Raw genomic sequence first — 226,389 nt, forward strand, 5'->3', positions numbered from 1 at the left:
AACGGCGGATACGCTTCTCGTTCACCAGATGGCCGTTCTCGGGACTTTCGCGGCCCCACTGGGGCCACGGTCCCCTCGAACTTGCGCAGGTGCCAGGTCATCTGACGGACACCAAAGAACGGTGTTTCTAAGAACTGCTCGTCGATCTGACGCATCAGCATCAAGTTCATCGCCGTCTCGCCCTTGGGCCTGTAGTAGAATGATGACCGCGAGATCGACAGCAGCCTGCGCTGTTTGCCAATCGACAGATCGGTATTGGCTGGTTCAACCATCTCCCGCCTCACTTGCCGGTCCACGGCTTGAGCTTTCGTGACAAAAAATCATTGGCCACAGCCAGCTCCCCGATCTTGGCATGCCGTTCCCTGACCTGTGCTTCGTCAATCTCAGGAGCTTTCTTACCGCCACGCTCGAAAACGCCAGACGCACCTTCAAGCAGCGCACGCTTCCAGCTGTGGATCATCGTCGGGTGAACGCCAAACTGGCTTGCCAACTCAGCAACCGTCCGATCGCCCTTCAATGCCTCAAGCGCAACTTTGGCGTTGAACTCAGGCGAATGGTTCTTCCGTTTCGACATCTCTGATCGCCTCTTCGTTGAAAATCAGCAGACAACAAATCGTAACTTACGTCAGTGTCCAAATTTCGGGGGGGTAGCTCAATATGCGGGTCGCAAAACAACAGCACCGCCGCATATGGATGCGACGGTGCCAATGTTCTGACAGTCAGTGATTTGACTGTTCGATCCCAGTTAGTGGGTGTGTTTGTGGTCGAGCGCGTGCAGCAGGGTGCCGAGGTTGTGCTCAAACATTGCCAGGTAGCTTGTTGCTGGCCCGCCACGCTCAGACAGCGCATCTGAGAACAGGCGTCCACCGACTTCGATGCCGGTTTCATCAGAAATCTGCTTCACCAATGCAGGGCTGGTGATGTTTTCTACAAAAAGTGCTGCTGCGCCGTCAGACTTCAACTGATCGATCAGAACTGCCAGATCGCGGGCGGAAGGTTCTGCTTCGGTGTCGATCCCAACCGGAGCCAGGAATGTCATGCCATAGGCATCCGCCAGATAGCCAAAGGCATCATGGGCGGTGACAACAGTGCGTCGGTCAGACGGCAGTTTTGCCAGTTTGGTTTTTGTCGTTGCATCCAGCGTTTCAAGCTTGGCGATATAGCTTGCAGCATTTGCAGAGATTTCGTCTGCGTGATCCGGCAGCGCCGCTTTCATCGCGTCGGCAATGTTGTTCACATAGACCACACCATTGGTGAGCGAGTTCCAGGCGTGTGGGTCGATTTCGCCCTCTACCTTCACTGGGGTGATGCCTTTGGTTGCTACAAAAACATCTGCTTCGGTGCCGGATTCTGAGATCAGCGTGTCGGACCAGGTTTCAAAGCCCAGACCATTTACAAAGATGACATCCGCTTCGGCAACGGCGCGCGCATCCGCGACAGAGGGCTGATAGACATGCGCGTCTGCATCAGGTCCTACGATGGTGGTCACATCCGCCAGATCGCCGACCACTTCTTCAACCATGTCGCCAAGGATCGAAAAGCTTGCAACGATCTGCATGTCTTCATGCGCTGCGACGGGCAGGGCAGCGAGGGTGAGCGCTGTGGTTGCAACACCTGTGTAGAGGGATTTCATAAAGGTCATTGTGTTCTTTCCGACGTTTGAAGTTTTGCCGATGTGGTGTTGTTTGGAGTTGAGCGTTTGCGCAGGCGGCTGCCAAAGCCGAGCGGTCCAAAGACAGCTGAGACAATGAAAAAGCCTCCTGCAACCAAGACGATGGCTGGTCCGGACGGGGTGTCCGGGAAGAAATAGGATAGGGTGAGACCGATCCAACAGCTTGAAAGCGCAAAGACAAAGCCAAGCCCGAGCTGCGTGGTAATCGTGCTGGCCCAATAGCGCGCGGCGGTTGCGGGAAGGATCATCAAGCCAACGGCCATCAATGTGCCGAGCGTTTTGAACGCTGCCAGAAGGTTCAGAACCAAAAGCAGCATGAACCCTTGATCCACCAGCCAGGGGCGCCGGGTTTGCGTTTCAAAAAACACTGGGTCGCAGGTGCTGACGATCAGAGGGCGCAACAGCACCGCAAAAGACAACAATGTGACAGTTGCAACACCGCCCACAAGCAACATGGAGGCATCATCGATCCCAAGGATTGAGCCAAAGAGGAAACTTTTAAGCGGGACAGCTGAGCCTGCGGCCGACAGGATAAAGATGCCCATCGCCAGCGCAATCAGATAGAGCGAAGCTAGGCTCGCGTCGCTGCGTAGGATGGTACGACGTGCCAACAGGGCCGTTAGAATGGCAACGCCAACACCAGCAATCAAACCACCAACCAAAAGCGACATGACCGAAAGACCCGCAGTCACAAAGCCGATGACAATGCCCGGCGTGATCGCATGTGCCATTGCCTCACCTGCAAGGGACAGGCGACGCAGCACCAGAAATGCACCAACAGGCGCAACAGAGGCCGACAGTACCGTGGTCGCGACAAAGGCGCGCCGCATAAAGGTAAAACCCCACATTTCTTGCAAGAGTTCAAACATGGGCTTGCTCCAATTTTGCGGCGGGCTCCCGGAACATCCAGGAGGCCTGACTTTCGGACATATAGCCCTGTGCAACCAAACGGTCGGGGGTCAGGACGTCATTCACAGCGCCATGGGTCGCTTCGTGGCCACCAAGAAGCAGGGCATGGCTGCAATGATCGAGCACCGATGAAAGATCATGCACCACCAGCACCACCGCGCGGCCTTCGCTGCGCCAGCGTTTGATTATGTTGAGCAGATGTGCCTCGGTGCTTTGATCAACAGCTGCAAAAGGCTCATCAAGCAAGATCAGCGGCGCATCCTGCATAATCACCCGGGCAAACAATGTGCGCTGCAATTGCCCACCCGAAAGCATGTGCAGGGGCCGGTCGGCAATATCCAGCACCCCAACTTCATCCAGCGCAGCCTCGACCCGTTCTCGTGCCGCACGATTGAGACCAAAGCGGAGACCAAACCCGCCCCAGGCTCCCATTGCGGCAAGATCGCGAACCCGGATGGGAAAACGACGGTCGAATTCGGTCATCTGGGCGAGATAGCCGATTTCACGTGGACGTCCCTGTGCCCATGTCACGCTGCCAGACAGCGGGTTCATCAGGCCAAGGAGCATTTTGACAAAGGTGCTTTTGCCAGAACCGTTCGCCCCAAGCACCGCAAGCGTGTTCCCACCCTCAATGTTCATGGTGAGATCGCGAAATAAGGTGAGATCTTTGTAGCCAAGGCTGAGATCGCTAATCTGTACGACTGCTGACATCATATCACCGCGTAGATGATCAGCCACAAAACGGCCGAGGTGGCGATGGCCGTCGCGATCAGGCTGAGGGTACTCAGCTCGCTCAGGCAACGTTTGGTAGATGGGGAATGGGGAGGCTTCATGCCATAGCCCCCACCGGGGTAGGGAGCGGTGCGCTCGAACCCATGTTTGTTTGACAGCTTAGGTCGTTCAGCTCCGTCAATTTCAATCCTTCACCACCTTGCAGGGATCAGGGAGTGAGGGAGTTGTACAAAATTCCAGAAGCGATCTGCCACTAGTTGCATTGACATCTTCCTCTGGGACACCCCGCCCAGGTTAATCTGTTTTCAGATGGCAGGTCTCCTGACTCGCGGTTCGTTGTGTTCCCGATCCTTCCCAAGCCAAAGCTCAGTGGATTTTCCCGGGGCACTCACCGCTTACAGTTGCGGGGGCAGTTACGGAATTGACCTTGTTTTGCGGTCGCACCGTATTCCCTTTTCACCCAGCTCATATTATGTGACTGGGAACCATCGCGGCGAAGAGACACGAAATGAATCGATTCGCCAAGACACTTCCTGGAGAGGCCTAGGTCGATTCGTGGTGACCGCGTTTTTTGGCGATCATTGCAATAACAAGATTTTGATTCATTGTTGCCCTAAATGTTGACAATGACCTAACGCGAACCCCAATATGATGTTGCTTCGGTTCTTTCGATTCATGTCGAAAGCTAAGAGGGAAGCTGGTGAAAAACCGGCACTGCCCCCGCAACTGTAAGTGGAGAGCCAGGCTGAATTGCGCCACTGAAACCCCGTTTTGGGAAGGCCAGTCCAAGCTTTGATCCACGAGTCAGGAGACCTGCCGATGGCTAAAAAATGACCACGAACGGAGGGTTCGGGGGCGTGTCATGAGGCTTCTGCGGCTCATTCGCGTCTTCGGCTAATTGAGAAAGACAGAGGGACAATGAGCATTATCGTCTATTCCAAACCCGCTTGCGTACAGTGTACTGCCACCACCCGCGCTCTGGATGCCAAAGGCATCGAATATGACGTCGTGGATCTGACGCAGGACGATTCTGCGCTCTCTCATGTGACTGAGCTTGGCTACCGTCAGGCACCCGTTGTGGTTGCAGGAAACGACCATTGGTCCGGCTTCCGTCCGGACATGATCAACCGACTGGCTTCCTAAACGTGGACAGCGCGTCGCCAGCGCTGATCTATTTTTCGTCCGCGTCTGGAAACACCCAGAGATTTGTTGAACGTCTCGGAATTGATGCAACACGTATCCCCCGCGAGGAGGATGCGTGTTTTCCTATCGCAGAGCGACCCTTTGTGTTGATCTGCCCAACTTTTGCGGACGGCCAAGGGCGCGGCGCGGTGCCCAAGCAGGTCATTCGCTTTCTCAACGCCCCAGAACGGCGCGCCAATCTGGTTGGGGTTATAGGAAGCGGAAACAGAAATTTTGGCTCGACCTACGCATTGGCTGGTCGGGTCATATCGGAAAAATGCAAAGTGCCGCTGCTATACAGCTTTGAGCTGGCGGGCACTGAAACTGATATCGCCCGCGTTCGGGCGGGGCTAGAAACCCTGGGGAGAGAGCTATGCTCGACAGTTCGGTAAACGAACAAGATTATCACGCGTTGAATGCGATGCTGAACCTCTATGATGGTGAAGGCAATATTCGCTTTGATGCGGACCGCAAGGCTGCGCGCCAGTATTTCTTGCAGCATGTGAACCAGAACACCGTGTTCTTCCACTCACTGGATGAAAAGCTCGGTTATCTGGTAGAGCAGGGCTACTACGAAGCAGCGGTTCTCGACCAGTATTCCAAAAACTTCATGCGCAAGATCTGGGACGCGGCCTATGCCAAGAAGTTCCGCTTCCCCACCTTCCTGGGCGCATTTAAATACTACACATCTTACACGCTGAAGACCCGCGATGGTCAGCGTTACCTTGAACGTTACGAAGACCGTGTGGTGATGACCGCTCTGGCTTTGGCGCGCGGTGATGAGGCGCTGGCGCTTTCATTTATGGAAGAGGTCCTTGATGGCCGCTTTCAGCCCGCAACACCGACATTCCTGAACGCAGGCAAGGCGTCGCGCGGCGAGCTGATCTCTTGCTTCCTGCTTCGTCTCGAAGACAATATGGAAAGCATCGGCCGCGGCATCAACTCTGCGCTGCAGCTGTCCAAGCGTGGCGGTGGTGTTGCGTTGCTGCTGACCAATATCCGCGAGCATGGCGCGCCGATTAAAGGCATCGAAAACCAGTCGTCCGGGGTGATCCCGGTGATGAAACTGCTCGAAGACAGTTTTTCTTATGCCAACCAGCTTGGCGCACGTCAGGGCGCGGGAGCGGTTTACCTCAATGCGCACCACCCGGACATTATGCGTTTCCTCGATACCAAGCGCGAAAACGCGGATGAGAAGATCCGTATCAAAACGCTGTCGCTTGGCGTGGTGATCCCCGATATCACCTTTGAGCTGGCAAAGAAAAACGCGGATATGTATCTGTTCTCGCCGCATGACGTGGAAAAAATCTACGGCGTTCCATTCTCGGAGATTTCCGTTACCGAGAAATACGTCGAGATGGTCGATGACAAGCGCATCCGCAAAACCAAAGTGAACGCACGCGAGTTCTTCCAGACCATCGCAGAGATCCAGTTTGAATCTGGCTATCCCTATGTGATGTTTGAAGACACCGTAAACCGGATGAACCCGGTGGCGGGGCGCATCAATATGTCAAACCTGTGCTCGGAAATCCTACAGGTCAATGAAGCCTCCAAGTTCAAGGATGATCTGAGCTATGATCACTTGGGCACGGACATTTCTTGCAATCTTGGCTCGCTCAACATTGCCAAAACCATGGATGGCAAGGATCTGGGGCGCTCAGTTGGTGCTGCCATCCGCGCATTGACCGCAGTGTCGGAAATGTCAGCGATTGACTCGGTTCCATCCGTGCGTCGCGGCAATGATGAAAGCCATGCGATTGGCCTGGGGCAGATGAACCTGCATGGTTTCTTGGCGCGCGAGCATATCCACTATGGCAGCGCGGAAGGCATTGAATTCACGTCGGTCTACTTTGCTGCCGTGGCCTATCATGCAATCCGTACCTCCTGTGATCTGGCCCGTGAGCGCAAAGAGACATTTTCTGGCTTTGAAAATTCCGATTACGCGTCGGGTAAGTTCTTCAACAAATACACCGATCGCGACTGGTTGCCGCAAAGCGAGCGCGTGACCGAATTGTTTGCTGATATCTCACTGCCAAACCGCGAAGACTGGGCGGCGTTGAAGGCAGATGTGATGAAACACGGGCTGTTCAACCGCAACCTGCAGGCAGTGCCGCCGACGGGCTCGATCTCTTACATCAACAACTCAACCTCTTCGATCCACCCGATTGTTTCAAAGATTGAGATCCGTAAGGAAGGCAAGATCGGTCGCGTGTATTATCCTGCGGCGTTCATGAACAATGAAAACCTGGAATACTACCGCGATGCCTATGAAATCGGCCCAGAGGCGCTGATTGATACCTATGCTGCGGCGACCGAACACGTGGATCAGGGCCTGTCGCTGACACTGTTCTTCCCAGCCGAAGCCACCACCCGCGACATCAACCGCGCGCAGATCTATGCCTGGAAGAAAGGCATCAAAACGATCTACTACGTGCGCCTGCGCCAAGAGGCCCTGGAAGGCACCGAGGTTCAGGGCTGCGTAAGCTGCACATTGTGAGCGGAGAGAGACCATGAAAGATATGACTGAAACCAAAATCCCGCGCGCGATCAACTGGAACCGGCTGGATGATGAAAAAGACCTGGAAGTGTGGAACCGTCTGACAGTGAACTTCTGGCTGCCGGAAAAAGTGCCGCTTTCCAATGACATCCAGAGCTGGGCGACGCTGACCGATCACGAAAAACAGCTGACCATCCGGGTTTTCACCGGGCTGACCCTTTTGGATACCATTCAGAACTCGGTTGGTGCGCCGGCGCTGATGCCCGATGCCATCACGCCACATGAAGAGGCGGTATTGACCAATATCGCCTTTATGGAGGCGGTGCATGCGCGCAGCTATTCGTCAATCTTCTCGACGCTGTGCTCGACCAAGGAAATTGATGAGGCCTTCCGCTGGTCTGACGAAAACCCACATCTGCAGGCCAAGGCCAAGGCAATCCTTGACACATATGCACCAGGCAATGACCCGCTGAAGCGCAAGATTGCCAGCGTGTTTTTGGAAAGCTTCCTGTTTTATTCGGGCTTTTATCTGCCGATGTATTGGTCGAGCCGCGCAAAGCTCACCAATACCGCCGACCTGATCCGCCTGATCATCCGCGATGAGGCGGTGCATGGCTACTACATTGGCTATAAGTTCCAGCGTGGCTATGAAAAGCTTGATGAAGCCGCGCAGCAGGAGCTTAAAGACTACGCCTTTGGCCTGATGTTTGAGCTCTATGGTATCGAAAACCAATACACAGAAGAGCTCTATGACGAGATCGGCCTGACCGAGGATGTCAAAGTCTTCCTGCACTACAATGCCAACAAGGCGCTGCAGAACCTTGGCTTTGAAGCACTGTTCCCGCCAGAAGTGTCAGAGGTAAATCCAGCGATCCTCGCCGCGTTGAGCCCGGATAGTGAAAACCATGACTTCTTCTCAGGCTCGGGCTCTTCTTATGTGATTGGCAAGGCCGTCGCGACAGAGGACGAAGACTGGGATTTCTGATCTTAGCACAGTTGCATTATTGAGGTGGTCGTTGCAAAGCGGCCACCTTTTTTTGTGCAAATGTCTCATTGCCCAAGGCATTGGGGGCAGGGAATTTCGCTGCATGCTTTTGGCTGATCACGGTAGGAGGTTCGGTTGAGAAAAGACTCGTAACCCGCTGATTTCAGGCCTGAATTTCTATTTTCTCTTGGGGGGGGAAGTGGCAGCCCGTAGGGGAATCGAACCCCTCTTTCCAGGTTGAAAACCTGGCGTCCTAACCGATAGACGAACGGGCCACTCTTGGTGTGAGGGCGGTTTTAGTGTTAAGCGCCGAGACCCGCAAGCGGAAAAAGCTACTTTTTTGTTTTTTCTTATCCACAGGTCTCTTTGCGCGGGTTGCCTGGCCCGTTTGCACTTTATGCGGGCGCTGCATCCTCAAGGCGCAGCTGTGGCGCCTGGCGGCCGCCCCAGGTGTTGATTTCAAGCCGCCCTGCACAGTGGAAACGTGCGCCGCCATGTTCCAGCAAGCGAGGGCCAAGCGCGGTATCAAACGCACCAAAGCAAATCGCATCAAGCTTTGCACCCATCCCGTCCGACAGGCTCAATTTCAGGTGGCTTTCGCCGACACGTTTCGCGAATTTGATTTCCACCTCAGGGAAGGCATAGCGCGGGGCAGGGGCACCGGCGCCAAAGGGGCCCGCTTGTTCGATCTGTTCGATCAGATCAACCCGCGCAGCACCGGGCATCAGCATTCCATCAAGCTTCAGATCCTGCGGACCCAGCGCGCCTGCGCCCTGTTTGTCCAACAGCGCCGCTAGCCGTTCCATTGCGGGCTCAAGCTGATCACGTGCAACCGTGAGGCCCGCCGCCATCTTATGTCCGCCGCCTTTGGTCAGCAGCCCCTCAGCAACCACTTTCTGAATCGAGGCACCCAGATCAATGCCTGAAACAGACCGGCCTGATCCTTTGCCCTCGTCGCCATCAAGACCAATGACCACCGCGGGGCGGCCTGTGGCTTCTTTCAGACGGGACGCCACAATGCCCACAACACCTGGATGCCAGCCTTCACCTGCCGCCCAGACCAAAGGCGCATCCAGACCGCGTTCTTCGGCCTGTTCTATTGCTGCCGCGCGCACCGCGTTTTCAATATCACGACGTTCGGTATTCAACTGATCCAGCCGCTCTGCCATGGCGGCTGCTTCATGCGGATTGTCCGTTGCCAATAGGCGCGCGCCAAGATCGGCCTTACCAATACGCCCGCCTGCGTTCACTCGTGGCCCCAGCAAAAAGCCAAGGTGATAGGTCGACGGTGCCGCATCCATCCGGCTCACATCCGCAAGGGCCACGAGGCCCGGACGTTGACGCGCGCCCATCACTTTTAGCCCCTGGCGTACCAGGGCCCGGTTTGCGCCAATCAGCGGTGCCACATCCGCAACGGTTGCCAGTGCGACCAGATCCAACAGCTGCATCAGATTGGGCCCCTGCGTGCCTTTTTCGCGCATCTGACGACCGGTCTCCACCAGCATCAAAAACACCACACCAGCGGCGCAGAAATAGCCGAGATCACCGCTTTCATCCTGGCGATTAGGATTTACCACAGCGACGCATTCGGGCAGGGTTTCACCGCCAAGGTGGTGGTCGAGCACGATCACATCCGCACCTTTTGCAGCGGCAATAGGTTCATGGCTCAAGGTGCCACAATCCACACAGATGATCAGATCATGATCGCGCGCAAGCGCGGCCATAGCGGGCACATTGGGGCCGTAGCCCTCGTCAATGCGGTCTGGAATATAGAGCGTTGCATCAAGCCCCATCTGGCGCAGCCAAACCAGCAACAGGGCGCCAGAAGAGCCACCATCCACATCATAATCGGCAAAGACCGCAATGCGCTCACGCCGCTCTACCGCTTGTAAAAATCGCGCGGCGGCGGCTTCCATGTCTTTCATCTGACGGGGGTCAGGCAGCAGCTCTTTGAGCTTTGGCTCAAGAAACCCAGTGGCCTCCATCGCGGGCACGCCACGACGTGCCAGTACCTGACATACCGCAGCAGGCAGGCCCGTTTGTTGCACCATCATCTCAGCTGCGCGTTGTATATCCACACCGGGTCCAACCCAGCTGCGCCCAGTTAAGGATGTGTCTACCCCCAGAAAGCTCATGCCTGTCTCCTTACGTCAAAAAGGCCGGATCCAAACGGAACCCGGCCCTTCATCTTTTTATAAATACTCAAATCCCACCATTGGCCACAAGGGCCAGCAGGAGTGATTATTCATGCGATGCCAGCGGCGTGCGGTAGCTCATGCGGCGCACAGAACCGGTTTTGGAACGCATCAGCAGGGTCGATGTCTCAACCCAGCCCGGCTCACGCTTCAGGCGCGGCAGCAGCGAGCCACCGGTAACGCCAGTTGCGGCAAAGATCACGTCCTGAGTGACCATCTCATCCCGGTTGTAGATACGGTCCAGGTCGGTGATGCCAGCTTTTGCAGCACGTGCTTTTTCGTCATCGTTGCGGAACAACAGGCGGCCAAAGATCTGACCACCCATGCATTTCAGCGCAGCCGCGGCCAGAACACCCTCAGGTGCGCCACCCTGGCCCATATACATGTCGATGCCAGTTACTTCTGCTTCGGCGCAGTGCATAACGCCTGCAACGTCACCATCGGTGATCAGGCGGATGGAGGCACCGGTTTCGCGTACTTCAGCGATCATCGCCTCGTGGCGCGGACGCTCAAGGATGCAAACGGTGATGTCAGAGGGCGCGCAGCCTTTTGCTTTGGCGAGGGCTTCAACACGCTCACGCGGGGACATGTCGAGCGAAACAACACCCTCGGCGTAACCTGGGCCAATCGCCAGCTTGTCCATATAGGTGTCAGGCGCGTGTAGCATGGATCCGCGCGGGCCCATTGCAATCACGGTCAGCGCGTTTGGCATGTCTTTTGCGGTCAGTGTGGTGCCTTCCAGCGGGTCGAGCGCGATATCGACGCCGGGGCCGTTACCGGTGCCGACTTCTTCGCCGATATACAGCATCGGCGCTTCGTCACGTTCACCTTCGCCGATGACCACAACACCCGCAATGTCCAAAAGGTTCAGCTGTTCACGCATAGCGTTTACAGCAGCTTGGTCTGCTGCTTTTTCGTCACCACGACCGATCAGCGAGGCCGAGGCCAACGCCGCCTGTTCCGCAACGCGGGCCAGGCCCAGAGACAACATGCGATCGTGAAATTCAGGAGTAGACGACATGGCGATATCCTTGGTTTAAAACTCTTATGTCCCTCTAACGCAGCTGACCAGCAACCGACAAGTCGCTTGTCTCAGCATTCGGGGGGAAACACGATGAAATCAGAAGTTTTCTGCCCATTGGGCGCGCGCTGGATGCATCTGAGCATAAAACAGCAGCGGTCGGTGGCAGAGCGCCCATTCAGGCGCTCTGTGAAACAATCAGAGGTTTTCGATCCGAATGGCAACGGGCGCCATCGACACCGCGTCACTGGCCTGCAGCTGTTCCAGCGCCTGATCAATAGAGGCACGGCTGGTTTTATGGGTCACGATCAGCACCGGTGCTGAAGGCTCATCATGGCTGTATTGGCGCATGCGATCGATGGAAATGCCACATTCGCCAAGAACTGCGGTCACCTTTGCCAGTGTTCCGGGCTTATCTTGCAGCGCCATGCGCAGATAGAAGGGGGCAGGCAGCTCTGCTTGTGCAGCAGGTGCGGCCTGCAAATTGGTTGCGGGCTGGCCAAAGGTTGCCATCTTGAACCCGCGTGTAATGTCACAGACATCACCCATGACGGCGCTGGCTGTTGGGCCTTCGCCAGCACCGGGGCCACGCAGCACGATCTGCTCGACGGCATCGCCTTCGACCACAATCATATTGGTGCCGCCCTCAAGCTGCCCAAGTGGCGAATTGGCAGGCACCAGACAGGGCGACATGCGCTGTTCAAGCCCGCGGCCAGTGCGCTGTGCAACACCCAGCAGTTTGATGCGGAACCCCATGTCAGCGGCCGCGCGAATGTCCTCAATCGCAATGCGCTGAATGCCTTCAAGCTGCACATCATCAAACGCAGGCTTAGTGCCAAACGCAATCGCAGCCAAAATTGCAAGCTTGTGGCCCGCGTCAATGCCGCCCACATCCAGATTTGGATCAGCTTCGAGGTATCCAAGACGGCCGCATTCTTCAAACAGCGCATTATAGCCCTGTCCGGTAGCTTCCATCTGGGTCAAGATGTAGTTGCAGGTGCCGTTCATCACCCCCATCACGCGGGTGATTTCATTGCCCGCAAGCCCTTCTGATAGGGCTTTGATCACGGGAATGCCGCCTGCGACTGCGGCTTCATAGCGAAGAGATGCGCCTTTTTCTTCGGCAAGTTCAGCCAGTGCTTGGCCGTGAATGGCCAGCAGCGCCTTATTGGCGGTGACCACGTCTTTGCCCGCGCTCAGCGCTGCTTCGATACAGTCTTTGGCCGCGCCCTCGTGGCCGCCCATCAGTTCGACCAGCAGATCCACGTCATCGCGTTTGGCTAGGGCAACGGGATCCGTTTCCCACGCGTAGTCAGACAGTGAAACACCACGATCTTTGCTGGCGTCGCGGGCCGAGACAGCAGAGATCGTAATCGGGCGTCCCGTGCGGGCTTCCAGCATGGCAGCGTGGCGGCGAATGATTTTCACCACACCAATGCCAACAGTTCCCAAACCTGCAATGCCAAGTCGAAGCGGTTCTGTCATCGGTGGAAGTCCCTTATGGTCATCAGTCCGCTTCCGCATATCGGGTTCGGCTCATAGGTGCAACGGAGCACGTCACTGATGACGGCGCAAATCCACTCTGATGTGCAAAGCTTGAGGGGCGTCGGGCGAAAAAAGGTCAGATTTCGGCCGCTTTGAGCGCAGCTGCCCGCGCTTTCAGCCGCGCGGCTCGACGCGCAAGCTCCGCTTCCAGCTCCTGCGCTTCTTCAGAAGGGGCGGCGCGATCTTCAACAACCCCATCAAGTGGGATCAGCTCGGGGTAGGGGGCATTGCGCAGATCATCTGTCAGCTGATCTTCGATTTCAGGCACGCGGGTGCAGGCAGCGGCCAGGGCAAGGCTCAAGAGCAAAACAGGCAATACTGGGCGCGCCATTTACAAATCCTTCGTCGCTTTCGCCCTTGTGAACCACATTTCACTATCGTGAGACAAGAGCGGATCATGCGAAGCGTCAGATTGGCCAGCGATGATGAAAACCTATAGCCGTATAAAGAAAGGTCGCGAAGGGGGCGCATTGTGGCGTAGAACTTATTGAAATGAACATATGTTCATATAAACTGCACCTATGGCACGTACCCAAGGTTCTCATTCCGATATCACCGGCCCTCGCATTCGCGCGGCGGCGCTCAAACTTTTTGCTCAGCACGGCTATGCCGCGGTTTCCATGCGTCAGATCGCCAAAGAGGTCGGGGTGCAGGCTGGGGCTTTGTACAACTATATCCCCGACAAACAAAGCCTGCTGCTCACGTTGATGGAAAACCACATGGAAGAGGTGCTTTCTGCCTGGCAAGAGACCGAGGCAGGGATCCAGCCTGATGATGTGATTGCCCGGCTTAAGACGTTTACCCGCTTTCACATCCGGTTCCACATGCAGCGGCCAGACGCGGTTTTTATCGCCTATATGGAGCTGCGCAATCTGAGCGAGGAAAACTTTGCCCGCATCGAAGCGCTGCGCAGTCAATATGAAGGCAAGCTGCGTCAAATCCTGCAAGATGGTGTTGCTTCAGGACGGTTCGAAATCAGCGACTCCAAAATCACCACATTGGCGGTGATTGGCATGTTGAACGGGGTCATCACCTGGTACCGCGAAGGCGGAAGATTGTCCCTGGATGAGGTCGAAGGCATCTATTGGAACATGGTGCAAAAGGCGGTGCTTCCGACGGCGATATAGGGATTTGAAAAACGGGGGCCAAATGGCTCCCGAATTTTATCTTTTCAGGCACGAAGCCGATATTATTTTGACCGCGTATCCGGGTGCAGTGCCGTGCCCAGAATGTGTTCGGAGCGATGGATCACATGGTGGGCTTGCCCCACGATCAGCGGATCAGGCTTGCCGACGATGTCATGATCCTTGTCCGGGTAATCAATGGTCGACAGGAAGTGGCGCATGCAGTTCAGACGCGCGCGTTTTTTGTCGTTTGATTTAATGATCGTCCAAGGTGCATCTGCGGTGTCGGTGTAAAAGAACATCGCTTCTTTGGCCTCGGTGTAGTCATCCCATTTCGAAAGGCTCGCCTTGTCGATCGGGCTCAGCTTCCACTGTTTGAGCGGATCAGTCTCGCGCGATTGAAAACGGCGGCGTTGCTCATCCTGGGTGACAGAGAACCAGTATTTGTAAAAGCGAATGCCAGAGCGCACCAGCATGCGTTCCATATCCGGAGTCTGGCGCATAAATTCGAGGTATTCATTGGGCGAACAAAAGCCCATGACCCGTTCCACACCGGCGCGATTGTACCAGGAGCGATCATAGAACACCATTTCACCCACGGTGGGCAGTTCTTTGATGTAGCGCTGATAATACCACTGGCCTTTTTCTTCCCAGGTGGGTTTGTTCAGTGCAACAACACGGGCCTGACGCGGGTTCAAATGTTCCATGAAACGTTTGATTGTGCCGCCCTTACCAGCCGCATCACGGCCTTCAAACAGCAATACAAACCGTTCACCGGTCTCTTGCGCCCAGAGCTGAACTTTCAAAAGTTCAGCCTGAAGTTGCGCTTTTTCGGCCTCATATGAACGGCGCGCCAGCTTACGCCGATAGGGGTATTTACCGCTTTCAAAGGCTTTGCGCACAGCCTCGGCACTTGGGCCTGCTGGTTTTGGTTTGGGCTCAGCAGCTTTTGCCGCAGGAGCAGGTGTTTCTTTTGGCTGTGTCGCGGGTTGCACGCTTTTTGCAATGGTTGCAGGTTTTGGCGCGTCTGGCTTTGCCGCGGGCTGGGGCCTGTTGGCCGCTGCGGGGGCTTTAGGCTCGATCTTGGTGACTGTTTCCATACGCACGTTCTCCTATCTCTCTTTGGGTTCGCGCGTATTTTGATAGGGCCGGATCTACCCCGCGTTGATCCGTGTCAATAAATTGTTACAAGATTGCATCCTGAATGAAAAATCCCCGCCGATCCGGGGCGCGGCGGGAGATCAGGTTTAATGCGCGGGGCGAATAAAGCTGCCGTTGCGCAATTCGCGAAAGGCCTGGCTAAGCTCATCCTGGGTGTTCATGACGATGGGTCCGTGCCAGGCAACAGGCTCTTCAATCGGAGCGCCGGAGATCAGCAAAAACTGCAAACCATCCTGCCCCGCCTGTACCGTGACCTCATCACCGCTGCCAAAGCGTACCAAAGTGCGGTTGCCAGACAGGTCGCGAATGTTCACCTCTTGCCCCATGACTTCCTTTTCCAGCAATACGCCTGTCGGAGCAGAGGCATCCACAAACATGCCCGCACCTTCAAACACATAGGCGAACGCACGGCGGTAGGTGTCGATTTTGAAGGTCTTTTTGACACCCGCAGGTACAAAAACATCAAGATATTGCGGATCTGCGGCGACCCCATCTACCGGGCCGGTTTTACCCCAGAAACTTCCTGCGATCACCCGCACACGGGTGCCATCATCGTCAATCACCTCGGGGATGTCAGTGCTCTGGATGTCCTGATAGCGGGGTGCACACATTTTCTGTGCGCTGGGCAGATTGCCCCAAAGTTGAAACCCATGCATTTGCCCGGCTGCATTGCCGCTTGGCATTTCCTGATGCAGGATGCCTGATCCTGCGGTCATCCACTGAATGTCACCGGCCCCCAGCGCCCCGGTATTGCCCAGTGAATCGCTATGTTCCACCGTCCCCGAGAGCACATAGGTGATGGTTTCAATGCCGCGGTGTGGATGCCAGGGGAAGCCTTTCTCAAAATCGCTCGGATGTTCGCCGCGAAAATCGTCAAACAGCAGAAACGGATCCAGCTCAGCGGGATTTTGAAAGCCAAACGCGCGGTGTAGTTTGACACCAGCACCTTCCAGGGTTGGGGTTGCTGTGCGGTGTTCCAGAACGGGGCGCAGGGACATTATGCCTTTCCTCTCTTGCAGGATCGATGCCTTATGATCCTCTATAGCTAGACTTTGCAGCCCCCAGTGAGTAGACGCAGCCAGACACGCCCCCTGTGTGTCACTGCACATGGGGCCCAATGGGAGACCGGCATGAGCAGTGAAGTCCTGACCAGCATTTCCGCATCCACCCCGCGCCGCATTCTGGGCGTCGGCATCTTGGCAAGCTTTGGCGCGCTGATCCTGTATATGGCCGCGCAGGGGACGCCCAGTCTTGGCTGGGGCGCCTTTATGGTTGCGCTGGGCCTGGGGGCGATTTGGCTGTCAATGCGCATGTGGCAGGCGACCAAGGCGCGTATCGATCTGACGGATGCCGGGCTGATAAGCTCGGACGGCACCATGATCGTTGCGCTGGATGAAATTGTGGGCGTAGAGCGGGGTGTGCTGGCGACCAAACCGTCCAACGGTTTTGTTCTGCGCACGAAAACTGCAGGGCCACGTCAGTGGCAGCCGGGGCTCTGGTGGCGGCTGGGGCGACGGGTTGGCATTGGTGGCGTAACGCCAGGCGGCCAATCCAAAACCATGTCTGAACTGATCGCGGTGATGCTGGCAGATCGCGACATCAAGTCTTCGAAAGATATGTAAAAAGAAACAGTCCCGGACCAAAAGATCCGGGGCTGTTTCTTTTTATTCTAGCGAGAGGCGTTAGCTGGATTCAGGGTCGGGTCCATCATTGTGGGCCGGGCCTGGTGTGATGATCCCTTCAAAGCGCACCAGCGGAGCAAAACGCGGCCGGGTGAACACGAAGTTTGAGATGTGGAACATCGACGCTGCCTGCATATCTTCGCGGCTTTGATCAAACCGTTCGTCACGCAGCTCAAGGAACACGGTTGGGAAGGGCGGCTGCACAACGTTATACGTTTCAACCAGAATGACCCGTTCCTGATCCGGCAAGGTTGGCAGTCTCGCCGCAACACCTGCAAGGCTGCCATCATTGCGTTCCAGATAGCGATCACCGCGCACCTTGGACCAATCCACAAAGTAGCGCTCTTCTTCTGCGTCCCAGCGAACAATCGTAACCCGCAGGGACAAGTCAGAGCCAGGGCGCACCAGCAAGCCAGCCATCTTGTGCATGCTGTCCATATACTCTTCGTTCAGCTCGCGGGTTTCGCGCGAAATCAGATCCGAAATCGTATAGGTGGCCTTCAGGTTGACGCTCTCTTGGCGGAAAGCTTCAAAGAAGGTGAAGATGACAGCGAAGATCAGCAGAACCAGCGGGGCGTAAATGGCGAATTCAACCGAGACCAGACCATCTTCGTCACGTTTAAAACGCTTGAAACTCATTGGAACAAACTTGCTAAGCATTTTATCTCGGCTCCTGAACATAAGCTGAAGCAGCAAACAGTTTCACGCGACCTTGATCGTCTTTCTCCATGAAAGCGCCAATTCCGACACCGCCGAGCATGGGCGTAAAGCGCAGGCAGGCACGTATGTACATCAGCTCATTGGATTGGCCGGTTTTAAATTCGCGCACTGGATTTACTTCTGTCACCCCTCCCGACTGCGTAACGCTATTGATGCAGTCCGGGGTGGGATCGATTTCCTGGCTCCAGCCAAAAGGATCCACCTGAACCAGCTCGATCCGCACCTGTTCGAGACAGTTGTCAATTGATCCAGCGCGGGCACAGACGAGATCTCGAAATTCATCATGCTGCATATTTACCCCGGTGTTCAGGCGCAGTTCACGAACCGCCATATCAAGAGAGCGTTCCAATAGCGCCCCACGCATCAACACAAGGCCCAGCTCAATCGTCAGAATTAGGATAAAGGCCAGCAGCGGGAACAGAATAACAAATTCCAGTGAGGCAGAGCCATCTTCGTTGCGCCGAAGTTTGCGCAGCTTTTCGATACAGGATGCAAAGATCATTGGGTCAACCTCAGCTGGCGGATGGAGGTGGCGATGGAGGCAAAGGCGTCAGAAATCTCTAGACCTTCAACATCAAAGAAATGGGCGTCAGAGCTCGCGCAATCGCGCAGCACGGCCTGGCCAGATTCAGGGGCTTCAAATCCTATGGTGTAGACCACAATGCCCTCGTCTTTGGCGGCGTCACAGATATTGGCTGTGCGGGTGTTCTTGCTTGAGTGCCCCACAGATGTGTATGCGCCGTAGTAGTAGGCATTGCGCGCATTACTGCGCCCCATCCAATCGGCATAAAGATGGTCGCTGACAAATCGCATATGGCTGCGTGCCCAAAGATCGATGTAGCTTAGCTGTTCTGCTGTGCCTGGCTCATCTTTGGTGCTGCAACCGTAGTAGTTGCAGCTGCGATAGGTACCATTGCCATAAGGGTGATCTTCCCAGCGACCTAACCCATCCCAATAGTACTCACCGGTGTTTGGATCACGGGTTGAATAGCGGTTTTCCTGTGAATTGTACCACACACCTGACTGTGCTTCGCGGAACTGATCGCGGATGAAATACTGGGATGTGTTCTGCCCATCCGTCATCAACACGATGATTTTCAGGGTTTCGGTGTCCGAATAGGCCGCAGGGCGGGTTGCAAATTCGGGATCGATAAACGGGCTTTCGCCAGTGGTGAGCGACTGCACAGTCGGTTGAAGACTGTCATCGAGCAAAAGCGTGCCCCACTTCATACCCAGGTCGATCGACGTATTGCCTCCGGCCCGTAGGTTTTCGATGAAGCTTTTGAGCGTTTGCGGGTCTTGTTGCAGCGGCAAAATCTCACGCAACGCACGATCATCACAGACCGGCAGCTGAACCAGTCCGGAAGATGCGCGATAGTCGCTGGAGTACCAAGGGCTGAAATGGAGCGTTTGCTCATATTCCTTGCCGATTGTCAGGTCGGTCCGGTCGAAATCCGAGGCGTCAAAGTTAATGCAGTTTGAGTATGAGTGCACCTCGTTGACATTAAACTCAGCAAACAGCTCATCCGGCACCGAAACCTGCGTCGCATAGGGCACGATCGACATCGACATCTTGCCCTCAATGGTATTGAGTCCGATGGCGTCTACGAATTCTTTCGCCGCGACCTTCAAATTGGGGAGACGGTTGTTCGAGTTCATGGATCCAGAGACATCCAGAACCAGTGAAATCTCGATGTCATCGATGCTTTCTTCGGCGCGGGCGTTCGCTTTCAAGGTCAAGCCAGGATCGCCAGCAAGACGCAGATACTGCGCGGCAAATGGCGTGGTTACTGTTGCTTCGACCTTTCTGTAGCCCTGGCCCATATCCACATATGGGTCTTGGTAATGCTCCCCGAGCCCAGATTTTTCGAGGTAATCTCTTACCACATCATTTGGATGAAACTGTTGGTCTAGATCTGCTGCAGCCAGTACCGCGCGGTCCAGCGTATATTGTAGCTCAGTTCGGTCGCGTTCGTAGCGCATCAGATCGATACCGATCCCGCCAACCATCAACATAAGCAAAATGATAAGAATGACTGGCACTGCCAGCACGCCATCTTCTTGGCGGCGGAACGATTGCCAGCTTTGCAGAGCACGCGCCGAGGTGGCTTGGCGCAATGGTCTGACGCAGAAAACTTTGGGGTCGAACGCAGACATAGTTAATGACCTGTAATGCCGACCGAATGCGAGTATTGCGCGTCTTCTGTCGGATTGGTTTCGAAAGATATTCTTTTTAACATATGATTTAAGATCATGACCAAAATGGGGCGCAATTGCGCCGTTATTGCCCTGCTTGATATGCGGGCGGTGGACAATCGCGCGCTTGGGTCCGGGGTTGTTTCTGGATCGGAAATTCACGCAAAGGTCGAAGGTATAACGATTCGTAATGAGGGTGATCAAGCGAATGAATTTCGCAGAAATTGCCCAATAAATTGGCAAAGTGTAAACTCTTCTATGCTCACACTGTATTTTTAAGCAGTGAGTCGTCCTCAACTTTTGGAGTAGGTGGAATGCACCTTCAAAAAGAACCCAGTTTCCGCGAAAGCGTGGATTTGATGTTCAACCGTGCGGTTGCGCTGATGGATCTCGCCCCGGGTCTGGAACAGAAAATCCGCGTTTGCAATGCGACTTATACCGTGCGCTTCGGTGTTCGATTGCGCGGTGAAATCCGCACGTTTACCGGATATCGTTCGGTACACTCCGAGCATATGGAACCGGTGAAGGGCGGTATCCGCTATGCGCTGGGCGTCAACCAGGATGAGGTTGAAGCGCTTGCGGCACTGATGACATATAAATGTGCCCTGGTGGAAGCGCCCTTTGGTGGCTCCAAAGGGGGGCTGTGCATTGATCCGCGTGAATATGAGGAGCATGAGCTTGAGCTGATCACCCGCCGCTTCGCCTATGAGCTGGCCAAGCGCGATATGATCAACCCGGCTCAGAACGTTCCCGCGCCAGATATGGGCACCGGCGAGCGTGAGATGGCCTGGATCGCCGACCAGTATCAGCGCATGAATACCACTGATATCAACGGTCGCGCCTGTGTTACCGGTAAACCGCTGAACGCGGGTGGTATCTCTGGCCGTGTCGAAGCCACAGGTCGTGGTGTTCAATACGCGCTGCGCGAGTTTTTCCGCCATCCAAAAGATGTAGCTGCGGCGAATCTTTCCGGCAAGCTTGATGGCAAACGGGTCATTGTTCAGGGTCTTGGGAACGTGGGCTATCACGCCGCCAAATTCCTCTCTGATGAAGATGGCAGCATCATCACCGGAATTATTGAACGTGACGGTGGTCTGTTCAGCGCAGATGGTCTTGATGTGGAAGCCGTGCACAACTGGATCGTCAACCATGGTGGCGTCAAAGGGTATCCCGAAGGCCAATATGTCGAAGATGGTGCCGTGCTTCTGGAAGAAGAATGCGACATTCTGATCCCGGCGGCGCTGGAAGGGGTGATCAACCTCTCTAACGCTGAGCGCGTCAAAGCTCCGCTGATCATTGAGGCCGCGAATGGCCCGGTGACTGCGGGTGCCGATGAGGTGCTGCGCAAAAAAGGCTGCGTTATTATCCCGGATATGTATGCCAACGCTGGTGGTGTGACTGTGTCCTACTTTGAGTGGGTGAAAAACCTCAGCCACATTCGTTTCGGCCGTATGCAGCGCCGTCAGGAAGAAGCGCGCCACCAGCTGGTGGTGGATGAGCTTGAAAATCTCTCGGCAGCCATGGGCACCACCTGGTCGCTTGATGGAACCTTCAAGGAGAAATACCTGCGTGGCGCGGATGAGCTTGAGCTGGTGCGCTCCGGTCTCGATGATACCATGCGCATTGCCTACCAAGCCATGAGCAACACCTGGCACGCACGCGATGACGTAGATGATCTGCGCACCGCCGCCTATATCGTTTCGATCGATAAAGTTGCCAAAAGCTACCGCGCCAAAGGCCTGTAAAATGACTCGGCGGTGAAATCCGTCGTGCACCAGAACGCGCCCCAGCTGTCTGTGGGCGCGTTTTTCAGTACTGGCATGAGTGTCGTCAATTCCGCCGTGGCACCTGCGGCTGTGCGCAGGTAATCTCAGTGGACCCAAACTGATTCCCGGAGCTTCTTCATGCCGCGTATTTTTTCGGCAGCCCTGCACCTGAGCGCAGCGGCCGTTTTGACCTTTTCAATGCAAAGTGCTTCGGCGCAAGACAGCAAAGAAGACAGCTGCCGCTATCAGGGGGCAGTCATGGCTGCGGTGCAGGATGCGCGGATGACGCGGGTGAAACAGGAGAAGGCTGAGGCCAACATCCTTGAAAGCGAACCCGACTGGCCCGCGCAATATTCCAAAGCGATCCCCCAGCTTGTAGAACATGTCTATGCGATGAAACGCAGAGACCTGCGCAACATTGACCTTGGCGCCGTTTTCGAAGAACAATGCCTGTCCAATTGGGATCAGATCCAGCAGTTGCAAAAAAAACTGCAGGCCCCCGCTGACTAAACACCTGAACTAGGACAATTTACGCACCATGGCTCTGCCGCCCGGCTTCCTTGATGAATTGCGCAACCGCATCAGCCTGTCTGATGTGGTCGGTCGCAAGGTGACCTGGGACCAGCGCAAAAGTCAGCCAGGCAAGGGTGATTACTGGTCACCTTGCCCGTTTCACCACGAAAAAACAGCATCCTTTCATGTCGAGGACCGCAAAGGGTTTTACTATTGCTTTGGCTGTCATGCCAAAGGTGATGCGCTGAAGTTTGTGCAGGAAAGCGAAAACGTGAGCTTCATGGAAGCGGTGGATATCCTCGCTGGTGAGGCGGGGCTTGAAATGCCCAAACGCGATCCACGCGCGCAGGAAAAACAGGACCGTCGCAGCCTGCTGGCCGAGGTAATGGAGCAGGCGGTGCAGTTTTTCCGCCTGCAACTCAATACCGGTGCGGGCACGGCTGCACGCGCCTATCTTGATCGCCGTGGGTTAAAGGCTCCGGCGCTGGAGCGCTGGGAAATTGGCTTTGCGCCCGATGGCTGGCAAAATCTCTGGGATGCGCTGCGCTCCAAAGGGGTTCCCGAAGATCTCATTATGGGCGCGGGGCTGGCCAAGCCCTCCAATAAGGGCGGCAAACCCTATGACACCTTCCGCAATCGCATCATGTTTCCGATCCGCGATGCCCGTGGCCGTGCCATTGCCTTTGGTGGGCGCGCGATGGATCCCAATGACAATGCCAAATATCTGAATTCGCCCGAAACCGAGCTCTTTGATAAGGGGCGCAGTCTTTATAATCATGGGCCAGCCCGGGCTGCTGCGGGGCGCGAAGCGCCATTGGTTGTCGCCGAAGGCTATATGGATGTGATCGCGCTGGCTGAGGGGGGCTTCACCGCTTCGGTTGCGCCGCTTGGGACAGCGGTGACGGACACGCAATTGCAGATGTTATGGAAAATGTCGGATGAGCCTATTATCGCCCTGGATGGCGATAAGGCTGGCATCCGCGCCGCCATGCGTCTGATCGATATGGCGCTGCCTTTGCTTGAAGCGGGGAAATCCCTGCGCTTTGCGGTGATGCCTGATGGCAAAGACCCCGACGATATGATCCGCGCCGAAGGGCCAGAAGCAGTGCAGGCGGTGCTTGATAAAGCAATCCCGATGGTGCGCCTGTTGTGGCAACGCGAAACAGAGGGCAAGGTTTTTGACAGCCCGGAACGCAAGGCCGCGCTCGACAAGGCGCTGCGTGAAAAGATCAAACTGATCCGCGATCCCTCTATTCGCCGCCACTATGGCGAAGACATCAAAGAACTGCGCTGGCAGCTCTTTAAAGGAAACCGCAGCGAGGGCTTTAAGCCGGGCGGCCAAAAAAACGGCGGCTATCAGAAACGGGCAGGGGGCTTTCGCGATGGTGGTCGCGCGCCCTGGCGCGGCGCGCCTGCGGGGCCAGTATCCACGACGCGGGCGTCCTTGCTGATGAACGCCGATGAACGCGCCTTTGTTCAGATGCGCGAGGCGGTGGTGCTTGCAACGCTGATTTCCACCCCTGACGTGATCGCAGAATATGAAAGCAACCTGGATCGACTGGAATGCCACGACAGTGATCACGCCATGCTGCGTGACATGATCCTGCGCTATGGCATCGATGCGCCCGAACGGCTGCGCGAAGAGATTGATTATAATTTGGGGCCCTATGCCCTTGAAAACCTCATGGCGCTGCGCCATGTGGCTATTAGTGCAGGCGTGCGTAACCCTGGCGATGTGGACACAGCGCAACTGGTGCTGGCCGAAGAGATCGCAAAACTCGAATCCGCGCGCGGCCTGAACGAAGAATTGGCAGAAGCAACCGATGACATTCGCGCGCTCGAGGATGAGGCTTTGACCTGGCGCGTAAGCCAGGCGGCTGAGGCCCGAAACAAAGCCGTGCGCAGCGAAAGTGAAGACCGTGCAAACTATGACATCGCTGACAATGGGGTCCGCCTTGACCGTGAGGAACGCGACAGTTTTGGCGCTTTGTTGGATCGAATCGGTTTCTCCAAAAAGTAGAAGCCAGGGCAAAACTGTCGTTTTGCTAAGGAAGTGCAAAAGAAAATTGGGTAAACGGGGTGACGAATCATTTGTTCACGCTCATGATTCGGAAAACCGAATCATAACTGCCCCGAATCCAGCCCCTCGTAAGGAGCATTGAATGGCCGCCAAAGATACTGACGACCGTAAACCTGACGACCAGGACGCCGAAATCTCACTTGATATGAGCCAGGCCCAGGTCAAGAAGATGATCGCGGAGGCCCGTGAAAAGGGCTACATCACCTACGATCAGCTCAACCAGGTGCTGCCTCCAGATCAGGTCAGTTCGGAACAAATCGAAGACGTGATGTCGATGCTGTCAGAAATGGGCATCAACATTATTGAGGATGAAGAGGCCGAGGAGGAGGAGAACAAAGGCTCCACCGAACTCGTGGCCACTGAATCCAACCGCGAAGTTGCGGTTGCCGGCGCTGGTGCTGAAAAGCTCGATCGTACCGATGACCCTGTGCGCATGTACCTGCGCGAAATGGGCTCGGTCGAACTGCTGAGCCGTGAAGGTGAAATTGCGATCGCCAAACGTATCGAGGCGGGCCGCAACACCATGATTCAGGGGCTTTGTGAAAGCCCGCTGACCTTCAAAGCGATCTCTATGTGGCATGACGAACTCCTCTCTGAGGATATTCTGCTGCGTGACGTAATCGATCTGGAAGCCACGTTTGGCAATCAGATGGACGAAGATGGCGACGTTGAAGAGCCGGTGATCGACACCTCTGCAGTGCAAGCCAAGCCCAAGGAAGGCAACAGCCAGCCTGAGCTGGACGCGGACGGCAACCCGATCCTAAACAACGACGATGACGACGACGATGATGATGATCAGGCCAATATGTCTTTGGCCGCGATGGAAGCTGCGCTGAAAGACCGTGTGCTTGAATCCTTGGAGCGCATTTCATCCGATTACTCGCAATTGTCGGATATGCAGGACAGCCGGATCTCGGCAACGCTGAATGAGGATGGTTCTTTCTCCGAAGCGGATGAGGCACGCTATCAGGCGCTGCGCTCAGAAATTGTTTTGCTGGTGAATGAACTCCACCTGCACAACAACCGTATCGAAGCGCTGATCGACCAGCTTTATGGCATCAACCGTCGTGTGATGTCGATTGACAGCTCGATGGTGAAACTTGCCGACCAGGCCCGCATCAACCGCCGTGAGTTTGTCGAAGCTTACCGTGGTCGTGAACTCGACCCCAACTGGCTTAGCGACATGGCGCAAAAGCCGGGTCGCGGCTGGCAGATGTTTATTGAGCGTTCGACCGAAAAAGTCGAAGGTCTGCGTGCAGATATGGCGCAGGTCGGTCAATACGTCGGTCTCGATATTTCGGAATTCCGCCGCATCGTGCAGCAGGTACAAAAGGGTGAAAAAGAAGCCCGTCAGGCCAAGAAAGAAATGGTCGAAGCCAACCTGCGTCTGGTGATCTCGATTGCGAAGAAATACACCAACCGCGGTCTGCAGTTCCTCGACCTCATTCAGGAAGGCAACATCGGCCTGATGAAGGCGGTGGATAAGTTCGAATACCGCCGCGGCTATAAGTTCTCGACCTATGCAACCTGGTGGATCCGTCAGGCGATCACGCGTTCGATCGCGGATCAGGCCCGCACCATCCGTATCCCGGTCCATATGATCGAAACGATCAACAAGCTGGTGCGGACCGGCCGTCAGATGCTGCATGAAATCGGTCGCGAACCAACGCCGGAAGAATTGGCCGAAAAGCTGCAGATGCCGCTCGAAAAGGTTCGCAAGGTGATGAAGATCGCCAAAGAGCCGATTTCGCTCGAAACCCCGATCGGCGACGAGGAAGACAGCCAACTGGGCGATTTCATCGAGGACAAGAACGCCGTGCTGCCGCTCGACAGTGCCATTCAGGAAAACCTCAAGGAAACCACCACACGGGTTCTGGCCTCGCTCACGCCGCGTGAAGAACGTGTTCTGCGGATGCGATTTGGCATCGGCATGAACACCGACCACACGCTTGAAGAAGTGGGTCAGCAGTTCAGCGTAACCCGCGAACGGATCCGCCAGATCGAAGCCAAAGCGCTGCGGAAGCTGAAACATCCCAGCCGAAGCCGCAAGTTGCGCAGCTTCTTGGATCAGTGATCCGGTAAATGATCAGAGCGTCCCACAAGGGGCGCTCTTTTCTATTGGAGAGCATTATGCATCGTTTCCCAGCACTTATTTTGTGCCTGATCTCAACCGCTGGCCACGCCTGTCCAAATGGCAGTGAAAACCTGGTCTCTTGCACCTTTGAAAGCGGTCAAAAACAGCTGCAGACCTGCATGGCGGGCAATCAGATCACCTATAGTTTTGGCCGCACAGGGCAAAAGCCCGATCTTGCGCTCAGCCGTCATATTCATCACGTTGATCACTACCCTTGGCCCGGTGTGAGCCGCACGATCTGGGAGCAATTCAGTTTCGAAAACGCAGGCGTGTCTTACCGCGTTTATTATGCGCAGGAACGTGACCCGCGATTTCCGGAAATTTCAGGCGGCCTGTATGTGGAACAAAACGAAGAGACCTTGGCTGAACTTACCTGTGATGCGGGCAGTGTAATTGCAGCAGGCTATCCGCTGCCGATCTTTGATGCCAAAATCGCAGCTGGCCAGCATTTCGATCATGAAACTTACAGTTGGAGCATCCCGGAGTGAGCGAAGACCTCATCGTTTTTGATGGTGAATGTGTGCTTTGCTGCGGGTTTTTCCGCTTTATGCTAAAGCATGACCATAAGGAGCGCTTCGCCTTTGCCACCGCGCAATCTCCCATGGGGCAGGCGATGTATCGCGAACTAGCCCTGCCAACGGATGATTTCGAAACCAATCTGGTGCGGGTAAACGGTGTGACCTATCAACGACTGGATGCTTTTGCGGCGGCGATGGGCACATTGGGCTGGCCGTGGCGGGCGCTTTCCGGTTTGCGTTACCTGCCTGCTGCGCTGAAAGATCCAGCCTATCACCTGATTGCGCGCAACCGCTGCAGCCTGTTTGGCCGTCACCAAAGCTGCATGATCCCCACGCCCGAGCTGCGCCGCCGCTTTGTGCATGGGGGGATGTGATGGATGCGTTTGGCCAGCTGATTGTGGCAAAGCGCCTGCCAGTTCCGGATGTTTTGCGCGCCATTCATGCGGGGGATGCGGTAACCTATAGCGGTGAAGTCACGGTCGAAAGTGGCGGCTTGGCCGCACGTCTGATCTGCGCAGTTTTTGGATTTCCACCAGCGCAATCTAGGCAAGACTTCACGCTGGAAATCCAGCCCCATAAACAGGGCCACCTCTGGATCCGGCGCTTTGCGGGCAAAACAACCCAATCCTATCTCAGCTTGGCTGAAACACGCGCGCATGTGGATGAGGCTTTTGGTCCAGCGCGCCTTGAGCTGGATCTGACATGGGATGGCAACAGTCTTTTGGTTGCAGTTGTTGGCCTGCGTATCTGGAATATCCCCCTTCCACCGCTGTTTTGGCCACGCAGTGCGGCGCGTGAATTTGTGACAGATGAGGGCCAGTTCGGCTTTGATATCTCAGGTAGCTTGCCGGGTGTTGGCGTGCTGCTGCGCTATCACGGGTCGCTGCAAACACCCCATTGCTAACTTCTGCTACCACAGTGTCCATCCTGTCCGGCGAGGACACCCAGCAAAGCCGAACAGCTAAAGGTGAGGCTTGACCGAGGGATTTTATTCAAATTTATTGCCTAAGTGTTAATTTGTTACCCATGGGTTCTTTTCCTATCCCTTTGGATACCTATCTTGCGCCCAATGACACCGGGGGGATGGATTGCGTGAATACCGCTGCATGCTAATCTGGGATCACATTAACACAATAGTAAGGAATTCTGGGGGTAAGAGAAATGGCATATACAAATGTAAACGAAGCTCTTGGCGCTTTGGATCACAAGATTGAGCTGCTGAACAATCTGGTTGTTGCCAATGATTTCCTGGTGCGCTGTATGCGTGAGGAAGCAGAGCGTCTGCAACTGATGGGCGGCGAAGAGACCCGCAACATGCTGCGCCGACGTGCACGTGATCAGTTTCGCGCCGGAGACGGGTTTGAGCCAAATGCAGCAGTGCTGGAGATTCTTGAACAAGCTTTGGGCAATGGTCACACGGCTGAGATCATCCAATTTCCGAAGATCCATCGGCACGCAAACTGATCTAGCTGTGCTTTCTTTGGGCGGCGTTGTGCCAGAACGGCTTGCAAATCAGAGAAGACCAGCAGGGTTGGGTTAACCAGCGACGCAAACACATTCAAATCACCGAAGTGTACCGGGGCAGCGCCCCTTTTTTTGTGCCTAATAGGCAGGGCTCGCATTTCGGCACGGTTTCGTGACAGAGGGTTATTCGTTTTCAGCGCGTGGACACCTAAATCTGTAGAGAGCCGCCCAAAAACATTTGGGTGCTCTAGTCACACAGAGAGAGGTCCACCACATGAAAACTGCTGTTGTTTCCGCTGTTCTTCTGGCTGCGCTGCTGCCATCTCAGCTTGTCGCGGATGAGTTTCGCGCCCGCAATCACATGCGTGTGGCGCCGTTGAGCGACACTTTGATCGAGGTGGGCGGTTTTACGGGTAACTCTGGCTTGGTCGACTATTGGTGCGCGGTGGGCGACTATCTGCGTCGCGTCCGCCGTGAACCCTGGCAAAACAAAGTCTATGTTGCCCGCGGGCTTGGGGCTGCCCAAAAGGTCTACAGCCGCGAAACCGTATTGTTTTCGCTCGATCCTGCTGCGGATGGGGTTGAGGCGCTGCCAGCAGGCACCAAGATTGTGTCTACCCTGACCGTTGGCCGCTATCAGCGGGTCAATTCCGCGTTTTATTCCTGCCGCACCTTCCGGCCACGCGATTAGGCTGTGCGGTCGCGCCTCATGATTGAACCCAAAGCCGCGGCCCGTTAAGCTCCGGCAAAAAGGTTGATCTGATGCAGACGCGTTTCACGCTCCAGACCCGGGGGCAGGGGCTCTATGAATTTAGTCGGCAGGTGCAGGCCTGGGTGATGGATTGCGCACCTCAGAGTGCGCTCCTCACCCTATTTGTTCGCCACACCTCCTGTTCGCTTCTTATTCAGGAAAACGCGGATCCCGAAGTGCAGGATGATCTCTTGGCGTATTTCAGTCGCCTTGTGCCCCCCAGCAGCGACCCATCGATGTCATATCTGCGCCATACATATGAAGGTCCAGATGATATGCCTGCACATATTAAGGCCGCAATGATGCCCACCCACTTGTCGGTGCCTATCACAGATCGGCGGCTGGCGCTTGGGACTTGGCAGGGGATCTTTCTGTTTGAACATCGTGATGCGCCCCACAACCGTGAGATCGTGGCGCATATTAGCGGATAAAACGCAGCGAAAATCTAGGTATAGAGAGTTTATTTAGCCCCTACCCAAATCCTAGCGGCTCCCCTATAGTTGTGGATAACTAAGCCAGATGTAGCACAAGTTTCCGTTGTGGAAAGTGGGGGGACAGGCCAATGCGTTGCCCGTTTTGTGGAAATATAGATACCCAGGTTAAGGATTCGCGCCCAGCCGAGGATCACGTATCCATTCGCCGTCGTCGGTTCTGCCCGGCCTGCAGCGGGCGCTTCACCACATATGAGCGGGTGCAGTTGCGCGATCTGGTGGTGGTGAAAACCAACGGTCGGCGGGAGAATTTTGATCGCGACAAGCTGGAGCGATCCATTCGTATCTCGATGCAAAAACGCCCGGTCGAACCCGATCGCATTGATCAAATGATTTCGGGCATTGTGCGCCGCCTCGAAAGCATGGGCGACACAGATATTCCCTCCAAACGCATCGGTGAGATTGTGATGGAGGCACTGGCGCGCATTGACACCGTGGCTTATGTACGCTTTGCAAGCGTTTATAAGAACTTCCAGGCCGCAGACGACTTTGAAGATTTTGTGCATGAGCTGCGGCCGGAGTTGCCACCGGAAGACAACTGATCTTCCCCCGTTCAGGTGATCTCGGCATGAGCGATTTAGACAAACGATTTATGGCGCTGGCCCTGTCTTTGGGGCGGCGCGGCATGGGCCGGTGCTGGCCAAACCCTGCTGTCGGCTGTGTGATTGTAAAAGAGGGCCGCATTTTGGGCCGCGGCTGGACGCAACCGGGCGGGCGGCCCCATGCCGAACCGGTGGCACTGGCGCAGGCCGGTGAAGGCGCGCGTGGGGCCACGGCCTATGTGACGCTTGAACCCTGTTCGCACTATGGCAAAACTCCACCCTGTTCTGAGGCGTTGATCAAGGCCGGAGTGGCGCGCGTTGTCGCCGCGATCGAAGACAGCGATCCGCGTGTTTCGGGGCAGGGCTTTCAGATGCTGCGCGACGCGGGCATTCAGGTCGACACCGGCGTGTTGGCGGATCAGGCCGCGCGCGATCTTGCGGGTTTCTTTCGCCGGATTGAGCAGGGTCGCCCTTGGGTCACGCTGAAGCTTGCAAGCTCCTTTGACGGGCGCATTGCCACAGGTTCTGGTCAAAGCAAATGGATCACAGGTCCTGAATCGCGCCGCCTGGTGCATGCCATGCGCATGCGCCATGATGCGGTGATGGTGGGGGGAGGCACGGCGCGCGCGGATGATCCCTCGCTCACCGTGCGTGACCTTGGTGTGGATCACCAGCCTGTGCGCGTTGTAATCTCACGCCATCTCGACCTCCCGCTGATGAGCCAACTCGCCCGCACCGCCAAAGAGGTTCCGGTCTGGCTCTGCCATGGGGCAGGCGTTGCCCATGAACGTGTTGAGGCCTGGGATGGGCTTGGGGCCAAGCTACTGCCCTGTGCGCTCCATGGTGTGCAGCTGGATCCCAATGATATTTTGCGCCAGCTTGGTCAGGCGGGGCTCAACAGTGTGTTCTGCGAAGGCGGCTCTGCGCTTGCGGCATCGCTGCTGGCCTTTGATCTTGTTGATGAACTCATCGGCTTTAGCGCGGGTCTTGCGATTGGCGCCGAAGGCTTGCCCTCTGTTGGGGCGATGGGGCTTGGCCAGCTTGATGAAGCGCCGCGCTATGTCCTGGATGAGCTACGCCCGGTTGGGGGGGATGTGCTGCACCGTTGGGTACGTCGTCAGGAAAAGATTTAGCGCCGCCACAGATGCGCATAGGACGCAAAAATCCCCTGTAGTTTTGACAGGCTGCGGTTTTTCAGGCCGGGCGCGGGGATGTCCGCGCGCTCAAGCCGATCTACTACCACTTCCACCGGGCAGGGCAGGCGGGTCTTGGGGTCAAAATAGCGTGGATAATCAATCAAGACGGCATGGGCCAATCCCAGCAGCTTGGGGCGCGCTTTGCGCGTTGATGGCACCACGCCCAGATCCCGCGTCAGCCCCCAGCCTGCATAAAACGGCGCACCAAGGGTGGTGACTTTCACGCCGCGCAGCAGCGCTTCAAACCCCAAAAGCGAGGTCATGGTCCAAACCTCCTGAACCTGATCCAAAAGCGCCATAGCATCTGCGTGATGCGCCACCACATCAGCAAGCTCTTCAGGGATGGTGACAGCCCCCTTGCGCAACCCGGCCTCAACATCGGGGTGGGGTTTGTAGATGATCACCGCATCCGGGTTGTCGGCGCGCACCCGGCGCAACAGATCAAGGTTTGTGCGTGTTTTGCTGCTGCCGGTCAGGATCGAGGCATCATCTTCCACCTGACCCGGCACTAGAATGCGGTGGCCCTCGGGCAGTTCGGGCAATTCACCCGCAAGATTGTACTTTGACAGGCTGGCGCGAATGATCCGCATCACCAGTGCCTCTGCGCGAAGCTCTTCCTCGGCGCTCAGGCTTTCGCGTGTGGCGATCAGATCCTGCAGGTCAGACGGCTGACTGGGATCATAGTAAATACCCTGCTGATCCAGCACCAAAGACAGCGGCGGCACCAGTTCCGCGCCAAGCCCACGCGAGCGCAAAAAGCCGTCTTCAACCCGCCACGCGCCCTGATGATCTGAGCGGGCCTTGCTGGCCCAGACCATCCAGTTTTTGCCGCTTTTACGGGCTTCATCCGTATCATCGCTGAAACTCATCGCCAAATGGCGACCAAACACCTGTTGCAGCGGCTGCCGTTTCCACAGGCGCATCTCAGAGGCCACCCAGCCCGCACGATCCTGCCGCCAGGCGCGCACCTCTGCTTCTAAGATGTCGATGGCACGGTCCAGCTCACAGAGCTCATCTTTAAACGGGTCATACCAGGCCGGATATATCATCATCGTAGCGGCAAAAAGCTGCGCCCGTGTAAGTTTGCGCGCCCGTCGATCCAATGGAAATTCATCCTGGGTGAGCCCCCAGCCCGCATAAAACGGCTGGCCAAAGACGCGCGGCTTGTGCCCGGCCAGAATGGCTTCAAAACCCAGCTGCGACGACACGGTATAAACCGCCACCGCACCTTCAAGAAGCGCCCAAGGTGACACCGGGTGATCAAACAGCTCAACCCGCCCTTGCGCATCGCGTTTGCTAAAATACCCGCTGCGAAACCCAGCCGTGCTCTCAGGATGGGTCTTGATCAGGATACGCGCGCCGGGGTGTTCTTCTTGTGCAAAAACAAGCATTTCGCGAAACCGTGCAAGATCGGCATTCTCAGCATCTGGAACGGATGCGCGCACCGAGGCATCCCCACGGGTCTGATCTACCACCAGCACATAACCGGGCTCAGGCACTTCAGCGTCTGGGGTGAATGCGTTGTATTTTGACAGATGCAGATCGCGCAGACGATCAATCAAGCCCCGCGCGCGCCGCATCATCTGGCTGTCATCAAGCGGCTCCTGTGTCAGGATCTCTTCCAGCTCGCTGGGCTGGGACGGGTCAAAATGCACGCCTTTCTGATCGATCAGCAGCCCCAGCGGTGGGCTGCCTGCACGCCCCGGCAACACGGATCGTAAAAACGCATCCTCCACCCGCACGAGCCCGGTGCCATATTTTTCCGCTATAGCCCGGCCGCGATGTGCAGTTGGCGAATTGCCCCAGATGCCAACAAGATCACCGTCTTTTGGCAGGCCCAGACAGGTTTCATAGCCGCTCAATGACAGAATGCGTCTTAGGCGTTTTTGGCGTAAGAACCCGCCGTTATAGACAAAAAGCCGGGAGCGTTTGCCCCCGGCTTCCGCCTGGCTGACCGTCAGCCGCATCAGATTTACCCGCCCAGCGACGAGGTCACGCTGGTGATCGAACCCACAGGGGTTACCAGCAGCGAAATGGTTTTGGTCCACTGCGCATATGGCGCTTCGGTGACGTAAAGCGTGTCTTGGTCGCGAATGACAAAATCGCGCGCCATGAACAGCCCGTTGGGCTCTTCGAGGTTCAGCACGTAGACCAGACGCTGCGCCCCAACTAGATCGTCACGCCCAAGCACCTGATTGGCAATCTCTGCAGGCTCATTGCGCAAAACAAACACACCGGTTGGGTCCGAGGCTGCAGAGACCAGACCGCCAACCTGTGCAATTGCCTCAAGTGCGGACATGTCGCGGCTTTCAAAGGGGACACGCGCCTGGGTGTTGGTTGCGCCAAGCGCGGTAAAGCTGCGGGTGTCGGCCTCAACCAGGATCTTGTCACCGCCACGCAGGGCAATATCAAGCTGCGGGTGTTCATAGAGATCCTGCAGCCAGATCTTGCCGCTTTCATGGCCGCGGATCAGGGTGATCTGGGCGATGTCAGGTTCAATCGCAACGCCGCCCGCCTGTGACAGCATATTGGCAAGGGTCCGGGTCGGGCGCTCAATCGGATATACGCCTTGGCCATTCACGGCGCCGGTCAGGCTGACAGAGGCGCCATCACCTGCAAGACGGCGCACCTGAACCTGTGGATCCGGGGTCTGCCCTTCAAGTTCTTTGGTGATGGATTTGCGCAGCTGCTCCGGCGTGTTGCCAGATGCACGCACGCGGCCTGCATAAGGCACAAAGATAAAGCCAGCGCTGTCGACCTGAACTTCTTCAAGTGTGGTGAATTTGGTTGCTTCACCCGCCAAAAGCCCATCATCCACGTTTTCCCAGATGGTCAGCCCCAAAACATCGCCGGGACGGATCACATCAGAGGTCAGGCGCGATGCATTGGTGAATGTCTCGGAAAAGCCAAGCGCAGGCACCACAGCGGTGGCACGGGTCACGCGGTCATTTACAGAAACGATAAAGGCGTCGCCTTCGCGCTGTACGGAGCCAGCAAAGATCTGGCGTTTATTGGGGCCAACCTGGGGCAGGCCACAGGATGCAACAACACCAACGGCGGCAAAAAGGGCGATGGAACGCGCCCATCCAAAGGGTACGGATTTCACTGCTCGGTCTCCTGACCTAAATTGTAACTGCCTCAGGTTTTTTGTGCAGCCTAGCGAAGACATTAGGAAAAATCCAGTCTTGCGCGTGTTCAGCTTTCGTTGACCAAACGCAACTGTTGCCGTGGTGCCGCTGTGCCAAGCTTTAACGCATCATACGGGTCATCTGCAGCGAGAATCAGATCCACCACCTGACGCAGCAGTTGGCGTCGCCCGGATTTGGAATAAAACCCTCCGGGAATCTGTGAGGTTTCCAACAAAAAGCGGCGATAATCACGATAAGCGCGCGCATCCGGGCGTTCGGGCTGGGCAAAAAACGCATCCAACGCCTGCTGGGAGACAAACTCTTCCTTGTCATAAACAGCACGGCCAAAAACCTTGAGCGGGATGCCGCGCCACAGCACCTGCTGGCCCGCGGTCGAATTGACGGTGATTGCGGCGCGCGCCTCATTCAAAAGACCCGCCAATTTGCCACCGCGCACATAATGAACCCGATCAGATATGCCATAGGCGCGCGCCAGCTGGCGCAGCCGTTTGCGCAAAGGCACACGACCGTTTTCCAGCGGATGTGCCTTGACGACAAGATGGTGATGACCCGGCGCGCCTTTGGCAAATTCACACACCACCAGGTCAAGAAATTCATCCATGGTTGCAAAGGGCGAATGCATCTGAAACGAGCTGTCATGTTCCAGCTGCAATAGCGCCAGATGATAGGGAAACCCGCCCTGTGTCACCCGCCAGGTGGCAATGCGCCGATCCAGCGCATGCAAAGGCATCAGTAGAAGTCTTTGCAAATAAAGCTGAAATTCTCTGGTCACGCTCAATGCGCGATGGGGACGGAAATTGCGATAGCTCCGATTGCAGAACATCACAAACCAATGATAAAGCGCGCCATAAAACACATGCTGGCGCATATCCCCCCAATGGGACGGCGGCAGCGGCGCTTCCATGTCTGAGCGTTCTAAGGCTTTTTGCATGTCTCGCACGCTCAACCTCATCAGCTTGGAATGCCCGTTGGAGCCGCCCCGCTCATAGGTGACCCAATAGGGGCGCATATAGCCTTCTTCAAACACGTGAATAGTCAGGCCGCGCGTCTGGGCGATTTTAACGGCCTCTGCGTGAATGGGCCTTGTGTCACCATAAAGAACAATATCGGTGGCGCCCTGGTCTGCGATCAGCTGCTCAAAATATGCGGGCCAGTTTTCTGGCGTGCCGCGATAAGGGTGATAGCTGGGGCGATCGCGCCAAAACGCCCGGTCTCCCGCGTTGAACCCCACCCGGCACACGCTGGCGCCAGCACGCTGCAGCATCTTTGCCAGCTGCATAAAAAACGGGCCATGTGGTCCTTGGAGGAACAAAAAATGGCGTTTATGGGGGGCGGTTACGGTCATATCGCGGGTGATGATACCGGTTTGGTCTGGTGTTATGGTTAATGGCTTTAGATAAAATTTCACTGCGGCGAAACTGTGGCGGCGTTGATGGCGTGATTTTGTTGGAGCACGTGGCTTGAAAACATATGTGTGCACGACTGCGGTCTTGCCGCATCCATGATCTCGCATTACCTCTCGGTAGGAACAGCGGCTTTATCGGCCCGAACAGGAGATTTCGACATGTTTACAGGCATCATCACCGATATCGGAGTTATCACTGAGCTTGAGCAGCAAGGTGACCTGCGCGCCCGCATTCAGACCAGCTATGATACCGCTGGTATTGATATGGGCGCATCGATTGCCTCAAATGGGTGCTGCCTGACCGTGGTTGCGCTGGGTGATGATTGGTATGATGTGCAGATCTCGGCCGAGAGCCTGGACAAAACCAATATCGGCGACTGGAAAGTGGGCAGCCGACTCAACCTGGAGCGCGCGCTGAAAGTGGGCGACGAACTGGGCGGCCATATTGTTTCCGGCCATGTTGATGGCGTGGCTGAGATCATTGCCATGCAGGACGAAGGCGACAGCACCCGTGTCACCCTGCGCGCACCAGAAGAATTTGCAAAATTCATTGCGCCCAAGGGTTCGGTTGCGCTGAACGGCACATCGCTTACGGTTAATGAGGTCGATGGTTGTGATTTTGGTATCAATTTCATTCCCCACACCAAAGAGGTGACCATTTGGGGCGACGCCAAAGTGGGGGATCGGATCAATCTGGAAATCGACACGGTTGCCCGCTATGTGGCGCGGCTTGGGGATTATAACGCGTTGTGATCGCGGGCATTGGTCATAATCAGGGCCCTTCGATGGAGGCCGGCCACCGCTGGCGCACCCATCAATGGCGCAAAGCCCAGCAGCAGTTGATGCGCAAAACCATTCCGTTGACGATTGTACGGATGCGAATGAAACGCGCGACTGAGCTGGGGATGGATTACAAGACCTATGCTACCATTCGTCAGGCGTCGGGGCAGGATATTCTTGCCCTGATGTTTTCGTCCAATGCGCTGCGTATTATCGGGCAGGGGGCCAAACTGCCCGATGCTGAGGACCGCGCGTTGCAGACCGTGCGGGCAGCTCAGAAACTGTCTTTGGTACATCCTCCCAACACGCCCGAGCAGGTGCTGGCGGCAAACCCTGTACTTGATGCGGCGGATATTGCGCCCAAGTTCAATGAAAGCTGGAGCCAGATGCGTGATCGTGTCTCTGGGCTTATTCAGACACAAAAACTGCCGAGAAATACAGTTCTGATCATTGGTGATGCTCCGTTGGAGCACAACTGGAGCACCGCCGCCCACGCCGCAGGCTACTTGCCTGCATCGCGTTATTTTCAAAGCGCAACGGTTTAACAGGCGAAGGCTCCCGCGCCTTGTTCAGGCATCACAGATGCCCGTCCAGAAGCCTTGGGCCGGGCAGGTTGCTGCGCAACCTGCAGCATCGCCCGCCAACCTCTATCGAAAAGAGATGACCGGTCGGCCGTATTGGGGCCGAAAATATTCAAACCCGGTGCGCGCCTGCAAATAGGCTGCGTAGCAAGGGGAACGACAGGTTTCATGACTGTGATGGCCTGCGCAGTTGCCGTGAAACGTGAAGTGAATGCTCTCAAAACGATATCTAATACCGCAAATTTTACGCAGCGCAGATGTGCAAAGCGGGCGGCGGCGGCCCTGATGGGGGCGTGATACATGCGGTAAACTGTCGAATAGAACCCGCAAGGCGCAGATGCGCCGCGGATGGTCGCAGGAGTAAGGCTGGTATTTGTAAAATGCGTGGTCTATCCCTGTTATCAAAGGTGCCCCTTTTTGCTGGGGCCTGTCCACACAACTAGACTGCCCGCTGAGGATTGCCCCATGAGCTATGCCACCCCAGGCCCCGTTGAGGCCCAGTTGAAAGATGCAATCAGCCCGATCGAAGAGATCATCGCCGCCGCCAAAAACGGCGAGATGTATATCCTTGTGGATCACGAAGACCGTGAAAACGAGGGCGATCTGGTGATTGCTGCGGAATTTGCCGATGCAGAGGCGGTGAATTTCATGGCAACCCATGGTCGTGGGCTGATCTGTCTGCCGATGACCTCGGATCGGGTGGATGATCTTGAGCTGCCGATGATGGCAACCAACAACTCCTCCCGTCATGAAACCGCATTCACCGTTTCGATCGAAGCACGTGAAGGGGTTTCAACCGGGATCTCTGCTGCGGATCGTGCATTGACCATTGCCACCGCGATCAACCCAGACAACACCATGGCCGAGATTGCCACGCCGGGCCATGTGTTCCCGCTGCGCGCCAAACGTGGTGGTGTTCTGGTGCGCGCAGGCCATACCGAGGCCGCTGTTGATATCTCTCGTCTGGCGGGTTTGAACCCGGCGGGGGTGATCTGTGAGATCATGAAAGAAGACGGCACCATGGCGCGTCTGCCGGATCTGGTGGAATTTGCCAAAGAGCACAATATGAAGATCGGCACCATTTCCGATCTGATTGCCTACCGGTCGCGCAATGACAATCTGGTGGTGGAAACCAGCTCCTCAACCGTCACATCTGAATTTGGCGGTGAGTGGGAGATGCGCCTGTTCACGGATCAGACTCACGGGATTGAACATGTAGTGCTGATCAAGGGCGACATCACCACGGCTGAGCCGGTTCTGGTGCGCACCCACGCGCTGCATGAAGCCTCTGATCTGTTGGGGCTGGGGCCAAAACCTGCGGGTGAGCTGCAAACCGCGATGCAGAAGATCGCTGACGAAGGTCGCGGCGTTGTCTGCCTGTTCCGCGCGCCCAATAATGCGCTTTATGCCGCTGACGAAGATGGGCCACGCATCATCAAAGAAACCGGGCTTGGCGCGCAGATCCTGTCAAAGCTGGGGGTGTCGGAACTGTTGCTCTTGTCGGATTCGCCGCAAACCACCTATCTTGGCCTTGATGCCTTTGATCTGACCATCGTGGGCACCCGCCCGATCCTGAAAGACGCGTGAGGAGAGACACATCATGGCTGGACATGAACAACATTACATTATGCCGCGCGCGGAATTTGATAAGCCGGTGAAGCTCGCCATTGTGATGTCACCTTATTATAAAGACATCGCTGACAATATGCTCGCCGGTGCTGCGGCTGAGATCGAAGCCGCGAGCGGCACCTATGAGGTGATCGAAGTGCCCGGTGCGCTGGAAATCCCCACCGCGATTGCGATCACTGATGCCCGGTCGAACTTTGATGGCTTTGTGGCGCTGGGCTGTGTCATTCGCGGCGAAACCACCCATTATGACACCGTGTGCAATGACAGCTCTCGCGCGATCCAGCTTCTGGGGCTGCAGGGGCTTTGCATTGGCAATGGCATCCTGACGGTGGAAAATCGCAAGCAAGCCGAAGTGCGCGCAGACCCTAAGGATCAGAATAAAGGTGGTGGTGCGGCCGCTGCGGCCTTGCATCTGATTGCACTCACGCGTAAGTGGGGCGCCCAGACCAAGGGCGTTGGTTTCAAAGCGCCCTCCGAGGCCATTAAACTGGCCAGCGCAGAAAATGGATCCACAACCGCATGACCGATCAGAACTCTACGGGTAACACCGAACAGGCCGCGTCCAAACCGACGGCTGCCGACAAACGTCAGATGCGCTCTGCTGCACGGCTTTATGCGGTGCAGGCGCTGTTTCAAATGGAACAGGGCGATCAGAGCTTTGATAAGGTGATCGTGGAGTTCGAAGACCACCGCTTTGGCGCCATTCTGGATGGCGATGAGCTGGCCGAAGGCGATGGCAAACTGTTTCGTGCGCTGGTGAAAGATGCGGTGAACCATCAGGCCAAGGTCGACCAGATGACCGATCGCGCCTTGGTGGCCAAATGGCCAATTGACCGGATCGATCCAACGTTGCGGGCGCTGTTTCGTGCCGCTGGCGCAGAACTGGTTGAGGCCAAGACCCCGCCCAAAGTTGTGATTGTTGAATTTGTCGACATTGCGCGCGCCTTCTTTCCCGAAGGCAAAGAGCCCAAATTCGTCAATGCTGTGCTGGATCACATGGCGCGTGAAGCGCGTCCTGAATCTTTCTGATCCAGTTCACATAACCCGAATTTTAGGCGCAGCTTGTTGGCTGCGCCTTTTTTGTGATTCCAAGGTCACTTGCAAAGGCGCTTGATCTCATTGTGCATGGTGCGGAATTGGCGTTTGATCTTGCGTTGCTCGGGCAGGGCGTTAATTGCATCGGAATTATTGGTGCCATTGTACCAGGAATCAAACAGCAAGGTTGAAACCGCTGGATCCAGAACTTCAGCGGCCATTTCATAGCGGCATTCGCACTGGCTTTGATCCAGCCCTGACGTGCGCCCATCCCCAATCATCTTGGCGCACACAGCAGCTCCATCTGGGCTTGTTACCGCCTCTGCCTGCGTCTCTGTCTGTGCAAATGTTGGTGCCGCAAGCAGTGCCAGTGCTGCGCTCATCAGCAGAGAGGGGAAAGAACGTGTCATGATAACTCCGGCCGTTTTGGGAATAATTGGGGTATTTCGGCTGCATGAATAGCTACTCAGCCACCGCCCGACTGACAAGCCCGGAACGTCGGCTGCATCAATTGCGCGCAGGGGTGCCGTTTGTGGGGCTGTGATCACAAAACGGACATTCCGGCGCGCCGCTTTGGATCCATTGGCGCAGAAGGGGCCGTTTTTCACGCGAAAACAGCTGTTTTATAAAGCTACTTCGCGAGATTGTGCTGACAGGCAGCGGTTGATTGTGCTAAGCGGATGCTATCCCCACTTGTAATGGTCAGTTGGCCATCTGGATGGTGCGCGTTGGTATTGCGCTAACAGCATCAACCTATGAGTGGCCTGCACCTACCGCATGACACCGATTGTAGCATTACTGACGCGACGCTGGGATCCCGGAAGGCAACACATCAACTTTGTTATAGGAGCTGAGCAGATGCTGAGCTTTGTTGTCGGTGTCCGTAACCGAATTCTGCGCCTGGCTTATGTGGGCGTCATCAAACATGTGATCTTCCTCTGGGAACCAGAAGACGCGCACTCCAAATTAAAAGCCGTGGGTAAATTCCTCGGCTCCAGCGGGCTGACCCGTGCGCTGACGTCCGTGCTGTTCAACTATCAGCACAGCAGCCTGAACACGACAGTGGACGGCGTTGATTATCCAAACCCGCTTGGCCTGTCCGCGGGTTTTGACAAAGACGGGGAGCTGACGTCGATCTATCCTGAACTTGGCTTTGGTCTGGCGGAACTGGGCTCATTTACCGGTGACATCACCGCCGGCAATCCGGGTCGTCGTCTGTTTCGGATGAAAAAATCCAAATCCATCCTGGTTTGGTATGGTCTCAACAACATGGGTGCTGAGAAAATCGCTGCCCGTCTGAAATACACCAAATTCCGTATCCCGATCGGCATTTCCGCGGCGAAATCTAACATCACCGAGGATTTCAGCCTGCAGGATTCGATTGATGACTACATGAAGACCTACACCACGTTTGCGGATATTGGTCACTACACCACCATCAATATCTCTTGCCCGAACACACGTGATGGTGAGCCGTTTACTGATCAAAAGAACCTGCAGGCGCTGTTTGATGCGGTGCGCGAAAACTATGTGCCCAATAAACCGGTCTACGTGAAACTGGCAGCAGATCTGTCGCGCGAAGAGGTCGAAGCAACCCTGGATGTGGTTATGGCCAACCGTGATGTGATCAACGGTGTTGTTCTAACCAACCTGGCGAAACCATCCGGCGAAGGCAAACATGAGATCAAGGGTGATTTGGCCTACCACAAAGGTGCGATGTCCGGTCTGCCGGTGCAGCGTATTGCCACCACCATGATCCGCGACGTCTATCGCTATACCAACGGTGAAATCACCATAATCGGTGTGGGTGGTATCTTCACTGCCAAGGACGCCTATGAAAAGATCTGCTCTGGTGCAAACATCCTGCATATGATCACCGGCATGATCTTTGATGGTCCGCAAACCATGGGGGAGATCAACCGTGGTCTGGTCAAGCTGATGAAAAAAGATGGCTTCAACTCCATCGAAGAAGCGGTTGGGTCGCGCAACCCGCTGCCCATTGAGCCAATGTATAAGGCGAAGCAGAAAGAGAACGGCAAAACCGTATCCCTTCCTGCAAAAACGGCGGCTGAATAATCACAAATGCCCGGATCCTGCGAGTGCGCAGGGTCCGGTGCTCCTTGGTTTGGGTAAACCTTCAAAGGGCGATAGATTCTCGATGCAAAAGGCTCAGGATTCCGCCGATTGCCTGTTAAGAAAAAATGAAATTGTTTCCGTATTTTAAGTTTAAAAATCCTGTCTCACGCGGAATTTTTGAAAAAACCTCATCCTGGCTCTGGACGCCAGATTTACGCATGCTAGGCTTCCATTATGTCAAGGAGGACACAATGTTCGAGCAGCTGAAACGTGAAATCGAAATTGCAGTTTTTGACCTGTTTGCCGCCCTAGGGTTGGTCAAACGTCAGCCTGTGCGTGCCCGTCGTGAAGCCGTGGCCAAGACCCGTCCGATCGATCGTCAGCTGCGTCGCTGATCTCTTTTGCATAAGATGCGCAAGGCCCCGGTAGGGGCCTTTGTTATTAGTGGCCCCGGTTTGGGGTCTTTTCTGTTTGCGCCCCCGGTAGTTTAAGCCTTGCCCTATGGTGCAACACTGACCTGAGCGGACTACCCGCAGATCTTCAGCCAGATCGCAGTTGCATCATCACTGACCTTAAAGCGGGGGAAATTTCTGCATTCTGCATCTTTGCGCTCTATTTCGCGCAGCTCTTGCGCCAGCCCCGTCAGCCCCCGCGTCTTGATCTCAGCCCAAAGCGAGCTGGCATCATAGCGGTTATAGTCGCTCACAAGGGCGCAAAACCCGTCGCTCATAATCAGAAGCTCATCCCCGATCTGAACGTCAAACGTGGCATAGCGGGTGGTTTTTGCTGCAGCTTCGGGGTCTGGGCTTAGGGCCTCATGATCTATTTGCATACGCTGCGCACGCCGATCCTGCAAAATATTTCCCGTTAGGGCAACAGCAGCGCCATCACCAATGCCAAGCGCGGCGGCATCTTCTTTTTCCCGTGATGTATCCGGGGTGCCGGTGCACCAGCGCATATCGCCCGTGCGACACAGCAAAACAGGGCAATCCGCAGCCCAGGCAACTTCGAGCTGCTGCGCGCCAAGTTCCGCCACCGCAAAAGCGGCCTTTGGCAGCTCCCAGCGGGCGCTGACGTCACGTGTGCGTTCCGCCTCAAAACGCTGCGAAACATAGGCAAACATGTCACTGCAGGCCCGGCGTACATCTGTTGCCTGAGACATCGCAAACCCAAGACTGGCTGTAGAAGATAGCCAAGATGCGCCGCCTTGATTGCCCAAAAGTCCGGGTTCTCCCAGATCAGTGGCCCCATCCACCACCCAGGCGCGGCGCGGCGTTGCGCCCAAGCGGTCATCATTGGGGCGACTGACCTGGCCATTCAGGCTGATGGACTGCAGGATTTCGAAATACATGGATGCTTCCTTGATCAAACGCCCCCATGAAGCGGATCTATGTAACAGGGGAAAGACATCATGCGCCGTATGGCCGGGGCAGGGCCATATTTGGCAAAAGCGGCGGGACCACCAGACAACCGTGCTGCTTTGATTCCCGAGGACCTGTATATACAGGTGGGCGCCAGGTAAACGGGCCAGGACCCGAACAGAGCCAGCTCCCTCGGATTTGCTTAAGGCCACCGGAATGCTGCGTTTCACGAGAAGGGCAGAACCCGCCTGTGCGCTATCTAAGGCGTCACACCCTAAGAGACAAGGGCTGTCGCGCCATATCACATTGGCGAGACAGCCCCCTATTTCCGTCAGCCGGTTTTCTTTTTGGTCTCTGCCTCATTTGGTGCAGGCAGGGCCCAGTCATTTGGTGCGTCTTTCATACCGTCCAGCATGGGATCGGTGTCTTGCGGGTTGTCAGCCAGAACCACCCGGTTTCGACCCAGAGATTTGGCCTGATACAGCGCCTCATCTGCTGCACGCAGCAAGAATTGCGGCAAGGTGCCATTGGCGGGGTAAGTCGCAACACCGATAGAGATCGTGATCTTGGGCAAAGTCTTTTCGCCGTAGCGCACCTTGATGTTTTCCACCTTGCGGCGCAGGGCTTCGGCGCGGTCCATCCCGGTTTGCACGTCGCAATCGGGCAGGATCACCGTGAATTCCTCGCCGCCTGGACGGCAGGCCACATCATCACCATCACAATCCTGCTCCATCGCGGAGCCTACGGCGCGCAGCACCATATCACCGGCGTCATGGCCATGGGTGTCGTTGAACTTTTTGAAGTGATCCACGTCAATTGCCACCACCGCAAACGAAGCACCGCTGCGTTCGCTGTCGTTGATCAATTTGCGCAGGCTTTCGGTCATATGGCGGCGGTTGAACAGGCCGGTCAGCGGGTCACGCACCGACTGGTCATGCAATTCATCGCGCATACGCACATTGGCAATGGCCATGGAAATCTGTTCTGCGCACATCTGCGCAAGACCACGATCGGCAAAAAACGTTTCCGCGCAGGTGGTTTTGGAGTGCAGGTGCAGCAGGCCAACGGTCTCCCCATGGGCCAAAAGCGGGAAGCAGAAATAGGGGTTGTTGTTGTCGGGGTCGACATGACCACATTTGAAATTGATCTCATTGGCACCGTATTCATAGGTGCGCCCGCGCCGCAGCCCCCAGCATTCTTCGGGGTGAATGTGATCTTTGTGGGTGCCGCCATTCCAGCTGGCCCAGCCATCCAGCACATCCCGTGAATTGGAATAGACATACACGCTGCCCTCGGCGCGGGGCAGGATATGGGTCAAGAAGCGGCCAACCATATCAAAGAGCTCTTCCAGAGAGCGGCTGGATTGCAGCCATTCATTCAGCTCGCCAAGCAGCTTTACATCACGGGCCAGCCGCAACTGTTCGCTCAGCAGGGTTTTTTCGGTGTCCGCCTTTTGCATCATCGCAAGATACTGATGACGGTTCGTGCGATAGAGAATGGTTGCAACCACCCCAACGGTGAGCAGGGCAATCGCTGTCAACGCGGCGAGCAGTATGCGTACCCGCATTAGAAAGCTCGTGCGTAAATCGGTGATATCGGTGAAAAATTCGATCGCACCAATCACCCGGCCATCGGAAATAACCGGTTCAAATACTTCGGCGATTTCATGGGTTGAGACATCCTGACGTAGGGCATGCAGCGCCAGCCCATCAACTTCAGAGGCTGGTTTTTGCTCGCGATTGTAGGCTACTTCGCCTGCAGCAATTTCTTCGGCGGGGTAATGGCTAGGGGCAGGATTGCCAATTTCTTCCGGACGAGTTGACCAGATAATCGTGCCATCCGCGTCATAGAGGTTGAAACGATAGATATTGGAGGCCTCGGGCAGCAGGCTGAGGTATTTGATATCTTCTTCGTTCAGAGTTTGATCGAGGAACGTGCCGTCGGGATCGTGCAGATGCAGCATGACCCGACGATGCCACAGCTCAGATTGCTTGCGTGTGTCCGTCTCCATCAACCGCTCAACAATGGGCACTGAGACCCGAAACACAGTGAGAGATGCCGTGGCTGAAACAGCCAAAAATAGTACTGCAAACAGGAAGATCTTGAGGAGCTTGTGCATGGCGAGGCCATCCTTCGGAAAAGTATTCGCCGTCACAGTCGCAGAAAAGGTTAAGAAGTCGGTAAAGATATGGATGCCAAGGCCCTGTTATCTTTGTACAATCCTATAGGATACAATTGTTTGTACCGGGCGACGCTACATGCGAAGCGCTCAGATTGGAGGCGCAACTACAGTTGTGACACAGGGAGTGAAGGGTAAACATCTTGCCTTTTGTTCTCTTATTGTTCACGCTGGCTGCATGGAAGATTTTGGAGATCACTCTGTTGACGCACTGCAGTCGGGTCAGAGATTGGCGCGCGGTGTTGCGCGCCACATGCGATCACATGGGTTTGCGCCGTTGCTGGAATTCGTGCCCACCCGTGGTTTGCGCGTGGATGTCATGGCGCTGGGCCCCAAGGGCGAAATCTGGGTGATCGAATGCAAATCCAGCCGTGCGGATTTCACATCAGATCAGAAATGGCAGGGCTATCTGGATTGGTGTGACCGATATTTCTGGGCCGTGGATGAGCAGTTTCCAACCGATCTTTTGCCAGCTGAGAGCGGGCTGATCATTGCAGATGATTACGATGGGGAAATCATTCGCATGGCACCAGAACAGAAACTGCCACCCGCGCGCCGCAAAAAGCTTGTGCAGAAATTTGCTATGGATGCCGCCAGTCGGCTGCACCGATTACACGATCCACGACCGGGGCAGGGGGGCACATTGCTGTGATCCTGTGGTGCGGCATTTCCGAGCCTGTCACATCGTTTTGTACAGACCCGTTTGGGAGATTGCTCTCGCCTGAGGCCGTAGCCTGGGCGAAAGCTCTGCGTGTCGATGGCGATGCAGTTCCGGCCGATCTTGGCCGAGAGAGGAATAGCACCCGCTGCGACGTCTCTTAAGAAGAGGTCGCGCGTGCAGCCTGCGCTGCGGCGAGGATCTCTTCCGCAATCTCTTCCGCCTCTTCGGGATCAAAATCCATTGGTATCTCGATCCCGGGGGCTTCGATAAACAGGCGGATCATGCCTTGGTCTGTGGGGCCGATCTGCAGATTGGCTTCGATATCGCGTTCGGTATTGATGCTCATAACGGCCTCCAAGACGGTGTGAGATGGTCTGATCAGCTAGCCTGTAAATACATGATTTGCAAGGCCAGCCCCGTGCGGCAGCGGGGCAGAGCTGTGCAGCGTATCAAAATTTGCAGTTCAGGACAGGAAATTGATTTTTTTCACATTTCTGCAAAAAACTTTCTTTCCCCCCTCTTGCGCTCCTCTGAAACGTGCTATAAATCGCCCCGCAGTGCCGCCTTAGCTCAGTTGGTTAGAGCGCCTGATTGTGGATCAGGAGGTCCCCCGTTCGAGCCGGGGAGGTGGTACCACCCTACATTACATTTCCGGCTTAGACATTTGCGCAAAGCAAGTTAATCGTTTTGATTATCAGATACTTGTGAGGTGATCACTGCCCCCAAAAAAACGGCTGCCATTGCTGGCAACCGCTGCGGATAAGCTCGCCACATGAAAGCGATTATTCGGGTGCGATCGCAACCTCTTGTCGCACAGATCCAGACAATGAGTTGAGTATCAGGATGCGCTCATCGTCTGTAACCACCGCAATCCAGCCCTCACCAAAGGTAACCGCGCGGGCGCTTACACCGGCGGGCAGGGCGATGTTTTCCGGCAGTTGCGGGCCGGTATTGGACAAACGGATGACAAGCAGCGCGACTATGGCTACAACCCCGCAAACCATCACCGCCGTGAGCCCTGTCACCAAATGGCGCAGGAATTTCAGCTGACGCGGTTCTATTTCTGTTTCACTATCCAAAGGGTCCGTCATGGGCAGCCGCCAGATCTCATTTGTTATTGCGGAAAACCCGCCTAAACGGCTTGATAAAGCGCTTTCGCGTGATGTGCCAGAGGCGGAAGCCCTGTCGCGCACCAGACTGGCACGTCTGCTTGAGGCGGGGGCCATTGCTGTCAACGGCCAGGAGATGCGCGACGCCAAAGCGCGCGTCAACGAGGGGGACACGGTAGAGATTATCGTGGAAGAGGCCGATGAAAGCCATATCAACGCTGAAGACATCCCGCTGGACGTGGTGTTTGAAGACGATGATCTGATTGTGATCAACAAGCCTGCGGGCATGGTGGTGCACCCGGCGCCGGGATCTCCTTCGGGCACGTTGGTCAATGCGCTGTTGCACCATTGCGGGGAAAACTTATCGGGTGTGGGCGGGGTGAAACGTCCGGGGATTGTGCATCGGATCGACAAGGAAACCTCGGGCCTGTTGGTGGTGGCAAAATCGGATGCGGCCCACCATGGGCTTGCGGCGCAGTTCGAAAAACACACAGTTGAGCGGTATTACCGCGCGATTTGCTATGGGGTGCCTGCAAGCAATGATCCCCGCTTGCGTGGTGTGCGCGGTGCAAGCTTTGAGCCGGGGAACATTCTGAAGCTGACCACCCAGCTTGCGCGCCATAAAACGGATCGTCAGCGCCAGGCGGTGCTGTTTCAAGGTGGCAAACATGCGGTGACGCGGGTGCGCGTTGTCGAAAGCTTTGGCGCCCCGGAAACAGCTGCTCTGGTGGAATGCTGGCTGGAAACCGGACGCACGCATCAGATCAGGGTGCATCTCGCGCATGCAGGCCACGGGCTTTTGGGGGATCCGACTTATGGCGGGAAACGTAAGATTTCACCCAAAGCGCTGCCACCCGCTGCGATCGCTGCGATTTCCAATTTCCCCCGACAGGCACTGCATGCGGCGGTATTGGGGTTTGAGCACCCGGTAAGCGGCGAGAATTTACGGTTTGAGGCGCCTTTGCCCGCAGATATGCAGGCATTGCTTGACGCGCTGAAGTGAGAGGTGTTTCGCCTCGGGCTACGCCCGAGGCGACCCGCGCCGCGCCAAAGGCGCGGCGCCTGGCCCAACGAGATGAAGGGCCCGCAAGGGCACAAAGCTGGGCGGGAGCATTTCCCTTGCAGTTAAGAGCTTACTGGCGAGGGCGGGCAAGGCATTTAAACCGGGTTTTTATGCCACTCTAGGTTTGGATGATTTGCGCTTCAGTGTGTGGAATTTGCAAAAATTTAGGCTGCTGGGCCATGTTTGTGGCACCTATGGTGCAGGAAATACCTTTGATTTTGTAACAGTGCAGTGAAATTTTCCCACGGTATCTGGGGCTGTCGCCAATATGCGTTGTTTTGGTTTGCGCCTGGTAACTGGTTGATATTTAGCATTTAAAAATCTGCGCGTGCGTTAAGTGACGAACAGTTTCACTGTTCTTGATGTTTCGCCATCACACATCACTGTGACCGCAATCACAGACCCTTTGGCAAAACCAAACTACACAGTTTATTAATCTCATGTCTTGAAGACAGGTTAGCGCTACACCATATGCCTTCATGTTAAGCCCTTAAACATTATGGGAGGGACATCAAAATGGCGAATTATGCAAATCTACCGGCCCCAACGCCGGAAGGTGGATTGAACCGGTATCTGCAGGAAATCCGCAAGTTTCCACTGCTGGAGCCCGAAGAAGAATATATGCTGGCCAAACGCTGGGTTGAGGAACAAGATGCAACCTCGGCGCATAAAATGGTCACCTCGCACCTGCGTCTCGCGGCGAAAATCGCTATGGGATACCGCGGCTACGGTCTGCCGCAGGCTGAGGTCATTTCAGAAGCCAACGTTGGTTTGATGCAGGCGGTAAAACGGTTTGATCCTGAAAAAGGTTTCCGACTGGCGACCTATGCTATGTGGTGGATCCGGGCCTCAATTCAGGAATATATCCTGCGTTCTTGGTCGTTGGTGAAGCTTGGCACCACCTCGGCGCAGAAGAAGCTGTTCTTTAACCTGCGCAAAGCCAAGGCCCGCATTGGGGCGCTGGATGAAGGTGATATGCACCCGGACAACGTGGCGCGCATCGCCAAGGATCTGGGTGTGACCGAGGATGAAGTGATCTCGATGAACCGGCGTATGTCGGGTGGAGACGCTTCGTTGAATGCCATGGTTGGTGGTGATGGCGAAAGCACCATGCAGTGGCAGGACTGGCTTGAAGATGAGGACGCGGACCAGGCGGGTGATTATGAAGCCCGTGATGAGCTGGAGGCGCGCCGTGAGCTTTTGGCCGAGGCGATGGATGTTCTGAACGACCGTGAAAAAGACATTCTGACCCAGCGTCGTTTGGCAGATCAGGTAAAGACCCTTGAAGAGCTGAGCGGGCAATACGACGTGAGCCGCGAACGCATCCGCCAGATTGAGGTGCGGGCGTTTGAAAAACTGCAAAAGAAGATGCGCGAACTTGCACAGGGCAAGGGCATGTTGACCCCTGCCTAAATCCCCACAAATCCCCACAGTTAAACCCGGCTGCTTTAGCCGGGTTTTTTTGGGCTTGGCCACAGTACACAACAGGTTCACATGTTATGTTTCGCATGCGAAACATTTGACCGTTTGGAAAAACGGGCGTGTGCGCAACGGGTCTCCTGGCGCAGCGCCGTAATTTTCCGCGCTAACACAGCGGCTTAGAAAAACGTCTCAGATCTGCTGAGCGTGTACACCGGTTTGCGCAAAAATAATCTGCAACACTGGTCGAAATGCCCGCCGCCACAGAACTTGGCGAGGGGCAAGGTTCAAAACAGGTTTATTCAGCCAACAGGCGGCCGCCGTGGGGGTTATCAATCACCATGCGCCAGCTGCCGTCCTGCTGACGGCGCAGCACCGCAACAGAGAGGCCGGATTGTTCTACCAGCTCGCCATCAGGCGTTTTTGCCTGCATCACCCAAGGGGCAATATGCAGGGACAAATCACCAACTGTGATGACCTCATGGCCATTGGGGTAGCTGAAGCTTGGTTTGCTGGCGGACCATGCGGTGAACAGGGCAATCTGTTCTTCTGTCGTTGTGGTTGGCGCACCGGGTTCAAAGGCAACTGCAGCCTTGTTTTCGTAACTGTTCATCACGGTGTCGATGTCACCGGTCTGAAAGGCGGCAGTCATGCCTGAAATAAGGTCAAGCGCGGCTTGTTGATCTGGGGTCATGGTGTGTCCTTGGGCAAATGAGAGCTGGGGCAGGGAAAGCATCAATAGGGACGCAAGAACCTGTTTCATCTGTTGTCCTTTTGTTTGCGATGTGTCGTTCCTAAATCAGAGCAGTGACAGGTTCTGTCAGTGGCGGAGTGAGGGGAGAGACCATGAGACTATTTCGCTTGTTTAAGCTGCTCGATGGGCTGCGCGGGCGCACGCAGCCAGTCACGGCGCAACAGCTGGCTGACGACTGTGAGGTTTCGACCCGATCGATTTATCGCGACATCGCCGACCTTCAGGCACTGGGTGCGCCGATCCGGGGCGAAGGCGGCGTGGGCTATGTATTGGAGCGCGGGTATTTCCTGCCCTCGCTGCAGTTTGACGAGGATGAACTGGATGCGCTGATGCTGGGTTTGCGCTTGATTGAAGAGCGTGCGAGCAGCGAGTTGGCCCAGGCCTCCAATCGTGCGCTCGCCAAGCTCAGCAGCGCAATTGGCGAGGACATGCGCGAAAGCTGGCTGCATACGCCGTTGAACGCAGGGCCAAGCCGGGTGGGGGCGCAGACCCGCAAAAGCTCGTTTTATGCAGAGATCCGCGCTGCGGTGAAAGAAAAGCGGGTGCTCAAGTTTACCTATGAAAATGTGCGCGGCGAACGCTCTGTGCGGTTTGCCTGGCCTTTGGGAATGACTGTGTTTGAAAGCGGTTGGCTGCTGACGATCTGGTGCGAGCGGGCAGAAGATTTTCGCCATCTGCGGCTGGATCGGATTGTGACGCTGGAGCCGACCACCCGTCATTTCCACTCTGAGCGCGGCAAGCGATTTTCCGATTCTGTTGCGCGGGAAAAGGCACGGGTGGCCGGATCATAACGTGTGCACTTATTACGTGTTTACCCTATTGATCTGGCACAGTAGAGGGGGAGGGCTGAATAAGGATTGTGATTATGAAATTTACCTTATCCCTTTTGATTATAGTGGCTGCTGTTTCTGCCTGTGGTGGGCCAAAGCTGACTGCAGAACAAAAAGCACTGCGTGATAGAAACGTTGCCCAGAACCAAGCTGCGTTGGCTGTGGCGAAGCATGTTGCGTTGGACGGGCAGATGTTTCGTGTGGCCCACGTGACCGAGCGCAATCAGGCCCTGGTGGAGCGTGTTAAAGGCAGCGGGCCATATTATGTGCGCGATCTGCAGGTTGCGGCTTATCGTGCAACGGGCTGTGGTGCCAAGTTTGATGCGGGCATTCTGGCCTTTATCGGTGGTGATATCTATTCCGCGGATCTGGCGGATCTGCGCACAAAGGTATCCGGAAAATTTGACGGCTGGGGCGTGTCTTTGGAATGCTGAGAGCCTGTGTCCTGAGCGTGGTGCTGGCCTTGGCCGGGTGTGTGACAGAACCGGTTGCATCGGATCGCGCGCAATCTCGCCCAGCCCTGAGTGCCGCGGCGGCCACAGCTGAGGTGCAGGCGCGCCAGAACCGGTTCGCCAGCTACCCGCAGCCCGACATGACCTATCTGTCGTTTTCTCACGCGCATGGCTATCAGGTGAACTATCTGGGCGCAGATGGGCGTGCATGGCTTTGGTATCCGGGCAATCGGCGTGGCGTGGCAGAGGAATACCAGCTGTCATATGCCTGGGGAGAGAAGGTGATCTGCTGGCGCCATCCATCCAACAGCTACAATCCTGTGACCAAGAAAAAAGGCGGAGACTATGCGTGCGAAAGTCTCAACCTTGCACAGCGCGCAACAGTTGCAGCGCTCAAGGGCGATGTGTTTCAGTTGAAGAGTGGTGCGGTGCCTTATCGGCTGGATCGCTGTCAGGCCCCCGAGGCGTTTGAGTTTGATCGCAGCAAATTTGGCTGCTGAAGTCTAAAGCGGAAGGCGCATCACATGTTGGGGGCTGATCCCATGGGGCCAGATTTCACCGGTGGTTTCAAAGCCTGCTGATTTATAGACAGCAAAGGCCGCGTGATTTTCGAAATTCACCGTGAGATAGACGTGCGGCGCATGCTGATAAAGCGGTGCAAGATGGGCCGCGAGCTGTGACATTGCCGCTTTGGCCACGCCTTTTCCCTGCGCGCAGGCATCCACGATCAGGGCACGCAGGCCGATGTCTGTTGATGCGGCAAATGGGAAGCTTTGGCTGTAGGCGCGGTCGATTTTGAACACGCCTACAGGGATATTGTTGTCTAAGATCTGGTGCAGATCAAACCGCGCAGGCGGTTCACGCAGGATATCGTCTACTGTGCCTGCAAATTTGATCTGATCCGGAAAAGGCGCGAGATGCGCCACTGTATGACCCTCAGGCCAAGGCAGCGGCGCAAGGGTTATCACGCTTCCATCGCCTCAAGCTCATCGATCATGGATGAGATCATGGAGAGGCCCTTGTCCCAGAATTTGGGGTCAGACGCATCCAGGCCAAAGGGTGCCAAAAGTTCCTTATGGTGTTTGGAGCCGCCCGCTTTGAGCATGTCGAAATACTTTTCTTCAAAGCCTTCGCCGCCCTCGGCGTAAACCGAGTAGAGCGCGTTTACGAGACCATCGCCAAAGGCATAGGCGTAAACGTAGAAAGGCGAATGCACGAAGTGTGGGATATAGGCCCAGAAGGTTTCATACCCTTCTACGAAATCAAAGGCCTCGCCTAGGCTTTCGGCCTGAACCGACATCCACAGCGCGTTGATGTCTTCTGGTGTCAGTTCCCCTTCGGCGCGGGCCGCGTGAAGTTTACATTCAAAGTCATAAAACGCGATCTGGCGCACAACCGTGTTGATCATGTCCTCGACTTTGCCAGCCAAGAGCACCTTGCGCTGCTCTTGCGTTTCGGCGGCGTCGAGCATCTTGCGGAAGGTGAGCATCTCGCCAAAGACCGATGCGGTTTCTGCCAGCGTCAGCGGTGTGGACGACAGCATTTCGCCCTGTTCTGCGGCCAGTACCTGATGGACGCCGTGGCCCAGCTCATGCGCCAGCGTCATCACATCGCGTGGTTTGCCAAGATAGTTCAGCATCACATAGGGGTGCACATTGGTCACTGTTGGATGTGCAAAGGCACCGGGCGCTTTGCCCGGTTTCACGCCCGCATCAATCCAGCCTTTGGTAAAGAAGGGCTCAGCAATTTCACCCATGCGCGGATCAAAGGCGCTATAGGCCTCCATCACGGTTTTTTCCGCGTCTTCCCAGGCAACAGTGCGGGTGTCTTCCATCGGCAGCGGCGCGTTGCGATCCCAGACCTGCATGCGATCCAGGCCAAGCCATTTGCGTTTCAGCTCATAATAACGGTGGCTCAGTTTGGGGTAGGCGGCAACCACGGCTTCGCGCAGGGCTTCGACCACTTCGGGTTCCACGTGGTTTGACAGGTGACGCCCGGTTTGTGGTGTGGGCATGCCGCGCCAGCGATCGACGATCTCTTTTTCCTTGGCTTGGGTGTTGTGAACACGGGCAAAGGTTTTGATATTGTCGTTAAAGACGCGCGCCAGCTCACGGGTGGCGGCTTCGCGTTTGCTGCGGTCTTGCTCTGTCAGCAGGTTCAGCGTGCCTTCGATGTTGAGCTCTTCACCATCGATGGTGAAGGTGAGGCCAGCAATGGTTTCGTCAAACAGACGCTCCCAGGCATCACCAACCACACCAAGATCATGCAGGAATTTTTCCAGCTCATCAGATAGCTGATAGGGCTTCATCGCACGGATGCGATCAAACACCGGCTTGTAGCGGGCAAGATCTGCGTTGGCGTCAAAATGCGCTGCCAGCACATCATCATCAATCCGGTTGAGTTCCAGAGTGAAAAACACCAAAGGCGTAGTGAAGATGGTGATGCGCTCTTGCATGTCGGACATGAATTTGGCGCGTTCAGCATCAGTTGTGAGCTGGTAATAGCGCAGCCCTGCATAAGACATGATGCGCCCAGCGATCTGGTTGATCTTCTCGTTGCGCAGCACACAGTTGAGCAGGCCATCAGCATCTAGCGCAGCGAGCTTGCCTTCATAGTCGGTGGCAAAGGCTGTGCATTCCCCTTCGAGCCAGTCGAGGTCACGCGCAAGCTCAGGCGCATCCTCGCCCTTGTAGAGATCGGAGAGATCCCATTCGGGCAATGCGCCAAGATTGTCGGAGCCGGAGCTGGCATTTGCGTCAAAAACGGGGAAGGGGAGTTGGAACATGGTGGCTCCTGATTGTGAAATTTTCTGGTTCTACATCTAGGCGTCCGGCCGTGCAGGCACAAGCGGGCAGCCTAGCGGTGTTTTTGGAAAAACGTACAGATGTCGGTGAGCACGCTGTGGCGCAGATCGGGGTTTTCCATCAGCACCTCGTGGCGCACCTTGTCGATCACATGCAATTCGCCTTCGCTCCAGCTGTCCATGCGTTGATGGATGGCTGTGGTTGAGACAATTTCTTCTTGGCGGCCAAGGGTGCAAAAACCGGGAACACCGGGGGCAGGGCGTTTGGCAAGTTCGCGACATTCTCGCAGGCCTTCATAGACCCAGTTGATGGTGGGGCCAGAGAGCGCAAGTTCGGGCACCGCGCTGAGATGGTCGCGCAGCATCTGATACATATCGCGATCATTGGTCAGCAGGTTTCCCGTGAATCCCTGCAAATTGACATAGGGTTTGATACTGGTTGAGGGGGCAAGATGCTGGCCAAAACCAAATAGATTGGAAAACGCGCCAATCCCGAAGGCAAGCGAGCGCAGCGGCTGGGCAAGGCCAATGTCCCACATCGGTGCCGAGAAGGCCGCGGCTTTAACGGGCAAATCCTCATAAAGGGCGCGCAGTCCGATGGCACCGCCCATCGAATGGGCCAGAAGATACCAGGGCTTTGGCAGTTCAAGCCGTTTGGCCGTTTCAATCATCGCATCAACGTCATGCTGATATTTCTGAAAGTGGTCGACATGTCCCAAAAGCGCATTGCTGAGCAGGCGATCCGCCAGGCCTTGGCCGCGCCAGTCTATCGCAAAGGTCGCAAAGCCTTGCGTTGCAAAAAACGCAGCCGTGTCGCCGTATTTTTCGATGTATTCTGTACGGCCCGGAAACAGCAGCACGGTTCCTTGTGCTGTGTCGGGCGCAGGCCAAAGCCCCGCACGCAGCTGCAGCCCGTCACGTGTCGGTAGCCAATAGGCCGTGCCGCCGTCGGGGCCACGGGCAATATCAGCGTGAAGCGGGGCGGGTTGCAGCATCGGGGCGTTCATCAGGCCAGTGCAGAGGCCAATTGCATAGCGGCGCTCATATCGCCATCAACCGAGAGCTTGCCAGTCATGAATGCGGAGGTGGGGTTTAGATTGCCTGCCAGCAGATCCTGAAACACCTCAATATCCGCAGAAAGGGTGACATCGGCCTCTTCATCGCTGATCCGCGCGCCATCAGAATCAAGAACAATGGATCCAAGCCCTTCGATGGCGAATTTTGCGGAAACGGTCAGATCTGCGGCGCTGAGTTTTTCGTTCAGACCTTCAACGGCTTTGGAGAGGATGTCGCTCATATTTCGGTGCGCTTTCGTGTTGGTGTTTTGTCCCAGAGTGCACATCTTTGTGACGAGTGAAAGACTTGTTGTGGAAAAACCCTCAGAGGCGGTTAGATTGAGCCTATGTTTAGTGTAAAATCATATGTGATCTGTGTTTTTTCTGCTCTATTGATGTTGGGGCAGATGGCGCATGCCGAGGCGCGCAGCGTTGATATGTTGCTGGGCGATCTGGCCAGTTCTGATGCACAAACGGCGATTGATATTGATCGTGAATTGCAGGCGATCTGGCGCAAGAGCGGTTCTGCCTCGATGGATCTAATGTTGCGTCGGGGTGTGGATGCGCTGGAACGCGGTGATGCGGCGCTGGCGCATGAGCATCTGAGCGCGCTGGTGGATCACGCACCCGATTTTGCAGCCGGGTGGTTCAAACGTGCTGAGGCATTGTTCCGGCTTGATCAGATCGGGCCTGCAATTGCGGATCTGGAACGCGCTCTGGCGCTGAACCCAAATGACTATAATGCGCTTTTTGCGCTGGGCACGGTGTTTGAACATCTGCAATCCCCCAAACGGGCCTTTGATGCCTACACGCGCGCAAAGGCTATACATCCGCATCATGAGGAAGTAATCAGCGCTCTGGAAAGATTGACGCCACAGGTGCAGGGTCAAGAGCTTTAGACCTTTCATCGCGGGCCTTTGGGAGTGATGCAATGATGCGCGCATCGCGGATTGTGGGTGTTTTGGGGCCGACCAATACGGGCAAAACCCATTATGCCATAGAGCGGATGCTGAGCTATCGCTCCGGGGTGATGGGCTTTCCGCTGCGTCTTCTGGCGCGCGAGGTCTATGACAAGGTTGTCGCGATCAAAGGCCCGTCCGTTGTGGCGCTGGTGACCGGCGAAGAGCGGATTGTACCGCCGCGAGCGGCCTATTGGATCTGTACCGTAGAAGCTATGCCCGAAGGGCTCGGCTGTGATTTTCTGGCTATCGATGAGATCCAGCTCTGCGCCGATCCTGAACGTGGTCATGTGTTTACGGATCGGCTGCTGCGCGCGCGCGGCACCCATGAAACATTGTTTCTGGGGGCAGACACCATGCGCGGGGCCATTGCAGACTTGGTGCCGGGCGTTGAGTTCATGCGCCGTGAACGCATGTCGGATCTGGTCTATGGGGGATCCAAGAAAATCAGCCGCATGCCAGCGCGCAGCGCGATTGTGGGGTTTTCCGTTGATAATGTTTACGCCATCGCCGAGCTGATCCGCCGCCAAAAAGGCGGCGCTGCTGTGGTGATGGGCGCGCTGAGCCCCCGCACGCGCAATGCGCAGGTGGAGCTGTATCAAAACGGGGATGTGGATTATCTGGTGGCGACCGACGCCATTGGCATGGGGCTCAACCTCGATATTGACCATGTGGCGTTTTCCTCGACCTCAAAATTTGATGGCCGCCGCATGCGCCCGCTTGCGCCAAATGAGCTGGCGCAGATTGCGGGCCGGGCCGGTCGGGGGATGAGCCACGGTAGTTTTGGCGTCACCGGTGATGCGCGTCCGCTGGATCAAGACACCGCCGAAGCGATTATGGAGCATCGTTTTACCCCGCTGAAAAAGCTGAACTGGCGTTCCGCGGATCTGCAATTTGGCACCATTGAGGCGTTGGAACATTCGCTGGAACAAAGCCCAAATGACGAACGGCTTGTGAAAGCGCGCGAAGCAGATGATCTGCGCACGCTCAAAATAATGGGGCGTGATGCCGCAGTTGCGGCCCGTGCCACCACTGCTTCAGGGGTAAAACTTTTATGGAACGTATGCCGAATCCCTGATTTTCGTGGTATCAGCCACGCAGAGCACGCAGCATTATTAACCGTAATTTTTGAACATCTTCACGAACGTAGCCGTATTCCAGATGATTTTCTGGCGCGACAGGTCCGGCGAATTGATAAAACCGATGGAAATATCGATGCTTTGTCCAAGAGACTGGCATTTATCCGCACATGGACCTATGTGGCACAACGAAACGGTTGGGTAAGTGATGAAAGTCATTGGCGCGGTGAAACGCGCGCTGTAGAAGACAGATTGTCAGACGCGCTGCACGAGCGGCTGACTCAGCGATTTGTGGACCGGCGCACATCCGTGCTTTTGCGCCGGCTCAAACAGAAGGAGGCCCTCTTGGCCGAAGTAAATGACCAGGGTGAAGTGACCGTCGAAGGCGAATTTGTCGGACGGCTCGAGGGGTTCCGGTTTTCACCGGACAAAAGCGCACAGGGTGCAGAAGCCAAGGCGCTGAAGGCAGCCTCATTGCAGGCGCTTGCACCGCATTTCCATCTGCGCGCAGATCGGTTCTACAACGCACCAGACACCGAGATCGATTTCACCGATCAGGGTGGCCTGATGTGGGGCGAACATGCGGTTGGTAAATTGGTTGCCAGCGACGATGTTTTGTCGCCGAAAATCGAAGTTTTTGTGGATGACACCGCTGGCTCCGACGTGGCCCAAAAGGTTGAGCGCCGTTTGCAGCATTTCATCAGCCGCCGGGTTTCGACCCTGTTTGAGCCGTTGATGAACCTGAAAAACGACGAGGCGCTCAACGGGCTTGCGCGTGGTTTTGCGTTCCGCATGGTTGAAGCGCTTGGGGTGCTGCCCCGTGCAGGTGTTGCCCAAGAGGTCAAAGATCTCGACCAGGATGCCCGCGCAGCATTGCGCAAACATGGCATTCGCTTTGGTCAGTTCACCATCTTTATGCCGCTTTTGCTGAAGCCTGCGCCGACGCGTCTGCGTCTGGTGCTGTGGTCCTTGGCCAATGGCTTGCAGGAATTCCCCGATGCGCCGCCTCCGGGCCTGGTCACCGTTCCAACCGTGGAAGGTGCGCCTGAAGGCTATGACACCATGTGTGGCTACCGCGCCGCTGGTGAACGCATGATCCGTATCGATATGCTGGAACGTCTGGCCGATATGCTGCGCAACGAAGACAGCCGCGGTGGTTTTGAAGCCAAGGCGGATATGCTGTCTATCACCGGCATGACGCTGGAGCAGTTTGCAGTTCTGATGCAAGGTCTCGGCTATCGCAGCGAAAAAGGTGAGCGCACGAAAGTGAAAGCTGCGGCTGAAACGCCCGCAGTTGCTGAAGCTGTAGCTGATGAAGCCAAGGCTGAAACCACTGAGCCAGAAGCCGCTGAGGCGACTGAAGCTGCAGTGGCAGAGGACGCCGCGGCAGCCCCAGTTGCTGAGGAGGCCACCACAGAGGAGGCCGCAGCGCCAGCAGAGGCTCAAGCAGCAGACGCTGCTGCGGCATCTGATGAGCCTGAGGTTGAAGTGTTTTACACCTTCACCTGGGGAGGGAATCGCAACCGTCAGAACAATCGTGGCGGCGCACGCCGCAACGAGGGCCAGCAGGCTCGCGGTGGCGAACGCAGCAATGAGCGCGGCGGCGATCGTGGTCCTCGCAAAGGCAAAGGCGGCAAGCCCGGTAAAAAAGGTGGCCCACGTCAGGGCAACCCCGGTGCCAAAACCTTTAGCGCGCGTCCGCCTAAGAAAGAAAAGGCCATCGACCCAGACAACCCATTTGCAGCAGCGCTGATGGGGCTGACCAAGGGCGATTGATCCCGATGACGGCCCCGGCTGCAAAGCTCCGCATTGACAAATGGCTGTGGTATGCGCGGTTTTTCAAAACCCGCAGCCTTGCAGCCAAACAGGTCTCTGCGGGGCATGTGCGGTTGAATGGACAAAAAACACTGAAACCTGCGCAAGCCATTGTCATCGGAGACGTTTTGACATTTGCGCAGGGGTCACAAATCCGTGTTGTTGAGGTTTCAGCCCTCGGAGAGCGACGCGGACCAGCGGTCGAGGCACAAGAATTGTACCTAGATAAGACCGAATGGCGGGACACTGTGCCGCAAAACCCCCGATATGAGGGAAAGGGACGTCCTGATAAAAGGGAACGTAGGGTGCTTGATCTTACTCGTAGGCGTGACACCTTTTGACGCCTTGAAGAACCGGGTCAGCTGGATTAGCTAATCACTTGGATTAGCCACTTGCCAAACAAATAATGGAACCAGACGCCGATGACTTACGTCGTTACAGATAACTGCATCGCATGCAAATACACCGACTGTGTTGAGGTATGCCCGGTGGATTGTTTCTATGAGGGTGAAAACACCCTGGTGATCCATCCCGATGAATGTATCGACTGCGGTGTTTGTGAACCGGAATGCCCGGCGGATGCGATTCGCCCGGACACCGATCCAGAGATGGATAAATGGGTAGAGTTTAACCGCAAATACGCCGAAATCTGGCCGGTTATCGTGACCAAGAAAGAACCGATGCCCGGTTACGAAGAGCGCGATGGCGAAACCGATAAGGTCACCAAGTACTTCTCAGAAGCGCCGGGCGAGGGCGGGTAAGCCTTAGTCTGCACTAAGTATTATGCGTCTGCGGCATTCTGCGCCGCAGCGCGACGGGTCTCGGGCTAACGAGCCTTTGAGAATGCACCTTAGAAGTGTCTTTCTACCGCATTTTCCCCCAGCCTCGGACGGGTGCTTTTAGGGGGGCTGATTTTGTGGTATACTCAGGGAATGTAAAAAAGTTTCGAAGACACAATGACCTGCGCGGTACGTGCTTGTGCAGAATTAAGTGTTTTCGCGACACTAAGTTTGGGGTGAGGATTTTATGACTTCTTCCCGGGCTTTTTGTCGGCGTAAGGCCGGGGCAACCGGCAACATGTGAGGAAAGACCTATATGACGAAATCGAAGAAGCTCGAGTTCCGCCCCAATGAATATGTCGTCTATCCGGCGCATGGTGTGGGACAGATCATTTCGATTGAAGAACAAGAAGTGGCTGGTTTCAAGCTCGAATTGTTTGTGATTACCTTCGAAAAAGACAAGATGACCCTGCGGGTGCCCACCAACAAAGCGGTGGAAGTTGGCATGCGTTCGCTCAGCTCGCCGGATGTGATCGAGCAGGCGATGAAAACCCTGCGGGGTAAGGCCAAGGTGAAACGCGCCATGTGGTCACGTCGCGCGCAGGAATATGAGCAAAAGATCAACTCTGGGGATCTGATTGCCATTGCCGAAGTGGTCCGCGATCTGCACCGCGCCGATGATCAGCGTGAGCAGAGCTATTCTGAGCGCCAGCTGTATGAAGCCGCGCTGGAGCGTCTGACCCGTGAAGTGGCTGCCGTTTCCGGTAATGACGAAGTGCTTGCGGCGCGCAAAGTGGATGAAGTTCTGACATCCCGCGCGGCATAAGCAAAAGTTGTTTTGATTTTGAGGGCAGCAGCGCGTGACGTTGCTGCCCTTATTCTTACGCGTCAGATCAGCGCGACCAGAGCCAAAAGGCAGCTGAGTTCAGTGAGCTGTTGCGCTGTTCCCAATACATCTCCGGTTTTGCCGCCGATTTTGCGCAGCGCAAGAAATGCCAGCGCCAGAACAATCAGCACAGAAACGATGCTGAGAACCAAAGTTTTGAATGGGCCAAGGATCAGCAGCGCTGTCACCAGCGCAATGAACAGGGCAGCTATGACTGCAGCAAGCCCCGGGCGACCAACGGATTGTGCCAGCCCAGATGGGCGCGCATCTGGCAATTTATACATCATCGCGGGGAGAACGGCGCGCGACAGCGCTGCCACCGGTAGCAACAGCCAGAGCGCTGACGTCCCGTTATCACGAAAAAGAGAGGACAGGGCAGACCAGCGCATTATGCTCACCATGATCAACGCCAAAACCCCGTAGGTGCCAATATGGCTGTCTTTCATAATTTCCAGCCTGCGGGCACGGTCAAAGCCACCCCAAAAACCGTCCGCTACATCCGCGAGCCCGTCTTCGTGCATCGCGCCGGTAAGAACGATCGAGGTGATCAGAACAAGACCGGCAAGGAACGGTGCAGAAAAACCGAGAATTGCAGCAATATATGCTAGCGCAACGCAAAGGGTAGCAACGCTGATTCCGGCGAGAGGAAAGGCCCAAACAGCGTGATTTTGACGCGCAAAGCATTTGTCGGACAGGCGGGGAATCGGTAAACGGGTGAGCAATATGTGACTCACCAATATATCGCGTGGGTCGAAGCGGTTTTTCATGTGACTGGAACCTTCAAAAGTATATGCCTACGCCGCTGACAGTGTTTATAAAGTCCCGATCGGTTTAATCCTGTCCGGCAAGAAGATGCAACGAGGCCCTTAAATGCTGCCAAAGCTTTTGACAGTAGACGAATTCAAAGCTCAGCTCGCAACTGCCCCTGATATCGATCAGGATGCCGAGGTGAATGCGGCCGTTTTAAACGGCCAATTGACCAAGCCGCCCGGCTCTTTGGGGCGGCTAGAGGATCTTGCGATCTGGTACGCCGGCTGGCGTGGAGAGGTGCGGCCGCAGCTGCGCAATCCGCAGGTGATTGTCTGTGCCGGCAATCACGGGGTTGCTGCACGCGGAGTGTCTGCATTTCCACCTGAAGTGACCAAACAGATGGTGGCAAATTTCCAGCAAGGCGGTGCGGCGATCAATCAGTTGGCGCGGTTTGCTGGGGCGCAACTGGACGTTTTGGCACTGGATCTCGATGTTCCCACTGTTGATTTTACCGAAGCTCCCGCAATGGATGAGCAAAAGCTGCTCGAGGCGCTGACCAGCGGCTGGCAAGCTGTGCGTCCAGATAGCGACCTGCTTGTGGTGGGGGAGATGGGGATCGGAAATACCACCTCTGCCGCGGCCCTGTGTCTTGCGCTGTTTGGTGGGACTGCCGATGAATGGACCGGGCGTGGTACCGGGATCGACAATGAGGCACTGGTGCAGAAAGCACAGGTTGTGGAAGCTGGGGTGCTGCGTCACAGAAGCCAGATCCGTGATGGATTGGATGCTTTGGCACGTCTTGGCGGGCGTGAGATTGCGGCTATGGCGGGGGCCATTGCGGCGGCACGTATGCTGCGCATTCCGGTGATTTTGGATGGCTACATCTGCTGCGCGGCTGCAGCCTGTCTGGCGGAAACGGTCGAGGGAGCGTTGGATCATACCGTTGCGGGGCATGTGAGCGCCGAAGGCGCGCATCAGACGCTTTTGTCCAAGATTGGCAAAGTGCCACTGCTCAATCTCGATATGCGTCTGGGCGAAGGTTCTGGCGGCACTCTGGCGATCCAGATCCTGCGCGGCGCATTGGCCTGTCACAGCGAGATGGCCACGTTTGAAGAAGCAGGTGTGAGCGACGGCTGATCGTTCATTCCAGTGCTGGTTAAAACGCGCGTCCCCTAAGCGGTGTCGCGCGCTTTTTTTTCCGCAAGTTCCATCAGTGCGGTTTCCAGATCTTTTTCCAGCTCTCGGGCGCGGTTGATGTAGCTGCCGTTTTCTGCCGGAGGGATATCTGGTCGCCAATGATCCGCCAGCTCGCGTACTGTTTGACGGTCATGCGCATAAAACGTCTGTTCAGCCTGCGCCGCTTCATATTCACTGAGGCCCGCGTTTTCGAGCACGTAGCGACCCGCGCGCAGGGCGCTGTCAAACATTTCGCGCACGATGTCATTGGCACCAGCCTGATACAGCGCGTACACATGATGACGGTCATAGGCGCGGGCAATAATATGCAGATCGGGATAGCTGCGCCGCGCGTAGCTCACAAGCTTGGTCACATTCGCCGGATCATCCAGTGCCACCACCAGAACGCGCGCCTTGGCAATGCCTGCAGCGCGCAGAAGTTCGGGGCGCGTGGGGTCGCCGAGGAAGCTTTTGACGCCAAAGCGGCGCATCAGTTGCACAGCCTCAATGTCGCTGTCGAGCACCACTGTTTTGAAGCCACTGGCCCGCACCAGCCGGTTGACGATCTGGCCAAAACGGCCAATGCCCGCAACGATCACGGTGCCGGTTTCATCGATGTCATCGGGCGCAGGCATCTGGGTGGTCTTTTCACCAGCGAGCCGCGACAGCATATCATAAGCGATGAACAATAGCGGCGTGATCAGCATGGTCAGCGCAATGATCAGCAACAGCTTTTCTGACACCCGTTGGGGTAAAATATGGAGCTGTCCAATAAAAGCGAGCAGCACAAAGCCAAATTCACCAGCCTGTGCAAGCCCCAATGTAAAGAGCCAATGGTTGCGGTGACGCAGTCCAAACATGCGCCCAACCACAAAAAGCACAACACCCTTGGCCAGGATCACCAGTAGGGCAAGGCCAATCAGATCACCGGGATCGGCAAAGAACAGCTTGTAATTGATCCCCGCGCCAACCGTAATGAAAAACAGCCCGAGCAGCAGGCCTTTGAACGGGTTGAGATCGCTTTCCATTTCATGGCGAAATTCTGAGTTGGCAAGAACCACCCCGGCCAGAAAGGCACCAAGCGCGGGGGACAAGCCCACCAGCGTCATCAGGAATGAGATCCCGACCACAATAAGCAAGGCGAGCGCCGTGTACATCTCACGCAGATTGGTGGCGTGGATAAAGCGAAACACCGGTCGGGTCAGATAGATACCTGCAAGAATAATCACTGCAATGGCCGCAAGCGTCACCAATGCCACGCCCCATCCGGGTAACCCGTCCACGAGAGACAGGTCAAAGCCATGGCTCCCGCCATGACCCCCGCCATGATCTGCACCAGCACGGGTGATCGACCCATCTGTGCTGATATGGGGCACATAAGTGGTGGCGAGCAAGGGCAGCAGCGCAAGGATTGGGATCACCGCGATATCTTGAGTGAGGAGCACCGCAAATGTCGCGCGGCCACCGCCGGTTTGCATCAGGCCCTTTTCCGACAGCGTCTGCAGTACGATCGCAGTTGAAGAGAGCGATAGCGACAGACCAATTGCAAGCCCCATTTGCCAGCTCATATTCGCGGCCATCGCGGCGCCCATGAGCAAAATGGTACTAAACACAATCTGTGCGCCACCAAGGCCGAGTAGATTGTGTCGCATCGCCCAGAGTGCACGGGGGTCCAGCTCAAGCCCGATGAGGAAGAGCATCATCACCACGCCAAACTCTGCAAAATGCTGGAGATCCGCGGTTTCTGCGCCCACCAGCCCCAGAACGGGGCCAATGATGATGCCAGCTGCAAGATAGCCGAGCACAGAGCCAAGTCCGAGGCGTGCAGCAATAGGAACGGCAATTACAGCCGCAGCGAGGTAGATCGAGGCTTGGTACAAAAAGGCTTCCATAAATCTATATGGCAAGCCTGAACCGGGTCCTGCAACGGAATTAAACCGGATCCCGAGGGGCGGGCGAAAAACTGTTGCCCGATGTAGCCTGCGCCGCTGTTTTGGGTAGGGGCGCAGGCCGTTTTATCAACTTTCGAGGGCTCGGATCTCAGTGCTGAGGTTTGCGATACGTTCCAGCCGTTGCGAAATCCGTTCCTGAAAACTGCCCAGTTGGTCGATGATGTCTGAAAGCGTTTCACCGGATTCGGGCAGGCGGGCGCTTTCGATCTTACACAAAACACGGGTCGAGCTTAGCCCTAGGAAGTGGCGATGCATTACCTGGCAGGCGCGCAAGATGCGTTCCGCTTCGCTGTCGACCTGTTGCAGACCTGCTTCAGCTTCAGCTGTTTGTTCCGCAACAAGAGAGGCCAGAATGCTGCGTTCTGCTTCCATGTCGACTTTGCCGAGGCTGCGACGTTCCGTTTGCAGCTGGGTGTCGCATTCTGTCATGATACGGCACATGCACTCGACAAAAAGGCTGTTTTGCACGCAATCCAGAATGGCCGCAAAATTGGTATCCGCGCCCATCACATGCGTGGAGAACCAATCGCTCATTTCTCGCGACATCGCGCCGTAGTTTTGCGACAGCACCGTGACCGGCCCGCCCGAAGGCTCGATCCGCGATGCAATCACGCGCAGGTTATGCGGGATCGTATTCATCGCATCAAAATCGGTGATCAGCCCTTCGGTTTCCCCCACGAGGGTGCGGGCGTCATTGAGCATCTCTCGCAGCTGAGCAATTTTTGGATTGGCGGCCTTGCCTAGGCCATGATCGCGCGCCAGCAGCTCCTCGCACAGCGCATCCACGGCAAACTCGTGATAGGTGTCATAGCCTTTTTCTTTGAGCGCTGCGAGCAGCATCTCGGCGCTTTCGGCCGGGCTGATTTCCTCTTCCTTTTCGGCTTTCAGCAAATCTGAATAGAGGCGCTGAATTTCGGAAAATACCTTGCTGGAGGGTTTGATGCGCGCCGACAGATAGCCATCCCCGCAGGGAACCACGACCGCATAGACCCAATAATGTAGCCCATCTTTGGAGCGGTTTTTGACATAGGCCCCCATGGTTTTGCCCTGTTTGATAATATCCCAAAACAGGTGGAAAACCCCGCGGGGCATATCCTGGTGGCGAATGGCCTTGTGAGGGGCCCCCAAAAGCTCGTCCCAGCTATAGTGGGACACCCGTTGAAACACATAGTTACCAGCACGTATGATGCCACGGCCGTCAGTGCGTGAAAAGAATACTTCATTTAATGCAAATGGAGCTTCACCACTTTGAGGGCGTTGTTCGACGCGGCGATCCATATAAGACACGTTCACGATCCAATCTTTGACTCAGATTTTCTGGCTGCTAGATCTAGGTGAAAAACGTTCCCACTGGGTTAACCGCGAGCTGTTTCAATCGCGTTTTGATTGTGGATAAAGTGGTGAATTCTGAAAGGGGGCTCTTGCGAGGTTTTGAGTTTTCTTTTTGTATCAGGGGGTTGCGATCTGTGCCAAAAAAGCTTCGCAATTGCATAAATAATACATCAAAAAATCTATGCCTAAATCCTGTGCAGATGCTTACCCATTGGGCATACGCAGCGTGTGATTGCGTCCTCTTTTTTGATAAAGGAGTCGCTGTTCATCGATTGCGGTGACACGCCCACCATCGATTGAGTCGCCTACTTTTAGTTTTTTCAAACGTCCAGAGGGCAGGCGGACCAATGCTTCGCGGTTGCGCGAGCTGCCAGAGATGCCAATGAGGTTAAGTTCGCGTAGGTTTATCGCGCCTCTAACAGTGGCTTCACGGGCAACGCTTGAGTTTGATGGGATGCGCGGTGTGGTGACCGCAGCAGCAACGCTGCGTGGCTCAGTGCGCTTGGCGAGGGTGTCGGGGCGTTTGCGTGGGATAACCGAACGCTCTGGGGCGGAACCCTCATTGACCAAGGCGGCAATGGTTTCTTCCACTTCGGCCGCGATCGCTTCGGGTGCGGCTGGGGGCGCCAGCGAGATGGGACGCAGACGTGGTCTGAATTTTGCCAGTTCAGCCCGGCTGCGGCCGTCAAAGCGGGCGCGCTCTGCGCGTTCTTGTAGATCAACGGGGCGCAGCCGCGGGCGCGCCAGTGCAAGGTTAGAGGTCTGCACCGGCGCCGCCCGCAATGGGCGCACGGGCGCGGGGGGCGGTACCTTGTTGGGGCGGCCAAGATAGACGGTAATCCCATCCGGGTTCAGCGTGCCTTCGGGGGTCGCAATCACCAAGCCGCGTTCATCGAGATCAAATCGACTGTCTGCGGGGGCAGGAGAAGGCAGAGCCGTTTGGATCAGGTCGCTGTTGAAACCTACACGGTTGGGCAAGGCAATTGCATCATGCGACAGCGCGGCATTGTCGATAGATGCCACATAGATATCATCAAGCCCTTGAAGCGAAGCCGCCGCATCCAGGCTTGGTGGCTGCTGCCAGATACCTGTTGCGGCGTAGCTTGTGCGCAGGGCACGCTCTGCATCTGATTGATCGGCGGGTTGATCAATTTGGGGGGAGGCCTCTTCCGCCAACAGATCAAGTGCTGCGCTGTCAGTTGTGCTGAGGGAAGGTGTTTCGGGACTTGGTTCAATGGTTTCGAGCGAAGCGTCGGGGCCGGGATCAAGGCTGCTGATCTGATCGGGCGGCGCGCTGGTTGAGGTGGATGTTTCCACCGGGGGCGCGGCCTCGATTGGTTCCGCTTGAAGCGCGGGGGCATCCTCACTCGCCGCGCCGAGCGACAAATTCTCGCGCGCTTCTGGGAGTGCAGGCTCAATCAGATCATCCGCCGGATCCGACCAATAGGCCACGGCCGCAACCACGGCCATAAAAATGAGCAAGAGCGACGTCAGCATCAGCCCGAGAAAACGAGGTTTGCCGCCGATTGTTTGCGTCTTTGCCTGGGTCGCGGGTGCTTCTTCACCTTTTTCATATGCAGCTTTGGCAGCGGCGGCGGCGCGCGCCTCAGGAGAGTTCGCGGGGACCGCGATCTGCTTGGGCTTGATCTGGGCAAGAACGGCCGGTTTCGCGGTGGCGGGAACACTCGCTTTGGGCGCGCGGGGTGGCGCAACAGCGATGGGTTTTGCCGCCTGCGGCCGGGCGACGGGTGCTTTGGCAGCAACGGCAGGTTTGTTCGCTGCAAGTGCAGGTGCTTTGGTTGCCACTGGCGCTTTGGCGGAAACCGGAGGTGCAGCTGGGGTGGGGGAAAGCGTTTTGCGCGCGGTCACCTCTGGGGCATCGGGTTTGTGATCAGGCCGATTGGCGCGGCGGCTGACAAAACCAACCTGTGTTTGACCCTCTGGAGCTTCATTCGCGGCTTTTTGCTTTGTGGCATCAGTGGTGTTGACCGCAGCTTCGGAAGCTTTTGGTGCTGAAGCGTCTGCCGTTACAATGTCAGACGTTCTTTCTGCGAGTGTATCGATTGCACTGAAATCAAGCGTTTCAGGCAGGCCGGTTGGCGCGGTGGCTGAGACATGATCAGGCAGGTCGTCACGCGCAAGCGCAGCAGCGGCGCGGCTAGCAATTTCTTCCAGTTTGGTCGCTTGCGCGCTTGGTGCAGGAGCTTCGGGTTCCTGGGGTTTGGTCTCTGCTTTTGTCGGCGCTTCCTGCACGGATGCGGGCGCAAGCTCTTCCTCCAAAGCGGGGCTTGGAGGCGGGGAGGCAGGGCCAAGATCAACAACAGCAATCCCATCGGGGATCACATCGTTATCGGCGTTTGCTGCTCCAAAGAATGGCTCGCCCAAAAAGGCCTGCTCACCCGGGATCGCGACAAAGCTTGTAGGGGTGAAACCGTGGGCGTTTGCAAAGCCCCTTGCCTCTTCCAGGGTTTCATGCGCAACGGCGGCCACATGGGTTATGCCCCCGTCCGCGCTGATGTCAAAGGCGAGCTCGTCCAATGCGTATGGGGTCGCTTCTGCCACCGCTGCACCAGCCTGTGCGCGGCGCGCATCGGGAGCAATTTCACCTGTTTCAACCGAGAGATAGCGAATTTGATCATTCGGCAGGATCAGTTTGCAGGCCAGCGGCAGCCCGTAGGCTTCGCCAGCTGTACGAAGGTCGGCCAGAGCCGCGTCCAGATCTGCCACATCAAAGGCCACTTGGCCAATGGAGCGCCAGCCACCTGCCGCCCGCAGCAGGAGAGTAATCCCCTGAGAAGAAAGAGAAAGAGCAAAATCGGGTTTCATGCCGCCGTCAAACCACCAAAATCTTATACGCGCGCAGCCCTGCGCTGCTGTTCTGTTATGGGCTGCACCTTAAAGCAGGTAATCGCCAAGTTAAAGAACTACGGCAGGTTGCCCCTTGCAAACTGGCGATCTGCCGCCTTGATAGGAACAGAACCATCAATGGTGGCAAAAAGGTAGAGATGAAAATGGTGCATATGGGACTGAAGTCGATTGTTTTGGGCGCAGGGATTGCGGTTGGACAGCTTTATTTGCCGACTGTTGCCGCTGCTCAGCCGGTTGTGGCCGAAGCACAGCGCCAGATCGTGGTGCAAGGCAGCGCCAGCAGGGCAGTTGCGCCGGATCAGGCGGTGCTGACATTGGGTGTGCGCGAAGAGCACGAAGAAGCACGTGCAGCCATGGCAGCCGCATCCAAAGCCATGGTTGCCATTATCGATGAACTGGTCGCCGCCGGAATCGCAGCAGAAGATATGCAAACGAGCCAGCTGTCGCTGTCGCCGGTTTGGGCGCGGGATGATCGCTACGATCAGAATGGCACGCGTAAGGTTGTGGGCTTTGAAGCGTCAAACATGTTGACGGTGAAGTTACGGGATTTGGATGCGCTAGGTGGTGTGCTGGATCAGGTCTTGGCGGTTGGGGCCAATCAATTTCAGGGCCTGCGCTTTGGTTTGGAAGATGCCAATGCGATTGAGCGTGATCTGCGCGCAGCCGCGGTGAAAGATGCTTATGACAAAGCCCAGCAGTTGGCGGATGCAGCCGGTGTTACACTGGGGGCGGCGCGCCAGATTTCTGAGCATGATTTTCGCCCGGATGGGGTGATGATGGAGATGGCCCGCAGCGCGCCGGTTCCAATCGCGGCCGGAAGCCTTGAGTTTTCCCATCAGGTGTCGCTGGTATTTGATCTGGAGCCATAAGCGACCAGAGAATGCGCCCCTCCGCAAAATTGCGAAGGGGCAACAAGTAGCGCCATTAGGCGGTGGCAGCTGTCAGCGCCTGATCCAGATCCGCGATCAGATCATTTGCATCCTCAATCCCGATGGAGAGACGCACCACATTTGGGCTTGCACCTGCAGCTTCCTGCTGTTCCGGCGTCAGCTGCCGGTGGGTGGTGGAAGCCGAGTGAATGATCAGCGAACGTGTATCGCCAAGATTGGCCACGTGGCTGAAAATTTTCAGGCTGTCGACCAGTTTCACGCAAGCATCATAGCCACCTTTGACCGCAAAGGTGAACAGTGCGCTGGCCCCTTTGGGATAGCAGCGTTGCGCGCGCTCATAATAAGGAGAGCTTTCGAGCCCGGCGTAGGTCACATAATCCACGCGCGAATCCTGTTCGAGCCAGCTGGCAACTTTTACCGCGTTTTCAGTGTGGCGCTGCATGCGCAGTGACAGGGTTTCGATACCCATCAATGTGTAATGCGCCGCCTGCGGGTTCATGGTCATGCCTAGATCACGCAAACCAACAGCAATCGAGTGGAAGGTGAAGGCCATCGGACCTAGTGCACCATGGAAGACCAGCCCGTGATATGCGGGTTCTGGTTGCGAAAGCGACGGGAATTTATCGTTGGCGGACCAGTCGAACTTGCCCGAATCCACAACGCAGCCACCGGTCACGGTGCCGTTGCCTGTGAGGTACTTGGTCGTGGAGTGCACAACCAGAGTGGCGCCATGTTCAATGGGGTTGCACAGGTATGGCGTTGCGGTGGTGTTGTCGATAATCAACGGAATACCTGCGGCATCGGTGACATCGGCAATGGTGCGAATGTCGGTGACATAGCCACCGGGATTGGCAATCGATTCCCCAAACACCGCGCGGGTGTTTTCATCAATCGCATCGGCAACCGCCTGCGGATCATCAAAATCAACAAATTTCGCCGACCAGCCAAAGCGTTTGATGGTCTGGCTGAACTGCGTGACAGTGCCGCCATACAGACGGGTTGAGGCAACAACATTGCACCCCGGACCCATCAGCGGGAAAAGCGCCATGATCTGCGCCGCGTGACCCGAAGAGCAGCAAACCGCGCCCGCGCCGCCTTCCAATGTGGCGATGCGTTCTTGCAGGCTTGCGACCGTTGGATTGGTCAGGCGGGAGTAGATATAGCCCACTTCTTCGAGGTTGAAGAGTTTGGCCGCGTGTTCGGCGTCGCGAAACACATAGGCGGTGGTCTGGTAGATCGGGATTTGGCGTGCGCCGGTTGCCGGGTCAGGCTGGGCACCCGCATGAATCTGAAGGGTGTCAAACCCCAGGGATTGGCTGTCGCTCATGCGTCGAACCTCCTCTTAAATATCAACACTGTAGCGAGGCAGAAACTGTGGTTTTGCAGCGCATTGTCGCAAGTTCTGCAAAGCGGCTGGCTGTGGCGTGAAAACCTAAGCGTGCGCGAAACTTCGTGCTGCGGGGATCTGCACCCGTGGACATTGATTGTAGAGGAGCGTTTGTTATCCGCAACACGGGATTGTGAGGTGGAGATGAAAAAGAACATTCTGATTGTGGGCGGCAGTTCAGGCGTGGGCTTAGATCTTGCCAAACACTATGTAGCGGATGGCCATTCGGTCTGCATCACAGGGCGTCGTGATCCGCAGTTGCAGGGTGCAAAGTTTCATCATCTGGATATCGGCGCAGGCGAGATGTCAGCGCAGCTGGATGAGCTGTTGAATGGGTTTTCTGGCATTCATACAGTGATTTATGCGGCGGGGTTCTTGCAGCGCGGCAAGATCGAGACGCTTGATGATGGGGCGCTCGCCAGCATGGTCAACCTTGGTTTGCTGGTGCCGATGATGTTGGTGGCACGGCTGAAACCCATTGCGCCGACCCCGTTGAAAGTGATGCTGATCGGGTCAAGCTCTGGCTATACGCCGCGCCCCAATGAACCTGCATATGCGGCCGCAAAGGCCGGGCTTTCGATGTTTGGCGCATCCATCGCGCGTGATCGTGAGATTGGCAAGGTGCTGGTCGCAGCACCTTCGGGCATCAATACCCGGTTCTGGGCGGGAACGGATGAGGATACTTCAACCATGTTGCAATCGCGCTGGGTGGCTGAGCAGATCGTTGATCTGTCGAGCGGTGCATTCAAATATAAGTACGCCAAGATCTTGCGGGATCCAGCACGTGTTGAGGTGGTGGACTGCTATGACAATGCGTTTCAGCCGATCAACGCAGCCACAACCCCGCATCCTTGATCCGCTTTCGGATCGCCTGTTCGCGCCGGGGTAGGGCGGACTGATCAAACAAAGCCCGCACATCATGACCTTTGCCCTGGTAGATCATCTTTTTCATCGGCTCATAGGATTTCAACACTTTCTTGAGCCAATTGGGGGCGGCGATCTGTTTCAGCGTTTCTATCACCGCATCGCTTTCGCGCGCATATAGTAGGGGCAGAAACCGGTAGTGGCAGCTGATGTCCCCATCAAGGTAGCCCTGTGGCAGTGCATCACGTCCGCCGCCAAGCGCATGTATCACCAATGGCAGCGCAACCTGATCAAGCCAGGGATCCATTTTTTGCCCTACCAGTTCTGGCGGTGGCGTGTCGCGGATGTCGCGCGCATAGTCCAAGAACAGCTGCCCAAACTGGCGCGGGCAACTGTAGTAGAAAAAACCTGCGTTAAAGTAGAGGTAGCGCCGCCAGTATTCATCTGGCTGGCTTAGATCGAGGCTGCTGTCAAAATCGAGCCCGAAACGGTCATAAAGCGATTTCCAGATGTCCGTGTACCCAGGCCCATAGAGCGTTGGTTTGGGCCAGGTGCCTGACACCCGCAATGATGCAGAAGGACGGGTGAAATCAAACGGCACAGCGGTGATATCGCCGGTGATCAACGTGTCGCTGTCGAAAAAGATAAAAGGCTCGCCTTCGGGTAGGTTTAGCAGCGCTTCGATCTTGTTGCCTTGGGGGTAGCTTTCGCCAAAGACCGTGTTTTCAAACGGCAAAACACGCACATTCAACCGCTCAAAGGCCTCTAGGATCGGCGCGGCTCGCAGCTCTGGATCACCAGACCATAATGCTCCAGCGCTGGGCGTGGCTACAAACAAATCGCCGGTGAAATCGGGTGAATTCTGGCGCAACGAGGCCGCAAACAACAATGCCTCATAGCTGAGGCGGCCGTTTTGGGCGATGATTGCAATGTTAAAGCTCATGGCTCCACCGCTGGGCTGATCATGGTCACCCCGCCAATGTTTGCAATGCGATCCAGGTCGCGCTCATAGGCGTCTGTGGCCTCTTCAATCAGCACGTCGTCCCAGTCCGGCATGTCGAGCTCTTCTTCCAACTCATCCTCTAGGGCGTATTTGTCGAGAAATGCCAGGGTTACGCGCTGGCGTTGCGAGTCGTTGAAATCCGGATGTTGGTGCAGATAACTGCGCAGCCGCTGCATGCCCTCTTTCGACATGATGTCCGACAATAGATCCATGCCGCCATTCACCCGCGCCCCAGCCTCAAGTGCACCAAATTGGCGCAAAACATGGGGCCAGACCAGCGGCAGATCTTCATAGCACCAGACGGTAATCGGGATCTCTGGCACGCTGGCACGCAAACGCAGCAACAGCTCCGACCATTGAACGCGCAGCGGGCTGTTGTCTTGCTGCAGCTCTTTGATGCGTTGCGGATTGGCGTTTTTCAAAAGCCCCGGTATAAACCCCACCGGATTGCGCAGCCCCAGATGTAACGCAATATCATCGCCTTGAAACAGCTGCTGCATGAACCTGCAGCGCAGTTCCGCATTGGGGTAAAGCTGGTTGAAGCTGAGCGCCATTCTTTGAGAGCCCCAGAAATGTGGATTAGAAAGGATCACACGCTCTGCATCTGCGCCATCAAGGATCGCCTCCCACAGCACATCACGCGACTCTGGCGCAGGATCGCCTTGCTCAAGCGTTGCAAAACAGTCTTTCAGCAAAGACCGGTATGAGCTGGGGCCGGGGACGGCGGTTTTGGACTTGGTGAAAATCTCTCGATTGCGCAGCAGGCTTTTGAGCAGCCGATCTTCTTCGGTGCTATGGGCTCCACAATGAACAATCACCTGCATCTAATGTCTTCCACCTGTTCAAAATATTGCTTTAGCCATAGCTGTTGGGGCGGTGCGGGTCAAACCGGCGCTCCCTTTTGTGGGGGAAGTGGATTTTTTTGCATTTTTTCGAAATTCCGCTCTTGCACCAAGTTTTGGGAGCCTTTAAGAGACGCGCCACGGCCCCTATAGCTCAGCTGGTAGAGCAACTGATTTGTAATCAGTAGGTCCGCGGTTCGAGTCCGTGTGGGGGCACCATTTTCCAGACATAACGTTGGATCGGTCTATCACGTATGTTTCGTGACATGCCATGCGTTTGCGCTGGGTTCAGCTTCCGTAACGTTTTCCATCTGCGCCACATAGTGGTGCTGTGTCATGAATCCCTCACCTCTATGTTGATATGTCTTTGAGTGGGCAGATGAAAATCTCCTGAAAATTCAAATTGGCGCTGAGCCTGCTCTTACTGCGTGTGCGTTTGTTTCGCTGTGCGCCCAGTGCGGGTCATTCTTAAAGTTGACATGAATCATGATTCATGTTTCATATTTTTGAGGAGAAAAGGGAGGATTACTTATGAAGCGCGTGTTTGCGTTGACGGTTGCTGGTGCTTTGATGTCATCTGTGGCGACTGCAGAAATTCGTATTGCTCATGTTTATGGCAAAACCGGCCCGTTTGAGGCCTATGCGGCGCAGTCGCATAACGGGCTGAAGCTTGGTCTGGAATATGCCACTGGCGGCACCATGGAGATCAATGGCGAGAAAATCGTATTGATCGAAAAAGACACCCAGCTGAAACCGGATCTTGGCCGAGCCCAGCTTGAAGAGGCTTATGGCGATGATGAGGCTCATATTGCGGTAGGGCCCGTCAGTTCGGGTGTTGCACTGGCGATGTTGCCGGTTGCCGAAGAATATGAGCGTGTGTTGATTGTGGAGCCTGCAGTGGCTGATTCAATCACTGGATCGAACTGGAACCCCTATGTGTTTCGCACCGGGCGCAATTCCTCTCAGGATGCAATTGCCAATGCTGTGGCCCTGGGCGGAGAAGGGGTGACCATTGCAACATTGGCGCAAGATTATGCTTTTGGTCGCGATGGTGTGGCAGCGTTCAAAGAGGCGCTTGAGGCCACCGGCGCGAAGCTTGCACATGAAGAATATGTGCCAACAGACACCACTGATTTCACCGCTGCAGCAGAGCGTGTTTTCACCAAGATGGCTGATATCGAAGGTGAAAAGAAGCTTTTCATCATCTGGGCCGGTGGTGGCAATCCGATGGGTAAAATCAACGCGATGGAGCCGGAACGCTTTGGGATCGAAATCGCGACCGGCGGCAATATCCTTGCGGCGTTGAAGGCTTACAAGGAGCTCCCCGGTATGGAAGGGGCGACCTATTATTACTATGAGATCCCGCAGAACCCGGTGAACGAATGGCTGGTCAAAACCCATTTTGAACGTTTCGACAGCCCACCTGATTTCTTTACTGCGGGTGGTATGTCATCTGGTCTTGCTATCGTGGAAGCGATCAAAAAGGCCGGTGGCGCCGAAGACAGCGATGCGCTGATTGAAGCCATGAAGGGCATGAGCTGGGAAACCCCCAAGGGCACTATGACCTTCCGCGCCGAAGATCATCAGGCGATGCAGGCCATGTATCATTTCCGCACCGAGCTGCAGGACGGCAAGGACTATGGCGTGCCGGTGCTCGTGCGCGAAATCCCGATGGATGAAATGTCCATTCCCGTGCGCAACAACTGATCCAAGGATCATCCTGACCAAACGCAGGGGGAGTTTGCCCCCTGCGGACAGGGACCAGAGGCATATGACCCAGACATTATTGCAGACCGAGGCGCTGACCGTGCGGTTTGGTGGCCATGTGGCCGTCGACGCAGTGTCCTGCAGCTTCCACGCGGGTGAGCTGACCGCTATTGTTGGCCCCAATGGGGCGGGTAAGACCACCTATTTCAACCTGATTTCAGGCCAGATCCCAGCCAGTGGTGGCACGGTGAAGCTGATGGGCGAAGACATCACCCGCCTTGGCGTGGCTGAGCGTTGCCGCCGGGGATTAGGGCGTGCGTTTCAGCTAACGAACCTATTTCCCAACCTGTCGGTGCTGGAAAACATCCGCCTGGTTATTCAGTCGCGCCAGCACAAGGGGCTGAGCCTGTTTTCCATGGCTGACAACCATATGGAACTGACGGTCGCTGCGATGGCTATTCTGGAACGGGTGCGGCTTGATACGCAAAAGGATCAGCTGGTTTCTGCACTGTCCCATGGGGATCAGCGCAAGCTTGAGGTGGCGCTTTTGTTGGGGCTGGATCCGATGGTTTATATGTTTGACGAGCCCACTGCCGGAATGAGCGTCGATGAAGCGCCGGTTATTCTTGATCTGATTGCAGAGATCAAAGCGGACCGTGAACGCACCGTTTTATTGGTGGAACATAAGATGGATGTCATCCGCACGCTCGCGGATCGCATCATTGTTTTACACAATGGCGCACTGGCAGCAGATGGCGATCCGGAAACGGTGATGGCCTCGGATGTGGTGCAAGAGGCCTATATGGGTAAGGAGCTGGATCATGTCTGACCCGATCCTGTCATTGAATGCAGTTTATACCGATATTGCCCAGTATCACATCCTGCAGGGTGTTGATCTTGAGGTGCCGCGCGGCCAGGTGACTATGCTGTTGGGTCGAAACGGTGTGGGCAAGACCACCACGCTCAAAACCATCATGGGGCAATGGTCTGCGAAATCTGGCGAAATCCGCTACGATGGGCGCGATATTACCAAAGTGCCAGTTTCAGCACGTGCCCGCGCTGGTATTGGGTTTGTCCCCGAAGATATGGGGATTTTTGCCGATCTCACCGTTGAAGAAAACATGGCGCTTGGCGCGATCTCTGGCCCGCTTGATCCCAAACGCAAAGAATGGCTGCTTGGAGCCTTTCCGGCGCTTGGCACCTTTTGGAATTCCGAGGCGGGAAATCTGTCGGGCGGACAGAAACAGATGTTGTCGATCGCCCGCGCCATGGCCGAAGAACGCAGCCTCTATCTGATTGATGAACCAACCAAAGGGCTGGCGCCGGCGATTGTATCGACCATGGCGCAGGCGCTGCGTGAACTAAAAGAGCAGGGCGCGTCTATCTTGTTGGTAGAGCAGAACTTTTCGGTGGCCAAAGCGCTGGGAGATAGCGCTGCGGTGATGGATGACGGCCGGGTGATTTGGACCGGCGCAATGGCAGAACTCGCCACAAACAAAGACCTGCAGGAACGCCTGATGGGTCTGAGCATGGAGGCACATTGATATGACCGCTGCTCCTGATCACAGACCAACCTTCGCCCGGCTCAGCCTGGGGGAACGGTTGGATGAAATGATGCCTGTGCTACTGGTTCCGATCCTTGTGGTGCTGGGATTTGTCGCCATTGGCGCACCGTCTTCGTGGTTGACGCTTACGGTTTCGGGGCTCGCCATGGGGATGATGATTTTTATCATGGCCTCTGGTCTGACGCTGGTCTTCGGATTGATGGATGTCATCAACTTTGGCCATGGCGCATTTATTTCTGTCGGGGCCTTTGTTGGGGTTTCTGTGCTGATCGCGCTTGAGCACTGGACTGGGGTTGCGTCTTTGATGCTGAATATCTCAGCGGTCTTTCTGGCCGTGGTTGCCGCAATGGCGGTGACCGGCGCGCTGGGCTGGGGGTTTGAACGTGTCATCGTGAAACCCGTTTACGGCGCACATCTGAAGCAGATCCTTGTGACTGTTGGTGGGCTGATCGTGATGGAACAGCTCATCCATGTGATCTGGGGCCCGGATGAGATTTTCATCAACCGCCCCGAGATGCTGAAAGGTGCGATTACATTTGCTGGGGCTGCGCTTGAACGGTACCGGCTGTTGGCTGTGGCCATCGGGATTGTGCTGTTTATCGCCATGCGCATGATCTTGCGGCGCACCAAAATCGGTTTGATTGTACGTGCGGGCGTCGAAAATGGGCCAATGGTTGAAGCGCTCGGTTACCGGCTGCGTGTGGTGTTTATCGGTGTCTTTATCGCCGGTTCCGCGCTTGCGGGCCTCGGTGGGGTGATGTGGGGGCTGTACCAAGAAGTCATCACCGCTGGCATGGGCGAAAAGATGATGGTGCTGGTGTTTATCGTTGCCATCATCGGTGGGCTGGGATCGGTGGAGGGGGCCTTTATTGGCGCGCTGCTGGTTGGGCTCTTGCAAAACTACGTGGCCTTTCTTGAGCCGAAACTGGCGCTGGTGTCCAACATCGCGCTGATGACCGCAATTTTGATGTGGCGGCCGCAAGGCATGCTGCCTGTTGTGAAGGCGAAGTGATATGATTGTTCAACTTCTCTCTGGTGATACGCCGCGGTCTGCAGTGCTGAGCGCGATCCTTCTGCTGATCCTGATTTGCCTTGCGGGTGCGCCGTTTATCTTTGATGGCGTGCGCCCGCTGGATACAGCCGCGCGGATCTGTATCTTTATCCTGCTGGTCGCAAGCTATGATCTTTTGCTCGGCTACACGGGCATTGTCAGTTTCGCCCATACGATGTTTTTTGGCCTTGGTGCCTATGGGGTGGCGCTGGCGTCGCTTCATATGGGGCGTGGTTTTGATGCATTGCTGGTGGGTTCGGTTTCTGGGGCGCTGGCGGCAGTACTGCTGGCGCTTTTGATTGGGCTCTTCAGCCTGCGGGTGCGGGCGATTTTCTTTGCTATGATCACACTTGCCGTTGCCTCGGCCGTGGCGGTGCTGGTGTCGCAGTTTTCAACCATCACAGGTGGTGAAGACGGGCTGACCTATAAAATCCCACGGGTTTTGACTTCTGCCAACCGCATGGGTGAATTCATGGGCACCAAAATCAGCGGCAAGATCTTAAACTACTATCTGGTCTTTACCGCATCGCTCATTTTGTTCCTGCTGTTGTTGCGGATCATGAATTCGCCCTTTGGACGGGTGTTGCAGGCGATCCGTGAAAACGATTTTCGCGCCGAAGCAATCGGTTACCGGGTGGTGTGGTATCGCACCATGGCAACCTGCCTGTCAGCGGCCACCGCCGCCCTTGCAGGAAGCCTTTTCGCAATCTGGCTCAGATATGTGGGGCCCGATACCACGCTCAGCTTTGAGATCATGCTCGATATCTTGTTGATGGTTGTGATCGGCGGCATGGGAACCATGTATGGCGCGGTGATTGGGGCAACGCTGTTTATTCTGGCGCAGACCTATCTGCAGAACCTGATGGGCAGCGCATCTGAGGCCACATCCGCACTCCCGCTGATCCCAGATCTATTGGATCCGGATCGCTGGCTGATGTGGCTGGGCATCCTGTTTATCCTGAGCGTCTATTTCTTTCCGACCGGGATTGTTGGACGACTGCGCGGACCGCATAAATCATGAGCATACCAGTACTTTTCCTGCACGGCTGGGCCATGAACGGAGCGTTCTTTCAAGACGTGATTGACCGGCTCGGCGATGGGTTTGACTGCCACGCGCCTGATTTACCGGGGCATGGTGCAAACCTGTCGGATGACGCAAGCCTAGATCGCTGTGTTCAGTTGATAGAGCAATGGGTGGAACCATTGGACCGTCCCATTCTGGTGGGCTGGTCAATGGGGGCCGGGGCCGCATGGCGCTATGTCGCGCGTTCTGGCACCTCAAAGCTCAGAGGGCTTGCAACCATCGACATGAGCCCGCGTATTCTGCCAGACACGGATTGGCAGCTTGGAATGCTTGGTCAGAGCAGCGAAGACATCCTATCTGTTTCGCCCAAGATTGTGCCACATTGGCATCGCATGGTGAAAAGCATCATCACCAATCTTTATGCAAAAGGCAGTGAAACGCCCCAGCATAGTGAAACGCTGCAGTCCTTTCTGGATGCGCAAGATCCGCATCAGCTGCGGCCGTTGTGGGATGATCTCACTGCGATGGATGAGCGGGCAACAATTTCACAGATCGATATTCCCTACCTCGCACTCTGTGGCGCGCAGAGCAGGCTTTATAGTGTTGAGGTTGCAGGGTGGCTCGTTGAGCAAGCGCAAAATGCGCGAATGGAAGTGTTTGAAAACGCAGGTCACTCACCGCATTTGGAAAGTCCCCAGGCATTTTGTGACGCGCTGCGCCGCTTTGCTATGAATGACTGCGCCAAGGCATGACCGAAGAAAGATCCAATATGACAAAAACAGCAGCAGCCAAACCTAAAACCAAACGTGGGCTGGAGCGCCGGGCCAAGATACTCGCCGCGGCAGAACAGGTGATTGGTGAGAAAGGTTTTGCTGCCGCCTCAATCGCTGACATCACCCGTGCGGCGGAAACCGCGCTTGGTACGTTCTACATCTATTTCTCTGGTAAGGATGAGCTCTTTCGCGAGCTGGTGCAAGACATGGGGCAAGCGACCCGGTCACAGGCTGCTGAGCGTATTGCCTCGACCACCAACCGTCTAGAGGCGGAGCGGGCAGGCCTGGAAGCCTACCTCATGGTCGTGCGCGACCGACCGATGCAGTACCGCATCGTGGAAGAGGCACGTTTTGTCGATCCAGATGCCTATCGCACCTACTATATGGAATTTGGCCAAGCCTATGCCGACCAGTTGGAACAAGCGATCCAATCCGGCGAAATTGCCCCCGGAGACGCCGAGGTGCGCGCCTGGGCCTTGATGGGGATCGCAAAAACACTGGGTGAGCGGTTTGTACTATGGGAAGAAGATGCGGACATCGACCGGATCGTTGCCGAAGCCCATAGCTTTATTTGTAATGGATTGGCGCCATGAGGGATCTTGTTTCCTTTCAGCGTGATGAGTTGCAAAGCGGCGAAGGCTTCGCACGTGTCACAATGCAGGCACCGCGTGCAAATGCGCTTGAGCCTGAATTGCTAACGGCGCTGCATGACGCCTTGGATCAAGCCGAACGCGCAGGCATCCAAAAGGTTTTGATCACCGGCGGGCGCAATTTTTCAACGGGTGGGGATGTCGCGCGATTTTTTGCGGCCTCTCAGGCAGGAGAGGCTGAGGCTTATAGCCACGAGGTTGTGCCAGTGCTGCAGTCGCTAGTCCTGCGCATGCTCACAATGCCGGTGATCTTTGCCACGGCCCTGCGCGGCGCTGCTACTGGGGGATCGGCGGGGATGCTGTTTGCATCAGATCTTGCGGTTGCCGCGCCTGATACCTTTGTGCAGCCCTACTATGGCGTGATGGGTTTTGCACCTGATGGCGGCTGGGCTGCGCTATTGCCTGACCTTATTGGTAGTGCTGCGGCCCGCAGTTGGCTATTGGCCAACCAGCGACAGGGGGCAGATGATCTGCTGCGCCTTGGGCTGGTGCAGGCAGTTGACGATGTGCCTGAGAAATGCGCCTGCGATCTGCTGAATGCGGTCGAGACGGGAACCGCATTGGCCAGCAAATCGATCATTTGGAGCGACAAACGCCGCGCCGTCTTAAAGGCTGGGCTCGACGCTGAAACAGAGGCTTTCCGCACCTTGATCGGACGGCCCGAGACCTTCGATCGCATGCGCGATTTTCTTCAACCCATTGGATGAGTAAGATGTTTGACCAGATCCCAGATATGGCGGCCAAACGGGCCGAGCAAACCCCAGATGCGCTGGCGTTTTTCGACACTGCAACGGATCGCGGCTGGAACTTTCGGCAGATAAATGAAGCGGCCAATGCGGTTGCTGCTGGTCTGCGTGATTTGGGCCTGAACGAGGGCGACCGCATTGCGATCTTGTGCCAGAACCGGGCTGAGTTTTTCGTCACGCTCTTTGCCTGCCAGAAAACCGGGATTGTTCTATGCCCGCTCAACTGGCGCCAACCCGCACCTGAGTTGATTGAAACCATCCGCCAGGTCGGCATCTCGCTATTGATCAGTGATGATACGTTCATGACAACCGCGCGGCAAACTGCGGATGGCGTAGGTGTTCCATTGCTGACGCTTGATGAAGATGTCTCGGCCTGGATTTGGGACGGCGGGCCTGCATTGCAAGCTTCTGTGCCTGCTGACCGCCCGTGGTATCTGCTGTTTACCTCCGGAACCACCGGGCTGCCAAAGTCCGTCATCCAAACGGCGCGCATGGCGTGGGCGAATTACATCAATATCGGCCAGGCGATTGATATCGCGTCTAAAGATAGCTCTATCTGCTTTTTGCCGCTGTTTCATACCGCAGGCATCAACCTGTATACGCTGCCGATCTTTCTGAATGGTGGCAGCTCTACCATCTTGCCGAAATTTGAAGCGGAGGCGGTGAAAACTCTGCTGGCCTCAGGCGCGGTCAATCAGTTTTTTGCTGTCCCGGCGGTCTATCAGGAATTGTCGCTTCTGCCCGATATCGACACGCTTGATTGGAGCGCGATCAGTTGCGGTTGTGGCGGTGCGCCACTGCCAGAACCCTTGATCCAACTTTTTGCGGAAAAGGGTGCAATGGTTCGCAATGGTATGGGGATGACCGAAACCGGACCAACCGTTTTCCTGATGGATGCAGACCATGCGGCACAAAAGATCGGCTCGGTTGGCAAACCTCAAAGCCTGGTCGAAGTGCGCCTGGATGGGGTGCCTCAGGGGACCGAAGGCGCGGGGGAGCTGCAGTTGCGCGGCCCGGGCATAACACCTGGGTATTTTGCGAACCCCGAAGCGACAGAGAAGACTTTTACATCAGATGGCTGGCTTGCGACCGGTGATGTCGCGCGCCGCGATGCGGACGGGTATTATTACATCGTGGACCGCATCAAAGACATGTTCATTTCAGGTGGGGAAAATGTCTATCCGGCCGAGGTCGAACGCGTGCTGAATGCCCATCCATCGGTGCTTGAGGCTGCGGTTGTTGGTGTTGCTGACGACAAATGGGGCGAGGTTGGCGCAGCCTTTGTCTTGCTGCGCCCCGATGCATCACTTGACCCCGAGGCCGTGCGTCCGTGGTGCCGTGAACGTCTGGCGGCCTACAAGGTGCCGAGACATGTGCACATCGTGAATGAGTTTCCTCGCACAGCGGCCGGAAAAATTTGCAAACCAAAGTTAAAAGAGGCTTTTAGCCATGATTGATCTGGAAGAGCGCTGGGTGCCAACACAGGCCGAGTTTGATGCGTTTGCCAAAGTGTCTGGTGATGACAATGCGATCCATGTGGATCCTGAGTTTTGTGCATCAACAAGTTTTGGTCGCACTGTCAGCCATGGCATGCTGATCTATACAAAACTCTGGGGCATGTTGAAACGTCATGACGCTTCTATCACGCAAATCAGCCAGAATATGATGTTTCCCAATCCGTCTTATGCGGGGGAAGAACTGAGGTTGCAGATCAAACAAGATCAGGTCGGTCGGCTCAACATGCTGGTCACGCGTGTTGCCGATGGTGCGGATTGTCTGATCGGAGAGGCAGAAATCAAATGTTGAAAGTAGGACAATCCGTGCACACGGTGCGCAGCTATAATCAGGATGATCTGGCGACATTTTCAACGCTCAGTGGTGCGCCAACCGATGTGGTGCCAGAGCCGCTGATCGCGGCACTGTTTTCCTATCTGCTTGGCGTGGAGCTGCCGGGATCTGGGACCAACTATCTCAAGCAGGAACTGGCATTTAAAACCGCTGCGCCGCTCGACACCCCGCTAGAGGCCAAGGTTGAAATCACCCGGCTGCGCGCGGATAAACATCTCGTTGATCTCTGGGCAAGCTGTGTGACGCCGGATGGTACGGTGGTGTGTGAAGGGCGCAGTCTGGTCAAAGCGAAAGACGTGGCAGGGGCGTTTGAGGCCTAAACTCAGATCGCGGTCGAGAACGCTTGTGCGCTAGGCTCTGGCGCACAAGCCGGTGGATCTGATCGCCCCACCGTTTTGTTCAGGCGGATTTCAGTAAGCGGCTTTTGTCGAGGCCACCGGCTTCCAGTAGGAATGCAACGATTTCCTCAACACCTTTGCCATTGCGGATCTCCGAAAACACAAAGGGGCGGGAGCCGCGTACGGTGTTGCTGTCGCGTTCCATGACTTCAAGCGAGGCACCCACATATGGGGCAAGATCGGTTTTGTTGATCACCAATAGATCTGAACGGGTGATGGCAGGCCCCCCTTTGCGGGGGATTTCTTCGCCTGCTGCGACGTCAATTACATAGATGGTGAGATCCGCGAGCTCAGGGCTGAAAGTTGCGGATAGATTATCACCGCCGCTTTCAACCAACACGAGGTCAAGGTCGGCGTGCTTGCCTTGCATCTGGGCTATTGCTGCGAGATTGATCGACGCATCCTCGCGGATCGCCGTATGCGGACACCCTCCAGTTTCGACACCGATGATCCGATCTTGTGGAAGAACCTGCATGCGCATCAAGGCTTCGGCGTCTTCCTGGGTGTAGATGTCATTGGTGATCACCCCGATGGAAAACGCAGGATAAAGCGCACGGGCCAGTGCGGCAGTGAGACTGGTTTTGCCAGCGCCAACCGGTCCCCCGATACCAATACGAAGCGGGCCATTAAGCTGGGTCATGAACGAAAGATCCTTGGCTGAAGGGTTTCATGTTGCATTGCCATAATGTCAGAGAGGAACGCGCTGCTGCTGAGATCGTTAAGGCAGTGCGCCGCGCTGTCGGCGGCGATATTTTCGCACAGGGCGGTAAGCTCTGCGAGGAGGCGCTGACCATCGGTTTGCCCGAGTGGCATCAGACGCATGGCGGCGGAAATCAGATTGCTGAGCACCGCATGCAGATACATTGCAGCTGTTAGCCGCACATCGATGGACAGATGTGCAGCGGCACGGCCCACAGCAACGGGATAGGATAGGTTCTGCAATGTGGCGCCCCAAATGGAAGCGGCTGTTTTACAGAAGGCCGCGCCTTGTAGCTCTGCTTCAAGCCTGCGCTCCGATGAGGCCATGAACGCAAATGCAGTCTGATTGATCTGTTCGAGCTCTTCTGCGGATGAACTCGCATATGCGGCGCGCAGCAAGATACAGTCATTGATCCCGCTGCCGTGTTGAACCACATCCGCCAGCCAAATCTGCAACCCGTCAGGGTTTTCAATCCTGCCGCTTTGGATCGCTTGTTCCAGCCCATGCGAATAGGCAAACGCGCCTATTGGAAACGCGGGCGAAAGCCATTGCGCCAGGGTCAGAATATTTCGGTCAGTGTGCATGTGCGGTGGCGACATGTTCATGTGAATGGGTGCGTCCATGCCCATATGCACCACCTTCTGGGGTGAAGGGGGCCGTGATGGTACGGACGGTTGCGCCCAGGTGTTCAAGCATATGGCCAATAACCGGATCCACCTGAATGGTCAGATGGTCCGCATGGATCTGACACGGGGTGTGCCGGTTACCGATGTGCCATGCGAGGCGGATCAAATTCTCGCCGCTGACATGGTAAAGCTCCTCTGTGGCGGCAGAAATACGGATCTGTCTGCCGTCGCTCAACTCAAGCGCGTCACCATCATCGAGCGAGGTGGTGTGTTCCAGATCCACAAGAAATGCTGTGCCCGTTGTGGTTTCCAAACGTTTGCGACGCAGAAAACGGCCTTCGTAATCCAGTTCGCAGGTTTCTGCGGGGCCACTCCAAGTCGCGGCGCGGTGGACGGTTTGTGCAAGGGGAAGGGATGACATTTTCAAGCCTCAGAACATGAAATAGCGTTGCGCCATGGGCAGCACGTCGGCGGGCGCACAGGTCAACAGCTCGCCATTGGCGCGCACTTCATAGGTTTCGGGGTGGACTTCGATCTCGGGCGTCATTGCGTTCAGCACCATATCGGATTTGCCGATGTTACGGGTGTTTTGAACCGCAATTGTCTCTTTGCTGAGCCCGAGTTCAGCACCAAGATTGCCGTCTTTTGCCGCCGCTGAAATAAAGCTGACAGATGACTGCGTCAGTGATCCGCCGAAAGATGCAAACATTGGCCGGGTGTAAACGGGTTGTGGGGTTGGGATCGATGCATTGGGATCGCCCATCTGCGCAACGGCAATGGTGCCACCTAGCAGCACCATCTCTGGTTTGACGCCAAAAAACGCGGGGTTCCACAGCACCAGATCAGCCCGTTTGCCAACCGAGATATCGCCGAGAACGTGGCTCACACCCTGTGCGATGGCAGGGTTGATGGTGTATTTGGCGATATAACGGCGCACACGCTGGTTGTCGTTTTCGCCCGTTTCTTCTGCCAGGCGACCGCGTTGTTTTTTCATTTTATCGGCGGTCTGCCACGTGCGGATCAATACCTCACCGACGCGCCCCATGGCCTGGCTGTCGGAGGCAATGATCGAAAATGCGCCCATATCATGCAGGATATCTTCGGCGGCAATGGTTTCGCGCCGGATCCGGCTTTCGGCAAAGGCGATGTCTTCGGGGATCGCTTTGTCCAGATGGTGACACACCATCAACATATCCAGATGCTCTTCCAAAGTGTTGACGGTGAAAGGGCGGGTTGGATTGGTCGACGAGGGCAGTACATTGGCATCGCCGCAGATCTTGATGATGTCGGGCGCGTGGCCGCCGCCTGCGCCTTCGGTGTGAAACGCGTGTATGGTGCGGTTTTTCATCGCGGCAACGGTATGCTCAACAAAGCCGCTTTCATTCAGCGTATCTGTATGGATCATCACCTGTACATCCATGTCATCGGCAACCGACAGGCAACAATCGATCGCGGCCGGGGTGGTGCCCCAGTCTTCATGGAGTTTCAGCGCGCAGGCACCGCCTTTGATCATCTCAACCAAGGCATCAGGACGGCTGGCATTGCCTTTGCCTGCAAGGCCGATGTTCATGGGGATACCATCAAAGGCTTGCAACATGCGGCCAATGTGCCAGGGGCCGGGGGTGCAGGTGGTGGCCAATGTGCCATGCGCCGGGCCAGTGCCGCCGCCAAAACAAGTGGTCACGCCAGAATGCAGTGAATCTTCCATCTGTTGCGGGCAGATGAAATGGATATGGCTGTCCATGCCGCCAGCGGTCAGAATGCGGCCTTCGCCTGCGATCACCTCAGTGCCCGGACCAACAACAATATCGACGCCGCTTTGGGTATCAGGATTGCCTGCTTTGCCGATTGCGTGGATCAGCCCGTCTTTCAGGGCTACATCCGCTTTATAAATGCCTGAGTGGTCGACAATCAGCGCATTGGTGATGACCGTATCCACAGCACCTTCAGCGCGGGTGGCTTGTGACTGCCCCATGCCATCGCGAATGACCTTGCCACCGCCGAATTTAACCTCTTCGCCATAGGTGGTTAGGTCGCGCTCGACCTCAATGATCAGATCCGTGTCAGCCAGACGCAGCTTGTCGCCCGTGGTGGGCCCATACATGGCGGCGTAATGCGCGCGTGAAATTTCAGTCGCCATTTACAGCTCTCCCATAACCTTTTGATTGAACCCAATGACGCGACGTGCCCCACCGATAGGGATCAGGTTCACTTCGCGGCGCTGGCCCGGTTCAAACCGGACCGCGGTGCCTGACGCGATATCAAGACGCAAACCACGCGCCGCAGCACGGTCAAATTCAAGCGCGGGGTTGGTTTCTGCAAAATGATAATGGCTGCCAACCTGCACGGGGCGATCACCGGTATTAGCAACCATCAAGGTTATCGCGCAGGTATCCTTATTGAGGCAAATCGTCCCCTCTGCGGTAAATACCTCTCCCGGGATCATGTGCGTGCCTTTCCGATCAATAGGGCAGCGACGACCACCAGAAACAGCACGGGAAGCCAGGTTTCTGCATGGGAGTGCAGATGTGGGGTATTGTGGGCCAATGCAGGTGTTGCGAGGCAAAGCGAAAAAAATGCGGCGATACGTGTCATGGCTGGGGATCTTTCTGAATTAGCGGATGGGGTTGTGTACGGTGACAAGCTTGGTGCCGTCGGGAAATGTGGCCTCGACCTGCACTTCGGGGATCATGTCCGCGATGCCGTCCATACATTGATCGCGACGGATGACTTGGCCGCCGGCCTCCATCATATCGGCGACAGATCTCCCGTCGCGCGCGCCTTCAACCACCGCATCGGTGATCAGGGCTATGGCCTCGGGGTGGTTGAGTTTGACACCACGCTCCAATCGCTTGCGTGCGACGTCTGCCGCCAGTGCAACCAGGAGTTTGTCTTTTTCGCGTGGGGTGAGCTGCATGAATCAAAGTCTCCAGGATATGGGCAACGAGGTCTGGGTGAGCCGTTCGAGAATGGGTAAAAGACTGCGCCTGAGCTCAAACGCATCAGATGCAAGAAGGCGGAGCACCAAAGTATCGGAAGCAATCAGGCTGGCTCCGCCTGTGTGAGGCAGCATTGCGCGGAGAGGGGCGAGCAGTGCTTCGACATGGGCACCGATGCTCACCACGCTCGCCATTGCACCCGCACTATTGGCAATCGCCGGATTGGCAAGATGGTCGGCGGCATCCCCCTGCAAGCGCAGACCGTCAATATAGAGCGGGACACCATTGCGGTGAATGGTCACGCGGTCCTGAAATGAAATGTCGTGAAGGCGCTCTCCCATGGCGGAGCGGCCAAAAACCACAGGTTCCACCATGGTCAATTGGGTTCCATCCGCGAGCTTGATATCCAAATTGCGCGCGACCGAGCAGCGTTCAAACAGGATAAGCTCCTGCGGCAGCCAGTTTAAGGTCGCGCCTTGTGCAACGGATAGACTGGTATTGATGCGCCCAGTCTCACCGCGTTGGGCCCGATAAGCGCGCTCTGCCGCTTGCGTCGTGATGGTCAGGGATGCATCAGCTTCGACGGTTGCATCCAAAGTGTACTGATCACCGCCAGTAACTCCACCTGCTGTGTTTACTAAAATCGCCTCTGCTTCTGTTCCATGGCTGTGCGGGAACACCAGTTTGAGGGATCCGGATTGGCGCAAAGTTTTCAAACGGGTTTTACCGCTACCATCTTTGCGCACACAAAGGCGCGCGGCACCAATTGCGCGGGGCTGAACTTGGGCAGATGCCAGATCTATTTGAGCGGAAAGGTTAATTTGATGCTCCTGGGTGCAAACGGTGGTTTTGCAATTTCCAGCACAGCAATTAGGCGTAGACCAATAAATCCCGCCTGATTTTTTGTCAGCCGTGACTACATTGAGTAAACATTGGGCGAAACTCGCGCTGCATGGTGAATAATTGTGCAGCGCCATCAAATACATTTTGTAGAGGTAAAAGAAAATTGCCCGCCCGCCGGTATCGCCGGATGATCACCTCATCCTCAGCGCAGAATCGACTGCATTTTCTTGAGGGGGTGTGACGACCGGATGAATTGGACCTCAGTTCGGCCGCCACACGTGATGCAACACTAACGTTGCAGGGCTAAGTTAGGGCGTTCCTTCCATGAGAACAAGACGCCCACTGCTGCCCTGCGGGGAGAAGTCTTATGAGAACCACTATTGCATTGGCCGCTGCATTGATGCTGGGCACCTCGATGCCCGCGCTTGCTGATGATTGCACCATTAAAGTGGGTGTTTTGCATTCCTTGTCTGGCACAATGGCGATTTCAGAGACCACGCTGAAAGACACGGTAGAAATGCTGGTAGAACAGCAAAATACCAAAGGTGGCGTAATCGGATGTGACCTGGAAGCGGTTGTGGTGGACCCTGCGTCGGATTGGCCGCTGTTTGCAGAAAAAGCGCGTGAGCTGCTGAGCGTTCATGACGTTGATGTCATTTTTGGCAACTGGACGTCGGTTTCGCGCAAATCCGTTTTGCCCGTGATCGAAGAGCTGAACGGCCTGCTGTTCTACCCGGTTCAATATGAGGGTGAAGAAAGCTCTAAGAACGTGTTCTACACCGGTGCGGCCCCCAATCAGCAGGCCATCCCTGCGACCGATTACTTCCTCGAAGAGCTGGGTATTGAAAAATTTGCCCTGCTGGGGACGGATTACGTTTATCCGCGTACAACCAACAATATCCTGAATGCCTATCTTCAGTCCAAAGGCATCGCCGAGAGCGATATCTTTGTAAACTACACCCCGTTTGGCCATTCCGACTGGTCCAAAATTGTGGCTGACGTCGTAGCGCTGGGCGCGGACGGCAAAAGCGTGGGTGTGATTTCTACCATCAACGGCGACGCCAACATCGGCTTTTACAAAGAACTCGCTGCGGCAGGTATCTCGGCTGATGATATCCCAGTTGTTGCCTTCTCGGTTGGCGAAGAAGAGCTTTCCGGGTTGGATACATCAAACCTTGTTGGCCATCTGGCAGCGTGGAATTACTTCCAATCCGCAGAATCCGATGCAAATGCCGAATGGGTTGAAGCGTGGAAAGCACGTATGGGCGAAGAGCGCGTGACCAATGACCCTATGGAAGCGCATTACATTGGCTTTAACATGTGGGTGAATGCGGTAGCTGCTGCTGGAACGGCTGATGTGGATGCTGTTCGCACAGCGATGTATGGTCAGGAGTTTCCAAACCTCACCGGTGGTACAGCTGTGATGCTGCCCAACCACCATCTGGCAAAACCGGTTCTGATTGGTGAAATCACCGCAGAAGGCCAGTTTGATATCATCAGCCAGACTGAAGAAGTACCGGGTGATGCATGGACAGACTTCCTGCCGGAATCTGCCGTGCTGAAATCTGATTGGAAAGATCTGGGCTGCGGCATGTATAATGTCGACACCAAGACCTGCGTTCAGACCCTGTCTAACTACTGATCTTTTGACTGAAGAGGGCGCGCCGAGATCGCGCGCCCTCAATCCAAACTTCTCGAAAGTACCGTTATGAAATCCCTGCTTCTGGCAGCAATAATGCTTGTGCTTATGCCGTTTATGGCACTGGCGCAGGATGGCCCCGTTCAAACCGTATTACAAAGCCAGCGCGCGCTCATTGAAAAGAGTTCTCGCAAAACCATTGCGCCTGCGATTGATGCGCTTGTGGCCAGTGAGTTGCCTCAGATGCAGATGGTGCTGGAAACCTGGCAGGCCAAAGAGCTGTATCAACGAAAATCAGACGGGTTGTTTTTTGCCGGGCACAAGAACAGCGATAAAACCTTCACGCTTGTCGATTTGGACGCGGGGTCCGATGTCGGGGTATTTGCCAAAAAAGAACTGAAACAATTGAAGCCGAACAGCGGCGTCAGAGCCATGATCGCCAGCGCGCTTGTGCAGTTTCAGTTGATGGACCCTGATCGCGCAAAACGTCTGGCAGCGCTGGTGTCACTCGAACGCGATCCTTCGGCGCAATTGTTGGAACCGCTGCGCGCATCAATCGCGGAGGAAGCCGATGCAGAAGTTCTGCTGCGCAAGGCACGGCTTGAACGTCTGATGACGATTGGTTTTGATGCAGATCCAGTTGAACGTATTGCAGCCATTGAAGAAATGGCCGGAGATCTGGGGCTTGATTTCCGGGCAACGTTGAACCCGATCTTGACAACAAAACAGGTGGTTGGTGTCAAAGATGTTGCGCCCAAGGGTAATATTGCCGCGCAGCTCGTGCCGGGAAGTGACGCGCTCACACATGCCGAGGCCTATGCGCTTTTGGTCGATGTTGGTCTGGCTGCGCCGCGTGTCAGCAAAGAAGACCGCGACGCGGCACTAAAATCACATATCAATGGCGGCCGCGTTGGCGGTTTCCCGGTTGCGCAATTGTCGACCGAAACATCGCGTGATGCGGCCTATGACGCTTTGGCAGCAGACGGCAAGGTTCCAGCACGCCCGACAGACGCTGAAATCGAAGCGCGCCTTGAGGCGCACCAGTTTTATGAAATCTATGATGAACCCGCTAAAGAAGTGACAGCTGCTGCGGCGGCAGCATTGGCGAAGTCAGAAACCCGCGTGGGCGCCAGTCAGGCGCTGGATCTGGGGCTTGATGCATTGTCGCTGTCCTCGATTTATTTTCTGGCGGCGATCGGGCTGGCCATTACCTTTGGGGTGATGGGGGTCATCAATATGGCCCATGGTGAGTTCATCATGATGGGGGCCTACACTGGCTATGTTGTGCAGCAGTTTGTCCCGAACCACACGCTGTCTATTGTTGTTGCAGTACCTTTGGCATTTGCAGTGACTTTTGCTGCAGGTATCGCGCTGGAACGGCTTGTTATTCGCTGGCTGTATCACCGCCCGCTGGAAACGCTGCTTGCCACATTTGGTGTGTCTATTGCCCTGCAACAGCTGGCGAAAAACATCTTTGGCACTCAGGCGCGACCGCTGACCTCGCCGGCGTGGCTGGATGGGGCCTGGATCATCAATGATGTGGTGTCCATCAGCTATATCCGTATCGCGATCTTTGTGCTGGCTTTGCTGTTTCTGGGGCTGTTCCTGTTCATTATGAAACGCACACGACTGGGCCTTGAAACCCGCGCTGTGACGCAAAATTCACGTATGGCGGCCAGTATGGGCATCAACCCGGATCGGGTGAATATGCTGACCTTTGGCTTGGGATCCGGCATCGCGGGCATCGCAGGTGTTGCGATTGGGCTGTTTGCAAAGGTCACCTCTGAAATGGGCAGCGACTATATCGTGCAAAGCTTCATGACTGTGGTTGTGGGAGGCGTTGGCAATATCTTTGGCACCCTCGCAGGGGCTGCAATGATCGGTGGCTTCCAAAAAGGGGTCGAGTGGCTGAACCCATCCAACACCTTGGCGGCGCAGACCTACATGATCGTCTTCATCATCATTTTCATTCAATTCCGGCCCCGAGGCATCATCGCTCTCAAAGGCCGTGCTGCGGGGGATTAAGATATGAACCGCTCATTTATCGTACGAAACCCATCGGTTCTGATATTCCTGTCCATTCTGGCCGTGTTTACCCTGACGGTGACGCTTTTTTCCGAAGGGCTGGGCATCGGGCTGATTTCCACAAGTTTTGTCAAAACACTCGGTAAGACCCTATGTCTGTGCCTCATCGCTGTGGCGATGGATCTGATCTGGGGATATGCGGGCATTCTGTCTTTGGGCCACTTCGCTTTCTTCGGGCTGGGCGGCTATATGGTTGGCATGTGGCTCATGTATGAGCGCACCCAGCAGATCGTGGAGGCATCGTTGGCCGAAGGCGTGTTGCCCGCCACCCCCGAGGAGGTCAAAGCGGCCATCGGCAATCAGATCTTTGGCGTTGTTGGCAGCAATGAATTTCCCATTATCTGGGCTTTTTCGGACAGTTTGGTGCTGCAGTTGGCGCTGGTTGTCTTGGTGCCCGGTGTTCTGGCGCTGGTCTTTGGCTGGTTGGCGTTTCGAAGCCGGGTGACAGGGGTTTACCTGTCGATCCTCACCCAGGCGATGACCTTGGGGCTGTCGCTTTATCTGTTTCAAAATGCGAGCGGCCTGCGCGGCAACAACGGATTGTCGGGGTTGCAGAACCTGCCGGGTATCACCGCACCACAATCCGTTGTGTCTGTCTGGTTCCTTTGGGCATCTGCTGTGGCGCTTGGTCTTGGGTATCTGCTGATCGCCTGGCTGGTGTCGGGTAAATTTGGCTCAGTTGTGCGTGGTATTCGCGACAACGAGGCGCGGGTACGGTTCCTGGGTTATTCAGTTGAGCACTACAAATTGGTGGTCTTTGCGCTGACGGCCTGTATCGCGGCGGTTGCTGGTGCGCTCTATTACCCGCAGGCAGGGATAATCAACCCGGCCGAAGTTGCCCCGATTGCCTCGATCTATCTGGCGGTCTGGGTCGCAATTGGTGGCCGTGGTCGGCTTTATGGCGCGGTGATTGGCACCGCATTTGTGAGCCTCGTTTCCAGTTGGTTTACCGGCGGTCAGGCACCAGATGTGAACCTTGGTATCTACACCATCAAATGGGTCGATTGGTGGCTTGTTCTTCTGGGGATGAGCTTTGTCTTGGTGACATTGTTTGCTCCCAAAGGGCTGAGCGGGATCATCGATCTATTGGGACGTCTGCGCACACGGAAGGATCAGGCATGAGCACGCTTTTAGAAGTATCAGGCGTTACCGTGAGCTTTGACGGGTTTCGCGCCATCAACAATCTGTCTTTTCAAATCGGCAAGGCAGAGATGCGCGCGGTGATCGGGCCAAATGGCGCTGGAAAAACCACCTTTATGGATATTGTCACCGGCAAAACCAGACCTGATGAAGGGCGCATTCTTTGGGGGGATAAAAACATCTCGCTCATCGGTATGTCCGAGGCAAAAATTGCGCAGGCGGGGATCGGGCGCAAGTTTCAAAAACCCACCGTGTTTGAAGATCAGACTGTGCAGGAAAACCTGCTGATGGCGCTGCGCAAAGATCGCGGGCCTTTGGCGGTGCTGCTGTTTCGTGCCAGTGACACAGATCTGCAGCAAGTTGCTGATCTTTCTGTAGAAATCGGATTGTTCGAAGAACTTGATCGCAGCGCGGGTGAGCTGAGCCATGGACAAAAACAGTGGCTCGAGATCGGCATGCTGCTGGCGCAGGAACCACGGTTATTGCTGGTTGATGAACCGGCGGCAGGGATGACACCGGCTGAGCGGGAAAAGACCACCGATATATTGTGCAAAGCGGCCCAAACCCGTGCGGTTGTGGTGGTTGAACACGATATGGAGTTTGTCCGGCGATTAAACTGCAAGGTCACCGTGCTGCACGAAGGCGCGGTGCTTGCGGAAGGGTCGCTCGATCATGTGACCAAAAATCAGGACGTTATCGACGTCTATCTGGGGCGTTGAACATGTTGAATGTTGAAAATCTGAATCTACACTACGGCAAATCCCAAATCCTCTATGATGTGTCTTTGACCGCCGAGGTTGGGGCAGTCACCTGTGTGATGGGCACCAATGGTGTTGGCAAAACCAGTCTGCTCAAGGCGATTTCAGGAACACATCCGCGCAGCAGTGGTCGGGTGGAACTTGATGGGCAGGAAATTGGCAATCTGCCTGCGCATCAGCTCGCACGGGTTGGTATTGGATATGTTCCCCAGGGACGCGATGTGTTTCCGTTGATGAGCGTGCGTGAAAACCTGGAAACGGGCTTTGCGTGCCTGCCAAAGTCTGAGCATTTCATTCCCGATGAGATCTATGACCTTTTTCCTGTGCTGAAAGATATGCAGCATAGGCGCGGCGGGGATCTTTCAGGTGGTCAGCAACAGCAGCTTGCGATTGCGCGCGCTTTAATTGCGCAGCCCAAGCTTTTGCTGCTGGATGAACCGACCGAGGGCATTCAGCCCAATATCATCCAGCAGATCGGCGAAGTGATCAAACTGCTCAGAGATCAGGGCAATATGGCGATTGTTCTGGTCGAGCAATATTTTGATTTCGCTTATGATCTCGCGGATCATTTTGTAGCAATGCGGCGGGGCAAGGTTATTGAGGATTCACGTAAAACCGACCTTCCGCGTGATGTGTTGCTGCCGCTTGTGTCTGTCTAGGCGTTTGACCATTGCACGTGGCTTGAAACAAAAATGCCCCGCTGTTTAGGCGGGGCAGGTGATGCCTGTGATGGGCATATGTATTGGAGGCTGCGTGCGAAACGCAGCCTCTTTTGTTTAGTTCAACCGCTCGCCGGTTTCGGGGGCAAAGTATGAAACCTTAGCCAAATCAAACGACAGACGCTGCGAGAAACCTGCCTTGGCAGAAGTTTCCGCGTGCAGTCGTGCGGTGACCGGCTTGCCACCCAGGGTGGTCACCACAAATGTGTCGGCACCTGCTGGCTCGACGATATCAATCTGGCAATCCGCCTCCTGCACAGCGTCGCCCGAGCGCATGCCCGCCTCAGCAATGTCTTCTGGGCGTACACCGATGATCACGTCAGCCGGTAGGTTGCGGTTTGATGTGTCGGTCAGAGTGATTGTAGATCCGTTCGGGCCTGCAATTGCGATGTCTGTGCCGCTTTCTTTGGCTTGTGCTTTGGCGGGGATCAGGTTCATCGCCGGGCTGCCCATGAAATCTGCCACAAACATATTGGCCGGATGATTGTAGATTTCTGCCGGGGTGCCGATTTGCTGGATCACCCCACCTTTCATCACCACAATTTTGGTGGCCAGGGTCATCGCTTCGATCTGATCGTGGGTCACATAGACCATCGTTGCGCCAAGGTTTTGATGCAACGCTTTGATTTCAGTGCGCATTTCCACCCGAAGTTTGGCGTCGAGGTTAGAAAGTGGCTCATCAAACAGGAACAGTTTGGGATCACGTACCAGCGCGCGCCCCATAGCAACCCGCTGGCGCTGGCCACCCGAAAGCTGTCCTGGGCGACGATTGAGCAACTGCGTGATCTGCAGTTGTTCCGCAACGCGCGCCAGTTTCTCTTCCTGCGTGGCTGGATCCACACCGCGCACTTTCATGCCAAAGGTGATGTTTTTGGCAACGGTCATGGTCGGATAGAGCGCATAGGACTGAAACACCATTGCGATGTCACGGTCTTTTGGGCTCACATCAGCCATGTTCTGACCACCGATGCTGAGCGTGCCGCCGCTGATCGGTTCAAGCCCGGCAATACAGTTCAGCAATGTTGACTTACCGCAACCAGAGGGGCCAACCAGAACCAGAAAATCCCCAGGTTCAATTGCGACGTTGATGTCTTTCAGGATCTCGACACTGCCATAGTTTTTGTAGAGACCTTTGATATCCAAGATGGGTGCCATGGGATTAGCCTTTCACGGATCCCGCGGTCAGACCGCGGATGAAGTATTTGCCAGCAACGACGTAGACAAACAGTGTGGGCAGGGCTGCGATGATCGCGGCGGCCATATCCACGTTGTATTCTTTCACGCCGGTGGTGGAGTTTACGATGTTGTTCAGTGCAACAGTTACGGGCTGAGTACCTGCCTGCGAGAAGGAAACGCCGAACAGGAAGTCATTCCAGATCTGGGTGAATTGCCAGATGATTGTCACCACGATGATGGGCAATGACAGGGGCAGGAAAATCGACCAGAAGATGCGGAAGAACCCGGCTCCGTCCACTTTTGCTGCTTTCACAAGCTCGCTCGGGATGGAGACATAATAGTTGCGGAAAAACAGCGTGGTGAAGCCGAGCCCGTAGACCACATGGACAAAGATCAGCCCGGGAATGGTGCCTGCAATCCCCATGAGACCCAGCATGCGTGCCATTGGCAGCAAGACCACCTGGAACGGGATAAAGCAGCCAAACAAAAGCAGTGCAAAGAAGATATTGGCACCTTTGAACTGCCATTGGGCAATAACATAGCCGTTTATTGCGCCCACCATCGTCGAGATCAGCACAGCCGGAATCGCGATCAGCACCGAGTTCCAGAAATAGGGGCGCACACCTTCGCATTGGATGCCGGTGCAGGCACTGGACCAGGCGGTGCGCCAGGCATCAAACGTGACCTCGCGGGGGAGGGATATCAGATCGCCGGTGCGGATTTCCTCTAGGCTTTTGAGCGATGTGGTGATCATCACAAACAAAGGCGCAAGATAGAAAACAGCAAAGCCGATCAACAGGACATAAAGCAGCCAACGCAGCGAGACTTTTAGAACCTGACTTTGCGTATTGGCCGGAGCGTGAGAAAGCGCAGTATCAGTCATTTTTCGCTCGCAGTTCTGAGTAGAGGTAAGGCACGACAATCGCAAATACGACACCCATCATGACCATGGCAGAGCTTGCTGCCTGGCCGATGTCTCCGCGTGAAAACGCCATCGAGAACATGTAGGTCGCCGGAAGATCTGTTGCAAAGCCGGGGCCACCGCCGGTGAGGGCAATGACAAGGTCAAAGCTTTTGATTGCCAAATGCGCCAGTACGATGAAGGCCGACAGGAAAATAGGTGCCATCGAAGGGATGACAATTGCAGTGTAGATCCGCCAGGTTGGGATGCCATCGATCTGTGCTGCTTTGATGATTTCACCATCAACTGAGCGTAGCCCAGCCAGAAACAGCGCCATAACAAAGCCGGAACTTTGCCAGATGGCAGCGATGACAACGGTGTAGATGGCCATGTCTGAGTTGACGAGCCAGTTAAAGGAGAAGTTTTCGAAGCCCCAGCTTCTGACCATGGCTTCCAGACCAAGGCCAGGGTTCAAGATCCATTTCCAGGCTGTACCGGTGACGATCATCGATAGTGCCATCGGATAAAGGTAGATGGTTCTGATCGCGCCTTCCGCCCGGATGTTTTGATCCAGGAAAATCGCCAGCATGAGGCCCAGGATCATCGATATGCCGATGAACAATGCGCCAAACAGGAACAGGTTGGAGAAGGCCGTATCCCAGCGGGCAGAGTCAAATAGACGTTCATATTGGATGAAGCCAACAATGTCGTATTTGGGAAGCAAACGCGATCTTGTCAAAGACACCCAGCCAGTCCAGGCGATGAAGCCGTAGACAAAAATCAAAATGACGAGGAAAGAAGGCGCCAGCATGATTTTGGGGAGGTTTCGCTCTAGGTATTTCATTGCACACCCCGATTGTATGAAGTGCCCCCCGAAGGGGGCAAAAGCAGGTTTAACATATGGAGGAGAGTGGTGCTTAGAGGCTGTTTGCGACAGCTGATGCCAGCTGTTTAACGGCTTCTTGCGAGCTCATGTCCGAGTTGAAGTGCGACGTCACAACATCGGTGATTGCACCGGCCTGGGCGCCACGCAGTGCCATGCCATGGGCATAGCTTGGCAACAGGGAGCCGTTTGCGCTTGAGCTGGACATGTCTGATGCAGACAGGGTTGCACAGCTGTCAAATGCTTCAAGCGACACATCTGTACGGGCAGGGATCGAGCCTTTGTTCAGGTTGAACACTTCCTGGAAGTTTTTACCAACCACGAGTTCCGCCAGAAGTTCCTGGCCTGCTTGCTTGTCAGCACCATCAACCGAGAACATCGCAAAGCTATCCACATTGTAGAGGAAGCCATCACCCGGCGTGGACACGCAGAGGAAATCATCACCCGGTGCTTTGCCTGCGGCCAGGAATTCACCCTTTGCCCAGTCACCCATAATCTGGAACGCGGCTTCGCCGTTGATTACCATGGCGGTTGCCAGATTCCAGTCACGGCCGGGGAAGTTCGGGTCAACATAGCCACGCATGGTGCGCATCTGGTCAAATACGGCAACCATCTTGTCGGATGTCAGCGTAGCTTCGTCCAGTTCGACAAAGGCTTTGTGGAAGCCGTCCGGACCCAAGATACCCAGCGCGACCGCTTCAAATACGGTGGCGTCCTGCCAGGCCTGGCCACCATGTGCGAGCGGGATAATGCCTGCAGCCTGCAGCTTTTCTGCAGCGGCGTTGAATTCGTCCCAGCTGGTCGGCATCGCGATGCCATTGCTTTCCAGCACGTCTGAGTTGGCCCAGATCCAGTCTACACGGTGTACGTTGACCGGCGCGGCGCACCATTGACCGTCGCATTTCATGTGACCAGCGATGGATTCAGGCAGAACCGCTGCCCAGCCCTGTGCTTCTGCCACCGAAGAAATATCAGCCAGCACGCCTTCCTCATACCATTCCTGGATTGCCGGGCCTTTCAGCTGCACGGCTGTGGGGGCGTTTCCAGACAGAACGCGTGCGCGCAGGGCCTGCATTGCAGCGTCGCCGCCGCCGCCAGCCACAGGCATATCGGTCCATGTGCCACCGTTTGAGGCAAACTCTTCCTGAAGTACGGCTACGGATTTTGCTTCCCCGCCGGAGGTCCAGTAGTGCAGGACTTCTGCTTGTGGTTCAGCATGGAGAGATCCCGCAACGCAAAGCGCCAATGCAGAGACCATAGGTACGGATTTCATCATGGTGGTTCCTCCCAAAACTCACATCAAAAACAATGTACTCCCAATGGTAGTCGCAATAGGGGGATGTGTTTCAATTCTTATGTTTGGCGAATTGGCTGGGTGAATTGAGTTTTTAGGAAGCCTTGTTACTCTTTGTTACAAGAGGATTGATTTTGTTGCTGGTTGTTACACAAAGCTAGGCAGGGAGCTTCGACACGCTAGGAGGATGGACGTGGCGATTCTAAGGATACTCGTTGTAGATGATGACGCAGAGATGCGGCTGATGTTGACGCAGTTCTTGCAGCAAAATGGCTTCATTGCGCTGCCTGCTGCGGGTGAAGTGGACATTCGTAAACATATGACCGCTGGGCGTATCGATCTGATTTTGTTGGACGTCAATCTCGGCAGTGAAAGCGGTATTGATATTTGTGCAAGCCTACGTGCGGAGGAAGATGTACCAATTATCATGGTGTCGGCTTTGTCCACCGACCAGCAGCGGATGGCGGGCTATTCGGTTGGGGCGGATGACTATATTGCCAAACCGTTTAATACCAAGCTGCTGCTGGCGCGCATTCGTGCGGTGATGTCACGTGTTCAGCGCACCGCCTCTTTGGCGCATCGGCGACGTTTGAGCCGGTTTAATTTCTCAGGGTGGGTGTTTGATGGGCGCACAGATGAAGTGACCTCACCACAGGGCTATCAGGTTGCGCTGTCGCGGCGCGAGCTTGATCTGTTGCAGGCCTTTCTGGCCAACCCTCATATCCCGCTGACCCGCGATGAAATCGCATCTGCGCTTGATGTCACGGGGAGTGAGGGCGATGCAGATGTGTCGGGGCGTGCCATCGATATGTTGATCGGGCGGCTGCGATCCAAGATCGAGCGCAATCCCAAGCAGCCGCAGTTGATCAAAACACAACGCGGCATTGGATATGTTTTCTCGGTGGATGTGGATGTGCTCAATACATGAAACACACTTGGGCCAGCATCCGCATGATGGGACCGGCCTTGCTGATGCTGGCATTTGGCTTTGGCGTCTTGTCTGCTACGTTATGGGGGAAATCAGACGCGCTCTGGAATGGCCATTTGGCTGCAGCTCAGCACAAAGGTGAGCTGTTTTTTGATGTGCTCGAAAATGGCACTGACCTGCCGCAGGGCATAACGAGTTTTCCTCTCAAACATGCGGTGCAAATGCTTGCCCATGCAGGTGAATTTGAACGTATCAAAGACGGGCCTCAGCCCGCGCTTGTGACCCGTTTTACCATCAATACTGACCGGGACGACGTTCTGGCAGGAGGCGGGCTGAAGCTTGCCATTGTGTCTTCGCGTCTGCGCTATCCTTTGTCTGAGCTGGATCTCAGTCAGGTGCATTCGCCGCGCGATACCTTGGGAATGGTCACGGCGCTTTTGGCCACCTATTGCAGTGATGCGGTGATCTATACCTCTTTTGCAGATGCACCCTGGCGCGGGTTCAATGGTCAACAGGTATGGGGCTGCGCTGCGCAGCCGCGGGACATGCGCCTCCCGGCGGTGTTTCTGGCCGTGGTTGCCTTGCTGTTTTTATCTGGTGTTGCGGTGAACGCGTCCGCCAGCTTTACAGATTTTGCCGAACAGCTTCGCTCACGGCATCGTTTTCGGGGGGAAGATGTTTTTAACCTTGGTGGCCCAGCTGAGCTGAAATCCGTCATCAATGCGGTTAACAATTACCGGGAGAAGGAACGCCAGCATCTTGCTGATCGCGCTTTGGTCCTATCTGGCGTGACCCATGATCTGGGCACCCCTGCCACGCGGCTAAGGTTACGTGCGGAATTGATTTCGGATCCAGAACTGCGACGCAAGTTTGAAGCCGATATCGACCAGATGACCGGCATCATTGAAAGCGTGCTGACCTATACGCGCGCCGAGCTCAGCACCGAGCCACCGCGACAGATTTCACTGACATCACTGGTGGATGCACTTGTTGCTGATTATTCGGATGTGGGACGGCCGGTGGAATTTGAACCGGAGCACAAGATTGTCGTTTCCGGCGGGCAGTCTATCTTTATGTCTCGGCGCGGGCACAGCGAGGTTTCGGAAAACAGGCCAGTTATATTGGAAGCGCGCCCTGTGGCGTTGCAGCGCGCGCTGTCTAATCTGATAGATAATGCGCTAAAATATGGACGCCGTGCGATTGTGTCGTTGGAAACGGATGTGTGTGAGGCGCATATCCTTATCGAAGATGAGGGCGGTCAGGCGTCATTCTCCGACCTGGAGGGTATGATGGCACCGTTTCAGCGTGGGCCAAATGCATTGCCGATCGAAGGTTTTGGTATGGGGCTGACAATTGCCTCGACCATCGCAATTGAACATGGTGGTCGATTGTCATTTGAACCCGGAAAAAATGGCATCGTCGCGCGACTAAGTATCGCGCGCAGCTAAAGGCAGTCGGCGCTGAATACGATGCATTGGCGCAAAAGGGGGGCTATCGGGGCAGGCGGTTTCGATCAACAAACCTACGCAAGGCAAAGCGCGATTTTACAATCCGCAAACCGGGCAGACGCATCAGCTTTGTTTGCAGGAAAGTCTCAAATTCTTCGAGGCTTTCCACAGCAACTTCGAGCAGGAAATCATGTGCCCCGGTCATCAACGTGCCCGTGACCACCTCTTCAAACAATGCAACCTTGCTTTGAAACTCAGTCACACTGTCAGAATCTTGGCGCTCAAGTTCCACAGATACAAAGGCGGTGACACCAAAGCCCGCGCTCTTGCGATCAATCACAACCGAGTATTTCGATATCAGACCCGAGTCTTGCAATCGCGCCAGCCGCCGTTTGCATGGTGTTGCCGAAAGTCCGATACGGTCTGAGAGCTGTACCAGCGAAATGCGGCTGTCTTCCTCAAGTGCTCGAAGTATCTCTCTGTCGATATGATCTATAGTGACTGGCACTATGATTTCTCCAATCTGTAGCGGTTTCCGCTAATTTAGGTCAGAATATCTGTCTGATTGCATTTTTTCAACCCAAGACGCTACGGTAACATGTTGCCAAGGAGGATGTGGTGAAGCTGGGGGAGGCTTGATCCATAGGATGTTCCGATCAGCTGTTTTGGCGATTTTCAAAGGCGGGATTGGGACGGGTCAGAGTTTGGTTTTCAGCGCTGCCACATGTGTCTGCTTTATCGCATGCCACAAGGAAAACGCATGACCCAAGATTATGAACCTCTGTCTCTGAACGTGCCCGAGCCCGGGTGCCGTCCAGGTGACACGCCAGATTTTTCTGATTTTGAAATTCCACGGGCAGGGGCCGTACCTAGGCCTCCGATTGATGTGGATCCTGATAAAATCCGCGATATGGCGTTTTCTATTGTCAGGGTTTTGAACAAAGAAGGCGCAGCTGTTGGAGAGTGGGCTGGCGCGCTAAGTGCGGATGAGCTGCGCAAGGGCTTGCGTCACATGATGACGCTGCGCAGCTTTGATGCGCGCATGTTGACTGCGCAGCGGCAAGGCAAAACCAGCTTTTATATGCAGCACCTTGGTGAAGAGGCGGTCAGCTGTGCATTTGCCCGCGCACTGGAACCGGGGGATATGAATTTTCCGACTTATCGTCAGGCTGGTCTGCTCATTGCAAATGATTATCCGATGCTGACGATGATGAACCAGATCTATTCAAACGCGGATGATCCGCTGCACGGCCGTCAGCTGCCGATCATGTATTCATCCAAAGAGCACGGTTTCTTTTCAATCTCAGGAAATCTTGGCACCCAGTTCGTGCAATCCGTTGGCTGGGCAATGGCGTCGGCAATCTCTGGCGATACCAAGATCGCAACAGCGTGGATTGGCGACGGATCGACCGCAGAGAATGATTTTCATGCCGCGATGGTCTTTGCCTCGACCTACAAAGCGCCGGTGGTGATGAATATCGTCAACAACCAATGGGCTATCTCCACTTTTCAGGGCATTGCACGTGGTGGGGTTGGTACTTTTGCTGCGCGCGGCCATGGGTTTGGCATTGCCTCAATCCGGGTGGATGGAAACGACTATCTGGCGGTGCATGCTGTGGCCAAATGGGCGGCAGAACGTGCGCGTCGTGGTCTTGGCCCAACCCTGATCGAACATGTGACCTACCGTGCCGGGGGCCATTCAACATCTGATGATCCTTCTGCATACCGCGCAGGTGATGAAGCCGCAGCATGGCCGCTGGGTGATCCGCTGGAGCGTTTAAAAACCCATCTCATCACCATTGGTGAGTGGTCCGAAGAACGCCACGCACAGGCCGAGGCTGAGATCCTTGCAGAGGTCACTGCGGTGCAAAAACAGGCTGAATCCGTGGGCACATTGGGCGACGGCAAAGCGCCCAGCCCGCGAGACATGTTTGAAGGGGTCTACGAAACCATGCCGTCACATTTGATCCGGCAACGTCAGGAAGCGGGGTATTGATCATGGCGAATATGACAATGATTGAAGCCATCCGCGACGCCCATGATGTTGCAATGGAAGCCGACGACAAGGTTGTAGTTTTTGGCGAAGACGTTGGTTTTTTTGGCGGCGTGTTCCGCTGCACGGCCGGGCTGCAGGAAAAATACGGCAGTAGCCGCTGCTTTGATGCGCCCATCAACGAAAGTGGCATTGTCGGCGCTGCCATTGGTATGGCGGCCTATGGTTTGAAACCGGTGATCGAAATCCAGTTCGCAGACTATGTTTACCCGGCTTATGATCAGATCGTCTCTGAGGCCGCGCGCCTGCGTCATCGCTCCAACGGCGATTTCACCTGTCCTTTGGTGATCCGAATGCCCACCGGTGGTGGTATCTTTGGCGGGCAGACCCACAGCCAAAGCCCCGAGGCGATCTTTACCCATGTATCTGGACTGAAAGTGGTCATTCCCTCCAACCCGGCGGACGCTAAGGGGCTGTTGCTGTCATCTATTGCGGACCCGGATCCGGTGATTTTCCTTGAGCCGAAGCGCCTGTACAATGGCCCCTTTGACGGCCATCACGACAGGCCGCTGACCTCATGGAAAAAACATGAATTGGGCGATGTGCCTGCTGGGGATAACTCGATCCCGCTTGGCAAGGCCCATGTGGTGCGTGAAGGCGCGGATGTGACCGTGCTTGCCTATGGCACGATGGTGTATGTGGCCGAAGCTGCCGCCGAAGAGGCGGGCGTTGACGCTGAAGTTATTGATCTGCGCACGCTGCTGCCGCTTGATCTGGATACAATCACAGATTCTGTCAAAAAAACCGGCCGCTGTGTGATCGTACATGAGGCCACCCGCACCTGTGGTTTTGGTGCAGAGCTGATGAGCCTTGTCCAAGAAAGCTGCTTTTACCATCTGGAAGCGCCCATGATCCGCGTGACCGGTTGGGACACCCCATATCCGCACGCACAGGAGTGGGAATATTTCCCCGGGCCAGCCCGCGTCGGTGCGGCATTGAAAAAAGTCATGGAGGACTAAAATAATGGGAATTCATGCAATTCGTCTGCCCGATATCGGCGAAGGTATCGCCGAGGCAGAGCTGACAGAATGGAGCGTCAAACCCGGTGACGTCGTGAAAGAAGACGACGTTCTTGCGGTGGTGATGACCGATAAAGCCGCCGTGGAAGTGCCCTGTTCTGTTGATGGAACCGTGGTAGAGCTTGGCGGTGAAATTGGTGAGCTTATGGCCGTTGGCGCCGTGCTCATTCGTATTGAAGTCGAAGGTGAGGGCAACGAGGACGCAGCAAAGGCAGATGAACCTGCGAAAACGCAAGCTCCAAAAACGGAACCTCCCAAAACTGAGCCTCCCAAAACTGCGCCTGAAGAAACGACCTCTCCGGATCCTGTGGCCGCCGCAAAGCCAGAACCCGCCGCGAAACCTGCGGCACCGGTTCAGCGCACGGCAGGGACCAAACCTTTGGCGGCACCCTCAGTGCGTGCGCGTGCCCGCGAAGAAGGGATTGACCTGCGCCACGTGCCGGGGTCCGGCCCTGCAGGGCGCATCAGTCACGATGACCTCAACCATTGGATTGCTTCCGGCGGCATTCAGCAGGGGCAGGTGACACGGGGTGCCAATACCGGCGTAGAAGAGGTGCGTGTCATTGGCATGCGTCGCAAAATCGCGGAGAAGATGCAGCTCTCCAAACGCCGGATCCCGCATATCACTATCGTCGAAGAGGTGGAGATGGAGGCGCTCGACAGTCTGCGTGCTGCGCTGAATACCAAATACAAAGGTGAGCGGCCCAAGCTGACGCTGATCCCGTTCCTGATGCGTGCAATTGTTGAAGCCGTCCGTGAACAGCCCGGTCTCAACGCCCGCTATGATGATGAAGCAGGTATCATCCACCGCCACGGTGGGGTGCATGTAGGGATTGCCACACAAACGCCCAACGGCTTGAATGTGCCAGTCATCCGCCATGCTGAAGCAGGCAGCCTTTGGGGCAACGCGTCCGAGCTTTCCCGTTTGGCAGAGGCGGCACGTGAAGGCAGCATCAAAATTGATGAGCTGCAAGGCGGCACCATCACAATCACATCACTTGGCCCCCTTGGGGCACTGGCGACCACGCCCATCATCAACCATCCAGAGGTTGCGATCGTGGGCGTGAACAAGATGCAGATCCGCCCTGTGTGGGATGGGCAGCAATTCCAGCCGCGCAAGATGATGAATATTTCCTGCTCCTTTGATCACCGGGTGATCGATGGCTGGGATGCGGCCGTGTTTGTGCAGAAAATCAAAACCCTGCTGGAAACTCCGGCCATGCTGTTTGTGGAGGGCTAAATGACCGACCTTAAATGTAAATTGCTGATCATTGGTGCGGGCCCTGGCGGATATGTTTGTGCCATTCGGGCGGGCCAGCTGGGTGTTGATACGATTGTTGTGGATGAATCCAAACCCGGCGGCACCTGTCTGAATGTGGGCTGTATCCCGTCCAAGGCGCTGATCCACGCGGCTGAGGAGTTTTATCGTATCTCGGCTGCGAATGCGGGCCCACTGGGGATCAGCGCATCAGCGCCCTCGATTGATCTTGGTAAGACCATTGAATGGAAAGATGGGATCGTTGCCCGTCTGAATGGTGGTGTGTCGGCGCTGATGAAAAAAGCGGGGGCACGGTTTGTCGAAGGGCGCGCGCGTTTCATCGATGGTAAAACGATTTCCGTGATCAAAGACGGGCAAGAGATCCAGATCCGCGCTGAGCATGTGGTGATTGCCACAGGGTCTGCCCCGATGGAGCTGCCGTTCCTGCCCTTTGGCGGTGATGTGATGTCCTCGACCGAGGCGCTGGAATTGACCGGGGTGCCCAAAACGCTTGCTGTTGTTGGGGGTGGCTACATCGGGCTTGAACTGGGGACCGCCTTTGCAAAACTGGGGGCGAAAGTCACCGTTGTAGAAGCGGCTGAACGCATCCTGCCAACCTACGACAAGGCGTTAACGCAGCCCGTTGCCAAACGTCTGGATGCGCTGGGCGTCACGGTCATGACCGGTGCCAAAGCGCAGGCCTATGAAGGCGGCGCACTGATGACCGATCAAGGCGCAGTTCAGGCTGAAAAAGTGCTGGTCACTGTTGGTCGCCGCCCGCGCACGCAAGGGATCGGTGTGGAAGAGCTGTCGCTCACCATGGATGGGCCATTCATCAAGATCGACAATGCCTGCCAGACTTCCATGCGTGGAATCTATGCGATTGGGGATGTCTGTGGTGAGCCGATGCTGGCCCACCGCGCTATGGCGCAGGGGGAAATGGTTGCTGAACACGTGGCTGGCCATGCGGTGGAATGGGACAAAAGGGCCATGCCAGCGGTCTGTTTTACCGATCCTGAGATAGTCACCTGTGGCGCGCTCCCCAGTGAGATCGACGGCACGAAATCAGTGGATTTTCCGTTTATGGCCAATGGCCGCGCCATGACCTGTGAACGTGAAGATGGCTTTATTCGTGTGGTTTATCGTGAAGACGACAATGCGATTGTTGGGCTTCAGGCGGTGGGCGAGGGCATGTCGGAAATGTCAGCAGCATTTTCATTGGCAATTGAAATGGGCACCTGCCTCGAGGATATCGGAGCCACGATCCACGCCCATCCAACACGATCAGAAGGGTTGCAGGAAGCTTGTCTCAAGGCCCTGGGCCACGCGCTGCACATTTGATCTCGGAGCCCACCTAAAAAGGTGGGCTTTTCTTATTTCAGCCTCAGCAGCAGCTGAATGTCATATCTGCTTAAGGGGGCGAGCAGGGTGCGATCATCAAACGAAAGCTTGTCTTTCTGCAGGATGTAATTTTCAAGCTGCGCTGCGATCTCACTGGTTGATTGGTAGTAAAAATCTGGGTGCTCCTGGCTTAGGCGCTCCACCAACTTTTGCAGCAGTCGTCTTTGTTGTTCCGAGGTGAGGTCTTTGCGTTTCTCTTCCACCGCGATCGTCTCCTGATGATTGAAGCGTAACATGGGGCGCAGCCGGAAAATGTCAACGAAAACACCGTTCACATCCTTGGGCGCATAACAGCACCCAATGTTGTAACCAGTTGATATGGTTAGCAGCGAAGGCAGTCTGAACCGCATCTGATCAGAGACGATTTGAAATCGATTTTGGTCGGCAAAAACACGTGGTATTTTTGAATGTACGTAGACAGGCACAGTTCGGCGTTTCACTGGCTTGCACGCTTAAAATGTTATGATATAACATTACAAAGCTTACCAATGGACACTGACCCAATGTTTTTGCACTGCGCCTTATGCTCTGATGACACATCGCTCATCAGACCTGCTCTGGCTGGACGCCCAAAACACATGCATGCGGGGATCAGTTAATGGACACGCCTGATTATCGTCGCGTTCCCGATCATATCACAGTTGCGGTTGTTGGGGCTGGTCCGGCGGGGTTGGGCGTTGCGCGGGTTTTGCGTGATCTGGCCATACCCGATGTCTGGGTGCTCGAACGCGGTCAGGTTGGTGAGAGCTTTCGGAAATGGCCCAGCAGCACCCGTCTGCTGACGCCATCGTTTCCCGGCAATGTGTTTGGCATGACCGATTTGAACGCGATCAGTTTTGACAGCTCTCCCGGTTGGTCGTTGAAACGCGAACATCCCGATGGGCCGGACTATGCCAAATATCTCAATATGGCTGCAGATGCTTTTCGGTTGAACGTGCAATGTGGTTTGCAGGTCAAATCGCTTGAAACCGAAGCTGACTATATGTTGCTCCATACCAACCATGGCGAGGTTCGGGCGGATTTTGTGATTTGGGCCTGTGGGCAGTTTGCGGCGCCCTCAGATGGGGGGCTGATCGGCGGCGAACACGGTATGCACTATGCGTCTGTGCGGCGCTGGGAGGATCTGCCGGGTGAGGATTTTTGCATTATCGGTGGCTATGAGAGCGGGATCGACGCCGCGATCGGACTGTCCAATGCAGGCAAACGCGCCACGGTTCTTGACGCGGGCATGCCCTGGAAAGACAACAATAAAGACCCCAGTCGCGCCCTGTCTCCCTTCACGCATCAACGTTTGAGCGCAGCGCTGCCGCGGGGAAACATCACCTTGGAAGATGATGCGGATATCGTTGCGATTTCGCGTGACGGTGAAGGCTTTAATGTATTGGCCTGTGATGGCCGCAGTTGGCGCACTCCAAACGCGCCAATTCTCGCCACGGGCTTTGGCAGCGGAACCGCACCTGTTTCAGAATGGTTTGACTACGACGAAGCGGGCTTGCCGCGTCTGACCACCCAAGATGAATCCACCGAACTTCCGGGCTTGTTTCTGGTGGGGCCTGAGGTGTCACACAACGGCTATCTCTTTTGCTTTATTTACAAGTTCCGCCAGCGGTTTGCGGTGGTGGCACGCGCTATTGCGGGGCGCCTGGGGGCGGATACCTCGGTGCTTGAGCTGTATCGCAACAACAATATGTATTTGGATAATCTAAGCTGTTGTGAGGACGATAAATGTTTGTGCTGATGCGTCGCAAAGCGTCGTAGCCAGGCGCACCTGCAACTGATCACCACCCTTTTTGAAGACTGAAATGCGATGTGTGGATAGGCCCGCGCATCGTTGGCTGTTGCTGTGCAAAATCTGCTCTGCACCAGCCATGCAACCAAAATGTGCGGGAACCATATGTCACCCGCCAAAGACGCCCCGCCTGTCGTACACACGCCTGGGCGTTCGGGCAAGGACACTGATGGAAGGACACTATCATGGCATTTGTGGACGCGGCGCGGCCGGATCCAAACGGCATTGGCCCGATAGAAGGCATTGGCGGAACCGCGCTGTTGATCGGAGCCATTGTATTGGGATCGTTCGTTGGGTTGAAAAGCCCGGATCTTGGTGAAACGCTTTCCTCGGGAATTGACCCAACCTTGTTGCTGTTGCTGGCATTGTTGTTTTTTGAAGTTCGTTTGAAAGATTTCGCCAAAGGCTTTGCCAACCTGAAATTCATCTCCATCACCTGGGTGGCAAACTTCGTTATCGTGCCTGTAATTGGTTTTGTAATTGCCTCGCTCTTTATGTCCGGTCAGCCGCTTCTATATACCGGCTTGCTGATCTATTTCTTGGCGCCATGCACCGATTGGTACTTGGGGTTTACTCGGATGGCGCGCGGGGACACGGCGTTGGGCGCGGCTTTGTTGCCGATCAATATGGTGTCACAGCTCCTGCTGTATCCGCTATGGCTCTGGGTGTTCATGCGTCACAGTGATGTGGTGGATTTTGCCAGCATTCCGGATGTGCTGATCAATTGGTTTCTGGTGCCGTTTGTTGTTGCGCAGATCATACGCACCGTGTTGGGTTTTGCGCTGCCTGACGCGCTGTTCGAAAAGCTTTCAACCGGCGTGGGCTGGGCGATTTCACTGGTGACGGCTGTGCTGATCTTGCAGATTTTTGCGGGCAACATAGGCATTATCGCGGATCACATTTCCACATTTGCGGTGATCCTCGTTGCGATCTTTGTGTTCTTTGTCACGACTTTCTTCATGGGAGAGGGGCTTACACGCCTGTTTAAATTGGGCCACCCGCAACGTGCGCTCCTGTCGATGACCACGGCTGCACGCAACGCGCCACTGATGCTTGCTGTGACTGCTGTTGCGATCCCTGATCAACCACTGGTCTATGCTGCACTTGTGATTGGCATGTTGGTGGAATTCCCACATCTCACCGCGTTGAAGCAAACCCTGCTGCTGCAATACGCGCGTGAGCAACAATCAGAACCAGCCTAAATAAAATGACCGGCCTCATCTGGGCCGGTCATTCATCTTAGGTCAAAGAAGCAGTGGCCTTGGGCCAGGGATCGTCAAAGGGCAGACCCGCTTTCCACGCCGCGATCTCATCATCCGTGCACAGGCACTCTCGCAGTGCCGCTGCAAACGTCTCAAGCCCGTCGCGATCCCCGATCACCGTCAGACGGCAGCGCCGGTCGCCAAAATCCGGCGACATATCCTGAAGCCTGCGCTGCATCTCTTTGCGTTCTTCCGGCAACAGGTTAAGGCTGTTGTCCTCAAGCGTTGCGATCTTCCAGTAGTTCACAATCTCAAGGCCGACGCTGCCTGCCGTCTGGTTCCACAACAGCTGCAGCCGATCCCGAGAGGGCAGCCAGAAAAAACCTTTGCTGCGGTAAATCCCGGTTCCGAGATAGTGATTATAGACATCCCACAACCGCTGCGGATGGAAAGGGCGCGGGTCAGAGATCACGATACTGTCGATGCGATAGTCATCGGGGCCAGACATCGATGTGGTGCCGTGGGTGCGGTCCCAGTCTTCCAATTCTGCGCCAAGGATCGCAACCCGGTCGTGATCATATGGGGGCAGTGCCAGCAATGCATCAAGGCGTATGTTGCCCCATTGCATACCAAGAATATCCGCCCCGGTGTTGATCGGGTGAATGGCCTGCGCCACAGACTGTAAAGTCTCGTTTGATACGCGGTCGATCTTGCTCAGCAGGATGCGGGTTGCAAACATCACCTGTTCCGCGAGCAGGTTTTCAATCCCACGTTTGCCATCCGCAAGGTTTTGCGACGCCCTGGGCACAATTGAGCGGCCCAGATCGTGATCCTGTGCCAGTGTCAGCGTGTCGACCACCGACAGAAACCCATGCAGCTGCACCGATTTATGGGTGCGGATCGCTTCAAGCAAGGGCCAGGGGTGGGTGCTGCCAGAGGTTTCAATCAGGATATGGCTCGCACCTGCGCTTTTGAGCTGCTCAACGGCTTCGGCAAACCGTATGAGTCCCTCTGGCCCGCTGATGCTGCCCGCCGGGATCGAGGCAAAGCGGGCATCTTTGTGTGACATCACTTCGCTCGTGTCGAGCACCGTGCCGTCTACGTCCAGCTCGCTCATCTCATTGACGATCACACCAAGCTGCACATCGGATAGGTCGCGCGCCTGTACCAAAAGGTTCTGGAGCAGGGTGGTTTTACCCGCGCCCAAGAAGCCGTTGAGAATGGTAATGGGGATCATGCCCGCAGCGCATCCAAGCGCGTTGCCGCTTCGCGGAACCAGCCAAGCGTCTGCTCGTGATGTGCGTGTCCCCAGCGTTCGATGAACTTTTGTGTGGTGTAGTCATTTGCATTCTGCAGCGCATCGATGCGCTCAGCGATGTAATCCACCGTCAGCGGAATACCGCATTTAACGCTGATGCAATGTTCCCATTCGTCATAGGTGGTGGGCATGAAATCCATGGTATGCTCATCTCTTTGTGGGGCGGTCCGGGGATGTGTTTGAGATGATATAACATAACGTATTTTGCGATGCCACGGCAAAGCTGCCGTGGCAGTGATCCCTGGCGCGGGTGGAGCGGTTAGCTTTTGGAAGCGCGCTTCAAGAGCCAGACAAAGAAGGTGCCACCGATCAGCCCGGTGATAATGCCAATCGGCATATCTTCTGGTGCCATCACCGTGCGTGCCGCGATGTCGGCCCAGATCAGAAATAGGGCACCACACAGTGCCGAGACAGGCAGAACGCGCCGATAATCTCCGCCAACACACAGACGCACAATATGGGGCACCATCAACCCAACAAAACCAATGACGCCGGAAAAGGCCACCATGGTACCGGTGATCAATGCGCCCAGCACAAAGATCTGAATGCGAAAACGTCTCACTGGGATGCCCATTGTGGTGGCGGTTTCATCACCAATGGTCATTGCGTTCAGATCAGCGCTGCGCAGCCAGATCCAGATGCCACAGGGCAGCAATACTGCAAGCGGGTAGATCAGATGCGACCACTGCGCGAGGCCAAGCCCGCCCAACATCCAAAACACCACCGTATGGGTTGCGCGTGGATCTCCCAGGAAAATCAACAGGTTTGCCAAGGCCATCACGATGAATGACACCGCAACGCCGACCAGAACCAGACGGTCTGCACTGGTCGCAGAAGTAAATCGCATAAGCGTCAGCACCAGTACGGTTGCTGTCAATGCGCCAACAAATGCCAAAAGCGGCACCGTCAGAAGGCCAAGAAACAGCCCCGTATGCAGCAGCGCGAGAATAGCGCCAAATGCGGCACCAGAAGAAATCCCTAGCAGATGTGGGTCTGCTAGGGGGTTGCGCGTCACGGCCTGAAGCGAGGCCCCAACTAGGGCAAGGCCCGCGCCGACCAAGGCAGCCAAAAGCGCGCGAGGAAAACGAATGTCCCAGACTATGGCCGCGCGACCTTTGGACCAGCTGGGCTCAATTGCTCCGGGGAACAGCTGGTCAACCAGCACCCCCCAGACCGTGGCGACGGGGATCGATACAGCCCCGACCGAAATCGCAAGGCTGACCGACGCCAACAGGGCGATGCCCCCCAAAACAGCCCACAGGATGCGGCGGGGCGATTTGGAAAGGCTAAGGCTGGCGTCGGTCATTTCACTATCTACCTTTGATCAGAGGATTTGATCACTTTGCCCAAAAAGCAGAGGCAAGGTTTTTGATCGCTTGGATGTTGCGCGGACCAGGTGTGGCTTCCACGTATTCCAGCGTGACAAAACGATCGTTTTTCACCGCGTCCATGTCTGCAAAAGCTGGGTTGTTCATCATGAACGCGCGCTTCTCTTCGGCAGTGACATTGCCGTAGTTCACAATCACAACCACTTCGGGGTTGCGCTCAACAACCTCTTCCCAGGTGACTTTCGCCCAGCTTTTTTCAAAATCATCCAGGATGTTTTTGCCACCGGCAGCCTCGATAAGTGCGGTGGGCATGGCATATCGGCCTGCGGTGAACGGCGTCTCTTCGCCGCTGTCATAGACAAATACGCGCAGCGGCTCATCGCCTTTATCGAGGTTTGCAGTGAAGCTTGCCAGATCTGCCTTGTAGCCATCGATCAGTGCCGCGGCCTTGTCTTCGACGTCAAAGATTTTACCAAGGTTGGCGATGTCATTGTACATATCATCCATCGACACCTTGGGCTTCTCGCCAATGTGGATGCAGCTCTCGGTCAGCTCGTAGACTTTGATATCGAACTGGGAGAGAGTGTCAGGCGTGACTTCGCCGCCCACTTTCATGCCATAGTTCCAGCCCGCAAAGTAGAAATCCGCATCCGCGCCCAAAAGCACTTCTTTGGATGGGTATTTCGCGCTGAGTTCTGGCAGTTGCTCAACACCTGCGCGCATTTCCTCATCAAGTGTCTTCCAACCAGAAATACCGGTGTAGCCCACCATGCGGTCTGCAAGCCCCAGAACCAGCATCATCTCGGTAAGGTTCACATCATTTGAAACAGCTGCTTTTGGTGGCGCGTCGAATGTCACCTGACGGTTGCAGCTGTCCACTGTGGTTGTCGCCAATGCAGCGGTTGAAGATGCCATCAGGGCAAGGAAAGAGATCGTATACTTCATACTCGTTGTCCTAGTTTGGATTAGAAAGGTGAAAGGTGAGATGGGAACGGGCACTGACCGAGAGCTGTTCTTCTTGGGCAAAGATGCCAAATGCTTCGGATACGCGTTCAGATGTTAGAATGTCGGCAGAAGGGCCAAACCCTGCGGTATGACCTTGTTGCAGCAGCAGGATGTCATCACAGATGTCCGTCGCCATGTTGAGATTATGAAGCGAGGTCACGATTGTCATGTCTAAGTCGCGGATCAGCTGTAGCACTTCAAGCTGGTGGCGGATGTCCAGATGGTTTGTAGGCTCGTCCAGCACCAAAAGCTGCGGCTCTTGCGCAAGGGCGCGCGCCACCATGCAGCGTTGGCGTTCTCCACCGGACAGTGTTCCAAAGGCGCGGCTTGCAAATTGCGTCAGCTCCATTCGCGCAAGGGCAGCGTCAATGGCTGCGTCGCAACCTTTTCCAGCACTGGCAATACCAATCCGATGGGGAATACGCCCCAGCGCCACCACATCGCGCACCGACAGGGCAAAATCACCGGCTTGCTCTTGTAAAACGGCCGCAATCTTGCGCGCGACTTGGCGTGGGGGCAGGGCCCAAATGTCTTCGCCGTTGATGCGAATTGCCCCCGACAGCGGTTGCGCATAGCGATAGATCATCCGCAGCAGGGTGGTCTTGCCCGCGCCATTTGCCCCAACAACGCCAAGAACGCGGCCGGCACCTACATGAAACGAAGTGGGTTGCACGATCAGCGGGTGCGATTTCCCGCGCCCCCAGCTGATGTTTTCAACAGAAAGCTCCGCTGCGTTCATTCTGAGGCCTCCGCAATAGGGGGCGCGGTGAATAAGGTCGCTGGTACGCGCGCGAGTGTTGATTTGCGCAGCTTTCCGGGCCGATCCACGGATGAACACCAGCCATCGTGTAAATGCAAATACTGCTGCGCAAAGGTGACAATGTCGTCGACATCATCTGCCGGGGTTAAATCGCCAAACAAATAAGTCGCTTTGCCAAGCCCATGAAACCCAACTGCGCAGGGGCTGTTGCAGCCAGCCATGCAGGCGACACCCGCAACCTGAAATTGCTTTTGCAGCATGTCGTTGCGCGCCAATTCTGACTGCAGCCGTTCGATCAGCTGATATCCCGGACGGGTGCCGGATCGATCCTTGCAGCTGGTGCAGACGGAAATTCTGCACGGCGTATTTGTGACCATTCTGCCCTCCGCAGAGTAGGCCGGATATGGGGGAATAAAGCCAAACAGGGTGCCGCGAACAGCATCCATCACACTTTCCCCCAGACACCCGCCTAGGTTTCAAACTATTTGGATGGCAGGTCTCCTGACTCGCGGATCAAGGCGCTCCACTCCTTCCCAACCCATCAGGGCCAGTGGTTGCGGTAGAGCGCTCCTCGCTTACAGTTGCGGGGGCAGTCACGGATTTGGTGCCTTTTGGCTACGCCGCACCGTGTTCCCTTTTCATCCCGTAGTAGCGTTTTGCGTTTCGGGAACCATCATTTATTGCTGTGCCAAGCCTTAGAGAAACTGTCAAGTTGAACATGAATTCCCATTGCAACTTTGGCGACACTCACTCTGGCCAGTTCTGCCTTTCAACATCTTTCCAACCGGGAAAAACCGGCGGCTGTTTGATCGCGCGTTTGGCGCGCAGCATATCAAGGCTGCGATTGAGCTCCGCTTCGGTCATGTCCCGTGCGATCACCACAATACGCGTCTTAGTGTCTTCCTTGTCCCAGCCGCGCAGCGCAACAGGCGGGGCAAAGATATGCTGAACACCGTGGAAGACAAACGGCGTCTCAATTCCCTTAAGAAACACGATGCCTTTAACCCGGAGCAGATCCCGCCCTTTGAGCGCCACAAGCGTATCAAGCCAACGATCGAATATCGCATCCTCCAACGGCGCGTCCAAGATGATCGAGGCGGTGGCGATACGTTCATCATGAGGTGAAAAGGTTGAGGTCGGCTGAGCGCGTGCGAGGCCAGACAAATTTGAGAATGGATCCGCAGTGACCTGGGGAAAGGTGGCCACAGGCGTTGCATCGCGCGACATCCAGGCCAGCGCATTTTGTGGCGTTGTGTCCTGTTTGAGGCCCGAAAGCCCCCACAGCCGCTCCGGCGATCTTACCGCATCATCAACACGCAGTATGTCGGCGGTCGGGTTCAACCCTTCCAGCCGTTTATGCAGCGAAGCAAGCTCTTCACCACTCACCAACTCCGCTTTGGTCAAAAGCAACAGATCCGCAGTGGCGGCTTGCGACACCGCTTCAAACTGCGCATCCAATGTGTCCTGCCCATTGGCGGCATCCACCAGTGTGACAATCCCATCTAGCCGGGTTGTGGTCGCAAGGATGCGATCCACAAGAAAAGTCTGCTGGATCGGCGCTGGATCGGCAAGGCCGGTGGTTTCTATGACAATGCGTTCAAACTCGAACGCGCCTTCTTTACGTCGTTCCAAAAGATCCGAGATCGTCTGGGCCAGGTCATCGCGAATGGAACAGCAGATGCAGCCTGAAGACATCAACAGCACTTCTTCGCCGCTGGTTTCGATGAGATCGTGATCCAGCCCGACTTCGCCAAATTCATTGACGATTACTGCAATTCTTTCGGTCTGTGGCGTAGCTATGATCTTGTTCAGTAGCGTGGATTTACCAGCGCCAAGAAAACCAGTGAGCAATGTCACCGGCATGCGTGTGTCAGCCATTGTGTTTCTGTCAGTCAGTGGTTGCGCGAGATGTAACGGGCCTGCAGCCATTGAACCTGCCACGTCAGGGCATGCGGCTCAAATCTGCAGGTAGGTCCATCAGTATGTTATAATATAACCATTATCAAGCTGGTTCAAACCGCATCCCTTCGTCGTGAACAACGTCCTCCCAACCCACAGCTGTTTGGCTGGCTTACGCATCGTTCGCTAACGGGGCATAGAGACAGGGCTTGATATCAATTTAAATATCAAAAACATCCATAGGTTGTTTTCAGTCAATTAACTTTATTGGGGTAAGGTTTTTAAAATTTCGGAGGCTCCATGACAAGTGTATTGATTGTAGATGACGAACCCTTACTGCGCGAGGAATTGCAGGAATCCTTGGAACTGGAAGATTATGAAGTTTCAATTTCTGGTTCCGTGCGCGAAGCTCTGGAACAATGTCACCACACGCGCTTTGATGTTGTTGTTACGGATCTAAAGATGCCGGAACAAGGTGGATTGGTTCTTATTAAGAAACTCGGTGAGAGCGGGTTTTCCGGCAAGATCATTGTTGTCAGTGGGCATGGTGCTGAAAGCTCCAGAGAGGAAGCAACCGCATCGGGGGCCTGTGCGTGTTTTGCCAAACCTCTTGATATTGATGAATTAATTTCTGAAATCGAACGGTGATGTTTTAGATTTCTATGATCTAAAAATAGCCCGTAACAAAAGAAATACGTGACTAGCCTTTTGAATAGAGAGCGCTGGATCTTACGGATATGGAGGCGAATTCCGGATTGTGTACTCAGGTACACGTTGTCCATTCTGTGAACGAGAAGAAAGTTTAAAGGAGCGAGTGAATGGCCGAAGCAACGACTGAAAACTACAACTCTGAATTGACTGTTCTTTTGGTTGATGACGACAAAGAGGCGCTCGAGGAACTGCAGGACATTATTGAGCTGGAAGGATGGAATTCCATCATCGCTGGTGATGTCGACATGGCACTCGAAGTTCTGGAATGGTATCCTTACATTGGTGTTGTTGTCTCTGATGTTCATTTTATGGATCCGGATGGTGACACGTCCAGCGGTTTTCAGCTGGTCTCTCGTGCCAAAGCACGTTTCCCGGATCGTGATCTCGCCTTTATCCTCTCCAGTGGTGATCCATGGGCGTTCAAGGGCACAGAACAAATCGGCGCTGTCGATTTTCTGAGCAAACCTTTGGTGCCGGACGATCTGATTGACTCGGTCAAGTCCTTTGCCGGGCGTGGCGCAGCTGTGACCAACAATCCGGACCGGGATGAAAACCTGCTGCAGAAGGTACAGCAAACCGCCCAGGCGTTGCATGAGCGTGGCACCAAGAAAGACGATGATCAGGCAGGAGATGCGGCATGAACTATCTTGTATCAACCGCTCTGAGCCTGTCGGTCGCTGCATTTGCAAGTGCTGCTGCAGCCGAGGATAAACGCGTATTGACGTTTGGCATCGTGCCACAACAATCCGCGAGCCGTTTGGCACAAATGTGGGGGCCATTCCTACAAGAGCTGAGCGAACGCACCGATGTAGAATTCCGGTTCCAGACCGCGAAAGACATCCCAACCTTTGAGGCCTGCCTCGCCGAAGGTGCCTATGATGTCGCCTATATGAACCCTATGCATTATGCGATCTTTGCCGAAGAAAGCGCCTATCGTGCTATCGCGCGCCAGGCCAAAAAACGGCTCAAAGGGGTGATCGTTGCTCGGGCGGATGCTGATATCGAAAACCTCAGCGCGCTGAATGGATCAACAGTTGCGTTCCCGTCCCCGGGCGCTTTTGGAGCAAGCATCCTTACCCGTGCGACCTTGAACGAGCAGGCAGTTGCGTTTGAGCCTGCCTATGTCAAATCTCATGACAGTGTTTACCGCGCCGTCGCAGCTGGTCTGATGCCCGCCGGGGGGGGGGTGACACGCACCTTTAATGCGGTGGCCCCCGAGATCAAGGCGCAGCTGAAGATCATCTATGAAACCCAGGGCTATACGCCTCATGCCATTGCAGGTCATGCCGATATCGGCAGCGAGACGATCGACAACATTCAGGCAGCCTTCATGCAGATTGCCACTGAAAGCCCAGATCTTGTTTCCGGCATCGGAATGGTTGGGTTTGAATTGGCGCAGGATTCCGATTGGGACGATGTACGGTCGCTGGGGATGGCTCGCGAAGACACCGGAATTTCACAAGCGGGGGATACTGTATGTCCTTCCGATTAAAAACAATTCTTGGGATCGCCCTGATTGAGCTTACCATCATGGGCATCCTGATTGGGATCAACCAATTTGCGCTGGGTGGCTCGGCCACCACCCAGCTCTATCAGCGCGCCGAAGCGACGGCGCGGGTGTTTTCAAATGCGGTTGCAGATGCGGTGATTGCGACAGATCTCGCCACATTGGACGCCACCATCGGAACAGCAGTAACCAGCGAAGAACTCACCTATCTGCGCATTCGCAACCCTGATGGTATTGTTCTATCAGAAGGGGGGGCGGCGGACTCATTGGCCGTGCCGTTTCAGCGTGACTATTCTTACGAAACTGCAACCTCGGACCACCTGATTGACATTGATCTGCCTGTTATTGTCGAAGGCGTGACCTACGGCTGGATTGAACTGGGGCTATCAACCCTATCTGTTGAACAAGAAATCGCCCAAGCGTTTCGATTGAATGTGATCGTCGCGCTCATTGGCATGTCGCTTGTTGCGATCTTTGGCTATGGTCTCGGCTCCATTCTGACCCGGCAACTGCATTGGCTGCGTCAGGGCGCGCGCGCGGTGACAGCTGGCGACCTTGGCTGTCAGATCCGCGTAAGCGGCCGGGATGAATTGGCTGATACCGCTCGTTGTTTTAATGAAATGGCACGGACGCTGGCACAGGATCGCGCAGTTTTGCAGGACCAGCGCAATGAGCTTCTGGCTAAAAAAGAACGTGTCGAAGTGATCGTACACTGCATGACCCATATTGCGCGCGGCAAAGATCTGGTGGACGTGCCAGATGTTGCACGCGACGATGAAATCGGTGACATGGCGCGGGCAACGGTTGTGTTCCAAGAGGCCATGCAAGCGGTTGAACAAGCCCGGATCGAACAGCAGCGCTTGATCTCTGCATTTGGACAACTCGACGAACAGGTGTCGATCTTTGATACAAACGGTATGGCGCTCTTTTTGAATGAAGCTTTCAAAAGCTTTAACGCAGAGATCCTTGCTGAATTGCCAGACCAGTTTTCGCTGCAAGACTTTTTGGAAAAAGGCCATGATATGGGAGCGTTTCAGGGGATCGATGAGGATCGAGATACCTGGGTGCGTGAGCAGTTGCAGCGTAAAAACGGCAGCCCGCAGGAGCTTAAACAAGGTGGTCAGCATGTGTTGTTGACCGTGCAATCCGCCGTGGATGGGATCGGTGTGGTTCGATCTGCGCAAGATATTACCCAGCTGCGTCATTCAGAGCATCAGCTGATTCAGGCGTCAAAAATGGCCACATTGGGTGAAATGGCCACCGGCATTGCCCATGAGCTGAACCAGCCACTTGGTGTTATTCGTATGGCTGCGTCCAACTGCGTCAAACGGATTGAACGCGACAAGTTCGACGCCGAGTATTTCAAAACCAAGCTGCAGCGTATGGGAGAACAGACCGAGCGTGCCTCTCAGATCATCAACCACATGCGGGTTTTTGGCCGTAAAGCGGATGGGGTAAAAGAACCATTTGACCTTCGCGCTTCGCTTGAGGAGATGAGCACCTTGTCACGGGCCCAGCTTCAGACCCTCGATATCGGGTTGAAAGTGAATATCCCTGATGAAAGCGCGATGGTAATGGGGGAGAAGGTGATCTTTGAGCAGGTGCTTCTCAACCTTGTCAGCAATGCGCGGGATGCCATTGAGGCCAAGGGTGAAGGCAAGGGCGTTATTCACGTGGATGCCACCTTTGACACCGATCGCGGACATTGCATTCAGGTTCGTGACAGTGGTGGCGGTATTCCCGAAGACATCCTCGACAAGCTGTTTGAGCCATTTTTCACCACGAAAGAGCCAGGAAAAGGCACCGGGCTGGGGCTGTCGATCAGTTTTGGTACGATCGAGGAAATGGGGGGACAGATTTCAGCCTGCAATGACAGCGAGGGGGCATGTTTCAGCATAGAATTGCCGCCGCTCACTGAGGCAGAAGCCGCCTAATATCAATCCGCCGGGGCAGCGTATGCCCCGGCCTTTGTCATGCTGCACGCGGCAATGATGCAAGGAAATCGTTCCGGCTTCCGGTTTCGCTCATTGGGTCCGCAGCAAGAACGGCGATGGCTTTTTTGTGCACATCAAAAAGTTCAAGCTGCCAGTAACGGTTGCAGGCAGAGACCCAAGCCTCTGCAATATCAGCGCAGTTCAGCGAGAACGTCGATTGGCCAAAACGTGCCATAAACACCTCTCCGATCATTGAGACATCAGTTGCTGATCCCACATGGGCCTGAACCAGACTGGGGGCAGGCACCATCCGGGTAAAGCTGCGTTTTTGATCGCTGAGAAAACACAGAAAGCTTGCCACCACATTGGGGATCACTCGCCAGCAACGATCCTTGCCAATATACGGCAGGCATTTGCGACGCTGCTGGCCACCATCAATCAATAGATCATTAAGATGGGTGCCTGCATCTGCGGTATCCCAGTTCTCACGCGCCTGTCGAATGACCGCCAAGGGTACGATATTATCAGCCATCGGCGCCAATACTGCGGTCTGTGGCCTCCAATGTTCATCCGAAGCCAATGCATTGGCAATGCGCACGTCATAGGCTGAGGCATATTGCACGCGGTGGAACACAGTGCCTTGGCTGTTGGTCGCAACGAGCGAAGCGTGCAAATTCTGTGCGCGGTCCTCAGCACTGCGCGCGAGGTTAAGGTTCACACTGCGATTGATGCGAAGGGTAATGCGCCGCCGATTGAGACGGAAAGGCATATCATTGGTCTGCAGCGGGCCGTAGCCACCCGTGTCGCTGATCGGCGCGCTGTTGTTGCGCGTGGTGACCAATGCATTTTCAAATTGTGTGCCGATCAGGGCCAGGCTTTCAAGGTCCTGTCCCAGATCGGTTACTTGTGTCAGTTCACGCAATTGCGTGATGGTTTCGGGCAATTGCGCATTGGATGTGCAGACGCAATTACCCTCCTTGCAGGTGCGAGGCATGAAGGCTCTCTAATCAATAGACATCCCGCACATAACGTTTGTCGCGTTTGAGGCGGTTGATGTACTCGGTTGCCGCCTCGGGAGCCATGTCGCCCTGGGTTTTGATGATGGAGTGAAGGGCTGCGTCAACGTCTTTTGCCATGCGTGTTGCATCACCACAGACGTAAAAATGGCCACCTTTTTCGAGCATTGCGTATAGGTCTTTGCCATTTTCGACCATACGGTTTTGCACATAAATCTTCTCGGCCTGATCACGAGAGAAGGCCAGATCCAGACGGCTAAGCAGGCCAGAGCTGCTCATATCGCTGATTTCCTGCTCGTAGATGAAATCGCTTTCGCGGTGCTGATCCCCAAAGAACAGCCAGTTTGCGCCCGTTGCCCCACGTTCGCGGCGCTCTTCCAGGAATGCACGGAAGGGGGCGATACCGGTGCCGGGGCCAACCATGATCATCGGTACGCTGTCATCTTGTGGCACGCGGAAGCTTTTATTCGGAGACATAAAGATCCCCGCGCTTGCACCATTGGGCACGTGATCGGCCAAGAAGGTAGAGCAAACACCACGGTGGGGGCGGTGATTGTAGGTCCAACGCACAGCAGCAACGGTTAGATGTACTTCGCCAAGATGCGCCTTTGGGCTGGAAGAGATCGAATAGGCGCGGTGTTGCAGCGGTTTCAGCCAGCTGACAAATTCGGCAGGATCCAGCGCCAGATCGGGGTTGAGGTTCAGCAGATCCAGCGTGTCCTTGCCCCACAAAAACGCATCTAACGCTTCTTTGTCACCATGACCAACTACATGGCTGAACTCATCGTCTTTTGCCAGTGGCTCGAGCTTTTGGATCAGCTCACGCGATGGGGTCATGATCTCAAACCCGGTGCTGAGCAGCTGACCAAGCGATGCATCATGGCCCGAAACGGCAGTATCTGCGCCCGTGCCAATACGTGTGAGGAGCGCATCGACCAGATCGGGGGCGTTCACCGGCATCACGCTTAGCGCGTCACCAGCCTCATAGGTCAGGCCGCTTTCACCCAGATCAAAGGCCAAATGGCGGATTTCCTTGGCCGATTGCGCGCCAGACAGGATGCGGTTGTCGACCATCGTCGCCACATATGGGTTCTTACGCGAATAAGCTGATTTTGCAGGTTTTTCCGCAGGTACGGTTTCGGGTGCAACAGCGACAACATTGCCAGCATCCGGCAATGTACCTTGCAGCCATTTGATTGCGGCCTCTTCAAAAACAACGTCGCAATCTACCCGGTCGGACAGACGTTTGGCGCCCAGCTGTTCCAGACGGGTGTCGATGACTTTTCCAGCCTGGCAGAAGTGCTCGTAGCTGGTGTCACCCAGCGCAAGAACACCATAAGAAAGCTGCTCGAGGCGCGGCGCGGTGGATGCAGAAAGCGCCTCCCAGAACAGTTCCGCATTGTCGGGCATTTCACCTTCGCCGTAGGTGGAAATCACCACAATCAGGTTCTCCATCGCGGCGAGCTGGTCCATTTCCACGGCGTCAAGTTCCGCCACACGTGGGGTGAACCCTTTGCTCTTGGCTAGCTCCGCTGCCTCATGGGCGATTTCTTCGGCATTGCCGGTTTGGGTGCCAAACAGGATGTCGAGCGGCTTTGCCTGTACAGGAGCTTCCGCGGAGGCAACAGCCGCGCCACCACCCATCGCTTTGCGCGAATGCAGACCAGCCAGAAACCCGCCGAGCCATGAACGTTGCTCACCAGAAAAAGGTGCGTCTTCAGGAATATAAGGTACTTTCATTCTTCACTCCGCTGCCGTGCGGGCCACAAGATCGGGCAGCGCATTCTGGGCAAACAGTTCATCAAAGCTCGGGATGGTGCCGAGCGCGTTACGGTTTTTGGCGTTTTGGTGCAGGATCCAGGAATAGGTGCCGGGGCTGTCCATGCTGAGGATATTGCGCATGGAAAGCGCGCGTTTGAAATCGCTCAGGCGTTTGTTGGCAACCAGCGTGGCAAGGCCCGCATCATCATAGTCTGCGACCGCAGATTTGGCGTGTTTCGACAGCGCCGCCATCAGCGCAAAGTCTTCGGTCAGCACCAGATTGCGCGCCGCCTTGTCACGGGCGATCTGATGTGCGTCTTTACCCACACGTTTTGCAGCAAGCGTCTGCGCCATTTCCATCACGACGTAGGAATTCACCAGGCGGAACATCTCTTCGGTGTCCATATCACCGTAATCCGGTGTCTTCCCCAGATGGACGGGGCGGCCGTTTTTCCAGGCCTGTTTCAGCTCAGAGACCTGATGCGCGGCAAGCGCCGTCGACAGCTCGTCAATCAGGTCTTTGCGCGATTTCGCTTTGAGGATCTCATCCGCGTCTTGGTACTGCAGCAGCGCTTTGGGCATGACCCAAGCCATGTTCTCTTGGGTGTGCTCCCAATCTTCGAGCAACTTGCGACCTTTGGCAGACCCAGTTGCGTCCACATGCCATTGCAGCATCTGATGCACGGCGTCGCGGTGGATTTCCGCCTCAGCTGAGCCATCGGTCAATGTGCCCATGAATACCGAGTCCCGGCTCAGCATTTCGGGCAGGCGGCCTTCGGGGTCATATTGATAGGCAAAACCACCAGACATGCCATTGCCGTAACCTTTGGAAAAACCACCAAGGTTCAAGATCGCGCCGTTGGTCATATATTCGGCGCAGAAATCCCCCACACCTTCAACAACGGCTGTTGCACCGGAATTGCGCACCGCAAAACGGTCACCGGCCTGACCTTCAACAAAGGTGCGCCCACCGGTTGCGCCAAACAGCGCGAAATTGCCGATCAGCACGTTTTCCGCAGCAGACCCACCACCCGGTGAGCGCACGATAATTTCACCGCCACAGGCACCTTTGCCAACACCGTCGTTGCAGGTGCCGGTGTGCTCCATCACCATGCCGTCGTTGCAAAAGGCTCCAAAGCTTTGACCGGCTGAACCCTGTGTCACAACCCGCACCGATTGCGGCTGCAGATAACGGCGACCACGCATATCCTGCAATGCCGCAGCGGGCAGGGTTTTTACCTCATGGTTCAGTATGCGTTCAATATCGATCGCAAGCTGGCCACCAACCGATTTGTTGCGATTGTTGAGCGGCTCATTTGGCATCAGCTCAATCTGGGTTTCATCGCTGTCAAACAGGCGCGCCTGCATCTGTTCCAGCAGGCGGTCATCCACCTCAAAGTCGCGCTCCAGATAGATCGGGTTTGCAACCGGGTTCTCTGGCACGCAGGTGAGCATATCACGCAGGTTCAGCTGCCCGACTGATGATGGGTGATCCAGCAGATGCAGAAGGTCAGAACGCCCACGGGCTTCTTCAAGGCTTTTGAGGCCAAGATCGGCAAGTATTTCGCGGGTTTCATGCGCAATGTTCAACAGGTATTGCGCCAGCGCGCGCGGGTCCCCATCAAACACTTCGGGGTTTGTGGTCAGACCCGCCGGGCATTTCACGTTGCAGTTCTTTGCCATGACGCATTTCAGCATCATCAGGGCCGTGGTGCCAAACTCAAAGCTGTCGCCGCCAAGCAGGGCACCTTTTACAACGTCGGTGCCGGTCTGCATTGCGCCGGAGCAGCGCAGAATAACCTTCTGGCGGATGCCATTTGCACAGAGCGCCTGATGTACCTCGGCGATGCCAATTTCCGCCGCACGGCCAGTGTATTTCAGCGACGTTACTGACGCCGCACCGGTGCCACCGGTATTGCCTGCGACGTTGATCACATCTGCGCCCGCTTTGGCGACGCCCACCGCAATGGTGCCGATGCCCTCGGATGATACCAATTTCACAACCACCCGAACCCGCGCCGCTTTGGCGTCGTGGATCAGCTGGCCCAGGTCTTCGATCGAATAGGTGTCATGGTGGGGTGGGGGGCTGATCAGCTCTACACCCGGTGTCCCGCCACGGGCGGCGGCGATTTCAACGGTGACCTTGGGCGCGGGCAGCTGGCCACCTTCGCCGGGTTTTGCACCCTGACCGATCTTGATTTCGATCTCTTCCAGGTTTGGTTCCGCCAGATAGCCCGCCCAGACCCCAAAACGGCCAGAGGCAAACTGTTTAATGCGTGACGCACGAATGGTGCCATAACGTGAGATATGCTCGCCGCCTTCGCCAGAGTTTGACATGCCGCCAACCATATTGGTGCCATGCGCCACCGCCTCATGGGCAGAGGCCACCAGCGCACCATGCGACATCGCACCAGATGCAAGGCGCGGGGTGATTGCAGAAGCCGGTTCAACCTCTTCCAACGGTAGGCGATCCAGAGCAGGGCGGAGGCGTGATACGTAATCCAACGCCCAGCCTTTAGCGGTGACATTCAAGGCATCACCGCTCACAGCGTGATCCAGAACATCATCGCCAAAACGTTCAACCAGGGTCTGGCGCAGCGCGTCCAAGCGGCCAATGTCTTTGGCTTTGGGGCCGGTTAGGCGCAGCACGAACTGATCATCAGACAGTTGTTCAACCTGAATGCCCCGGATCACAAAATCACGGTTGCCTTCACGGTTGAAGAGCATCATTTCCTTTTTGATATCAGAGACCTTGTCCATAAAGGTGATATCAGCCGGGAAGGCCAGCACATCGCGCAGGGCAGCCGGGCGTTGATGGCGTTCATCAGACATCATCCGGCTAAAGGCGCGATAGCCCGGAGTGATCGCAAAATGGTTGATCTTCTCGGTGCTCAGCTTGTCAAAGCTTGTGTTCACATAGCCGTCGTCGCTGATGCCAAAGGCGTCGTCCATCTGGCGCAGGGTCAACAGGCGCAGCGGGTCGTTTTCCTCGTCGCTGCCTTCATCGGCAAAGCTGATTTTTTCCTCGGTCAGATCAACAAAGCCACGCACCGCGATAGTGCCATAGCTGTGGCCCGCGCCCTCGGAACGTTCTTTAAAAAGGCCGAGCATAGGCACGTCGCTGTCGCTTACAACAGTAAGCGCGCGCTGGTGCCAATCCGCAACCGATTGGGCCACGGTGTCAAACCGCACGCCACCAACGGGGGATTTCATATTGGGCAGGTATTTTTTGAACACCCGGTCATTGGTGTCGAGGAAGTTCGGCTCAAAGAATTCACCGCCAGAATAGCTTTCGACGGTGCAAAGCCCAACCTTGCCCATGGTTTTCATCAGCGCCTTTTCGGCACCTTTTTTGAACTTTCCATAGGCCTCGATACATTTGTCGTTGGCACCAAACAGCTCTTCGGCGCGCATACGTACCCCCAGCGGGTAAACCGCAGCGGCCCCAAAGCCAAGCGCACAGGCGATGTGGTGCGAGGATGCGATCTGGCCGCTCTCCACCACCAGCGATACCTTCAGGCGCAGACCTTCTTCGATCAGGCGCTGGTTTACCGCCGACACCGCAAGGGTCATTGGCATGGCCGCGCGGTCTGATGCGATCTGGCGATCCGTCAGGATGGCGATACCGCCTTTTTCGCGGGCGAATTCCACCACGTCATCAGCGACTGCATCCAGCGCCGCTTCAAGTGCGGCCTCATTGGCGTCACCATCGCCGAAGACAGGGGTATAAAGAATGTCAAAGCGCGCCCAGGGGGTCAGATCCTGCGCTTTGATTTTCAGCATGTCAGACATGCGCAGAACTGGCGAATTGATCACGATCTGGCGCGAACGAGATTTGCCAAGATGTGGCTTTTCCCCTAGCGCCACACGCAAGGTCATACCATCTGCTTCGCGGATGGAATCAAGCGGCGGGTTGGTCACCTGTGCAAACCGCTGGCTGAAATATTTGGCAACGCCGCCCTCGGTATCAGACAATGCGTTGATAGCATTGCCGTATCCCATGGCTGAGACCTTCTCGACCCCGGTTTGTAGAACCGGATCCATCAGGAATTTGAAGCTCTCCTGGTTAAGCGTATAAGCCACATAGCGGGCGGGGCGCTCAAGGTCGCCTTCATAGCGCAGTGCCGCGGCCTTGGGATCACCTTCGGCATCTGGCAGCTCATCGACGTTTACGCGTGCCGCCTCAAGCAGGGCAGGGTAGTCCGCCTGCGCCGCTAGCAACTCAAGCGCTTCGCGGGTCTCAAATATTCGGTTCTGGCTGTGATCAAAATAGATCATGCCACCGGCTTCGACACGGCCACGGCGAATGACGCTTTCCGGTGCAAAGCTGATCTGGCCCGCTTCTGACATCACGGCAAGATATTCGCGGGTCTCAACCGAGCGCAGCGGACGCAGGCCCAGTCGATCCAGGCGGGCCCCGATGATATTACCATCGCCAAAGACAAGCGCGGCGGGGCCATCATTTTTCTCTTCCGAGAGAGAAAAAAATTCGAGCATCGCTTTGATGTCATCCGACAGCTGGGCGTCGTTTTCCCAGGCTGGTGGCATCATCGCAACAACGGCGGTCAACAGGTCAAGCCCTTCGTCAAACACCCGTGCGTTCAGGGTTTGGTCAAGGCGGCAGCTGTCAGACTGGCCTTTGGGGCGAATGATCGCCTTGGAACGCGCCAGTGCTATCGCGGCCTCGCTCAGGCGGTTTTTCTTGTCGGTGTTCAGCTCGCCATTGTGCGCCATCAGCCGGAACGGCTGCGCCATCGAGGGGTGCGGATCAGTGTTGGTCGAGAACCGCGTATGGAAATACATGGTATGCACCGCATGATCCGGGTCTGAGAGATCCTCATAATAGGGGATGATTTCCCAGGAATTCAGGCGGCCCTTAAATACCTGCGTGCGCGCAGACAGCGACAGCGGGTACAGCCCATCAAGCGATTTGTCGGTGTAGGCAACCGCTTCAATCGCCAAGAGCGCCTGGTGGATCTTGGCATCCAACTCAGCACCGCGCAGATTTTCGGGAGCAGAGAATACCCACTGGCGGATCGGCAGCTGCCATTTCACACCGCGTTCCCCAATGGCTGCGTTGTTGACTGGCACATCACGTGTCAGCAAAACTTCAAAGCCAAAGTCCGCCAAAGTGTCGCGTACAAACTCAGCCGTGCGTTCATGTTGCGACGCATCGGCGGGCATAAAGAAGTTGCCAACGCCAAAGGCACCCGCTTTCAGCTCTTGGCCCGTAAGTTTGCTGAAGAAATTCAACGACAGATCAACGGAAATGCCCGCGCCATCGCCAACACCTTCGGAGGACATCCCCCCGCGGTGTGGCACGGCGCAGAGGGCTTCGTGACCCTTCAACAAAAGATCGTGGGTTTGCTGGCCATCTTTACGTGTCAGAAAACCAACGCCGCAGGCGCTGTGTTCTTGGCTGGGATCATAAAGACCCGTGTTGATCATTTTATCGTACAATTCGCTCGCCTTTGGGTGGCCCGGTGGAGACTCATCCGGTCACAATGCGTGTCACCGTACAGAGCAATCGGGGCGTTCATGGATTTTGCGGGAGTCTGGCGAGGGTACGCTGCCGTTTCGGGGTACCAGTCTGCTTGACGAAGGATTTCTTAACTTGAAAAGCTGATTTTTTCAAGTCGGACGCAGATTTAAGAATGTCGTGACGGTTTAGTTTATTGTTTTTGTTTTATTATTTGGTCTGACAATTTTGTTTTGATACACTTGCGCAAGCAGAATTTTGGATGTGAACGTGCAGTTAGTTCTTATCTATCTGACCCGCTTTATAGCGCTGCAATGCACGTGCGATCAGTTCCGGCACCCCAGGCAATGCCCCAACCACCGGCAGTGTTTCCCCCCGAAAGCCAGCATATTCAAGCGCTTCGGGCACATCGTCCCGCACGTGGTCCCCGGCTTGTGCAAAGAATGGCACGCAAAAGCTTTGTTCTGGTAAGTGCCGTGCTGCATCGGCAATTGAGGGGGCCTGTTCTACAAAACCACAAGAAATCCGGGGGCCGGGCAGCGCTTTGCATAGGGCGCGCGCAAAGAAATAGGCCGCCGCCGCCGCCATCGGTCCACGTGCCGATCCATGCGCAGCGAGCAGGATGTCGATATTGTCGATCGTCCAGTTGTTTCTATCAGCGGCCTCTCGCATTGCCCGTGCGGCCAATGGGGCAAGATCTGCATCCAGCCCAAACGGGGGGGCTATGTTGACCTCAATCCCCTCCAGACGTTGCGGCAGAACCGATGTGGTGAAATATCCGCCCGACATAAAGAAAGGAAATACCACCGCATCTTTCTCTGCCACGGATTGAAGTTTTCCTGGCGTTGAAAGCGTCGCAGAGCGCACGTCCCATCCCTCCAGATGCTGCGCAACCTGAGCCGCAAGATCAGCCAGATCTTGTTCAGGCGCTTCGGGGGCAGATGGTTGACCATGTGCGGTCAGAATGGCAACAGGCACGGTGCACTCCGCTTTTGTATTGGGTCGCTCTTGATCGGGCGGTTGCGAGCATGCCGCCATATCTGATCGATAGGGCAGATCTCATAGCAAGCAAGCTCCTATATAGGAGCAAAAAAATACATGCGTAGCAAAAACTGAAGGTTTATCAGGTTGACCTTCGACAAAGCTTCACATAAATCACCCCCACTGCTGAGCGGGTATGGTGAAATGGTATCATAAGAGCCTTCCAAGCTTAAGGTGCGGGTTCGATTCCCGCTACCCGCTCCAGAATTTCCAAATATTTTGAACGGCGTATTTTAAAACCGCCGATATGACTGTTTTGGCGGTCCTAAATCGTTTGTGCGCGCTCTGGTTGGATGACGCTTTCGCAAAGCTTTCTTTCAAAGACACGATACTTTTGGCTTGCGCGGCACTTGGCCGCTTGACCTCCGGCGCAGGTGCCGCCATGAAAAAAATCTGATCGAAGTGGGATCGATAAGGGCTATTTTTGAACAGGGCCCCAAAGTGCAAAGGAGCCACCATGGCGCGACGACAGGCAGCACCCAATGCGCAAGAAGATCGTGAGGGATCCAAAAAAATAGGGATCCTGCGCGCGCTCTGGCCGTTCATGAAGCCTTATCGGTTGTTGATCCTTGGGGCGATGGCCGCGCTTGTTTTCACTGCCGGTGTGTCGCTGACGCTCCCATTGGCGGTGCGACGCGTGGTCGACAATTTCCGGTTTTCCGAAGCAGAGCTGCTGAATTACTATTTCCTCGCGGCTATGGGGATCGCGGCGCTGTTGGCGTTTGGGACCGGCCTGCGCTACGCCCTTGTTACCCGGCTGGGTGAACGGGTTGTCGCCGATATCCGCAAGGCAGTTTTTGATCGCGTGATCAGCATGAGCCCGGTTTTCTTTGAACGCATCCTGACAGGGGAAGTGCTGAGCCGGATCACCACCGATACAACCTTGCTGCAATCGGTTATTGGCTCATCCGCGTCAATTGCACTGCGCAATCTACTGATTTTCCTGGGTGGTATGGTGTTGATGCTGCTTACGTCAGCCAAGCTTACAATGCTGGTTTTGCTGATCGTGCCGGTTGTCGTGATCCCGATCATGACGCTAGGCCGGCGTTTGCGCAAAATCAGTCGTGAAAACCAAGACTGGATTGCGGCCTCTTCGGGCAATGCTGGCGAAGCGCTGGGGGCGGTGCAGACCGTGCAGGCCTTCACCCATGAAAGCATCAGCCGGAACGCATTTTCGGATCTCACGGAAACTGCCTATCGCAGCTCGCTGCAGCGTATCAGCACGCGCGCCTATTTGACTGTCATCGTGATTTTCCTCGTGTTCTCGGGGGTTGTTGGCGTTCTCTGGATCGGCGCAAATGATGTCCGCGCCGGTGAGATGACCGAAGGCACATTGGTGCAATTTGTGATCTATGCCGTATTGGTTGCGGGGTCGGTTGCAGCCCTTTCCGAAATCTGGAGCGAGCTTCAGCGTGCGGCGGGCGCCACCGAGCGTCTGGTTGAGCTGTTGGACACAAAAGACAGCATCACCGATCCTGTCGCGCCGAAATCCTTGCCCGCAGACCCGGCCGGACGTATCGAATTTGCCGATGTCACCTTTGAATACCCGGCTCGCCCTGGCACGCTTGCCCTTGATGCAGTGTCGCTGACAGTCGAGCCCGGCGAAACCGTGGCCTTTGTTGGCCCGTCCGGTGCCGGTAAAACCACCATCATCCAGATGCTGCAGCGCTACTATGATCCCAACAAGGGCGAAGTGCGCCTTGATGGGGTTGCCCTTAATCAGATGTTGCGCGCAGAGTTCCGCAAATCCATGGCGCTTGTGTCGCAGAGTCCGGTGATATTTGCCACATCGGCACGTGAAAACATCCGCTTTGGTCGTCCAGATGCCAGCGATGCTGAGATCGAAGCCGCCGCACGCGCCGCGGCAGCACATGATTTCATCACCGCACTTCCCGAAGGCTATGACAGTTTCCTGGGCGAGCGTGGTGTGATGCTTTCCGGTGGACAGAAGCAGCGTATTGCAATTGCGCGTGCGATATTGCGCGATGCGCCAGTGCTGCTTTTGGATGAAGCCACGTCTGCATTGGATGCGGAAAGCGAACGCCTTGTACAGGCTGCCGTGGATGAGCTGAGTCAGGACCGCACCACATTGGTGGTCGCCCACCGCCTTGCAACCGTCAAAAAGGCGGATCGCATTGTGGTGATGGAGGAAGGGCGCATTGTGGCCATCGGCAGCCATGATGAACTGGTGGCACAGGGCGGGCTTTATGCGCGGCTTGCGCGGCTCCAGTTCACCGATGGAATGGCCGCTGAATAGCACCCACGTCTAATAAGTGTGTATAATCCTTTCGCCACGCTTGTGAAGCTTGGCAAACTTCCGCAATTATGAAGACGCTGCAGCCAGTTTAAAGCCGCAGCGCCAAAATAAGGGAGGAGAGCAGCGCAATGGCATTTGCCACGGCCCAGGATTATTCGAATTTCGAAGCAGAAATGCCTTATGACGCGCGTGACATGCCCGAGACGCTCTATGCGCTTCTCAGTCGCACGGCGGCAAAGTTCCCCACACATAACGCGATGAGCTATCAGCTTTTGTCTGGGGCAAAGGACAAGGCAGAAACGCTGAACTGGCGTGAATTTCACGCGTGTGTCACCCAGGCTGCCAATATGTTTCGCGCCTTGGGGATCGGCGAAGATGACACCATCGCCTATGTGCTGCCAAACTGTCATGAGGCGCTGTATACCTTTCTGGGCGGCGCGGTTGCGGGCATCGTGAACCCGATCAACCCGCTGCTTGAACCGGAACAAATCGCGTCTATTTTGCGCGAAACCGGTGCCAAAGTTGTGGTGACGTTAAAGCCGTTTCCCAAAACCGATGTGCCGCAAAAAGTGGCCGAGGCTGTGCGCCACGCGCCGGGGGTGAACACGGTATTAGAGGTTGATTTAAACCGCTATCTGACGCCGCCAAAATCCTGGCTGGTGCCATTTTTGCGCCCCAAAATGAGCGGCAAGGAACATCTTGCCCACGCAGATTATCGTTGTTTCCGTGCCGAGATGCGCAAACATGCCACCACGCTGCAGTTCGCAGATAGCAGTGGAGATCGCACCGCCTGTTATTTCCATACTGGCGGCACCACGGGCATGCCCAAGGTGGCGCAGCATCGCTATTCCGGGTTGATCTATAATGGCTTTATCGGGTCCACCATGCTGTTCAACGAGGGGGACACCATCATGTGTCCCTTGCCGATGTTTCATGTGTTTGCCTGCCATGTGATTGTGATGTCGGCGCTCGCCTCGGGCGCGCATGTGGTGTTTCCAACGCCGCAGGGCTATCGCGGTGATGGGGTGTTTGACAATTTCTGGAAGCTGGTTGAGCGCTGGAAAATCTCTTTCATCATCACCGTGCCTACCGCAGTCTCTGCATTGATGCAGCGGCCGGTGGATGCGGATATTTCCTCGGTCAAAATTGCGTTTTCCGGCTCAGCTCCGATGCCAATGGAGCTGTTCAAACGCTTTGAAAGCACCTCGGGCGTCACCATCGTCGAAGGGTATGGCCTGACAGAAGCCACCTGCCTCGTGTCCTGCAACCCGGTAGAAGGGGAGAAACAGGTCGGCTCTGTCGGGGTTCCGTTCCCTTATACAGACATCAAAATCATTCAAAGCACAGATGATGGGCTGCAAGAGGTCCCGTTGGGTGAAGTCGGCGAAATCTGCGTTTCAAACCCCGGTGTTTATGTTGGCAAGACTTACACCGAAGTGGAAAAGAACCAGGATCTCTATTTTGGCGACCACCTGCGCACCGGGGATCTCGGTCGGATGGACGAGCAGGGGTATCTGTGGATCACCGGGCGTGCCAAGGATCTGATCATCCGCGGTGGCCACAATCTTGATCCGGCTGAAATCGAAGAGGCCGCGCTGAGCCATGAAGCGGTGGCCTTTGCTGGTGCCATTGGCCAGCCTGACGCCCACGCCGGGGAGCTGCCTTGCGCCTATGTGGAACTTGTCGAAGGTGCCAGCGTGACCGAGGCAGAGCTACTAGCGCACTGTAAAATCCACATCCATGAACGCGCGGCAGTGCCCAAACATATCACCATTTTGGATGCGCTGCCAAAAACTGCGGTGGGTAAAGTGTTCAAGCCAGATCTGCGCAAGCTGGCGATCACCCGGGTGTATAACGCAGCCCTTGAAAACGCGGGCCATGATGCGCGGGTGGGGCAGGTGATAGATGACAAGAAACGCGGCCTTGTGGCGCAGATCACCATGAACACCAGCGCATCCGAGGATGTACAACATGTTCTTGGTGATTTCACGCGCCCCTGGGAGGCGCTGTAACGCATCGGTGAATAGCCTCTTTTCACCGCGCTCGCGATGGCCTAACCTCAATGAACCTCTTGGGAGTGGGCGCGGTGAACTATGAAAAACTCATCGATGAAGAGACCTGGGCCTTTATTCGGCGCACAGATGAGCTTTTCCCGGACGAAGATCCCCCCGTTCCCTTAGATGAGCGCCGTCGCCTTTATGATGATTGGAGCTTGGCCTTTCGCGCCCGTCGCCCCGCTGGGGTGCAGACAAAAGATCTTGATGCGGGTGGGGTGCCTGCACGCAGCTATACCTTGGGCGATCCGACCTGCACGGTGGTGTTTTGTCATGGCGGTGGTTTTGCGCTTGGCGGCCTAGATAGCCACGATGATATCTGCGCAGACATCTGTGCAGAAACCGGCTATCGCGTGGTGGCGATTGACTACCGTCTTGCGCCCGAGCACCTGCATCCAGCCCCCTTTGACGATTGCTGGCGTGCCACAAGCTGGGTGATGGATCAGTTCGAAGGGGGGATTGTGCTTGTTGGCGATAGCGCTGGTGGCAATCTTTGCGCGGCTGTTGCACATCATGCACGTGGGCGTTTAACAGGGGTCTTAGGGCAAGTTCTGATCTATCCCCTGTTAGGACGCCAGATGGATACAGCGTCTTATCAGGAACATATGTCGGCGCCGATGCTTACACGCGCCGATCTGATCCATGTGGAAAAACAGCGCCTGAACGGTACGATCAACGACCCAGATCCAAGTTTCGCACCGCTGGAGGACGCGGATTTCACCGCATTGCCGCCAACGGTTGCATTTTCAGCCGATTGTGATCCGTTGCGTGATGATGCGCGGCTTTATGTTGAGAAACTGCAGGCCGCAGGCGGGCAGGCCCATTGGGTGAATGAGACCGGGCTTGTGCATTCTTACCTGCGCGCCCGTCACAAGGTACGCCGCGCAGCTGAAAGTTTTGAGCGTATTACAGTAGCTGTTGAAGCGCTGGGGCAGGGGGTTTGGTCCTGGGATGCGTGATGGGACGATGCGTAATCAGGCCTGATCGCTGTCGATCCAGATCGTTACTGGCCCGTCGTTGACAAGCGAGACTTTCATATCTGCTGCAAACTCTCCGGTTTCCACCGAAATACCTTCGCCACGTAAACGCTCCACAAAATCAACGTAGAGGCGTTTACCCTCTCCGGGGCGGGCAGCCGTGGAAAATCCTGGCCGATTGCCGCTTTTGGTATCCGCTGCCAGGGTGAACTGGCTGACAACCAAGGCGCTACCACCTTGATCTAGGACGGATTTGTTCATCTTTCCTGCATCATCGCGGAAGATGCGCATCTTTGCGATCTTGCGGGCGAGATAGGCGCTTTGCGTCTCGTTATCTCCATCCATCGCGCAGACCAGCACAAGCAGCCCGGCACCAATTTCGCCAATGGTTTCACCGTCTACTTTGACGGAGGCTTCAGCCACTCGCTGCACCAATGCCCGCATTTCGATCTTCCTTATTTGACGCCAGACACCAGCGCGACGCCGCCCAAAACCACCAGAGCCAGCAGCACTGCAAAAGCAATTTTCCAAGCAGAATACGGGCGTTCGCCCTGCACCCGGCCGGATTGCCCATTGACCACAAATCGATAGGTTTTGCCGCGGTATTTATAGGCCGCAAGCCACACAGGCAGCAGCACATGTTTAAACGTCACATCGCTGACTTCGGTGCGAAGCGCGTCGATACGCTGGCGATCGCCGCCAATGTCAAAACGCACATCGCGTTCAATCACCCGGTCCATTTTGGCGCGTGCCTCAACAAAACCTTCCTCGAGATCCACCACATAGGCCTCTGCGCGAAAGCCCGCGATATATTGCGGCTGGTAAGGTTCAAGCTGGGACAGATCCCAAGGTTCGAGCCCCTCAGTATTGCGTTTGGGGAGCGACTTTGACGCCAGCACCAACACATCATCAAAGAAACGCTGCACCCGGCCGGAAACCCCGGTCCAGCGGATTTTGGCAACCCGGCGTTTTTCGCTCTTGCCGTCAATCACCACACGTTCTTCGACGTAATAAACGGTGCCGCGTTGGCCGCGGTACTGGGTGCGGGTCTGGGCGTCATAGGTCCAGAAGGGCACGTAGATCCCATCCATCTTACGCCCTTTGCGCGCGTATTCCTGCAACCCGTTGGGGGCAAACCACAAACGGCCAAGCCAGTTTGTCATTGCCTTCTGGGCACTGCGTTCATCAAACACAAACGGCACCACGCCTTTGGGTTTGATATGGCGGTGCGCGCCGGTGTCGGCGACGACGGGTGTTGCGCAAAACGGGCATTCGCGGGCGTGGGTGCTTGGATCAAATTCCACCTGCGCCGCGCAGTTTGGACAGGCGCTGACACGGGTGATCTCCATTTCTACTTCGGGCAGGGCTTTGGCGACGGCGGCTTTGAAATCAAGCTCTTGCATCGCGTCGCCGCCCCAGGGTCCGGCCGCTGCTGTTGCCCGGATCTGGCTGGTGTGACCGCAATGATCACAGCTGAGCGCACCATTTTCAGGATGATAGCGATAGTCCGCCCCGCATTGTTCACAGGGGAAACGGTGGCTCTCTTCGGCCTCTTTTGGCAAGGGCGGTGGCAGCTGGCTCATTGGGATCTCGTGCTCGAACATAGGCGGTGACTTATCATCATCACCACCAACCAATCATACTGTGGTGTTATGCTTATGCGCCGGGGGGCGGTGGCGGCGGAGGGGGCGGCAAAATGGTGAAAAGCTGCGCAAGTTCTGCAACGTCTCCAGCTGCTTTCCAGCCGTCTTGGCCGGGCGTCCAGACCAATGTTGTGCGGGTCAATCCGCCTTCTTGTGCCATACGTCCCATGCGCGCTTTGGAATAAGGGCCAGTGGTTTGGCCATTTTCCGCGATATGCCAGACATGTTCGACCGGCGGCGGTGGGGGCGGTGCCACGGGCGCTGCGGGTTGCGCGGCAGCGGGCGCAGGACGTGCGCCCCATGGACCAGCGGCTGGACCCGCTGCCATGTTTTGTCCCATCGCCATGCCAATGCCCATGCCGATCCCTTCGCCCATGCCACTGCCGGGTGTTGTTGCAGCTGCTGTCATCGCTTCTGCTGCGGAAAACTGGGTATAGGCGCTCAGATCGCCGATAATGCCCATCTGGGTGCGCTTGTCCATTGCGGCTTCAACTGCGGGCGGCAATGAGATGTTTTCAATATACAGCTCGGGGATCTGCAGCCCATATTCCGCGATTGTGCTGGAAATCTCTGCCGCGATCAGCTTGCCCATGTCGCTGGTGTTGGCCGCCATATCAAGTACTGGAATGCGCGAGCTTGCCACCACGCGGCTGAATTCCTGCACAATAATATTACGCACCTGGAATGAAATCTCATCCATGGTGAATTCGCCATCGGTGCCGACGATCTCAGTCAGGAAGCGCGCAGGATCCACCACCCGCACACTATAGGTGCCAAAGGCCCGCAGACGCACGGGGCCAAACTCGGGATCGCGGCAGATGATCGGGTTTTTGGTGCCCCATTTCAGATCGTTAAACCGGGTGGTGTTGACAAAATACACTTCCGATTTGAACGGCGACTGAAACGCGTGATCCCAATGCTGCAGGCTGGTCATCACCGGCATATTGTTGGTTTCAAGCATATAAAGGCCGGGAGTGAACACATCCGCCAGCTGGCCTTCATGAATAAATACAGCCGCTTGCCCCTCACGCACCGTGAGCTTGGCGCCGTATTTGATTTCATGGCCTTCGCGCTCAAACCGCCAGACCATGGTATCGCGGGTGTCATCTACCCAATGGATAACATCAATGAACTGGCCTTTGAGGAAATCAAATATCGGCATGGTAGGCTCCTTTCTCGTGGATCGGATCTGGATTGTTTGGTGACCATGCGGGCAGGCATGGATGATTAGAGGCGTGCGCTTTGACCTGTGGCACAATGCTCATAGTTGATTTACCGCGGCAAGTTCTTCACCGGTTGGTTTTGGAGCAAAAAACTCTTTGGCAATCTCTTCGACAATGGGGCGCGCGTCTTCAGTGCTCATTCCCGGTTTAAGACGCGGATCATAAAGCATCTTAAGCAGCATTTCATCATGGCTGGTCAGACGGGCAAATTCATCATCGTCGTTAAATATCGACGGGCGCGCGCGGGGGCTGTCATTGCGCAGCCCCAACCCCTGCGCCACTTCTTCGTGCAGGCAGGCGCGGCGGGTCAGGGTTGGGTGTTCCGCCCGGATCAGCGCAACACCCTGGGAATAGGCAAACGGCGCAGACAGCGGTCCACCTGCAACAACAAGGCAGAAATAGATTTCGGGCGTGTTCACCAGCGTGTCGAGCTGTTCAGAATTGATGCTTGGCAATTGCCGGGTCACGGTTGCGCGAATGAAATCCTTGTCGTCCACGCTGGCGTAGATCACCTTGAAATTGCCACCCCGGTTCACGGTGGTAATCGGGTGGCCAGTGATCTTGCCAAGCCGCGCCCCATAGGCTTTTAGCTCAGCGCGATCGCGTTCGCGCTGTTCGGCAGAAACCGATGGGGCAAAGACCGGCTGCAATCGCACAGGCCCCTTCCAACGGCTGAGCGCGCCTTTGGTATCAACACCTTGGCGGAAATGCTCATCAAAAAACGCAATGGCTTCAAAGTTGCGGGCAAGATCGTCGGCATCATAGGGGGTATCGGGGCCGCCGCCGTCTTCACGTAGCAAACCACGGGTCAGAAGATCTTGCTGCAACACCCGATAGAAATTCACCAGCCGCTCGCTTTCGGCCGAAGGCTTTGGCGGTTCAATTTGCAGATTGCTGGGTCGCAACTTTGGCACCAGCGACACCTGCTGCCCGTTCTGGATGCATCCCATCGCCAACAACCCAACCGCCACAAGCGCCATAAAGAGCCTGCAACGGGGGAGAGCTTTGGCAATGGAATGTTTCAGCATCATAGGATTAGGCAGGCACCGCAGTGCCAGAGGTATAGCCAACCCCATCGCGACGCGCTTTTGCAGCCGCAAGGGTGTCGCGCAGATCCGCTTCCATCTGTTTCAGATCTTCTTCGGCTGCGGCGCGTTTGGCTTTGCCTTCGTCTGCGATTTGCAGGCTTTCCTGAATGGTGCCGATCAGATCCGCATTGGCCTGTTTCACCGCTTCAATGTCAAAGACGCCGCGCTCCATTTCCTGACGGATCACCTTGTTGCTTTCGCGCAGGTTTGCAGCATTCGATGTCAGCAGCTCATTGGTGAGATCATTTGCATCACGCACCGCTGCTGCAGCTTCGGCAGAACGTTGAATGGTCACGGCCTGCGCCAGCTGGGTTTCCCAGAGCGGCACGGTATTGACCAGCGTGGAGTTAATCTTGGTGACCAGAGATTTGTCGTTTTCCTGCACCAGGCGGATCGATGGCAGGGATTGCATTGTCACCTGACGGGTCAGTTTCAGATCATGCACCCGGCGTTCCAGATCATCACGCGCGGCGCGCAGATCGCGCAGCTCTTGCGCTTTCATGACCTGGTCGTTTTCGGGGGCTGCCTGAACTTCGGCCTCTTTGGCTGGGATGTCTTTGCTATCAAGCTCTTCAAGCTTGGCTTCGCCCGCAGCGATGTACAGCGCAAGTTCATCGTAGAAACCCAGCGTCTTATCATAGAGCAGATCAAGCGATTTGATGTCTTTCAGCAGTGTATGTTCATGCGCCAGAAGATCGTCGGTGATCTGGTCAATCTGACCCTGCACCGTCTCAAAGCGAGCGGTGAATTTTGCAAAAGGTGCCGCACGGCCCAGAATGCGTTCAAAAAATGTGGGCTTACGGCGCACGTCCAGCTCTGAAACCGAAAAGCCGCGAATGGTCGTCACGATACCGCGCAGGCTGTCACCGGCGGGGCCCACATCTTTGTTGCGAACGTCCTGCAGCATCGCCTGGCTGATTGTCTGCAGTTCTGCCTGCGCGCCAGAGCCAAAGGCGATAATCGAATTGGTGTTGGCCATATCGATCTCATCCATGCGCTTGCGGATCGCATCAGATGTTGGGGCATCGGCCTCGGCCAGCGGCTGAACCGCTTCAACGGGGATGGGCAGGGATGCTTCTGCCACTTCTCTTACCAGTACTTCTGCCTCGGCAGCTTTCTTTTGGATAATCTCAGACATTGAGTGGCTCCTCGTTGATATCAACTATTGTCCAGGCGAACGCCTTCACGCTGCAGGCGTTCGCGCAGCACTTCAATTTCCACAGTCAAATCGCTGCGGTCTTCCAGCAGCATCTTGCGATTGCGGGCGGCAAAATTCTGTTCCAGATCGTCGAGCAATGTAAGGTAATCACTGCGCGCCTGAGGATCCTGACTGCGCCCATAAATATCGGCAAACTTCACCGTCGCGTCGCGCGCCCCGAGCAGGTAGACGGTCAGGTACTTGCGCGCCGCAGTCAGATCACGCGGATCTTCTTCCACGGTGCGAAAGAGGTCACGCACCACTGATTGAAACTGTTCTACGCGGCTTTCAACCCGGCGATCCTGCGCCCGCAGGACTGCGTCACGCATGGCTTCCAGGTGGGTTTCGGCCTCGTCAATCACACGCGCAACTCGGCTTTGCTGAAATTCATCAATGCCTTCAACGCCCTTATTGCTGAGCGGGTCAAACCCAAAGGCCGCGAGATGCAGCCCGACGGCGGCCAATGCATAGACCGCTGCGATGATCGCACCGGGTTCTGCCTTCCAGGCGGCAAAGCCTGCGCCAATGCCAACCAAAACGGCTGCGAGTATCTTGCGCGGCAGAGCAGGGCGTTTGGCAACCCGGCGTTCATTATATGCAGCCTCAGCCTTGAGACCTTCGCGCAGCATCATCCAGGCTGCGGCCCATGACGCGGCACCCAAAAGTCCAAATGCCATGCCGCTTGCGCCTGAAAACAGCGAGAAAAATAACAATAGCGCAACGGGTACCGACATGAGATTGGCACGCAGACCAATTGGATTGATGCGGGCATTCTTAAACGGATTGCGCGGCGAGGGGGCGCTGTTGTTTGGCGCACCATCCGGGCTGTGTTTACCACCAAATCGCTGTGCCATGAGGTCAGCCCCCCACGATCCAGCCGGTGCTCAGCCCGACCAACAGCAAAAGCAGCGCAATAAACGCAAGATTACGCACGAAATGTCACTCCCCACCTTGTGGGTTTTACCCCGTTCTTACGCAGAAAGGTAAGCGAAGGAAGGTCACGTTTCTAGGGGGAAGCTTGGCGCAAACTGCTCAGCGGCGGGGATTTTTACCGTTTGGCGAATTTTTGCCACGCCCTTGTGCGCCGCGTCCGGCTGATTTTGTGCTGTCACTTGATTTACGGCGCAGGCTTGCAGATGGGTCTGCTGTCTTGCGGGAGTTGCCACGTGATTGCGCGGCTGTGCCATCTGAGCGATCTCGGAAAGTTTTCCCTGCCGCAGGCTTGGCAGAACTTGGTTTGCCAAGACCAGGCTTGCCAGTACCAGGCCTGCCAGTGCCAGCCTTTCCAAGGCCAGGCTTTCCGGGTCCGGGTTTGCCAGAACCGGGCCGACCGGAACCGGGTCTACCAGAATCGGATCTGCCTGACGTGGACTTGCCGACAAAAGGCTTTCCTGATTGGGCCTTCTTAAAAGGAGGTTTACCTTTGCGCGTTGGGCGCAGCTGCTTAGGCTCATCCGGTTCTTGCAGGCCCAATTGGTCACGCATGACCCGGCGGCGCACTTCTTCTACTTCTCCAGGCTTTAGATCGCCAAGCTGGAACGGACCATAAGACAGCCGCAACAGCCGGTTCACCGGGAAGCCGATGTCTTCCATCGCGCGGCGGATTTCGCGGTTCCTGCCTTCACGCAGACCCACGGTGACCCAGGCGTTTGCACCTTGCTGGCGATCCAATGTGACCTGCATCGGCTGGAAACGTTCACCATCGATCACAAGCCCCTTGCGCAAGGGTTCAAACGCTTCATCCTTGGGGCGACCATTGATGCGCACGCGGTAGCGGCGCAGCCAGCCGGTTTCTGGCAGCTCCAGCTTACGTTTCAAGCCGCCATCATTGGTCAGCAGCAACAAACCTTCGGAATTAATGTCAAGCCGCCCAACCGTCATCACCCGCGGCAGGTCTTCGGGCAGCTCGTCAAAAATGGTGGTGCGACCCTTTTCATCAGAATTGGTCGTCACCAGGCCAATGGGTTTGTAATACAGCCACAGACGTGCCTCTTCTGCCTCGGGCAGGGGATTGCCATCCACGCTGATCCGATCTTGCGTCGTCACATTCAGCGCAGGGCTTTCGATAACCTTGCCATTGACGCTCACGCGCCCCTCCGTAATCATGCGTTCCGCCTCCCGGCGCGAGGCCACGCCAGCGCGCGACAGCACTTTGGCGATCCGATCGCCTTCGGGGGATTGGGGGGTGGTGTTGTCTTTGGGGGCAGGTTTCTGTGTCATGAACCCGCCATAGAACATTCCCGCGGCTTGCGAAAGCATCCATTCTGGGGCAGGGAGGTTTCATGCAGTTCACGTCATTCATGGATCAGGCCCTAGATGAGGCGCGAAAAGCCGGAGCACGCGGCGAAGTTCCCGTGGGCGCGGTGCTTGTTTCTGCCTCCGGGGTGGTGGTGGCCGCCGCAGGAAACCGCACCCGTGAACTGAACGATCCGACCGCCCACGCGGAAATGCTGGTGATCCGCGCGGCCTGTGCCACATTGGGGCGCGAACGGTTGCAGGATCATGATCTCTACGTGACGCTTGAACCCTGTGCCATGTGCGCCGCCGCGATAGCTGCCGCCCGCCTGCGTCGGGTGTATTATGGCGCATCAGATCCCAAATCCGGTGGTGTCGCCCATGGGGCCTGCGTGTTTGATCATCCGCAATCCCACCATATGCCCGAAGTCTATGAAGGCCTTGCCGAAGGGGAGGCCGCCGCGCTGTTGCGGGAGTTCTTTGCAAAGAAGCGGGATTTGGGATGAGCCTAAGATAAGGCTGAACCGCTATCGCACGCGAAAAGACGGCAAATTGCCTATCACCTCTTGATTTGCATAGGTCAGTTGTCCTACCACCTGTATAGGTCAATTGCCCTAGGATTCTTGTGCTATGTCAACACGTGAAAAAATTGCGGCGTCTGCGGATGATCTCTTTTATGAGCAGGGGTTCGAGGCCACGTCTTTTGCCGATATCGCGTCAGATGTTGGGATTTCTCGTGGGAACTTCTACCATCATTTCAAAGCCAAAGATGACATCCTTGATGCGGTGATCGACCGTCGAATTGTCAAAACCCAGAAAATGCTGGAAAGCTGGGATGCTGACGGCAAAACTCCGCTGGAGCGGATTGGCTGTTTCATCCGCATCCTTATTCGCAATCGGGCCAAGATCACCAATTACGGCTGTCCGGTGGGGACTTTGGTGTCAGAGCTCGGCAAGCTGAACCATGTGGGGCAATCCCGTGCCAATGCGCTGTTTTCAATGTTTTCGGATTGGCTGGTCGAGCAGTTTCGCGCCTTGGGCTGCAATGATGAGGACGCCCTGAAACACGCGCGCCATTTGCTGGCGCGCAGTCAGGGTGTGGCGACGCTATCGCAGGCGTTGCGTGATGATGCGTTTATCGAGTCTGAAGTTGATTTGATGCTTGAATACGCTGCTGCGGCAGCGCCAAAATAAGGAATTTGAATATGTTTGTTGTCTTTTTGAAGTTTGGCCAAAACCGTGCTGCCGCCGGGGATCATATGGAAGGTCACAAGGCCTGGATCGGGCAGGGGTTTGAACGCGGAATTTTTCTAGCTGTTGGCAGCCTTGCGGACAAACAAGGCGGCGGGATCTGGGCGCATAATTGCACCGCCGAAGAGCTGGAAGCCTTTGTCAAAGAAGACCCGTTTGTTGTGCATGATGTGGTTGCGCCAGAAATCACTGAAATCCTCCCCGCGCGCCTTGATGATCGTCTGTCGTTTTTGAAAGACGCATAAATGGCTGAACTATACCTGGCGCCGGATGGTGAATATCGCTGCAAATGGGCAGGGGGCGCACCTGGCTTTCTGGAATACCACGATACCGAGTGGGGTTTTCCGGTTGGTGATGACATCCGCCTGTTTGAAAAAGTCTGTCTGGAAAGCTTTCAATCGGGCCTAAGCTGGCGCACTATTCTGGAAAAGCGGGAGAATTTCCGCGCAGCTTTTCAGGGGTTTGACTATCGCAAAGTGGCGCAGTTTGACGACAGCGATGTTGAACGCCTGCTGCAGGACAAAGGCATTGTGCGTCATCGTGGTAAAATCAACGCGGTGATCAATAATGCCGCCCGCGCGATTGAACTGGAAGCAGAGGCCGGGAGCCTTGCGGCGTTTTTCTGGTCGTTTGAACCGGATCCCGAAACCCTGCCGCCGCCGCAAAGCCAGACCACCAGCGCCGAATCTGTTGCGCTTTCAAAAGCGCTCAAGAAACGCGGATGGAAATTCGTCGGCCCCACCACCTGCTTTGCCTTCATTCAGGCGATGGGGCTGATCAATGATCACTCCGAAGGCTGTATCATTCGCCCGCGTGTCGAAGCTGCGCGGGCGAAGTTCGTCCGGCCTCAGCTCAAAGCGTGATTGGTTTTAATACGTCTGGTTCCACCACTTCCACATCGGGCAGGGCGCTGATGAGTTCTTCGGCGCTCTGCTCAAGCAGGGGGAAGGTTTTATAGTGGCAGGGGATCAGGGTTTTGAAATTGAAATAGCGCTTGGCCGCATAGGCCGCACCTTTCATGCCCATGGTGAAATGGCCTCCGGCGCTCAGAATGCCGATTTCGGGTTTGTAGAAATCTCCCATCCATTCCATATCGGCCATAATATCCGTGTCGCCTGAGACATAGACAGTTTTGCCTTCGAGGGTGATCATAAATCCAACCTCGGATCCGGCCGTCTTCAGCCCCTCGGGCGTGCCAAAGGTCGAACTGTGCGAGGCTGCAACCATTGAAACCGTGATGCCATCCAGATCGACGGTGCCGCCTTTGTTGAAACCAATGGTTTCGATACCTTCAGCATCTGACCAATGGGCCATCAGATCGTATTGCCCCACAACCGGCACGTTCAGCCGCTTGGCGAGACCAACAATATCGGCTGAGTGATCAAAATGCGCATGGGTCAGCAGGATATGGGTTGCCCCTTTCAGCGCGTCTTCGTGTTGATCTTCGGCCAACATCGGATTGCCGGTGAGCCAGGGATCAATCAACAGAACCTTGTCCGCGCTTTCAATTCGAAAACTAGCATGCCCCAGCCAGATAATATTCATAGCGTCTTTCTCCATTTTGGACCTAGGATGATCCAGACATCTGCAAGGAGAACTCTATGCAGCTTACGGGATATGTCGATGCCTATTGTGAACGCCTAAGCCCGCATTACTGGGCGGAACCGGTGAATGCCTTGACCAATGCTGCCTTTGTGATCGCAGCGGTGCTGGTTTGGATCCTTGAGCGGCGCGCGCCCGCACCGATGATGCGGGTGCTGTGCGCGGTTTTGGCGCTGATCGGGGTGGGGAGCTATCTGTTTCACACCCACGCATTGATTTGGGCGATGATTGCAGATGTAACGCCTATTGCGCTTTTTGTGCTGATTTATGTTTTTGCGATCAATCGCGACATTTTGTGCCTGCGCCCGGTGCGGGCTTACGGCCTCACCGCGCTGTTTTTCCCGTATTATGCGCTGACACTGCCGCTGTTTCAGATGCTGCCCGGTTTGGGCAGTTCTGCCGTCTATGGTCCGGTGCCGTTGCTGATTGTGCTCTATGCGCTGGTGCTGTGGCACAAAAAGCCGCTTTTGGCGCGGGGCTTCATCTATGGCGCTGCTATTTTGGTACTGTCACTGACGTTTCGCACCCTGGATGAGCCGCTGTGCCAGGTCTTTCCGCTTGGCACCCATTTCCTGTGGCATATCCTAAATGGGGTGATGCTGGGCTGGATGATTGTGGCCTATGGGCGCGCATGGCGGGCACAAAGCGGGGATCAGGCGTAGCCAACCCTTGCAGCGCGCGCGCGCGGGCGGTAAATGCCAGATAACACAGATGAGGGTAATCCATGTCGATTGACCAAAACACCGCCGCCAAAGTGGCGAAACTGGCCCGGATCAAGGTCGAAGAGGATGCGCTGCCAGCGCTGTCCAATGAGTTCAACAACATCCTTGGCTTTATCGAACAGCTGAATGAAGTGGATGTTGAAGGGGTAGAACCAATGACCTCGGTCACACCGCAGCGCCTGAAGCGCCGTGAAGATGTGGTCAACGACGGCAACCAGCAGGACAAGGTGCTGGCCAATGCGCCAGATGCGCGCGAAGGCTTCTTTGCGGTTCCGAAGGTGGTGGAGTAAGACATGACTGAACTGAATAAACTTGGCCTTGCTGAGGCCCGCGACCTGCTGCGTAAAGGTGAAACCACCTCCGTTGAGCTGACCAAGGCTTGCATCACCGCAATTGACGGCTCTGATGCGCTGAACGCTTATGTGCATAAAACCCCGGAAATCGCGCTTGAGCGTGCAAAAGCTGCGGATGCCCGCCTGAAACAGGGCGACGCGCCTGCCATGTGTGGCCTGCCCATCGGCATCAAAGACGTGTTCTGCACCGAAGGGGTCGACAGCCAGGCTGGTTCAAACATCCTGAAAGGCTTCAAGCCGGAATATGAATCCACAGTCACCCAGAACCTGCGCGATGCAGGTGCGGTGATGCTTGGCAAGCTCAACATGGATGAGTTTGCGATGGGGTCTTCAAACGAGAGCTCATGCTACGGCGCAGCCGTTAACCCGTGGAAACGCGATGGCGACGATACACCGCTTACACCTGGTGGCTCTTCGGGTGGCTCTTCTGCGGCTGTTGCTGCGGATCTGTGTCTGGCGGCAACCGGCACCGATACCGGCGGCTCGATCCGTCAGCCTGCGGCCTTTACCGGCACTGTTGGGATTAAACCCACTTACGGTCGCTGCTCGCGCTGGGGGGTGGTGTCTTACGCCTCTTCGCTGGATCAGGCTGGCCCGATGACCAAAACAGTACGCGATGCGGCCATCATGCTGGGCGCAATGGCAGGGCACGACCCCAAAGACAGTACCTCTGCTGATCTTGCTGTGCCGGATTTCGAGGCGATGCTGACCGGTGACATCCGTGGCAAGAAAATCGGCCTGCCCAAGGAATACCGCGTTGATGGCATGCCTGCCTCCATTGAAAAACTGTGGAACGAAGGCGCCGAAAAGCTAAAAGATGCCGGCGCTGAAATCGTCGATATTTCGCTGCCGCACACAAAATACGCGCTGCCAGCCTATTATGTGATTGCACCTGCTGAAGCGTCGTCAAACCTCGCACGTTATGATGGGGTTCGCTATGGCCAGCGCAGCACGCTTGACGCGGGTGACGGCATCACCGAGATGTATGAAAAAACCCGTGCCGCAGGGTTTGGCCCAGAAACCCAGCGCCGTATCATGGTTGGCACCTATGTGCTGTCTGCCGGTTTCTATGACGCCTATTACAACCGCGCGCGCCGGGTCCGTACATTGATCAAGAAAGACTTTGAAGACGCGTTTGCAGCGGGCATCGATGCAATCCTTGCGCCGGTCACACCTTCGCCAGCCTTTGGTCTGGGTGACATGGCCTCGGCAGATCCGGTGGAAATGTATCTGCAGGATGTCTTCTCGGTCACGCTGAACCTTGCCGGTCTTCCGGGGGTTGCCGTGCCTGCTGGCCTCAACAGCCAGGGCCTGCCACTGGGGCTTCAGCTCATTGGCAAACCTTGGGAAGAGGGCGATCTGCTGAACACCGCCTACGCGTTGGAACAGGCCACTGGTTTTGTGGCCAAGCCATCGAAATGGTGGTAATCACCGCTGTAGGTCATAACATATAGGTCTTTCCATGCGCATCATTGCCTTTCCCATTGTTGTCACATCGCTTCTTGCCCTCGCGGCCTGCGAGCCGAGCGTGCCGGACAGCGGGGCAGGCGTGATAGAGGGAAGACCTGCCCCAGGTTCCACCATCACAGGTGAACCTCTGGTGCCTGCTGCACGTATCTCAACCGAGCCATTGCCCTCTGCCAATCGCGCACAAGCGCAAAGCCCGGGCTTTGGCTCATCGGTTGCCTTGCCCGCCCCCACTGGGGTTCACAGCCAATCGGCGGGCGAAAGCCTGCCTCCGGCGCGGATCTTTGGCACAGAAACCACGGCGTCGAGCAGCGATATCGCCCGCGAGACAGCCGCGGCACTACAGTCGGCGCGATCAAACTCTGGCATTGCACCGCTCGAAGCTTCGCCGTCAAATCCGGCACCGCAGATCATTGGCAATCCGGGCATCTCGGATGAAAACGACTTTACCGCTGTCTCTGCGCGTCAGTCGATCGAAAGCGATGCAGCGCGGCTTGAACGTAACCGTGAGAAATTCCAACAGGTTACGCCAACAGCCTTGCCACAACGCGATGGCGAAAGTGACCCGAATGTGGTGCGCTATGCGCTCAGTACGTCGCATCCAGTAGGGACACGCGTCTACAGCCGCTCTGGCATTAACCTGCGCGCGCGCTCACAGCGTAACTGCGCGCTGTTTCCTTCAGCCGATGCGGCACAGGTTGAATTTCTACGCAACGGTGGCCCCAAACGCGATCGCAAGGCGCTGGACCCGGATGGGGATGGCTACGCCTGCGGCTGGGATCCACGCCCGTTCCGCCTGGCGGTTGGCAACCGCTGATCGATGTCAGGCCTGACGCCGCTCCTGCACCCCAGCCCCAATTTTGGCCCTCGTCGCGGCGGGCAGAAGCCAGAACTGATTGTGCTCCATTACACCGCGATGGGCAGCGCCGAGGCCGCGCTTGAACGCCTGTGTGACCCACAATATGAGGTGTCGGCGCATTATCTCATCGCTTCTGATGGAGAAGTCTATCAGCTGGTGGATGAGACCATGCGCGCCTGGCATGCTGGCGCGGGTGAATGGTGCGGGCAGGGGGATGTGAACTCGCGCTCCATCGGCATTGAGCTCGACAACGCGGGTGATCATCCGTTTGCTGAACCTCAGATGCGCGCGCTGGAAGATCTCGTGAAAGGTATCATGCAACGCTGGCAGATCCCTGCACATGGGGTGATTGGCCATTCAGATATGGCACCGGGGCGCAAAATTGACCCGGGACCGCGTTTTGACTGGCTGCGCCTCGTGCACCAAAACCTTGCAGCGGTCTCTGGCGATAGCGCAGCACCTCAGGATGTCAGCTGGACGCGCTTTCGCAAGTTGGCGCAGGACGCTGGCTACACCTGCGATTGTTCTGATCAGGATCTGCTTGCAGCTATTCGCCTGCGACATCGCCCGCATGGCATAGGTCGGCTTGCAGCTGCAGATCTGGCAGCCCTACCCAAAGGGCATTCACCTTTTTAAAAATACTCTGGGGTGAATGCGCAGCAGAGGGGCAAAGCCCCTGAGTTTACAGCCTTTGAAACCTTCGTCCAAACCTTGCATTGACGCGCCTGCGCAATGGGCGTAGGCAAGCCCCGCACAGAAGGCCGGACGGTCGCGTTGCCGCAAGGCGCGAGGAAAGTCCGGGCTCCACAAGGCAACGGTGCCGGGTAACGCCCGGGCGGGGTGACCCGACGGAAAGCGCCACAGAAATGAAACCGCCTCGCACGCCGGGGTAAGGATGAAACGGTGGGGTAAGAGCCCACCGCGCCGCTGGTAACAGTGGCGGCACGGCAAGCCCCACCGGGAGCAATGCCAAATAGGGTCCCCGCGCGGGTTGGTCGGGCAACCGATACCACCGCTAGGCATGCTTTGACCGAGAGGGACCGGGTTGGCAGCTAGAGACATTTGGCAACAGATGTCGCAGATGAATGACCGTCTACGGGCGCCATGTGCGCCCTGGACAAAACCCGGCTTACAGGCCTTCTGTGCTATTTAAATCAGCGGATCATGTCGGTGAAACCCTTGCTGGTGCCCCGACTGCGTGCACCGCGCAGCTGGTCGCCGGAAATCTCCATCAGCTGACGGTCGGTGTTCTTGCTGTGGCTGCTCAGGGTACGACACCAATAGCCCTCGCGCCATTGCCATACAGCATCAAGTTTCTTGCCACCCAAATTGCCGCTGTCTTTCCTGTTCCAATTCGCGTCTGCTCAAGATTGTGGATGAAAGCGGGGAAAAACCAGGTCCGAGCTATTGACTCCAAGCGCTACCCGTTTAAAAGCGCATTCTCATATGGAATTTACCGAAAGGCCCCTGCCTTTTCGGACGCAGGAGAAGCGCCATGGCGAAGCCGACGACTATTAAGATCCGCCTGAACTCGACCGCGGGCACGGGCCACTTTTATGTGACCAAGAAAAACGCACGCACCATGACCGAGAAAATGGTTGTGCGTAAGTATGACCCGGTTGTGCGCAAGCACGTCGAGTACAAAGAAGGCAAAATCAAATAAGCCTTCCGGTCTTATCTAGATCAAAAAAGGGTCGTGCATTGCACGGCCCTTTTTTATTGAAAACTGACGCGCCTGTTTATGATGCTCAAGCGGTTCTTAGTTCCTTTGCGGCTAGCGTAGGAAACGGCAGATGGTCTGCCGTGTGATACGCGGGGGCGGCGATGAAACGAGGTTTGGCCTATGTAGCGCTGATCACAGCTGCGCTTCTGGCTGAGGTCGTGTTCAGCAATCATCTGCCTGCGCTGACACAGCTTCCTGTTGTGCCTGCGCCAAACCATATCGATATTGATCCCCTTTAAATCGCGTTCCGTGCAAGGGGGGGTCTTGCGGGCAATCCGCGTTAAAGCACCTGTTCGGCCACAATAACGCTGGGCTTTAACCCCATCGCCTGCATCAACCCGGCAGAGGCCTCGTTGAAGGGGGCATAGGTTGTCCGCAGCGCCTTGGCACCAGCCTCTAGCGCGGCATTGCGAACCTCAGCCACCAGAGCCTGTCCAATCCCCATACGCCGCATCGTATCCGAAACCGCGATGTGATGCAGCATGGCGCGCTTGCCACCAGCGACCACAGGCAGGTCAGGGCGCTCCTCAATTTCATAGATTGCATAGCCCAGGATGCCACCTGTGGGGCTTTCTGCACCAAGCGCCACAATGTTGTCACCAGAGAGCCAGCTGCTGAGCCATGTGGTCAGCGCATCCTCATCCGGGTCTGCCTTATAGCGTTCTGGCTGATGTAATACATGCAGCGCATGAAGGTCGTTCAGCAGCGGAATAAGCCGCTCTGCCTGCTCAGCGGGGATCGTTGTTATTCTCATTAAATGTCCAAGGGGCCTTTGCCCTTGCTCCCTTTTGGATAATTGCGGTGGGGTAGAAATAAAAAGGGCGGGTCCAACCTGGCCCGCCCTTCGCTGTTTAGCTTGTGAAACGCGCGATTACTCGCGGTTGCCGAACAGTTGCAGCAATTATGTATTGTGAAAAAGCGTAAGTCATCTGTATCAGTCAGTGTTTCCAAAGGGTTGCTTGGTTTTTCGGTATGGATTGTATGTCTGCGATTTTCCGGAAGTTGTAAAAGTATTCTTATTTTTCATAGCGTTTTCAAGAGGTAATGGTTTTGGTGGTGTAATTTTCTGGCTTGATTTCAATCCATTGGTCGAAGCCACCGGGTAAGAAGCGTTGCTGGCCGCAGCGGGGAGGCAGTGTTAGAATATCCTGAGGTACCGTGTAAATGTCATCACCACGAATGGAGGGGCAATGAGCTTGTCGGCCGAAATCAGCGGTTTCGAATGGATGGTCATTGCTTCCATGGTTTTGGTAACCTTGGCGGCTTTGTCTTGTTTGTATTTCCTGCTCAAAACCTCTGGGCGGGACCCCATCATTGATCCCAAGCTGGCGGAGAAGTTCCGGCAGGACGCTCCTTACGGGAAATTGGCGGAAGTTCTGGAGCCTTCCAGAGGACAGTCGATGTAGCCGGGTACATTGCATCTACGTTGCCAGGAAAGTCTTTGGCGTTTGTTCTTGCTCCAGATCCAGCCCGCTGGCACAGCTCTGATCTGCAACGTTTTTATCTGAGCAGGGTACACATCTTCTCGAGAGAGGCGGCCTCCTGTCCAATATGACATTGCGGATTTCGAAGGTTCCTTCCAAGCTTTCAGCCACTTCTGTTGGAACTCGTATAGCGGTCATGTTACGTCTGCCCGCATAGCCGGATGCGAAGCTTCTCCAAGAACTCGCTTCTGAAATTCAGGTTTCAATCCAATCGACTGTTGGTAGAACCTTACCAAGACTTATAAGGGCCAGCAGCGTGACTGACGAACAAAAGAAGAAGCTTGAGCAAAAGCTCTGGGACATTGCCAACGTACTCCGGGGGCGGATGGATGCTGATGGTTTCCGCGACTACATCCTGGGTTTCATTTTCTACAAGTACCTGTCGGAACGCTTGAATCTCTATGCCGACAAGATCCTCAAAGCCGATGGTTTGACCTTTGCAGACCTTGATGAGAATGATGCTGTTCATATTGGCATTCTCAAAGCGGTCGAGGAGAACACGATCGAAGCGCTGGGATATTTCCTGAAGCCTTCCGAACTGTTCAGCGCCATCGCGGCCAAGGGCGCTCAGCCAAATACCTTCATTCTCTCTGATCTGGCAAAGATCCTGAACAACATCCAGAAATCCACCATGGGCACGGAGTCCGAGGATGATTTCGACAACCTGTTTGAAGACCTGGATCTGAGTTCAAGCAAGCTTGGCCGCACTGAAGAAGCCAAGAATACAGTTATCGCCAAGGTGCTTGGGCACCTTGATGCAATCGACTTCCAGCTTCAGGACGCCAAGTCTGACGTCCTGGGCGATGCTTACGAATATCTCATTGGGCAGTTCGCCAGCGGGGCGGGCAAGAAAGCAGGGGAGTTCTATACGCCCCAGCAGGTTTCGACCATCCTGGCTCGGATCGTGACCACGGGCAAAACTCGCCTTCGCTCTGTTTACGACCCCACTTGCGGATCCGGGTCCCTGTTGTTGCGCGTGGCCCGCGAGGTTGAGCACGTGGGGGATTTCTTTGGTCAGGAATTGAACCGGACCACCTACAACCTCGCGCGGATGAACATGATCCTGCATGGGGTGCATTACCGGAATTTCGATATCCGGCAGGAAGATACGCTGGAACATCCCCAGCATGACGGGCTGTTGTCCGAGGCCATCGTGGCCAATCCGCCGTTTTCTGCGAAATGGTCGGCCAGCAAGATTTTTGAAAGCGATGACCGTTTCTCGGAATATGGCAAGCTCGCGCCCAGTTCCAAGGCGGACTTCGCCTTTGTCCAGCACATGCTGCACCATCTGGACGAAGACGGCACCATGGCAGTGGTGCTGCCTCATGGGGTGCTGTTCCGCGGTGGTGCAGAGGGTGCGATCCGCGAATTTCTCGTGGGGACCAAGAACTGGCTGGATGCGGTGATCGGCCTTCCGGCGAACATCTTCTACGGCACCGGCATCCCGACCTGCATCCTGGTTTTCAAGAAATGCAAGGAGCACGAAAACGTTCTGTTCGTCGATGCCTCGACCTGTTTCGAGAAGGGCAAGAACCAGAACAACCTGCGCGACGAAGATGTTGACCGGATTGTCGAGGCTTATCGTTTGCGGGCCGAGGAAGAGCGTTTCAGCCACCGCGCCACCCTGGAAGAGATCCGCGAGAATGATTTCAACCTGAACATCCCCCGCTATGTGGACACGTTTGAGGCGGAACCAGAGGTGGATTTGGAGGCTGTCACGGCGCGGATCCATGATCTGAATGTTGAGATGAAGCAGGTGGATGAAACACTCCGCGAATTCTGTGCCGAATTGGGGCTGGAGGCACCAGTATGAGTGCTGTGCAAAGGACTTTCCCTAAGTCTGTACAGCCGGGCATTCCACACCTGTCAGCCACGCCTGTAGGCTGGACGAAATACCGGTTCGGGGATCTTTTTGACGTTGTAAAACGGCCCCTTGAGATGAAAGACGACGCGGAATATGACTTGGTGACGGTCAAGCGTTCGCGTGGAGGAATTGAACATCGCGGCCGTATGCTGGGACGCAAGATATCCGTGAAAACACAATTTCACATTCAGGAAGGAGACTTCCTGATTTCCAAACGTCAGATCGTGCATGGTGCATGCGGGTTTGTTGGCCAAGAGTTTGATGGTTCTATTGTGTCCAACGAATATTCAGTTTTGGTACCGAAGCAGATCCTACACTTCGATTATCTCCGCTACTTGGTTCACTCGATTTACGTGCAGCAAACCTTTTTCCATTCCAGCATTGGCGTTCATATTGAGAAGATGATTTTCAAGCTGGAAGAATGGTTTAAGTGGCCCATCAATTTGCCACCCCTCGCAGAACAAGAGCGTGTAGCGAAAATGTTCCTGGCGACTGAAGGCAAAATCACGCTTCTGGCCAAGAAGAAAACCGCGTTGGAGGACTACAAGGGTGGGGTGATGCGAAGACTGTTCAGCCGCGAGCTGCGCTTCGCCAACGACGATGGCTCTGCCTTCCCGGATTGGGATGAGCGGAAATTCGGGGACGTGGTTGTTCGTGTTGGCGACAAGTTCGATCCTCGAAAAAGTGACGAGAATCCCTTTCTGGTCGAGCTCGAGAATATTGAAGGAAAGACAGGGCGAATTCTGGGCTTTTCTCGGCTTGAAGGGCAACGCAGTCTCAAAACACGGTTCGCAATTGGCGACGTCCTATTCGGTAAGTTGCGGCCGTATCTGAAGAAGCACGCCCATCCTGACTTTGAAGGCGTCTGCAGCTCGGAGATTTGGGTGCTGCGAAGCGAAGAAATTTCAAGCCTGTTTCTATTCTACTTGGTTCAAGCTGATCAGTTCGTCCGATTGGCCAATATCTCCGCTGGATCAAAGATGCCGCGCGCTGATTGGAGAGTTCTTGCGGACTCAGAATTTGAGATCCCCCACCCCAACGAGCAACGCAAAATCGCGGACTTCCTTTCCGCTATCGACGCCAAAATCACCGCCGTGTCCGCCCAGATTTCCGAAATGGAGACCTTCAAAAAGGGTCTCCTGCAAAAGATTTTTGTCTGATTTCATTCCCCAAAAGGATTTTTCATGTCCGTTCAGTCCGAAGCCCAGCTCGAAGCCGCCCTTGCCAAACGTCTCGAGGGGCTGGGCTGGCAGGCCGTCTCAATTCCTGACAGTGCGGCCCTCGCTGCGAACCTGCAAACCCAGCTGGAAGCGCACAATGGTCTGAAATTCTCCCCCGGGGAGTTCCGCACCATCCTGAACCATCTGGAGAAGGGCAACGTTTTCGACAAGGCCAAGACCCTGCGCGACCGGTTTGCCTTGCAGCGGGATGATGGCACCACGGCCTGGGTGGAGTTCTTCAACAAGACTGAATGGTGCCGCAACCGGTACCAGGTCACGACGCAGGTGACCCAGGAAGGGGCCTACAAGAACCGCTATGACGTGACACTGCTGGTGAACGGCCTGCCGCTGATCCAGATCGAGCTGAAACGCCGTGGCATTGAATTGCGCGAGGCCTTCAATCAGATCAACCGATACCAGAGGCACAGCTTTGGCGCCGGCAACGCCCTGTTTCAATATGTGCAGCTGTTCGTGATCTCGAATGGCGTGAGCACTAAGTATTACGCCAACAACCGGCACCAGGATTTCAAGCAGACCTTCTATTGGGCTGAGGAAGACAACGAACCGATCAAGAGCCTGGACAAGTTTGCAGACGGCTTCCTGGAAAAGTGCTTCGTCTCGAAGATGATCGCCAAATACATCGTTCTGCATGAGAGCGACAAGATCCTCATGGTGCTGCGCCCCTATCAGTACTACGCGGTCGAGCGGATCCTGGATCGGGTCATGAAGGGGCGGAAGAACGGCTATATCTGGCACACGACCGGGTCGGGCAAAACGCTGACGAGCTTCAAGGCTGCCCAGGTGGTGATTGAGAATCCCAAGGTGGACAAGGTTGTCTTTGTCGTGGATCGGGCGGATCTGGATTATCAGACGACGAAGGAGTTCAACTTCTTCTCACCTGGATCAGTGGATGGCACAGACAACACCAATCAACTGGTCAGGCAGCTCTCTGGTGAAACCAAGCTGATTGTCACGACGATCCAGAAGCTAAACACCGCCATCACCAGAGAGCGCCATGAAAAGGCCCTCCAGGACGTGAAAGATCAGCGGGTGGTCTTCATCTTCGATGAGTGTCATCGCTCTCAATTTGGGGACACCCACAGGAACATCGTCGCATTCTTTTCCAAGGCTCAGCTGTTTGGCTTCACGGGCACGCCGATCCTCAAAGAGAACGCCGTGGGCAAGCAAACCACGAGAAAGCTCTTTGATGAGCCACTCCATAAATATGTCATCACCGACGCGATCAGAGACGAGAATGTCCTGCGGTTCTCGGTTGAGTACTGGGGCAAGCTTCGGCGCAAGGATGGATCTCTGATCGGCGACGAGGAAGTTGCAAGCCTTGATCTGAAGGGCTTCTTCGAAGACGACAGGCGCATCGGCAGCGTTGTCGACTGGGTGATCCAGAATCACGACAGGAAGACACACCAGCGTCAGTTCAGCGCCATCATGTGCGTTGGTTCCGTAGAGGCCCTGACCAAATACTATGAGGCGTTCAAGAGCAGGAAGGAAGCAGGCCTGCATGATTTGAAGGTCGCCACCATCTTCACGTTCGCTGCGAATGAAGAGGATGCTGAGGCTAACGGTCTGATTGGTGAAGCAGACGTGACTGGCGGCCCGGTCAACACGCAGACCCAGCATAGCCGGGATAAGCTGGCCTCCTATGTCTCCGACTACAATGCCATGTTCGGCACCAACAATAGCGTCAAAGATGGCAAGGCCTTTTACGTCTATTACAAAGGCTTGGCCAAGCGCATGAAATGGCGGGACAAGAAGGATTTCGTGCCCGAGAAGGGCATCGACATCCTGTTGGTCGTCAACATGTTCCTGACCGGCTTCGACGCCAAGACGTGCAATACGCTCTATGTGGACAAGAACCTGAGATACCATGGTCTGATCCAGGCATTCTCGCGTACCAATCGCATTCTTGGGCAGGTGAAATCACAGGGCAATGTTGTCTGTTTCCGGAACCTGAAGGAAAAGGTCGATGACGCCATCGCGCTTTTCTCAAACCGGGATGCAAGTGACCAGATTCTGATCGAGCCGTATCAAGTACATGTCGATCAGTTCAACAAAGCCGCCATGGATCTCTTCCAGATTGCGGCTACACCGAATGCTGTCGACAAGTTGGAATCTGAAGAAGACATACTTGCTTTTGTCAGGGCCTTTCGTGAGCTTATGCGGATCCGGAACGTCCTGTCGACGTTCGCTGAATTCTCGACAGAGGACCTGGTTCTCGATCCGCAAAGGTTCGAGGACTATAAGAGCAAATACTTGGACATCCATGATCGTGTGAAGGCCAACAAAGATGACGATCAAAAGGCGTCGATAGTCGATGAAGTCGATTTTGAGCTGGAGTTGATCCGGCGCGACAACATTAACGTCGCCTACATTCTCGCGCTGTTGGCATCAATGTCGTCCGGGGATGCGGATGACGCAGAAGACGCTGAAGCCAAACAGAAAGCTGTTCTCGACCTGCTTGGGTCGGAGCCGCGCTTGCGAAGCAAACGTGAACTGATCGAGGAGTTTATCTCATCCTATCTTCCTAAGTCGAAGTCAGAGGAAGAGACCATCGAAACCTTTTGGAAATTCTGGGAACAGAAGCAGACTGAAGCCTTCGAAACGCTGTGCTCTGAGGAGGATTTGGACCCGGATCGTTTCAATGGGCTGTTGGAGGCATTTCAGTTTTCGAACAAAGCTCCCCTCACTGACGAAGTTCTACAAGCGGTGCGCACTCAGCCAGGAATTCTGACGCGAAAGTCTGTTGCCGAGCGTATCATCGCAAAGATGGTCAGTTTCCTCGAGAGGTTTCAGGAAGGTCTGGGGGAAATGCGTTAGGCTTGGACACTGTTGGTTTGGGTAGGCAGTAGGGAAGGGTAAGCGAATTTACCTGGAAAAACATCATGGTGATCATGCGCCCCTTAGCACGGCAATCGCCCGCCCCGCTACGCGAGATATAGGCTCTGCGAGCCGAACGATTGCTCGACCTGCCCGAATGGAAGCCAACACCAACTTGTCGTCCAGAGCGCACAGAAAATTTTATTCATGCATGAATAGAGCGGAGCAGGGCACCGCTTAAAAGATATCGATGATCAGGGGCAAGGGGCGTCGAGGCCGCAATGGGGCTCGCATTGATCGCTGTCGTGGCTGGCCTGATCTGGTTGTTTGTATTCCAAGGTCATGTTCATAGAGCTCGTCGGCCGGGATCCCCCTCTTCCAACGGCTCTTGGGATCATTGCGAAAGAATGTTCGCGTGCAAATCCTCAAGGAAACGTGCCTCATCGCTGTTGCAAAGCTCATTACCCAGAATCGTCGAGGTGATATAGTTTGCGCGGGTTGAATGGAGAGAGATGAATAATGGACGATCGAGCGCTGATTTCCGAAATCAACAGAATATTGGATGAGCATGGTCTTGAGTATGGCAAGCGAGACGCTGCTATTGGCGTCCTCTGGATGGTATTGAATCCGGCCTCAACGTCGACATCAACAAAGAAGATTTGCGACGACGGGAGTATTCTCAGTGAACAACGCTGGACTCTAACTACCAACGATCGTGCGAGCGAAATGAAAGTCGAACTCTCGTACAATAAGTAAGCGGCGTTTCCACCTCACCCAGGATCAGCTTGATAGTTGGGGGTTCCAGGGGAGGAGTGCATCGAGCCGCTCAACGGTGTGACCTGCAGCGATGGTATCGAGGGTGGCCTTGAGGTAGGCGAAGGGCTCGCTCGTTCATCTTTCCAGTGGCGATGAGCGAAGCGATGCGGCCCAGGCACGGCCGCCTTCATCATGGTCGGCAAAAACGCGTTAGAGCGATTGGACGGATTCCCAGCATCACTTCCTTCGCTTGCCTTTTCGCTGGTTTGCTGCCTGCTTTCGCCTTTGTTTTCGATTGGGCATCATTCTTCTTGGAGTGTGAGGGCGTTCAAAAAGTATCTGTGTCAACTCGGGATACTCTTCTTCATCCACATGCCGCATTGTCAGCGGCCGTTGCAGAACCCCGATTTCTTTGCAATCTTTTTGAATTTGCTCGCGTTCTACGTCGGTCCAATCGCATTGTTCGGCATAGATCAAGTCTTCAGATACACCGCGTCCTTGCTGGGGAGGTTCGCGGGAAATCCCAACGATCCGCCTGAGGTGAGGGTATTTTTCCAGGACACCACGGGCATAGATCATCGCCCGTTCGGTGCGAATTCTTCGATATTTCTCATACCCACCATTTGCATCCATCCAGTCATGATACTTGAATGTCATTATGAAGAATGCGGTTTCGTTTTCTGCTGATTGTGCCGGTGCAATCATCAAGCGGAAAAAGGCATCTTCCTTGATACTTGCCTCCAGGGCTCCCCTAATAGCTTCGCCATGAATGCGCCTATTAAAGCGCCGCTCCAAAGCCATGTAGCGAACACCGAGTTCGTTCTTGCTCAGTTCGAAGTCATGACCATCAAGCGTGATAGACGTGCCATTCAGCATATGGTCAGTGAACAAGGTAACAAAAACATCCCAAAGGTAAGAAACCTTGTCTGCGGACTTTTTGGCACGGTACTGGGGATTGGAAATCCAGTTTTGATAATGATCGCGTTCAATCGAAATCTCTGGCGCCTCGTCATCTATGACAAAATCATGGTCTCCGTCTGCATTGATTCTGATGGCATAGTAGGCAAGCAGGTTTTCTTCACCTTGAGCGGATAGGAGGCGTCCGGATCGAACAAACTCTTCTTTTTTTTCGAGGTAATCCGTGAAGTCCCGGACGGTGTCCAGTTCCCGCATAACGATATCAAGGGACACGTCATCAAGAACATGCACGAAGGATCCATCCGGGTTCACATCGCCAATGGCGAAGGGGGCCGCTTCACCTGGGTCATTTGGGCAATTCATGTTCCCCTTCAGATTGGGCTGGATCATCAAGCTGCCAGAATGGCCTTTGAAATACTCTTTGCACTGATCCGACGCGCCGCGTGCCACGATCACATGGTGGAACTTACGCTTCCCTGGTTCTGGAAAATCAATCGGAAAGGGATTTTCGCAGTTTCGATCCAGGAAGATACGATTGGGATGTTCTTCAATCCATCTTTCCGCACCTTTGGCCTGTTTGGCTGCAGCTATCACTGCCCGCTTAACCCACCGGACCCAGGCAATGGGTAATTCACCAGATGGCCACTCAATGCTCTTTTCCGAGAAAATGATTATATGATCGCCACACACTACGAGCAGATCGCAGAGTTCTTTGCCATCACCGCGCCCGTTTCCTCCAGTCTTCTGGTCTCTGTACGGGCTTGGGTAGGACCAGAGATTTAGGAAGGACTTTTCTGCGAGGCTTGCTAAGTATCTTTCGCTCTCGGTTACCCCGACCTCTTTTAATACGGGTGGTCGAAGTTGCTCTGGGCGATCATCTATTCCGGAAGGTTTTATCATCATTAAGTGGATCTAAATGGCTGTTATTCCCGTTAAAAGTGGGGGCGGGGCGCGAAGATTTCAATGAGGGCGGATGCCCTTTCTGGCTGCAAAAACAGCCCAGATCGTAGGAAGGTCAAACCCGTCACAAGAGGAGACTTTGCCCGGATGGTAGTTGCAAGAGTGGCGGAGAACGACCAGTTTTTTGGCATATCAGCTGACCATATAGGTTCCAGTAGGATTTTTTCTGATAGAGGTATTTTCTATGTGATCGGTGACGCGCTCCGGGTTGGGTTGTTCGCGTGATGGCCAAATTGCGTTCGCGCCAAATCCGTTATTAGCGTCGTGCGGCGGGAGGCATCAAAGGAATGCGTGAGGGACGCTCGTAGCTGAGATAGCTCACCAAGAACAACGACCTTGGATGTTGCCCTGGTTATTGCAGTATAGATGAGTTGCTTGCTGCTGATGCGGCTTCGCGTGTGCGGAAATATCACCTTTGAAAACTGACTTCCCTGGGCCTTGTGGACTGTGATCGCATAAGCCAGATCCAGTGCATTTGTATCAGCCTGTTCGATCCACTTTTCTTCCCCTTCAAAATCAATCAGCAGCCGGTTTTCTGCCAGTGTCAAAACAGTTCCCAGGGTGCCATTCATCAGATCGAGACTGTAGTCGTTTACTGTCCAAATCACTGGTTCACCTGGGCAAAAACCAAACCTCTCAGGCATTCCCTGAGTGCGGTCAGCGTGGAAGATGGCGTTGATAATGTTGACCCCACACGGCCCATCGCGCACGGCGCTGATGATCTGCGCAGATGGCATCTCGCGCTGCAGATTAAGCAGTTTATCGGTCATTTCGTTTAGTGGGCACGGAACGAAATGCACTCCTGATCCCTCACGATGAAACTCCTGAAACTCTGGCAATTGTCCATTTCGGATGGCGCGGGATGCCGCAGGAATCCCTGTGCTGGCCGCCTGGCGGTGAACTTGATCAAGGTGAGTTTTGGGAATGCCAGAAATGTCATTCAGGGCATGTAGGATCAGGCCAAATCCAATTGGAGGTAGTTGCCCTGGGTCTCCAACAAACAGAATCCGCGTGGTTTCAGGAAGCAGCCTTAGAAGACGATACATCGTCGCCAGGTCGAGCATGGAGCTTTCATCTACCAGGAAGAGACTGCCACCTGCTTGCAAGCCCCCCTTCAGAGCCGTTTCCATAGACACGATTGTTTGAGCAGGTTTGCCGGTGGCTTCAGTCATTCGCCTTGCCGCTCGTCCAGCAAGTGCTGCTTGTAACACCGGGACACCGAAGGCCTCTGCTAAGGCGTGGATGGCCTTGAGGGCAGTTGTCTTTCCTGTTCCAGCGCTGCCGGTCATGATACTGACAGGTTCTTGGGCTGCCATGATCACTGCATTTCTTTGCTCGACATTGAGGTTGAGCTGATACTCAGCTTCGAATTCACATAGAATGCTGCCAAGTTTGCGTTGATCGGCTCCAGAGAGAAAATCTGGCTGGGAAGAGCATGTGAGAAAGCGGTGCGCCAGGTCGTTGAGTATGAACTGTTCCATGACCGAAGTGCCGACCCCGGCTATGAGATTGTTCACAGTGACAATGGCGCCGTTGACTTCGGCCGCAGCCACAGCCTTTTCTGCAAGAGCTGAGTTGCACTCGAGGAGTTTTGAAAGGCGTTTAAGAAGATCGCCGCGTTCTATTGCTGTGTGCCCACGATCCAATTGCCCAAATATGACGGCTTCGACTGCTCCAACAAGACGCCGCTCATCATGAGGTGGGATTTGGATGGCACGAGCGAGACGCTCTGCGGTTTTCCAACTTGTAAAGGCCAGGATTCTGTATGGGTTTTCCTGCATGCGCTCGGACAGTTCGTTGCCATAGATTGCACTCAGACGACTGGAGAGCGAAGCAGGGAGGCCGAGAGCGTCACACCACCGCCAGGCAGCTATCTCTGTTTCCAGGGTCTTCCAAGCGTCTCGCGCGGTGCGCGCAAGATCCTCGCCGATGAGTGCTCCTATCTGAGGATCTGACGGATCATTAAGTGCCGTATAGATTTCTTCACCCAAGTTTGCCCACAGTGCCTTCGCTTTTGCGCGGCCGATTCCTGGGCAATTGGGGCCTTCCAGAAACGACAGGACCATTCTACCTGCTGGCTTGCTCAACACCGCATGTTGCACCTGCACCTGCCGCCCATACTTGGGGTGATTTTGGACGACTCCTGAAAACTGCCAGCACTCTCCCGGGACAGGCATGCGCGGCAGTACTGAAGCCCGGGAAACCGCGCGGTAGACTTCGCCGTCAACCAGAACATTCATGACCGCACCGCCACATTGTCCTGCCCAGAGAACTTTCTGGATCTCGCAGATCTTGGTCATGGGATCACTCGCTTCCCCATTGTTATCATCTGTTCAATATGCTTGAGGCTTCTGATCCTGGCGCGTAGGTCCATGTTTTCAGACGCTAAAACCGCATTTCGTGCTTCGAGCCTTCTGACGCGACGTTCCAGGGCTTTTTCATTTTCACTTCTTTCCCCGACTGACTGGATTTCAATGCCCTCCAATCTTTTTTTGCGGAGAGCGTCTTCGAGCAGTGCTTTTGCCCTGGGATTTCTGTACAGCACCTGACGGTCAATCCCGGCGGCTTTGGCGATAGCAGTCACGCTTACTTTTCCGCCGCGAGCGGGTAGTGCCCCGGCTTCGGACAAATAGGCTGAAAGCCGTGCGATATTGTCATCTGCCTTTGCCTTGCTCATGTGCTGTCCTTTGTTGAAAGCTTGACGACATTGTTCTTTCGAGGCGGAATACCTTCGACTGGGGCCTCGCATAGAACGCAACGCCCATCTTCGTTAGAGCGTTTGCGCACTACTGCCTCGACAAGCTCACCGGCTGTAACACTGGCACCGTATATATGGTCAAATATGTTCTGAAGATCCCTCATCAGCGCCGCGTTCCTGGCCTCCAACTCTGAGATCTTCTGGTCCTTGCGGTGCAGTTGATCTTGCAGAAGGTCGATCGCAGCTTGGCCATCGACGCGACGGCGCTCCGCCTTCAGCCGATGAAGAAGTGCCTCGATGAAGGGTTCGTGCTTGTAAAGCGTCGGGCGGCTTGTAGAAAGCTCCTTGGCCAACGCTGTCATGCTGAGCTTGAAGGGGGTACCCTCTTTCGTTGCCTTGCTATGAGCTTTTCGGATGGCGGCCTCAATCCTGGGATGCCACTTGGCGCATGTTTTCCTCATTGCGAATCTCCCTGACACAGAAGGGCCGCGGTTGACTGCATGATGGTTTTGAAGTGCTTGAATTGTGGGGTATCGGTCATCTCGTCTTCTTCGAGCCACTCAAGCATCGCAGCGGCATTATCGTGGATGCGCCTTATTTCTCTGAGCTGTTTCGTGTCTGCTTTATCCACAATCAGGAATGAGCATGGCCTGCCAATGGCGACACCATCAGCCTGGCAACTGAAACAGCTGAGGTGATGAGGGCATGGGTCCGTAACCAGATCCTTCGCGCAAAGACCGTGTGGCATCACATTCAGTTGCCGGGTCATCGCTTGAAGGTAGTTTTCTGCTTCGTTGCGATTGGTATCCGCCAGTGATCGAAAGGTATCCGAGATGTGCCCGGTGATGGCGTCGTTATTGATCCCATGACCAATTGCTTCCCGTCTTTCTTCGTTTGTCATTTGGTTGTATGGAGAGTTTCCTCTTGGGGTGTGCCGGTTGAAGAGTGTGGCAATCTGGACCTGTGTCAGCCCGCCACGATGGTATGCAGTATTGAGCCAATGGCGGATGTCATGGGACGTGAATTTGGCGACCTCACCAGTTTGAGGTTCGATTATTCTGAACCGGTCAAATATGCTGGATTGTCCTGCCCGGCCTCCCAGCCAGTGAATGAATTGGCTGGTTTCAATAACCTTGAATTGATCTGTTTTTGTTTGGTGAACGCCGAAGAGGCGTTTGGGGATCACCATCAGGGCTTCATCAACATATAGAACCGCCCTTCCATCAGGATTTTTCAGCAGCACTGGGCGCTCGCGTGCGTAGTCACGCTCCAGCTGCTCATTCCGATCCGGCAGGGGGAAGATACGACCCTCGGCTTGTGCTTCAAATGCTAAAAGCATCAGTTTTTCCAGTTCCGAGGATCGCTTCTTTTGGCCAGAGGCAAACCCGATAGATTGAAAGAACTTGTACTGGTTCAGCACACGCTGATCTCGCAACCAGTTTTTTTTCGACCGGGAACAAGTCCTCGCGTACAACTGCCCTTTCCGGCTGGCTTCTTGTTGGGCGCACAGGTCCTGGAAGGTGTCCCAGGAAAGGCTCAGTTCATTGGTGGTTTTATTGACCGCGCCTCTATTTTTTTTGAGAATCCCAAGAACGTCGATCCATTCGGCGCGCCCAAAGTGCCATGCCGCATCGGGATTGATTAGCTTGTGTCTCGGATCAGCCGTCCAAAAGTGTATGAACTTCTTGGTAAAATACTCGAGTGCTTCTTGGTTTTTAAGAACAGCTGGCCAGTCAGGTTCACTTGAAGATGCCCACGATTTTGCGATCTGCCGACCAGGATCAGTGATTGCGCGAATCTCAGAAATGGCGCTTTCTACGACCTCTTTGAGCTGAGATGGGACCAAACGTGGAGCTGTTAAACCACCCTTGGCTTCAAAGCTACGGACGAACAGAGTACCTTCGTCATAAAGGAGGCAATCTTCTGGAAGGCTGAGCAGCTCAGACACACGGAAGCCACAGGCCGTGTTCAGAGCAAAAGCGTGCACAAAAAATCTGTCCTCGATGGAGAGTTCTTCTCGATGACGCAAGTGTAGAATCTGTGCAAGCACCTCGTCTGAAATCAGTTTCTGACGACGTCCCTCTTCGCTTCCTGCTGCGCCATGTCTGATAGTGGATGTTTTGGCTGGTCGATAGAAAACAGGTAAATCGAACCACTCTGACAGGAAGTTTGTCACTTTCTGTAGCTTTCTGAGAGAGTTACCAGGTGATTTGTACGATTTTATGATGGCCCTTTCACAATTCTGAATGTCAGAATTGGTGATGACCGTCAGGAGGCGTGCTCCCAGGATTTCGCTGAGGAGGGCTGCAACTTTCACAATGCCAATTGGATGGTTGGGCCCGATCCTTCTTGTTGCTCTTGAATGAAGCACGAGAAGCTTGATCGCAACTCTGAGTTCAGGATTGGCAATGCGGGAAAAATCAATTGTGACGGTTCCGGTCCGATGCGCATGTTTTCCCCAGCTCCAAGTGTTCCAGCTGTCATCTTCAAACTTGCAACTGCCTGGCAGGTAGGCTTCAAAGTCCAGTGCTCTGGCTTGTCTGTGACGAGGAAGGGTCTGCACAAATTCATCAAACCTGAGAGTTTTTGGTTCAATCATTTTTGGGGGCTCCTAACTGCCGTGCCTCTACGATGCCGCGTTCTATGCGTGCGAAATCGTCGAGGGCCTTTGATTGCGTTGCGGAAGGTTCAGAGCTGCGCCACTTTTCGTATTCTTTCTGGACGAAGGCGCGGTTCGCATCCTCGTCGGTGTCTCGAAACTTTAGAAAGAAGGGACAACCGTTGTAACACGAGAAAAATGGGTGTTTCGGGCACGATTCTGCGGAACCGCATTGACCAACTATTGCAATGTTCGTTGGATCCGGTCGAACAATCGGTTTGGATATTCTTCCTTTCGGCTTGTCTATGATTTTTCCTTTGAAAAACGCGTCGCTGAGATCCGCGAAGACCCCTCCAAGTGCCTCATCCACTCTTTCGAGGGCTGGCGTCATGTCGTTTCCAACTGCATCGAGGTAGGAGAGGGCTGCGCCATCGCTCATATGCTCGAGCATCGCCTGGATGTCGCCCTTGGAATATCCTTTCCTGGCCATCTGGGTCGCAACTGTGTGCCGTAGCCTTGTGGTGGTTACCTTCAAAACCTCACCTGTTCGAGGGGAGACCACATTATTCCTTCGAAGCCATCCACCTATGAGAGGTGCTACTGTTCCGGAATGCCTTGGACCCTCGATGCGGCTTTGTGTCGTCAAAGGAGTGACGAAGAAATAGCCGAACACTTTCTGCGCCACGGCAACTTCGGCCCGGTCAGAATATCGTTTTAGGTCAATGTATAGATCGTCCGAGATCGGCCAAAGTCCTGGAGCCTCATTGCGTTGGCTTTTTCCGCCCGGAATTTGGATGAATTTTTGATATCGTTCGTCTTCGGAATATGCCGTGAGAGCATCAGCAGGCGCGTGCAGTAACTGACCCGCGCGTTTGCCCACTGCCACCGCGGTCCGCAAGTAAACTCTTATGAAATGATCATGGTTGGATTCGTCGGGCGAAAATGTCTGCAAATGAGCGCGCAAGCGTTCAAGCTCTGATGTGGTCAGCGCACCTCTTGCTGCATCCCATTGTCGAACTGATGGAAGAGCGCCACTAAAACTGTCCGCTACTTTGATCTCGGCAAGCAGCCTGGATGAGCGAAGAGATGTCCCCTTCAGAGATCGTACCGCGAGAGTTCGATATAGTTCCCTGAAAGTGGATGCTGCGTGCTTGTTCATGCCCGCGAATAGCTTGACGAGACAACTGTCATCGATCGCCGAAAAGTCGCCCACTTGAGAAAGGCCATTGTGCTTCCATTCTTGAGATAGATTGCCAATCATGTGTCGAACCATCGACAAATAGCTCGGAGCGCTTTTGTGTAGCTTGATGGTTGTGGCCTCCTTCAGGGCGTCGATGATTTGAAGAGGTAAATCAACTCCATCCCAATTTAAGTGATGCTGGACCCCATTGTGTTTGGCCCGCCAAACATCTTGATCGATCCGGATCATGACCGGTCTTTGGGCTTCGAAGCGGCATTCAACGAATATGGACCCATCAGGCCCCACGAACAGATCAGTTTCAGGATCATGGGTGAGTGTGCTGCTTGTAGTCATGAAAGTATCTCCCAGGATGGTTTTTGGGATGGTTGAGAGAACTCAAACGCAGCTTGGCGAGCTGCGTTGCGTCTTGCTGTGTTTGTGTAGATGAGGAGGCTTTCGTCAGAGAGCCATCCACCCCAATACTTCATCTGCTGACGGGCCCGTTCGCGGTCTGAGGGCTCAAGAATATGATCTGTGGCGGCGTAGACTCGGTTAAAGAAAGAGTGCCTGCATTTATGCCAATGGAAGTCGAGACCGAGCTCGGTGGAGATTTTGTCCGCTACATATTGGGCGGTGCTGCGAGATAGCGGTGCGCCGCTTTTGGCTATGAAGACATAGGGATGTGAGAAAGAGGTTCTTCGGCGCATTGTACCGCGTTTTTTGTTGAAAACCTCAATCCAGCGGTGTTCGGCCACATATTTTGCGAAGAGATCGGGGAAGCTGCTGTTTGCGAAATACGTCCCAAGATCCCTGGAAAGGGTTTTGGGGCGAGGGGCCTTGCTTCCTCTCGGATCCGGTGGTCCGTCCCGCTCTTCAATACGAACGATTTTTAGGTAGTTTTGAGATCGAGATGGTAGATCCTGGACTCGGAGGGCCAGGATTTCACCGATCCGAAGTCCATACTCAAGGGCCATGCGCCACATGGTATAAGTCCGGAAATCGCTCGGTGCTACGCTTCCTGATATCCCCTCGAAGGCAAGCGAGCGGAGATACTGTTCGACTTCCAGGATCTCGTCATCGGTAAAGTCGTCAGCATATTTCTGATGAGGAATGTTTCCCTGTGCACCTTTCCAGAATTCCTTCTGCACCATCCGCACATCGACCAAACGGCTATGGTGTCCGTGCCGAGAGAGGGCATATCGAAGGCACCAGTCCTCGAAAGTCTGCACACCTTGCAGCTTGCTGTTGACCGTTGCCTGCTGCTCTGGAGATGGAGGGGAACCTCCACATGCAGCTCGGGATTCCAGCCAGCGCTTGAATTGCCGAATTTGAGGCTCGGTCATCGGCAGACCGTACATCAGCTGGTTGGCCACCTCGCCCTTCGTTTCTGCATCCCAGGTCAAAAGTGCTGAGACGTGCTCGAGGGCTTTGTATGATGAAGCTGGGGCGTAGGACGACGAGTGAAGGTAAGATTCGTATAGGCCGCCTATCAGATTGGACGAGTGCGTCACCCGATCTATCAGGAGATACCTTGGGCGTCCGTCTGAGATGCAGGATGTAATCTGGAAACGTAAAGGGGCAGGATTTGACACTGTAAACTTCTTTCGAGCCATTTTTCGTTCTAATTTGCTGAGAACATTGGCTAATTCTCAGAAAACGAAATTTTTTATTTTCGGCTGAAAGATATTGAACCCATCTTCTTTGGCTTGCGGGCTTAGGAGGAGGTGTTTCAGAAGTAAAAAAGCCTGCCAAGACATAGTCTTGGCAGGCTCAAGCGGTCCTGTAAGGACGAAGAAGAGGTTTACTCTCGGTTCCCTAAGAGTTGGAGCAGCATCATGAACATGTTGATGAAGTCCAGATAGAGGCTCAGCGCGCCCATGATGGCCGCTTTGCCCAGCCACTCTTGATCACCAGCATGTGCCATCTGCAGATACGTGTTTTTGATCTGCTGAGTGTCATATGCGGTCAGACCTGCAAAGATCAGCACGCCAATCGCCGATACAGCAAAAGCAAGCGCTGAGGAGGCGATGAAGATGTTGAGGATGGATGCCGCGATCAGGCCGATCAGGCCCATGATCAGGAAGGTGCCCATGCCAGAGAGATCTTTTTTGGTGGTGTAGCCCACCAAAGACAGACCCGCAAACGCGATAGATGTGATCAGGAACACCTGAATGATCGACTGGCCGGTGAAAACCAGGAAGATCCAGGAGATCGAAACACCCATAACGGCTGCAAAGATGTAAAACACCAGCTGCGCTGCCGAGGCGGACAGGCGGTTGATGCCTGCGCTAAAGCCAAAGATGAAGGCCAGCGGAGCAAACATGAGCACCCACTTCAAAGGCGATGCAAACAGTGCAACGCCCAAGCTTGTCAGGTAGGTATTGGCATTCAGCTGCGCAGCCGCAGTGGCCGGGTCGCTGGTGACAGCCAGGTTGGAAATCGCCCAGGCAGCCGCGAATGTGATCAGCATGCCGATCGACATTGTGCCGTAGACTTTGTTCATATGGGCGCGCAGGCCCTCGTCGATCTCGACCGCGCGTGTACCCGCGGCGGACCGGATGTGGTCAAATTGTGCCATTATTCAATGGTCTCCGTCGCATAAGAATTTCACCGCGGCGGGAATCCGCGCGGCGTTAAGGGAAATATTGGGGTAACTGGGGCGCTGTTCAAGTGTTTTCGCCATGATTGCAGCGGTAAAACACTCAAAAGCACGGCATTTATTCTGCTGTGACGGGCAGGGAAGGCGACAGCGGCTGCCGTCGCCTCATTTTAGTGCTGACCAAGTGGCGCTTAGCACCGGGGCAGATCCCATAGGCCGCGTGCGGCTTCGCGGTTTACCTCAGCGCGGGTAAGGCCCAGATCATCAAGGGCTTCATCGCTCAGAGCGAGCAGAGCTTTGCGTTGACGCCGAATTGCTGCAAGGTTCGCAATCAGCGAAAAGACAGAACGCCGCGCAGGGCGCAGAGCCTGGGTCGTAGTCAGATATGCCATCGTTAACCTCCAAAGAGACGAAAAATATAAAGCTTGATGGTTTTGGGTGATCCATCAATTTGCTTGATGTGTATCGCAGGATGTGAAAGATATGGAAAACGAATGTTTTTGATGTCAATCATCAGGGGGCGTGATGGTTCGGAATTTGGATATCACCACACTTCGCTCATTTGTCGCAGTAGCCGACAATGGCGGTGTGACCCGTGCAGCGGGTTTTTTGCACTTAACCCAATCCGCGGTTTCAATGCAATTGAAACGGCTCGAAGAGCTGTTGGGCCTTGAGCTGCTGGATCGCAGCGGGCGCACCATTGGCCTGACACCGGCCGGGGAGCAGATGCTTGCCTATGCCCGTCGAATGGTTGCACTCAATGATGAAGTCATGGCGCGGCTCACCGATCAGGCCTTTGAAGGTGAAGTGAACTTTGGTGTGCCACATGATGTTGTGCATCCGGTCATTCCACGGGTGCTAAAACTGTTTAACGCCAGCTACCCACGTGTGCGGGTCAATCTGGTCACCACCAATACCCGCCACCTAAAAGAGGAATTTGGCCGCGGCCGGTTTGATCTGATCCTGACAACAGAAACCGGCGCGCATGAAGGGGCAGAAACCATTCACCAGCTGCCTTTGCGTTGGGTAGGGGCCCCTGGTGGCACCACTTGGCGGCAGCAACCGTTGCAGCTGGGGTTTAGCCGCAATTGTATTTTCCGGGGCATTGCGGTCAAAGTTCTTGATCGGGCTGATATTCCCTGGGAAATGGCGCTCGACAGCGATTCTGATCGCACAGTGGAAGCAACCATCAGCGCGGATCTGGCGATTGGTATTCTGCTGGAAGGTACCCAGCCTGATCATCAGGAGCTGATCGACTCCAACGGAACATTGCCACGTCTCCCTATGCAGCACATCAATCTTTATGGCGCAGAAAATGCTCATGCACCTTTTGTCGATGAGCTGGCAAAACTGGTGCGGCAGGGTTTTGAGGCGATGGGGCCAACCTCTTTGCGTTTGGCAGTTGGCTAACGTTCAAACTTGGGAAAGCGTGGTATCGCTTTCCCATCTCGCACATCTAAGGCGGGGCCTTTATTGATTACCCATGGTGATGACCACTTTGCCGGTGGATTTGCGCTCACGCAGCAAAGAAAGCGCATCTTCAACCGCGCTCAGCGGCAATTGGTGGCTTACATGGGGGCGCAGGCTGCCATCCACATACCAGCCAAACAGCTTGCCCAGTGTTTCCTGAACGACCTGAGGGTGCGATTTCAGCAGACCACCATAATAAAGCCCAATCACAGTTAGGTTCTTCACCAACAGATGATTGGCCGGAATTTGTGGCACCTCACCACCGGCAAAGCCAATGGGCAACAGGCGCCCTCCCGGATTGGTCGAGCGGAATGCGGCAGTCCAGACATCGCCGCCGATGGTTTCATAGACAACATCAGCGCCTCCAAGGTCTTTCACCGTCTGGCGCAGATCTTCTGAAGCATCGACTAGAATATCTGCCCCTGCGGCCTGTGCGACCTTTAGTTTGTCTGCGCCGCGCGCATGGGCAATAACACGCGCCCCTAGCTTTTTGCCGATTTCAACCGCAGTCAATCCCACACCTCCGGCGGCACCTGTGACCAATAGCGTTTCCCCCGGTTGTAAACGCGCGCAGTGATCAAGCGCGAGTAAGCTTGTGCCATAGGCGATCTGAAAACCTGCTGCTTCTATCAGCGGCATTGCATCAGGTAATTGCACCGCGCGGCTTGCTTCAAAAACCCCGTATTCCGCAAGCCCGCCCTGGCCGGCAAACACGGCAACTTTTGCGCCAATGGAGAGAGTATCAACCCCCTCACCAAGCGCAACGACATGGCCCGAAATTTCCAATCCGGGCACAAAGGGATGCTGAGGTGTATCTTGGTAGCTGCCCTTTAGCATCAAGAGGTCCGCAAAATTCAGGCCGCAAGCCGCGATTTCAACTCCTATTTCCCCCGGGCCGGGTTTTTGTCGCGAAAGTTCTACCAATTCAGCTTTATTGTTGGCAGTGACTTGATATGCCTGCATATTGTTTCACCTGTGGGTTGTTTGCCAATTGATGTATTTGATTCGGCTATAAGATTAACATGCGCTATATCTTTTGCCTCTGTGGCAAAGCGTAATGGCGCTTTAGTACTATTGCATTGTCTTAAATCTTATACATTTTCCTTCATGAAATCATTACTTTGCTGCGCTCACTCGGAATTGGAAGGCGTCGAAGCTTGTATTCAACCGGAAAGAGCGTAAACTGGAATATGTGGTAGGTCTTGGATTAGGGAAGATGGGGAATTCCTGGTCGATGGCGTTGTTTTCGGGTGTGGGTCCGAGGTGGCGAGCTTCGGCAATATTCGAGTCTTCTGCGGTGGAAAACGACTAGGAGAAACCCATGGCTCACCCTGTGGACGTACATGTAGGAAAGCGTATTCGTCATCGTCGATGGTTGATCGGCATGACGCAACAACAACTGGCTGAAAAAGTCGGCATCAAATTCCAGCAAATTCAAAAATATGAAACTGGGGCCAACCGCGTTAGCGCGTCGCGTCTTTGGGATATTTCTGATGCTCTGGAAGTCCAGGTCAGCTTCTTCTTTGAAGGGCTGCAGGAAGATCAACAAACGGCAGATGGGAATTTGGTGCCGGATGATCTGATGACTGACAAGGAAGCACTCGATCTTGTCCGGTCTTACTATGCAATTCCGGAAAACCAGCGTCGCCGTTTGTTTGAATTGGCCCGTGTGCTGAGCGACGTTGCTTGATCTTTGACATCCCGATTTTTGTCCTTTGAAAAATAAGGCCGGATTTCGGGAGATCTGCAAATTACATGCAGCTAACGATATGTAAAAAGACCGTCCAGAACAGGCGGTCTTTTTTATGCAAAAACGCTTGCGAAAAAACAGTTCTGATGGCACCTGCATAAGATATGACCACAGCTATTTTCTCCGATCTCGATATTGCTCATAAACTGGCTGATGCTGCGCGCGCGGCGATCCTGCCATATTTCCGCAATCTGCCGGAAGAAGCCGAAAATAAACTCGCAGATGGGTTTGATCCGGTAACCGTTGCAGATCGTGCAGCAGAGCAGGCCATGCGTGATATCCTGGCGCAACATCGCCCCGATGATGGCATCTTGGGAGAAGAGTTTCCCAATATCGAAAGCCGCTCAGGCCGCACCTGGGTGTTGGATCCGATCGATGGCACCCGTGGCTTCATCAGCGGTACTCCGACCTGGGGGGTGCTGATTGCACTGTCAGATAAGGATGGGCCGTTTCTGGGCGTGATTGACCAACCCTATATCGGTGAACGCTTTATTGGCGGCGCAGACATTGCACAGATGGTGGGGCCGCATGGTACGCGGCACCTTAAAACCCGCACGCAGGCGAACCTGTCTGAGGCCGTGCTGTTCTCCACTTTCCCTGAGGTCGGCAGCGCAGAGGAAAAAGCCCAATTTGATAAAGTCGCAGCCTCGGTCAAACTGACCCGTTACGGAATGGATTGCTATGCCTATGCGCTTCTGGCGGCCGGGCAGGTTGATCTGGTCATCGAAGCCGGATTGCAGGCCTATGATATTCAGGCCCCCATTGCATTGATCCAGGCCGCAGGCGGCGTGGTGACCAATTGGGAAGGCGCAGTAGCCCATGAAGGAGGGCGTGTGCTTGCAGCCGCAAATGCCGAGGTTCATGCCGCCGCATTGGCGATTTTGCAAGATAGCTGACATCAGCATTGCGGCAACTCGGTGATGTGCAACGCCGCTATGGCCCTAGGTGGGCTTTGACTTGAAACGCACCCAGTGCGTCTCAAGTATCCGACCCGCTTTTCACCTTTTTTCAAATACTCCCGCCGGAGGCACGGCGCTTCAGCGCCGTTTTTGCTCTCCGCTAGGTCTCAGGCTGCGATGGGGCGCCCGGCAACATAGACCTGTGAAATGGCACGATCATCTCCCATCATGATCGTTGCAAAGATCTGCTCCCATAGATCCTTGGCATGTGCTGCGCGTTGCTGAATGGCTGGGGTCGAGGAAAGATCGATCACAACAATATCGGCCTCCATGCCTGCAGCGATATTGCCAACCTTGTCGTCCATACGCAGCGTGCGGGCCGAACCTTGCGTGGCCAGCCACAACAGCTCAGCCGCATGCACAGGTGTGCCGCGCAGCTGACCAATCTCATAGGCCGCAGCCATGGTGCGTAGCATCGAAAAGCTGGACCCGCCGCCCGTATCCGTTGCCAGACCAATGCGTTGACCCTCGGCAATCAGCCCGGCCATATCAAACAGGCCAGATCCAATGAAAGTGTTTGAGGTCGGGCAATGCACCAGACCGGCGCCAAATTCACGCAGGCGGTGGCGCTCGCGTTCTTCCAGATGGATCGCGTGACCATAGATGCCTTTTGCGCCTAAAAGGCCAAACATCTCATAGGTATCAAGATAGTCGCGCGCATTGGGAAACAGCGATTTGACCCACTCGATCTCATCCAGCTGCTCGCTCAGATGGGTTTGCATCAGGCATTCGGGGTGCGCATGCCACAGCGCCCCCAATGCCTCCAGCTGTTCTGGGCTGGACGTGGGTGAAAACCGCGGGGTGATGACATATTCAAGCCGCTCCACCCCGTGCCAACGTGCAATCAGCGCCTCAGATTGATCATGGGCGCTTTGTACCGTGTCACGCAGCCCCTCGGGCGCATTGCGATCCATACAGGTTTTGCCTGCCGCCACACGTTGCCCACGTGTGCGCGCGGCCTCAAAAAACGCATCCACGCTTTCGGGATGGATGGTGCAGTAGCTGCAAACGGTTGTGGTGCCATGAGACAGGCTCAGATCCAGATAGCGCCCGGCGATTTCATCCGCATAGGCGCGATCAGAAAACCGCATTTCTTCCGGGAAGGTATAGCTGTTGAGCCAGTCAATCAGCCGCTTGCCCCAGCTCGCAATGATTGCAGTTTGTGGAAAGTGCACATGGGCATCGACAAAGCCCGCCATCACCAGATTTTCACCGTGATCACGAATGCGCAGCTGTGGTGCCCGTGCCACCATTTCATCGCGTCGGCCCACGGCTGTAATGCGCCCGTTTTCGATCAGCGCGGCTTCCGACAACACCACAGCATCGCTGGCGTGCGCGCAGTCAAATGGAGAAGATGCAAAAGAGAGCACTTGCCCCGAAATGATAAAATCTTCACTCATCTCAACGATACCACTTCTTGCCAAAACCTGAAGCACAAGATACCTGCGACCTTGGTCCTGGTAAATGATCGTATTTCCATTGTTTTCCAGTAACTGCTTCTTCTAACCTGATCCAGACGACAACAGGGGCAGCGATATGAGCAGCGAACAAACCGCAGCCGAAAATGATGCGCAAAAGGATGAACCTTTTGAGCTGAAGCGCAAAACCGTAGCGGCGATCCTTTATGCCGTGGAATGCAGGGACCGCGCCCAGCTTGCTGAGCTGATGGAACCGTTGCATGCGGCCGACATCGCCGACCTTCTGGAGCAGATCAACACCTATGATCGCGCGCGCCTTATTCGGTTGTATGATCGTGAGTTTGACGGCGATATTCTGTCGGAGCTGGATGAAAGCATCCGGGAAGAGGTCATTGCGATCCTCAACCCGCATGTTCTGGCCGAAGCGGTGCGCGATCTCGAAAGCGATGATGTTGTCGACATCCTCGAAGATCTGGAAGAGCCGCAGCAAGAGGCCATTCTTGATGTGCTCGAAGAGACCGACCGGGTCGCGGTTGAGCAGTCTCTGAGCTACCCGGAAAACTCCGCGGGCCGATTGATGCAGCGCGAAGTGGTGATGGCTCCGGATCACTGGTCTGTGGGCCAGGTCATTGATTACATGCGCGAGAGCGAGGATTTGCCAGAGCAGTTCTACCACGTGGTGGTGGTTGATCCGCGCCTGCGTCCCACAGGAAATGTGACCCTTGGCCGGATTATGGGCAGTCGCCGCGACGTGGCATTAACCGATCTGTTGGAAGAGACCTTTGAGATCTTTCGCGCAGATCTGGATGAAGAAGATGTGGCGTATTCCTTTAACCAGTACCACCTTATTTCTGCGCCGGTTGTTGATGAAGATGGCCGCATCGTTGGGGTGATCACCATTGATGACGCGATGGCGGTGCTGGACGAAGAACACGAAGAAGACATTCTGCGTCTGGCTGGTGTGGGCGAAGAAAGCTCGCTTGCCGACAAAGTCATCAGCACCACCCGCCGCCGGTTTCCCTGGCTGGCGGTGAACCTGGTCACAGCCGTGCTGGCATCGCTGGTGATCGCACAGTTCGAAGAGGTGATTGCAGGCTTTGTTGCCCTGGCTGTGTTGATGCCGATTGTGGCCTCTATGGGCGGAAACGCGGGCACGCAATCGCTCACGGTTGCGGTGCGCGCGCTTGCAACCCGTGACCTGACCGGCTCCAACGTCTGGCGGGTGATCCGACGTGAGGCTCTGGTTGGGCTGGTAAATGGGGTGATCTTTGCCGCTGTGATGGCGGTGGTTGGTATTTTGTGGTTTGGCTCTCCTGCGCTGGGTGGTGTCATCGCCGTCGCTATGGTGATCAATCTGGTCGTGGCGGGTCTTGCAGGCACAGTGATCCCAATTATCCTGGAACGGCTAAAGATTGACCCGGCTCTGGCCTCGGGTGCTTTTGTCACCACGGTCACCGATGTGGTTGGGTTTTTGGCCTTTCTTGGGCTTGCAGCAGCGGTGCTGCTATAGGAGCGGTTTATATGGATCTCACCGAACAAAAGGCACGCGCACGCAAAGCCGCTTTTGGCCGTCGTAAAGCCGCCCATGAAAACCACCGTCCCGGCGTGGCAGGCCATCTGTCAGAGGTGCTTGCGGGCTATCGCGGCGTGCCGCTGGCAGGCTATATGCCGATCCGCACTGAAATCAGCCCACTTGCGGCCATGGCTGAGGCTGCGGCCCATGGCCCAGTTGGCGTTCCGGTCATTACGGGTGAGGGCCAGCCACTAAAATTCAGCCGATGGGAGCCGGATTGCGAATTGCGCGATGGGCCGTTTGGGGCAAAAATCCCTGCCGTGGATGACTTCTTTGAACCTGAAATCCTGATTGTACCGCTGGTAGCATTTGATCTCTCGGGTGGTCGTCTCGGCTACGGCGGTGGTTTTTATGATCGCACGCTAGAAGGCCTGCGGGAGAAACGCCCGACTTTGGCCATTGGTTTTGCCTATGACGCACAAGAGGCCGAAGGGCTGCCGCTTGAACCAACCGATCAACCGCTTGACATGTTGATCACCGAAACCCGCATCCATGATTTCAGCGCATTGACGCGCCGCTAAACGGAAAAAGCAGCGCAAAGCGCACGCAACCTCTTGCCGCCTGCGGTCTTGCTCCGTAGGGAAGGGGCATGCGTATTTTGTTTCTAGGCGATGTGATGGGCCGCGCTGGGCGTAAGGCTGTCATCGAGGGGCTTCCCAAACTGCGGGAAGACTGGAAATTGGATTTTGTCATTGTGAACGGCGAAAACGCCTCCAATGGCATGGGGCTGAACGGAGAGCACGCCAAGGCGCTGCTGGCCGCCGGTGTGGATTGCCTGACGCTGGGGGATCACGCCTTTGATCAGAAAGACATGCTGCAATTCATCGAGGGTGAAAGCCGCATTATTCGCCCGTTGAATTTTGCCAAAGGCGCGCCGGGGCGCGGCCATCGCCTGTTTACCGCGCCGGGTGGGCGCAAGGTTCTGGTGCTGCAGGCGCTGGGGCAGGTGTTTATGAAACGCGCCTATGATGATCCCTTTGGCGCGGTCGAAAGCGTGCTGAAATCACACCCGCGCGGCGGGCTGGCGCAGGCGATCATTGTTGATATGCACTGCGAGGCCACCTCGGAAAAGATGGCGATGGGTCATTTCTGCAATGGCAAAGCATCTTTGGTTGTGGGCACCCACACCCATGTGCCCACGGGCGATGCGCAGATCATGTCAAATGGCACCGCCTATCTGACGGATGCGGGCATGTGCGGGGACTACAATTCGGTGATTGGCATGGAAAAAGCCGAACCTATGCGCCGTTTCCTCACAGGTATGCCGAAATCACGCTTTACCCCGGCCGAAGGCCCGGCGACCCTTTCGGGGGTCTACATCGAAACCGATGACCGGACAGGCGCTGCAACCAAAGTGCAGATGATACGCCAGGGCGGGCTTTTGCAGGACGCAGGGCCTGAGGGCTGATCTCTTTGGTGGGGCACATATGTTAGCCCAAACACCATGTGACCTCTTGTTTCTGTTATCTCAGAATGACTTGCCCCCCCCTTTGCAATCCGGCAATGTGGGCGGTGGTCCGCTGCATGGCGCTTGCTTTGCCTACTTAAGGCAAGCATCGGTTAACCAAAGGGCGGCAAAAGGTCAGAGAAGCCAAATGTAACAGCTAGGGCGCACAGGGATATTATGAATTTTCTCCAGTTCGGAGCCTCAGGTGATGCGGTGATTGCACTGTCGATTGTGCTGGTCATGTTCATCGGTTTTCTGCGCGAAATCTACCCGACCGAGGTTGTCGCGCTTATGGGCGTGTCTTTGATGCTGGTGACTGGCGTTTTACCCTATGAGGCGGCGCTTGCAGTGCTGTCTAATCCCGCGCCCTGGACCATTGCAGCGATGTTCATTGTCATGGGCGCGCTGGTGCGCACCGGTGCGCTTGCAGCCTTTACCCAGGTTGCGCGCAAAAAGGCCGAAGTCAGCCCCAAGCTTGCGATTGCCATGTTGATGGCTTTTGTGGTGACAGCTTCGGCGGTTGTGTCCAATACACCGGTTGTGGTGGTAATGATCCCGGTGTTTATCCAGATCGCCCGCACCTTGAATGTTTCCGCGTCTAAACTGCTGATCCCACTGTCTTATGCCGCCATATTGGGCGGGACGCTGACCTTGATCGGCACCTCTACCAATTTATTGGTTGACGGTGTGGCGCGCGCGCAGGGGCTGGAAGCGTTTTCGATTTTTGAAGTCACCCCGCTGGGGCTGATCCTTGTGGTTTGGGGGATGATCTACCTGCGCTATATTGCGCCGCGTCTTTTGCCCAATCGCGACAGTATGGCGATGCTTCTGAGCGACCGCTCCAAGATGAAATTCTTTACCGAGGCGGTGATCCCGCCTGAAAGCAACCTGATCGGGCGCGAAGTCACCGGTGTGCAGCTGTTTAAACGGCAAGGCGTGCGGCTGATTGATGTTGTGCGCGGCGATGTATCGCTGCGACGCAATCTAAAAGGCGTTGAACTACAGGTGGGCGACCGCGTGGTTTTGCGAACCCAGATGACCGAGCTTCTGAGCCTGCAGCGCAACAAGGAACTCAAACGTGTTGATCAGGTTTCTGCCGTGGAAACCAACACTGTGGAAGTGCTGATCACGCCTGGGTGCCGTATGGTTGGGCGTTCGCTTGGTGCGCTGCGCCTGCGTCGCCGTTACGGTGTTTATGTGCTGGCAGTGCATCGTAAAAACCAGAACATCGGTGTGCAGATTGATGATCTGGTTGTGCGCGTGGGTGACACGCTGCTGTTGGAAGGCGCCGCAGCTGATATCCAGCGTCTTGCTGCCGATATGGACATGGCCGAGGTGTCGCAGCCCTCACAGCGCGCCTATCGCCGCAGCCATGCGCCGATTGCAATTATTGCCCTGTTTGCCATTGTGATTTTGGCCGCGCTGGGCGTTGCACCCATTTTGTATCTGTCGATATTGACCGTTGCGGCGGTGCTGGCGACCAGGTGCATCGATGCCGACGAAGCGTTTTCTTTTGTGGATGGGCGTTTGTTGTCGCTGATCTTTTCCATGCTCGCGATTGGGGCTGCGCTGGAACATTCTGGTGCGGTCAGCCTCATCGCCAATGCCATTGCGCCTGGGCTTTCGACTTTGCCGCCATTCCTTGTGGTCTGGGCGGTTTATCTGCTGACGTCCGTTTTAACCGAAATGGTGTCCAACAACGCGGTTGCAGTTGTGGTTACACCCATTGCTGTGGGGCTTGCACAGGCCATGGGGCTGGATCCGCGCCCTCTGGTGGTTGCGGTGATGGTTGCCGCCTCTGCGTCCTTTGCTACGCCGATCGGGTATCAGACCAATATGCTGGTCTACGGTCCCGGTGGTTATCGGTTTTCCGACTTCCTGCGCGTTGGCATTCCGCTGAACCTCAGCGTGGGGCTTCTTGCCTCGGCGATCATTCCGCTTCTTTGGCCGCTTTGAGTGGGATTTGGAGAAAATTCCCCGTAAAAACACCGCCAAACTACGGAATTCCTGCCCATGAAATTAAACGCGCACGCTCTATATCAATCTCATAGCATATAGAGTTTGAGGCGTTGACGATGAAAAGCATACCTGTCTTCGTCGCTTTGATCCTGGGCGGGGGCATGGTGATTGCCAGCGCCTCAGTAATCTTTGGCGCGGGCTAACAAGCCGCGCCCATAGATCCACCACCGATCAAAGTGGCCAGAACACCAAAATAGCGGGAATGGTGACCGCAACCACAAGGATTTCCAGTGGCAGCCCCATGCGCCAGTAATCGCCAAAGCGATAGCCGCCGGGGCCAAGAACCAGCGTGTTGTTTTTATGCCCAATCGGGGTAAGAAACGCAGCTGAGGCTGCAACAGCCACGGCCATCAGAAACGGGTCGGCGGAAACACCCAGCCGCTCTGCCATCTGAATGCCCAGAGGCGCGGCAACAATGGCGGTGGCTGTGTTGTTGAGCACATCGGACAACGTCATGGTCACGACCATAAGCACCGCAAGAATACCCCAGGCAGGCAGGCCCTGCGTGAGGCTGATCAAAGCATCCGCCAAAAGTGCCGTGCCGCCCGAGCTTTCCAAAGCCGCGCCAAGCGGGATCATCGATCCAAGCAGCACCACAACCGGCCAATTCACATGATCATAAAGCTGCGCAATCGGGAGGATCCCCGTCAGCACATAGGCTACCATTACAAGCCCCAGCGCCACAGGCAGGTAGATCAACCCAACTGAAGCCGCCACAACGGCCGCGCCAAACAGACCAATCGCGAGCCAGGTTTTGTCATTGGCGGTCACATCCAACCCACGATCCGCCAGAGGCAGACAGCCGAGCCAGTCAATCACATCGGCCGCACGGCCACGCGGGCATAGCAGCAGCAAAATATCACCGGGCTGAATGTCGCTTTGACGGATATGGCCGGTGATCTGTTTGCCTTGCCGCGACAGGCCCATCAACACCGTGCTCTGGCGCCAGGCCAGCCCGATGGATTGCGCACTGCGTCCAGAGATGCGTGCATCTTCGGGCGCCACCACTTCTACCAGTTCCAGACCATCACCCGCTGCGTCCAGTTTTTCCTGCCGCGCAGAGTCTGAGAAATTCAACGACAGCGCGGCGCGAAACTCATCCAATGCCTCAGGGCTTGCTTCCAGCACCAGCGTGTCTTCGCTTTGCAAAACCGCGCCCGCCGCGCGACCATATCGGCGCTTGCCGCTGCGGATCAGGCCCAAAATGGCCACATCGGCTTTTTCGGCCTCAGGATAAAGCGTCGACAGCCGTTCACCGATCAGCTTTGATCCTTCGGGCACTGTCAGCTCGGCAGTGTAGGGGGCAATATGGGTGACATCTGTATTGTTATCAGCGCGCTGTGGGATCAGCCGCCAACCAATAAGCGCAACAAATGCCAGCCCCGCAATCGCAGCAATACCGCCCACAGGGGCAAAATCAAACATCGCAAATGGTTCGCCCAGCTGCTCTTCGCGGATGCTGGCAATGATAATATTCGGCGGCGTCCCAATCAGTGTCGCCATCCCACCCAAAATGGTAGCAAAGGACAAAGGCATCAGCGAAAGCCCCGCGCTGCGTCCTGCTTTGCGCGCGGTTTGAATATCCACAGGCATCAGCAGCGCCAGTGCCGCCACATTGTTCATAAACGCCGAAAGCACCGCGCCCACGCTGCCCATAATGGCGATATGTGTGCCCAATGCACGCGTGGTTGACACCAGGCTGCGGGTAATCAGATAAACCGCGCCTGATCGCACCAGACCCGCCGAAACAATCAACACCAGCGCCACCACCAATGTCGCCGGGTGCCCAAAGCCATCAAAAGCATGTTTTGTTGGCACAACCCCAAGCACAACCGCAACCATCAGCGCCCCAAAGGCGACAAGATCATATCGGTAGCGCCCCCACAAAAGCAGAGCAAAAACAAGGGTGAACAGGGTGAAGAGAATGATTTGATCTAGGGTCATGCGCCCACACTAGCGTGGGGTTTGTGGTAAACAAGGCATGAGATTGGAAAGACTTCCCCCTAGTTCGTGGTTGCGCGGCTTGAAACATCCTGTGAAGCGCGGCTATATGAACGCCAATTCGGATTGATCATACTATCAACGCAAGGATGCACCATGGCAGGCCATTCCAAATGGGCAAACATCCAGCACCGCAAAGGTCGCCAGGATGCCGCACGTTCCAAACTCTTTTCCAAACTGGCCAAGGAAATCACCGTGGCCGCCAAAATGGGCGACCCGGACCCCGATAAAAACCCGCGTCTGCGCCTGGCGGTCAAAGAAGCCAAAGGCCAGTCGGTGCCCAAAGATGTGATCGAACGCGCGATCAAGAAATCCATGGGTGGTGATGCGGAAAACTACGATGAGATCCGCTATGAAGGCTACGGCCCCAATGGGGTTGCTGTCATCGTGGAAACCATGACCGACAATAAAAACCGCACCGCGTCCACCGTGCGTTCCACCTTTACCAAAAACGGTGGCAACCTCGGCGAAACCGGTTCGGTTGGCTTTATGTTCGACCGTAAGGGTGAGGTGACTTACCCGGCTTCCGTGGGCGACGCGGACACCGTGATGATGGCGGCGATCGAAGCAGGTGCAGAAGATGTGGAAAGCTCTGAAGAGGGCCACATCATCTATTGCGCGGATACCGACCTCAACGAGGTCTCCAACGCGCTGGAGCAAGAGCTGGGTGAATCTGAATCCACCAAGCTGATCTGGAAGCCCACCACCACCACCGAGCTTGGTCTGGAAGACATGCAAAAGCTGATGAAGCTGGTGGATGCGCTTGAAGATGATGATGACGTGCAGCGCGTCACCACCAACTTTGAAGCCTCCGATGAGGTTATGTCGCAGCTTTAATCGCTGATACATCAACGTATAGAGCCCCGTCATAACTGGCGGGGCTTTTGTTTTTGTGCGGACCTAGTCGTAAAATGTGCTTATCTCTTTGAGAGGCTTTTTCCATTTCGCCACGCTGGGCACGGTTGCAGTTTCGGCTGCATGACCCACGGCGATGATCATGGTTGGTTTTTCCGCCTCGGGCCGCCCTAATGCACCATTCAGGAATTTCATCGGGTTTGGGGTGTGCGTAAGCGTCGAAAGTCCCGCCGTATGCAGCGCTGCCAACAGAAAACCGGTGGCGATATTTACGCTTTCGGGCACGTAATAGTTCTTGTAGCGGCTGCCATCGTCGAAGGTGCCCCAGCGTTGAGCAAAGACCACAATCAACCAGGGCGCAATGGTGAGATGGGGTTTGTCAGCGGTGGTGCCGATGGGCTCTAAGGCTTTTATCCATTCGTCTGACGCACCGCCTGCGTAAAACTTGCGTTCTTCTTCTTCGGCCTCGGCGCGTATTTGCGCCTTCAGCTCGGCCGAAGTGATAGCGGCAAAAAACCAGGGCTGATGATTGGCACCCGATGGCGCAGATCCGGCAGTGCGAATGCAATCGGCGATCACCTCACGCGGCACCGGGCGATCACTAAAGTCGCGGATAGAATGGCGTTTGCGCATATGCGCCAGAAATTCAGTGGCATGGGCGCGCATCTCATCGTCTGAATACCGCAACCGATCCGGTAAAGGCAGCGCTTCATAGCTTAGATTGTCTTTTGAAAACACTGGCGTTTCCTCCTGCGCTCGCTTTAATTCAAGTATTGTCTGGCTGATTTCAACACCGCTTTGGTCACCGGGGCAAGCGCGGGCGCCATCACCCGGCTTACCTGCCAGCTTAGCGGCACCGAAAGCGTGCTGTCAGGAATAAGCGGCTGCAGCGTGCCGTGCTCCAGGTGTCCAATTACCAAAAGGGCCGGGTTCATGCCCCAACCAACTCCAGAAAGCGCCGCATCCACAAAAGCCTGACTCGACGGTAGGTAATGCTCGGGGGGCACCAAGCCCTCGCCGATATTGTGCTCAATCCAGCGCCGCTGCAGCTGGTCTTTCTGGTTAAAGGTCAAACAGGGCGCACGCCGGATCGATTGTGCGGTCACACCATCTGCAAACCAGCGCTTTATGAAATCGGGATGGGCGGTTGCGATATAGGGCAGCGCTCCCAACGCATGCATGTCACAGCCCACAATTGGAGACTGAAGCGCGGTGACCGCGGCTGAAACCTCTCCGCGGCGCAGCCACTCGGCGCTGTGGTCCTGATCATCCAGCACCAGATCAAATAAAATCCCATCGACATCCGCCATAGCGGTAACAAACCAGGTGGCCAGACTGTCGGCATTGACCGCAATGCGCAGCCGCGATGGGGTTTGATCGCGTTCCAGCCCCAGATCCCGCATCAGCGCGCCGTGCAGCAGGCCGATGTCTTCGGCGTGTTTGGCTAGTCGCGCGCCAATAGGTGTGGCTTCGCAGGGCTGGCCGCGATGAACCACGCTTGCACCGATCCGCTCCTCCAGCGCTTTGATGCGCTGCGAAATTGCGGAGGGCGTCACATGCAGCGCATGGGCGGCAAGATCAAATGACCCGAGCCGCAAAACCGCCGAAAGCGCCGCGAGATGATTGGGATCGATGTGCATTAGAATAGCTAATCTACGTTAAGGTGGTTTAATTTGAGTAATGCAAATCCTAGGGGTATTCACAAGCTGACATTTGCAACCAAGGATCAAAGATGAGCACGGATTTCTTCGCCAGTTTCCCCGCAGGCTATGCGTTGGGGCTTAGCCTGATTGTGGCCATCGGGGCGCAAAACGCCTTTGTGTTGCGCCAGGGCGTGCGCCGTCAGCATGTGCTGCCGGTGGTATTGACCTGCGCTGCATCCGATGCGCTGTTGATCCTGGCAGGTGTGTTTGGCTTTGGCAGTCTTGCGCTGGCATGGCCCGGATTTGAACAGGTCATGCGTTGGGGTGGGGCCGCGTTTCTGATCTGGTACGGCGCGCGCAGTTTTCTCAGCGCATGGCGCGGTGGTGGCAGCCTTGAGGCGGCAGACACCGCAGCCCAGCCGCTGTTGCCCGTGTTGATCACCACGCTGGCGCTTACCTGGCTTAACCCACATGTGTATCTCGATACTGTGGTGTTGCTCGGGTCTATCTCTGCTCAATACCCTGATCCGCTGTATTTTGGCCTTGGAGCCACCTGTGCCAGCTTCAGCTTTTTCCTGCTGCTTGGCTTTGGCGCGCGTCTGCTTGCGCCACTGTTTACCCGCCCGCGGGCCTGGCAGGTGCTTGATGTGGTGATCGGGCTGGTAATGTGGGCCATCGCATATGGGCTGCTTTACAGCGCTGTGATGTGATCCGCTGCGAAATTGGCCCTGCTCGGGGCGATCCGTCAAAAATTGCAGCTTGAAGGGGGCAAGGGCGCGCCATATAGCGAAAGGGCCCTTTCCCGTCAGGTAACGTTATGACCTCTGCTGACACGGCCTTCACATCGGACAGCCCCGCCAGCAAACCGCTGCACGCAGTGCTGTGGATGTTTGCGACAGGTCTTTGCTTTGTTGCCGTCATCATTGTGATCAAATCGATGCAAGGGCGCATTCCCCCGTTTGAAAGCGCGTTTATCCGCTACCTGCTTGGCACAGTGTTCCTGATCCCTTTTGCTGGCAAACTGTGGCGCGAAGGCGCGGGCAGAAAGCTGCAAGTACTGTTGAGTATTCGCGGGGTTGTGCATGCGCTGGGGGTTGGGGGCTGGTTTTTTGCCATGAGCCAGATCTCCCTCGCTGAGGTCACGGCCATTGGATATTTGACCCCGATCTTTATCACACTGGGGGCGGCGCTTTTTCTGGGGGAACGTCTGGCGCTGCGCCGGATGGCAGCAATTTGTATCGCTTTTATCGGTGCGTTGATCATTCTCAGACCCGGCGTGCGCGCGATTGAACCGGGGCATCTGACGATGCTTGGCACCGCTTTTGCCTTTGGTGTGTCCCATCTGATGGCCAAATATGCGGTGCGCTCTGCCAGCCCTTCGATGATTGTGGCCATGCTAACGGTCTGGGTGGCGATTGCCCTATGCCCATTTGCGCTGATGAACTGGGTGACGCCCAGCATCACAGATGTGGCGCTGCTGTTTCTGGTCGCCTGCTTTGCCACATTGGGACATTACACAATGATGTTGTCCTTTGCCGCAGCGCCTGTCGCCGTAAGTCAGCCGGTGACTTTCCTGCAACTGGTCTGGGCCACACTTATTGGGGTGCTGTTTTTTGAAGAGGCAATAGACCCTTGGGTCATCTCTGGTGCGATGCTGATCCTTGCCTGTATCACCTATATCAGCTGGCGCGAGGCGGTCTTGAAACAGCGTGGGCGTTTGTAGCGGCTCCGCCTCCTTTTTCGGGATGGAATTTTAGCGAGACATCACGATGTAAAGTCTATTTTTATGCAAGCATTGTATTGCCTGCCAAATTCACCGTCGTAACTTTGTTACAAGTGAATCGTATCGTAAAACCCCGGGGAAAGGGGATAAAATGCGTTGTCACACCATAAAAATGCTATGGGCTGCCTGTCTTTGGGCGGTTGGCATTTTGTCACCAGTTTCAGCGCAGGCCGGGTTTGAGGCGTGTAACGATACCAATACCGCGCAATCTGTTGCCTTTGTTCAAAAGGCGGCTGGCGCGTGGCGGGTAAATGGCTGGCGTGAGATCGCCCCCGACAGTTGCGAAACGCTGCTGGATGGGCCGCTGCAATCGCGTTTTTACTATCTCAGGCTCCGTGATCGCGACGAAACCTTTCTGCACACGTCGGTTCGGTTCTGTACCAGCAGGCAGGATCAGTTCCAGACAACGGGCAGCCGTGATTGTCATCAACAAAAGGCGCGGCCACTGGAATACGCCCGGATTGATGTGGGCAGAGACACGCGCGACGCCACAGTCAACTTGTCTCAGTTTCTCAAAACGGAGATGAACAGCACATCGCGCGCGATCCAAGTGAATGCGGTCTTTCAGTCCTGTAAACAGGATGGTGTTCGCGGCGATAAGCGGTGTTGTTTTGTTGGACCGTCTCAGGAAATTATCGTCCGCAGCAACGCAAATACCAGCGCAGACGTTCTGTCTCGGCTCGACAGTCTCAAAAGTGGTACACCAGTGGCGCTTGAGGGGGAGGTCCTCAACGATCTCAACACCACCTTTGAGCTTAAGCTGACGGCGTTGAAATCACGCCCTTCGGATGCCGCCCATCAAATGTTGATTGCCCTGCAAGGCAGCTGGGTGTCGGATGCCGACGAAAATGATCATTTTACAGTTGCAGGTGCCACCCGCGCCAATGTCTATGCCGGGATCGCGACCTCTAACGAGTTTTTCTCAATTGGACCAAGCTGTCAGGACTATGAATTCGACGGGCTCGCGCTGTATTCTTGGAACAAGGATGAATCTGGCGGTCTGTGTTATCTGGTCGAAGAGCTGACAGAAGACCGTCTGGTGCTGCAGTTCTTATCCAGCGGTCGCAGCCTCGCGTTTCACCGCCCTTAACGGACCACCAGATCCAGCACCTGATGCGCCGCGTTACGCGCATCTTGCGGCTTTACTGGCTCTTCTGATTGCGCCGCCTCTAGCCACACACCATCCATGTAGCTTTGCAAGGCCAGACGCGCAGGGCCAATCTGTTCCGCGGGCAACAGCTGGCGCAGCTCAGCGAGAAAATGACTGCGCACCCGAGCGCGGTTGATTCGATGCAGTCGCGAAAGACGGGTAGAGTAGGGCGCGTTTGCCCAGAATTGCATCCAGATGCTGCACTGCTCAACGGTGAATAAAGCATCGTCAAAATTCGCATCCATCACCGCATAAAGCCGTTCTTTCGGCGTCTCGGCCTTTGCATATCCCGCTATCATCGCGTGTCGCAGCTTGGTGAGGAGGTGCCGCATTGTGGCCTCCATCAACCCCTCTTTGCTGCCGAAATAATAGTTGATCGACGCGGCGGATGCATCTGCCTCGCGCGCGATTTCTGCCATCGTCACAACGCTGTAGCCGTGGCGATGCACCGCCACGATGGTGGCCTCTATCAATTCTTCGTTGCGAATGTCGCGAATACGTTTCCTGCCCATGAATCCGAGTTTTAGCGCATTGGAAAAACCACGCAATGCTTGATCGGAGAGATCAAAACTTAAATGGCCATTTAAAAAATGATTTATATATTCACATAATTCTGCTACGACATCTCTCCAAGTCCAAAACAGCCATGCCGGGCAGCCGCCCGGCCAGAGCACAACAACAGGGAGGACTTGATGACCCTTTTAATTTCCTTCGGGATTTTGCTGGCCTTAGGCCTGGTGATTTTCTGCACACTGAAATGGTGGAATGTCTCGGTGGTGGGGGTAACGCCCGTGCCGCTTTTCACCTTTATTGCGATCCTGTTCACATCAGGGCTTGATGTGGGGCTGATCATGTTCCCGCTCGCATTTGACTTCCCGCTCTATGCGGACACAGCCGCCGAGCCTGCCTATGGGTTCACCAACCCTCTGGCGCTTGAATTTGGCTTCTGGGGCTTTCTGATCTGGGGCTTTTACTTCCTGACGACGTTTTACTTTTGCGTCATCGAACCCAAGGTGAAGTTCTTTGAAATTCCGCTGGTCAAACTGATCAACAATATCGTCATTATCGGCACCTGTGCCTTTACCGGCGCGTTGTTCCTGATCTACCTTCCGTATTACGCAACCTTTGTGGGCGACGGGGAAACCGTGATCCCGGCGTTTTATGCGGTGGCCTTCCTGGTGATCCTGTTTGCCGCCTTTTCCTCAACCCATATCAAATATGTGCGCATCCTGTCGGTTGGCTCCAGCTTTCTGTTTATGGCGCTGATCCTTGGCATGTGGGCCTATGCGGGCATGGGGCTCGGGGCTTTTGTGGACACAGCCTCCAATGTTGGCGGCTATTTTGCCAATATCCACAAATTCATCCTGCCGCTCACTGATTACCATGAATTCTACCTGTTCTGGTGGTTTGCATGGTCGATCATGATTGGTCAGTTCACCTCGCGCTTTGTGGGTGGCCTCAAGACCTGGCAGGTGCTGGCATCCTTGCTGGTGTTCCCGTCGATCCCGCTCGCGGTGTGGTTCTCGGTGCTTTACTATTACCACCTGAATGAAATCGCCACGACCACCATGATCAATATCTCCATGGCGGCAGTGGGTATTCTGTTTGTGATCAACTCGTTTGACTCGCTCATTCGGCTTTATACCGACAACCTGAACCTCTCGGCTGAACGCTTCGGCACTGTGCCGTATGTGCTTGGCAACGCGCTGGTGCTTTTTGGTCTGACGCTCGCGTTCCAAAGCCAGTGGCTGCAGATCCATTGGATCGGCGGCGTGGTGATCGGGCTTTATGTGTCTTGTCTTGCCTATATCGTGCTGAAAAAGCGCAAAGAGGTCATGGCGATCACAGCCTCACCTGAGGAAAACACCCTCGATTACAACCGTATCGAAACCGCCCATTAACCCGCAGTTCCTGCGTCGTTCTTGGCGACGCAGGAGCATACCAAAGCGAGAAACAGGACCGTCATCTCGCTTTGGTATGCTCTCCACAACCCGGACCCACCCGGCCTGCAGCTTTGAATAAGAAAGACAGCGATATGACCCATATGGCCCAACCCGTCGCCAGCCATTTTATCAATGGCGCATATGTCGAAGATACCGCCGGTGCTGAGATCCCGGTGATCTATGCCGCCACCGGCGAACGTATCGCGACCGTACACGCGGCGACGCCCGCGATTGTAGAACAGGCGCTGTCTTCGGCCAAAGCGGCCCAAAAGGCCTGGGGCAAGATGACCGGCACCGAACGTGGCCGCATCCTGCGCCGTGCCGCCGACATGATCCGCGATCGCAACCATGCGCTTTCGGTGCTGGAAACATATGACACTGGCAAACCGCTGCAGGAAACCCTGGTGGCCGATGCGACCTCTGGTGCGGATGCGCTGGAATATTTTGGCGGCCTGACGGCAAGCCTCACCGGCGAGCATATCCCTTTGGGCGATGACTGGGTTTATACCAAACGCGAGCCTCTGGGGCTTTGTGTGGGCATTGGTGCCTGGAACTACCCGACCCAGATTGCTTGCTGGAAGGCCGCGCCTGCCTTGGCCTGCGGCAATGCGATGGTGTTCAAACCCTCGGAAACCACGCCGCTGTGTGCCTTGAAAGTGGCTGAAATCCTGCATGAGGCCGGACTGCCTGCGGGGCTGTTTAATGTGGTGCAGGGCATGGGCGAAGTGGGCGGCGCGCTGGTGACAGATCCGCGCGTGGACAAAGTCTCGCTTACAGGGTCGGTGCCCACCGGCAAAAAGGTCTACGCCGCCGCCGCCGCCGAGATGAAACACGTCACCATGGAGCTTGGCGGCAAATCACCCATGATCGTGTTTGAAGATGCGGACATCGAAAACGCAGTTGGCGGCGCGATCAACGGCAATTTCTATTCGTCGGGTCAGGTGTGCTCCAACGGCACCCGCGTGTTTGTGCACAAAGACATCAAGGAAAAATTCCTCACCCGTCTGGCAGAGCGTGTCAAAGGCGCGGTGCTGGGGGATCCTCTCGATGAGGCAACAAACTTTGGTCCGATGGTGTCAGAAAACCAGATGAACATCGTTTTGAACTATATCGAGCAGGGCAAATCAGAAGGTGCGCGCCTGATCTGTGGTGGCGAACGTGTCGAAATGGATGGCTATTTCATCGCCCCCACCGTGTTTGCCGATGTCAGCGATGATATGGTGATCGCCCGCGAAGAGATCTTTGGCCCGGTGATGGCGGTGCTTGATTTCGACACCGAAGATGAGGTGATCGCCCGTGCCAACGCCACCGAGTTTGGCCTGTCTGCCGGTGTCTTCACCAAGGATCTGAGCCGCGGCCACCGGGTTATTGGCGCGCTGGAAGCAGGCAGCTGCTTTATCAACTCATATAATGACGCCCCGGTTGAAGCACCTTTTGGCGGGGTGAAAGCCTCGGGTGTTGGGCGTGAAAACTCCAAAGAAGCCATCCAGCACTACAGCCAGGTCAAATCGGTTTACGTGCGCATGGGGGACGTGGAAGCGGCGTTTTAATCGCCCTTTCAAGCACCTCCCACCCGCTCACCCCGGCGCTCGAAAGGGCGACGGGGCCAGCAAATAGCCAGAACAATAGGTAACAAAGACGATGAACGCCGATTATGTGATTGTTGGAGCAGGGAGCGCCGGCTGTGCCATGGCCTATCGCCTGTCGGAAGCGGGCAAGAAGGTTCTGGTGATCGAACATGGCGGCTCGGATGCGGGGCCGTTTATCCAGATGCCCGGCGCATTGTCTTATCCGATGAATATGGCGCGTTACGACTGGGGTTATAAATCCCAGCCGGAGCCGGGCCTTGGCAATCGCCAGCTGGTCACCCCGCGCGGCAAGGTCATTGGCGGATCGTCTTCGATCAACGGCATGGTCTATGTGCGCGGTCACGCAGGGGATTATAATCACTGGGCGGAAGCGGGCGCGCAAGGCTGGTCTTATGCGGATGTGCTGCCCTATTTCAAACGGATGGAAACCTGGCACGATTGCGGCCAGGGCGGTGATCCCGATTGGCGCGGCAAGGATGGGCCTTTGCATATTTCGCGCGGCCCGCGCGACAACCCGCTGCATGCAGCCTTTGTCAAAGCCGGTGAACAGGCCGGATACCCGGTGACCTCGGATTACAACGGTGAGCAGCAAGAGGGCTTTGGCCCGATGGAGATGACCGTCTACAGAGGTCAGCGCTGGTCTGCTGCTAATGCCTATCTGAAACCTGCGCTTAAACGCGACAATTGCACCCTGATCCGCGCGCTGGCACGCAAAGTGGCGATCGAAGACGGGCGCGCCGTTGGCGTTGAGGTAGAGCGTGGTGGCAAGATCGAAGTGATCCGCGCAAACGCCGAGGTGATCCTGTCGGCGTCTTCGCTAAACTCGCCCAAGCTGTTGATGCTTTCGGGCATTGGTCCGGCCGCGCATCTGGCCGAGCATGGCATTGAGGTGATCGCCGACCGCCCCGGTGTAGGCCAGAACCTGCAAGATCACCTTGAGTTCTATTTCCAATACGCCTGCACGCAGCCGATCACCTTGTTCAAATACTGGAACCTTTTTGGCAAGGCCTGGGTGGGGGCGCAATGGATGTTGACCAAAACGGGTCTTGGAGCCTCAAACCAGTTTGAAAGCGCAGCCTTCATTCGTTCAGGCAAGGGCGTGGAATACCCGGACATCCAATATCATTTCCTGCCAATTGCGGTGCGCTATGATGGGCAGGCCGCGGCCGAAGGACATGGGTTTCAGGCCCATGTTGGCCCCATGCGTTCCCCGTCGCGCGGCGCTGTCACACTGGCGTCAAGCGATCCCAATGCCGATCCCAATATCTTCTTCAACTATATGTCGACCGAACAGGATTGGATCGATTTCCGCAAATGTATCCGCCTCACGCGGGAAATCTTTGGTCAGGATGCAATAACACCTTTCATCAAACACGAAATCCAACCGGGCGATGCGCTGCAAAGCGATGATGAGCTGGATGGCTTTATCCGCGAACACGCCGAAAGCGCCTATCACCCCTGCGGCACCTGCAAAATGGGTGCGGCGGATGACCCAATGGCGGTGGTTGATCCCGAATGCCGGGTGATTGGGGTTGAAGGGCTGCGGGTTGCTGACAGCTCAATCTTCCCGCGCATCACCAACGGCAATCTCAACGGGCCCTCGATCATGACTGGCGAAAAGGCATCAGATCACATTCTGGGTCGCCGTCTGCCGTCGTCGAACGCCGAAGCCTGGTTCAATCCCAATTGGGCAGAAAGCCAGCGCTAGCACAGCGTTAAAACAACAAACGGGAAACCCTCTCGCCCTGCGCAAGAGGGTTTTTTATTGCTGCTGCGCACCGCCGCTGACTAGCCTTCACCTATTGTAATTTATCAGGTGAAAGCTGCTATGCCATATCAAGTCATCAAAGGTGAATTTCATATCTTCTACCCGGATATTCCCAAGCAAGGTCCTGAACCCGATGGGGATACGCTTAAATTCGAGCCAGACAATCGCGCCCTGATCGAAGGGCTTTGGGTGGCGGGTCAGCGCGAGCCTGATTTCAACGGCCGCGACATGCTGAACCTGCGCTTTGAAGGGATGGACGCGCTTGAGACCCATTTTGAAGGTGGCCATCAAAACCTCGAATTTGCAAAAGCCTCGCGTGACTATCTGCTGACATGGGCAGGTTTTGGTGCGGTTGAATACTGGGAAGATCGCCCGCATAAGGTTCAATCGGTCGAGCACAATCCAGTACGCGGCTATATTCTCTCCAAAGGGCTGGATCCGTTTGGCCGTGCGATTTCGTTTGTCTTTCTGGGGGAGACGGATCTGCAAGATGGCGCTGTGCTTCATCTGGAGCCGGAGCTTCTGGCGCAAAGTTTCAACTACGTCAGCTTGAGCGCGGGCCAGTCTTATCCGCTGTTTTACCGCTCGCTACCGATTTCCATCAGTCGCATTTTGGCCGAGGTCTCTGACGATGCCCGGCGCGCTGAACGTGGGCTTTATGCCCAAGATCAATCCGCGCCTAATACGCCAGTAGAGGTGACGCCAGAAACCTATCAGGACTTGGTGATCTGGCCGAAATTGTTTCGTCGTCTGCACAGCTATTTCAGCTCGGAATTTTACGATCTTTCTGGCTTTGATGACTGGCTGCGCCGGGATCCGCGTGATCGTGATGACCGTATGTTTTTGCCCGACGACTATGACGCCCATTTCCACAATGTGATCTCGGTGCTGTCGCCAACGGAACTGCAGTTGAACGTGGACCCCAAAGACATCATCATTTTACCCTATAACACCACTGCCACAGAGGTGGCGCTCATTGCCGCCGAATGAGCGGGTGCGATCAAAAGAGGCGTTCCATACGCCTCTTTTTTACTTCATTTGACCGGGATCAAATCGGGGTTTCAGCGCTGCTGCTACCTTCTTTTTGAGCGAACAAAAAGGAGAACGCAGATGTCCCATACACCCCATGAACTGGCCGTGGAATTCCCGGACAAAGTAGACGCGATCAGCGCGCTGAAAGCCTCTGATAAGCATTTTGCCCACCTGGCCGACAAATATCATGAGGTGAACCGCGCCGTGCATCGGGCTGAAACCAATGTTCAGCCGATCAGCCAGGAAGCCGAAACAGACCTGCGCAAGCAACGCGCCGCGCTGAAGGATGAAATCTGGTCCATCCTGTCCAAGGCCTAAGCCTCTCTCTGTTAGGGGCTGTCAATGGCATCAGATATTGTCTGGTGCCGTTTTCTTTGGCCGTTTTCCTTAGGGCAGCCTGTTTGTTTGGTGAGGTGTCAATTCACTTCGTAGGGCAGGGTGCCACGCTGGTTGGTATCCACATGCAGGCGACGCTCTAGTGGCGGCACTGAACGCTGGTGGCAGGTGCGGCGCTCGCAAATGCGGCAGGAAATCCCAATTGGTTCATAGGCATTGCTGTTGGCAACATCCATACCATCCGCATAGACCAAAAGCCCTGCATGTTTCACTTCACAGCCCAGTGCAATTGCATAGCGACGCAGCGGCGCACCAAAGCGGCCCGAAGATTTCGACACGTCTCGCGCCAGTGAAATATAACGCACCCCGTCTGGGGTGGTGGCGAGCTGGCGCAGAAACTGCCCCGGCGTTTCAAAAGCGCGGTGCACGTTCCACAACGGGCAAGCGCCGCCAAACCGGGCAAACTGCAGCCGGGTGGCAGAGTGGCGTTTGGTGATGGTGCCCGCCTGATCCACCCGCACAAAGAAAAACGGCACGCCTTTGGCGCCGGGGCGTTGCAGCGTCGATAAACGATGCGCGACCTGTTCGATTGAAGCGCCAAAACGGGTCGACAGCCGCTCCAGATCATGGCGATCCTCCTGTGCCTGCGCCAGAAAACGCGCATAAGGCATCAACGCCGCACCGGCGAAATAATTCGCCAGACCAATTTTTGCGATGGCGCGGGCTTCTTCACTTTGGAAACGGGCAAAATCCAGTGTCGCTTCCAGCAGATCATTGCGCCGCAACAGCGCAAGCTGCATCAGCAGTTGAAACACCTGCGTTTCTGGCGGGCTGAGTTGCGACAGCTGTAGCAGTTTTTGCTTTTCATCATAACGGCGCACCCCTTCCATATCACCCAGTTCAACCTGCACACCCAACTGCTCCAACGCTTCTATGGCGCGGGTGCGGATCTCGCTGGGGGAATTGGCGCCCAGGCTGAAATGCTCCGCTGCGTGGTCCACCGCATCAATATAGTTGTCGCAATAGTGGAAAAAATCGCGCACCTCTTCCCAGGGGCTCGCTTGAATGCGCGCATCTTCACGCCCCAATGCTTCATCCAATGAGGCGAGGCGTTCATGGTTCTGGCGATAGGCCTGATGCAGTGCCAGAAAGGCCCGCGCCAGCGCTGGCGCGTTAGATGCAGCCAGACGCAGATCCGCCACCGGCGGCATGGCTTCCGAAAACACTGGGTCTGCAAGGGCCTCGCGCATATCACTGACAAGGCGTTCGCTGTCGCCGGTCGACAGCTCGGTGACATCAAGGCCAAATTCCTGTGCAAGCGCCAGAACAACCGTGGTGGAAACCGGTCGGTTGTTGTTTTCCATCTGGTTCAGATAGGGGAGCGATACGCCCAGTTTGGCGGCAAACTCTTTTTGCGTGAGATTGAGCTTTGTGCGCATTTCGCGCAGCTTTGCCCCGGCATAGAGTTTCTGGGTTGCCATATTTAACGCTGCCTTTGCAAATTACCGTCGGGGTATTTGTATATTTGCAAACTTGCTGATGCAACCCAAGCTTAGGTTGCAGATGGGGTTATGCAACAAGGCTCAGGGCGCGTTCACGTCGTATTACCCAGATTATGGCCAGAACGCCTGCAAATGCCGTGACGCACATGATCAACAAAAGCGGCAGCGGGCTTGAACCTGCAACAAGCACACGCCCGGCCAATGCAGCCAACGCAGCGCCGACCCCAATCATCACCGCGCCCGACAGGCCGGATGCGCTGCCTGCGAGATGGGGGCGTACCGAAATAGCGCCCGCGGTTGCGTTTGGAATGCACATGCCATTGCCCAGCCCAACAAAAACCATCAGCCCAAAGAAGGTGTAGACGGTGGCGTCGCCGTGCATCACCAACACCAGTGAGGCCAGGCCGCCAAAAAGATTGGTCAGACAGCCAAGCATGATCATCCGGTTCAGCCCGATGTATCGGGAAAATCGCCCGGCCATAAAATTGCCGATGAAATAGCCCACCGCAGGTGCAGACATCATCCAGCCCAGCATCTTGGTATCAAGCCCGTAGATATCAATCCCAACAAAAGACGCGCCGCCGAGGTAAGCAAAGAAGGTCCCTGACGACAGACCCGATGCAAGCGCATACCCCCAGAACCGCGGTGCGCGCAGCAGTTCACCATATTCGCGAAACTGCTCAAACAGGCTTAGCCCGCTTTTTTGTTTGGTCTCGCCAAAATCCAGATAGGTCAGCGCCAGCGCGCCCGCGCCCAGCACCAAAAGTACCCAGAAGCTTGCGACCCAATCAAACCTGTCATCAATCCAACCACCAATTGCAGGGCTGAACATCGGCACCAGCGCCATGCCCATAGTGACATAGGCGATGCGGCTGGCGGCCTGTTCGGTGTCATAGATATCGCGCACCGCTGCACGGCTCAGCGCCAGCGAGGTGGCAACAACCGCTTGGCCCATGCGGAAAAACAGAAAGGATCCGGCGGTTGGGGCAAGAATGCATCCCAATGTCATCAGCACAAAGATGAAAAGGCTCCACAGCAGGATCGGGCGGCGTCCCCATTTATCAGACACCGGTCCGATCACCATTTGCACCACCGCACTCAGCGCCAGATAGAGCGAGATCGACAATTGAATCACCCGGTATTCCACCCCAAATTCATTTGCCATATTCGACAGCGACGGGATGAAAATATTCATGTTCAGCGCCGCAATCCCTGACAGCAGGATGAGCGTGACAATATGAGGGGGCGTTCTGGCGGGCATATTGGCTCGTGGTTGTGTTTAACAAGGTAAATAGTGTAGGAGCACTGTGCAGGCGTTATAGTTGACTTGGCAAGATAAATCACTGTGCTTTGCCGCGCAGGACCCTGTGGAATAATGGGGTGTTATTTATAGATAATTTGCAGTTATTCAAATTAGCTGGACGACTTCGCGAACTATTTGCAAATTTGCCAGTTTTGTCTTTGGTCTGGCAAGCCTCCCGTCTATGGTCCTTGGAAGATTGTAGGAGGGACACGGGCCATGAAAGACATTCTTGCTGAGTTGGAAGATCGCCGTTCTGAGGCGCGCCTTGGGGGCGGACAGAAACGGATCGACGCCCAGCATGGTCGCGGCAAACTGACCGCGCGCGAACGTATTGAATTGCTGCTGGACGCAGACAGCTTTGAAGAGTTCGACATGTTCGTGTCGCACCGCTGTACCGATTTTGGCATGGAAGACAATCAGCCCGCAGGTGACGGTGTGATCACCGGCTGGGGCACCATCAATGGCCGTCAGGTCTATGTCTTCAGCCAGGACTTCACCGTTCTTGGCGGTTCGGTTTCCGCCACCCATGCGCAGAAGATCTGCAAGATCCAGGATATGGCGGTACAAAACGGTGCGCCGATCATTGGTCTGAATGACTCTGGCGGGGCGCGTATTCAGGAAGGTGTTGACGCGCTTGCGGGTTATGCGGAAATCTTCCAACGCAACATTATGGCGTCTGGCGTTGTGCCGCAGATTTCTGTGATCATGGGCCCCTGTGCCGGTGGTGCGGTTTATTCGCCTGCGATGACCGACTTCATCTTTATGGTCAAAGACACATCCTACATGTTCGTCACTGGTCCGGATGTTGTAAAAACCGTCACCAATGAGGTTGTCACCGCCGAAGAGCTTGGCGGCGCGTCGACCCACACTAAAAAATCTTCTGTTGCAGATGGGGCCTTTGAAAACGACGTCGAAGCCCTGGCCGAAGTGCGCCGTCTGGTCGACTTCCTGCCGCTCAACAACCGTGAAAAAGCACCGGTGCGCCCGTTCTTTGATGAACCCGCCCGCATTGAGACCAGCCTTGATACGCTGATCCCGGACAACCCGAACCAGCCCTACGACATGAAAGAGCTGATTCATAAGGTTGCCGACGAAGGTGATTTCTACGAGATCCAGGAAGACTACGCTGGCAATATCATCACCGGCTTCATCCGTCTCGAAGGTCAGACCGTGGGTGTGGTTGCCAACCAGCCAATGGTGCTCGCAGGCTGCCTTGATATCGACAGCTCCCGCAAGGCTGCGCGTTTTGTGCGCTTCTGCGACTGTTTTGAAATCCCGATCCTTACCCTTGTTGATGTTCCTGGCTTCCTGCCGGGCACCAGCCAGGAATATGGCGGCGTGATCAAACACGGTGCAAAGCTTCTGTTTGCCTATGGCGAAGCCACGGTGCCAAAAGTGACCCTGATCACCCGTAAGGCCTATGGCGGCGCTTATGACGTTATGGCGTCCAAGCACCTGCGCGGTGATTTCAACTACGCTTGGCCCACTGCGGAAATCGCGGTGATGGGGGCCAAAGGCGCAACCGAGATCATCCACCGTGCTGATCTGGGGGATGCGGATAAGATCGCGGCCCATACCGCAGACTATGAAGACCGTTTTGCCAACCCGTTTGTGGCAGCAGAGCGTGGCTTCATCGATGAGGTGATCCAGCCGAAATCCACCCGCCGCCGTGTTGCCCGCGCGTTTGCGAGCCTTCGCAATAAGAAGCTCGAAAACCCGTGGAAGAAACACGACAACATTCCGCTCTGAGCGGCGTGAATCTGAGGCGGCTTGCTGTGCTGGCCGCCTCCCAGTTCTCCCAGAGCGATCCTTCCTGCTTTAAGTTGGGCTAAACCCGCATGACCCGTAAACCCTGGCATATCCACCGTACAGATAAGGCGCTCACCCTGAGCCGCCTGTCGCCTGCACGGTTTGATATCGTCGCCGATGGCGCGCTGCCTACCGGTGATCCGCTGCGCTATGCGCATCAGATCCGTCAGGACATGTGGCGGCTGTTGCAGGGGGTGCGCGGCTTTGCGCCCGTGGTGGAGCTGCGGGCGCATGACGGCGGCTGGCAGGTGCGGGCTGGCGGCGCAGTCAATGGCGTTGTGCCACCCAATGCGGCGGCCACTGTGGCAGAGCTTTTGCAAAATCAATCCAAGCGCGCCCGTTGGATCGCCCAGGCCAATCGTTCGAATCAGTTTTCGAATCAGGGAAAGGAGGACAACCAATGATGTATTCGCAATGTCATGTTTTTGTTACCTATCCCATTGATCGCAAAGGTACTATCAACCTATGCGGTACTTCCGTCCTGGGTGAGGGGACTACCGTAAAAACACGTAAAAATCTGTGGCGAGTCGTCACAGTGTTTGACAATACATACGAATCACGGCCATGATCACGCTACGCCATAACAGCATAGCGCGCGCGGCCAGCGCAGCGCCTGCAGCCCCGGCTGGAGGAGGCCCTATTGCAGGGTGCCGGGGCTGCGGTTTTACTCTTACCGCAGTGGCGTTTCTTACCACTTTTGGTTGTTTGCCTTCCGCAAGCGCGCAGCCGCTTGTGCTGGCGAATGCCCCCGTTGATCAGCTTGCCGTTCCTTCGGCGCAGCCGGTGTATCTGCATGAGGTTCTTGCGGATGAGGCTCCGGGCGATCTGTGGCTTAGATTTCGTTTTGTTGCACCTGACCTGCCTGCGGGCGCTCAGGCCGCTGCAGAGGCTGATATGGCGCATCTGTGCGCGAGCGTGGCATTGCCCTATCTGAGCGACCATGCGCTGCATCCGGAGCGCATTGCCATCTCTCTTGCGGATCGCGCGGTGCCATTTGGCGAGATTGCGCCGGAAGCCACGCAGTATTTTGAGCTGTTCAGCAGCGCAAATGCCACCTGCATATGGGAGGCATTTTGATGGGACCTCAATATCTTGGGCATAGGGAGAGCTTTAGGCAGTTTTTTGCGGCTTTGCCGTCACAGGCGTGTCGAGCGGTGATGCGGGTATGTTTATTTTTAAACACCTCATGTAAGATCGCGCCGAGCATTGATGATTTTGCTCGCAATCGATTGTTGAGGCGTGCGGAACCTTTGGGCTTCGCCGGTTTCACAGAAGTTACCAGGAGACTGAAATGTCCAAGAGCATCAAACTGTTCGCCCTTGTTGGCGTTCTTGCAGCCGTTGCCGCATGTGGCAGCCGTCAGGAAGAATTTGTCGTTGTCGAGCCCGAGCCCATCTCGCAAGAGCCGACATTCACCGGCAAATACAAATAAACCCTTCAGGGGTCCGGCCCTGCGGCCGGCCCCAGCCGCTCCGCGGGGTGCCGGACGAAAGGCACCACCATGCTAAAACACCGCGGATTCCCCGGCCGTCTGGCCGGCACTGATTTCCAATTCACAATTCGCCGCGCCAATCCAAAAGGCGCAACCCCTCTCACCACGCGTGAGCGCTTTCGCGATCGTAAACCGGCAGACCGCCGTGCCGATGCGGCTTTTATGCAGGCGTTGTGGGAACACTTTGGCGCAGAGCCGTTTGAACGTGGCAACCTCGACGCAGGCCGTCTGAGCTGGCTGTTTGGCCAAGAGGTTGTTGCGGTCGAAGAAGACTTTGATCCAACCGACTATGATGCGTTGCTGCAAATCGATGAGAATGCAGCGCGGATTGCCTTCCCGGAAATCTTTGACGGGAGTGCGATCTGATGCGGCAGCGGCAGACCCATATCCTACGGGCCTGCCGTGCTGTGGCGGCGCGCGATTTCGCGCGCCAGCCGGTTCTTTTATCAGAAGTTCAGCTGTGCCGAGAATTGGATGCGATCCGCATCAATGGTAGCACCGGTAGAGCTGGTGCGCTCCGCAAGGATGTATTCCGCCCCAAAACGCAGCTTATCAGTGGCGTTGTAAAACGCATTGATATGCAGAGTTTCCAGCTTGGTGTAATCCAGCGTGCCGGTGCTCGAGGCGAGGTCATAATCTTCCTGACCGTAGACCAGACCAACATTGATCTTGCTGCTCAGCTTCTGACGCAGCTCAACGGTGAAACCGTCGACGTCATTGGCTTGGTCGCCAATACCAGCCACCGCGGTGGAACCGCCTGCGTTCAGCAGGGGGGTGATGGCTTCACCGGTGACAAAGGTCGCCTGCAGTTTGCCGCCCGCCCAGGGGGTGATCGCACCAGAAAGGGTCACACCGCTCTGGTCGTATTCTTCACCACCAGCTTTGACGGTGCCAACCAGACCAGCAACTCGCAGCGAGCCCCGCTCGCCTTTGTATTCCGCAGCCGCGGTGATGGTGGGGTCGTCAGACGTCGCGTTGTTTTCTTCAAGCGAGAAGCTGTAAGACAGGTTACCCGAGGTGTTGCGGTAGCGAATTTGCGGTACACGGGCAAAGGTGATGCCTGCGGGGCCGCGGAATTCAACTGTGGCCGGGTAGTTGCCGATTGGCATGAAGTTGGTCCAGAAGCGGCCAATCAACCAATTGTCGCCAATGGTGATATTGGCGTGGCGCACCCGCAGCTCACCGGTGCTGCTGCTGCCGCCAAAGAGGTCAAGCTCAAGCTGGGTGCCAATGGTGCCGAAATCGCTGTCGGTCTTGGTGCGGATGCCCAGACGGGTCTGACGCGCGGTGGCGCCGAATTTGCCATCGGTTGCGTTGGCGGGCTCGCCAATGCGGGGAACGGTAACCAGGTCGCCCTGATCAAAATCGAAATCGTAAAAGAAATCAGCCTTGCCGTAGCCGTAGATATCAATGGTGGTCTTGCCGATTTGGAAATCACCAACATTTCCGGACGGGCCATTGCGATGGGTCTCCAGCGCTTCGACGCGAGCACGCAATGCTTGAAGCTCGGCCTCGGTGTTGGCATCCGCCAAAGCAACCGAACCGACGCAAGAAGCCAGTGCGCTGCCCAGAAGGACACCGCGTACAGTGTTGATTTTCATAGTATTTCTCCTCCATTGCATGATTTTTCATGCCAGAGAAAACTTTCCATACTCGATGGCCGAGGCGTAATCACGTTTTTGGCATCAAAGTTTATGAATATAACCAAACGTTTCAGCACCACGTCTGTATATGAACAAATGTTGCGTGCTGAATTGGGTAGAGGCCAGTTTTCGAACACGAAAATGGCTGTGCGCAATTCTTACGAATTCTTACCGCGCGATGCGTCAAACTATACTGTTCAGTCCGTTTGTTGCAAATTTGTCATGAAGGCGGATGAAAAATGTCACGCCGCAGTGAAGTCCGCCGTGCAAACCGATGACTTGATTGCGCTAACAGGGATTCGTAGCCTGGTTCGCAGCCCCGCATGGGCAAAGCTTCGCCCAGGTGTTTCACGCTTTGCGCAGAGATCTGCACAGATCCGGGGCAGGGGCCGCGCTGGCTTGTCTGCTCAGGGTCAAACTGCAACCTGCCTGCAAAACCGGGGCACACGCCCTGGCATGATGCAGAAAGGATCGACCCAGTGCATATCTTCCACACCCGTTTCAAACTGGCCGCGGCCCTCGCGGCAAGCCTTGCCATTTCGGCCTGTGGTGACACCACCGGCGAACAGGTTGCCATTGGCGCAGCCGCAGGCACCGTGGGTTCAGCCGTGCTGCAAGGCAACCTGCTCACCGGCGCAGCCGTGGGCGCAGCCGCAAATGTCATCTATTGTAAAGAATACCCGCGCCGCTGTTGAGGCGCTGCCGAACACCCGTACCATTCACATGAACTGCTTTGACGCCGCGCACCGTTCTTCGGGCGCGGCGTCTTTGCGTTCACAGCAAACGAGCCAGAGGAGAGCTGATGTTTGACAAGATCCTGATTGCCAACCGGGGGGAGATTGCCTGCCGAGTCATCAAGACCGCGCGTAAAATGGGAATCAAGACCGTCGCCATCTATTCAGACGCCGACAAACAGGCGCTGCATGTAGAGATGGCCGACGAGGCCGTTCATATCGGCCCGCCACCTGCAAACCAGTCCTACATTGTCATCGACAAAGTAATGGACGCGATCAAAGCCACCGGCGCACAGGCTGTGCATCCGGGCTATGGTTTCCTGTCTGAAAACTCCAAATTTGCCGAAGCTCTGGCAGATGCGGGTGTTGCTTTTGTTGGCCCCCCTGTGGGCGCAATCGAAAGCATGGGGGACAAGATTACCTCCAAAAAGATCGCGCAAGAGGCCGGTGTTTCCACCGTTCCCGGCTACATGGGCCTGATCGAAGACGCCGACGAAGCGGTCAAGATCTCTAACCAGATCGGCTATCCCGTGATGATCAAAGCCTCCGCTGGTGGTGGTGGTAAAGGCATGCGGATTGCTTGGAACGACGAAGAGGCCCGCGAAGGTTTCCAGTCGTCCAAGAACGAAGCGGCCAACTCCTTTGGTGATGACCGTATCTTCATCGAGAAATTCGTAACCCAGCCGCGCCACATCGAAATTCAGGTGCTGTGCGACAGCCACGGCAATGGTGTTTACCTCGGCGAGCGCGAATGCTCGATCCAGCGTCGGAACCAGAAAGTGGTCGAAGAAGCACCTTCGCCCTTCCTTGACGAAGAGACCCGTCGCGCCATGGGTGAACAGGCTGTGGCTCTGGCCAAGGCCGTGGGCTATGCCTCTGCGGGCACCGTGGAATTCATCGTCGACGGCGAGAAGAACTTCTACTTCCTCGAAATGAACACCCGCCTGCAGGTGGAACACCCCGTGACCGAACTGATCACCGGTGTTGACCTCGTAGAGCAGATGATCCGCGTCGCCGCTGGCAAAGAGCTGGGCATCACCCAGGATGATGTGAAACTTCAGGGTTGGGCGATTGAAAACCGTCTGTACGCCGAAGATCCCTATCGCAATTTCCTGCCGTCCATTGGCCGTCTGACCCGCTATCGTCCGCCAGCAGAAACCGCAGCCTACACCCCCGGCGTTCAGCCTGGTGATGCAGGTGATGTGGTGATCCGCAATGACACCGGTGTTTATGAAGGTGGGGAAATCTCCATGTTCTATGACCCGATGATCGCCAAGCTCTGCACCTGGGCCCCAACCCGCGACGCCGCGATTGAAGCGATGCGCGTGGCGCTTGACAGCTTTGAGGTCGAAGGCATCGGTCACAACCTGCCGTTCCTGGCGGCTGTTATGGATCACCCGAAATTTGTCTCGGGCGACATGACCACCGCATTCATTGCCGAGGAATATCCTGATGGCTTTGAAGGGGTAGAGCTGCCCGAAGCAGATCTGAAACGGATCGCAGCCTCTTGTGCCGCCATGCACCGCGTTGCCGAAATCCGCCGCACCAAAGTGTCGGGCCGGATGGACAACCACGAGCGCAAAGTGGGCGACGATTGGGTGGTAAGCCTGCAGGGCCAGACCTACCCGATGAGCATTCGCGCAGATCATGAGGGTTCTACCGTGTCCTTTGATGATGGCAGCACCATCCGGGTTGCCTCTGATTGGACACCGGGCGACCAGCTTGCCACGCTTGACACCAATGGTGATAAGCTGGTGATGAAGGTTGGCAAGATCACCCAGGGTTTCCGCGTGCGCAGCCGTGGCGCTGACCTCAAGGTGCATGTGCGCACCCCACGTCAGGCTGAACTTGCCGCGCTGATGCCGGAAAAACTGCCGCCAGACACCTCCAAGATGCTCTTGTGCCCAATGCCGGGTCTGATCGTTTCCGTTAACGTTGAAGTTGGCGCTGAAGTTCAGGAAGGCCAGGCGCTGTGCACCGTGGAAGCCATGAAAATGGAGAACATTCTGCGCGCAGAGAAAAAGGGTGTGGTAACTAAAATTAACGCGAGTGCAGGCGACAGCCTTGCGGTTGACGACGTTATCATGGAATTCGAATAAGAACATGACCTGCGCCGCGCCCTCTAACCCTTTGTCATCACGTGCTTTTTGCGCGTCGATGGTGCCTGGGCGCGCGGCGCAGTCTTCCAATTTGCGTCCGCCGCTGCGGTCGCGAAATCATTTACATCAAATTAGAGGTTTAACCCCCTGTAAACACTTGCCATTTACCTTTGAGAAATCCTTTGGTGGGCAAGGGAGTTTTTCGGGGCAAAGTGGGTGCCCCGATCCGTTAAATTGGAGGGGTGTTTTGCCTAGTAATTCCATGTCTCGGCCATTGGCCGGGGCCCGGCGCCGTGCGGCTGCACGCTGCCGAACCGCTGCGCATGCGCTGAGCCTGCGTAAATCGGCAAAGCGCGCGATCGGCGCAGGCCTGGCCTGTCTGATGGTTGCGGGCTGTGCCAGACAAAACGAAGAGGACGTCAGAACCCGAGTGTCCTCATGGATGAACCTGGGTGAAACCCTGTATTTCCATTCTCAACCCGGCTGTTCTGCCGCCGTGTTTGATCTGAAATCCACCCGGATTTCCTCAAAAGTCACCCGTGCGCGCACCTTGCAGACCGGCGTAAAGATGCTCGGCCGCGATGGTCCGGTGTTTTTTGACATCAAAGGGGAGACCCCCCATTCGGTGTCCGAGGCGATGATGAACGCCAATCTGCATCGCGGCATCGGCATGATCTCATCTGGTATCGCTGCCAAGAACTGTATGACAGAAACCTTGCAGACCTATTACCTGCGGGCGCTCTTGGACGAAAACGCTGACCTGGTTTACGACCCGCAGGAAAAGGCGATGATTGTGCTCGACGGTGAAAACCGCTGGCTGTTTTATGCGCGGGGGGATGGCAAGTGATCTACTCGCCCGCTCTTTCCTGTCGCCGCTCCTCGATCTCGCGCACGCGCATCGGCATTTTGTCGATGCTGCGGTTGAGCTCGCGGACGGTCCATGGGAAGGGCTTGCGCAGGATCACCGATCCATCCTTGCCAATCAGCACCAATTGGAAGCCACGTGGGCGCAATGTCCGGCGCAGCTCTGATCGTGCGGCTGGGTCTGTGTCGCTCAAAATCACCACATCCCGGTCCCGCAACGCCGACTCATTTTCGCGCAACCGCTCCAGCTGTTCCTGGAACCGCGGGTCCGCATCGGTGTCTGCAAACACCACGATGGGGCGTTTTTTCCATAAATATTCGCTCAAATTTGATTCAATACCCTCTAAAAATAGCTGGTCTTCGTTAGGGGTGCTGCCGTCGCTCGCCAAAGCGGATGTTGCGATAAAGGCAGTTAAAACAACGCATAATAGAGATCTCATGGCGCCTCCTGTTGATCTCAATATATGCCAGTATGGCCAAAATGCGATGGTTCATCGTCAATTGCCGCGAAAAAAACACATAGTCTTAACCAGTGCGGAAGGTTCTCGACGCCACTCTGTCAGCAGTTTCACAAGGCTTGCTGCTCTGACAGCCTCCGGCAGAAGGATCGGACCAACTATGAAAGTGTTTTTGCACGCGGGCGCGCATCGCTGCGCCACCACCACATTCCAGGAATATATGCGCCAGAACCGCGGCGTCACTGCCGTGCAGGGGGTGGGCTACTGGGGGCCGCAGGTCACCAGATCTGGCCTGTTCCAGGGCGTTCTTCCGGGGCCGCAGATCCTGCCTAAAACGGATCCGGCCAAACGTGCCAAGGGGCGCATCAAACTGAAACTCGCCTCCGAGCGCGCGTCAGGCTTTAGCCAGCTGGTGATTTCCGATGCAAACATTCTGGGCTCCATGCGCCAGAACCTGCATCTGGGCACGCTTTATGCGGATGTGGGGGAACGCATGTCGCGCTTTGCCAGCGCCTTTGCCGGTGAACTCACCGATGTTGTGGTCAATATCCGCGCGCTGGATCACTACTGGGCGTCAACGCTCACCTATGGGGTGGCCCGTGGCTTCCCGTTCCCCAATCAGGCCGGGCTGGAGCGTTATGCGCAATCCCAGCGCAGCTGGCGTGATGTGATCACCGACGTGGCAACCGCATTGCCCGGCGTGAACATCTGGGTGCAACCCTTTGAAATCTTTGGTGGCCGCCCGAATGCGCAGCTGGCCTCCATGACCCATATCCGCGCCCCGCGCGCCCATGCCCGCATCCGGCTCAACCGGTCGCCGCGGGTCGAGGAGCTTTCGACATATCTCCTGGATGAAGACGCCGCCAAACTGGGCGATCAATTTGGCATCTGGCGTCCGTTTAACGAGGAACAGACCGCGCTTCTGCGCGAAGCTTATGCCGATGACATGATGTGGCTGACAGGCGGTGCCGATGGGCTCGCCCAGATTGCCGAAGATAACCAAGACCAAGCGGAAGAATATCTAACATTCCGCAAAACACTGACACGAGGAAGGCCCAATGACCAAAACCAACGATTGGCGGGATCTGGCTGAAAAAGAGCTGCGCGGACGCCCGCTTGACGACCTGACCTGGGATACGCTCGAAGGCATCAAGGTCAAACCGCTTTATACAGCACAAGACACCGAGGAGCTCGATCATATGGGCTCCTTGCCGGGCTTTGGCCCGTTCACCCGTGGGGTAAAAGCCACCATGTATGCGGGCCGTCCCTGGACGATCCGTCAATACGCGGGCTTCTCCACGGCCGAAGAATCCAACGCATTTTACCGCCGCAACCTGGCCGCTGGTCAGCAGGGTGTTTCGGTCGCTTTTGACCTTGCGACCCACCGTGGCTACGACAGTGATCACCCCCGCGTAATGGGTGACGTTGGTAAGGCCGGCGTAGCAATCGATTCAGTTGAGGACATGAAGATCCTCTTTGATGGCATTCCGCTGGACAAAGTTTCGGTCTCCATGACCATGAACGGCGCGATCATCCCAATTCTTGCAAGCTTTATTGTGGCGGGCGAAGAGCAGGGCCATGACCGCTCGGTGCTGTCGGGCACGGTTCAAAACGACATCCTCAAAGAGTTCATGGTGCGCAACACCTATATCTACCCACCTGAACCTTCGATGAAGATCATCTCTGACATTATTGAATATACGTCAAACGAGATGCCCAAGTTCAACTCGATCTCGATTTCCGGCTACCACATGCAGGAAGCGGGCGCGAACCTGGTGCAGGAGCTGGCCTATACGCTGGCCGATGGTCGCGAATATGTGCGTGCCGCGCTGAATGCGGGCATGGACGTTGATAAATTCGCCGGTCGCCTCAGCTTCTTCTTTGCCATTGGCATGAACTTCTTCATGGAAGCGGCGAAACTGCGTGCGGCTCGTACGCTGTGGCACCGGGTGATGACCGAGTTTGACGCCAAATCCGAGCGTTCCAAAATGCTGCGCACCCACTGTCAGACCTCGGGCGTGTCCTTGCAGGAGCAAGACCCCTATAACAACGTGATCCGCACCGCCTATGAGGCGATGTCGGCGGCACTTGGTGGCACGCAATCGCTGCACACCAACGCGCTGGATGAAGCAATCGCGCTGCCAACGGATTTTTCGGCGCGGATTGCCCGCAACACCCAGATCATCTTGCAAGAAGAGACCGGTGTCACCAATGTCGTCGATCCGCTTGCGGGGTCTTACTATGTTGAAAGCCTCACCGATGAGCTGATCAACAAAGCCTGGGCCCTGATGGAAGAGGTCGAGGAAATGGGCGGCATGACCAAGGCTGTGGCCTCAGGCATGCCCAAGCTGCGTATCGAGGAAACCGCAGCACGTCGTCAGGCGATGATCGACCGCGGCGAAGAAGTCATCGTGGGGGTGAATAAATACAAGCTCGCCCAGGAAGATGAGATCGAAATCCTCGACGTGGACAATATGGCGGTGCGTGACAGCCAGATTGCCCGTCTGAAACAGATCCGCGAAACCCGCGATGAGGCTGCCTGCCAGGCCGCGCTCACCGAACTCACCCGCCGCGCCGTTGAAGGCGGCAACCTTCTTGATGCAGCAGTGGAAGCCGCCCGCGCGCGCGCTTCGGTTGGAGAAATCAGCATGGCAATGGAAAAAGAGTTTGGCCGCCACTCAGCCGAGGTGAAAACCCTCGCAGGTGTTTATGGCGCGGCATACGAGGGCGACGAAGGCTTTGCCGCCATTCAGAAATCCATCGAAGACTTCGCCGAAGAAGAGGGCCGCCGCCCGCGTCTTCTGGTGGTCAAGATGGGCCAGGACGGCCACGACCGCGGCGCCAAGGTGATTGCAACCGCCTTTGCTGACATCGGCTTTGACGTGGATGTTGGCCCGCTGTTCCAGACCCCTGAAGAAGCGGCGCAGGATGCGATCGACAATGACGTGCACGTTGTGGGGATTTCCTCGCAGGCGGCAGGTCACAAGACGCTGGCACCGCAGCTGGTGGGTGAGCTGAAAAAGCAGGGCGCTGGGGACATTATTGTAATCTGCGGCGGGGTGATCCCGCAGCAGGACTATGATTTCCTCTATAAATCTGGCGTAAAAGCGATCTTTGGCCCCGGTACCAATATCCCCGAGGCGGCGCAGGATATCCTGAAACTGATCCGCGAAGCGCGCGCTGATAAATAAAGCGGGGGAGGTTCTCCCGCACCCGCAGTTGTTGCCTTAGCAACAACTGACCGGCTTTGGGCCAGGCTCAGGAGGGTTCCCCTCCTGAGCCTGTTTCGCTTTTGCGGGGTGCAAAAGCGCGTGCGCCCAATTGCGCCGGATTGGCAAAAGCCTCTGCGCCGTTTGTTGGTAACGCTTGGCATTTCCAGCAAAATCCGCATGATCGCTCAAAACAGGAGCGCTGCAGATGTTGGAACTCGACCATCTGGTGGTGGCAGGGGAAAACCTGAATGCTGCCACCGCCCACATAGAAGAAGCACTGGGCGTGCCGATGCAGGCGGGCGGATCACATGCGGTGTTTGGCACCCATAATAGGCTGCTGCATCTGAGCGACGGGCTCTATCTGGAAGCCATTGCCAAAGAGCCGGGTATCACCCCAGAACAAAGCCCCTGCTGGTACGCGCTGGATCAATTCCAGGGTGATCCGTGTCTGTCGATTTGGGCCTGCCGCACCGCCAACCCGGATGGTGCCGCCGCACACTGGCCCGAGGCGGGCAGGCGGCTGCCTTTGGCGCGTGGGGCCTACCGCTGGCAGATGTTTGTGCCTGAAACTGGCGTCTTGCCCTATGACAACCTGTTTCCGGCGCTGCTGTCGTGGCAGGGGCCCCATCCCACCGCGGCGCTGACCCCACAGGGCTGCAGGCTTAAGCGGTTGATTATCACCCACCCGGACGCCGAGGCGCTGCGCCAGTGTCTGGCCCTAACAGATGCAGGCCTGGGCTACGCGCTGTGTTTTGAAACCGGGCAGGCCGGGCTTGGAGCTGAGATCGAGACACCCCACGGTCTGCGCCATCTTTAAACAGTGATGCGGGCAGGGCAGGCTTGGTGTTTTTACGCCTGTGCTCCGCTTTCAGCCCTGACAGCGCTCACATCAATGGATAAACTCACCCCATGTCACTTTGGAGTCGCATATCAGACGCGCTGTCAGCGCTCAGTCAGGGCGCAAGCCTGTCAGAGGTGTTTGACCAGCTGCGCACCCCGCCGGAACGCACCGTCGCCTTTGCCATTGCGGTGGTAGCGCTTGGGGCAAAAATGGCCAAAGCCGACGGCCAGGTCACCCGCGATGAGGTCACAGCCTTTCGCGAGGTCTTTCGCATTTCTGCCGCCGACGAGGCAGGCGCCGCCAAGGTTTTCAACCTCGCGCGGCAGGATGTAGCAGGCTACGAAGACTATGCCCGCCGCATTCACCGCATGTTTGCCCAAGACCCGGAAACGCTGTGCGATCTGATGGAGGGGCTGTTTCACATTGCCTTGGCGGATGGGTTTTATCACCCGGGTGAAAATGCCTTCCTCGAAGAGGTCAGCCGCATTTTTGGCCAGACGCCACAGCAGTTTATGGCGCTGCGCGCGCGCTTTGTGCCCGATGCCCCAAATGACCCCTATGTGGTGCTCGGGGTCAGCCCGGATATGGAACACGCCGAGATCCGCAAACACTGGCGCAGGCTTGTGCGCGAAACCCACCCGGATGCGATGCTTGCACGTGGCGTGCCCGAAGAGGCGGTGCGCCTGGCTGAAAAAAAGATGATCGACATCAACCGTGCCTGGGATCAAATCAATGGCTGTAAATCACATGCGCCAGGCCACCTATAGACTGGCCACCTATAATGTTGAATGGTTTGCCTCTCTCTTTGATGATGAAGATCAGCTGATCCTGGATGACAAACCGTCAGGCCGCTATGGGGTGACACGGCGCGCGCAGGCAGAGGCGCTCAGACAGGTGTTTCAGGCGCTGGATGCGGATGCGATCCTGGTGGTTGAAGCCCCAAATACCGGCCATCAGCAACGCACGGTTCGGGCGCTGGAACATTTTGCACAATTCGCCAATCTGCGCACAAGCGCTGTGGCAATGGGCTTTGCCAATGACACCCAGCAAGAGATCGCGTTGCTGTATGATCCCGCCGTGCTCAGCGCGCGTCATACCCCACAATCCAGTTCTGACGCGCCGCAGTTTGATGGGGTGTTTGAGCTTGATCTTGATGTGGATGAGCAGGTGGATGAGGTGCGGTTTTCCAAACCACCGCTTGAGCTTGAGCTGACCAGCAAGAGCGGGCAGGTCCTGCATCTGATTGGCGCACATCTGAAATCCAAAGCGCCCCATGGCGCGCGCGACGCTGATGATGTGATGCGCATTTCCATTGCCAATCGGCGCAAACAGCTGGCGCAGGCGATCTGGCTCAGGCGGCGCATGAGCTGGCATCTGGAACTGGGTCACGATCTTTTGGTGATGGGGGATCTCAACGACGGGCCCGGGCTTGATGAATATGAGGCGCTGTTTGGGCGGTCTTCGGTTGAAATCATCATGGGGGAGGATCTGTATGATCCGCACGCGCAGATCCTGTGTCAGCCCCGGGCGCGGTCATTGCCCAGCACGGCGCGGTTTTTCGATCGCGACAATGAGCGCTATTTTGGCGCGCTCTTAGATTACATCATGGTGTCGCAGCGATTGCGCAATGCGCAGCCGCGCTGGCGGATCTGGCATCCGTTTGATGAGGCTACGATTTACCGCGACGCCGCATTGCGCGACGCATTGCTGCTGGCCTCTGATCATTTTCCGGTCACGCTTGATGTGCCCGCAACCGCGACGCTGCCCTGAATACAAATACGCCAGCGCAGGTGGGGGCGATGTGCTCCCGCCCGTCGCCTAAGCCCAGCTAAGCTACGCTTGCTCCCGTTGGGCGTGGCGCCGGGCGTTGCCCGGCGCGCCCCCAGCCGGGCGCTCACCCCAGATAATCTGCCTCAGCCGTGCTGTGCTTCGGTCTTCAGCCAGTCCAGAAACTGCTGTGCCGCCGCTGACGGCGGGCGCGGCAGCGCGGCCATAAACCCATCTTTGACGGTGACAAACCCCAATGGAGCCTCAAGCCGCCCCAGCTCCAGATCCTGTTGCGCCAGCCTGCGCTCGGTCAGCGCCATGCCCATGCCTGCGGCTGCGGCCTCCAGCGCCAGAATGTGATGCGGGTATTCGCGCAGCTCCGGGCTCAGAATGCGGCGCGCGGAGATCTCTTCCCAGACCGCCCAGGCCGAAGGCCCGCCGGTATGGCTAAAGCGCAGATCCACCCGCCAGTCCGCCCCGTCTTGGCTGATCGGATAGCCGGGCGCGGCCACCGGCCCGTATGACGCATCACCCAAAGGCATCAGATCAAACCCCGGCCCAACCGGCCCCCGCAGCCGGTCATAGCTGAGCAATATATCAAAGGCATCGCCGCCATAGCGCGGCCGCCCGTTCACCAGCCCCGACATGAGCAGCGTCAGCTCTACCTCGGGAAAGGCCGCATAAAATCGCGGCAATCGCGCAGTCAGCCAGCGGGTGGCAAAGGTCGCGCCCACCGCAATGCGCAGCTCTTCGCGCGCAGGCCCCGCCCGCAGCCGTTCGCTCACATCCATCAGATCAATAAGCACCGGTGCCACCGCCGCCTGTAGCGCTTCGCCGCGCGCGCTCAGCACCAGCCCGGTGCCTGCTTTGCGAAACAGATCCCCCCCCAGGTCTTCGCCCAGATGTTTGAGCTGCTTGCTGATTGCACTGTGGGTACGCCCCAGCTCTTCTGCGGCGGCCGTAACAGATCCAAGCCGGGCCGTGGCTTCAAAGGCGGGCAGGGCGGTCAGCGGGGGCAGGCGGCGCATAGTGTTCCTTTTTTTCACAAAGGCTGGTCGGAAAAGATGATTTTTTTCAACAACAGAAGCCCTTATATCGAGAGCATGAGACAGTTTCGTGACCAAAAGGAATGTAGCTCGAAAGGATAAAACCGTGGCTCAGATTATCCCCTTTCCCAGCCCCATCACATTGAACCCAACTGAATGCGCGCCGCAAAAGATCGCACACATCGGCGCGCAGGGCTGGATCAGCCAGATTGTGCAGCGCTACCGGTTCCGGCGTATGCTGGCGCGCGAATTGCTCCATGCACCGGATGCGGTGCTGTGGGACGCAGGCTGGAGCCGCAGCGCAGTAGAGCGTGAGCTCGCAAAACCGCTGTGGCGCGCCTAAACGCCTCAGGTCTGATGCGCTTTTTATGCTCTGTTCCCCTTACAGGGCTGGGGGCACTGCTTATATTAACGGTATCATTCGGTATTTTGTGAGGGCAGGTCCCATGCGCATCTCTCGTTTCGCGTCCCATCGAAAAAACAGCACGCTTCTGGTCAGTTCTGCACTTGCCGTGATGCTCGCGCTTTCTGCGCCCGTCACGGCTGAACCCATCACCTCCGAGCCGCGCGCCGAAGAGGGCGGATCCCTGATGCAGCGCGGCATGGATCTGTTTTTCAAAGGGCTGCAGGAAGAAATGGCGCCCACGCTCAACGATTTTCAGATGCTCGTTGAACAAATCGGCCCCTCGATGGGGGAATTCCTGTCCTATATGGGGCCCGCGCTTGCCGATATTGTCAGCCGGGTTGAGGATTGGAGCGCCTATGAGCTGCCGGAAATGCTGCCCAATGGCGATATTATCATCCGCAAAAAGATCAAGCCGGGCGTGATCCCCGAAGGTGGGCCAGACGCAAACGGCCAGATCGAACTCTGATCAGCCCAGTCACAGATAGCTGCCCAGCAGATCCGCCCGCAACAGACCCCAGCCCATAGGGCGGGGCGCGCGGTGGGCCGGGCTAGCGGTGAATATGCACCTGCGATTGCGCCTCAAGCGTATTACACAGGGATTTCAGCCGCGCCTCTGCCACTTCGCTAAACAGCGGTGCGGTTTCCTGCGACAGTTCCAGGTGCAACAGCTTCTTGCGTGGCTGCCAGCGCAGCTCACCCAGCTCGCCCAGTTCGCTCACCATCAACATCGCCCCCAGCCGCATGGCCTTGCCCAGAACTTCGGCCTCGCGCTGGCTTTTTTGATCCAATAGATCAAACAGTTCGCGAAACCGTGCATCCTGACGCCGGTTGCTGTAACGATACATCAGCGCCAGCCCCACATAGACCCGTTCCGAATGGCGCAAACCGCCAAGATTGGCGCGGGTGGCGTTTTCAAAACACAGTTCGGCGCGATAATCCGGATGGGCACGCCAGCTCACATCATGCAGCAGGCAGGCCGCTTTGATCAGACGACGCTTGGCGTCATCCGCCCGGCCAAACAACGGCAGCACAAAATTATAAAGCTTCAGGCCAAACCCAGGCAGGCGCGCATCTTTGGCTTCGGCAAAACGGCAGGCTTCAATCAGCGGATCGCGATCTTTCAGCTGCTGCGGCATCTTTTCAAACAACATGCCTTCACGAATGCCATAGCTGGAAATCGCGATGTCACGCGGCCTGAAGGTTTTCACCAGCCGCGCCAGCACTTCTGACGCGTAGGGCACCAGCGACATGCGCGTATTGGAAATGCCACAGGCCTGACGCAGGGCTTGCAGATCCGCCTCTTCAATGAATTTTGCGGTGGCCTGCACCGCCTGAACCGACATGCGGTATTCGTGCTGCACCTTCAACGGGTAGCCGCGCCGCTCCATATCGATGCGGGCAATGGCGCGCCAGCTGCCGCCAACCATAAACATCCGATCGCGTTGGGGGCCCATTTCCTCTTTGAGGTTTTCCACCACCTCACGAATATGGATCTTGCGCCCGCGTTTGCCGCCTTTGATTTCACGCAGCTTCAGGGGCCCCAGATGCGATGTCACCCGCTGGCCCACGGTATTGTCCTGAATTTCCGCAAGCTCCATGGAAGAGCCGCCAATATCACAGACCAGCCCATAGGCACCGGGCCAGCCCAGCAAAACCCCCTGCGCCGACAATCGCGCCTCTTCCGGGCCATCAATGATGTGGATCACCAGACCGGTCTCGCGCAGCACCTCTTCGCAGAACTCGGCACCATCTTTGGCATCACGTACCGCTGCGGTGGCAACCACCGTCAGATGCGGCAGCTGCATCCCATCCGCAAGATGTTTGAACCGGCGCATCGCCGCCAGCGCCCGCACGCGCCCCGTCGGGTTCAGGTGGCCGGTTTCTGACAGGCCAGCCCCCAGCGCGCACATGATCTTTTCGTTAAAGAAATACGCAGGGCTACGTGCCGCGCCGTCGAATACCACCATCCGAACCGAGTTCGAGCCGACATCGACCACGCCAACCCGAGACAGGGCGCGTACGCTTGGATCTTGAAACAAAGGCTGACCAAAGCCACCCCAATCGGCCACAATATCAGAGCTTTCGTTCATCGGAATCTCAGTCGCTGCTCATCTAAGTTGGTGCTCACGCTAGCGTGACGCCGGTTAAAAAGCTACCGTGAAGGTGCTGGAAAGCCAGACAAAAGTGATCTAGCGGCTGGGCATATCATCGCAGCCCGCGCCTATCGGAAAACTGGTTTCATCTGCGCGGGCGTCTTGCACCTCATGCTGTTTCTCTCAGGCGGCGCTCAACTCCGCCAGCACCCGCACAGCAAGCGGCCGGGTCAGGCTGCGTTTTTCTGCCAAAGACAGCTGGTCAAGCTGTTCCACGATTTTTGCAGCGGTGGCAAAGGTGCGATCCATATGCGCCACCAGATAGGGGATCACGTCGGGCTTTGGCGCAATCTGGCGGTCGTTGAACAGCTTTGCCAGCACCACCGCCAGCAGCGCATCATCGGGTGCCTCGAGCGACGCATGCGTTGCCGCCTGCACCCGGCTTTGCAGATCCGGCAAGCTGAGCCCCCACAGATTGGGCGCGGCGCGGCCCGTCATCATCAATGGATGCCCCGCCGCCAGCACCAGATTGTGCAGGTGAAACAGCGCTTCCTGTGCGTCGGGATCCAGCGCAATATCGGGCACATCTTCGACCACCACCGGGCCTTCCGACAGCATCGGCAGATCCTCATGGGGCAGGGCATGCGCGGGGATGATCCAGGCCCCTGACTGGCGCGCCCATACATGGGCCAGATGGGTTTTGCCCGCGCCTTTTGGTCCGGTCAGCACCAGTTTGCCCGAGGGCCAGTGAAACGCAGGATCCAACAGCGCCACCGCCATCGCATTGGACGGCGCAATAAAGAAATCCTCCCGCTCCAGCGCAGGTTTTGACGGCAGATCAAAGCTTAGCTGCTGGGCCATTCAGCCCTCATTCGTTCAAATCTCATCGTCATCGCGCCGCAGCGTCACCCCGCGATACAGCCGACTGTTGAGATATTGCTCGGTCAAAAACCGCGCAACCACGCCAAGCGCTGCGGCAATCGGCACCGCAACCAACATGCCGACAAACCCAAACAATGCGCCAAACACCGACAAGGCCAGCAAAAGCCACACGGGATGCAGCCCCACCGAATTGCCCACCAGTTTCGGAGTGAGATAGTTGCCTTCAACCACTTGGCCCGCAACAAAAATCGCCACCACGATGCCTATTCTGAACCAATCGGTCGCATAGGTCACCGTGTCGCCATCCACAACCTCAACCGCGCTCCAATATTGAAACAGCGCCAGCCCAATCGCCAGCGCGCCCCCAATCAGCGATCCCAGATAGGGAATAAAGGTCACAAGCCCGGCAACAAATCCCACCGCCAGACCAAAGTTCAGCCCAACCACCATCAAGGCCACCGCATAATAGCTGCCAAGGATCAGACAGACGGTGCCCATGCCACGAATGAACGAGGCCAGCACCGCATCAATATCGCTCATCAGCTTGCGAATGATCGGCGCATGATCGCGCGGCAGCAGCTCATCGATGCGCGCAATCATCCGGTCCCAGTCCAAAAGAAGATAGACCGCCACAACCGGCACAATCACCAAAAGCACCAGCACATTGAGCAAAGACACCGCCGATCCCAGCGCGGTTTCCAAAATGACCACGGATTTGTCGCGCAGCGTGGTGCTGAGCGTCGCCAGCAGCTCATGCAGGCGGCTTTGTTCATCAAACAGCTGCGGCACATGTTCCTTGGCAAACTCGCGCAGATTGGCAAAGACCTCAGGCAACACCCGCACCAGGTCAATAAGCTGGCCGAGCAGGGCAGGCAGCACCATCGTGAGCATCAACACAAACACCAGCCCCGCACCCACGGTGATGGTGGCGGTCGCACCAGTGCGGCTCATGCCGAGGTCTTCCAGCCGGTCGGCCACCGGATCAATCAGATAGGCAATCGCCGCGCCAAGGATAAACGGTAACAGCACATCTCCCAGCGCCCACATCACCACCGCAAACACCAGCGCGGCAAGACCCCAATACTGAAACTGTTTTTTCGCAGGCAAGGCCATGGCGGCTCCTTTGGTCACATGGGCTTATGTTCTCCATGACCTAGGCACGGGTTGCAAGCTCTGCAATCACAGCCGCCGTGGATAAGCCGGGGACAGAGTGGGTTTTTCTGGGGATGGGGTGAGATTAGGCCACCCAGCCCGCCATAGGCGGGCAGCGCCTGACTGTCGCAACTTTTGATATGACCGTGGTCTTGGACTACCCTCATGGGTTGGGTACTATGGCAACAATCCAATAACCAAAGAAACAGTAGGTTCTATTTTGGCAAGCGAAGAAATACTTGAGGTAGAAAAAGATACGGATACCCCTGATCCGGACGCAACCTACCCCCCCGATAGAGATGTTGTGACGCAAAACTACGATCTTGTGGTGGGTTCACTGATGGATCAAATCGAAAATAGCGATATTATTCTGCGTCCATCGTTTCAAAGGGGGTATGTATGGAGCAATGCAATGGCCTCTAAACTAATTGAGTCAGTTATGCTCAATGTCCCTATTCCCCCTTGCTACCTTTCTCAAAATGAAGATTTTGAGCTTGATGTTATTGATGGTCAGCAGAGATTGGAATCAATTCACAGATTTATGGACAATCAGTTTGCATTATCATCGCTTGCAATAGCGAAAGAGTTCAATGGATTTCGTTTTCACAAGTTACCTACGAAAATACAAAGACAGATAAAAACGCATACAATTCGATGTGTGATGATAACAAATAAATCTCATCCAGATGTCAAGTTTGATATTTTTGAAAGGTTGAACTCCAATACGTCTACTTTGAATGCACAGGAGCTCAGAAATTGCCTGTATCGTGGTGATTTTAATGATTTGCTAAAAAGTATTGCCTCTCGAGAAAGTTGGTTGAAAATCCTCGGTCGCAAAAAGGCAGATAAGAGAATGAGAGGAGAGGAAACGATACTAAGATATTTCGCGATTCAAGAACTAGGGCTGGATACCTATCGAACACCTCTAAAGAATTGGTTGAATGATGCTGCGGCAGCTGGGAGTAAAATGACCCCGGATCAAATTGCAGATTTTGATAAAAAATGGGAGAATATGCTTGCTGTAGCTAGTTGCCTGTTTTCTGCAGACGAGTGTTTTCGAAGACCGGCAAGTAAGGCAGTCAATAAGTCCCTTTTTGACCTGGTTTCTCACACCGCTAGCAGGATTAGTATGGAAAAAGCTATAGCGAACCGGAGTAGAATTAGAGACGACTATTTTGATATACTAAAGGAGACGGATTTCGAAGATCTGATTTCGCGAGCGGTGGATCATAAAAGACGCATGCAGCAAAGGTTTGATTTGTGGGAAGATAAGTTTTCTTGGGTGTTTAAATAGGTGTCTCGCTATACGGTTGCCTACTCGGCATTTTTGGAGCGACTTGATGAAGTGGATAGGCTCTTAAAGATGGCCGTAAGGTTTGAACGTGATAACGCATTGGCCAATGCTCCGGAGATCGATGCATTGTGTCGAGGAGCGGTTGTTCTGCTTTCGAGTCATATGGAGGGATTCGTAAAAGAAATAGGGGAGCTGGTTTTGACTAGGATATATTCACAAAAAGTATGTAGGTCGGATGTGTCCAATCTGGTTTCATATCATGCGTCGCGTGATATTATTTCTGAAATTCGGGACACTTCAAACGCTGAGAGTATCTCAGACAAGATTATCGGACTGTTTGAACGTGATTTGAATCTTTGGGAGCAGAACGGACCATTCCCTGATCCTATACCTGAGGATAGATTTAATAAGAGTTTCTCTTCGCCTTCTTTCAATAAGGTTTCCTCCTACATGAATAGATTCGGATATAGTTTGTTTAAACGAGATTTGAAGGCGACACTGAAAGGAGATTATTTGCCGTGCCGGAACATGGTAGATCACGTTGTTGATGTTAGAAACAAGATTGCTCATGGTGATCCATCGGTTTCGAAAACACCTAGTGATCTCTTCGAAGCAGTTCAGACCATAAAGACGTTTTGCAGGGCCACTGACGATGTAGTGGCTGGATGGTGTAAACTCAATATTTGTAGCATACGTTGATTCGATTCTGCTCGGGCACCGCCCCTGTCACCCGTCTACCCCTTGCCCCCCAGCCTCTAGGCTTCTAAACCTCTGTGCAAACCTCAAAACACTTTGATGGAGCCAAGATGCGCCTGTCCCGTTATTTCCTGCCGGTTCTGAAAGAGAACCCTTCCGAGGCCCAGATCGTCAGCCATCGTCTGATGCTGCGCGCGGGTATGATCAAACAATCCTCGGCTGGGATCTATTCCTGGCTGCCGCTGGGTTTTAAGGTGCTGAAAAAGATCGAAGGCATCGTTCACGAAGAGCAGATGCGCGCAGGCCATATCCCGCTTTTGATGTCGACCATGCAGCCCGCAGAATTGTGGAAAGAGAGCGGTCGCTATGATGATTACGGTCAGGAAATGCTGCGCATCAATGACCGCCACGACCGCGACATGCTGTTTGGCCCCACCAACGAAGAGATGATCACCGACATCTTCCGCTCGCATGTGAACTCCTACAAAGACCTGCCGCTGACCATGTATCAGGTGCAGTGGAAGTTCCGCGATGAAATCCGCCCGCGCTTTGGGGTGATGCGGGGCCGTGAATTCTATATGAAAGACGGCTACAACTTTGATCTCTCCAAAGAAGATGCGCTGCACGCCTATAACCGCCATCTGGTCAGCTACCTGCGCACCTATGAACGCATGGGCCTGCAGGCGATCCCGATGCGCGCCGATGGCGGGCCGATTGGTGGCGACTACACCCATGAATTCCTGGTGCTCGCGGAAACCGGCGAAAGCGAGGTTTTCTATGACAGCGCGGTGACTGACCTCAGCTTTGGCGATCGTGAGATCGATTATGACAGTGTGGAACAGTGTCAGGGCGTGCTGGAAGAGTTCACCACGAAATACGCGCGCACCGATGAAACCCATGATGAAGCGCTGTTTAACGACATCCCCGAAGACCGCCGCCGCGTCGCGCGCGGGATTGAGGTTGGCCAGATCTTCTATTTTGGCACCAAATATTCCGAAAGCATGGGCGCCACCGTGCAAACCGCAGATGGCAAATCCACGCCCGTTCACATGGGCAGCCACGGCATCGGCGTGTCGCGTCTGTTGGGCGCCATTATTGAGGCCAACCATGATGACAATGGCATCATCTGGCCCGAAGGGGTGACCCCGTTCCACTGCGGTATCGTGAACCTGAAACAGGGCGATGAGGCTGCGGATGCCGCCTGCAACGATCTCTACAAGGCGCTGACCGCTGCGGGTCTGGATCCGCTTTATGATGATCGCAAAGAACGCGCAGGCGGCAAATTTGCCACCATGGATCTCATCGGTCTGCCCTGGCGCATTACTGTAGGCCCCCGTGGTCTGAAGAACGGCGTGGTGGAATTGACCTCGCGCCGCAGCGGTGAAAGCGAAGAACTGGCACCCGAAGCAGCTGTGGCCAAGATTGTTGAGATTTATCAAAATCACCCCAGCCCGCAGGGTTTTTGATCTCTAAATGGATTGAGAAAAGGAAAGCCCTGCCTCCCCTGGTGGGGCTTTTTCATGCGCATTGGACGCGGTCGGGCAGGAAAATGAACGCCCCGAAGCGGTGCGCGAGACCTCAATGCGCAGCGTTTGGAGCAGGGGGCACGCGCCGAAAGCGCATTTGAAACCGGCCATCCCGTCTGGCCCGCCGAGGGGCTTCGGAAACGGCATCACCAACTTGCGGCGTCACGCGACGATCAGTTCAAAGGCGAAGAAAGCGATCCTCACCAGAGCGGTCTCTGGATCTTGGGCCAGCCCCTCCCGCCCAGCCTGCGGGAATTAAAATTCCCTTGGCCGGTTGGGCGTGGCACCGGGCCTTTGGCCCGGTGCCACGCCCAACGCCTGAACCGGTGCTCTTAAGAGCGCAGGGGCAGGGGGCGGGAGCATTTGGAAGAGGGTTCCATGATTGCGAGAAAACGCGCAGTGGATGGGCGCCTTCTCAGTGTTTCAGGTTTGATGTTCCCCAGCGCGATATTCAGTTGATTTACGCAGCAGGGGCGCTGTGCTGTGCAACCCGCTGTGAAGATCCCACCCATGTGGCCACAAACCCCACGATCAGCACCATAATACAGATCTGCAGCAGCTGTTCATATTTGTGGCCCTCATACAAAAACGCGGCAACGCGCTCATCGGCGCGCAGGAAATACCCCGCAGCCCCCAGCATGGCGGCGGCAAAGCTTACACCATAAGCCCAAAGCGCAATCTCACGGCGCAGCAGCAGCCCCACCACCAGCACCGGCGTCAAAAACATCGACGCCGTGCCAGACACCGCCACCGCATCAAACAGGCTCTGATTGCCCCAGAGCGTCAGCGCCGCCCCAAGCACCGCAAACACCACCATGGCGGCGCGCCCGCCCATCAGGCTGCGCGGCGCAAGGCGCAGCTCTTCCACCACCAGCCGCGCGGAGGACGACAGCGCCGAATCCAGCGTCGACAGCGCCGACACCAGCAATGACACCATCAATGCCGCAAACACCCAGCCCGGCAACATCTGCGCCCAGGTGCCAATCAGCTGGCCCTCATAGGCCGCACCCTCAAGATGGGCCTGAATGCCAAAGGCACCAAAGGCCAGAATGCACAGCGCCGAAATCCAGAACGCATGTAGGAAACTGCGGCGCGTGGTGGCAGGGTCCGCCACAAACCCGCGATCCATCATCACCGGATCATGCACCGGGTAGGAAAACACCTGCAAAAACGCGACCATTAGCAGGATCCAGCCATTGTGCGGACCTGCGGCACCCTGCGCCGTGATCACCGCCACAGGATCAAAGCCGGGGCTCAACAGCAACGCCAGAAAGGCCGCGCCAAACACCACAATAAACAGCGCCATCTGCAACACATCGGTGCGCAAAGCCGCGCTCAAACCGCCCCAAAGCGAATAGACCAGCGCCAGCGCGCCCACCGTCAGCACAACCCCATCCTGATAGGCTGCAAGATTTGGTTGAATGGCTGCAAATATCAATCCAACCACAATCAGATTGGCAAACACCTCCGACAATAGCCGCAGCGCAATCACCAGATTATACGCCCCGGTGCCAATTGCGCCAAAACGCGCGTTCAGCCAGCTTTGCACTGAATGCGCACCCTCTGCGCGCAGCCGCGCCACAATATAGCCGCCGGTCAGAAACGAGCCGTAATAGGCGGTATAGGCCAGCACACCAGGTCCGCCATAGTAATAGCCCAAAATCGCGGAATTCATCAGAGAGCGGGCAAAGATCCAGGTGGTCACCTGGCTCAGCACCAGCACCCACAGCCCCGGCGCATCCCCACGCGCGCCCGCACCGCCAAAAAAGCTTGCTATTGTGACCTGTCGTGGCGCAACCCAGATACTGGCCACAAGGATGGCGGAAAAAACGCCAATGATTAGAATTGGTTGCATTTGGGGCTCCGGAGGTATGAGATAAATTTCCCCTTAACAGATTGGTAAACCTTGAGCCAATCAATTGCCTGTGAGAGCGCAAGCGCAACCCGTGATCTCAGGGCAGAAGCTGTGGCTAAGCTCCTCAATCGGCAGTAAAATGCAGCCCATCCCGGCTGTTGCTTGACGCTTCACACGCCCGCCCATAGGGTGCGCCAAAGCGCCGATGTAAGACCGCGCGCGCATAAAAACGGAGCAGTCATGGCCACTTCACCCCCGCCATTTTCGCGATATGAATGGATGATTGCCTGGCGATATCTGCGCGCCCGACGCAGCGAAGGGGGCGTCAGCGTGATGACCTGGATCTCGCTGATTGGCATCACCTTGGCGGTGTTTGCTCTGATCGCCACATTGGCGGTGCGCTCTGGGTTTCGCTCTGAACTTGTGGGGGCGATACTTGGTGCAAACTCCCATGTAACCATTTATTCTCATGGGGAAATTACCGAAAACGGTGTCATCAACCGCAGCTTTGACAACTACGAGACCCTGGCCCGCGATCTGGCCGCGGTCGAGGGTGTCATTCGCGCGGCTCCGCTGATCAAAGGGCAGGTGATGGCCTCACGCGCGCAGCGCAATGCGGGCGTGCAGGTCTTTGGCATTTCGCTTGATGACATCCGCGACATCCCCGGCGTCGCCCAAAGCGAAGAGGCGGTGGGTGATCTCTCCCGTTTTGATGCTGGCATTGCGCTGGGATCCGGGGTGGCGCGTGAACTTGGCGTGAGCGTCGGGGATCGCATCAAGCTCATCTCTCCCAACGGTGTCAAAACCGCCTTTGGCACCTCACCGCGCGTCAACGCCTATGAGGTGGTCTATATTTTCACGGCCGGTCAGTATGAGATCGACCGCACCCGCGTTTACATGCCCTTTGCGGAGGCGCAACGTTACTTTAACCGCGAAGGCGTTGCTGATGAGATCGAGGTGATGCTCACGGATCCTGAACAGGTTGAGGCGCTGTCGCTGCCGCTGTTGCGCGTGGCTGGTGGTCTGGCCGGGGTCTGGACCTGGCGCGACGCCTCGGGCGCGTATTTGCGCGCGCTTGAAGTCGAAGACAATGTGATGTTTGTGATCTTGTCGATCCTGGTGCTGATTGCGACGATGAACATCGTTTCGGGCCTGATTATGCTGGTGCAAAACAAGGGCCGCGACATTGGCATCCTGCGCACAATTGGCCTCAGCGAAGGGGCGGTGCTCAGAGTGTTTTTCATCTGCGGTGCCTTTACCGGGGTGATTGGCACCTGTTTTGGCGTGGTTCTGGGCTGTCTCTTTGCGCTTTATATCGATCCGATTTTTTCCTTTGTGAACTACATGATGGGTGGCGGCGTCTGGGATCCTTCGATCCGCGGTATCTATGCACTGCCTGCGGAACTGCACCTGGCAGATGTGATGAAAGCGGTGCTGCTGTCGCTTGGCCTTTCCTTTGTGGTGACAATTTTCCCAGCCCGGCGTGCGGCCCGGCTCAACCCGGTAGAGGCGCTGCGCTATGAGTAATGACACCATTCTGTCGCTGTCTGGCATCACCAAAACCTACAACCCCGGCGCGCCCAATGCGGTCAGCGTGTTGCGCGGTGTTGATCTTGAACTAAAAGCCGGAGAGCTGGTGGCGCTGGTTGCGCCCTCGGGCTCGGGCAAATCAACGCTTCTGCATATTGCGGGGCTGTTGGACAGTGCCGATGATGGCAGCGTTGCCATCAATGGCGCGCGGGTTGGGCGTGGCGATGGCCGTCGCACGACTTTGCGCCGCCAGGAGGTGGGGTTCATCTATCAGTTCCACCATCTGCTGCCGGAATTCAGCGCCGAAGAAAACATCGTGCTGCCGCAGCTTGCCAATGGCATGAGCCAACGGGGCGCTCGCGCGCGCGCCGCTGAACTGTTGGCGCTGGTGGGGCTGCAAGATCGCGGCGCGCATCGACCCGCAGCGCTTTCTGGCGGCGAACAGCAGCGGGTTGCCTTTTGTCGCGCGCTGGCCAATCAGCCCCGGCTTTTGCTGGCGGATGAACCCACCGGCAATCTGGATCCGGCCACCTCAGATCAGGTGTTTGACGCGCTGATGACTTTGGTGCGTGCAGGCGACATGGCCGGGCTTATTGCCACCCATAATATGGAGCTCGCAGCGCGTATGGATCGGGTGCTGCGCCTCGAAGAGGGTAGGCTTGTCGACGCCTGAAAACCTTGTCGCGACCCGGGCCGTAAGGCCCTCCGCCCTTTGGGCGGACCCGCGCGCGCCGGGGCTTTGCCCCGGCGCGCGCGCTTTCCCTTGCAGATGCAGCGCAAAGATTACGCAAGCTGGGTGATCCAGACCCCCAGCGCCATCACGCTGATGCCAGCGGCGCGCACCAAACTCAGCGGTGACACCTGCGCGCCAAACAGGCCAAAGTGATCAATCGCCGCGGCAGAAATCAACTGCCCCAGCAGCACAAAAAACACCGCATTTCCCACGCCAAAATGAGGCGCAATATGGGTGATCGTCAGCACGTAAAACGCAATCAGCACCCCGGCCAGAAACAGATGTTTGGGTGCCGCGGATAGTTTCGCCAGCGCGGCGGTGCCGGAAAACAGCACCATCACCAGCGCGCTTGCGGCAAAGGCCACCAGAAACAGCACCGCCCCCGCCACCGTGGGGGAGCCGATAATGCGTCCCAGCGCCGCGTTCAATGCGGCAAGGATCGGAATGCCAACCCCCGCCAGCAGCATAACAGCTGCATATTGGCTCATGAAATGTCTCGCATGAAAAATCCTCCCTCAGAAACTGGCTAAGGCCAGCGCCCAAAAGCAGCAAGACTTCCGTTACGTGTCAGCGCAGCCGCGCGCCTTCAGCGTCAAAGTAGTACATGCGCTCCGCCGGGGCGGACAGTCT

The 226,389-nt window shown here is 55.7% G+C and carries 216 protein-coding genes, 4 tRNA genes, 1 other RNA gene, 2 pseudogenes and 3 riboswitches (1 of these 226 only partly in view); of the genes and pseudogenes, 126 read left to right on the top strand and 97 right to left on the bottom strand.

Annotation, left to right across the window (positions count from 1 at the left end):
* The 5 genes and pseudogenes from GG681_RS08290 to GG681_RS08310 all read right to left on the bottom strand — a co-directional run.
* A pseudogene (locus GG681_RS08290) lies at positions 1–272 on the bottom strand (IS3 family transposase); the annotation flags it as partial.
* An 8-nt stretch (positions 273–280) separates the two neighbouring features.
* Positions 281–574, bottom strand: a complete 294-nt coding sequence (locus GG681_RS17870; RefSeq protein ID WP_153547048.1) for a transposase — start codon at positions 572–574, stop codon at positions 281–283.
* Between the two features lie 171 nt (positions 575–745).
* The gene (locus GG681_RS08300) at positions 746–1,642 is read right to left on the bottom strand and encodes a metal ABC transporter solute-binding protein, Zn/Mn family (RefSeq protein WP_153547050.1); all 897 of its coding nucleotides are present in this window, start codon (positions 1,640–1,642) and stop codon (positions 746–748) included.
* Positions 1,639–2,541, bottom strand: a complete 903-nt coding sequence (locus GG681_RS08305) for a metal ABC transporter permease (protein WP_214645137.1) — start codon at positions 2,539–2,541, stop codon at positions 1,639–1,641. The genes GG681_RS08300 and GG681_RS08305 overlap by 4 nt, the downstream gene beginning before the upstream one ends.
* A complete protein-coding gene (locus GG681_RS08310) occupies positions 2,534–3,292 on the bottom strand; it encodes a metal ABC transporter ATP-binding protein (protein WP_194287164.1) in 759 nt (252 codons plus the stop codon). Before GG681_RS08310 ends, GG681_RS08305 begins: the two co-directional genes overlap by 8 nt.
* A gap of 315 nt (positions 3,293–3,607) precedes the next feature.
* Positions 3,608–3,818, bottom strand: a riboswitch (cobalamin riboswitch).
* A gap of 138 nt (positions 3,819–3,956) precedes the next feature.
* A riboswitch (cobalamin riboswitch) is annotated at positions 3,957–4,148 on the top strand.
* Positions 4,149–4,231: 83 nt separating this feature from the next.
* Here GG681_RS08310 and nrdH point away from each other — a divergent pair.
* The 4 genes from nrdH to nrdF are packed head-to-tail and all read left to right on the top strand — an operon-like array spanning position 4,232 to position 7,977.
* Positions 4,232–4,456 (top strand): glutaredoxin-like protein NrdH, encoded by a 225-nt coding sequence (gene nrdH / locus GG681_RS08315; RefSeq protein WP_153547054.1) that lies wholly within the window; start codon positions 4,232–4,234, stop codon positions 4,454–4,456.
* A 23-nt stretch (positions 4,457–4,479) separates the two neighbouring features.
* Positions 4,480–4,887 carry a class Ib ribonucleoside-diphosphate reductase assembly flavoprotein NrdI gene (gene nrdI / locus GG681_RS08320; RefSeq protein ID WP_153547754.1) on the top strand — a complete coding sequence of 136 codons (408 nt, stop codon included), beginning with the start codon at positions 4,480–4,482 and terminating at the stop codon, positions 4,885–4,887.
* Complete coding sequence (nrdE, locus tag GG681_RS08325; protein ID WP_153547056.1) at positions 4,869–6,992, top strand: class 1b ribonucleoside-diphosphate reductase subunit alpha; 2,124 nt, start codon at positions 4,869–4,871, stop codon at positions 6,990–6,992. Before nrdI ends, nrdE begins: the two co-directional genes overlap by 19 nt.
* A 13-nt stretch (positions 6,993–7,005) precedes the next feature.
* Positions 7,006–7,977: a class 1b ribonucleoside-diphosphate reductase subunit beta gene (gene nrdF / locus GG681_RS08330; RefSeq protein WP_153547058.1), complete on the top strand. Its 972-nt coding sequence runs from the start codon at positions 7,006–7,008 to the stop codon at positions 7,975–7,977.
* A gap of 200 nt (positions 7,978–8,177) precedes the next feature.
* Here the strand turns inward: nrdF and GG681_RS08335 are convergent.
* From GG681_RS08335 to GG681_RS08355, 5 genes are all read right to left on the bottom strand, one after another.
* Positions 8,178–8,252: transfer RNA gene (locus GG681_RS08335), tRNA-Glu, on the bottom strand.
* A gap of 120 nt (positions 8,253–8,372) precedes the next feature.
* Positions 8,373–10,112 (bottom strand): single-stranded-DNA-specific exonuclease RecJ, encoded by a 1,740-nt coding sequence (recJ, locus tag GG681_RS08340; RefSeq protein ID WP_153547060.1) that lies wholly within the window; start codon positions 10,110–10,112, stop codon positions 8,373–8,375.
* A gap of 106 nt (positions 10,113–10,218) precedes the next feature.
* Positions 10,219–11,193, bottom strand: coding sequence for a class II fructose-bisphosphatase (gene glpX, locus GG681_RS08345; protein ID WP_153547062.1), 975 nt, complete (start codon positions 11,191–11,193; stop codon positions 10,219–10,221).
* Between the two features lie 198 nt (positions 11,194–11,391).
* Positions 11,392–12,678, bottom strand: a complete 1,287-nt coding sequence (locus GG681_RS08350; RefSeq protein ID WP_153547064.1) for a homoserine dehydrogenase — start codon at positions 12,676–12,678, stop codon at positions 11,392–11,394.
* Positions 12,679–12,814: 136 nt separating this feature from the next.
* On the bottom strand, positions 12,815–13,069 hold the full coding sequence (locus tag GG681_RS08355) for a hypothetical protein (RefSeq protein WP_153547066.1): 255 nt from the start codon (positions 13,067–13,069) through the stop codon (positions 12,815–12,817).
* Between the two features lie 190 nt (positions 13,070–13,259).
* Between GG681_RS08355 and GG681_RS08360 the strand changes: the two genes are divergently transcribed.
* Entirely contained in the window at positions 13,260–13,865 is a 606-nt protein-coding gene (locus tag GG681_RS08360) for a TetR/AcrR family transcriptional regulator (RefSeq protein ID WP_153547068.1), read from the top strand.
* A gap of 62 nt (positions 13,866–13,927) precedes the next feature.
* Here GG681_RS08360 and ppk2 read toward each other — a convergent pair whose 3' ends face one another.
* Both ppk2 and GG681_RS08370 read right to left on the bottom strand, forming a co-directional pair.
* On the bottom strand, positions 13,928–14,962 hold the full coding sequence (gene ppk2, locus GG681_RS08365; RefSeq protein ID WP_153547070.1) for a polyphosphate kinase 2: 1,035 nt from the start codon (positions 14,960–14,962) through the stop codon (positions 13,928–13,930).
* A gap of 147 nt (positions 14,963–15,109) precedes the next feature.
* A complete protein-coding gene (locus GG681_RS08370; protein ID WP_153547072.1) occupies positions 15,110–16,021 on the bottom strand; it encodes a pirin family protein in 912 nt (303 codons plus the stop codon).
* Positions 16,022–16,153: 132 nt separating this feature from the next.
* Here GG681_RS08370 and GG681_RS08375 point away from each other — a divergent pair, with 132 nt between their 5' ends.
* The gene (locus tag GG681_RS08375) at positions 16,154–16,645 is read left to right on the top strand and encodes a hypothetical protein (RefSeq protein ID WP_153547074.1); all 492 of its coding nucleotides are present in this window, start codon (positions 16,154–16,156) and stop codon (positions 16,643–16,645) included.
* A 60-nt stretch (positions 16,646–16,705) separates the two neighbouring features.
* Here the strand turns inward: GG681_RS08375 and GG681_RS08380 are convergent, their stop codons facing one another.
* The 3 genes from GG681_RS08380 to GG681_RS08390 are packed head-to-tail and all read right to left on the bottom strand — an operon-like array spanning position 16,706 to position 19,582.
* Positions 16,706–17,344, bottom strand: coding sequence for a TadE/TadG family type IV pilus assembly protein (locus GG681_RS08380; protein ID WP_235899820.1), 639 nt, complete (start codon positions 17,342–17,344; stop codon positions 16,706–16,708).
* Between the two features lie 22 nt (positions 17,345–17,366).
* Positions 17,367–17,927, bottom strand: coding sequence for a TadE/TadG family type IV pilus assembly protein (locus GG681_RS08385; protein WP_153547078.1), 561 nt, complete (start codon positions 17,925–17,927; stop codon positions 17,367–17,369).
* Entirely contained in the window at positions 17,924–19,582 is a 1,659-nt protein-coding gene (locus GG681_RS08390) for a TadE/TadG family type IV pilus assembly protein (RefSeq protein ID WP_153547080.1), read from the bottom strand. Before GG681_RS08390 ends, GG681_RS08385 begins: the two co-directional genes overlap by 4 nt.
* Before the next feature lie 353 nt (positions 19,583–19,935).
* Between GG681_RS08390 and GG681_RS08395 the strand changes: the two genes are divergently transcribed.
* The 12 genes from GG681_RS08395 (at position 19,936) to ribD (ending at position 31,013) form a co-directional block, all read left to right on the top strand.
* Positions 19,936–21,366, top strand: a complete 1,431-nt coding sequence (locus GG681_RS08395) for a Glu/Leu/Phe/Val family dehydrogenase (RefSeq protein WP_153547082.1) — start codon at positions 19,936–19,938, stop codon at positions 21,364–21,366.
* A gap of 159 nt (positions 21,367–21,525) precedes the next feature.
* Positions 21,526–21,897: a hypothetical protein gene (locus GG681_RS08400; protein ID WP_153547083.1), complete on the top strand. Its 372-nt coding sequence runs from the start codon at positions 21,526–21,528 to the stop codon at positions 21,895–21,897.
* Positions 21,898–21,925: 28 nt separating this feature from the next.
* Entirely contained in the window at positions 21,926–23,920 is a 1,995-nt protein-coding gene (gene dnaG / locus GG681_RS08405; RefSeq protein WP_153547085.1) for a DNA primase, read from the top strand.
* Positions 23,921–24,062: 142 nt separating this feature from the next.
* On the top strand, positions 24,063–26,054 hold the full coding sequence (gene rpoD / locus GG681_RS08410) for an RNA polymerase sigma factor RpoD (protein WP_153547087.1): 1,992 nt from the start codon (positions 24,063–24,065) through the stop codon (positions 26,052–26,054).
* A gap of 56 nt (positions 26,055–26,110) precedes the next feature.
* Positions 26,111–26,602 (top strand): hypothetical protein, encoded by a 492-nt coding sequence (locus tag GG681_RS08415; RefSeq protein WP_153547089.1) that lies wholly within the window; start codon positions 26,111–26,113, stop codon positions 26,600–26,602.
* Positions 26,599–27,006, top strand: a complete 408-nt coding sequence (locus GG681_RS08420; RefSeq protein ID WP_328593314.1) for a thiol-disulfide oxidoreductase DCC family protein — start codon at positions 26,599–26,601, stop codon at positions 27,004–27,006. The genes GG681_RS08415 and GG681_RS08420 overlap by 4 nt, the downstream gene beginning before the upstream one ends.
* Positions 27,006–27,536: a DUF4166 domain-containing protein gene (locus GG681_RS08425; RefSeq protein ID WP_153547093.1), complete on the top strand. Its 531-nt coding sequence runs from the start codon at positions 27,006–27,008 to the stop codon at positions 27,534–27,536. The genes GG681_RS08420 and GG681_RS08425 overlap by 1 nt, the downstream gene beginning before the upstream one ends.
* Before the next feature lie 257 nt (positions 27,537–27,793).
* Complete coding sequence (locus tag GG681_RS08430; protein WP_153547095.1) at positions 27,794–28,096, top strand: hypothetical protein; 303 nt, start codon at positions 27,794–27,796, stop codon at positions 28,094–28,096.
* Between the two features lie 274 nt (positions 28,097–28,370).
* The gene (locus tag GG681_RS08435; RefSeq protein WP_153547097.1) at positions 28,371–28,787 is read left to right on the top strand and encodes a hypothetical protein; all 417 of its coding nucleotides are present in this window, start codon (positions 28,371–28,373) and stop codon (positions 28,785–28,787) included.
* 71 nt (positions 28,788–28,858) lie between these two features.
* The gene (locus GG681_RS08440; RefSeq protein WP_153547099.1) at positions 28,859–29,278 is read left to right on the top strand and encodes a secondary thiamine-phosphate synthase enzyme YjbQ; all 420 of its coding nucleotides are present in this window, start codon (positions 28,859–28,861) and stop codon (positions 29,276–29,278) included.
* 131 nt (positions 29,279–29,409) lie between these two features.
* A complete protein-coding gene (nrdR, locus tag GG681_RS08445) occupies positions 29,410–29,880 on the top strand; it encodes a transcriptional regulator NrdR (protein ID WP_153547101.1) in 471 nt (156 codons plus the stop codon).
* 50 nt (positions 29,881–29,930) lie between these two features.
* Complete coding sequence (ribD, locus tag GG681_RS08450; RefSeq protein ID WP_153547757.1) at positions 29,931–31,013, top strand: bifunctional diaminohydroxyphosphoribosylaminopyrimidine deaminase/5-amino-6-(5-phosphoribosylamino)uracil reductase RibD; 1,083 nt, start codon at positions 29,931–29,933, stop codon at positions 31,011–31,013.
* Here ribD and GG681_RS08455 read toward each other — a convergent pair.
* From GG681_RS08455 to GG681_RS08465, 3 genes are all read right to left on the bottom strand, one after another.
* Positions 31,010–33,043: a capsular polysaccharide biosynthesis protein gene (locus GG681_RS08455; RefSeq protein WP_153547103.1), complete on the bottom strand. Its 2,034-nt coding sequence runs from the start codon at positions 33,041–33,043 to the stop codon at positions 31,010–31,012. The two genes, ribD and GG681_RS08455, sit on opposite strands and share 4 nt — an antisense overlap.
* 5 nt (positions 33,044–33,048) lie before the next feature.
* On the bottom strand, positions 33,049–34,182 hold the full coding sequence (locus GG681_RS08460; protein WP_328593315.1) for a polysaccharide biosynthesis/export family protein: 1,134 nt from the start codon (positions 34,180–34,182) through the stop codon (positions 33,049–33,051).
* Between the two features lie 89 nt (positions 34,183–34,271).
* Positions 34,272–35,570: a capsule biosynthesis protein gene (locus GG681_RS08465; RefSeq protein ID WP_153547107.1), complete on the bottom strand. Its 1,299-nt coding sequence runs from the start codon at positions 35,568–35,570 to the stop codon at positions 34,272–34,274.
* Positions 35,571–35,789: 219 nt separating this feature from the next.
* Between GG681_RS08465 and GG681_RS08470 the strand changes: the two genes are divergently transcribed.
* The 5 genes from GG681_RS08470 to nusB all read left to right on the top strand — a co-directional run bounded on the left by GG681_RS08470 (position 35,790) and on the right by nusB (position 39,649).
* Positions 35,790–36,383: a riboflavin synthase gene (locus GG681_RS08470; protein ID WP_153547109.1), complete on the top strand. Its 594-nt coding sequence runs from the start codon at positions 35,790–35,792 to the stop codon at positions 36,381–36,383.
* A gap of 32 nt (positions 36,384–36,415) precedes the next feature.
* Positions 36,416–36,955, top strand: coding sequence for a hypothetical protein (locus GG681_RS08475; protein WP_153547111.1), 540 nt, complete (start codon positions 36,416–36,418; stop codon positions 36,953–36,955).
* A 501-nt stretch (positions 36,956–37,456) separates the two neighbouring features.
* A complete protein-coding gene (ribB, locus tag GG681_RS08480; RefSeq protein ID WP_153547113.1) occupies positions 37,457–38,578 on the top strand; it encodes a 3,4-dihydroxy-2-butanone-4-phosphate synthase in 1,122 nt (373 codons plus the stop codon).
* A gap of 13 nt (positions 38,579–38,591) precedes the next feature.
* Complete coding sequence (locus GG681_RS08485) at positions 38,592–39,143, top strand: 6,7-dimethyl-8-ribityllumazine synthase (protein ID WP_153547115.1); 552 nt, start codon at positions 38,592–38,594, stop codon at positions 39,141–39,143.
* Positions 39,140–39,649, top strand: a complete 510-nt coding sequence (gene nusB, locus GG681_RS08490; protein ID WP_153547117.1) for a transcription antitermination factor NusB — start codon at positions 39,140–39,142, stop codon at positions 39,647–39,649. Before GG681_RS08485 ends, nusB begins: the two co-directional genes overlap by 4 nt.
* 65 nt (positions 39,650–39,714) lie before the next feature.
* Here nusB and GG681_RS08495 read toward each other — a convergent pair whose 3' ends face one another.
* Entirely contained in the window at positions 39,715–40,065 is a 351-nt protein-coding gene (locus GG681_RS08495; protein ID WP_153547119.1) for a hypothetical protein, read from the bottom strand.
* Positions 40,066–40,513: 448 nt separating this feature from the next.
* On the opposite strand from GG681_RS08495, the gene GG681_RS08500 reads away from it, so the two are divergent.
* Both GG681_RS08500 and GG681_RS08505 read left to right on the top strand, forming a co-directional pair.
* Complete coding sequence (locus GG681_RS08500; RefSeq protein WP_214645138.1) at positions 40,514–41,731, top strand: quinone-dependent dihydroorotate dehydrogenase; 1,218 nt, start codon at positions 40,514–40,516, stop codon at positions 41,729–41,731.
* A gap of 251 nt (positions 41,732–41,982) precedes the next feature.
* Positions 41,983–42,126, top strand: coding sequence for a hypothetical protein (locus GG681_RS08505; protein ID WP_153547121.1), 144 nt, complete (start codon positions 41,983–41,985; stop codon positions 42,124–42,126).
* Positions 42,127–42,257: 131 nt separating this feature from the next.
* Here the strand turns inward: GG681_RS08505 and GG681_RS08510 are convergent, their stop codons facing one another.
* Entirely contained in the window at positions 42,258–43,082 is an 825-nt protein-coding gene (locus tag GG681_RS08510; RefSeq protein ID WP_153547123.1) for a protein phosphatase 2C domain-containing protein, read from the bottom strand.
* 341 nt (positions 43,083–43,423) lie between these two features.
* A complete protein-coding gene (locus GG681_RS08515) occupies positions 43,424–45,211 on the bottom strand; it encodes a sensor domain-containing diguanylate cyclase (protein ID WP_153547125.1) in 1,788 nt (595 codons plus the stop codon).
* Positions 45,212–45,449: 238 nt separating this feature from the next.
* On the opposite strand from GG681_RS08515, the gene GG681_RS08520 reads away from it, so the two are divergent.
* Positions 45,450–45,923: an MmcB family DNA repair protein gene (locus tag GG681_RS08520; protein WP_153547127.1), complete on the top strand. Its 474-nt coding sequence runs from the start codon at positions 45,450–45,452 to the stop codon at positions 45,921–45,923.
* A gap of 166 nt (positions 45,924–46,089) precedes the next feature.
* Here the strand turns inward: GG681_RS08520 and GG681_RS08525 are convergent, their stop codons facing one another.
* On the bottom strand, positions 46,090–46,278 hold the full coding sequence (locus GG681_RS08525) for a DUF6324 family protein (RefSeq protein ID WP_153547129.1): 189 nt from the start codon (positions 46,276–46,278) through the stop codon (positions 46,090–46,092).
* 213 nt (positions 46,279–46,491) lie between these two features.
* Here GG681_RS08525 and GG681_RS08530 point away from each other — a divergent pair.
* Positions 46,492–46,568: transfer RNA gene (locus GG681_RS08530), tRNA-His, on the top strand.
* A 146-nt stretch (positions 46,569–46,714) separates the two neighbouring features.
* On the opposite strand, the gene GG681_RS08535 is transcribed toward GG681_RS08530, so the two are convergent.
* Positions 46,715–47,023, bottom strand: coding sequence for a DUF6476 family protein (locus GG681_RS08535; RefSeq protein ID WP_153547131.1), 309 nt, complete (start codon positions 47,021–47,023; stop codon positions 46,715–46,717).
* Here GG681_RS08535 and GG681_RS08540 point away from each other — a divergent pair.
* Positions 47,022–48,044, top strand: coding sequence for an RluA family pseudouridine synthase (locus tag GG681_RS08540; RefSeq protein WP_153547133.1), 1,023 nt, complete (start codon positions 47,022–47,024; stop codon positions 48,042–48,044). The two genes, GG681_RS08535 and GG681_RS08540, sit on opposite strands and share 2 nt — an antisense overlap.
* 576 nt (positions 48,045–48,620) lie before the next feature.
* Positions 48,621–49,517: an RNA polymerase sigma factor RpoH gene (rpoH, locus tag GG681_RS08545; RefSeq protein ID WP_153547135.1), complete on the top strand. Its 897-nt coding sequence runs from the start codon at positions 48,621–48,623 to the stop codon at positions 49,515–49,517.
* A 304-nt stretch (positions 49,518–49,821) separates the two neighbouring features.
* Here rpoH and GG681_RS08550 read toward each other — a convergent pair whose 3' ends face one another.
* A complete protein-coding gene (locus GG681_RS08550; RefSeq protein ID WP_153547137.1) occupies positions 49,822–50,286 on the bottom strand; it encodes a YybH family protein in 465 nt (154 codons plus the stop codon).
* A gap of 83 nt (positions 50,287–50,369) precedes the next feature.
* On the opposite strand from GG681_RS08550, the gene GG681_RS08555 reads away from it, so the two are divergent.
* From GG681_RS08555 to GG681_RS08565, 3 genes are all read left to right on the top strand, one after another.
* On the top strand, positions 50,370–51,068 hold the full coding sequence (locus GG681_RS08555) for a helix-turn-helix transcriptional regulator (protein ID WP_153547139.1): 699 nt from the start codon (positions 50,370–50,372) through the stop codon (positions 51,066–51,068).
* Between the two features lie 74 nt (positions 51,069–51,142).
* Positions 51,143–51,541 carry a hypothetical protein gene (locus GG681_RS08560; protein WP_153547141.1) on the top strand — a complete coding sequence of 133 codons (399 nt, stop codon included), beginning with the start codon at positions 51,143–51,145 and terminating at the stop codon, positions 51,539–51,541.
* Positions 51,535–52,059, top strand: coding sequence for a hypothetical protein (locus GG681_RS08565; RefSeq protein WP_153547143.1), 525 nt, complete (start codon positions 51,535–51,537; stop codon positions 52,057–52,059). The genes GG681_RS08560 and GG681_RS08565 overlap by 7 nt, the downstream gene beginning before the upstream one ends.
* A 3-nt stretch (positions 52,060–52,062) precedes the next feature.
* Here the strand turns inward: GG681_RS08565 and GG681_RS08570 are convergent, their stop codons facing one another.
* From GG681_RS08570 to GG681_RS08585, 4 genes are all read right to left on the bottom strand, one after another.
* Positions 52,063–52,485, bottom strand: coding sequence for a GNAT family N-acetyltransferase (locus GG681_RS08570; protein ID WP_194287165.1), 423 nt, complete (start codon positions 52,483–52,485; stop codon positions 52,063–52,065).
* A gap of 38 nt (positions 52,486–52,523) precedes the next feature.
* Positions 52,524–54,344, bottom strand: a complete 1,821-nt coding sequence (locus GG681_RS08575; protein ID WP_153547147.1) for a M3 family oligoendopeptidase — start codon at positions 54,342–54,344, stop codon at positions 52,524–52,526.
* A 71-nt stretch (positions 54,345–54,415) separates the two neighbouring features.
* The gene (locus tag GG681_RS08580) at positions 54,416–55,357 is read right to left on the bottom strand and encodes an alpha/beta hydrolase (RefSeq protein WP_235899822.1); all 942 of its coding nucleotides are present in this window, start codon (positions 55,355–55,357) and stop codon (positions 54,416–54,418) included.
* Between the two features lie 11 nt (positions 55,358–55,368).
* Complete coding sequence (locus GG681_RS08585) at positions 55,369–55,659, bottom strand: SCP2 sterol-binding domain-containing protein (protein WP_153547150.1); 291 nt, start codon at positions 55,657–55,659, stop codon at positions 55,369–55,371.
* 105 nt (positions 55,660–55,764) lie between these two features.
* Here GG681_RS08585 and GG681_RS08590 point away from each other — a divergent pair, with 105 nt between their 5' ends.
* From GG681_RS08590 to GG681_RS08610, 5 genes are all read left to right on the top strand, one after another.
* A complete protein-coding gene (locus GG681_RS08590) occupies positions 55,765–56,316 on the top strand; it encodes a tetratricopeptide repeat protein (protein ID WP_153547152.1) in 552 nt (183 codons plus the stop codon).
* A gap of 32 nt (positions 56,317–56,348) precedes the next feature.
* Positions 56,349–59,231 (top strand): helicase-related protein, encoded by a 2,883-nt coding sequence (locus tag GG681_RS08595; RefSeq protein ID WP_153547154.1) that lies wholly within the window; start codon positions 56,349–56,351, stop codon positions 59,229–59,231.
* A gap of 5 nt (positions 59,232–59,236) precedes the next feature.
* Positions 59,237–59,611 carry an RNA-binding S4 domain-containing protein gene (locus GG681_RS08600; protein ID WP_153547156.1) on the top strand — a complete coding sequence of 125 codons (375 nt, stop codon included), beginning with the start codon at positions 59,237–59,239 and terminating at the stop codon, positions 59,609–59,611.
* Between the two features lie 81 nt (positions 59,612–59,692).
* Positions 59,693–60,031, top strand: a complete 339-nt coding sequence (gene fdxA, locus GG681_RS08605; protein ID WP_153547158.1) for a ferredoxin FdxA — start codon at positions 59,693–59,695, stop codon at positions 60,029–60,031.
* 334 nt (positions 60,032–60,365) lie between these two features.
* Positions 60,366–60,875, top strand: coding sequence for a CarD family transcriptional regulator (locus GG681_RS08610; RefSeq protein ID WP_153547160.1), 510 nt, complete (start codon positions 60,366–60,368; stop codon positions 60,873–60,875).
* Positions 60,876–60,937: 62 nt separating this feature from the next.
* Here the strand turns inward: GG681_RS08610 and cobS are convergent, their stop codons facing one another.
* On the bottom strand, positions 60,938–61,702 hold the full coding sequence (cobS, locus tag GG681_RS08615; RefSeq protein WP_153547162.1) for an adenosylcobinamide-GDP ribazoletransferase: 765 nt from the start codon (positions 61,700–61,702) through the stop codon (positions 60,938–60,940).
* Positions 61,703–61,805: 103 nt separating this feature from the next.
* Between cobS and cobT the strand changes: the two genes are divergently transcribed.
* Complete coding sequence (cobT, locus tag GG681_RS08620) at positions 61,806–62,822, top strand: nicotinate-nucleotide--dimethylbenzimidazole phosphoribosyltransferase (RefSeq protein ID WP_153547164.1); 1,017 nt, start codon at positions 61,806–61,808, stop codon at positions 62,820–62,822.
* Positions 62,823–62,857: 35 nt separating this feature from the next.
* On the opposite strand, the gene GG681_RS08625 is transcribed toward cobT, so the two are convergent.
* From GG681_RS08625 to GG681_RS08635, 3 genes are all read right to left on the bottom strand, one after another.
* A complete protein-coding gene (locus GG681_RS08625) occupies positions 62,858–64,753 on the bottom strand; it encodes a monovalent cation:proton antiporter-2 (CPA2) family protein (RefSeq protein ID WP_153547761.1) in 1,896 nt (631 codons plus the stop codon).
* Positions 64,754–64,879: 126 nt separating this feature from the next.
* A complete protein-coding gene (locus GG681_RS08630; protein WP_328593336.1) occupies positions 64,880–66,100 on the bottom strand; it encodes a PAS domain-containing protein in 1,221 nt (406 codons plus the stop codon).
* Positions 66,101–66,349: 249 nt separating this feature from the next.
* The gene (locus tag GG681_RS08635; protein ID WP_153547166.1) at positions 66,350–68,971 is read right to left on the bottom strand and encodes a hypothetical protein; all 2,622 of its coding nucleotides are present in this window, start codon (positions 68,969–68,971) and stop codon (positions 66,350–66,352) included.
* Between the two features lie 179 nt (positions 68,972–69,150).
* Between GG681_RS08635 and GG681_RS08640 the strand changes: the two genes are divergently transcribed.
* Positions 69,151–69,882 carry an SIMPL domain-containing protein gene (locus GG681_RS08640; protein WP_235899824.1) on the top strand — a complete coding sequence of 244 codons (732 nt, stop codon included), beginning with the start codon at positions 69,151–69,153 and terminating at the stop codon, positions 69,880–69,882.
* 55 nt (positions 69,883–69,937) lie between these two features.
* On the opposite strand, the gene GG681_RS08645 is transcribed toward GG681_RS08640, so the two are convergent.
* Positions 69,938–71,230 carry an O-acetylhomoserine aminocarboxypropyltransferase/cysteine synthase family protein gene (locus GG681_RS08645; RefSeq protein ID WP_153547168.1) on the bottom strand — a complete coding sequence of 431 codons (1,293 nt, stop codon included), beginning with the start codon at positions 71,228–71,230 and terminating at the stop codon, positions 69,938–69,940.
* A gap of 204 nt (positions 71,231–71,434) precedes the next feature.
* Here GG681_RS08645 and GG681_RS08650 point away from each other — a divergent pair, with 204 nt between their 5' ends.
* Complete coding sequence (locus GG681_RS08650; RefSeq protein WP_153547170.1) at positions 71,435–72,145, top strand: SDR family NAD(P)-dependent oxidoreductase; 711 nt, start codon at positions 71,435–71,437, stop codon at positions 72,143–72,145.
* Here the strand turns inward: GG681_RS08650 and GG681_RS08655 are convergent.
* On the bottom strand, positions 72,117–73,097 hold the full coding sequence (locus GG681_RS08655) for a hypothetical protein (RefSeq protein WP_153547172.1): 981 nt from the start codon (positions 73,095–73,097) through the stop codon (positions 72,117–72,119). The two genes, GG681_RS08650 and GG681_RS08655, sit on opposite strands and share 29 nt — an antisense overlap.
* Positions 73,094–73,981: a hypothetical protein gene (locus tag GG681_RS08660; RefSeq protein WP_153547174.1), complete on the bottom strand. Its 888-nt coding sequence runs from the start codon at positions 73,979–73,981 to the stop codon at positions 73,094–73,096. Before GG681_RS08660 ends, GG681_RS08655 begins: the two co-directional genes overlap by 4 nt.
* 161 nt (positions 73,982–74,142) lie before the next feature.
* On the opposite strand from GG681_RS08660, the gene GG681_RS08665 reads away from it, so the two are divergent.
* The 12 genes from GG681_RS08665 (at position 74,143) to GG681_RS08720 (ending at position 83,683) form a co-directional block, all read left to right on the top strand.
* Positions 74,143–74,218: transfer RNA gene (locus tag GG681_RS08665), tRNA-Thr, on the top strand.
* A 312-nt stretch (positions 74,219–74,530) separates the two neighbouring features.
* Positions 74,531–75,706 (top strand): substrate-binding domain-containing protein, encoded by a 1,176-nt coding sequence (locus GG681_RS08670; RefSeq protein ID WP_153547176.1) that lies wholly within the window; start codon positions 74,531–74,533, stop codon positions 75,704–75,706.
* Positions 75,707–75,770: 64 nt separating this feature from the next.
* Entirely contained in the window at positions 75,771–76,535 is a 765-nt protein-coding gene (locus GG681_RS08675; RefSeq protein ID WP_153547179.1) for an ABC transporter ATP-binding protein, read from the top strand.
* Entirely contained in the window at positions 76,528–77,250 is a 723-nt protein-coding gene (locus tag GG681_RS08680; protein WP_153547181.1) for an ABC transporter ATP-binding protein, read from the top strand. The genes GG681_RS08675 and GG681_RS08680 overlap by 8 nt, the downstream gene beginning before the upstream one ends.
* 1 nt (position 77,251) lies before the next feature.
* Positions 77,252–78,283: a branched-chain amino acid ABC transporter permease gene (locus GG681_RS08685; RefSeq protein WP_153547183.1), complete on the top strand. Its 1,032-nt coding sequence runs from the start codon at positions 77,252–77,254 to the stop codon at positions 78,281–78,283.
* Position 78,284: 1 nt separating this feature from the next.
* The gene (locus GG681_RS08690) at positions 78,285–79,343 is read left to right on the top strand and encodes a branched-chain amino acid ABC transporter permease (protein WP_153547185.1); all 1,059 of its coding nucleotides are present in this window, start codon (positions 78,285–78,287) and stop codon (positions 79,341–79,343) included.
* Positions 79,340–80,098, top strand: coding sequence for an alpha/beta fold hydrolase (locus GG681_RS08695; protein WP_153547187.1), 759 nt, complete (start codon positions 79,340–79,342; stop codon positions 80,096–80,098). Before GG681_RS08690 ends, GG681_RS08695 begins: the two co-directional genes overlap by 4 nt.
* A 17-nt stretch (positions 80,099–80,115) precedes the next feature.
* Positions 80,116–80,712, top strand: a complete 597-nt coding sequence (locus GG681_RS08700) for a TetR/AcrR family transcriptional regulator (RefSeq protein ID WP_153547189.1) — start codon at positions 80,116–80,118, stop codon at positions 80,710–80,712.
* A complete protein-coding gene (locus tag GG681_RS08705; RefSeq protein ID WP_153547191.1) occupies positions 80,709–81,476 on the top strand; it encodes an enoyl-CoA hydratase/isomerase family protein in 768 nt (255 codons plus the stop codon). Before GG681_RS08700 ends, GG681_RS08705 begins: the two co-directional genes overlap by 4 nt.
* Before the next feature lie 5 nt (positions 81,477–81,481).
* The gene (locus tag GG681_RS08710; RefSeq protein WP_153547193.1) at positions 81,482–82,972 is read left to right on the top strand and encodes an AMP-binding protein; all 1,491 of its coding nucleotides are present in this window, start codon (positions 81,482–81,484) and stop codon (positions 82,970–82,972) included.
* On the top strand, positions 82,965–83,321 hold the full coding sequence (locus GG681_RS08715; protein WP_153547195.1) for a MaoC family dehydratase: 357 nt from the start codon (positions 82,965–82,967) through the stop codon (positions 83,319–83,321). Before GG681_RS08710 ends, GG681_RS08715 begins: the two co-directional genes overlap by 8 nt.
* On the top strand, positions 83,315–83,683 hold the full coding sequence (locus GG681_RS08720; protein ID WP_153547197.1) for a hotdog family protein: 369 nt from the start codon (positions 83,315–83,317) through the stop codon (positions 83,681–83,683). The genes GG681_RS08715 and GG681_RS08720 overlap by 7 nt, the downstream gene beginning before the upstream one ends.
* A 79-nt stretch (positions 83,684–83,762) precedes the next feature.
* Here GG681_RS08720 and ureG read toward each other — a convergent pair whose 3' ends face one another.
* The 8 genes from ureG to GG681_RS08760 are packed head-to-tail and all read right to left on the bottom strand — an operon-like array spanning position 83,763 to position 89,003.
* Entirely contained in the window at positions 83,763–84,401 is a 639-nt protein-coding gene (ureG, locus tag GG681_RS08725; RefSeq protein WP_153547199.1) for an urease accessory protein UreG, read from the bottom strand.
* A complete protein-coding gene (locus tag GG681_RS08730; protein WP_328593316.1) occupies positions 84,398–85,090 on the bottom strand; it encodes an urease accessory protein UreF in 693 nt (230 codons plus the stop codon). Before GG681_RS08730 ends, ureG begins: the two co-directional genes overlap by 4 nt.
* Entirely contained in the window at positions 85,035–85,508 is a 474-nt protein-coding gene (locus GG681_RS08735) for an urease accessory protein UreE (RefSeq protein WP_153547203.1), read from the bottom strand. Before GG681_RS08735 ends, GG681_RS08730 begins: the two co-directional genes overlap by 56 nt.
* 9 nt (positions 85,509–85,517) lie before the next feature.
* The gene (ureC, locus tag GG681_RS08740; RefSeq protein WP_153547205.1) at positions 85,518–87,227 is read right to left on the bottom strand and encodes an urease subunit alpha; all 1,710 of its coding nucleotides are present in this window, start codon (positions 87,225–87,227) and stop codon (positions 85,518–85,520) included.
* Complete coding sequence (locus GG681_RS08745) at positions 87,228–87,533, bottom strand: urease subunit beta (protein WP_153547207.1); 306 nt, start codon at positions 87,531–87,533, stop codon at positions 87,228–87,230. It lies immediately after the preceding gene.
* Positions 87,530–87,682: a hypothetical protein gene (locus tag GG681_RS08750; RefSeq protein WP_153547209.1), complete on the bottom strand. Its 153-nt coding sequence runs from the start codon at positions 87,680–87,682 to the stop codon at positions 87,530–87,532. The genes GG681_RS08745 and GG681_RS08750 overlap by 4 nt, the downstream gene beginning before the upstream one ends.
* Positions 87,683–87,701: 19 nt before the next feature.
* Positions 87,702–88,004, bottom strand: coding sequence for an urease subunit gamma (locus tag GG681_RS08755; RefSeq protein WP_153547211.1), 303 nt, complete (start codon positions 88,002–88,004; stop codon positions 87,702–87,704).
* A 3-nt stretch (positions 88,005–88,007) separates the two neighbouring features.
* The gene (locus GG681_RS08760; RefSeq protein WP_153547213.1) at positions 88,008–89,003 is read right to left on the bottom strand and encodes an urease accessory protein UreD; all 996 of its coding nucleotides are present in this window, start codon (positions 89,001–89,003) and stop codon (positions 88,008–88,010) included.
* Between the two features lie 233 nt (positions 89,004–89,236).
* Between GG681_RS08760 and urtA the strand changes: the two genes are divergently transcribed.
* From urtA to urtE, 5 genes are all read left to right on the top strand, one after another.
* Positions 89,237–90,511, top strand: a complete 1,275-nt coding sequence (gene urtA, locus GG681_RS08765) for an urea ABC transporter substrate-binding protein (RefSeq protein ID WP_153547215.1) — start codon at positions 89,237–89,239, stop codon at positions 90,509–90,511.
* 66 nt (positions 90,512–90,577) lie between these two features.
* Positions 90,578–92,533 carry an urea ABC transporter permease subunit UrtB gene (gene urtB, locus GG681_RS08770; protein ID WP_153547217.1) on the top strand — a complete coding sequence of 652 codons (1,956 nt, stop codon included), beginning with the start codon at positions 90,578–90,580 and terminating at the stop codon, positions 92,531–92,533.
* A gap of 3 nt (positions 92,534–92,536) precedes the next feature.
* On the top strand, positions 92,537–93,715 hold the full coding sequence (gene urtC, locus GG681_RS08775; RefSeq protein WP_153547219.1) for an urea ABC transporter permease subunit UrtC: 1,179 nt from the start codon (positions 92,537–92,539) through the stop codon (positions 93,713–93,715).
* The gene (urtD, locus tag GG681_RS08780; protein WP_153547222.1) at positions 93,712–94,452 is read left to right on the top strand and encodes an urea ABC transporter ATP-binding protein UrtD; all 741 of its coding nucleotides are present in this window, start codon (positions 93,712–93,714) and stop codon (positions 94,450–94,452) included. The genes urtC and urtD overlap by 4 nt, the downstream gene beginning before the upstream one ends.
* Positions 94,453–94,454: 2 nt before the next feature.
* Positions 94,455–95,150: an urea ABC transporter ATP-binding subunit UrtE gene (gene urtE / locus GG681_RS08785; RefSeq protein WP_153547224.1), complete on the top strand. Its 696-nt coding sequence runs from the start codon at positions 94,455–94,457 to the stop codon at positions 95,148–95,150.
* A 117-nt stretch (positions 95,151–95,267) separates the two neighbouring features.
* Here urtE and GG681_RS08790 read toward each other — a convergent pair whose 3' ends face one another.
* From GG681_RS08790 to GG681_RS08805, 4 genes are all read right to left on the bottom strand, one after another.
* Entirely contained in the window at positions 95,268–96,365 is a 1,098-nt protein-coding gene (locus GG681_RS08790) for an ABC transporter ATP-binding protein (protein WP_153547226.1), read from the bottom strand.
* A 4-nt stretch (positions 96,366–96,369) separates the two neighbouring features.
* Positions 96,370–97,269 carry a carbohydrate ABC transporter permease gene (locus GG681_RS08795; RefSeq protein WP_153547228.1) on the bottom strand — a complete coding sequence of 300 codons (900 nt, stop codon included), beginning with the start codon at positions 97,267–97,269 and terminating at the stop codon, positions 96,370–96,372.
* A complete protein-coding gene (locus tag GG681_RS08800) occupies positions 97,262–98,131 on the bottom strand; it encodes a carbohydrate ABC transporter permease (RefSeq protein ID WP_153547230.1) in 870 nt (289 codons plus the stop codon). The genes GG681_RS08795 and GG681_RS08800 overlap by 8 nt, the downstream gene beginning before the upstream one ends.
* 73 nt (positions 98,132–98,204) lie before the next feature.
* Positions 98,205–99,443 carry an ABC transporter substrate-binding protein gene (locus GG681_RS08805; protein WP_408057663.1) on the bottom strand — a complete coding sequence of 413 codons (1,239 nt, stop codon included), beginning with the start codon at positions 99,441–99,443 and terminating at the stop codon, positions 98,205–98,207.
* 214 nt (positions 99,444–99,657) lie between these two features.
* Between GG681_RS08805 and GG681_RS08810 the strand changes: the two genes are divergently transcribed.
* Together GG681_RS08810 and GG681_RS08815 are read left to right on the top strand one after the other, a co-directional pair.
* Positions 99,658–100,392, top strand: coding sequence for a response regulator transcription factor (locus GG681_RS08810; protein WP_328593317.1), 735 nt, complete (start codon positions 99,658–99,660; stop codon positions 100,390–100,392).
* Positions 100,389–101,840 (top strand): sensor histidine kinase, encoded by a 1,452-nt coding sequence (locus GG681_RS08815; protein WP_153547235.1) that lies wholly within the window; start codon positions 100,389–100,391, stop codon positions 101,838–101,840. Before GG681_RS08810 ends, GG681_RS08815 begins: the two co-directional genes overlap by 4 nt.
* A 43-nt stretch (positions 101,841–101,883) precedes the next feature.
* Here the strand turns inward: GG681_RS08815 and GG681_RS08820 are convergent, their stop codons facing one another.
* Positions 101,884–102,348, bottom strand: coding sequence for an Lrp/AsnC family transcriptional regulator (locus GG681_RS08820; RefSeq protein ID WP_328593318.1), 465 nt, complete (start codon positions 102,346–102,348; stop codon positions 101,884–101,886).
* A 252-nt stretch (positions 102,349–102,600) separates the two neighbouring features.
* Here GG681_RS08820 and GG681_RS08825 point away from each other — a divergent pair, with 252 nt between their 5' ends.
* From GG681_RS08825 to lpdA, 4 genes are read left to right on the top strand one after another with little or no spacing between them, the layout of a single operon-like run.
* A complete protein-coding gene (locus GG681_RS08825) occupies positions 102,601–103,836 on the top strand; it encodes a 3-methyl-2-oxobutanoate dehydrogenase (2-methylpropanoyl-transferring) subunit alpha (RefSeq protein ID WP_153547237.1) in 1,236 nt (411 codons plus the stop codon).
* Positions 103,837–103,838: 2 nt separating this feature from the next.
* Positions 103,839–104,852, top strand: a complete 1,014-nt coding sequence (locus GG681_RS08830) for an alpha-ketoacid dehydrogenase subunit beta (protein WP_153547239.1) — start codon at positions 103,839–103,841, stop codon at positions 104,850–104,852.
* A gap of 4 nt (positions 104,853–104,856) precedes the next feature.
* A complete protein-coding gene (locus GG681_RS08835; RefSeq protein ID WP_153547241.1) occupies positions 104,857–106,152 on the top strand; it encodes a dihydrolipoamide acetyltransferase family protein in 1,296 nt (431 codons plus the stop codon).
* Positions 106,153–107,511: a dihydrolipoyl dehydrogenase gene (gene lpdA, locus GG681_RS08840; protein ID WP_153547243.1), complete on the top strand. Its 1,359-nt coding sequence runs from the start codon at positions 106,153–106,155 to the stop codon at positions 107,509–107,511.
* Positions 107,512–107,543: 32 nt separating this feature from the next.
* On the opposite strand, the gene GG681_RS17765 is transcribed toward lpdA, so the two are convergent.
* Positions 107,544–108,011, bottom strand: coding sequence for a hypothetical protein (locus GG681_RS17765; protein WP_214645139.1), 468 nt, complete (start codon positions 108,009–108,011; stop codon positions 107,544–107,546).
* Between the two features lie 158 nt (positions 108,012–108,169).
* Between GG681_RS17765 and GG681_RS08850 the strand changes: the two genes are divergently transcribed.
* The gene (locus GG681_RS08850; protein WP_153547245.1) at positions 108,170–109,309 is read left to right on the top strand and encodes an NAD(P)/FAD-dependent oxidoreductase; all 1,140 of its coding nucleotides are present in this window, start codon (positions 108,170–108,172) and stop codon (positions 109,307–109,309) included.
* Between the two features lie 236 nt (positions 109,310–109,545).
* A complete protein-coding gene (locus tag GG681_RS08855; RefSeq protein ID WP_153547247.1) occupies positions 109,546–110,562 on the top strand; it encodes an arsenic resistance protein in 1,017 nt (338 codons plus the stop codon).
* A gap of 37 nt (positions 110,563–110,599) precedes the next feature.
* Here GG681_RS08855 and GG681_RS08860 read toward each other — a convergent pair whose 3' ends face one another.
* From GG681_RS08860 to GG681_RS08890, 7 genes are all read right to left on the bottom strand, one after another.
* Positions 110,600–111,799 carry a CobW family GTP-binding protein gene (locus GG681_RS08860; RefSeq protein WP_153547249.1) on the bottom strand — a complete coding sequence of 400 codons (1,200 nt, stop codon included), beginning with the start codon at positions 111,797–111,799 and terminating at the stop codon, positions 110,600–110,602.
* A complete protein-coding gene (locus tag GG681_RS08865; RefSeq protein WP_153547251.1) occupies positions 111,796–112,020 on the bottom strand; it encodes a hypothetical protein in 225 nt (74 codons plus the stop codon). The genes GG681_RS08860 and GG681_RS08865 overlap by 4 nt, the downstream gene beginning before the upstream one ends.
* Positions 112,021–112,139: 119 nt before the next feature.
* Positions 112,140–113,186, bottom strand: coding sequence for a FecCD family ABC transporter permease (locus tag GG681_RS08870; RefSeq protein WP_153547253.1), 1,047 nt, complete (start codon positions 113,184–113,186; stop codon positions 112,140–112,142).
* A gap of 31 nt (positions 113,187–113,217) precedes the next feature.
* Entirely contained in the window at positions 113,218–114,153 is a 936-nt protein-coding gene (locus GG681_RS08875; RefSeq protein WP_153547255.1) for an ABC transporter substrate-binding protein, read from the bottom strand.
* 10 nt (positions 114,154–114,163) lie between these two features.
* Complete coding sequence (locus tag GG681_RS08880; RefSeq protein ID WP_153547257.1) at positions 114,164–114,952, bottom strand: ABC transporter ATP-binding protein; 789 nt, start codon at positions 114,950–114,952, stop codon at positions 114,164–114,166.
* Entirely contained in the window at positions 114,949–115,419 is a 471-nt protein-coding gene (locus tag GG681_RS08885; protein WP_328593319.1) for a DUF1636 domain-containing protein, read from the bottom strand. The genes GG681_RS08880 and GG681_RS08885 overlap by 4 nt, the downstream gene beginning before the upstream one ends.
* Positions 115,420–115,446: 27 nt before the next feature.
* Positions 115,447–115,663: riboswitch (cobalamin riboswitch) on the bottom strand.
* Positions 115,664–115,720: 57 nt separating this feature from the next.
* Positions 115,721–116,851, bottom strand: a complete 1,131-nt coding sequence (locus GG681_RS08890; RefSeq protein WP_153547259.1) for a CobW family GTP-binding protein — start codon at positions 116,849–116,851, stop codon at positions 115,721–115,723.
* Between the two features lie 321 nt (positions 116,852–117,172).
* Here GG681_RS08890 and GG681_RS08895 point away from each other — a divergent pair, with 321 nt between their 5' ends.
* The 4 genes from GG681_RS08895 (at position 117,173) to GG681_RS08910 (ending at position 121,024) form a co-directional block, all read left to right on the top strand.
* Positions 117,173–117,520, top strand: a complete 348-nt coding sequence (locus GG681_RS08895; protein WP_153547261.1) for a response regulator — start codon at positions 117,173–117,175, stop codon at positions 117,518–117,520.
* A gap of 170 nt (positions 117,521–117,690) precedes the next feature.
* Positions 117,691–118,224, top strand: a complete 534-nt coding sequence (locus GG681_RS08900; RefSeq protein ID WP_153547263.1) for a response regulator — start codon at positions 117,691–117,693, stop codon at positions 118,222–118,224.
* Positions 118,221–119,075: a phosphate/phosphite/phosphonate ABC transporter substrate-binding protein gene (locus tag GG681_RS08905; protein WP_153547265.1), complete on the top strand. Its 855-nt coding sequence runs from the start codon at positions 118,221–118,223 to the stop codon at positions 119,073–119,075. The genes GG681_RS08900 and GG681_RS08905 overlap by 4 nt, the downstream gene beginning before the upstream one ends.
* On the top strand, positions 119,060–121,024 hold the full coding sequence (locus GG681_RS08910; protein ID WP_153547267.1) for an ATP-binding protein: 1,965 nt from the start codon (positions 119,060–119,062) through the stop codon (positions 121,022–121,024). The genes GG681_RS08905 and GG681_RS08910 overlap by 16 nt, the downstream gene beginning before the upstream one ends.
* A 37-nt stretch (positions 121,025–121,061) precedes the next feature.
* Here the strand turns inward: GG681_RS08910 and GG681_RS08915 are convergent, their stop codons facing one another.
* The 4 genes from GG681_RS08915 to GG681_RS08930 all read right to left on the bottom strand — a co-directional run bounded on the left by GG681_RS08915 (position 121,062) and on the right by GG681_RS08930 (position 130,258).
* Positions 121,062–122,018, bottom strand: a complete 957-nt coding sequence (locus tag GG681_RS08915; protein ID WP_153547269.1) for a hypothetical protein — start codon at positions 122,016–122,018, stop codon at positions 121,062–121,064.
* Between the two features lie 13 nt (positions 122,019–122,031).
* Positions 122,032–123,780 (bottom strand): diflavin oxidoreductase, encoded by a 1,749-nt coding sequence (locus GG681_RS08920; protein WP_153547271.1) that lies wholly within the window; start codon positions 123,778–123,780, stop codon positions 122,032–122,034.
* A gap of 3 nt (positions 123,781–123,783) precedes the next feature.
* Positions 123,784–129,261, bottom strand: coding sequence for a glutamate synthase-related protein (locus GG681_RS08925; protein ID WP_235899826.1), 5,478 nt, complete (start codon positions 129,259–129,261; stop codon positions 123,784–123,786).
* Between the two features lie 295 nt (positions 129,262–129,556).
* Complete coding sequence (locus tag GG681_RS08930; RefSeq protein ID WP_328593320.1) at positions 129,557–130,258, bottom strand: CbiX/SirB N-terminal domain-containing protein; 702 nt, start codon at positions 130,256–130,258, stop codon at positions 129,557–129,559.
* A 193-nt stretch (positions 130,259–130,451) separates the two neighbouring features.
* Here GG681_RS08930 and GG681_RS08935 point away from each other — a divergent pair.
* The 4 genes from GG681_RS08935 (at position 130,452) to GG681_RS08950 (ending at position 135,591) form a co-directional block, all read left to right on the top strand.
* Positions 130,452–130,525: transfer RNA gene (locus tag GG681_RS08935), tRNA-Gly, on the top strand.
* Positions 130,526–130,778: 253 nt separating this feature from the next.
* The gene (locus GG681_RS08940) at positions 130,779–132,578 is read left to right on the top strand and encodes an ABC transporter transmembrane domain-containing protein (RefSeq protein WP_153547275.1); all 1,800 of its coding nucleotides are present in this window, start codon (positions 130,779–130,781) and stop codon (positions 132,576–132,578) included.
* A 128-nt stretch (positions 132,579–132,706) separates the two neighbouring features.
* Positions 132,707–134,590 (top strand): acyl-CoA synthetase, encoded by a 1,884-nt coding sequence (locus GG681_RS08945; RefSeq protein ID WP_153547277.1) that lies wholly within the window; start codon positions 132,707–132,709, stop codon positions 134,588–134,590.
* 74 nt (positions 134,591–134,664) lie between these two features.
* Positions 134,665–135,591 carry an alpha/beta hydrolase gene (locus GG681_RS08950; protein ID WP_328593337.1) on the top strand — a complete coding sequence of 309 codons (927 nt, stop codon included), beginning with the start codon at positions 134,665–134,667 and terminating at the stop codon, positions 135,589–135,591.
* 15 nt (positions 135,592–135,606) lie between these two features.
* Here GG681_RS08950 and dtd read toward each other — a convergent pair whose 3' ends face one another.
* The 7 genes from dtd to GG681_RS08985 form a co-directional block, all read right to left on the bottom strand.
* Complete coding sequence (gene dtd / locus GG681_RS08955; protein WP_153547281.1) at positions 135,607–136,053, bottom strand: D-aminoacyl-tRNA deacylase; 447 nt, start codon at positions 136,051–136,053, stop codon at positions 135,607–135,609.
* 11 nt (positions 136,054–136,064) lie between these two features.
* Positions 136,065–137,192: a TFIIB-type zinc finger domain-containing protein gene (locus GG681_RS08960; protein WP_153547283.1), complete on the bottom strand. Its 1,128-nt coding sequence runs from the start codon at positions 137,190–137,192 to the stop codon at positions 136,065–136,067.
* Between the two features lie 73 nt (positions 137,193–137,265).
* Entirely contained in the window at positions 137,266–138,414 is a 1,149-nt protein-coding gene (locus GG681_RS08965) for an SPFH domain-containing protein (protein ID WP_153547285.1), read from the bottom strand.
* A 99-nt stretch (positions 138,415–138,513) separates the two neighbouring features.
* Positions 138,514–139,455 (bottom strand): DUF2927 domain-containing protein, encoded by a 942-nt coding sequence (locus GG681_RS08970; protein ID WP_235899829.1) that lies wholly within the window; start codon positions 139,453–139,455, stop codon positions 138,514–138,516.
* 55 nt (positions 139,456–139,510) lie between these two features.
* Positions 139,511–140,701: a toxic anion resistance protein gene (locus GG681_RS08975; RefSeq protein ID WP_153547287.1), complete on the bottom strand. Its 1,191-nt coding sequence runs from the start codon at positions 140,699–140,701 to the stop codon at positions 139,511–139,513.
* A 20-nt stretch (positions 140,702–140,721) separates the two neighbouring features.
* On the bottom strand, positions 140,722–141,615 hold the full coding sequence (locus GG681_RS08980; RefSeq protein ID WP_153547289.1) for a 5-bromo-4-chloroindolyl phosphate hydrolysis family protein: 894 nt from the start codon (positions 141,613–141,615) through the stop codon (positions 140,722–140,724).
* 178 nt (positions 141,616–141,793) lie between these two features.
* Positions 141,794–142,981, bottom strand: a complete 1,188-nt coding sequence (locus GG681_RS08985) for a pseudouridine synthase (RefSeq protein WP_235899831.1) — start codon at positions 142,979–142,981, stop codon at positions 141,794–141,796.
* Positions 142,982–143,043: 62 nt separating this feature from the next.
* Between GG681_RS08985 and GG681_RS08990 the strand changes: the two genes are divergently transcribed.
* The 4 genes from GG681_RS08990 to GG681_RS09005 all read left to right on the top strand — a co-directional run bounded on the left by GG681_RS08990 (position 143,044) and on the right by GG681_RS09005 (position 145,110).
* Positions 143,044–143,502, top strand: coding sequence for a nucleoside deaminase (locus GG681_RS08990; RefSeq protein ID WP_153547293.1), 459 nt, complete (start codon positions 143,044–143,046; stop codon positions 143,500–143,502).
* A 124-nt stretch (positions 143,503–143,626) separates the two neighbouring features.
* Complete coding sequence (locus GG681_RS08995; RefSeq protein ID WP_153547295.1) at positions 143,627–144,190, top strand: TetR/AcrR family transcriptional regulator; 564 nt, start codon at positions 143,627–143,629, stop codon at positions 144,188–144,190.
* An 11-nt stretch (positions 144,191–144,201) separates the two neighbouring features.
* Positions 144,202–144,492, top strand: coding sequence for a YciI family protein (locus tag GG681_RS09000; RefSeq protein ID WP_153547297.1), 291 nt, complete (start codon positions 144,202–144,204; stop codon positions 144,490–144,492).
* The gene (locus GG681_RS09005) at positions 144,493–145,110 is read left to right on the top strand and encodes a DNA-3-methyladenine glycosylase I (RefSeq protein ID WP_153547299.1); all 618 of its coding nucleotides are present in this window, start codon (positions 144,493–144,495) and stop codon (positions 145,108–145,110) included.
* Here the strand turns inward: GG681_RS09005 and GG681_RS09010 are convergent.
* Positions 145,100–145,792, bottom strand: coding sequence for a metal-dependent hydrolase (locus GG681_RS09010; protein WP_153547301.1), 693 nt, complete (start codon positions 145,790–145,792; stop codon positions 145,100–145,102). The two genes, GG681_RS09005 and GG681_RS09010, sit on opposite strands and share 11 nt — an antisense overlap.
* A gap of 56 nt (positions 145,793–145,848) precedes the next feature.
* On the opposite strand from GG681_RS09010, the gene GG681_RS09015 reads away from it, so the two are divergent.
* The 6 genes from GG681_RS09015 (at position 145,849) to rnpB (ending at position 150,398) form a co-directional block, all read left to right on the top strand.
* The gene (locus tag GG681_RS09015; RefSeq protein ID WP_153547303.1) at positions 145,849–146,511 is read left to right on the top strand and encodes a ceramidase domain-containing protein; all 663 of its coding nucleotides are present in this window, start codon (positions 145,849–145,851) and stop codon (positions 146,509–146,511) included.
* 62 nt (positions 146,512–146,573) lie between these two features.
* Positions 146,574–146,861 (top strand): Asp-tRNA(Asn)/Glu-tRNA(Gln) amidotransferase subunit GatC, encoded by a 288-nt coding sequence (gatC, locus tag GG681_RS09020; RefSeq protein ID WP_153547305.1) that lies wholly within the window; start codon positions 146,574–146,576, stop codon positions 146,859–146,861.
* A 3-nt stretch (positions 146,862–146,864) separates the two neighbouring features.
* Positions 146,865–148,352: an Asp-tRNA(Asn)/Glu-tRNA(Gln) amidotransferase subunit GatA gene (gene gatA / locus GG681_RS09025; protein WP_153547307.1), complete on the top strand. Its 1,488-nt coding sequence runs from the start codon at positions 146,865–146,867 to the stop codon at positions 148,350–148,352.
* Positions 148,353–148,386: 34 nt separating this feature from the next.
* Positions 148,387–149,208, top strand: a complete 822-nt coding sequence (locus GG681_RS09030; protein WP_153547309.1) for a hypothetical protein — start codon at positions 148,387–148,389, stop codon at positions 149,206–149,208.
* Between the two features lie 3 nt (positions 149,209–149,211).
* Positions 149,212–149,886 carry an N-acetylmuramoyl-L-alanine amidase gene (locus tag GG681_RS09035; RefSeq protein ID WP_153547311.1) on the top strand — a complete coding sequence of 225 codons (675 nt, stop codon included), beginning with the start codon at positions 149,212–149,214 and terminating at the stop codon, positions 149,884–149,886.
* Between the two features lie 117 nt (positions 149,887–150,003).
* Positions 150,004–150,398: RNase P RNA component class A (gene rnpB / locus GG681_RS09040), an RNA gene on the top strand.
* Between the two features lie 6 nt (positions 150,399–150,404).
* On the opposite strand, the gene GG681_RS09045 is transcribed toward rnpB, so the two are convergent.
* The gene (locus tag GG681_RS09045) at positions 150,405–150,578 is read right to left on the bottom strand and encodes a hypothetical protein (RefSeq protein WP_153547313.1); all 174 of its coding nucleotides are present in this window, start codon (positions 150,576–150,578) and stop codon (positions 150,405–150,407) included.
* Positions 150,579–150,745: 167 nt separating this feature from the next.
* Here GG681_RS09045 and rpmG point away from each other — a divergent pair, with 167 nt between their 5' ends.
* Together rpmG and GG681_RS09055 are read left to right on the top strand one after the other, a co-directional pair.
* Positions 150,746–150,913, top strand: coding sequence for a 50S ribosomal protein L33 (rpmG, locus tag GG681_RS09050; RefSeq protein WP_007814563.1), 168 nt, complete (start codon positions 150,746–150,748; stop codon positions 150,911–150,913).
* A 161-nt stretch (positions 150,914–151,074) separates the two neighbouring features.
* Positions 151,075–151,212, top strand: a complete 138-nt coding sequence (locus GG681_RS09055) for a hypothetical protein (protein ID WP_153547315.1) — start codon at positions 151,075–151,077, stop codon at positions 151,210–151,212.
* A 41-nt stretch (positions 151,213–151,253) separates the two neighbouring features.
* Here the strand turns inward: GG681_RS09055 and GG681_RS09060 are convergent, their stop codons facing one another.
* The gene (locus tag GG681_RS09060; RefSeq protein WP_153547317.1) at positions 151,254–151,727 is read right to left on the bottom strand and encodes a GNAT family N-acetyltransferase; all 474 of its coding nucleotides are present in this window, start codon (positions 151,725–151,727) and stop codon (positions 151,254–151,256) included.
* A 436-nt stretch (positions 151,728–152,163) separates the two neighbouring features.
* Between GG681_RS09060 and GG681_RS09065 the strand changes: the two genes are divergently transcribed.
* The 5 genes from GG681_RS09065 (at position 152,164) to GG681_RS17700 (ending at position 159,132) form a co-directional block, all read left to right on the top strand.
* Positions 152,164–152,379 carry a hypothetical protein gene (locus GG681_RS09065; RefSeq protein WP_153547319.1) on the top strand — a complete coding sequence of 72 codons (216 nt, stop codon included), beginning with the start codon at positions 152,164–152,166 and terminating at the stop codon, positions 152,377–152,379.
* A 334-nt stretch (positions 152,380–152,713) separates the two neighbouring features.
* A complete protein-coding gene (locus tag GG681_RS09070; protein WP_328593322.1) occupies positions 152,714–154,270 on the top strand; it encodes a type I restriction-modification system subunit M in 1,557 nt (518 codons plus the stop codon).
* Positions 154,267–155,481: a restriction endonuclease subunit S gene (locus GG681_RS09075; protein ID WP_153547321.1), complete on the top strand. Its 1,215-nt coding sequence runs from the start codon at positions 154,267–154,269 to the stop codon at positions 155,479–155,481. Before GG681_RS09070 ends, GG681_RS09075 begins: the two co-directional genes overlap by 4 nt.
* A 24-nt stretch (positions 155,482–155,505) precedes the next feature.
* A complete protein-coding gene (locus GG681_RS09080; protein WP_153547323.1) occupies positions 155,506–158,376 on the top strand; it encodes a type I restriction endonuclease subunit R in 2,871 nt (956 codons plus the stop codon).
* 519 nt (positions 158,377–158,895) lie between these two features.
* Positions 158,896–159,132, top strand: a complete 237-nt coding sequence (locus tag GG681_RS17700; RefSeq protein ID WP_194287166.1) for a hypothetical protein — start codon at positions 158,896–158,898, stop codon at positions 159,130–159,132.
* 24 nt (positions 159,133–159,156) lie between these two features.
* On the opposite strand, the pseudogene GG681_RS18130 reads toward GG681_RS17700, so the two are convergent.
* The 10 genes and pseudogenes from GG681_RS18130 to GG681_RS09130 form a co-directional block, all read right to left on the bottom strand.
* Positions 159,157–159,339, bottom strand: a pseudogene (locus GG681_RS18130) (transposase domain-containing protein); the annotation flags it as partial.
* A 30-nt stretch (positions 159,340–159,369) separates the two neighbouring features.
* Positions 159,370–160,953 (bottom strand): hypothetical protein, encoded by a 1,584-nt coding sequence (locus GG681_RS09090; RefSeq protein WP_153547325.1) that lies wholly within the window; start codon positions 160,951–160,953, stop codon positions 159,370–159,372.
* Positions 160,954–161,192: 239 nt separating this feature from the next.
* On the bottom strand, positions 161,193–163,310 hold the full coding sequence (locus tag GG681_RS09095; protein ID WP_153547328.1) for an AAA family ATPase: 2,118 nt from the start codon (positions 163,308–163,310) through the stop codon (positions 161,193–161,195).
* Positions 163,307–163,687: a DUF6262 family protein gene (locus tag GG681_RS09100; protein WP_153547330.1), complete on the bottom strand. Its 381-nt coding sequence runs from the start codon at positions 163,685–163,687 to the stop codon at positions 163,307–163,309. The genes GG681_RS09095 and GG681_RS09100 overlap by 4 nt, the downstream gene beginning before the upstream one ends.
* Entirely contained in the window at positions 163,684–164,169 is a 486-nt protein-coding gene (locus GG681_RS09105; RefSeq protein ID WP_153547332.1) for a hypothetical protein, read from the bottom strand. Before GG681_RS09105 ends, GG681_RS09100 begins: the two co-directional genes overlap by 4 nt.
* Positions 164,166–166,307: a hypothetical protein gene (locus GG681_RS09110; protein WP_153547333.1), complete on the bottom strand. Its 2,142-nt coding sequence runs from the start codon at positions 166,305–166,307 to the stop codon at positions 164,166–164,168. The genes GG681_RS09105 and GG681_RS09110 overlap by 4 nt, the downstream gene beginning before the upstream one ends.
* Positions 166,300–167,841, bottom strand: coding sequence for a site-specific integrase (locus GG681_RS09115; protein ID WP_153547335.1), 1,542 nt, complete (start codon positions 167,839–167,841; stop codon positions 166,300–166,302). Before GG681_RS09115 ends, GG681_RS09110 begins: the two co-directional genes overlap by 8 nt.
* Positions 167,838–168,890 carry a site-specific integrase gene (locus tag GG681_RS09120; protein WP_194287167.1) on the bottom strand — a complete coding sequence of 351 codons (1,053 nt, stop codon included), beginning with the start codon at positions 168,888–168,890 and terminating at the stop codon, positions 167,838–167,840. The genes GG681_RS09115 and GG681_RS09120 overlap by 4 nt, the downstream gene beginning before the upstream one ends.
* A 398-nt stretch (positions 168,891–169,288) precedes the next feature.
* The gene (locus tag GG681_RS09125; protein WP_153547339.1) at positions 169,289–170,065 is read right to left on the bottom strand and encodes a Bax inhibitor-1/YccA family protein; all 777 of its coding nucleotides are present in this window, start codon (positions 170,063–170,065) and stop codon (positions 169,289–169,291) included.
* Positions 170,066–170,277: 212 nt separating this feature from the next.
* Positions 170,278–170,478, bottom strand: a complete 201-nt coding sequence (locus tag GG681_RS09130; protein WP_153547341.1) for a DUF1127 domain-containing protein — start codon at positions 170,476–170,478, stop codon at positions 170,278–170,280.
* Between the two features lie 133 nt (positions 170,479–170,611).
* Here GG681_RS09130 and GG681_RS09135 point away from each other — a divergent pair, with 133 nt between their 5' ends.
* Complete coding sequence (locus GG681_RS09135) at positions 170,612–171,496, top strand: LysR family transcriptional regulator (RefSeq protein ID WP_153547343.1); 885 nt, start codon at positions 170,612–170,614, stop codon at positions 171,494–171,496.
* Positions 171,497–171,556: 60 nt separating this feature from the next.
* Here the strand turns inward: GG681_RS09135 and GG681_RS09140 are convergent, their stop codons facing one another.
* Positions 171,557–172,519, bottom strand: a complete 963-nt coding sequence (locus GG681_RS09140; protein WP_153547345.1) for an NADPH:quinone oxidoreductase family protein — start codon at positions 172,517–172,519, stop codon at positions 171,557–171,559.
* Between the two features lie 358 nt (positions 172,520–172,877).
* On the opposite strand from GG681_RS09140, the gene GG681_RS09145 reads away from it, so the two are divergent.
* The gene (locus tag GG681_RS09145; protein ID WP_153547347.1) at positions 172,878–173,246 is read left to right on the top strand and encodes a helix-turn-helix domain-containing protein; all 369 of its coding nucleotides are present in this window, start codon (positions 172,878–172,880) and stop codon (positions 173,244–173,246) included.
* 164 nt (positions 173,247–173,410) lie between these two features.
* Complete coding sequence (gene hisN, locus GG681_RS09150) at positions 173,411–174,202, top strand: histidinol-phosphatase (protein ID WP_153547349.1); 792 nt, start codon at positions 173,411–173,413, stop codon at positions 174,200–174,202.
* A 170-nt stretch (positions 174,203–174,372) separates the two neighbouring features.
* Here hisN and guaD read toward each other — a convergent pair whose 3' ends face one another.
* Positions 174,373–175,665, bottom strand: a complete 1,293-nt coding sequence (gene guaD / locus GG681_RS09155) for a guanine deaminase (RefSeq protein ID WP_153547351.1) — start codon at positions 175,663–175,665, stop codon at positions 174,373–174,375.
* A 136-nt stretch (positions 175,666–175,801) separates the two neighbouring features.
* Here guaD and mgtE point away from each other — a divergent pair, with 136 nt between their 5' ends.
* The 4 genes from mgtE to GG681_RS09175 all read left to right on the top strand — a co-directional run bounded on the left by mgtE (position 175,802) and on the right by GG681_RS09175 (position 180,659).
* Positions 175,802–177,193, top strand: a complete 1,392-nt coding sequence (gene mgtE / locus GG681_RS09160; protein WP_153547352.1) for a magnesium transporter — start codon at positions 175,802–175,804, stop codon at positions 177,191–177,193.
* A gap of 11 nt (positions 177,194–177,204) precedes the next feature.
* A complete protein-coding gene (locus GG681_RS09165; protein WP_153547354.1) occupies positions 177,205–177,777 on the top strand; it encodes a 5-formyltetrahydrofolate cyclo-ligase in 573 nt (190 codons plus the stop codon).
* A gap of 68 nt (positions 177,778–177,845) precedes the next feature.
* Positions 177,846–178,664: a TIGR00282 family metallophosphoesterase gene (locus tag GG681_RS09170; RefSeq protein ID WP_153547356.1), complete on the top strand. Its 819-nt coding sequence runs from the start codon at positions 177,846–177,848 to the stop codon at positions 178,662–178,664.
* A 216-nt stretch (positions 178,665–178,880) separates the two neighbouring features.
* Complete coding sequence (locus tag GG681_RS09175; RefSeq protein ID WP_153547358.1) at positions 178,881–180,659, top strand: SLC13 family permease; 1,779 nt, start codon at positions 178,881–178,883, stop codon at positions 180,657–180,659.
* Between the two features lie 234 nt (positions 180,660–180,893).
* On the opposite strand, the gene GG681_RS09180 is transcribed toward GG681_RS09175, so the two are convergent.
* Positions 180,894–182,666 carry an SLC13 family permease gene (locus GG681_RS09180; protein ID WP_153547360.1) on the bottom strand — a complete coding sequence of 591 codons (1,773 nt, stop codon included), beginning with the start codon at positions 182,664–182,666 and terminating at the stop codon, positions 180,894–180,896.
* A 153-nt stretch (positions 182,667–182,819) separates the two neighbouring features.
* On the opposite strand from GG681_RS09180, the gene GG681_RS09185 reads away from it, so the two are divergent.
* Complete coding sequence (locus GG681_RS09185) at positions 182,820–183,560, top strand: YebC/PmpR family DNA-binding transcriptional regulator (RefSeq protein WP_153547362.1); 741 nt, start codon at positions 182,820–182,822, stop codon at positions 183,558–183,560.
* Between the two features lie 63 nt (positions 183,561–183,623).
* Here the strand turns inward: GG681_RS09185 and GG681_RS09190 are convergent, their stop codons facing one another.
* On the bottom strand, positions 183,624–184,316 hold the full coding sequence (locus GG681_RS09190) for a nitroreductase family protein (protein ID WP_328593323.1): 693 nt from the start codon (positions 184,314–184,316) through the stop codon (positions 183,624–183,626).
* Between the two features lie 23 nt (positions 184,317–184,339).
* Positions 184,340–185,218: a LysR family transcriptional regulator ArgP gene (locus GG681_RS09195; protein WP_153547364.1), complete on the bottom strand. Its 879-nt coding sequence runs from the start codon at positions 185,216–185,218 to the stop codon at positions 184,340–184,342.
* Positions 185,219–185,310: 92 nt separating this feature from the next.
* Between GG681_RS09195 and GG681_RS09200 the strand changes: the two genes are divergently transcribed.
* The 3 genes from GG681_RS09200 to GG681_RS09210 all read left to right on the top strand — a co-directional run bounded on the left by GG681_RS09200 (position 185,311) and on the right by GG681_RS09210 (position 188,094).
* Positions 185,311–185,931: a LysE/ArgO family amino acid transporter gene (locus GG681_RS09200; protein WP_153547366.1), complete on the top strand. Its 621-nt coding sequence runs from the start codon at positions 185,311–185,313 to the stop codon at positions 185,929–185,931.
* 107 nt (positions 185,932–186,038) lie between these two features.
* Complete coding sequence (locus GG681_RS09205; RefSeq protein ID WP_235899832.1) at positions 186,039–186,944, top strand: DMT family transporter; 906 nt, start codon at positions 186,039–186,041, stop codon at positions 186,942–186,944.
* A gap of 208 nt (positions 186,945–187,152) precedes the next feature.
* A complete protein-coding gene (locus tag GG681_RS09210; RefSeq protein ID WP_194287168.1) occupies positions 187,153–188,094 on the top strand; it encodes a DUF1036 domain-containing protein in 942 nt (313 codons plus the stop codon).
* Here GG681_RS09210 and betI read toward each other — a convergent pair.
* Positions 188,091–188,666, bottom strand: a complete 576-nt coding sequence (gene betI / locus GG681_RS09215; protein WP_153547370.1) for a choline-binding transcriptional repressor BetI — start codon at positions 188,664–188,666, stop codon at positions 188,091–188,093. The genes GG681_RS09210 and betI overlap by 4 nt on opposite strands.
* 180 nt (positions 188,667–188,846) lie before the next feature.
* Here betI and GG681_RS09220 point away from each other — a divergent pair, with 180 nt between their 5' ends.
* The 5 genes from GG681_RS09220 to GG681_RS09240 all read left to right on the top strand — a co-directional run bounded on the left by GG681_RS09220 (position 188,847) and on the right by GG681_RS09240 (position 194,804).
* The gene (locus tag GG681_RS09220; protein WP_153547372.1) at positions 188,847–190,055 is read left to right on the top strand and encodes a BCCT family transporter; all 1,209 of its coding nucleotides are present in this window, start codon (positions 188,847–188,849) and stop codon (positions 190,053–190,055) included.
* 134 nt (positions 190,056–190,189) lie between these two features.
* Positions 190,190–191,647, top strand: a complete 1,458-nt coding sequence (betB, locus tag GG681_RS09225) for a betaine-aldehyde dehydrogenase (RefSeq protein WP_153547374.1) — start codon at positions 190,190–190,192, stop codon at positions 191,645–191,647.
* A gap of 91 nt (positions 191,648–191,738) precedes the next feature.
* Positions 191,739–193,394: a choline dehydrogenase gene (gene betA / locus GG681_RS09230; protein ID WP_153547376.1), complete on the top strand. Its 1,656-nt coding sequence runs from the start codon at positions 191,739–191,741 to the stop codon at positions 193,392–193,394.
* A 120-nt stretch (positions 193,395–193,514) separates the two neighbouring features.
* A complete protein-coding gene (locus GG681_RS09235; RefSeq protein WP_153547378.1) occupies positions 193,515–194,444 on the top strand; it encodes a hypothetical protein in 930 nt (309 codons plus the stop codon).
* A 120-nt stretch (positions 194,445–194,564) separates the two neighbouring features.
* Positions 194,565–194,804 (top strand): YdcH family protein, encoded by a 240-nt coding sequence (locus tag GG681_RS09240; RefSeq protein ID WP_153547380.1) that lies wholly within the window; start codon positions 194,565–194,567, stop codon positions 194,802–194,804.
* A gap of 98 nt (positions 194,805–194,902) precedes the next feature.
* On the opposite strand, the gene GG681_RS09245 is transcribed toward GG681_RS09240, so the two are convergent.
* Positions 194,903–196,303, bottom strand: coding sequence for a helix-turn-helix domain-containing protein (locus GG681_RS09245; protein ID WP_153547382.1), 1,401 nt, complete (start codon positions 196,301–196,303; stop codon positions 194,903–194,905).
* 88 nt (positions 196,304–196,391) lie between these two features.
* Entirely contained in the window at positions 196,392–197,585 is a 1,194-nt protein-coding gene (locus GG681_RS09250; protein WP_153547384.1) for a multidrug effflux MFS transporter, read from the bottom strand.
* A 258-nt stretch (positions 197,586–197,843) separates the two neighbouring features.
* Here GG681_RS09250 and GG681_RS09255 point away from each other — a divergent pair, with 258 nt between their 5' ends.
* The 5 genes from GG681_RS09255 to GG681_RS09270 all read left to right on the top strand — a co-directional run bounded on the left by GG681_RS09255 (position 197,844) and on the right by GG681_RS09270 (position 201,294).
* Positions 197,844–199,376, top strand: coding sequence for an acyl-CoA carboxylase subunit beta (locus GG681_RS09255; protein WP_153547386.1), 1,533 nt, complete (start codon positions 197,844–197,846; stop codon positions 199,374–199,376).
* 89 nt (positions 199,377–199,465) lie between these two features.
* A complete protein-coding gene (locus GG681_RS09260; RefSeq protein ID WP_153547388.1) occupies positions 199,466–199,840 on the top strand; it encodes a hypothetical protein in 375 nt (124 codons plus the stop codon).
* A 328-nt stretch (positions 199,841–200,168) separates the two neighbouring features.
* Positions 200,169–200,513 (top strand): DUF6497 family protein, encoded by a 345-nt coding sequence (locus GG681_RS09265; RefSeq protein ID WP_328593324.1) that lies wholly within the window; start codon positions 200,169–200,171, stop codon positions 200,511–200,513.
* A gap of 214 nt (positions 200,514–200,727) precedes the next feature.
* Positions 200,728–200,868 carry a hypothetical protein gene (locus GG681_RS17705; RefSeq protein ID WP_194287169.1) on the top strand — a complete coding sequence of 47 codons (141 nt, stop codon included), beginning with the start codon at positions 200,728–200,730 and terminating at the stop codon, positions 200,866–200,868.
* 69 nt (positions 200,869–200,937) lie between these two features.
* Positions 200,938–201,294: a hypothetical protein gene (locus tag GG681_RS09270; RefSeq protein ID WP_153547399.1), complete on the top strand. Its 357-nt coding sequence runs from the start codon at positions 200,938–200,940 to the stop codon at positions 201,292–201,294.
* A gap of 80 nt (positions 201,295–201,374) precedes the next feature.
* Here GG681_RS09270 and GG681_RS09275 read toward each other — a convergent pair whose 3' ends face one another.
* Positions 201,375–202,529: a DcaP family trimeric outer membrane transporter gene (locus GG681_RS09275; RefSeq protein ID WP_153547401.1), complete on the bottom strand. Its 1,155-nt coding sequence runs from the start codon at positions 202,527–202,529 to the stop codon at positions 201,375–201,377.
* 548 nt (positions 202,530–203,077) lie between these two features.
* Between GG681_RS09275 and GG681_RS09280 the strand changes: the two genes are divergently transcribed.
* The 3 genes from GG681_RS09280 to GG681_RS09290 all read left to right on the top strand — a co-directional run bounded on the left by GG681_RS09280 (position 203,078) and on the right by GG681_RS09290 (position 206,251).
* A complete protein-coding gene (locus tag GG681_RS09280; RefSeq protein ID WP_153547778.1) occupies positions 203,078–203,266 on the top strand; it encodes a hypothetical protein in 189 nt (62 codons plus the stop codon).
* A 107-nt stretch (positions 203,267–203,373) separates the two neighbouring features.
* On the top strand, positions 203,374–205,404 hold the full coding sequence (locus GG681_RS09285; RefSeq protein ID WP_153547403.1) for an acetyl-CoA carboxylase biotin carboxylase subunit: 2,031 nt from the start codon (positions 203,374–203,376) through the stop codon (positions 205,402–205,404).
* Positions 205,405–205,666: 262 nt separating this feature from the next.
* Entirely contained in the window at positions 205,667–206,251 is a 585-nt protein-coding gene (locus GG681_RS09290) for a hypothetical protein (protein ID WP_153547405.1), read from the top strand.
* 1 nt (position 206,252) lies between these two features.
* Here the strand turns inward: GG681_RS09290 and GG681_RS09295 are convergent, their stop codons facing one another.
* Positions 206,253–206,594 carry a DUF4174 domain-containing protein gene (locus tag GG681_RS09295; RefSeq protein ID WP_328593325.1) on the bottom strand — a complete coding sequence of 114 codons (342 nt, stop codon included), beginning with the start codon at positions 206,592–206,594 and terminating at the stop codon, positions 206,253–206,255.
* A gap of 292 nt (positions 206,595–206,886) precedes the next feature.
* On the opposite strand from GG681_RS09295, the gene GG681_RS09300 reads away from it, so the two are divergent.
* From GG681_RS09300 to GG681_RS09320, 5 genes are all read left to right on the top strand, one after another.
* Positions 206,887–207,819: a hypothetical protein gene (locus tag GG681_RS09300; RefSeq protein WP_153547410.1), complete on the top strand. Its 933-nt coding sequence runs from the start codon at positions 206,887–206,889 to the stop codon at positions 207,817–207,819.
* On the top strand, positions 207,785–209,917 hold the full coding sequence (gene scpA / locus GG681_RS09305) for a methylmalonyl-CoA mutase (protein ID WP_153547412.1): 2,133 nt from the start codon (positions 207,785–207,787) through the stop codon (positions 209,915–209,917). The genes GG681_RS09300 and scpA overlap by 35 nt, the downstream gene beginning before the upstream one ends.
* 226 nt (positions 209,918–210,143) lie before the next feature.
* Complete coding sequence (locus GG681_RS09310; protein ID WP_235899833.1) at positions 210,144–210,755, top strand: VOC family protein; 612 nt, start codon at positions 210,144–210,146, stop codon at positions 210,753–210,755.
* 92 nt (positions 210,756–210,847) lie between these two features.
* Entirely contained in the window at positions 210,848–211,546 is a 699-nt protein-coding gene (locus tag GG681_RS09315) for a TerB family tellurite resistance protein (protein WP_153547414.1), read from the top strand.
* Positions 211,512–212,549 (top strand): endonuclease/exonuclease/phosphatase family protein, encoded by a 1,038-nt coding sequence (locus GG681_RS09320; protein WP_235899834.1) that lies wholly within the window; start codon positions 211,512–211,514, stop codon positions 212,547–212,549. The genes GG681_RS09315 and GG681_RS09320 overlap by 35 nt, the downstream gene beginning before the upstream one ends.
* Positions 212,550–212,692: 143 nt before the next feature.
* Here the strand turns inward: GG681_RS09320 and GG681_RS09325 are convergent, their stop codons facing one another.
* Positions 212,693–213,574: a LysR substrate-binding domain-containing protein gene (locus GG681_RS09325; RefSeq protein WP_153547416.1), complete on the bottom strand. Its 882-nt coding sequence runs from the start codon at positions 213,572–213,574 to the stop codon at positions 212,693–212,695.
* Between the two features lie 124 nt (positions 213,575–213,698).
* Here GG681_RS09325 and GG681_RS09330 point away from each other — a divergent pair, with 124 nt between their 5' ends.
* A complete protein-coding gene (locus tag GG681_RS09330) occupies positions 213,699–213,935 on the top strand; it encodes a DUF1127 domain-containing protein (RefSeq protein ID WP_153547418.1) in 237 nt (78 codons plus the stop codon).
* A 103-nt stretch (positions 213,936–214,038) separates the two neighbouring features.
* Positions 214,039–214,464, top strand: coding sequence for a hypothetical protein (locus tag GG681_RS09335; RefSeq protein WP_153547420.1), 426 nt, complete (start codon positions 214,039–214,041; stop codon positions 214,462–214,464).
* A gap of 82 nt (positions 214,465–214,546) precedes the next feature.
* On the opposite strand, the gene GG681_RS09340 is transcribed toward GG681_RS09335, so the two are convergent.
* From GG681_RS09340 to GG681_RS09350, 3 genes are all read right to left on the bottom strand, one after another.
* A complete protein-coding gene (locus GG681_RS09340; protein ID WP_153547422.1) occupies positions 214,547–216,088 on the bottom strand; it encodes a Ppx/GppA family phosphatase in 1,542 nt (513 codons plus the stop codon).
* Between the two features lie 186 nt (positions 216,089–216,274).
* Entirely contained in the window at positions 216,275–216,952 is a 678-nt protein-coding gene (locus tag GG681_RS09345) for an HdaA/DnaA family protein (protein WP_153547424.1), read from the bottom strand.
* A 15-nt stretch (positions 216,953–216,967) separates the two neighbouring features.
* Positions 216,968–218,086, bottom strand: coding sequence for an AI-2E family transporter (locus GG681_RS09350; RefSeq protein ID WP_153547426.1), 1,119 nt, complete (start codon positions 218,084–218,086; stop codon positions 216,968–216,970).
* A gap of 259 nt (positions 218,087–218,345) precedes the next feature.
* Between GG681_RS09350 and GG681_RS09355 the strand changes: the two genes are divergently transcribed.
* From GG681_RS09355 to proS, 3 genes are all read left to right on the top strand, one after another.
* Complete coding sequence (locus GG681_RS09355) at positions 218,346–219,419, top strand: DUF262 domain-containing protein (protein ID WP_153547428.1); 1,074 nt, start codon at positions 218,346–218,348, stop codon at positions 219,417–219,419.
* On the top strand, positions 219,420–220,118 hold the full coding sequence (locus GG681_RS09360; RefSeq protein WP_153547430.1) for an MAE_28990/MAE_18760 family HEPN-like nuclease: 699 nt from the start codon (positions 219,420–219,422) through the stop codon (positions 220,116–220,118).
* A gap of 107 nt (positions 220,119–220,225) precedes the next feature.
* Positions 220,226–221,581 carry a proline--tRNA ligase gene (proS, locus tag GG681_RS09365; RefSeq protein ID WP_153547431.1) on the top strand — a complete coding sequence of 452 codons (1,356 nt, stop codon included), beginning with the start codon at positions 220,226–220,228 and terminating at the stop codon, positions 221,579–221,581.
* Positions 221,582–222,101: 520 nt separating this feature from the next.
* Here the strand turns inward: proS and GG681_RS09370 are convergent.
* Positions 222,102–223,496, bottom strand: coding sequence for an SLC5/6 family protein (locus GG681_RS09370; RefSeq protein ID WP_153547433.1), 1,395 nt, complete (start codon positions 223,494–223,496; stop codon positions 222,102–222,104).
* A 240-nt stretch (positions 223,497–223,736) separates the two neighbouring features.
* Here GG681_RS09370 and GG681_RS09375 point away from each other — a divergent pair, with 240 nt between their 5' ends.
* Positions 223,737–225,023, top strand: a complete 1,287-nt coding sequence (locus GG681_RS09375) for a lipoprotein-releasing ABC transporter permease subunit (RefSeq protein WP_153547435.1) — start codon at positions 223,737–223,739, stop codon at positions 225,021–225,023.
* Entirely contained in the window at positions 225,016–225,699 is a 684-nt protein-coding gene (locus GG681_RS09380) for an ABC transporter ATP-binding protein (RefSeq protein WP_153547437.1), read from the top strand. The genes GG681_RS09375 and GG681_RS09380 overlap by 8 nt, the downstream gene beginning before the upstream one ends.
* Positions 225,700–225,809: 110 nt before the next feature.
* On the opposite strand, the gene GG681_RS09385 is transcribed toward GG681_RS09380, so the two are convergent.
* Positions 225,810–226,247: a DMT family transporter gene (locus GG681_RS09385; protein WP_153547439.1), complete on the bottom strand. Its 438-nt coding sequence runs from the start codon at positions 226,245–226,247 to the stop codon at positions 225,810–225,812.
* Between the two features lie 79 nt (positions 226,248–226,326).
* Positions 226,327–226,389: the end of an ABC transporter ATP-binding protein gene (locus GG681_RS09390; RefSeq protein ID WP_153547441.1), read on the bottom strand. It continues 933 nt past the right edge of the window; the window shows 63 of its 996 coding nt (coding positions 934–996); its start codon lies beyond the right edge, outside the window; it ends in the stop codon at positions 226,327–226,329.

The sequence above is a fragment of the Tritonibacter aquimaris genome (assembly GCF_009617595.1).
Taxonomy (GTDB): domain Bacteria; phylum Pseudomonadota; class Alphaproteobacteria; order Rhodobacterales; family Rhodobacteraceae; genus Epibacterium; species Epibacterium aquimaris.

What these genes read in the sequence shown, in the direction of transcription:
- GG681_RS08390 (WP_153547080.1), bottom strand. Translation starts at nt 19,582, where the DNA reads ATGTCTGCGTTCGACCCCAAAGTTTTCTGCGTCAGACCATTGCGCCAA.
- GG681_RS08995 (WP_153547295.1), top strand. Translation starts at nt 143,627, where the DNA reads ATGTCAACACGTGAAAAAATTGCGGCGTCTGCGGATGATCTCTTTTAT.
- GG681_RS08510 (WP_153547123.1), bottom strand. Translation starts at nt 43,082, where the DNA reads ATGTATTTCGAAATCCTGCAGTCCATCAGCCTGAATGGCCAGGTCAGT.
- GG681_RS09245 (WP_153547382.1), bottom strand. Translation starts at nt 196,303, where the DNA reads ATGGCAACCCAGAAACTCTATGCCGGGGCAAAGCTGCGCGAAATGCGC.
- GG681_RS08400 (WP_153547083.1), top strand. Translation starts at nt 21,526, where the DNA reads ATGCCGCGTATTTTTTCGGCAGCCCTGCACCTGAGCGCAGCGGCCGTT.
- GG681_RS08360 (WP_153547068.1), top strand. Translation starts at nt 13,260, where the DNA reads ATGGCACGTACCCAAGGTTCTCATTCCGATATCACCGGCCCTCGCATT.
- GG681_RS09370 (WP_153547433.1), bottom strand. Translation starts at nt 223,496, where the DNA reads ATGCAACCAATTCTAATCATTGGCGTTTTTTCCGCCATCCTTGTGGCC.
- GG681_RS09275 (WP_153547401.1), bottom strand. Translation starts at nt 202,529, where the DNA reads ATGAAAATCAACACTGTACGCGGTGTCCTTCTGGGCAGCGCACTGGCT.
- GG681_RS08755 (WP_153547211.1), bottom strand. Translation starts at nt 88,004, where the DNA reads ATGCAGCTCACCCCACGCGAAAAAGACAAACTCCTGGTTGCACTGGCG.
- GG681_RS08535 (WP_153547131.1), bottom strand. Translation starts at nt 47,023, where the DNA reads ATGACGGACCCTTTGGATAGTGAAACAGAAATAGAACCGCGTCAGCTG.
- GG681_RS08905 (WP_153547265.1), top strand. Translation starts at nt 118,221, where the DNA reads ATGAACTATCTTGTATCAACCGCTCTGAGCCTGTCGGTCGCTGCATTT.
- GG681_RS09270 (WP_153547399.1), top strand. Translation starts at nt 200,938, where the DNA reads ATGCTAAAACACCGCGGATTCCCCGGCCGTCTGGCCGGCACTGATTTC.
- GG681_RS09175 (WP_153547358.1), top strand. Translation starts at nt 178,881, where the DNA reads ATGAATTTTCTCCAGTTCGGAGCCTCAGGTGATGCGGTGATTGCACTG.
- GG681_RS09030 (WP_153547309.1), top strand. Translation starts at nt 148,387, where the DNA reads ATGCGCATCATTGCCTTTCCCATTGTTGTCACATCGCTTCTTGCCCTC.
- GG681_RS08815 (WP_153547235.1), top strand. Translation starts at nt 100,389, where the DNA reads ATGAAACACACTTGGGCCAGCATCCGCATGATGGGACCGGCCTTGCTG.
- ppk2 (WP_153547070.1), bottom strand. Translation starts at nt 14,962, where the DNA reads ATGGAAACAGTCACCAAGATCGAGCCTAAAGCCCCCGCAGCGGCCAAC.
- ureG (WP_153547199.1), bottom strand. Translation starts at nt 84,401, where the DNA reads ATGACCCAGCTTAATGGCCCGCTTCGTATTGGTATCGGGGGACCGGTT.
- GG681_RS08735 (WP_153547203.1), bottom strand. Translation starts at nt 85,508, where the DNA reads ATGTCATCCCTTCCCCTTGCACAAACCGTCCACCGCGCCGCGACTTGG.
- GG681_RS09320 (WP_235899834.1), top strand. Translation starts at nt 211,512, where the DNA reads ATGGCTGTAAATCACATGCGCCAGGCCACCTATAGACTGGCCACCTAT.
- GG681_RS09340 (WP_153547422.1), bottom strand. Translation starts at nt 216,088, where the DNA reads ATGAACGAAAGCTCTGATATTGTGGCCGATTGGGGTGGCTTTGGTCAG.
- nrdH (WP_153547054.1), top strand. Translation starts at nt 4,232, where the DNA reads ATGAGCATTATCGTCTATTCCAAACCCGCTTGCGTACAGTGTACTGCC.
- GG681_RS09235 (WP_153547378.1), top strand. Translation starts at nt 193,515, where the DNA reads ATGCCATATCAAGTCATCAAAGGTGAATTTCATATCTTCTACCCGGAT.
- GG681_RS08730 (WP_328593316.1), bottom strand. Translation starts at nt 85,090, where the DNA reads ATGGGCATGGACGCACCCATTCACATGAACATGTCGCCACCGCACATG.
- GG681_RS09375 (WP_153547435.1), top strand. Translation starts at nt 223,737, where the DNA reads ATGGCCACTTCACCCCCGCCATTTTCGCGATATGAATGGATGATTGCC.
- GG681_RS09285 (WP_153547403.1), top strand. Translation starts at nt 203,374, where the DNA reads ATGTTTGACAAGATCCTGATTGCCAACCGGGGGGAGATTGCCTGCCGA.
- GG681_RS08710 (WP_153547193.1), top strand. Translation starts at nt 81,482, where the DNA reads ATGTTTGACCAGATCCCAGATATGGCGGCCAAACGGGCCGAGCAAACC.
- rpoD (WP_153547087.1), top strand. Translation starts at nt 24,063, where the DNA reads ATGGCCGCCAAAGATACTGACGACCGTAAACCTGACGACCAGGACGCC.
- GG681_RS09290 (WP_153547405.1), top strand. Translation starts at nt 205,667, where the DNA reads ATGTCTCGGCCATTGGCCGGGGCCCGGCGCCGTGCGGCTGCACGCTGC.
- GG681_RS08645 (WP_153547168.1), bottom strand. Translation starts at nt 71,230, where the DNA reads ATGAGCGACAGCCAATCCCTGGGGTTTGACACCCTTCAGATTCATGCG.
- GG681_RS09055 (WP_153547315.1), top strand. Translation starts at nt 151,075, where the DNA reads ATGAAACGAGGTTTGGCCTATGTAGCGCTGATCACAGCTGCGCTTCTG.
- ribB (WP_153547113.1), top strand. Translation starts at nt 37,457, where the DNA reads ATGAGCTATGCCACCCCAGGCCCCGTTGAGGCCCAGTTGAAAGATGCA.
- GG681_RS09110 (WP_153547333.1), bottom strand. Translation starts at nt 166,307, where the DNA reads ATGATTGAACCAAAAACTCTCAGGTTTGATGAATTTGTGCAGACCCTT.
- GG681_RS08395 (WP_153547082.1), top strand. Translation starts at nt 19,936, where the DNA reads ATGCACCTTCAAAAAGAACCCAGTTTCCGCGAAAGCGTGGATTTGATG.
- GG681_RS08970 (WP_235899829.1), bottom strand. Translation starts at nt 139,455, where the DNA reads ATGGCGCTTGTGGCGGTTGGGTTGTTGGCGATGGGATGCATCCAGAAC.
- nrdR (WP_153547101.1), top strand. Translation starts at nt 29,410, where the DNA reads ATGCGTTGCCCGTTTTGTGGAAATATAGATACCCAGGTTAAGGATTCG.
- GG681_RS08695 (WP_153547187.1), top strand. Translation starts at nt 79,340, where the DNA reads ATGAGCATACCAGTACTTTTCCTGCACGGCTGGGCCATGAACGGAGCG.
- rpmG (WP_007814563.1), top strand. Translation starts at nt 150,746, where the DNA reads ATGGCGAAGCCGACGACTATTAAGATCCGCCTGAACTCGACCGCGGGC.
- GG681_RS08855 (WP_153547247.1), top strand. Translation starts at nt 109,546, where the DNA reads ATGGCATTTGTGGACGCGGCGCGGCCGGATCCAAACGGCATTGGCCCG.
- GG681_RS08745 (WP_153547207.1), bottom strand. Translation starts at nt 87,533, where the DNA reads ATGATCCCGGGAGAGGTATTTACCGCAGAGGGGACGATTTGCCTCAAT.
- GG681_RS09380 (WP_153547437.1), top strand. Translation starts at nt 225,016, where the DNA reads ATGAGTAATGACACCATTCTGTCGCTGTCTGGCATCACCAAAACCTAC.
- rpoH (WP_153547135.1), top strand. Translation starts at nt 48,621, where the DNA reads ATGGCGAATTATGCAAATCTACCGGCCCCAACGCCGGAAGGTGGATTG.
- GG681_RS08805 (WP_408057663.1), bottom strand. Translation starts at nt 99,443, where the DNA reads ATGAAATCCGTACCTATGGTCTCTGCATTGGCGCTTTGCGTTGCGGGA.
- proS (WP_153547431.1), top strand. Translation starts at nt 220,226, where the DNA reads ATGCGCCTGTCCCGTTATTTCCTGCCGGTTCTGAAAGAGAACCCTTCC.
- GG681_RS08595 (WP_153547154.1), top strand. Translation starts at nt 56,349, where the DNA reads ATGATGCGCGCATCGCGGATTGTGGGTGTTTTGGGGCCGACCAATACG.
- GG681_RS09000 (WP_153547297.1), top strand. Translation starts at nt 144,202, where the DNA reads ATGTTTGTTGTCTTTTTGAAGTTTGGCCAAAACCGTGCTGCCGCCGGG.
- GG681_RS08580 (WP_235899822.1), bottom strand. Translation starts at nt 55,357, where the DNA reads ATGCTGCAACCCGCCCCGCTTCACGCTGATATTGCCCGTGGCCCCGAC.
- nrdF (WP_153547058.1), top strand. Translation starts at nt 7,006, where the DNA reads ATGAAAGATATGACTGAAACCAAAATCCCGCGCGCGATCAACTGGAAC.
- cobT (WP_153547164.1), top strand. Translation starts at nt 61,806, where the DNA reads ATGCTGCCAAAGCTTTTGACAGTAGACGAATTCAAAGCTCAGCTCGCA.
- GG681_RS08640 (WP_235899824.1), top strand. Translation starts at nt 69,151, where the DNA reads ATGAAAATGGTGCATATGGGACTGAAGTCGATTGTTTTGGGCGCAGGG.
- GG681_RS09130 (WP_153547341.1), bottom strand. Translation starts at nt 170,478, where the DNA reads ATGGCATATCTGACTACGACCCAGGCTCTGCGCCCTGCGCGGCGTTCT.
- mgtE (WP_153547352.1), top strand. Translation starts at nt 175,802, where the DNA reads ATGAGCAGCGAACAAACCGCAGCCGAAAATGATGCGCAAAAGGATGAA.
- GG681_RS09075 (WP_153547321.1), top strand. Translation starts at nt 154,267, where the DNA reads ATGAGTGCTGTGCAAAGGACTTTCCCTAAGTCTGTACAGCCGGGCATT.
- GG681_RS08885 (WP_328593319.1), bottom strand. Translation starts at nt 115,419, where the DNA reads ATGGATGCTGTTCGCGGCACCCTGTTTGGCTTTATTCCCCCATATCCG.
- GG681_RS08860 (WP_153547249.1), bottom strand. Translation starts at nt 111,799, where the DNA reads ATGATCCCCATTACCATTCTCAACGGCTTCTTGGGCGCGGGTAAAACC.
- GG681_RS08965 (WP_153547285.1), bottom strand. Translation starts at nt 138,414, where the DNA reads ATGCCGATATTTGATTTCCTCAAAGGCCAGTTCATTGATGTTATCCAT.
- GG681_RS09315 (WP_153547414.1), top strand. Translation starts at nt 210,848, where the DNA reads ATGTCACTTTGGAGTCGCATATCAGACGCGCTGTCAGCGCTCAGTCAG.
- GG681_RS08375 (WP_153547074.1), top strand. Translation starts at nt 16,154, where the DNA reads ATGAGCAGTGAAGTCCTGACCAGCATTTCCGCATCCACCCCGCGCCGC.
- GG681_RS08915 (WP_153547269.1), bottom strand. Translation starts at nt 122,018, where the DNA reads ATGCCTCGCACCTGCAAGGAGGGTAATTGCGTCTGCACATCCAATGCG.
- GG681_RS08560 (WP_153547141.1), top strand. Translation starts at nt 51,143, where the DNA reads ATGAAATTTACCTTATCCCTTTTGATTATAGTGGCTGCTGTTTCTGCC.
- GG681_RS08760 (WP_153547213.1), bottom strand. Translation starts at nt 89,003, where the DNA reads ATGGCGCTGCACAATTATTCACCATGCAGCGCGAGTTTCGCCCAATGT.
- GG681_RS08470 (WP_153547109.1), top strand. Translation starts at nt 35,790, where the DNA reads ATGTTTACAGGCATCATCACCGATATCGGAGTTATCACTGAGCTTGAG.
- GG681_RS09095 (WP_153547328.1), bottom strand. Translation starts at nt 163,310, where the DNA reads ATGACCAAGATCTGCGAGATCCAGAAAGTTCTCTGGGCAGGACAATGT.
- GG681_RS09220 (WP_153547372.1), top strand. Translation starts at nt 188,847, where the DNA reads ATGACCCTTTTAATTTCCTTCGGGATTTTGCTGGCCTTAGGCCTGGTG.
- GG681_RS08675 (WP_153547179.1), top strand. Translation starts at nt 75,771, where the DNA reads ATGACCCAGACATTATTGCAGACCGAGGCGCTGACCGTGCGGTTTGGT.
- GG681_RS08555 (WP_153547139.1), top strand. Translation starts at nt 50,370, where the DNA reads ATGAGACTATTTCGCTTGTTTAAGCTGCTCGATGGGCTGCGCGGGCGC.
- ribD (WP_153547757.1), top strand. Translation starts at nt 29,931, where the DNA reads ATGGCGCTGGCCCTGTCTTTGGGGCGGCGCGGCATGGGCCGGTGCTGG.
- GG681_RS08520 (WP_153547127.1), top strand. Translation starts at nt 45,450, where the DNA reads ATGGAAGATTTTGGAGATCACTCTGTTGACGCACTGCAGTCGGGTCAG.
- GG681_RS08990 (WP_153547293.1), top strand. Translation starts at nt 143,044, where the DNA reads ATGCAGTTCACGTCATTCATGGATCAGGCCCTAGATGAGGCGCGAAAA.
- GG681_RS08690 (WP_153547185.1), top strand. Translation starts at nt 78,285, where the DNA reads ATGATTGTTCAACTTCTCTCTGGTGATACGCCGCGGTCTGCAGTGCTG.
- GG681_RS08635 (WP_153547166.1), bottom strand. Translation starts at nt 68,971, where the DNA reads ATGAAACCCGATTTTGCTCTTTCTCTTTCTTCTCAGGGGATTACTCTC.
- ureC (WP_153547205.1), bottom strand. Translation starts at nt 87,227, where the DNA reads ATGGCGACTGAAATTTCACGCGCGCATTACGCCGCCATGTATGGGCCC.
- urtA (WP_153547215.1), top strand. Translation starts at nt 89,237, where the DNA reads ATGAGAACCACTATTGCATTGGCCGCTGCATTGATGCTGGGCACCTCG.
- GG681_RS08975 (WP_153547287.1), bottom strand. Translation starts at nt 140,701, where the DNA reads ATGTCTGAGATTATCCAAAAGAAAGCTGCCGAGGCAGAAGTACTGGTA.
- GG681_RS08475 (WP_153547111.1), top strand. Translation starts at nt 36,416, where the DNA reads ATGGAGGCCGGCCACCGCTGGCGCACCCATCAATGGCGCAAAGCCCAG.
- GG681_RS09345 (WP_153547424.1), bottom strand. Translation starts at nt 216,952, where the DNA reads ATGGCCCAGCAGCTAAGCTTTGATCTGCCGTCAAAACCTGCGCTGGAG.
- GG681_RS08680 (WP_153547181.1), top strand. Translation starts at nt 76,528, where the DNA reads ATGTCTGACCCGATCCTGTCATTGAATGCAGTTTATACCGATATTGCC.
- GG681_RS08900 (WP_153547263.1), top strand. Translation starts at nt 117,691, where the DNA reads ATGGCCGAAGCAACGACTGAAAACTACAACTCTGAATTGACTGTTCTT.
- GG681_RS08425 (WP_153547093.1), top strand. Translation starts at nt 27,006, where the DNA reads ATGGATGCGTTTGGCCAGCTGATTGTGGCAAAGCGCCTGCCAGTTCCG.
- GG681_RS09115 (WP_153547335.1), bottom strand. Translation starts at nt 167,841, where the DNA reads ATGACTACAAGCAGCACACTCACCCATGATCCTGAAACTGATCTGTTC.
- GG681_RS09185 (WP_153547362.1), top strand. Translation starts at nt 182,820, where the DNA reads ATGGCAGGCCATTCCAAATGGGCAAACATCCAGCACCGCAAAGGTCGC.
- betA (WP_153547376.1), top strand. Translation starts at nt 191,739, where the DNA reads ATGAACGCCGATTATGTGATTGTTGGAGCAGGGAGCGCCGGCTGTGCC.
- glpX (WP_153547062.1), bottom strand. Translation starts at nt 11,193, where the DNA reads ATGTCGTCTACTCCTGAATTTCACGATCGCATGTTGTCTCTGGGCCTG.
- GG681_RS09205 (WP_235899832.1), top strand. Translation starts at nt 186,039, where the DNA reads ATGACCTCTGCTGACACGGCCTTCACATCGGACAGCCCCGCCAGCAAA.
- GG681_RS09165 (WP_153547354.1), top strand. Translation starts at nt 177,205, where the DNA reads ATGGATCTCACCGAACAAAAGGCACGCGCACGCAAAGCCGCTTTTGGC.
- GG681_RS09140 (WP_153547345.1), bottom strand. Translation starts at nt 172,519, where the DNA reads ATGCAGGCATATCAAGTCACTGCCAACAATAAAGCTGAATTGGTAGAA.
- GG681_RS08865 (WP_153547251.1), bottom strand. Translation starts at nt 112,020, where the DNA reads ATGGATTTCATGCCCACCACCTATGACGAATGGGAACATTGCATCAGC.
- GG681_RS09240 (WP_153547380.1), top strand. Translation starts at nt 194,565, where the DNA reads ATGTCCCATACACCCCATGAACTGGCCGTGGAATTCCCGGACAAAGTA.
- GG681_RS09260 (WP_153547388.1), top strand. Translation starts at nt 199,466, where the DNA reads ATGACCCGTAAACCCTGGCATATCCACCGTACAGATAAGGCGCTCACC.
- cobS (WP_153547162.1), bottom strand. Translation starts at nt 61,702, where the DNA reads ATGAAAAACCGCTTCGACCCACGCGATATATTGGTGAGTCACATATTG.
- GG681_RS08590 (WP_153547152.1), top strand. Translation starts at nt 55,765, where the DNA reads ATGTTTAGTGTAAAATCATATGTGATCTGTGTTTTTTCTGCTCTATTG.
- urtD (WP_153547222.1), top strand. Translation starts at nt 93,712, where the DNA reads ATGAGCACGCTTTTAGAAGTATCAGGCGTTACCGTGAGCTTTGACGGG.
- GG681_RS08685 (WP_153547183.1), top strand. Translation starts at nt 77,252, where the DNA reads ATGACCGCTGCTCCTGATCACAGACCAACCTTCGCCCGGCTCAGCCTG.
- GG681_RS08305 (WP_214645137.1), bottom strand. Translation starts at nt 2,541, where the DNA reads ATGTTTGAACTCTTGCAAGAAATGTGGGGTTTTACCTTTATGCGGCGC.
- gatA (WP_153547307.1), top strand. Translation starts at nt 146,865, where the DNA reads ATGACTGAACTGAATAAACTTGGCCTTGCTGAGGCCCGCGACCTGCTG.
- GG681_RS08895 (WP_153547261.1), top strand. Translation starts at nt 117,173, where the DNA reads ATGACAAGTGTATTGATTGTAGATGACGAACCCTTACTGCGCGAGGAA.
- nusB (WP_153547117.1), top strand. Translation starts at nt 39,140, where the DNA reads ATGACCGATCAGAACTCTACGGGTAACACCGAACAGGCCGCGTCCAAA.
- GG681_RS08875 (WP_153547255.1), bottom strand. Translation starts at nt 114,153, where the DNA reads ATGAAGTATACGATCTCTTTCCTTGCCCTGATGGCATCTTCAACCGCT.
- GG681_RS17705 (WP_194287169.1), top strand. Translation starts at nt 200,728, where the DNA reads ATGTCCAAGAGCATCAAACTGTTCGCCCTTGTTGGCGTTCTTGCAGCC.
- GG681_RS08700 (WP_153547189.1), top strand. Translation starts at nt 80,116, where the DNA reads ATGACAAAAACAGCAGCAGCCAAACCTAAAACCAAACGTGGGCTGGAG.
- GG681_RS08415 (WP_153547089.1), top strand. Translation starts at nt 26,111, where the DNA reads ATGCATCGTTTCCCAGCACTTATTTTGTGCCTGATCTCAACCGCTGGC.
- GG681_RS08455 (WP_153547103.1), bottom strand. Translation starts at nt 33,043, where the DNA reads ATGCGGCTGACGGTCAGCCAGGCGGAAGCCGGGGGCAAACGCTCCCGG.
- GG681_RS08790 (WP_153547226.1), bottom strand. Translation starts at nt 96,365, where the DNA reads ATGGCACCCATCTTGGATATCAAAGGTCTCTACAAAAACTATGGCAGT.
- GG681_RS08890 (WP_153547259.1), bottom strand. Translation starts at nt 116,851, where the DNA reads ATGGCTGACACACGCATGCCGGTGACATTGCTCACTGGTTTTCTTGGC.
- gatC (WP_153547305.1), top strand. Translation starts at nt 146,574, where the DNA reads ATGTCGATTGACCAAAACACCGCCGCCAAAGTGGCGAAACTGGCCCGG.
- GG681_RS08500 (WP_214645138.1), top strand. Translation starts at nt 40,514, where the DNA reads ATGCTGAGCTTTGTTGTCGGTGTCCGTAACCGAATTCTGCGCCTGGCT.
- GG681_RS08655 (WP_153547172.1), bottom strand. Translation starts at nt 73,097, where the DNA reads ATGAGCTTTAACATTGCAATCATCGCCCAAAACGGCCGCCTCAGCTAT.
- GG681_RS08825 (WP_153547237.1), top strand. Translation starts at nt 102,601, where the DNA reads ATGACCCAAGATTATGAACCTCTGTCTCTGAACGTGCCCGAGCCCGGG.
- GG681_RS17700 (WP_194287166.1), top strand. Translation starts at nt 158,896, where the DNA reads ATGGACGATCGAGCGCTGATTTCCGAAATCAACAGAATATTGGATGAG.
- GG681_RS09195 (WP_153547364.1), bottom strand. Translation starts at nt 185,218, where the DNA reads ATGCACATCGATCCCAATCATCTCGCGGCGCTTTCGGCGGTTTTGCGG.
- GG681_RS08910 (WP_153547267.1), top strand. Translation starts at nt 119,060, where the DNA reads ATGTCCTTCCGATTAAAAACAATTCTTGGGATCGCCCTGATTGAGCTT.
- GG681_RS09300 (WP_153547410.1), top strand. Translation starts at nt 206,887, where the DNA reads ATGAAAGTGTTTTTGCACGCGGGCGCGCATCGCTGCGCCACCACCACA.
- GG681_RS08880 (WP_153547257.1), bottom strand. Translation starts at nt 114,952, where the DNA reads ATGAACGCAGCGGAGCTTTCTGTTGAAAACATCAGCTGGGGGCGCGGG.
- recJ (WP_153547060.1), bottom strand. Translation starts at nt 10,112, where the DNA reads ATGAGCTTTCTGGGGGTAGACACATCCTTAACTGGGCGCAGCTGGGTT.
- GG681_RS08920 (WP_153547271.1), bottom strand. Translation starts at nt 123,780, where the DNA reads ATGAAAGTACCTTATATTCCTGAAGACGCACCTTTTTCTGGTGAGCAA.
- GG681_RS09010 (WP_153547301.1), bottom strand. Translation starts at nt 145,792, where the DNA reads ATGAATATTATCTGGCTGGGGCATGCTAGTTTTCGAATTGAAAGCGCG.
- hisN (WP_153547349.1), top strand. Translation starts at nt 173,411, where the DNA reads ATGACCACAGCTATTTTCTCCGATCTCGATATTGCTCATAAACTGGCT.
- GG681_RS09090 (WP_153547325.1), bottom strand. Translation starts at nt 160,953, where the DNA reads ATGATGATAAAACCTTCCGGAATAGATGATCGCCCAGAGCAACTTCGA.
- GG681_RS09105 (WP_153547332.1), bottom strand. Translation starts at nt 164,169, where the DNA reads ATGAGGAAAACATGCGCCAAGTGGCATCCCAGGATTGAGGCCGCCATC.
- GG681_RS08660 (WP_153547174.1), bottom strand. Translation starts at nt 73,981, where the DNA reads ATGCAGGTGATTGTTCATTGTGGAGCCCATAGCACCGAAGAAGATCGG.
- GG681_RS09135 (WP_153547343.1), top strand. Translation starts at nt 170,612, where the DNA reads ATGGTTCGGAATTTGGATATCACCACACTTCGCTCATTTGTCGCAGTA.
- urtE (WP_153547224.1), top strand. Translation starts at nt 94,455, where the DNA reads ATGTTGAATGTTGAAAATCTGAATCTACACTACGGCAAATCCCAAATC.
- guaD (WP_153547351.1), bottom strand. Translation starts at nt 175,665, where the DNA reads ATGAGTGAAGATTTTATCATTTCGGGGCAAGTGCTCTCTTTTGCATCT.
- GG681_RS08515 (WP_153547125.1), bottom strand. Translation starts at nt 45,211, where the DNA reads ATGCACAAGCTCCTCAAGATCTTCCTGTTTGCAGTACTATTTTTGGCT.
- GG681_RS09350 (WP_153547426.1), bottom strand. Translation starts at nt 218,086, where the DNA reads ATGGCCTTGCCTGCGAAAAAACAGTTTCAGTATTGGGGTCTTGCCGCG.
- GG681_RS08795 (WP_153547228.1), bottom strand. Translation starts at nt 97,269, where the DNA reads ATGACTGATACTGCGCTTTCTCACGCTCCGGCCAATACGCAAAGTCAG.
- GG681_RS08350 (WP_153547064.1), bottom strand. Translation starts at nt 12,678, where the DNA reads ATGACAGAACCGCTTCGACTTGGCATTGCAGGTTTGGGAACTGTTGGC.
- GG681_RS08610 (WP_153547160.1), top strand. Translation starts at nt 60,366, where the DNA reads ATGACGAAATCGAAGAAGCTCGAGTTCCGCCCCAATGAATATGTCGTC.
- GG681_RS09385 (WP_153547439.1), bottom strand. Translation starts at nt 226,247, where the DNA reads ATGAGCCAATATGCAGCTGTTATGCTGCTGGCGGGGGTTGGCATTCCG.
- GG681_RS17870 (WP_153547048.1), bottom strand. Translation starts at nt 574, where the DNA reads ATGTCGAAACGGAAGAACCATTCGCCTGAGTTCAACGCCAAAGTTGCG.
- GG681_RS08565 (WP_153547143.1), top strand. Translation starts at nt 51,535, where the DNA reads ATGCTGAGAGCCTGTGTCCTGAGCGTGGTGCTGGCCTTGGCCGGGTGT.
- GG681_RS08300 (WP_153547050.1), bottom strand. Translation starts at nt 1,642, where the DNA reads ATGACCTTTATGAAATCCCTCTACACAGGTGTTGCAACCACAGCGCTC.
- fdxA (WP_153547158.1), top strand. Translation starts at nt 59,693, where the DNA reads ATGACTTACGTCGTTACAGATAACTGCATCGCATGCAAATACACCGAC.
- GG681_RS08800 (WP_153547230.1), bottom strand. Translation starts at nt 98,131, where the DNA reads ATGAAATACCTAGAGCGAAACCTCCCCAAAATCATGCTGGCGCCTTCT.
- GG681_RS09170 (WP_153547356.1), top strand. Translation starts at nt 177,846, where the DNA reads ATGCGTATTTTGTTTCTAGGCGATGTGATGGGCCGCGCTGGGCGTAAG.
- GG681_RS08960 (WP_153547283.1), bottom strand. Translation starts at nt 137,192, where the DNA reads ATGAGCCAGCTGCCACCGCCCTTGCCAAAAGAGGCCGAAGAGAGCCAC.
- GG681_RS09015 (WP_153547303.1), top strand. Translation starts at nt 145,849, where the DNA reads ATGCAGCTTACGGGATATGTCGATGCCTATTGTGAACGCCTAAGCCCG.
- GG681_RS09065 (WP_153547319.1), top strand. Translation starts at nt 152,164, where the DNA reads ATGAGCTTGTCGGCCGAAATCAGCGGTTTCGAATGGATGGTCATTGCT.
- GG681_RS08585 (WP_153547150.1), bottom strand. Translation starts at nt 55,659, where the DNA reads ATGAGCGACATCCTCTCCAAAGCCGTTGAAGGTCTGAACGAAAAACTC.
- GG681_RS08830 (WP_153547239.1), top strand. Translation starts at nt 103,839, where the DNA reads ATGGCGAATATGACAATGATTGAAGCCATCCGCGACGCCCATGATGTT.
- GG681_RS08985 (WP_235899831.1), bottom strand. Translation starts at nt 142,981, where the DNA reads ATGACACAGAAACCTGCCCCCAAAGACAACACCACCCCCCAATCCCCC.
- GG681_RS09005 (WP_153547299.1), top strand. Translation starts at nt 144,493, where the DNA reads ATGGCTGAACTATACCTGGCGCCGGATGGTGAATATCGCTGCAAATGG.
- betI (WP_153547370.1), bottom strand. Translation starts at nt 188,666, where the DNA reads ATGGGCAGGAAACGTATTCGCGACATTCGCAACGAAGAATTGATAGAG.
- GG681_RS08540 (WP_153547133.1), top strand. Translation starts at nt 47,022, where the DNA reads ATGGGCAGCCGCCAGATCTCATTTGTTATTGCGGAAAACCCGCCTAAA.
- GG681_RS08720 (WP_153547197.1), top strand. Translation starts at nt 83,315, where the DNA reads ATGTTGAAAGTAGGACAATCCGTGCACACGGTGCGCAGCTATAATCAG.
- GG681_RS09200 (WP_153547366.1), top strand. Translation starts at nt 185,311, where the DNA reads ATGAGCACGGATTTCTTCGCCAGTTTCCCCGCAGGCTATGCGTTGGGG.
- GG681_RS08485 (WP_153547115.1), top strand. Translation starts at nt 38,592, where the DNA reads ATGGCTGGACATGAACAACATTACATTATGCCGCGCGCGGAATTTGAT.
- GG681_RS08650 (WP_153547170.1), top strand. Translation starts at nt 71,435, where the DNA reads ATGAAAAAGAACATTCTGATTGTGGGCGGCAGTTCAGGCGTGGGCTTA.
- GG681_RS09310 (WP_235899833.1), top strand. Translation starts at nt 210,144, where the DNA reads ATGTTGGAACTCGACCATCTGGTGGTGGCAGGGGAAAACCTGAATGCT.
- dnaG (WP_153547085.1), top strand. Translation starts at nt 21,926, where the DNA reads ATGGCTCTGCCGCCCGGCTTCCTTGATGAATTGCGCAACCGCATCAGC.
- GG681_RS08575 (WP_153547147.1), bottom strand. Translation starts at nt 54,344, where the DNA reads ATGTTCCAACTCCCCTTCCCCGTTTTTGACGCAAATGCCAGCTCCGGC.
- GG681_RS09125 (WP_153547339.1), bottom strand. Translation starts at nt 170,065, where the DNA reads ATGGCACAATTTGACCACATCCGGTCCGCCGCGGGTACACGCGCGGTC.
- GG681_RS09145 (WP_153547347.1), top strand. Translation starts at nt 172,878, where the DNA reads ATGGCTCACCCTGTGGACGTACATGTAGGAAAGCGTATTCGTCATCGT.
- GG681_RS08430 (WP_153547095.1), top strand. Translation starts at nt 27,794, where the DNA reads ATGGCATATACAAATGTAAACGAAGCTCTTGGCGCTTTGGATCACAAG.
- lpdA (WP_153547243.1), top strand. Translation starts at nt 106,153, where the DNA reads ATGACCGACCTTAAATGTAAATTGCTGATCATTGGTGCGGGCCCTGGC.
- urtC (WP_153547219.1), top strand. Translation starts at nt 92,537, where the DNA reads ATGAACCGCTCATTTATCGTACGAAACCCATCGGTTCTGATATTCCTG.
- GG681_RS09100 (WP_153547330.1), bottom strand. Translation starts at nt 163,687, where the DNA reads ATGAGCAAGGCAAAGGCAGATGACAATATCGCACGGCTTTCAGCCTAT.
- betB (WP_153547374.1), top strand. Translation starts at nt 190,190, where the DNA reads ATGACCCATATGGCCCAACCCGTCGCCAGCCATTTTATCAATGGCGCA.
- GG681_RS08355 (WP_153547066.1), bottom strand. Translation starts at nt 13,069, where the DNA reads ATGGCGCGCCCAGTATTGCCTGTTTTGCTCTTGAGCCTTGCCCTGGCC.
- GG681_RS08600 (WP_153547156.1), top strand. Translation starts at nt 59,237, where the DNA reads ATGACGGCCCCGGCTGCAAAGCTCCGCATTGACAAATGGCTGTGGTAT.
- GG681_RS08380 (WP_235899820.1), bottom strand. Translation starts at nt 17,344, where the DNA reads ATGAGTTTCAAGCGTTTTAAACGTGACGAAGATGGTCTGGTCTCGGTT.
- GG681_RS08495 (WP_153547119.1), bottom strand. Translation starts at nt 40,065, where the DNA reads ATGACACGTTCTTTCCCCTCTCTGCTGATGAGCGCAGCACTGGCACTG.
- scpA (WP_153547412.1), top strand. Translation starts at nt 207,785, where the DNA reads ATGACCAAAACCAACGATTGGCGGGATCTGGCTGAAAAAGAGCTGCGC.
- GG681_RS08435 (WP_153547097.1), top strand. Translation starts at nt 28,371, where the DNA reads ATGAAAACTGCTGTTGTTTCCGCTGTTCTTCTGGCTGCGCTGCTGCCA.
- urtB (WP_153547217.1), top strand. Translation starts at nt 90,578, where the DNA reads ATGAAATCCCTGCTTCTGGCAGCAATAATGCTTGTGCTTATGCCGTTT.
- GG681_RS08370 (WP_153547072.1), bottom strand. Translation starts at nt 16,021, where the DNA reads ATGTCCCTGCGCCCCGTTCTGGAACACCGCACAGCAACCCCAACCCTG.
- GG681_RS09250 (WP_153547384.1), bottom strand. Translation starts at nt 197,585, where the DNA reads ATGCCCGCCAGAACGCCCCCTCATATTGTCACGCTCATCCTGCTGTCA.
- nrdE (WP_153547056.1), top strand. Translation starts at nt 4,869, where the DNA reads ATGCTCGACAGTTCGGTAAACGAACAAGATTATCACGCGTTGAATGCG.
- GG681_RS08670 (WP_153547176.1), top strand. Translation starts at nt 74,531, where the DNA reads ATGAAGCGCGTGTTTGCGTTGACGGTTGCTGGTGCTTTGATGTCATCT.
- dtd (WP_153547281.1), bottom strand. Translation starts at nt 136,053, where the DNA reads ATGCGGGCATTGGTGCAGCGAGTGGCTGAAGCCTCCGTCAAAGTAGAC.
- GG681_RS09060 (WP_153547317.1), bottom strand. Translation starts at nt 151,727, where the DNA reads ATGAGAATAACAACGATCCCCGCTGAGCAGGCAGAGCGGCTTATTCCG.
- GG681_RS08505 (WP_153547121.1), top strand. Translation starts at nt 41,983, where the DNA reads ATGTTCGAGCAGCTGAAACGTGAAATCGAAATTGCAGTTTTTGACCTG.
- GG681_RS08870 (WP_153547253.1), bottom strand. Translation starts at nt 113,186, where the DNA reads ATGACCGACGCCAGCCTTAGCCTTTCCAAATCGCCCCGCCGCATCCTG.
- GG681_RS08525 (WP_153547129.1), bottom strand. Translation starts at nt 46,278, where the DNA reads ATGAGCATCAATACCGAACGCGATATCGAAGCCAATCTGCAGATCGGC.
- GG681_RS09325 (WP_153547416.1), bottom strand. Translation starts at nt 213,574, where the DNA reads ATGCGCCGCCTGCCCCCGCTGACCGCCCTGCCCGCCTTTGAAGCCACG.
- GG681_RS09335 (WP_153547420.1), top strand. Translation starts at nt 214,039, where the DNA reads ATGCGCATCTCTCGTTTCGCGTCCCATCGAAAAAACAGCACGCTTCTG.
- GG681_RS08750 (WP_153547209.1), bottom strand. Translation starts at nt 87,682, where the DNA reads ATGACACGTATCGCCGCATTTTTTTCGCTTTGCCTCGCAACACCTGCA.
- GG681_RS08945 (WP_153547277.1), top strand. Translation starts at nt 132,707, where the DNA reads ATGGCATTTGCCACGGCCCAGGATTATTCGAATTTCGAAGCAGAAATG.
- GG681_RS08310 (WP_194287164.1), bottom strand. Translation starts at nt 3,292, where the DNA reads ATGTCAGCAGTCGTACAGATTAGCGATCTCAGCCTTGGCTACAAAGAT.
- GG681_RS08705 (WP_153547191.1), top strand. Translation starts at nt 80,709, where the DNA reads ATGAGGGATCTTGTTTCCTTTCAGCGTGATGAGTTGCAAAGCGGCGAA.
- GG681_RS08440 (WP_153547099.1), top strand. Translation starts at nt 28,859, where the DNA reads ATGCAGACGCGTTTCACGCTCCAGACCCGGGGGCAGGGGCTCTATGAA.
- GG681_RS08715 (WP_153547195.1), top strand. Translation starts at nt 82,965, where the DNA reads ATGATTGATCTGGAAGAGCGCTGGGTGCCAACACAGGCCGAGTTTGAT.
- GG681_RS09035 (WP_153547311.1), top strand. Translation starts at nt 149,212, where the DNA reads ATGTCAGGCCTGACGCCGCTCCTGCACCCCAGCCCCAATTTTGGCCCT.
- GG681_RS08940 (WP_153547275.1), top strand. Translation starts at nt 130,779, where the DNA reads ATGGCGCGACGACAGGCAGCACCCAATGCGCAAGAAGATCGTGAGGGA.
- GG681_RS09180 (WP_153547360.1), bottom strand. Translation starts at nt 182,666, where the DNA reads ATGACCCTAGATCAAATCATTCTCTTCACCCTGTTCACCCTTGTTTTT.
- GG681_RS08625 (WP_153547761.1), bottom strand. Translation starts at nt 64,753, where the DNA reads ATGGAAGCCTTTTTGTACCAAGCCTCGATCTACCTCGCTGCGGCTGTA.
- GG681_RS08385 (WP_153547078.1), bottom strand. Translation starts at nt 17,927, where the DNA reads ATGATCTTTGCATCCTGTATCGAAAAGCTGCGCAAACTTCGGCGCAAC.
- GG681_RS08980 (WP_153547289.1), bottom strand. Translation starts at nt 141,615, where the DNA reads ATGGCACAGCGATTTGGTGGTAAACACAGCCCGGATGGTGCGCCAAAC.
- GG681_RS08850 (WP_153547245.1), top strand. Translation starts at nt 108,170, where the DNA reads ATGGACACGCCTGATTATCGTCGCGTTCCCGATCATATCACAGTTGCG.
- GG681_RS09255 (WP_153547386.1), top strand. Translation starts at nt 197,844, where the DNA reads ATGAAAGACATTCTTGCTGAGTTGGAAGATCGCCGTTCTGAGGCGCGC.
- GG681_RS08550 (WP_153547137.1), bottom strand. Translation starts at nt 50,286, where the DNA reads ATGAAACAGGTTCTTGCGTCCCTATTGATGCTTTCCCTGCCCCAGCTC.
- GG681_RS08835 (WP_153547241.1), top strand. Translation starts at nt 104,857, where the DNA reads ATGGGAATTCATGCAATTCGTCTGCCCGATATCGGCGAAGGTATCGCC.
- GG681_RS09080 (WP_153547323.1), top strand. Translation starts at nt 155,506, where the DNA reads ATGTCCGTTCAGTCCGAAGCCCAGCTCGAAGCCGCCCTTGCCAAACGT.
- GG681_RS08465 (WP_153547107.1), bottom strand. Translation starts at nt 35,570, where the DNA reads ATGACCGTAACCGCCCCCCATAAACGCCATTTTTTGTTCCTCCAAGGA.